General features: G+C 71.4%; 165 protein-coding genes, 1 tRNA gene, 3 pseudogenes and 2 riboswitches. Of the genes and pseudogenes, 53 read left to right on the top strand and 116 right to left on the bottom strand.

Going from position 1 to position 180,934, the window contains the following annotated elements; genetic code table 11:
- Positions 1–154 precede the first annotated feature (154 nt).
- Positions 155–316: a hypothetical protein gene (locus Asi03nite_RS14615; protein WP_203680104.1), complete on the bottom strand. Its 162-nt coding sequence runs from the start codon at positions 314–316 to the stop codon at positions 155–157.
- A 110-nt stretch (positions 317–426) separates the two neighbouring features.
- Between Asi03nite_RS14615 and Asi03nite_RS14610 the strand changes: the two genes are divergently transcribed.
- Positions 427–1,095 (top strand): DedA family protein, encoded by a 669-nt coding sequence (locus Asi03nite_RS14610; protein ID WP_203680102.1) that lies wholly within the window; start codon positions 427–429, stop codon positions 1,093–1,095.
- Here the strand turns inward: Asi03nite_RS14610 and Asi03nite_RS14605 are convergent.
- Positions 1,092–3,227: an alkaline phosphatase family protein gene (locus Asi03nite_RS14605; protein ID WP_239102684.1), complete on the bottom strand. Its 2,136-nt coding sequence runs from the start codon at positions 3,225–3,227 to the stop codon at positions 1,092–1,094. The two genes, Asi03nite_RS14610 and Asi03nite_RS14605, sit on opposite strands and share 4 nt — an antisense overlap.
- A gap of 139 nt (positions 3,228–3,366) precedes the next feature.
- Between Asi03nite_RS14605 and Asi03nite_RS14600 the strand changes: the two genes are divergently transcribed.
- A complete protein-coding gene (locus Asi03nite_RS14600) occupies positions 3,367–4,521 on the top strand; it encodes a glycoside hydrolase family 18 protein (protein ID WP_239102683.1) in 1,155 nt (384 codons plus the stop codon).
- Positions 4,522–4,525: 4 nt separating this feature from the next.
- On the opposite strand, the gene Asi03nite_RS14595 is transcribed toward Asi03nite_RS14600, so the two are convergent.
- The 3 genes from Asi03nite_RS14595 to Asi03nite_RS14585 form a co-directional block, all read right to left on the bottom strand.
- Positions 4,526–5,011, bottom strand: a complete 486-nt coding sequence (locus Asi03nite_RS14595) for a hypothetical protein (protein WP_203680098.1) — start codon at positions 5,009–5,011, stop codon at positions 4,526–4,528.
- 103 nt (positions 5,012–5,114) lie between these two features.
- Positions 5,115–5,783, bottom strand: coding sequence for a LamG-like jellyroll fold domain-containing protein (locus Asi03nite_RS14590; protein WP_203680096.1), 669 nt, complete (start codon positions 5,781–5,783; stop codon positions 5,115–5,117).
- A gap of 2 nt (positions 5,784–5,785) precedes the next feature.
- A complete protein-coding gene (locus tag Asi03nite_RS14585) occupies positions 5,786–6,289 on the bottom strand; it encodes a hypothetical protein (protein WP_239102682.1) in 504 nt (167 codons plus the stop codon).
- 306 nt (positions 6,290–6,595) lie between these two features.
- Here Asi03nite_RS14585 and Asi03nite_RS14580 point away from each other — a divergent pair, with 306 nt between their 5' ends.
- On the top strand, positions 6,596–8,374 hold the full coding sequence (locus tag Asi03nite_RS14580; RefSeq protein WP_203680094.1) for an MFS transporter: 1,779 nt from the start codon (positions 6,596–6,598) through the stop codon (positions 8,372–8,374).
- Positions 8,375–8,392: 18 nt separating this feature from the next.
- On the opposite strand, the gene Asi03nite_RS14575 is transcribed toward Asi03nite_RS14580, so the two are convergent.
- Positions 8,393–9,658 carry an NAD(P)/FAD-dependent oxidoreductase gene (locus Asi03nite_RS14575; protein WP_203680092.1) on the bottom strand — a complete coding sequence of 422 codons (1,266 nt, stop codon included), beginning with the start codon at positions 9,656–9,658 and terminating at the stop codon, positions 8,393–8,395.
- 155 nt (positions 9,659–9,813) lie between these two features.
- Between Asi03nite_RS14575 and Asi03nite_RS14570 the strand changes: the two genes are divergently transcribed.
- Positions 9,814–10,773: a lysylphosphatidylglycerol synthase transmembrane domain-containing protein gene (locus tag Asi03nite_RS14570; RefSeq protein ID WP_239102681.1), complete on the top strand. Its 960-nt coding sequence runs from the start codon at positions 9,814–9,816 to the stop codon at positions 10,771–10,773.
- 82 nt (positions 10,774–10,855) lie between these two features.
- On the opposite strand, the gene Asi03nite_RS14565 is transcribed toward Asi03nite_RS14570, so the two are convergent.
- The 7 genes from Asi03nite_RS14565 to Asi03nite_RS14535 all read right to left on the bottom strand — a co-directional run bounded on the left by Asi03nite_RS14565 (position 10,856) and on the right by Asi03nite_RS14535 (position 18,139).
- Positions 10,856–11,575, bottom strand: coding sequence for a tetratricopeptide repeat protein (locus Asi03nite_RS14565; RefSeq protein WP_203680088.1), 720 nt, complete (start codon positions 11,573–11,575; stop codon positions 10,856–10,858).
- Between the two features lie 162 nt (positions 11,576–11,737).
- The gene (locus Asi03nite_RS14560; RefSeq protein ID WP_203680086.1) at positions 11,738–12,751 is read right to left on the bottom strand and encodes a tetratricopeptide repeat protein; all 1,014 of its coding nucleotides are present in this window, start codon (positions 12,749–12,751) and stop codon (positions 11,738–11,740) included.
- A complete protein-coding gene (locus tag Asi03nite_RS14555; protein WP_203680084.1) occupies positions 12,748–13,434 on the bottom strand; it encodes a cyclase family protein in 687 nt (228 codons plus the stop codon). Before Asi03nite_RS14555 ends, Asi03nite_RS14560 begins: the two co-directional genes overlap by 4 nt.
- Positions 13,435–13,446: 12 nt before the next feature.
- Entirely contained in the window at positions 13,447–14,034 is a 588-nt protein-coding gene (locus Asi03nite_RS14550; protein ID WP_203680081.1) for a TMEM165/GDT1 family protein, read from the bottom strand.
- A gap of 343 nt (positions 14,035–14,377) precedes the next feature.
- On the bottom strand, positions 14,378–15,955 hold the full coding sequence (locus Asi03nite_RS14545) for an alpha/beta hydrolase (RefSeq protein ID WP_203680079.1): 1,578 nt from the start codon (positions 15,953–15,955) through the stop codon (positions 14,378–14,380).
- A 95-nt stretch (positions 15,956–16,050) separates the two neighbouring features.
- Positions 16,051–16,431, bottom strand: coding sequence for a hypothetical protein (locus Asi03nite_RS14540; protein WP_203680078.1), 381 nt, complete (start codon positions 16,429–16,431; stop codon positions 16,051–16,053).
- A gap of 61 nt (positions 16,432–16,492) precedes the next feature.
- Positions 16,493–18,139, bottom strand: coding sequence for an APC family permease (locus Asi03nite_RS14535; protein ID WP_203680077.1), 1,647 nt, complete (start codon positions 18,137–18,139; stop codon positions 16,493–16,495).
- A gap of 109 nt (positions 18,140–18,248) precedes the next feature.
- On the opposite strand from Asi03nite_RS14535, the gene Asi03nite_RS14530 reads away from it, so the two are divergent.
- On the top strand, positions 18,249–20,510 hold the full coding sequence (locus Asi03nite_RS14530; protein WP_239102680.1) for a putative bifunctional diguanylate cyclase/phosphodiesterase: 2,262 nt from the start codon (positions 18,249–18,251) through the stop codon (positions 20,508–20,510).
- On the opposite strand, the gene crcB is transcribed toward Asi03nite_RS14530, so the two are convergent.
- The 7 genes from crcB to Asi03nite_RS14495 form a co-directional block, all read right to left on the bottom strand.
- A complete protein-coding gene (gene crcB, locus Asi03nite_RS14525; protein ID WP_203680076.1) occupies positions 20,507–20,863 on the bottom strand; it encodes a fluoride efflux transporter CrcB in 357 nt (118 codons plus the stop codon). The two genes, Asi03nite_RS14530 and crcB, sit on opposite strands and share 4 nt — an antisense overlap.
- Entirely contained in the window at positions 20,860–21,249 is a 390-nt protein-coding gene (locus Asi03nite_RS14520; RefSeq protein WP_203680075.1) for a fluoride efflux transporter FluC, read from the bottom strand. Before Asi03nite_RS14520 ends, crcB begins: the two co-directional genes overlap by 4 nt.
- 295 nt (positions 21,250–21,544) lie before the next feature.
- Positions 21,545–23,743, bottom strand: coding sequence for an MMPL family transporter (locus Asi03nite_RS38510; RefSeq protein WP_203680074.1), 2,199 nt, complete (start codon positions 23,741–23,743; stop codon positions 21,545–21,547).
- Between the two features lie 73 nt (positions 23,744–23,816).
- Positions 23,817–24,461 carry a response regulator gene (locus tag Asi03nite_RS14510; protein ID WP_203680072.1) on the bottom strand — a complete coding sequence of 215 codons (645 nt, stop codon included), beginning with the start codon at positions 24,459–24,461 and terminating at the stop codon, positions 23,817–23,819.
- Between the two features lie 28 nt (positions 24,462–24,489).
- Positions 24,490–25,761, bottom strand: coding sequence for a sensor histidine kinase (locus tag Asi03nite_RS14505; RefSeq protein ID WP_203680070.1), 1,272 nt, complete (start codon positions 25,759–25,761; stop codon positions 24,490–24,492).
- A gap of 77 nt (positions 25,762–25,838) precedes the next feature.
- The gene (locus Asi03nite_RS14500; RefSeq protein ID WP_203680068.1) at positions 25,839–26,855 is read right to left on the bottom strand and encodes an NADPH:quinone reductase; all 1,017 of its coding nucleotides are present in this window, start codon (positions 26,853–26,855) and stop codon (positions 25,839–25,841) included.
- 19 nt (positions 26,856–26,874) lie between these two features.
- Positions 26,875–27,378: a GNAT family N-acetyltransferase gene (locus Asi03nite_RS14495; RefSeq protein WP_203680066.1), complete on the bottom strand. Its 504-nt coding sequence runs from the start codon at positions 27,376–27,378 to the stop codon at positions 26,875–26,877.
- 103 nt (positions 27,379–27,481) lie between these two features.
- Between Asi03nite_RS14495 and Asi03nite_RS14490 the strand changes: the two genes are divergently transcribed.
- Together Asi03nite_RS14490 and Asi03nite_RS14485 are read left to right on the top strand one after the other, a co-directional pair.
- On the top strand, positions 27,482–27,982 hold the full coding sequence (locus Asi03nite_RS14490; protein ID WP_203680064.1) for a response regulator transcription factor: 501 nt from the start codon (positions 27,482–27,484) through the stop codon (positions 27,980–27,982).
- Between the two features lie 10 nt (positions 27,983–27,992).
- Positions 27,993–29,450 carry a DHA2 family efflux MFS transporter permease subunit gene (locus Asi03nite_RS14485; protein ID WP_203680062.1) on the top strand — a complete coding sequence of 486 codons (1,458 nt, stop codon included), beginning with the start codon at positions 27,993–27,995 and terminating at the stop codon, positions 29,448–29,450.
- A gap of 138 nt (positions 29,451–29,588) precedes the next feature.
- On the opposite strand, the gene Asi03nite_RS14480 is transcribed toward Asi03nite_RS14485, so the two are convergent.
- The 3 genes from Asi03nite_RS14480 to Asi03nite_RS14470 form a co-directional block, all read right to left on the bottom strand.
- A complete protein-coding gene (locus Asi03nite_RS14480; protein WP_203680060.1) occupies positions 29,589–30,311 on the bottom strand; it encodes a zf-HC2 domain-containing protein in 723 nt (240 codons plus the stop codon).
- Positions 30,308–30,844 (bottom strand): sigma-70 family RNA polymerase sigma factor, encoded by a 537-nt coding sequence (locus tag Asi03nite_RS14475; RefSeq protein ID WP_203680058.1) that lies wholly within the window; start codon positions 30,842–30,844, stop codon positions 30,308–30,310. Before Asi03nite_RS14475 ends, Asi03nite_RS14480 begins: the two co-directional genes overlap by 4 nt.
- Before the next feature lie 224 nt (positions 30,845–31,068).
- Entirely contained in the window at positions 31,069–32,169 is a 1,101-nt protein-coding gene (locus Asi03nite_RS14470; protein WP_239102679.1) for a neprosin family prolyl endopeptidase, read from the bottom strand.
- Positions 32,170–32,521: 352 nt separating this feature from the next.
- Here Asi03nite_RS14470 and Asi03nite_RS14465 point away from each other — a divergent pair, with 352 nt between their 5' ends.
- Together Asi03nite_RS14465 and Asi03nite_RS14460 are read left to right on the top strand one after the other, a co-directional pair.
- Positions 32,522–32,992 carry a cysteine dioxygenase gene (locus Asi03nite_RS14465; protein ID WP_203680054.1) on the top strand — a complete coding sequence of 157 codons (471 nt, stop codon included), beginning with the start codon at positions 32,522–32,524 and terminating at the stop codon, positions 32,990–32,992.
- The gene (locus Asi03nite_RS14460) at positions 32,989–33,393 is read left to right on the top strand and encodes a rhodanese-like domain-containing protein (protein ID WP_203680052.1); all 405 of its coding nucleotides are present in this window, start codon (positions 32,989–32,991) and stop codon (positions 33,391–33,393) included. The genes Asi03nite_RS14465 and Asi03nite_RS14460 overlap by 4 nt, the downstream gene beginning before the upstream one ends.
- A gap of 72 nt (positions 33,394–33,465) precedes the next feature.
- On the opposite strand, the gene Asi03nite_RS14455 is transcribed toward Asi03nite_RS14460, so the two are convergent.
- From Asi03nite_RS14455 to Asi03nite_RS14445, 3 genes are all read right to left on the bottom strand, one after another.
- Positions 33,466–33,996, bottom strand: coding sequence for a hypothetical protein (locus tag Asi03nite_RS14455; RefSeq protein WP_203680050.1), 531 nt, complete (start codon positions 33,994–33,996; stop codon positions 33,466–33,468).
- 249 nt (positions 33,997–34,245) lie between these two features.
- Positions 34,246–34,614, bottom strand: a complete 369-nt coding sequence (locus tag Asi03nite_RS14450; RefSeq protein ID WP_203680047.1) for a hypothetical protein — start codon at positions 34,612–34,614, stop codon at positions 34,246–34,248.
- A 54-nt stretch (positions 34,615–34,668) separates the two neighbouring features.
- Positions 34,669–35,274: a TetR/AcrR family transcriptional regulator gene (locus tag Asi03nite_RS14445; protein ID WP_239102678.1), complete on the bottom strand. Its 606-nt coding sequence runs from the start codon at positions 35,272–35,274 to the stop codon at positions 34,669–34,671.
- Between the two features lie 187 nt (positions 35,275–35,461).
- On the opposite strand from Asi03nite_RS14445, the gene Asi03nite_RS14440 reads away from it, so the two are divergent.
- Complete coding sequence (locus Asi03nite_RS14440) at positions 35,462–36,358, top strand: ABC transporter permease (protein WP_203680045.1); 897 nt, start codon at positions 35,462–35,464, stop codon at positions 36,356–36,358.
- On the top strand, positions 36,351–37,124 hold the full coding sequence (locus Asi03nite_RS14435; protein WP_203680043.1) for an ABC transporter ATP-binding protein: 774 nt from the start codon (positions 36,351–36,353) through the stop codon (positions 37,122–37,124). The genes Asi03nite_RS14440 and Asi03nite_RS14435 overlap by 8 nt, the downstream gene beginning before the upstream one ends.
- A gap of 66 nt (positions 37,125–37,190) precedes the next feature.
- On the opposite strand, the gene Asi03nite_RS14430 is transcribed toward Asi03nite_RS14435, so the two are convergent.
- Entirely contained in the window at positions 37,191–38,237 is a 1,047-nt protein-coding gene (locus Asi03nite_RS14430) for a coiled-coil domain-containing protein (RefSeq protein ID WP_203680041.1), read from the bottom strand.
- Between the two features lie 5 nt (positions 38,238–38,242).
- Positions 38,243–38,379, bottom strand: a riboswitch (cyclic di-AMP (ydaO/yuaA leader).
- Between the two features lie 208 nt (positions 38,380–38,587).
- A riboswitch (cyclic di-AMP (ydaO/yuaA leader) is annotated at positions 38,588–38,719 on the top strand.
- Between the two features lie 5 nt (positions 38,720–38,724).
- On the opposite strand from Asi03nite_RS14430, the gene Asi03nite_RS14425 reads away from it, so the two are divergent.
- A complete protein-coding gene (locus Asi03nite_RS14425; protein ID WP_203680040.1) occupies positions 38,725–39,759 on the top strand; it encodes a coiled-coil domain-containing protein in 1,035 nt (344 codons plus the stop codon).
- A 79-nt stretch (positions 39,760–39,838) separates the two neighbouring features.
- Here Asi03nite_RS14425 and Asi03nite_RS14420 read toward each other — a convergent pair whose 3' ends face one another.
- From Asi03nite_RS14420 to Asi03nite_RS14405, 4 genes are all read right to left on the bottom strand, one after another.
- The gene (locus tag Asi03nite_RS14420) at positions 39,839–42,208 is read right to left on the bottom strand and encodes a glycoside hydrolase family 65 protein (RefSeq protein ID WP_203680038.1); all 2,370 of its coding nucleotides are present in this window, start codon (positions 42,206–42,208) and stop codon (positions 39,839–39,841) included.
- A 14-nt stretch (positions 42,209–42,222) separates the two neighbouring features.
- On the bottom strand, positions 42,223–42,963 hold the full coding sequence (locus Asi03nite_RS14415; RefSeq protein WP_203680035.1) for a beta-phosphoglucomutase family hydrolase: 741 nt from the start codon (positions 42,961–42,963) through the stop codon (positions 42,223–42,225).
- A 98-nt stretch (positions 42,964–43,061) separates the two neighbouring features.
- The gene (locus tag Asi03nite_RS14410) at positions 43,062–43,538 is read right to left on the bottom strand and encodes an ATP-binding protein (RefSeq protein ID WP_203680034.1); all 477 of its coding nucleotides are present in this window, start codon (positions 43,536–43,538) and stop codon (positions 43,062–43,064) included.
- A 124-nt stretch (positions 43,539–43,662) separates the two neighbouring features.
- Positions 43,663–44,958, bottom strand: coding sequence for an ABC transporter ATP-binding protein (locus Asi03nite_RS14405; protein WP_203680033.1), 1,296 nt, complete (start codon positions 44,956–44,958; stop codon positions 43,663–43,665).
- A gap of 882 nt (positions 44,959–45,840) precedes the next feature.
- On the opposite strand from Asi03nite_RS14405, the gene Asi03nite_RS14400 reads away from it, so the two are divergent.
- Positions 45,841–46,044: a PspC domain-containing protein gene (locus Asi03nite_RS14400; RefSeq protein WP_203680032.1), complete on the top strand. Its 204-nt coding sequence runs from the start codon at positions 45,841–45,843 to the stop codon at positions 46,042–46,044.
- 806 nt (positions 46,045–46,850) lie between these two features.
- Here the strand turns inward: Asi03nite_RS14400 and Asi03nite_RS14395 are convergent.
- The 7 genes from Asi03nite_RS14395 to pdxH form a co-directional block, all read right to left on the bottom strand.
- A complete protein-coding gene (locus Asi03nite_RS14395; protein ID WP_203680031.1) occupies positions 46,851–47,597 on the bottom strand; it encodes a DUF4230 domain-containing protein in 747 nt (248 codons plus the stop codon).
- Between the two features lie 108 nt (positions 47,598–47,705).
- Complete coding sequence (locus Asi03nite_RS14390; protein ID WP_203680030.1) at positions 47,706–48,881, bottom strand: acyl-CoA dehydrogenase family protein; 1,176 nt, start codon at positions 48,879–48,881, stop codon at positions 47,706–47,708.
- Positions 48,882–48,903: 22 nt separating this feature from the next.
- On the bottom strand, positions 48,904–49,200 hold the full coding sequence (locus Asi03nite_RS14385; RefSeq protein ID WP_014687530.1) for a type II toxin-antitoxin system VapB family antitoxin: 297 nt from the start codon (positions 49,198–49,200) through the stop codon (positions 48,904–48,906).
- 59 nt (positions 49,201–49,259) lie between these two features.
- Positions 49,260–49,877, bottom strand: a complete 618-nt coding sequence (locus tag Asi03nite_RS14380) for a nitroreductase family protein (RefSeq protein WP_203680029.1) — start codon at positions 49,875–49,877, stop codon at positions 49,260–49,262.
- The gene (locus tag Asi03nite_RS14375; RefSeq protein ID WP_203680026.1) at positions 49,877–50,794 is read right to left on the bottom strand and encodes an aldose 1-epimerase family protein; all 918 of its coding nucleotides are present in this window, start codon (positions 50,792–50,794) and stop codon (positions 49,877–49,879) included. Before Asi03nite_RS14375 ends, Asi03nite_RS14380 begins: the two co-directional genes overlap by 1 nt.
- A gap of 10 nt (positions 50,795–50,804) precedes the next feature.
- Complete coding sequence (locus tag Asi03nite_RS14370) at positions 50,805–52,061, bottom strand: MFS transporter (RefSeq protein ID WP_203680132.1); 1,257 nt, start codon at positions 52,059–52,061, stop codon at positions 50,805–50,807.
- A 32-nt stretch (positions 52,062–52,093) separates the two neighbouring features.
- Positions 52,094–52,747 carry a pyridoxamine 5'-phosphate oxidase gene (gene pdxH, locus Asi03nite_RS14365; RefSeq protein ID WP_203680024.1) on the bottom strand — a complete coding sequence of 218 codons (654 nt, stop codon included), beginning with the start codon at positions 52,745–52,747 and terminating at the stop codon, positions 52,094–52,096.
- A gap of 165 nt (positions 52,748–52,912) precedes the next feature.
- Here pdxH and Asi03nite_RS14360 point away from each other — a divergent pair, with 165 nt between their 5' ends.
- The 4 genes from Asi03nite_RS14360 to thpR all read left to right on the top strand — a co-directional run bounded on the left by Asi03nite_RS14360 (position 52,913) and on the right by thpR (position 56,976).
- On the top strand, positions 52,913–54,019 hold the full coding sequence (locus Asi03nite_RS14360) for a citrate synthase 2 (protein WP_203680022.1): 1,107 nt from the start codon (positions 52,913–52,915) through the stop codon (positions 54,017–54,019).
- Positions 54,020–54,061: 42 nt separating this feature from the next.
- Positions 54,062–55,180: a phosphoserine transaminase gene (serC, locus tag Asi03nite_RS14355; RefSeq protein ID WP_203680020.1), complete on the top strand. Its 1,119-nt coding sequence runs from the start codon at positions 54,062–54,064 to the stop codon at positions 55,178–55,180.
- Between the two features lie 225 nt (positions 55,181–55,405).
- On the top strand, positions 55,406–56,461 hold the full coding sequence (gene sepH / locus Asi03nite_RS14350; protein WP_203680018.1) for a septation protein SepH: 1,056 nt from the start codon (positions 55,406–55,408) through the stop codon (positions 56,459–56,461).
- An 11-nt stretch (positions 56,462–56,472) separates the two neighbouring features.
- The gene (thpR, locus tag Asi03nite_RS14345; protein WP_203680016.1) at positions 56,473–56,976 is read left to right on the top strand and encodes an RNA 2',3'-cyclic phosphodiesterase; all 504 of its coding nucleotides are present in this window, start codon (positions 56,473–56,475) and stop codon (positions 56,974–56,976) included.
- Between the two features lie 254 nt (positions 56,977–57,230).
- Here thpR and Asi03nite_RS14340 read toward each other — a convergent pair whose 3' ends face one another.
- The 4 genes from Asi03nite_RS14340 to Asi03nite_RS14325 all read right to left on the bottom strand — a co-directional run bounded on the left by Asi03nite_RS14340 (position 57,231) and on the right by Asi03nite_RS14325 (position 61,426).
- Positions 57,231–57,764, bottom strand: a complete 534-nt coding sequence (locus tag Asi03nite_RS14340; protein WP_239102687.1) for a hypothetical protein — start codon at positions 57,762–57,764, stop codon at positions 57,231–57,233.
- Positions 57,765–57,978: 214 nt separating this feature from the next.
- Complete coding sequence (locus tag Asi03nite_RS14335; protein WP_203680011.1) at positions 57,979–59,367, bottom strand: MFS transporter; 1,389 nt, start codon at positions 59,365–59,367, stop codon at positions 57,979–57,981.
- A gap of 69 nt (positions 59,368–59,436) precedes the next feature.
- On the bottom strand, positions 59,437–59,883 hold the full coding sequence (locus tag Asi03nite_RS14330) for a MarR family winged helix-turn-helix transcriptional regulator (protein WP_203680010.1): 447 nt from the start codon (positions 59,881–59,883) through the stop codon (positions 59,437–59,439).
- 97 nt (positions 59,884–59,980) lie between these two features.
- Entirely contained in the window at positions 59,981–61,426 is a 1,446-nt protein-coding gene (locus Asi03nite_RS14325; RefSeq protein WP_203680009.1) for an NCS2 family permease, read from the bottom strand.
- Positions 61,427–61,658: 232 nt separating this feature from the next.
- On the opposite strand from Asi03nite_RS14325, the gene Asi03nite_RS14320 reads away from it, so the two are divergent.
- On the top strand, positions 61,659–61,862 hold the full coding sequence (locus Asi03nite_RS14320; protein ID WP_203680130.1) for a DUF2530 domain-containing protein: 204 nt from the start codon (positions 61,659–61,661) through the stop codon (positions 61,860–61,862).
- Here Asi03nite_RS14320 and Asi03nite_RS14315 read toward each other — a convergent pair.
- Positions 61,859–62,728 (bottom strand): DUF3027 domain-containing protein, encoded by an 870-nt coding sequence (locus Asi03nite_RS14315; RefSeq protein WP_203680008.1) that lies wholly within the window; start codon positions 62,726–62,728, stop codon positions 61,859–61,861. The genes Asi03nite_RS14320 and Asi03nite_RS14315 overlap by 4 nt on opposite strands.
- Before the next feature lie 69 nt (positions 62,729–62,797).
- On the opposite strand from Asi03nite_RS14315, the pseudogene Asi03nite_RS38900 reads away from it, so the two are divergent.
- The 4 genes and pseudogenes from Asi03nite_RS38900 to Asi03nite_RS14295 form a co-directional block, all read left to right on the top strand.
- A pseudogene (locus Asi03nite_RS38900) lies at positions 62,798–64,246 on the top strand (MFS transporter); the annotation flags it as partial.
- Positions 64,247–64,956: 710 nt separating this feature from the next.
- Positions 64,957–65,589: a futalosine hydrolase gene (locus Asi03nite_RS14305; RefSeq protein ID WP_203680007.1), complete on the top strand. Its 633-nt coding sequence runs from the start codon at positions 64,957–64,959 to the stop codon at positions 65,587–65,589.
- A 253-nt stretch (positions 65,590–65,842) separates the two neighbouring features.
- On the top strand, positions 65,843–67,021 hold the full coding sequence (locus Asi03nite_RS14300) for an MFS transporter (protein WP_203680006.1): 1,179 nt from the start codon (positions 65,843–65,845) through the stop codon (positions 67,019–67,021).
- Positions 67,022–67,237: 216 nt separating this feature from the next.
- Positions 67,238–67,834: a TetR/AcrR family transcriptional regulator gene (locus tag Asi03nite_RS14295; protein WP_203680005.1), complete on the top strand. Its 597-nt coding sequence runs from the start codon at positions 67,238–67,240 to the stop codon at positions 67,832–67,834.
- 84 nt (positions 67,835–67,918) lie between these two features.
- Here the strand turns inward: Asi03nite_RS14295 and Asi03nite_RS14290 are convergent, their stop codons facing one another.
- Genes Asi03nite_RS14290 through Asi03nite_RS14280 form a run of 3 tightly spaced genes read right to left on the bottom strand, consistent with a single transcriptional unit; the run spans position 67,919 to position 72,470 of the window.
- Positions 67,919–69,262, bottom strand: coding sequence for a GH1 family beta-glucosidase (locus Asi03nite_RS14290; protein WP_203680004.1), 1,344 nt, complete (start codon positions 69,260–69,262; stop codon positions 67,919–67,921).
- A gap of 11 nt (positions 69,263–69,273) precedes the next feature.
- On the bottom strand, positions 69,274–70,446 hold the full coding sequence (locus tag Asi03nite_RS14285; protein WP_203680002.1) for an MFS transporter: 1,173 nt from the start codon (positions 70,444–70,446) through the stop codon (positions 69,274–69,276).
- The gene (locus tag Asi03nite_RS14280; protein ID WP_203680000.1) at positions 70,443–72,470 is read right to left on the bottom strand and encodes an amidohydrolase family protein; all 2,028 of its coding nucleotides are present in this window, start codon (positions 72,468–72,470) and stop codon (positions 70,443–70,445) included. Before Asi03nite_RS14280 ends, Asi03nite_RS14285 begins: the two co-directional genes overlap by 4 nt.
- Before the next feature lie 171 nt (positions 72,471–72,641).
- On the opposite strand from Asi03nite_RS14280, the gene Asi03nite_RS14275 reads away from it, so the two are divergent.
- Positions 72,642–73,457 (top strand): 1,4-dihydroxy-6-naphtoate synthase, encoded by an 816-nt coding sequence (locus Asi03nite_RS14275; RefSeq protein ID WP_203679998.1) that lies wholly within the window; start codon positions 72,642–72,644, stop codon positions 73,455–73,457.
- On the opposite strand, the gene Asi03nite_RS14270 is transcribed toward Asi03nite_RS14275, so the two are convergent.
- Genes Asi03nite_RS14270 through Asi03nite_RS14260 form a run of 3 tightly spaced genes read right to left on the bottom strand, consistent with a single transcriptional unit; the run spans position 73,454 to position 74,731 of the window.
- Positions 73,454–73,858 carry a cold-shock protein gene (locus tag Asi03nite_RS14270; RefSeq protein ID WP_203679996.1) on the bottom strand — a complete coding sequence of 135 codons (405 nt, stop codon included), beginning with the start codon at positions 73,856–73,858 and terminating at the stop codon, positions 73,454–73,456. The genes Asi03nite_RS14275 and Asi03nite_RS14270 overlap by 4 nt on opposite strands.
- A 46-nt stretch (positions 73,859–73,904) precedes the next feature.
- Entirely contained in the window at positions 73,905–74,531 is a 627-nt protein-coding gene (locus Asi03nite_RS14265; protein WP_275409391.1) for an HAD family hydrolase, read from the bottom strand.
- Positions 74,531–74,731 carry a hypothetical protein gene (locus Asi03nite_RS14260; RefSeq protein ID WP_203679992.1) on the bottom strand — a complete coding sequence of 67 codons (201 nt, stop codon included), beginning with the start codon at positions 74,729–74,731 and terminating at the stop codon, positions 74,531–74,533. Before Asi03nite_RS14260 ends, Asi03nite_RS14265 begins: the two co-directional genes overlap by 1 nt.
- A gap of 78 nt (positions 74,732–74,809) precedes the next feature.
- Here Asi03nite_RS14260 and Asi03nite_RS14255 point away from each other — a divergent pair, with 78 nt between their 5' ends.
- Positions 74,810–77,197, top strand: a complete 2,388-nt coding sequence (locus tag Asi03nite_RS14255; RefSeq protein ID WP_203679990.1) for a helicase-associated domain-containing protein — start codon at positions 74,810–74,812, stop codon at positions 77,195–77,197.
- A 134-nt stretch (positions 77,198–77,331) separates the two neighbouring features.
- Entirely contained in the window at positions 77,332–78,993 is a 1,662-nt protein-coding gene (locus Asi03nite_RS14250; RefSeq protein ID WP_203679987.1) for a DNA repair helicase XPB, read from the top strand.
- Here the strand turns inward: Asi03nite_RS14250 and Asi03nite_RS14245 are convergent.
- The 3 genes from Asi03nite_RS14245 to Asi03nite_RS14235 form a co-directional block, all read right to left on the bottom strand.
- A complete protein-coding gene (locus Asi03nite_RS14245; RefSeq protein ID WP_203679986.1) occupies positions 78,990–79,478 on the bottom strand; it encodes an HAAS signaling domain-containing protein in 489 nt (162 codons plus the stop codon). The genes Asi03nite_RS14250 and Asi03nite_RS14245 overlap by 4 nt on opposite strands.
- Complete coding sequence (locus Asi03nite_RS14240) at positions 79,475–79,819, bottom strand: PadR family transcriptional regulator (RefSeq protein ID WP_203679984.1); 345 nt, start codon at positions 79,817–79,819, stop codon at positions 79,475–79,477. Before Asi03nite_RS14240 ends, Asi03nite_RS14245 begins: the two co-directional genes overlap by 4 nt.
- A gap of 121 nt (positions 79,820–79,940) precedes the next feature.
- Positions 79,941–81,140 carry an MFS transporter gene (locus tag Asi03nite_RS14235; RefSeq protein WP_239102677.1) on the bottom strand — a complete coding sequence of 400 codons (1,200 nt, stop codon included), beginning with the start codon at positions 81,138–81,140 and terminating at the stop codon, positions 79,941–79,943.
- 39 nt (positions 81,141–81,179) lie between these two features.
- Here Asi03nite_RS14235 and Asi03nite_RS14230 point away from each other — a divergent pair, with 39 nt between their 5' ends.
- Positions 81,180–82,337: a geranylgeranyl reductase family protein gene (locus Asi03nite_RS14230; RefSeq protein WP_239102676.1), complete on the top strand. Its 1,158-nt coding sequence runs from the start codon at positions 81,180–81,182 to the stop codon at positions 82,335–82,337.
- Between the two features lie 309 nt (positions 82,338–82,646).
- On the opposite strand, the gene Asi03nite_RS14225 is transcribed toward Asi03nite_RS14230, so the two are convergent.
- The 4 genes from Asi03nite_RS14225 to Asi03nite_RS14210 form a co-directional block, all read right to left on the bottom strand.
- Positions 82,647–82,847, bottom strand: a complete 201-nt coding sequence (locus tag Asi03nite_RS14225; RefSeq protein ID WP_203679982.1) for a DUF397 domain-containing protein — start codon at positions 82,845–82,847, stop codon at positions 82,647–82,649.
- A gap of 201 nt (positions 82,848–83,048) precedes the next feature.
- On the bottom strand, positions 83,049–83,243 hold the full coding sequence (locus Asi03nite_RS14220; RefSeq protein WP_203679980.1) for a DUF397 domain-containing protein: 195 nt from the start codon (positions 83,241–83,243) through the stop codon (positions 83,049–83,051).
- 57 nt (positions 83,244–83,300) lie between these two features.
- Positions 83,301–84,197, bottom strand: a complete 897-nt coding sequence (locus Asi03nite_RS14215; protein ID WP_203679978.1) for a helix-turn-helix domain-containing protein — start codon at positions 84,195–84,197, stop codon at positions 83,301–83,303.
- A gap of 194 nt (positions 84,198–84,391) precedes the next feature.
- On the bottom strand, positions 84,392–84,838 hold the full coding sequence (locus tag Asi03nite_RS14210) for a DUF6232 family protein (protein WP_203679976.1): 447 nt from the start codon (positions 84,836–84,838) through the stop codon (positions 84,392–84,394).
- Positions 84,839–85,250: 412 nt separating this feature from the next.
- On the opposite strand from Asi03nite_RS14210, the gene Asi03nite_RS14205 reads away from it, so the two are divergent.
- Positions 85,251–85,709: a DUF2231 domain-containing protein gene (locus Asi03nite_RS14205; RefSeq protein ID WP_203679974.1), complete on the top strand. Its 459-nt coding sequence runs from the start codon at positions 85,251–85,253 to the stop codon at positions 85,707–85,709.
- A 3-nt stretch (positions 85,710–85,712) separates the two neighbouring features.
- Here Asi03nite_RS14205 and Asi03nite_RS14200 read toward each other — a convergent pair whose 3' ends face one another.
- The 4 genes from Asi03nite_RS14200 to ku form a co-directional block, all read right to left on the bottom strand.
- Positions 85,713–86,600 carry a helix-turn-helix domain-containing protein gene (locus tag Asi03nite_RS14200; protein ID WP_203679973.1) on the bottom strand — a complete coding sequence of 296 codons (888 nt, stop codon included), beginning with the start codon at positions 86,598–86,600 and terminating at the stop codon, positions 85,713–85,715.
- Positions 86,601–86,983: 383 nt separating this feature from the next.
- On the bottom strand, positions 86,984–88,282 hold the full coding sequence (locus Asi03nite_RS14195) for an MFS transporter (RefSeq protein ID WP_203679972.1): 1,299 nt from the start codon (positions 88,280–88,282) through the stop codon (positions 86,984–86,986).
- A gap of 58 nt (positions 88,283–88,340) precedes the next feature.
- The gene (locus Asi03nite_RS14190; RefSeq protein ID WP_203679971.1) at positions 88,341–88,829 is read right to left on the bottom strand and encodes an NUDIX domain-containing protein; all 489 of its coding nucleotides are present in this window, start codon (positions 88,827–88,829) and stop codon (positions 88,341–88,343) included.
- A gap of 51 nt (positions 88,830–88,880) precedes the next feature.
- Complete coding sequence (gene ku / locus Asi03nite_RS14185; protein WP_203679970.1) at positions 88,881–89,813, bottom strand: non-homologous end joining protein Ku; 933 nt, start codon at positions 89,811–89,813, stop codon at positions 88,881–88,883.
- Positions 89,814–89,905: 92 nt separating this feature from the next.
- Between ku and ligD (Asi03nite_RS14180) the strand changes: the two genes are divergently transcribed.
- The 4 genes from ligD (Asi03nite_RS14180) to Asi03nite_RS14165 all read left to right on the top strand — a co-directional run bounded on the left by ligD (Asi03nite_RS14180) (position 89,906) and on the right by Asi03nite_RS14165 (position 92,433).
- Positions 89,906–90,847, top strand: a complete 942-nt coding sequence (gene ligD / locus Asi03nite_RS14180; protein ID WP_373872112.1) for a non-homologous end-joining DNA ligase — start codon at positions 89,906–89,908, stop codon at positions 90,845–90,847.
- A complete protein-coding gene (gene ligD / locus Asi03nite_RS14175; RefSeq protein ID WP_203679969.1) occupies positions 90,837–91,787 on the top strand; it encodes a non-homologous end-joining DNA ligase in 951 nt (316 codons plus the stop codon). Before ligD (Asi03nite_RS14180) ends, ligD (Asi03nite_RS14175) begins: the two co-directional genes overlap by 11 nt.
- An 83-nt stretch (positions 91,788–91,870) precedes the next feature.
- Entirely contained in the window at positions 91,871–92,065 is a 195-nt protein-coding gene (locus Asi03nite_RS14170) for a hypothetical protein (RefSeq protein WP_203679968.1), read from the top strand.
- A gap of 137 nt (positions 92,066–92,202) precedes the next feature.
- Positions 92,203–92,433 (top strand): hypothetical protein, encoded by a 231-nt coding sequence (locus Asi03nite_RS14165; RefSeq protein ID WP_203680142.1) that lies wholly within the window; start codon positions 92,203–92,205, stop codon positions 92,431–92,433.
- A 221-nt stretch (positions 92,434–92,654) separates the two neighbouring features.
- Here the strand turns inward: Asi03nite_RS14165 and Asi03nite_RS14160 are convergent, their stop codons facing one another.
- From Asi03nite_RS14160 to Asi03nite_RS14150, 3 genes are all read right to left on the bottom strand, one after another.
- Positions 92,655–93,347: a DUF6082 family protein gene (locus Asi03nite_RS14160; RefSeq protein ID WP_203679966.1), complete on the bottom strand. Its 693-nt coding sequence runs from the start codon at positions 93,345–93,347 to the stop codon at positions 92,655–92,657.
- 75 nt (positions 93,348–93,422) lie between these two features.
- Positions 93,423–94,010: a DUF6879 family protein gene (locus Asi03nite_RS14155; RefSeq protein ID WP_203679964.1), complete on the bottom strand. Its 588-nt coding sequence runs from the start codon at positions 94,008–94,010 to the stop codon at positions 93,423–93,425.
- Entirely contained in the window at positions 94,011–94,250 is a 240-nt protein-coding gene (locus tag Asi03nite_RS14150) for a hypothetical protein (RefSeq protein WP_203679962.1), read from the bottom strand. It abuts the gene before it with no gap.
- Between the two features lie 131 nt (positions 94,251–94,381).
- Between Asi03nite_RS14150 and Asi03nite_RS37840 the strand changes: the two are divergent.
- Positions 94,382–94,664, top strand: a pseudogene (locus Asi03nite_RS37840) (tyrosine-type recombinase/integrase); the annotation flags it as partial.
- A gap of 122 nt (positions 94,665–94,786) precedes the next feature.
- Here the strand turns inward: Asi03nite_RS37840 and Asi03nite_RS14145 are convergent.
- Positions 94,787–94,860: transfer RNA gene (locus Asi03nite_RS14145), tRNA-Thr, on the bottom strand.
- Positions 94,861–94,929: 69 nt separating this feature from the next.
- On the opposite strand from Asi03nite_RS14145, the gene Asi03nite_RS14140 reads away from it, so the two are divergent.
- On the top strand, positions 94,930–96,726 hold the full coding sequence (locus tag Asi03nite_RS14140) for a metallophosphoesterase family protein (protein ID WP_373872111.1): 1,797 nt from the start codon (positions 94,930–94,932) through the stop codon (positions 96,724–96,726).
- A 168-nt stretch (positions 96,727–96,894) separates the two neighbouring features.
- Here Asi03nite_RS14140 and Asi03nite_RS14135 read toward each other — a convergent pair whose 3' ends face one another.
- The gene (locus tag Asi03nite_RS14135) at positions 96,895–97,362 is read right to left on the bottom strand and encodes a MarR family winged helix-turn-helix transcriptional regulator (RefSeq protein ID WP_203679960.1); all 468 of its coding nucleotides are present in this window, start codon (positions 97,360–97,362) and stop codon (positions 96,895–96,897) included.
- Positions 97,363–97,667: 305 nt separating this feature from the next.
- The gene (locus Asi03nite_RS14130; protein ID WP_203679958.1) at positions 97,668–98,510 is read right to left on the bottom strand and encodes a PSP1 domain-containing protein; all 843 of its coding nucleotides are present in this window, start codon (positions 98,508–98,510) and stop codon (positions 97,668–97,670) included.
- A gap of 145 nt (positions 98,511–98,655) precedes the next feature.
- Between Asi03nite_RS14130 and Asi03nite_RS14125 the strand changes: the two genes are divergently transcribed.
- A complete protein-coding gene (locus tag Asi03nite_RS14125; protein ID WP_203679956.1) occupies positions 98,656–100,311 on the top strand; it encodes a hypothetical protein in 1,656 nt (551 codons plus the stop codon).
- Between the two features lie 218 nt (positions 100,312–100,529).
- On the opposite strand, the gene Asi03nite_RS14120 is transcribed toward Asi03nite_RS14125, so the two are convergent.
- Genes Asi03nite_RS14120 through Asi03nite_RS14110 form a run of 3 tightly spaced genes read right to left on the bottom strand, consistent with a single transcriptional unit; the run spans position 100,530 to position 101,753 of the window.
- Positions 100,530–101,129, bottom strand: a complete 600-nt coding sequence (locus Asi03nite_RS14120) for a hypothetical protein (protein WP_203679954.1) — start codon at positions 101,127–101,129, stop codon at positions 100,530–100,532.
- Entirely contained in the window at positions 101,129–101,425 is a 297-nt protein-coding gene (locus Asi03nite_RS14115) for a type VII secretion target (RefSeq protein WP_203679952.1), read from the bottom strand. The genes Asi03nite_RS14120 and Asi03nite_RS14115 overlap by 1 nt, the downstream gene beginning before the upstream one ends.
- A 1-nt stretch (position 101,426) precedes the next feature.
- Positions 101,427–101,753, bottom strand: a complete 327-nt coding sequence (locus Asi03nite_RS14110) for a YbaB/EbfC family nucleoid-associated protein (protein ID WP_203679950.1) — start codon at positions 101,751–101,753, stop codon at positions 101,427–101,429.
- A gap of 469 nt (positions 101,754–102,222) precedes the next feature.
- On the opposite strand from Asi03nite_RS14110, the gene Asi03nite_RS14105 reads away from it, so the two are divergent.
- Complete coding sequence (locus Asi03nite_RS14105) at positions 102,223–103,419, top strand: DNA polymerase III subunit delta' (protein WP_239102675.1); 1,197 nt, start codon at positions 102,223–102,225, stop codon at positions 103,417–103,419.
- 129 nt (positions 103,420–103,548) lie between these two features.
- On the opposite strand, the gene Asi03nite_RS14100 is transcribed toward Asi03nite_RS14105, so the two are convergent.
- Positions 103,549–104,646, bottom strand: coding sequence for an endo-1,4-beta-xylanase (locus Asi03nite_RS14100; RefSeq protein WP_203679948.1), 1,098 nt, complete (start codon positions 104,644–104,646; stop codon positions 103,549–103,551).
- Positions 104,647–104,842: 196 nt separating this feature from the next.
- Between Asi03nite_RS14100 and Asi03nite_RS14095 the strand changes: the two genes are divergently transcribed.
- Positions 104,843–106,063 carry an SGNH/GDSL hydrolase family protein gene (locus Asi03nite_RS14095; RefSeq protein ID WP_203679946.1) on the top strand — a complete coding sequence of 407 codons (1,221 nt, stop codon included), beginning with the start codon at positions 104,843–104,845 and terminating at the stop codon, positions 106,061–106,063.
- Here the strand turns inward: Asi03nite_RS14095 and tmk are convergent.
- Complete coding sequence (gene tmk / locus Asi03nite_RS14090; RefSeq protein ID WP_239102674.1) at positions 106,053–108,245, bottom strand: dTMP kinase; 2,193 nt, start codon at positions 108,243–108,245, stop codon at positions 106,053–106,055. The two genes, Asi03nite_RS14095 and tmk, sit on opposite strands and share 11 nt — an antisense overlap.
- A gap of 233 nt (positions 108,246–108,478) precedes the next feature.
- Between tmk and Asi03nite_RS14085 the strand changes: the two genes are divergently transcribed.
- On the top strand, positions 108,479–109,684 hold the full coding sequence (locus Asi03nite_RS14085) for an amino acid deaminase/aldolase (protein ID WP_203679944.1): 1,206 nt from the start codon (positions 108,479–108,481) through the stop codon (positions 109,682–109,684).
- 16 nt (positions 109,685–109,700) lie between these two features.
- On the opposite strand, the gene Asi03nite_RS14080 is transcribed toward Asi03nite_RS14085, so the two are convergent.
- Entirely contained in the window at positions 109,701–110,330 is a 630-nt protein-coding gene (locus tag Asi03nite_RS14080; RefSeq protein WP_203679942.1) for a TetR/AcrR family transcriptional regulator, read from the bottom strand.
- A 115-nt stretch (positions 110,331–110,445) separates the two neighbouring features.
- Here Asi03nite_RS14080 and Asi03nite_RS14075 point away from each other — a divergent pair, with 115 nt between their 5' ends.
- Positions 110,446–111,744, top strand: coding sequence for a D-arabinono-1,4-lactone oxidase (locus Asi03nite_RS14075; RefSeq protein ID WP_203679940.1), 1,299 nt, complete (start codon positions 110,446–110,448; stop codon positions 111,742–111,744).
- A gap of 1 nt (position 111,745) precedes the next feature.
- Here the strand turns inward: Asi03nite_RS14075 and topA are convergent, their stop codons facing one another.
- The 6 genes from topA to Asi03nite_RS14045 all read right to left on the bottom strand — a co-directional run bounded on the left by topA (position 111,746) and on the right by Asi03nite_RS14045 (position 119,879).
- Positions 111,746–114,529: a type I DNA topoisomerase gene (gene topA / locus Asi03nite_RS14070; RefSeq protein ID WP_203679938.1), complete on the bottom strand. Its 2,784-nt coding sequence runs from the start codon at positions 114,527–114,529 to the stop codon at positions 111,746–111,748.
- A 200-nt stretch (positions 114,530–114,729) separates the two neighbouring features.
- Entirely contained in the window at positions 114,730–115,371 is a 642-nt protein-coding gene (locus Asi03nite_RS14065; RefSeq protein ID WP_373872114.1) for a hypothetical protein, read from the bottom strand.
- 113 nt (positions 115,372–115,484) lie between these two features.
- The gene (locus Asi03nite_RS14060) at positions 115,485–116,015 is read right to left on the bottom strand and encodes a hypothetical protein (RefSeq protein ID WP_203679934.1); all 531 of its coding nucleotides are present in this window, start codon (positions 116,013–116,015) and stop codon (positions 115,485–115,487) included.
- Between the two features lie 105 nt (positions 116,016–116,120).
- A complete protein-coding gene (locus tag Asi03nite_RS14055; protein WP_203679932.1) occupies positions 116,121–118,526 on the bottom strand; it encodes a sodium-translocating pyrophosphatase in 2,406 nt (801 codons plus the stop codon).
- 559 nt (positions 118,527–119,085) lie between these two features.
- A complete protein-coding gene (locus Asi03nite_RS14050; RefSeq protein WP_203679930.1) occupies positions 119,086–119,526 on the bottom strand; it encodes an ATP-binding protein in 441 nt (146 codons plus the stop codon).
- Positions 119,523–119,879, bottom strand: a complete 357-nt coding sequence (locus Asi03nite_RS14045) for an STAS domain-containing protein (RefSeq protein ID WP_196417014.1) — start codon at positions 119,877–119,879, stop codon at positions 119,523–119,525. Before Asi03nite_RS14045 ends, Asi03nite_RS14050 begins: the two co-directional genes overlap by 4 nt.
- 311 nt (positions 119,880–120,190) lie before the next feature.
- Between Asi03nite_RS14045 and sftH the strand changes: the two genes are divergently transcribed.
- Positions 120,191–122,689 (top strand): DEAD/DEAH box helicase, encoded by a 2,499-nt coding sequence (sftH, locus tag Asi03nite_RS14040; protein WP_373872110.1) that lies wholly within the window; start codon positions 120,191–120,193, stop codon positions 122,687–122,689.
- Positions 122,690–122,699: 10 nt separating this feature from the next.
- Here the strand turns inward: sftH and Asi03nite_RS14035 are convergent, their stop codons facing one another.
- The 8 genes from Asi03nite_RS14035 to ssd form a co-directional block, all read right to left on the bottom strand.
- The gene (locus Asi03nite_RS14035; protein WP_203679928.1) at positions 122,700–123,068 is read right to left on the bottom strand and encodes an Rv3654c family TadE-like protein; all 369 of its coding nucleotides are present in this window, start codon (positions 123,066–123,068) and stop codon (positions 122,700–122,702) included.
- Between the two features lie 11 nt (positions 123,069–123,079).
- Positions 123,080–123,448 carry a TadE family type IV pilus minor pilin gene (locus tag Asi03nite_RS14030; RefSeq protein WP_203679927.1) on the bottom strand — a complete coding sequence of 123 codons (369 nt, stop codon included), beginning with the start codon at positions 123,446–123,448 and terminating at the stop codon, positions 123,080–123,082.
- Positions 123,449–123,479: 31 nt separating this feature from the next.
- On the bottom strand, positions 123,480–123,665 hold the full coding sequence (locus tag Asi03nite_RS14025) for a DUF4244 domain-containing protein (RefSeq protein ID WP_203679926.1): 186 nt from the start codon (positions 123,663–123,665) through the stop codon (positions 123,480–123,482).
- A gap of 127 nt (positions 123,666–123,792) precedes the next feature.
- Positions 123,793–124,512 carry a type II secretion system F family protein gene (locus tag Asi03nite_RS14020; protein WP_203679925.1) on the bottom strand — a complete coding sequence of 240 codons (720 nt, stop codon included), beginning with the start codon at positions 124,510–124,512 and terminating at the stop codon, positions 123,793–123,795.
- 2 nt (positions 124,513–124,514) lie between these two features.
- On the bottom strand, positions 124,515–124,697 hold the full coding sequence (locus tag Asi03nite_RS14015; RefSeq protein ID WP_203679924.1) for a hypothetical protein: 183 nt from the start codon (positions 124,695–124,697) through the stop codon (positions 124,515–124,517).
- 26 nt (positions 124,698–124,723) lie between these two features.
- Positions 124,724–125,500 carry a type II secretion system F family protein gene (locus tag Asi03nite_RS14010; protein ID WP_203679923.1) on the bottom strand — a complete coding sequence of 259 codons (777 nt, stop codon included), beginning with the start codon at positions 125,498–125,500 and terminating at the stop codon, positions 124,724–124,726.
- The gene (locus Asi03nite_RS14005; RefSeq protein ID WP_203680118.1) at positions 125,497–126,651 is read right to left on the bottom strand and encodes a TadA family conjugal transfer-associated ATPase; all 1,155 of its coding nucleotides are present in this window, start codon (positions 126,649–126,651) and stop codon (positions 125,497–125,499) included. The genes Asi03nite_RS14010 and Asi03nite_RS14005 overlap by 4 nt, the downstream gene beginning before the upstream one ends.
- 2 nt (positions 126,652–126,653) lie before the next feature.
- Positions 126,654–127,724, bottom strand: coding sequence for a septum site-determining protein Ssd (gene ssd, locus Asi03nite_RS14000; protein ID WP_203679921.1), 1,071 nt, complete (start codon positions 127,722–127,724; stop codon positions 126,654–126,656).
- Between the two features lie 204 nt (positions 127,725–127,928).
- On the opposite strand from ssd, the gene Asi03nite_RS13995 reads away from it, so the two are divergent.
- The gene (locus Asi03nite_RS13995; RefSeq protein WP_203679919.1) at positions 127,929–128,300 is read left to right on the top strand and encodes an STAS domain-containing protein; all 372 of its coding nucleotides are present in this window, start codon (positions 127,929–127,931) and stop codon (positions 128,298–128,300) included.
- Between the two features lie 315 nt (positions 128,301–128,615).
- Positions 128,616–129,419, top strand: coding sequence for an HAD family hydrolase (locus Asi03nite_RS13990; protein WP_203679917.1), 804 nt, complete (start codon positions 128,616–128,618; stop codon positions 129,417–129,419).
- 816 nt (positions 129,420–130,235) lie between these two features.
- Here the strand turns inward: Asi03nite_RS13990 and Asi03nite_RS13985 are convergent.
- Together Asi03nite_RS13985 and Asi03nite_RS13980 are read right to left on the bottom strand one after the other, a co-directional pair.
- Positions 130,236–130,715: a PH domain-containing protein gene (locus tag Asi03nite_RS13985; RefSeq protein WP_203679916.1), complete on the bottom strand. Its 480-nt coding sequence runs from the start codon at positions 130,713–130,715 to the stop codon at positions 130,236–130,238.
- Positions 130,716–130,748: 33 nt separating this feature from the next.
- Positions 130,749–131,480, bottom strand: coding sequence for a Fic family protein (locus Asi03nite_RS13980; protein ID WP_239102672.1), 732 nt, complete (start codon positions 131,478–131,480; stop codon positions 130,749–130,751).
- 171 nt (positions 131,481–131,651) lie between these two features.
- Between Asi03nite_RS13980 and acs the strand changes: the two genes are divergently transcribed.
- The 4 genes from acs (at position 131,652) to Asi03nite_RS13960 (ending at position 137,747) form a co-directional block, all read left to right on the top strand.
- Positions 131,652–133,637: an acetate--CoA ligase gene (acs, locus tag Asi03nite_RS13975; protein WP_203679912.1), complete on the top strand. Its 1,986-nt coding sequence runs from the start codon at positions 131,652–131,654 to the stop codon at positions 133,635–133,637.
- Between the two features lie 243 nt (positions 133,638–133,880).
- A complete protein-coding gene (locus Asi03nite_RS13970) occupies positions 133,881–136,274 on the top strand; it encodes an immune inhibitor A domain-containing protein (RefSeq protein WP_203680116.1) in 2,394 nt (797 codons plus the stop codon).
- A 117-nt stretch (positions 136,275–136,391) separates the two neighbouring features.
- A complete protein-coding gene (locus tag Asi03nite_RS13965) occupies positions 136,392–136,772 on the top strand; it encodes a hypothetical protein (protein ID WP_203679910.1) in 381 nt (126 codons plus the stop codon).
- A 60-nt stretch (positions 136,773–136,832) separates the two neighbouring features.
- The gene (locus tag Asi03nite_RS13960; protein ID WP_203679908.1) at positions 136,833–137,747 is read left to right on the top strand and encodes an alpha/beta fold hydrolase; all 915 of its coding nucleotides are present in this window, start codon (positions 136,833–136,835) and stop codon (positions 137,745–137,747) included.
- A gap of 112 nt (positions 137,748–137,859) precedes the next feature.
- On the opposite strand, the gene Asi03nite_RS13955 is transcribed toward Asi03nite_RS13960, so the two are convergent.
- The 4 genes from Asi03nite_RS13955 to Asi03nite_RS13940 all read right to left on the bottom strand — a co-directional run bounded on the left by Asi03nite_RS13955 (position 137,860) and on the right by Asi03nite_RS13940 (position 142,947).
- Positions 137,860–138,225 (bottom strand): UCP033725 family protein, encoded by a 366-nt coding sequence (locus tag Asi03nite_RS13955; protein ID WP_203679906.1) that lies wholly within the window; start codon positions 138,223–138,225, stop codon positions 137,860–137,862.
- Entirely contained in the window at positions 138,225–142,049 is a 3,825-nt protein-coding gene (locus tag Asi03nite_RS37830) for an SseB family protein (RefSeq protein WP_239102671.1), read from the bottom strand. Before Asi03nite_RS37830 ends, Asi03nite_RS13955 begins: the two co-directional genes overlap by 1 nt.
- A 246-nt stretch (positions 142,050–142,295) precedes the next feature.
- A complete protein-coding gene (locus Asi03nite_RS13945; protein WP_203679904.1) occupies positions 142,296–142,589 on the bottom strand; it encodes a WXG100 family type VII secretion target in 294 nt (97 codons plus the stop codon).
- Between the two features lie 28 nt (positions 142,590–142,617).
- Complete coding sequence (locus Asi03nite_RS13940) at positions 142,618–142,947, bottom strand: WXG100 family type VII secretion target (protein WP_373872109.1); 330 nt, start codon at positions 142,945–142,947, stop codon at positions 142,618–142,620.
- A gap of 271 nt (positions 142,948–143,218) precedes the next feature.
- Here Asi03nite_RS13940 and Asi03nite_RS38505 point away from each other — a divergent pair, with 271 nt between their 5' ends.
- The 3 genes from Asi03nite_RS38505 to rarD all read left to right on the top strand — a co-directional run bounded on the left by Asi03nite_RS38505 (position 143,219) and on the right by rarD (position 146,962).
- Entirely contained in the window at positions 143,219–145,222 is a 2,004-nt protein-coding gene (locus Asi03nite_RS38505) for a type VII secretion protein EccE (protein WP_203679902.1), read from the top strand.
- A 92-nt stretch (positions 145,223–145,314) separates the two neighbouring features.
- On the top strand, positions 145,315–145,695 hold the full coding sequence (locus tag Asi03nite_RS13930; RefSeq protein ID WP_203679901.1) for a phage holin family protein: 381 nt from the start codon (positions 145,315–145,317) through the stop codon (positions 145,693–145,695).
- A gap of 340 nt (positions 145,696–146,035) precedes the next feature.
- Positions 146,036–146,962 carry an EamA family transporter RarD gene (rarD, locus tag Asi03nite_RS13925; RefSeq protein ID WP_203679899.1) on the top strand — a complete coding sequence of 309 codons (927 nt, stop codon included), beginning with the start codon at positions 146,036–146,038 and terminating at the stop codon, positions 146,960–146,962.
- Between the two features lie 80 nt (positions 146,963–147,042).
- On the opposite strand, the gene Asi03nite_RS13920 is transcribed toward rarD, so the two are convergent.
- Both Asi03nite_RS13920 and Asi03nite_RS13915 read right to left on the bottom strand, forming a co-directional pair.
- Positions 147,043–147,705, bottom strand: coding sequence for an anti-sigma factor family protein (locus tag Asi03nite_RS13920; RefSeq protein WP_203679897.1), 663 nt, complete (start codon positions 147,703–147,705; stop codon positions 147,043–147,045).
- A gap of 139 nt (positions 147,706–147,844) precedes the next feature.
- Positions 147,845–148,639, bottom strand: coding sequence for an IclR family transcriptional regulator (locus tag Asi03nite_RS13915; protein WP_203679895.1), 795 nt, complete (start codon positions 148,637–148,639; stop codon positions 147,845–147,847).
- Between the two features lie 153 nt (positions 148,640–148,792).
- On the opposite strand from Asi03nite_RS13915, the gene Asi03nite_RS13910 reads away from it, so the two are divergent.
- The gene (locus Asi03nite_RS13910) at positions 148,793–149,974 is read left to right on the top strand and encodes an MFS transporter (RefSeq protein WP_203679893.1); all 1,182 of its coding nucleotides are present in this window, start codon (positions 148,793–148,795) and stop codon (positions 149,972–149,974) included.
- 91 nt (positions 149,975–150,065) lie between these two features.
- Here the strand turns inward: Asi03nite_RS13910 and Asi03nite_RS13905 are convergent, their stop codons facing one another.
- From Asi03nite_RS13905 to Asi03nite_RS13810, 20 genes are all read right to left on the bottom strand, one after another.
- Entirely contained in the window at positions 150,066–151,025 is a 960-nt protein-coding gene (locus tag Asi03nite_RS13905) for a polyprenyl synthetase family protein (protein ID WP_203680108.1), read from the bottom strand.
- A gap of 441 nt (positions 151,026–151,466) precedes the next feature.
- The gene (nuoN, locus tag Asi03nite_RS13900; protein ID WP_203679891.1) at positions 151,467–152,999 is read right to left on the bottom strand and encodes an NADH-quinone oxidoreductase subunit NuoN; all 1,533 of its coding nucleotides are present in this window, start codon (positions 152,997–152,999) and stop codon (positions 151,467–151,469) included.
- Positions 153,000–153,001: 2 nt separating this feature from the next.
- Positions 153,002–154,540: an NADH-quinone oxidoreductase subunit M gene (locus tag Asi03nite_RS13895; RefSeq protein ID WP_203679889.1), complete on the bottom strand. Its 1,539-nt coding sequence runs from the start codon at positions 154,538–154,540 to the stop codon at positions 153,002–153,004.
- Positions 154,537–156,444 carry an NADH-quinone oxidoreductase subunit L gene (gene nuoL / locus Asi03nite_RS13890; protein WP_203679887.1) on the bottom strand — a complete coding sequence of 636 codons (1,908 nt, stop codon included), beginning with the start codon at positions 156,442–156,444 and terminating at the stop codon, positions 154,537–154,539. Before nuoL ends, Asi03nite_RS13895 begins: the two co-directional genes overlap by 4 nt.
- Before the next feature lie 11 nt (positions 156,445–156,455).
- Positions 156,456–156,755 carry an NADH-quinone oxidoreductase subunit NuoK gene (gene nuoK, locus Asi03nite_RS13885; protein WP_203679885.1) on the bottom strand — a complete coding sequence of 100 codons (300 nt, stop codon included), beginning with the start codon at positions 156,753–156,755 and terminating at the stop codon, positions 156,456–156,458.
- 36 nt (positions 156,756–156,791) lie between these two features.
- The gene (locus tag Asi03nite_RS13880) at positions 156,792–157,535 is read right to left on the bottom strand and encodes an NADH-quinone oxidoreductase subunit J (RefSeq protein ID WP_203680107.1); all 744 of its coding nucleotides are present in this window, start codon (positions 157,533–157,535) and stop codon (positions 156,792–156,794) included.
- Complete coding sequence (gene nuoI / locus Asi03nite_RS13875) at positions 157,532–158,164, bottom strand: NADH-quinone oxidoreductase subunit NuoI (RefSeq protein ID WP_239102670.1); 633 nt, start codon at positions 158,162–158,164, stop codon at positions 157,532–157,534. The genes Asi03nite_RS13880 and nuoI overlap by 4 nt, the downstream gene beginning before the upstream one ends.
- 1 nt (position 158,165) lies before the next feature.
- Positions 158,166–159,533 (bottom strand): NADH-quinone oxidoreductase subunit NuoH, encoded by a 1,368-nt coding sequence (nuoH, locus tag Asi03nite_RS13870; RefSeq protein WP_203679884.1) that lies wholly within the window; start codon positions 159,531–159,533, stop codon positions 158,166–158,168.
- Positions 159,530–162,028, bottom strand: a complete 2,499-nt coding sequence (locus tag Asi03nite_RS13865) for an NADH-quinone oxidoreductase subunit G (RefSeq protein ID WP_203679883.1) — start codon at positions 162,026–162,028, stop codon at positions 159,530–159,532. Before Asi03nite_RS13865 ends, nuoH begins: the two co-directional genes overlap by 4 nt.
- Positions 162,028–163,344 carry an NADH-quinone oxidoreductase subunit NuoF gene (gene nuoF / locus Asi03nite_RS13860; RefSeq protein ID WP_203679882.1) on the bottom strand — a complete coding sequence of 439 codons (1,317 nt, stop codon included), beginning with the start codon at positions 163,342–163,344 and terminating at the stop codon, positions 162,028–162,030. The genes Asi03nite_RS13865 and nuoF overlap by 1 nt, the downstream gene beginning before the upstream one ends.
- On the bottom strand, positions 163,341–164,381 hold the full coding sequence (nuoE, locus tag Asi03nite_RS13855) for an NADH-quinone oxidoreductase subunit NuoE (RefSeq protein WP_203679881.1): 1,041 nt from the start codon (positions 164,379–164,381) through the stop codon (positions 163,341–163,343). Before nuoE ends, nuoF begins: the two co-directional genes overlap by 4 nt.
- On the bottom strand, positions 164,381–165,706 hold the full coding sequence (locus Asi03nite_RS13850; RefSeq protein WP_203679880.1) for an NADH-quinone oxidoreductase subunit D: 1,326 nt from the start codon (positions 165,704–165,706) through the stop codon (positions 164,381–164,383). Before Asi03nite_RS13850 ends, nuoE begins: the two co-directional genes overlap by 1 nt.
- Positions 165,703–166,422, bottom strand: a complete 720-nt coding sequence (locus tag Asi03nite_RS13845; protein ID WP_203679879.1) for an NADH-quinone oxidoreductase subunit C — start codon at positions 166,420–166,422, stop codon at positions 165,703–165,705. Before Asi03nite_RS13845 ends, Asi03nite_RS13850 begins: the two co-directional genes overlap by 4 nt.
- Positions 166,419–167,087 (bottom strand): NuoB/complex I 20 kDa subunit family protein, encoded by a 669-nt coding sequence (locus Asi03nite_RS13840; protein WP_203679878.1) that lies wholly within the window; start codon positions 167,085–167,087, stop codon positions 166,419–166,421. The genes Asi03nite_RS13845 and Asi03nite_RS13840 overlap by 4 nt, the downstream gene beginning before the upstream one ends.
- 5 nt (positions 167,088–167,092) lie before the next feature.
- On the bottom strand, positions 167,093–167,458 hold the full coding sequence (locus Asi03nite_RS13835; protein ID WP_203679876.1) for an NADH-quinone oxidoreductase subunit A: 366 nt from the start codon (positions 167,456–167,458) through the stop codon (positions 167,093–167,095).
- A gap of 82 nt (positions 167,459–167,540) precedes the next feature.
- Positions 167,541–168,833, bottom strand: coding sequence for a geranylgeranyl reductase family protein (locus tag Asi03nite_RS13830; RefSeq protein ID WP_203679874.1), 1,293 nt, complete (start codon positions 168,831–168,833; stop codon positions 167,541–167,543).
- Positions 168,834–168,931: 98 nt separating this feature from the next.
- Entirely contained in the window at positions 168,932–169,210 is a 279-nt protein-coding gene (locus Asi03nite_RS13825) for a hypothetical protein (protein WP_203679872.1), read from the bottom strand.
- Between the two features lie 146 nt (positions 169,211–169,356).
- Positions 169,357–170,061 carry a demethylmenaquinone methyltransferase gene (locus Asi03nite_RS13820; protein ID WP_373872108.1) on the bottom strand — a complete coding sequence of 235 codons (705 nt, stop codon included), beginning with the start codon at positions 170,059–170,061 and terminating at the stop codon, positions 169,357–169,359.
- 398 nt (positions 170,062–170,459) lie between these two features.
- A complete protein-coding gene (mqnC, locus tag Asi03nite_RS13815; protein WP_203679870.1) occupies positions 170,460–171,701 on the bottom strand; it encodes a cyclic dehypoxanthinyl futalosine synthase in 1,242 nt (413 codons plus the stop codon).
- A gap of 33 nt (positions 171,702–171,734) precedes the next feature.
- Positions 171,735–171,908, bottom strand: coding sequence for a hypothetical protein (locus Asi03nite_RS13810; RefSeq protein ID WP_203679869.1), 174 nt, complete (start codon positions 171,906–171,908; stop codon positions 171,735–171,737).
- Between the two features lie 227 nt (positions 171,909–172,135).
- Here Asi03nite_RS13810 and Asi03nite_RS13805 point away from each other — a divergent pair, with 227 nt between their 5' ends.
- The 3 genes from Asi03nite_RS13805 (at position 172,136) to Asi03nite_RS13795 (ending at position 177,436) form a co-directional block, all read left to right on the top strand.
- Positions 172,136–175,165, top strand: coding sequence for a DEAD/DEAH box helicase (locus Asi03nite_RS13805; protein ID WP_203679868.1), 3,030 nt, complete (start codon positions 172,136–172,138; stop codon positions 175,163–175,165).
- A gap of 1 nt (position 175,166) precedes the next feature.
- On the top strand, positions 175,167–175,997 hold the full coding sequence (locus tag Asi03nite_RS13800; RefSeq protein ID WP_203679867.1) for an SWIM zinc finger family protein: 831 nt from the start codon (positions 175,167–175,169) through the stop codon (positions 175,995–175,997).
- 482 nt (positions 175,998–176,479) lie between these two features.
- A complete protein-coding gene (locus tag Asi03nite_RS13795) occupies positions 176,480–177,436 on the top strand; it encodes an aldo/keto reductase (protein WP_373872107.1) in 957 nt (318 codons plus the stop codon).
- Between the two features lie 227 nt (positions 177,437–177,663).
- Here Asi03nite_RS13795 and Asi03nite_RS13790 read toward each other — a convergent pair whose 3' ends face one another.
- Positions 177,664–179,145 carry a COG1361 family protein gene (locus Asi03nite_RS13790; protein ID WP_203679866.1) on the bottom strand — a complete coding sequence of 494 codons (1,482 nt, stop codon included), beginning with the start codon at positions 179,143–179,145 and terminating at the stop codon, positions 177,664–177,666.
- A gap of 80 nt (positions 179,146–179,225) precedes the next feature.
- Positions 179,226–180,077, bottom strand: coding sequence for a menaquinone biosynthetic enzyme MqnA/MqnD family protein (locus Asi03nite_RS13785; RefSeq protein WP_203679865.1), 852 nt, complete (start codon positions 180,075–180,077; stop codon positions 179,226–179,228).
- Between the two features lie 545 nt (positions 180,078–180,622).
- On the opposite strand from Asi03nite_RS13785, the pseudogene Asi03nite_RS13780 reads away from it, so the two are divergent.
- A pseudogene (locus Asi03nite_RS13780) lies at positions 180,623–180,934 on the top strand (AAA family ATPase); the annotation flags it as partial.

The raw sequence follows: 180,934 nt of genomic DNA, 5'->3' as shown, positions 1-180,934 counted from the left end.
AACCAGCTGGCCGCCGAGACCATCTGAGCCCGATCACTGCGGAAGGCCCCGGTCCTGGTGGGACCGGGGCCTTTCGGTCGGCAGCAGGACCGCCGCCAGGATCGGGGCGGTCACCAACGGCCCGCCGATCAGCACGCTTGCGGCGTACCGGAAATCAGTGATCCTGCGGTGGGAATGCTGACCGCGAGGTCGGCAGCGACGTCCGGCAGCAGGCCATGATGACTAATTCGGTCATCCCGATGGCGAAGGTGCCGACCGAGAGGGCGGCCAGGGCAGGCCCGGGACGGGCCGTCGCGACCTGACGAACGTCGATCATCCGTTCATCTCAACCGAACGTGTATGGGAGCGCTACCGAAAAAGGTCTGACCGTTGTTGCCGAACAGGTCCATGCGGTCGTCATCAGAAACGGCGGCTACCGTGTAGCCGATGCCTCCTTCAGCCGAGCTTCCCGGGTTCCTGCACAGCGTCGCCCCGATCCTGGACCGTTGGGGTTACCTGGCCCTCGCCGTGGTGATCGGCGTGGAGAGCTTCGGGGTGCCCGCGCCCGGACAGACGATCATGGTGGCCGCGTCGATCTACGCCGGCGCCGGCCGGATGAACATCTACGTGGTCGCGTTGATCAGCTTCTTCGCCGCGGTGATCGGCGACAACATCGGGTACTGGATCGGCCTGCGTGGCGGCCGCAGAGTGGTGCACCGCTGGGGGAAGTACATCCTGGTCACCCCGGAACGCCTGGAGAAGGCCGAGCGGTTCTTCGCCCGGCGCGGCAACCGGATCATCGTGGTGGCCCGGTTCATCGACGGGTTGCGGCAGCTCAACGGCGTGATCGCGGGGATCACGAAGATGCCGTGGAAGACGTTCACGATCTACAACGCGATCGGCGCGGCGCTCTGGGTGGGCTGGTGGACCACGGTGTCGTACCTGCTCGGCGCGAACCTGGTGACGATCATGGAGCACGCCCACCGGTACAAGTGGCTGGCGATCGGTGCAGTGGTGGTGGCCGTCGCGATCTACGTGACGCTGCACGTCCGGCACATCCGCCGGCGCCGGGCCCGCGCGACGGCGGCCGCTCCGATCGAGGAGAACCCGGCCTAGGGGCTCCGGGTGAGCGGTCCGCCGCCGGCCGCGCCCGCTGACGATCCGGTGGTACGGCCGTGGCCCGGTTGCTGTCCGCCGACCACCGGCCGGTCGGCCAGGGGTTCGCCCGCCACCTCGGCCGAGGCGTAGACCGGCTCGCCGGCGGTGACCGGGGGCCGGTCCGGTTCGCGCAGGCCGAGCATGACCAGCCACTCGATCAGCTGGCGGTGCACCGCGTCCGGGCCGTGCAGGTCGCCGGTGACGGTCCACGCCGCGGGATGCACCAGCATCGCGTCGGTCTGCCACCCACCCAGTCCCCCGTGCGAGCCGACCAGCTCCTCGAACGCGGCGACCTCCTGGGTCTCCGGGTCCATCGCGCTGATCACGACCAGGTCGCCGATGTGTGCCGCCTCCTGGTGACGCAGCAGGTCGGCGCGCGCCCGATCCCCGTACGGCAGCAGGGGGTCCTGCCCGGAGACCACGCCCTCCCGCAGCCGATGGCTGCCACCCGGGCCGTAGGCGATCGGCCCGTCCTGGTCCCCGACCACGACCAGACCGATGCCCGGATGGGCGGCCAGCCCGGGGATCAGCCGGGGGTAGGTCTGCTCGATCTCGGCCCGCAGCACCCGGTGCGTGCGGCGGGTGAGGTAGATCAGCGACAGGTTGCCGGACGAGAGCACCAGCAGCGCCGCGGATACCGGTGGTGGCGCCGGGGCACTGCGGCCCTGCTCCTCGGCCGGTTCCCGGGGGCCGGCGGCCGGGTCCGCGGTGAGCCGCTCGACCACCTCCTCCAGGGTCTCGCCGTGCCGCTGCCGGAACGTGGCCCCCTGGCTCTGCCCGTGGTCGGAGAGCACCACCAGGTGATAGCGCCGGGCCGCCTCGGGCGAGAGCCGCTCCAGCACGCCGAGCATCCGGTCCAGGCTCTCCAGCTGGCGCATCGACTCCGGCCGGGCCGGGCCGGCGTGGTGGGCCACCTCGTCGTAGTCGACCAGGTCGCAGTAGATCGCCGGGACGCCGCGGGCCATCTGCTCGGCGATCAGCGAGACGTTCACGTCGCGCAGCAGCATGGCGGCCGGGCGCAGGGCCAGATAGGCGCCGGAGCGGCTGACCCGGGGCTGCAGGTTGCGCCGGCGCTGCAGGCGGGCCTGGTGCAGCTCGGTGAAGACCTCGGCGACGCCGAGGACCAGCGCCCGGGTGAAGCCGTACGGCGAGGCCATGAACGCCGCCCAGCCGCGCGCCGACCGGCCGGGCAGGGCCGCGTGGCTCACCGTCAGCAGGCTGGTCGCGGCGTCCCCGCCGAAAGCGTTGCCGATGCTCACCCCGCCGTCGCGGAGCAGGCCCCGGCCGTCGCTGAGCCGGCGCTCGATCACCGCGGCGTCGCGTGGCCGGTTGGAGACCATCACCTTGCCGGTCTCCTTCTCGAACCAGCGGAACGCCGGGATCTGCCGGGACGCGCCGTGCAGGATGCCGGCCTGGGACGCCGGGGTGGTGGACGGCAGCCCGGTGTGCCAGCGGCGCAGGCTGTGGCTGCCGGAGCGCAGCCACTGCCCGAGGACGGGCAGGTTGCCGGCCCGGATCGCCCAGCGCAGCACCGGCTCGGCGACCCCGTCGAGCTGGACCACGAGCAGGCCCGGCTCGGTGCCCGGACGTGGCCGGCGCAGCGTGAACAACGGCGCCCCGGACCGCCGGGCGGCCCGGCGGCGCACGCCGCGCATCAGCAGGCGCGCCTCCCGGACGAACGTGTCGTCGCTGCCGGCGTCGGCCATCCAGTCCAGCAGGGCGGCGAAGATCACGGCGACGATCGCCGCGACGACGAGGGTCGGCAGCCCGCGGATCCGGTTGGCCGGGTCCAGTCGCAGCGCCACCACCATCACCGCGACCTGCGTGATCACGCCGAACAGCATGGCGCCCCAGCCACCCAGCGCGGTAATCCCGAGCAGCAGCAGCGGCCGCAGCACCGCGCCGACGACCGCGACCAGGACCACCAGGTTCAGCGTGTCCAGGATGTCGGCGCCGGCCACGCCGGGCATCAGCCACAGGGTCAGGGTGACCACCACGAAGGTGGTGATCGCGCTGCGCAGCACAGCACGGGCCCGGCCCAGGACCCGCCGCCAGGCGAAGAGGGCACGCATCTCAGGGCTTAGGGCCACGGCTCGACAATGGCACAGCCGGTCGCGCGGGGTGCAGCCCCACTCGATCGGGTGAGCCGGGGGGCGATCACCGGCTGGGCGCGCTAGGTTCGTGCCGGTGCGTGTCCGGTCAGCGGTCTTAGTCCTGCTTATCCTGATCTTGTCAGCTTGTCAGGCTCCTTCGCGCCCGCCGCATCCCGAGCCGGCCCCGGCCGCCGCCCGGGTGGTGGCCGGATATTTCACCGAGTGGGGTGTCTACCAGCGCGGCTTCCGGGTGAAGAATCTGGCGGTCAGCGGGGCCGCCGGGCGGCTCACCCACCTGCTGTACGCGTTCGGCAAAGTGGACGGGGGCCGCTGCGCGGTAGGTGACGCGTTCGCGGCGTACCAGAAGCCGGTGGCCGCCGCGGACAGCGTCGACGGGGTCGCGGACACCGCGTCCACGCCGCTGCGCGGGAACCTCGGCCAGCTCTGGAAGCTGAAGGGCGCGCACCCGGGGCTGAAGATCCTCTGGTCGTTCGGCGGCTGGACCGGGTCGGCCGGGTTCACCGAGGCGGCCAAGGACCCGGCCGCGTTCGCCCGGTCCTGCCACGCCCTGCTCAACGACCCTCGCTGGGCCGGCCTGTTCGACGGGATCGACGTGGACTGGGAGTACCCGAACAGCTGCGGGCTGCAGTGCGACCGCAGCGGGCGGGAGGCCCTGCCCCGGCTGCTCCGGGCGCTGCGCACGGCGTTCGGCACCGGCCTGCTGGTCACCGCGGCGGTGCCCGGTGACGTGCGCAAGCTCGAGTCCACCGACTACTCCGCGGCGGCGACGCAGGCGGACTGGCTGAGCGCGATGACCTACGACTACTTCGGCGCCGCGGACACCGACAGGCACAGCACCGCGCCGCACTCGCCGCTGACCACGTACCCGGGCATCACGCGCGCCGGGGCGACCACCGAGGCGACCGTGTCCCAGCTGCTCGGACAGGGGGTGCCGGCGGCGAAGCTGCTGTTCGGGATCGGGTTCTACGGGCGCGGGTGGACCGGGGTGCGCGGCGCCGGGCCGGGCGCCACCGCGACCGGACCCGCGCCGGGCACGTACCAGAAGGGGATGGAGGACTACCGGGTCCTGGCCGGGCGGTGCCCGCCGACCGGGACGGTGGGCGGGACGGCGTACGCCCGGTGTGGCGCCCAGTGGTGGTCCTACGACACCCCGGGCACCATCCGCGGGAAGGTGGCCTATGCCAGAAGCCGGTCGCTGGGCGGCGTCTTCGCCTGGGAGCTGTCCGGTGACACTCCCGGTGGCGCGCTGGTCGCCGCCCTGGCCGGCTGACGGGTCAGCCGCAGAAGCCGGTGCTGGGCGGGATGTTCATGGCGTCGCCGGCGCCGCACTCGACGGCGCTGCCCTCGCCCTTCTTCGCCCACTTGCCGGTCTTCCGGTCGTAGGCGAAGAAGATCCGGCCGTCGCCCTGCTGGTCCGGGCTCGGCGCGATCATCGAGGCGACGGCCCAGTCGTCCTTGCACTTCACGCTGGACTCGTCGATCCTCCAGCCGGCCGGGTAGTCGGCCAGCTTCTGCAAGGTGGCGGTGGCGACCGGGCAGCCCCCGGCCGGCTTCGCCCGCTCGGTTGCCGGCTTCGCCCGCTCGGTGGCCGGCTTCGTCGCGGCAGCGGCCACCGTGGTGGTGGTGGCCGTCGCGGTGCGCGCGGCGGTCGCGGTCGTCGCGGCCGGGGCCGGGGCGGCGGCGGTCTCGGCCTTGTCGCAGCCGGTCAGGGCGATCAGGCCGGTGGCGGCGACGGCGAGGACGGCGGTGCGAGTGAACATGACGGAATCCCCCGTGCGGAGTGGTGGTCTCAACGGGGACCATGTTCGCGGTCCCGGAGCGCCCGCGGTCCGTCGAAGGGAACCGTTGGCAGTCTTTGGGGAGTCAGCCGATCCGGACCCAGACGTTGTCCAGCGCGCCGTTGAACTGATCGTTGTCGCGGGCGGCGCCCTTGCCGCCGATGCTCAGCGGCGAGTCGTTGGCGACCGAGAGCCGGGCCGGCACCTCGGTCCGCCCACGCAGCACATTGTCCACATAGATGTCGAACCGGCTGCCGGCCCGCTCGCAGCGCACGGCGTGCCAGCGCCCGTCCGCCACCGTCACCGAGCTGCGCACCAGCCGGATCACCCCGGGCCGACGCTCGTCGACCAGCACGCAGCTGGGCTGCCCGGCGACGCCGTCGACCTGCAGCTTGTACTGGCTGCCGGTCTTGGAGTAGCCCTTCTGCACGACGTTCTGCCCCTTGCTGGTCTGCCCCGGGGCGAGCAGCACGTCCGCCCCGTACGACAGGTCGCGGGTCCCGGGGTTGAGATCGGTGGTCCCGGGGCTCTGCAGCGCCACGTGCGGGCAGACGGTGAGCTCGCAGCGGGCCGGGAAGGCGAGCGCGTTGCCGGTGCCGTGCACCACCGGCCGGATCACGCCGCCGTGCCCCGCGACGACCCGCAGGGTGTGCCCGAAGCCGGAGTCGTCGAGGATCATCGTCTGGCCGTTGAAGTCGTAGCGGGCGACGACGGCCGGCACCGGGGTGTCGGCGATCGGAACGGGAACCATCATGATCAACCGAAGAAGTTCTGCACCTGGGTGAGCGTCAGGTAGCCCTGTCTCTCCAGCTCCCGGGGCACCGAGGTCAGCGGCTTCTCGATCACCGGGACGTCGTCGGCGCGGCTGGGCGGTGGAGCCGGCTCCGGGTCCGGCGGCAGGTCGGGCAGCGCCATCGCCTCGCGGATGACCTCGAACATGGTCCGCACCTCGGCCACCGCCCGCCGCATCAGCTCCTGATCGGTGCAGGCCGGCGGGAGCGCGCAGGTGAAGTTGGCGCGCAGCTGGTCGCCGACGTGCCGGATGTCGGCGCTGGGCCGCAGGTGGTCCACACCCTCGGTGACGATGCCGAGCTGACATCCCCGGAAGCCGGTCCGGTCCCACCACTGCTGCCAGCGCGGGTCCGCGCCGATGGTGTGTACGGCGTGCTGGAGCGCGATCAGGTAGTGCCGCGGCGCCCGGCCGTCCCGAGTTGCCGTCCCCAGCCGCGGGTGGAGCCAGAACTCGTCCATGGTTCGCATGTTTCCAGGATTCGGCCGCGGCTCGTGGGAATTCGGGGGTCGCGCGTCGGGGTGGAAACCGGTCACCTCCCATGACGCAATTGCATAAGTACATGATATAAATTTCGGGTGCGCACCCGGACGGGGACGCGGCCGCCGCGACCGACTTCGGGCGTCTTCCCGCGGGTCCGCGGCGGATCACGCACGCCGCGGGGCGAGCTCGGCCCCGGCCGCCTCCTGGCCCCGTGCAGCGGCCGGGACCGCACCGGCTCTGCGAGCCGCACGTGCGGCGCCGGCTGAACGACCTGCTCACGAAGGACTGATCGCATGCTCGCCGTAGACCATCCGCGCTACAAGTGGGTCGCGCTGTCCAACACCACGCTCGGGAACCTGCTCGCGACGATCAACTCGTCGATCGTGCTGATCTCGCTGCCCGCCATCTTCAAGGGCATCGAAATCGACCCGCTCGCCCCGGGCAACGTCAGCTACCTGCTCTGGATGCTGATGGGCTACATGCTGGTGACCGCGGTGCTGGTGGTGACGCTCGGCCGGCTCGGCGACATGTACGGCCGGGTCAAGATCTACAATGCCGGCTTCGCGATCTTCGCGGTCGTCTCGATCGTCCTCTCGGTGGACCCGTTCACCGGCGGCACCGGCGCCGTCTGGCTGATCGGCTGGCGGGTGGCACAGGCCATCGGCGGCGCCATGCTGATGGCGAACTCGGCCGCGATCATCACCGACGCGTTCCCGCCCCGGCAGCGCGGCATGGCGCTCGGCGTCAACATCGTGTCCGCGCTGGCCGGCTCGTTCATCGGCCTGGTCGCCGGCGGGGTGCTGGCGGAGTGGGACTGGCGCTCGGTGTTCTGGGTCAACATCCCGCTCGGCGTGATCGGCGCGATCTGGGCGTACCGGTCGCTGCACGACACCGGCGTCCGGCGGCAGTCGAGGATCGACTGGTGGGGCAACCTGACGTTCGCGATCGGGCTCACCGCGGCGCTGGTCGGCATCACCTACGGGATCCAGCCGTACGGCGGCCACACCCAGGGCTGGACCAACCCGTGGGTGCTGACCGGCCTGATCGGTGGCGCGGCCGTGCTGGTGCTCTTCGGGATCATCGAGACCCGGGTGGCCGAGCCGATGTTCCCGCTCAGGCTGTTCCGCAACGCCGCCTTCACCGGCGGCAACCTGGCGAACCTGCTGGCCAGCATCGCCCGCGGCGGCCTGCAGTTCATGCTGATCATCTGGCTGCAGGGCATCTGGCTGCCGCTGCACGGGTACGACTACGAGCAGACCCCGCTCTGGGCCGGCATCTACCTGGTCCCGATGACGATCGGCTTCCTGGTGGCCGGTCCGCTCTCCGGGTTCCTCTCCGACCGGTTCGGCGCCCGGCCGTTCGCGGCCGGCGGCCTGCTGGTGATGGCGCTGTCCTTCGCCGGCCTACTGCTCGTGCCCGGCGACTTCAGCTACCCGGTGTTCGCCGTCCTGATCTTCGTCAACGGGCTGGGCGGCGGCCTGTTCTCGGCGCCGAACACGTCGCTGCTGATGTCGACGGTTCCGGCCAACATGCGCGGCGCGGCCTCCGGGATGCGGGCCACCTTCATGAACGCCGGCCAGGTGCTCTCGATCGGCGTGTTCTTCTCGCTGATGGTGGCCGGGCTCGCCGACTCGCTGCCGGCCAGCCTGCACGCCGGGCTGACCGCGCAGGGGGTGCCGGCCGACGTGGCCGCCCGGGCCGCCGAGGTGCCGCCGGTGGGGACGCTGTTCGCGGCGTTCCTCGGCTACAACCCGATCGCCGAGCTGCTCGGGCCGCAGGTGCTCGGCGCGCTGCCGGCCGGCCACGCGGCGCAGCTGACCGGGCTGCAGTTTTTCCCGCGGCTGATCGCCGACCCGTTCCACGACGGGCTGGTGGTGGTCTTCTGGATGGCGATCGGGATGGCAGTGCTCGGCGCCCTCGCCTCGCTGATCAAGCCGAAGCCGGTCGCCGCCGGGAACGACCCGGTCACACACGAGGCCGAGCTGAGCGCCGAGATCAGCGAGGCCCAGCCGCTGCTTCCGGCGGCGCGGATCGCCGAACCGCTGGACGATCCCGCGACCCGGGACCAGTAGGAGAACGAGCGGCGCGGCTCACGAGGCCGCGCCGCTTGCGCACCGCGCGGTCAGCGGGGCGGCGCCGCCCCGGGCCAGCCCGAGCTGCACCGGCCGCCGGGACAGCACCGCGTCGAGCATCCAGTCCGCCCCCACCCGCACCCGGTTCCCCGGCAGCGACATCAGGTGGTGGCCGCGGGTCACCAACTTGGCCGCGGCCCCGCGCAACGGCACCCCGAGCGGGTCGGCCGCCGCCGACCGGCCACCGAGATCGACCACGAAACCGGGATCCCGATGACGGTACGACCGGCGCCGCCCGTGCCCGTAGGAAGCCGCCACGTTCCCGGCCGCCAGCCGCCCCTGCCGTACCGCGTGCCGCGCCGTCATCCCGGTCAGCGCGCCCGGCACCGCCGCGGCGTCCCCGCAGGCGAACACGTCCGGCCGGCCCGGCACGTTGAGGAACTCGTCCACGATCAGCCGCCCGTCCCGGGTGGCCAGCCCCAGACCCGCGACCAGGGGCTCCGGCCGGACCCCGACGCACCAGACCAGCGTCCGGGTCGGCACGCTCTCCCCGTTGGTGAGCCGCACCCCGTCCGGCCCGGCCTCGGCGACCCCGGTCCCGGTCAGCACCTGCACCCCGCGATGCCGCAGCACCTGCGCGGCGGTGCGCGACAGGCGTGGGTCCAGCGTCGGCAGCACCCGGTCGGCGGTGTCCAGGATCAGCCACCGCGGCTGCAGGGAGCGCCCGTCCGCCAGCGCCGCGGTGAACAGGGCGCCCTGGGCGGCGACCTCGGTGCCGCCGTAGCCGGCGCCGGCCACCACGAACGTACACCTGGCCTGCCGCTCCACCGGATCATCGGACTGCGCCGCCAGCTCGACCTGCCGGATCAGGTGGTCGCGCAGGTGAAGCGCCTCGGCGAGTCCCCGGAACCCGTGGGCGTACTCGGTCACGCCGGGCACCGGGAGCAGCTTGTTCCCGCTGCCCGGCGCCAGCACCAGCCGGTGGTACCCGATCACGCCGCGCCGGCCCTCCGGGTCGGCCCACCGCACCGTACGGGCGTCCAGGTCGAACGCCCCGGCGTGCCCGAGCAGCAGCCGGACCCCGGGAAGCGCCAGCGGCACCGAGATCCGCCGGGGTTCCAGCACCCCGGTCGCCACCTCCGGCAGCAGCGGCAGGTACAGGAAGTAGTCGGTGGGATTCAGCAGCACGATCTCGGCCCGGCCGCGGGCGATCCGCAGCAGCCGGCGGGCCGCCGCGTGTCCCGCGAAGCCGGCGCCGACGATGAGAATCCGCGGACATGGCATGCGGATCACACTGCCACCAGCGGGAACAGGCGCGGCGAAGTTGCCGAAAGTGCTCCGGTGAGGTGGCAGCATCGGGTGCGATGACCGCGACCGGCGCTTCGGCGGCGGCCACGACAGCGCCCGGCCCGCCCCGACGGCGGCGCCGGGGACCACTGGTGGCCGCTGTGCTGGTGGTCGTGCTCGGCACCGAGCTGATCCTCGGGTGGCCGGCGCTGACCGAGGCGTACGCGCAGCTGCGCGCCCCGCACTGGGGCTGGGTCGGCGCGGCGCTGGCCGCCGAGATCGTGTCGATGGGGACCTACGCCCGGATGCAGCGGGCGCTGCTGCGCGGCGCGGGCACCAAGGTCAGCGTGCGGCGGCACGTGGCCATGGCGTACGCCGCGCACTCGCTGAGCGTGACCCTGCCGGGTGGCCCGGTCTTCTCCACCAGCTTCAACTTCCGGCAGATGCGCCGGTACGGGGTGTCGCCCGCCGAGGCCTCCTGGTGCATCGCGCTGAGCGGGGTGCTCTCCACCGGCGCGCTCGTCCTGGTCGGCTCGGCCGGCGGGATCCTGGCCCGCAACACCGGCAGCTGGCACACCGTGGCCGGCTACGCGGCCGGCGCGATAGCGGTGACCGCCGCGGTCCGGCTGCTCGCCACCCACCCGCTCTGGCTGGACCGGCCGGTGCGCGTGCTGCTGGGCGGCGTGAACCGGGTGCGCCGCCGGCCGCCCGAGCACGGCGCCGACCGGCTGTTCGGGTTCGTCACCCAGTTGCGGGCGATCCGGGTGCACCCGGCGCACTTCGCCATCGCGGTGCTGCTGGCCTGCGCGAACTGGCTCTTCGACGCGCTCTGCCTGTGGCTGTGCTGCGTCGCGACCGGCGCGGACCGGATCACCGGGGTGCACCTGCTGATCGCGTACTGCGCGGGAATGGCCGCCGCCAGCATCCCTGTCGTCCCGGGCGGCCTCGGGGTGGTCGACGCCGCCCTGGTCCTGGGCCTGGTCGCGGGCGGTCTGACCAGCGCGGCAGCGGTCGCCGCGGTGGTCCTCTACCGGTTGATCAGCTTCGGCTTCATCATCGGCGCCGGCTGGCTCGTCTGGCTCCTGCTCCGGCACCGCGCGAAGCGGGCCTGACCGCGACGCTCGCCGAAGGCGCTCAGGCCCGCGCGGCGCTCGCGCGCAACACCTGGGTGCGGGCGTCGCTCGCCCGGAGCGCTCAGGTGCGCTCCTCCGGGCGGACCGGCGCCTGGTCGCCCTTGCGCCCGAAGAGCTTCCAGCCGCGCTTCTTCTTCTCCACCACCGGGACGGCCACGCCGTTCAGGATGTCCAGGCGCTGCCGGGCCACCGGATTGTTCGGCTCCAGCCGCAGCGACGTGGTCAGCGCCTGCCGCGCCTGGTCCACGTGCCCGAGCGCGGCCAGCGCCACCCCGTGCGTGAAGTAGTAGTGCGCCTCGTTCGGGTCCAGGCCGATCGCCGTGCGCGCGGCCTGCTCGGCGTCCGCGAGCTGGCGGTCGGCGGCGAGCAGCGCCCAGGCCACCCGGTCGTGCCAGAGCGGGTTCTTCGGCTCCACGATGACCGCGCGGTAGGCCATCGACATCGCCTCGTCATGCTTGCCCTGCAGGGTGAGCGCCCGGCTGGCGATGGCCAGCGGCCGGGGGTCCTCGGGCGCCAGCTCGATCGCCCGGTGCGCGGCGGCGAGCGCCGGCTCCACCTGGTCCAGCGTGAGCCGCACGCGGGCCATCAGGATCCAGCCGGCGGCCGTCCGCGGGTTGCCGGCCAGCGCCGGTTCCAGCACCGCGGCGGCCTCGGCTGGCTGCATGTTCTCGAAAAGGGCGGCGGCCCGGGCGACGGCCATGTCGGTCGGGTCGGCGAAGGCGCGTTCCGCCGCCCCGGGGTAGGCCGGGGCGGGATCGGCGGGTGGGGCCAGGTCGGTCATCGGGCCGCTCCGGGTAGCCAGGGGACAGGGCTGACAAGCCTCATGTCGGCAGCCCGGGTCGTTTTCTTAGGACTTGCCCGATTGCCGCGAGCACCAGGGCCGGGTGTCCCCCGGGTCTCCGAAGGCGCCGTCCCGGGACGAGCTCAGGACTCCGGGAGGAATTCAGGACCTCGGGGCGAGCGAGGTGAGCAGCCGAACCGCCAAACCGGCCACACTGGCGACCCCGAGCAGGCTCGGCAGCCAGGCGGCCGGCGCCACCGTCGCGGTCAGGAGCAGTGCGAGGGTGAGGGCCGCCGCGGCGCTCGCGGCCCGCTGCCGGGTCAACACCTCCTTGAGGTACGACCGCAGCACCCGGTCCAGCCGCGCCAGGAAGTACCCCGCGTACCCCGCCGGGGCCAGCGCCGCCGCCGCGGCCAGCGCCCGGGCCCAGGTCGCCGAGTCCTCCGCCACCCGCCAGCCCAGATAGGCCAGCACCACCATGATGATCGCCGCGTAGATCAGGAACTGCCGCAACGCCGCGTCCAGCAGATGCCGGCTGGCCTCCTGCCGCGGATCCGCCCGTAGCGCCGCCACCAGCCCGGTCACGCCCCGGGCCAGCCGGCTCAGCGCGAACGGGTTGCGCTGCACCACGTCGAGGGCGGCCAGTTCGTGCCGGGCGATCGCGTTCTCCGGTTCCAGCCGCAACGCGTCCCGCAGCGCCTCCCGCCCCCGCTCCGGACGGTTCAGCTGCTTCATGACCATCGCGTAGGTGATCCGGAAGTCGGCCTGCTCCGGGTCCAGCCGGATCGCCTCCCGGGCCGCGTGCTCCGCCTCCACCGGCCGGTTGCCGTGCTCCAGCAGCGCCCAGGCGAGCCGGTTGTGCCGGTACGGGTTGTCCGCCTGCCCGGCCACCGCCGCCTGTGCCGTGCCGATCGCCTCGTCGTGGCGTCCGAGCGCGGTCAGCGTCCGGCTCAGCGCGGTGAGCGCCTCGGACGACCCGGGCGCGTGCGCGACCGCCCGGGCCGCCACCTCGTGCGCCAGCTCCGGGCGCTCCAGCGCCAGCTGTGCGTGGGTCATCAGGACCAGCGCGGTCACGTGGTCCGGCTCGGCGGCCAGCACCGGTCCGAGCAGCCCGGCGGCCGCCTCGGGCGCGCCCCGTTGCAGTTGCAGGCGGGCCAGCGCGATCGGCTGGGTCATGGCCGGTCACCCGGCGGGACGCTGGCGTAGGCGCGGACCGGGAACGTGCCGAACTCGGCGACGCGCGGCGGCACCGCGGTGAACCGGGCGCCCCGCTCCGGCACCGCGGCGAGGTTGGTGAGGTGTTCGACGATCGGGATCCCGGCCGCGAGCAGCAGGCTGTGTGCCGGCCGCTCACCTCGCGCGGCCGCGGAGATGTCGTCGATGTTCACCGCGTCGATGCCGACCAGCGCCGCGCCGTGGTCCACCAGGTGGCGCGCGCCCTCCCCGGTGAGGAAGGGCGCGTCCACCCCGTAGTCCTTCGTGGCCCAGTGCTGGTCTCCACCGGTGTGCAGCAGCACCGCCCGTCCCTCGACGTCCACACCGGCCAGTGTGTCAGCGGTGACCCCGCGCGGGCCGCCGATCGCCCGGACCACCACGGCCGGAAGCTCGGCGAGCCGGTGCAGCGGCAGGCCGGCCAGGTCGGCGCCGTCGGCGTAGCGGTGGAACGGACTGTCCAGATACGTCCCGGTGTTGCCGACCATGGTGATCCGGTCGATGGAGAATTCGGTGCCGGGCGCGTACCGGTCCCGGGACTCCGCGCGGTTGAGGTGCCGGCCGATCCGCGGGGCGGGCAGTCCCGGATAGGTCACCAACCCGTCCCGGATCACGTGGCTGAGATCGACGAACCGATGTCCCGGCACAGCGCCTCCCGATCAGGACAGGCCGATGACCCCCTCGGCGATCAGCCAGATGCCGAAGATAGCGAACAATGCCGCGGCGCCCCACTTGATGATGTGCTCGGGCAGGTGCCGGCCCAGATAGCGACCGACCACGATGGCCAACGCGTCGGCGGCCACCATGCCCAGGGTGGAGCCGATCCAGGTGCCGACCGGGCCGTGCTGGGTGGCCAGTGTGATCGTCGCCAGCATGGTCTTGTCACCGAGCTCGGCCAGGAAGAACGCGCCACCGACGGCGAGGATCGCGGAGCCGGTGGACCGCTCCGCCTTGTTCTTCTCGTCGTCCGTCAGCTTGTCGCCGCGCAGCGTCCAGGCGCCGAACGCCAGGAACGCGATGCCGGCGACCAGCGAGATCCAGTCGGTGGGGAGGGCGGCGCCGAGGCCGTAACCGATGCCGACCGAGACCAGATGCACCAGCGCGGTGGCCGCGGTGATGCCGACCAGTACCGGCAGCAGCCGGAACCGGGTGGCGAAGGTCATCGCCATGAGTTGGGACTTGTCACCGAGCTCGGCGACGAAGATGACCGCGAAGCTGATGCCCAGCGCGGCAAGGAAAGCTGACACGAATATCTCCCGGTTGAGCGATGACCGGGTTTCGGACGCGGGCGACCTCGACCCGGCCGTCGCAGTGAACGGCCTGGTCGAAGGTCTCGCTCGCCTCGGCAAGAGGCCGCGCGGCCGGACGATCCGAGGATCGTCAGTATGTCGACCGCGACGTTGGGAGCTACTCCCCTTCGCGTGGTCGAGCATAGCCGAACTCGGGAAAAGCCCGGCTGAGAGCTTCGCCACCGGGCTTTCCGCTAAGGCCGGGCGTCCGGCTCGGCGGTCCGTTCCGCCGAGACCGGGAGTCCGGCGGAACCGTCCGTTCCGCTGAGGACCGGGCGTCCGGCTGAACCGCCCGCGGGGATCAGGGCTGCAGGCGCAGCACGTCGGACGGGGCCGCCGCGCTGCGCATCGCCGGGTGGCCGGCTTCCGGCGGCGGCAGCGGGGCGCACTGCTTGTCGGAGCGGTCACCGGGCACCCGCCGCGGCAGCGCGCCGGTCGCCAAGTAGTCGGCGATCGCGTCGTCGACGCACGAGTTGCCGAAGAGCGATCCGGCGTGCGTGGTGCCGTTCACGCCCTCGATCAGCGCGGCGCGCGGGAAGCGCCGGCGAACCTCCAGGCTGCCCGCGAACGGCGTGGCCGCGTCCAGCGTCTCGCTGAGCAGCAGGATCGGCGGCACCTTGGCGCCGTCCACCCGGACCGGCTCGTCCGCCTTCGCGGCCCAGTGCCGGCACGGCGCGTTGTACCAGGCGTTGCCCCAGGTCTCGAACGGCGCCCGGTGGTAGATCTTCCAGTTCTCCTTGGACCAGGTCGCCCACTTGGCCGGCCAGGGCGCGTCGGTGCACTGCACGGCCAGGTAGACGGCGTAGTTGTTGTCCGCCCCCGGCTCCTGCGGGTTGTCCTCGTCGAAGAGCGCCTTGAGCCCGGCCGGGTCCTTCTTGGTGACCCACTCGGAGAACGCCCGGCCGGTCTTCTCCCAGGCGAAGATGTAGTACCCGGGCTGCAGGAAGACGTCTGTCAGCTCGGCCGGGCCGATCACCCCGCCGGCCGGCTTCGTGGCCAGCTCGGCGAGCTGCCGGTTGTAGAGCTTCTCCACGTCCGGACCGGTCTTGCCGAGGTGGTAGACGTCGTCGTGCTTCGCCAGCCAGCGGAAGTAGATCTTGATGTTGCGGTCGAAGGCGACGTCCTGGTCCAGGTTCGACCGGTACCAGACCCGGCCGGGGTTGACGTTGCCGTCCAGCACCATCCGGCGGACCCGGTCCGGGTGCTTGGTGGCGTAGACCTGGCCGAGGTACGTCCCGTACGAGAAGCCGTAGAAGTTGATCTGATCGACGCCCAGCGCCTTGCGGATGCTCTCCATGTCCCGGACCGAGTCCTCGGTGCGCATGTGGTGCAGCAGCGCGCCGCCGGCCCGGGCGCAGTCCGCGGCGTACTGCCGGGTCTTGGCGTGCCAGGCGTCCTCCAACGCCGCGGTGACCGGCACGTACGCCGGCCGGCGGTACCCCGCGTAGTCGCTGTCGCAGGTCAGTTTGGGCTTGCTGGCGCCGACGCCGCGCGGGTCGTACCCGATCCAGTCGTACGCGTCGCCGGCGCTCTTCGGCACCTTCGCGCCGAGCGAGGCCATGCCTCGCCCGGCGCCGCCCGGTCCGCCCGGGTTGACCAGGACGACGCCCTGGTACTTGTCGGCCGGGACGGTGTGCTTGATCCGCGCCACGGCCAGCTCGATCTTGGTGCCGTCCGGTTTCGCGTAGTCCATCGGCACGGTGACGGTGCCGCACTCCACGCCCTGCGCCTTGAGCGTGATGTCGGTGCAGGGACTCCACGCGATCGGCCGTGTCCGGTGGTTCGATGTGCCGTGCGGCGGAGCGGCCGCCGCGGGTGTGATCGCGATGCTCGCCGCACCGAGCGCGACCACGCTGGCGGCCGCCCAGATCCTCTTCATGCCTCACCCTTCGATGTCCGATTCGCCCCATATGCTGAGCCGTTCTCGGGCACTTTCCACCGCTCCACGCCGTGGCGGCCACCGAAGGTGTGAGATCAGGCGGAATGGCGTGCGCGCTGGGCGATCAGGGCTACCAGGCCCAGCACCGCGACGATTCCGGCGTACCAGAGGGCGGTGGTGTGCAGGCCCAGGCGGTTGGCCATCAGCCCGGCCACCCCGAGCGCGCCGCCGGCGAGCAGCCCGCCCCCGGCGACGGTCAGCACCCGCGCGGTGGCGACCCGGCGCAGCAGGAACGAGGTGACCGCGCCGGTGCCGCAGACCAGCGCCACCACCAGGCCGCCGGCCAGATGGTCGTGGATACCGAACGAGTCGGACGCGACCGACGGGCCGAGCGAGAGGTAGAGCCCGCCGAGCGCCCAACTGGCCACGATGATCGGGACCAGCGCGAACAGGTCGCCGCGGAGCCGGGCGGGCACGCCGAGCCGCGGGATCAGCGAGGCGGCCGCGCGATGGCCGCGACGCTGCTGGACGCCGCCGTCACCCGCTGACCCGCCTGGAGCCGTCGGCCTCCTCGGAACGGACCCGCTCGGGACGGTGAGCGCCCGGCGTCCGTTGCCGCGGGACCCGCGGAGCCGGCCCGCCCTCCGGTGGGGCGCTCTCCCGCCGGGAAGCCACGGGATCGCCGGCCCCCTCCCCGGCGGCGGGCCGGGGCGTGACGACCACCGCCGCGCCGCCGAGCCCGATCCCGGCGTACCGGACCGGCCGCAACCACCGCAGCACCAGGGCATGCCCGAGCCCGGCCACCGGACACGCCGCGAGACCGGCGGCCACCACCCGGACCCACGGCGATCCGGCCGGCACCCCCAGCAGCCCGCGCAGGTTGAGGCACGCCAGCTGGAGCAGCACGCCGAGGGACACGGTGGACAGGACAGGCGCGACGAATCGGGTCCAGAGGTTCTCGCCGCCCGGCACGCGGTTCAGGTGCAGCAGCGCCGCCACCGCGGCGAGCAGCAACAGCACCAGGACGGCGAGGCCACCCCCGATCGCCAGCCACCGCGCGGTCCGGATCGACTCCTCGGCCCCGGCGAGGACCGCCCCGGTCAGCGCGGCGCCCGCGATCAGCGACTGGGCCAGGGAGGCGGCGCGCGGAGCGCGGGTCCGCGGCGAGACATCGGCCAGCACGCCGGGCAGCACCCGCTCCCGGCCGAGGGCGAACAGGTAGCGGGCGATCACGTGGTGCACCGCGAGGATCGCCGCCAGCAGCCCGGTGAGCAGCATCAACCGGCCGATGGTCACCGCCCACGGCGCCAGGCGGTCGCCGGCCAGCGCGAACAGCAGCTCCGGACCGCGGGTGGCGGCCAGGCCGGCCACCCCGCGCGGCCCGGCCCCGACGATCAGGCTCCAGATCGCACCGGCCAGCAGCAACGCGAGCAGCAGGACCGACAGCCGGGCGGCCCGGCCCGGGGCCCGGCGCGGATCACGGGCCTCCTCCGCGTACACCCCGGTGGTCTCGAAGCCGGCGAACCCGAGCACCGCGGCCGCCAGCAGCAGGCCGAGCAGCGGCCGGTCGATCCCGGACACGTCGCCGGGCAGGAACGTGCCGGTCCCGATCCGGCCGCCGGCCGGGCGCACCACGTTTGCCGCGGCCAGGCCGCTGAGCACGGCCACCTCGGCGACGGTGAGCACGGCGACCACCGCGGCGGCGGCCTCGACCCGGAGCGTGCCGCACCCGGCGACCACCACCCAGCATCCGGCGGCCATCGCCCACCACGGCGGAGTGACGCCGAACCAGCTGTGCAGCAGGGGCGCGGCGGCCTGGCCGGTGAGCGCGTAGAGACCGAGCTGCACGGCGTGGTAACCGGCCAGGGCCAGCCACGCGCCGGTGAGCGCGGCGGGGCGGCCGAGACCGCGGGCGATTTGCGGATAGGCCGCGCCGGCGCTGGGTCCGCGTCGGATCATGGCGGCGTACGGCGTACCGAAGAGGAGCAGGACCACCGCGACCGCGCCGACGCAGAGCGCCGCCAGCGGCCCGGCGCCGGCGGCCAGCAGCGGCGGCGCCGCGAGGACCACCGTGACGAACGGCGCGGCCGCGGCGGCGCCGAGGAAGGCGGCGGAGCCGGCGCCGAGACGTCCGTGAGCGAGCCCGGCGGATGCCGTGTCCGGGGGTACGTCGAGGGTGCCCACGGATCTATTCAGGCGTATCGAACCGGACTTTGACAACCATACGTGATCGCACAATGACCGCTCGTGACCAGATTGGCACACCGGTCCGGCAATTCCTCAACTGGGATGGGTGGCGGCCGACTGCATCATTGTGCTCGCCACCCAGCAACTGACGGAGTTCCTCGCCGTCGTCGCCGACCGGCCGGATGAGGCCGCCGCCCAGCATGCCGCCGTGGAGTGCGCCGTGCGCGCGCTCGATGCCGACCTCGCGCTGCTGATGGTCGACGGTGGCGTGGTGGCGGCGGTCGGACTGCCGCTCGAGCGCATTCCGGCGTACGCCCTGGCCGAGATCGCCGCCGGCCGGCGCTCCGCCTTCCGGGCCGACGGCCGCGACTACGCGGTCACCCTGACCCAGCTGGGCGGGGCTGTGCCGGGCATCCTGGTGCTCGGCCGCCACACCCCGTTCTCCATCGAGGAGGTGTGCCTGCTGCGCGGCATGGCCCGCGTCCTCGAGCTGAGCCTGCAGGCGCTGCAGCTGATCGAGGCGGAGCGCCGGCAGTCCGCCGAGAACGACCGCCTGATCACCTCGCTGCAGCGCCGGCAGCGATTGTTCGACGAGCTGAGCTCGGTGCAGCGGGCGATCGCCCGGCGCGAGCCGCTGCGCCGGATCCTCGACCAGATCACCGCGAGCGCGTCCGAGCTGCTCGACGTGGAGATGTCCGGCCTGACCGTGCTGGATCTCGACGACCCGAGCCGGACCAGCCTGATCGCCAGCCACGGCATCTCCGACGAGGGCGTGCAGCGACTGCAGGCCATGCCGGTCGCCACGCTCGGCGTCGCCGGCCTGGCGATGATGGGCGACGAGCTGGTCGCCGTCGACGACTACGCGAACTCGCCGATCGCCGTGCCGGACATCGTCCGGTCCCGGCTCAGGAGCGTGATGGCGGTGCCGGTGCACGAGGACGGCGTCGTGGTCGGCGCCCTCTTCGTCGGCTCCTTCCGGGGCGTGCGCGAGTGGGACCGGAGCGCCCAGGACGTCCTGCGGGCCTTCGCCGAGCACGTCAGCCTGGCCATCACCGACGCGCGCACGCTGCGCGAGATGAGCCACGCCTTCCACGACTCGCTGACCGGCCTGGCGAACCGCTCGCTGTTCACCACCCGGATGGAGAACGCGCTCGCCACCGCCGGGTCCGCCGGGGTCGCCACGCTGCTGGTCGACCTCGACCGGTTCAAGGTGGTGAACGACTCGCTCGGGCACGCCATGGGCGACCGGCTGCTGGCCGCGGTGGCCGACCGGCTGCGCGAGTGCCTGCGCACCGGGGACACCGCGGCGCGGCTGGGCGGCGACGAGTTCGCCGTGCTGCTCCCGGACGTCTCCGGGGTGGAGGCGGCGGTGCCGGTGGCGCGGCGGATCGTGGCCGCGCTGCGCGACCCGTTCGAGCTGGACGGGCGGGAGATCTACGCGAGCTGCAGCGTCGGCGTGGCGTACGCCGAGGCCGGCTCCACCGGCGCGGACGACCTGCAGGTTCGCGCGGACCTGGCCATGTTCGAGGCGAAGAAGCTGGGCAAGGACCAGTTCGCGGTCTTCGAGCCGGCCATGCGCGAGTCCTTCCAGAAGCACCTGCAGATGGAGGCGGACCTGCGCCGGGCGGTGCTGCGGCACGAGTTCGAGCTGCGCTTCCAGCCGATCGTGCGGCTGCGCACCGAGGAGATCTCCGGCCTGGAGGCGCTGGTCCGCTGGCAGCACCCGGAGCGCGGGATGATCCCGCCGATGGAGTTCATCCCGCTCGCCGAGGAGACCGGGATGATCGTGCCGATCGGCGAGTGGGTGCTGCGCGAGGCGTGCCGCCAGGCGGCCCGGTGGAACGCCCAGCGCGCGGACGGGCAGAAGCCGCTGACCGTCAGCGTGAACCTCTCCGCGGTCCAACTGGAGCGCGCCGACCTGCCGCAGCTGGTCTCGTCGGCGCTCGCGGAGAGCGGGCTGCCGGCCCGGTGCCTGGTCATCGAGCTGACCGAGTCGCTGTTGGTGGACCACCGGCCGGAGACGCTGGACCGGCTGCGCGAGATCAAGGCGCTCGGGGTGCGGCTGGCGATCGACGACTTCGGCACCGGGTACTCGTCGCTGGCGTACCTCCGGAACTTCCCGGTCGACATCATCAAGATCGACAAGTCGTTCGTCGACGACATCGGCGACCTGCCGGCCGCGGCGGCGCTGACACTCGGCATCATCCAGCTGGGCCAGGCGCTGCAGCTGTCCACGGTCGCCGAGGGCATCGAGCACATCGGCCAGCTCAGCGAGCTGACCGACGGCAACTGCGAGCTGGGGCAGGGCTACTACTTCGCCGAGCCGCTGACCGCGGAAGCGATGGACGACCTGCTCTTCCCCTCCTAGAAAGCCCCGGCCAGGATCGCGCCCAGGCCCGCGGCGCCCAGCCCGGCCAGCACGCTGACCAGCACGTACGCGAAGGCCTTCGCCGGTTCCCCGCGGCGGGCGAAGGTCAGCGCCTCCCAGGAGAACGTCGAGTACGTGGTGAGCGCCCCGCAGAATCCGGTGCCGACCAGCGCGGTCGGGCCGGGCGGCAGCGACGAGCCGAGCACCAGGCCGAGCACCAGCGAGCCGGCCGCGTTCACGGCCAGCGTGCCCCACGGGAACGCGGGACCGTAGCGGGCCTGGAGGTAACGGTCGGTGAGGTAGCGCAACGGCGCCCCGATCGCCGCGCCGACCGCGACCATCAGCACGGTCATCGGCCCGGCTCCCCGGCGGAGGCCAGCGAACTGCCGGCCCAGACCGCGAGGAGCGCGCCGAGGACTGTGGCGGCCAGGTAGACCACGGCCACGGTGGGCTCGGCGCGCAGCACCTCCACCTCGGCGGTGGAGAACGTGGTGTACCCGCCGAGCACGCCGGTGCCGAGGAACAGCCGGGTCAGCCGGTGACCGGGCCGGAACCGGGCGAGCAGGGTGTGCAACACGCCGATCAGGAAGCATCCGGAGACGTTCGTCGCCCAGGTGGCCCACGGGAAGTCGGCAGGGGCGTGCGGCCAGGTGGCGCCGATGGCGTACCGGGCCAGCGCGCCGAGCACCCCGCCGGCCGCGACGGCGGCCAGGCCCGGGCGGTCCACGTCGAGATCCATCACCGGGGACGGTATCGCGCGGGCGGCCGGGGGGACGTGGCGGCGTCCTCCCCGACCGGTTCCGGGCGCTTCGGGGCAGATCCGTCGATGACGGTGAAACGACGTGAAACAGGCGATGTAAATGCCTGTTGACCTGCGCCTCGGCGATTTCAGCGTCCACTGTAGGCGATGATCTTGCGCGGTGGAAACCGGCCCCCGCGGCCGGCGCCCCGCGCATCACGATCGAGGGCGCTCGGCCGTACGGCCGCATCGGTGCGGCCCGGCCGCGAAGCGCACCCGGACCACACCGCGGACCTCAGCCCACCGGGGTGAGCGGACGCCGTGCCGCCGGCGCCGGCCCGGCCACGGCCGGCACGTCGTGGGCGATCGCCGGGAGCCAGCGCAGCCAGCGCGGGAGCCACCAGTTCGCCCGGCCGAGCAGGGCCATCACGGCCGGCAGCAGCACCGCCCGGACGATCGTCGCGTCCAGCAGCACCGCCGCCGCCAGCCCGACGCCCAGCTCCTTCGTCGAATTCAGCGGCAGCGTCGCGAACAGCGCGAAGACCGCAACCATCACCACCGCCGCGCTGGTGATCACGCCGGCCGTCCGGCCGATGCCCTCGCGGACCGCCTCCCGCGTGCTCAGGCCCTGGTCGTGGCCCTCCCGGATCCGGCTGAGCACGAAGACGTGGTAGTCCATCGACAGGCCGAACAGGATCACGAACAGGAACAGCGGCATCCAGTTGGTGATGCCGCCGGTGGACGCGAAGTCCAGCTGCCTCTCGAAGTGCCCGTACTGGAAGACGTAGACCAGCATGCCGTAGGCCGCGGCCACGGAGAGCAGGTTGAGCACCACGCCGGTGACCGCGATCACCACCGAGCGGAACGACACCAGCAGGAGCAGGAACGCCAGCCCCAGCACGAATCCGAAGACCCAGGGCAGGCTCCCGTCGAGCTGCTCGTTGAAGTCGGCGTTCGCCGCGGTCTCGCCGGAGACCAGGGCGGTCGTGCCGGGCAGCGCGCCGAACGTGTCCGGGACGATCCGGTCACGCAGCGTCCGGAGGGCCGCCGTGGCCGTACTGTCGTCGCCCTTGCCGACCAGGCCCACCGAGACCACCGCGACCGTTCCGGCGGGGTTGACCTCGACGTCGATCGGCTCGACCAGCTGCCCACTCGCCTTCGCCTGCGCACGGAACCCGGCGAGCGCCCGTCCGAACGGCTCGCCGCGCACCGAGTCACGGCGCACCACCACCCGGGCCGGCGTGGTCCGGCTCGGGAACGCCTCGCCGATCGCCTTGTACGCCTGCACGATCGGCGCGTCGGCCGGCAGCCCGTCGATGCCCTCCGACTTGGTCCTCAGGTCCAGGGCCGGCGCCGCCAGCGCGCCCAGCGCCGCCACCGCGACCAGCACCGAGACCAGCGGCTTGGCCAGCACCACCCGGAGCAGACCGGCCCACACCCGGCCGCCGGCACGCCGCCGGTACAGCCCCGGGATCCTGATCGCGTCGACCCGGTCGCCGAGAGCCGAGAGCAGCGCCGGCAGCACGGTCAGCGAGCCCAGCACGGCGGTCGTGACCACCAGGATGGTGCCCAGCCCGAAGCTCACGAACGTGGTGTCGTGAGTGAGGAACATGCCGGCCATCGCCACCACCACGGTGAGACCGGAGACCCAGATCGACCGGCCGGAGGTCTGCGCGGCGATCATCAGGGCCCGGTGCGGATCGGCCCCGGCGCGCCGCTCGTCGCGCTCCCGGCGGATGTAGAACAGGCAGTAGTCGACCCCGACCGCGAGCCCGACCAGCAGCATCACGTGCGAGGTGGCGTCGACCGTCGGCGCCAGCCGGCTGAACCCGGCCATCAGGCCGATCGCCGCGACCACAGCGGTCACCGCCAGGCCCACCGGCAGCAGCGCGGCCACCACCGCGCCGAACGCGACCAGCAGGATGCCGAGCGTGACCGGGATGGAGAGCATCGACAACCGGGCCAGCCCGGCGTCCAGCTCGTCGCCGATCAGCTTGTCCCCGCTGGCGTCACCACCCTCGACGATCAACAGGTCCGGGTGCGCGGCCTGCGCCTTCGCCACCGCGTCCAGCGCCGGGCCGACCCGGTCCGCCGCGGTCTCCGGGTCACCCCGGACGCTGAACGAGACAAGCGTCGACCGGCCGTCCGGCGACTCGATCGGCTGCTGCACCCCTGTCACGTCGCTCAGCGTCGCCAGCGTCCGGGTGACCTCCGCGGTGGCGGCCGCCCGGTCGGCGCCGGCCCGGTCCTGGATCAGCACCATCTCACCGGCCGGCCGCTCCGGGAAGCCCGCCCCCTCGACGATCTTCTCGGCCCGGCCGGACTCGCCGTTCCCCTGGTCCGCGCCGGACGCCGCGAGCGTGCCCAGCATGCCGCTGAGAACGGTGGCGGCGGCCACGAACGCGATCCACCCCAGGATCGCGAGCACCCGGTGGCGGGCGCTCCAGATCGCCACCCGAGGCGCGATCCCCTTGACTTTCCCCCTGTGCTCCATGCCTGAAGACGCTATGGACCACAGCGATCACGATGAAGCCAGCAAGCCCCCCCGGACCGGGGTAGGGCCAGCCCTACGTCTGCAGGTAGGCCAGCACCGCCAGGACCCGCCGGTGCTGTTCCTCGTCCTGGTACAGGTTCAGCTTGGTGAAGATGTTCCGGACGTGCTTCTCCACCGCGCCCTCGGTGACCACCATCTTGCGGGCGATCGCGGTGTTCGACATGCCCTCGGCCATCAGGCCCAGCACCTCGCGCTCGCGCGGGGTCAGGCTGCGCAGCGGATCGTCGCGCCGGCGCCGCACCAGCAGCTGACCGACCACCTCGGGGTCGAGCACGGTGCCGCCCTCGGCGACCCGGCGCAGGCCGTCCAGGAAGTCGGCGACCAGCGACACCCGGTCCTTGAGCAGATAGCCGACCGCCCCCCGGCGATCGGCCAGCAAGTCGTCCGCGTAGGAGACCTCGACGTACTGGGAGAGCACCAGGATCGGCGTCCCCGGCACCGCGGCACGGGCCTCGACGGCGGCCCGCAGGCCCTCGTCGGTGTGCGACGGCGGCATCCGGACATCCACGATCGAGACGTCCGGACGGTGTTGCTTGACGGCCTCCACGAGCGAGGGCCCGTCGCCGACGGCCGCGACCACCGTGTGGCCGTTCTCCTCGACCAGGCGAACCAGGCCCTCCCGCAACAGCACCGCATCGTCGGCGATAACCACCCGCATGCGGCCACTCTGTCAGATTCGTTCTCCCTCAGAGGGGCAGGGCCGCGGTCAGGCACGTCCCCTCGCCCTCGGCGCTGTCCACGGCCAGCACCCCGCCGGCCGCCTTGACCCGGTCCTCCAGGCCGGCCAGCCCATGCCCCTTGGCCAGGCTCGCGCCACCCACCCCGTCGTCGGAGACCGTCACCAGCAGCCCGGTGGCGATCCGCTGCACGCTGACCTGCACCTCGCTGGCGTGACTGTGCTTGGCGACGTTGGTCAGCGCCTCGGCGACCACGAAGTACGCCGTCGACTCGACCGCCGGGTCCAGCCGCTCGTACACCGGCGCGTCCAGATCCACCGGGACGGTGCAGCGGCCGGCCAGCGCGGTCAGCGCGGCCTGCAGGCCCCGGTCCACCAGGATCGGCGGGGCGATCCCGCGGGACAGCGCCCGCAGCTCGTCGAGCGTCTCGCGGGTCTGGGCGAGCGCCTCGGCCACGGTCACCCGGGCCAACTCCGGGTCGGAGGCGAACTGCTGCTCGGCACGGCCCAGATCCATCGCCAGCCGGACCAGCCGCTGCTGCGGGCCGTCGTGGATGTCGCGCTCCAGCTTGCGCAGCGCGGTCGCCTCGGCCGAGACGGCGGCCGCCTTCTGCTCCTGCGCCACGTCCCGGGCCGCGTTCGCCTCGACCACCTGCCGCCGCAACTCGTCGACACCGCTGAGCAGGCCGCGGGCGAACAGTGCCTCGACCAGCGCCGCCCCGCGCACCACCGGGACCAGGGTCACCGCGAAGAACGCGCCGACGATCAGGTAGCACGTGATCCGGGTGGCCGCGTTGTCCGCGAAGCCGAGCAGTTCCGGCAGCTCCATGTTGTCCGGCGTGTGCGGGACAGCCCAGTCGTACAGCGGATAGGTGAGGCCGCTCAGCGCCCCGAACCACCAGGTGAAGACGAAGCAGAACGCGATCGTGCTGGGGATGAACCGGAAGATGCCGTGCACCATGTCCAACCAGGACTGACCGTCGGCGATCGGGCTGAACAACTTGCCGACCCAGCCCTTCGACCTGGCCGAGCGGTAGTGCGGATGCGGGATCTGCCGGCGCAGCACCGGGCCGATCCGCAGCCGCTCCAGGTGGGCGAAGCCGCGGGACATGGCCAGCGCGCCGGCCAGCAGCGGCAGGCCGACCCAGATGATCGCGGTGCCGACGCCCACCGCGAACCCGGTCAGGCAGAGCACGATCGTGATGATCCCGAGAGGGAAGCCGAGCAGCACGTACTGCGTGTCGATGCCCAGCTGGCGCAGGTGACGCGGCGGGTTTGTCATGCCCTCGACGGTAGGCACCGGCGCTCTCCGATCCGATCCCGCGGACCGCCCACCCGGCGGTAGGGTTAACCCGACCGTCAGGGCGCGGTCACGTCGATGACGACCTTGCCAACGGCGTGATTCTCGACCGCCTCGTGCGCGCGCGCCACCCCGTCCAGCGGGAAACGGACGATCGGCAGGCCGTGCTCCTCCCCCACCCGGAAGACGCCCGAGTTCACCGCCTCGGCGACCGCCGCCACCGCGTTCTCCTTCTGCCGCGGCGTGGTGGTGCAGGTGAGCACGAAGTCCAGGCTGACGTTCTTGTACATCGCCGGAAAACTGGGCACGTCCAGCCGGGCGCCCAGGTAGATCGCGATGTGCCCGCCCGGGGCGACCACGTCCAGATCGAGCTCCAGGTTCCCGGTGTCCACCTCGACGATCAGGTGCGGGCCGGCGCCGCTGAGCTCCCGGACCCGGGCCGCCACGTCCTCCTCGCGGTAGTCGATCACCTCGTCGGCGCCCGCCGCGCCGGCCAGCTCGGCCTTGGCCTTGCCGCTCACCGTGGTCAGCACGGTGGCGCCGGCCCACTTGGCGAGCTGGATCGCGGCGTTGCCGACCGCACCGGCCCCGCCGGCCACCAGCACCGTCCGCCCGGCCAGCGCGCCCGGCCCCAGGCGCGCCGGGCCGTCCCCGGCCACGGTGAGGCAGCGGTGCGCGGTCAGCGCCGGGATGCCGAGGGCCGCGCCCACCTCGAACGGGACGTCGTCGTGCATCCGGACCACCTGGCGGCGGGGCAGCACGACGTACTCCTGGGCGGTGCCGTCCGCCCGGCCGAAACCCGCGTCCCAGACCCAGACCCGGTCACCCGGCTCCAGGCCGGTCACCCCCTCGCCCACCGCGTCGACCACACCGGACCCGTCCTGGTTCGGCACCCGCGGCGGCGCCACCCCGTCCGGCACCCCGCGGCCGGAACGGGTGCCGGTGTCGGTCGGGTTCACCGCGGAGAGCACGATGCGCACCCGGACCTCGCCGGCGCCGGTGAGCGGCAGGGCACGGTCGACGATCCGGAGGACCTGGGCGGCGGGACCGGGCCCGTGGAAGACGGCAGCACGCATCAACCCACCCTATGACCCGTCACAAGGCCCGGCTCATCACCAGACGGGGCCACCGGTCCAGCCCGTGCGCGGCCTCCTCGGCCCGGATCGCCCGCAGGCCCGGCGTCACCTCGGCGTCCGGCACCGGGCGGAAGCCGAGACGCCGGTAGTACGGCGCGTTCCAGGGCACCTCGGCGAAAGTGGTCAGGGTCAGCGCCGGCGCGCCCCACTGCCGGCCCCAGGCCGCGACGGTTCCGATCAGATCCGCGCCGAGCCTCTGGCCGGCGTGGGCCGGGTGCACGGAGACCTGTTCGAGATGCGCGAGGCCGTCGACGCGCTTCGCGATGGCGTACGCCACCGGCCCGTCCCCGGCCCCGGCCACCACCCAGGCCCGCCCGTCCCGCTGGTACTCCAGCAGCTCGGCGGTCGGGAGCGGCTCGTCCCGCGCGACCGGTCCCATCTCCACCGCCAGGAACAGCCGCCCGGCATCGACCTCGATCCGCCGCATCGCCGGGATGTCGGATTCCCGGGCCGGTCTGATCATTCGTCCTCCCACCGTGTTCCGCCGATTCAACCCCGCCCGGGCTCAGCGGCTCCACCCGGTTGCCGAACAGGAGTAGGCACACCGCCCCGCTCTGGAGGTCCACGTGTTCACCGTTCTGATCGCCGACGACGAGGCCGACCACCGGGAACTGCTGGCCTTCGCGTTGCGCAGATTCGGCTACCAGGTGGTGACCGCCGGCGACGCCGGCAGCGCGTTCGACGCGCTGGCCGGCGGCGGCATCGACGCCGCCCTGATCGACGTCCGGATGCCCGGCGCCTCGGGCATCGACCTGTGTCGCCGGATCCGCAGCGACCCCACCCTGGAGTCGTTACCGATCATGGTGGTCAGCGCGGACGTGCACCGGGAACGGATCACCGCGGCCCTGCACGCCGGCGCCGACGACTACCTGACCAAGCCGTTCGTCCGGGACGAGCTGGTGGCGCGGCTCGGTGAGCTGCTGCGCCGGCCGGGGACCGGGTCGTGCCGGTCGGCGGCGGCCGCCCGCGTCGCGCTGGCCGCCGCCCGGCAGGCCGTCCCGCCCGCGCCGCCCACCCGGCACTCCGCCGCTCGGCACGGGACCGGGGTGACACCGGGCGCGGCGTAGGGTTCCCCGCATGGAACCGGTCCGGTACGCCACCGCCGCCGGGCGCCGGGTGCTGCTGGCCACCGTGCTCGGCTCCAGCCTCGCGTTCATCGACGCCACAGTCGTCAATCTCGCCCTGCCCGAGCTGGGTCGTGACCTGGGCGCGTCCGCCGCCGCTCTGCAGTGGACGATCAACGGCTACGCGCTGTCGCTCGCCTCGCTGATCCTGGTCGGCGGCTCACTCGGCGACCGGTTCGGCCGCAAGCGCGTCTTCCTGGCCGGCATCACCTGGTTCGCGCTGGCCTCGCTGCTCTGCGGCCTCGCGCCGAACGCCGAGCTGCTGATCGCCGCCCGCGTCCTGCAGGGCATCGGCGGCGCGCTGCTCACCCCGGGCGCCCTGGCCATCCTGGAGGCGTCGTTCGTGCCGGAGGACCGCGCGCGGGCCATCGGCGCGTGGTCCGGGCTGGGCGGCATCGGCGGGGCGCTCGGCCCGTTCCTCGGCGGCTGGCTGCTCGAGATCGGCAGCTGGCGGTACCTCTTCCTGATCAACGTGCCGGTGGCCGCGCTGGTGGTCCGGGTCGCGCTCCGGCACGTGCCGGAGTCCCGCAACCCGTCCGCGGCCCACGGCTTCGACATCGCCGGACTGCTCACCGGCGCCGCCGGTCTGGGCGGCCTGACCTACGGCTTCACCGCCTGGCCGGCCCACGGCGCGGGCTCCCCGCTGGTGCTGTTCCCGCTGGCCGCCGGCGTGCTCGGGATGGCCGCGTTCGTCCTGTCCGAGCGGCGCTCCGCCCATCCGATGATCCCACCGGAGATCTTCCGGCACCGCGCCTTCACCGGCGCCAACCTGGTGACCTTCCTGGTCTACGCGGCGAACGGCGGCGTGTTCTTCCTGGTCGTGGTCAATCTGCAGGTGGTCGCGGGCTATCCGGCGCTGGCCGCCGGCCTGGCCATGCTCCCGGTCACGGTGATCATGCTGCTGCTCTCGGCCCGCGGCGGCGCGCTCGGCCAGCGGATCGGGCCGCGCATCCCGATGACCGCCGGGCCGCTGCTCTGCGCCACGGCGCTGGTGCTGATGTCGGCGATGGGCCCCGGCGCGCCCTACCCGACGCGTGTCCTCCCCGCCGTCGTACTCTTCGGCCTGGGCCTGGCCCTGCTGGTCGCGCCGCTCACCGCGACCGCGCTGGGCGCGCTGGACGACGCGCACGCCGGGATCGCCTCCGGCGTCAACAACGCGGTGGCGCGGGCCGCCGGCCTGCTCGCGGTCGCGGTCCTGCCGCTCGCGGCGGGCCTCGGCTCGGGGTCGCTCACCGAAGCCGCCCAGCTCCACCCGGTCTACCACCACGCCATGCTGATCTGCGCGGCGTTGATGGTCGCCGGCTCGCTCACCGCCTTCCTGACCATCCCCACCCGGCTGGCCAAGCCCACCCCGAACCGCTCCTTCTGCGATCCCGCGGCCCCACCCACCCAGACCACCACGTCCGCCTGAGCCGGACCCGCACAGCCCCTCACGCACGCCGAGACCCCTCTGACCAGCAGCCAGACCCGCCCGGCTGGCCGTGCCTCACGCTCACCGAGACACCCGGGGCGGCCGGACGCCGGGCCTCGTCCGGCGCTCGGGAGTGGGTCAGGTGGGGGTGGCGGTGCCGAGGATCTTGCCGTCGCTGTCGGTGATGACTATGGCCCGGACGTCGGTTGCCGGGAACGAGCTGGAACCCTCGACCTTGGCCGTGTGCTCAGGCGTCTCGCCCCAGACGGCGGCCTGCTGAGTCGTGCCGTCGGCCTTCTTGACCATGCAGAAGAACGGGGCCTTGCCCTGCATCCCGGTCATGTTCAGCGCGACCGCGACACCCCACGTCTTCTTGGTGAGCACCGCCTGCCCGCCCATCCCGCTCCCGGTCGCCGCCTGGAAGTTCGCGGTGATGGTCTGCGCCGCGACGGGCGGCTGCTGCGACGGGCCGCCGTCGCCGCGGTTGAGGATCACGCCGTACCCGATGGCGCCGGCCGCGATCACCGCCACCGACGCGGCGACCAGCCACCGCACCCGGCTGACCCGGGTCTCCCGGGTCTTCTCCGCCCGCATCCGGCTGAGCAGGTTCTCGATGTTCTGCGGACTCGGCCGCGCGGCCGGGGCGACCGTGAGCGGCGGAAGATCACCCCCCAGGTGCCGGGCGTCCGGCAGGTGCTGCAGCATCTCCGGCACCGGCGCGAGCCGGTCCAACTCGGCCCGGCACTCGGCGCAGTCGTGCAGGTGCGCGTCGAGCCGGTCGGTGTCCGCCTCGTCCAGGCCGCCCAGCAGGTATCCGCCCAGCAGGCGGTGCAGGCTGTCGTGCTCGTCGAGATCGCTCATGCCACACCCCCGCTCCGCAGCATGCCCATCTCCTCGAAGACTGCCCGGAGCGCGCGCACCGCGTAGTAGGCGCGCGATTTCACCGTGCCCTCCGGCACCGAGAGCCGTCGTGCCGCGTCGGCCACGCTCTGCCCCTCGTAATACATGGCCTGTATCACCGCCCGGTGTTCCGGGGAGAGCCGTTCCAGCGCTTCCGCGACCAGCCAGCCCTCCACCATCTGATCGACATTGTCCGCCGACGGCACGGAGTTGACCGCGGTCTCGTCGGAAACCAACCTGGGCCGGCGCTGTTCCGCCCGCCACGCGTTGGTCACCACGTTGCGCGCGATGGTGAGCAGGTACGACCTGGTCCGCCCGGGTTCCGGGTCGAGGTGGTCGATGTGCTTCCAGGCGCGCAGCAACGTCTCCTGCACCAGATCCTCGGCCTTGTGCCGATCGGAGACGTATCGCGAGACGAAATTGATCAGTACTGCGTAGTGCTCCGTGTAGAGCGCGGTCATCAGTTGCTCGTCGGGGCTCACCCGTCGCTTCATCGGCGCCAGCTCCCATCGGGTTCCGCCCGGCCACCCGGATGTACATCGTGGCACGCGGATCGGTTCACGGTGGGGGCGGCGAACCGGAAAACATCGATGCCCGGCCTCTTAGGAGGGACCGGGCATCACCGGCCGGGCGGCGCGAGCCGCAAGACAGCGCAACCGGTGGGGCGGCGCGAGCGACGAGCCGGCGCCAGCCACAGAGGCGGCGCGAGCCGTGCGGATCAGCAGGCGCCGCGGCCGCCGTAACGGAACGTCCGGGTGCTCAGCTGCGCCACGGTGTAGTAGTCGCTGGTGGTGCGCACCACGATGTCCGGCGTCGGGCCGTTGAGGTACGCCACGCTGCCGATCCGGGCCGAGGTGGTGTCGTCAGAGTTCCTGCCGTTGCCCATCTCGGTGCACGGCTTCTCGGAGGACGCCGCGACCTCGCCGAAGACCTGGACCAGGCCGGTCTTGGTGAACGACACGTCGCCCCAGAGCTTGGCCGGGAAGTAGCCGACCCACTCGGTGTCGTACGCCACCCACCAGGCGTCGTTGTAGAACTGGATGCCGAACCGCTTCTGCTGGTCGACGGCGAGCGTGTCGCCGGGCTTCACGGTCCTGCTGTACTGCACGAAGCCGCAGCCGTTGTAGCAGGACGTCTGGCGGTTGACCCAGTGGTAGACGAACATGTGCGGGTCGTCGTCGCCGTTGACCACGCGGTCCACGTTCCAGCCGACCTCGACGATCTGGTTGCCGTCCGCGGACTGCACGGCCAGCTCGGCGAGCGTGTGGTAGTCCCGCTTGCCCAGCCTCGGCTTGTTGATGGTCAGGTTGACGTAGGCGCCGTCCGAGACGGCGGCCTGCGAGCCGACGTTGTAGATGAAGTTCACCGTCGGCCCGGAGCTGCCCGGCGAGGCGAAGGCGGAGGCGGACGGCGAAGCCGACGGGGAGTCCGATGCGGATTCGGACGGGTCGGCCGACGGCTCCGGCGGCACCACATTGGTCTTCGCGGTCCGCAGGAACGTCGACTTGTTGCTGCGCCCCTTCGGCGCGTACTCGTCGGCGGGCGCCCCGCTGTCACCCTCGGCCGGCGCGGCGACGCTGAGCCCGGCAACCTTGAGGGCCTTGCTCGTGGCCCCGTCCTTGCCGCGCTTGACCCGCTGCGGCCGGGCGCCCCACGGCAGCTCGGCGGGGGGCCGGAGAGCGGGGGCGGCGGCGGTGGCCGGCGCGGGCTCGTCCGGGATCTGCTCGGCACCCGCGTGGAGCGTGGAGACGACTCCGATCGCACCGATCACCGCGACGGCAAGGCTTGCGGCGAGCAGACCGCGGCGTGACTTCAACACGTGTCCGTCCTCGTTCATCGGGAGGGGAGCTGCGGCGGGGAGAGCACGCCAGGACCCGGCGGCGACCTCACCATATAGCCTTCTCAATTGCCCAGAGACGTCCCGACCAGGAACTCTGCCGTAACGGCTGAGGCCGTCGACCATTCCGGTGACACACTGCCCACTTTGTTCGACACAGCGTGCGCACGCTATTGCGGACGGCAATTGTTCGCACCACGTCACGAAAGAGGCAAAGATCATTATGCCTCTTTCGGGGGACGTGCCGGATCCGGGAAACCGCCCCACGCGATCAACTTCTGTGGTAAAACCTATCTTGCCGATAGGTTATGTATGTCGTCCCGAGGAGAAACGCATGTCCGCCACCGCCCTCCGCCTCGACCACCTCGCCATCGCCCGGCAATTCGCGAACGCGCCCCAGGAGTGGGTGGTGCCGCCGCGGTTCGACCCGGTACAGCGGTGGTATCACCGGCTGGCGGTCGCCGACGACCACGAGGTCTGGCTGCTCACCTGGCTGCCCGGCCAGCAGACCGAGCTGCACGACCACGGCGGCTCGGCCGGCGCGTTCCACGTCTTCAGTGGCACCCTCACCGAGGACACCGTCAATGGCCCGGCCGAGGCCCCCCGGGTGGTGACGCGCGACCTCGGCGAGGGCGCCGGCCGCCGGTTCGGCACACACCACGTCCACCGCATCGTCAACCGCGGCACCGACCCGGCGATCAGCGTGCACGTCTACGGCCCGGCCCTGACCGCGATGACCAAGTACCGCCTCGGCCCGGCCGGTCTGGAGGTCCTCACCGTGGACAAGGCCGGCGCCCAGTGGTGACCGCGGCCCCCGCCGGCTCCCGGAGCATCGCCGAGATTCTGGACGAGGCCCGAGCCCGCCTGAACCGCCTGGGCCCGCTGGAGACCGACACCGCGGTCCGCGACGGCGCCGTCCTGATCGACATCCGCCCGGCGGCCCAGCGCGCCGAGTTCGGCGAGATCCCGGACGCGCTGATCATCGAGCGCAACGTGCTGGAGTGGCGCCTCGACCCGCGCAGCGACGCCCGCCTGCCGTTCGCGGACAACTACGACCTGGCAGTGATCATCACCTGCCAGGAGGGTTACACCAGCAGCCTGGCCGCGGCCGCCCTGCAGAACCTCGGCCTGCACCGCGCGACCGACCTGGCCGGCGGCTTCAAGGCCTGGAAGGACGCCGGCCTGCCCACCACGGCGGCGGCCTGACCGGCAGAGCCTTGGCGGGCCCTGGGTCCCAGTCTCCCGATGCCCCGGCAGGGTCGGCCGGGCGAGCACTGGTCACCCCGGGTAGACGACATCCGAGCGTCCGCTGTAGAGGTGCCGGGCGCCGTCGGTCCGGTGACCGGTGTTCGGCGCGTCCAGCCAGACGACGTAGGGCGCGCCCGGGATCAGCCCGGTGATCGTGGTGCTGATCGTGCAACCGGTGCCGGCCGGGACGTCCTTCCAGGGCGGCTCCGGCTGGGCGCCGGTGACCAGCTCCTGCGGTACGGCGGTGACCCGGTAGTTCGAGTCGTACTGCCGGGGCCACTCCACCTTGAGGCCACGCGGGACCGGCGTCACCTCGATCGGGATCAGCACCTCCTCGGTCCGCGTGAAGGTCTTGGCGCAACCCGGATCCGGCGAGGCGGACAGGGTCGCGGCGCTGGGCCGGGGCCGGGGACCGAACGCGGACGGGGTGGGGCTGGCCGACGGGCTGCCGGTGCTGAGCAGCTGCCAGGTCTGGCCGGGGGTGGGTTCCGCGGCGGTCTCGGCCGTCTCGCCACCGCCGCAGCCGCCGGCGGCCAGCACCAGCGCCACCAGCATCGTCATGGTTCCGACCCGCCGCACTCCGGTCCCTCCCGTCTCCGCTTCCCACCTGAGATTCGGCGGCCTCCGCGGCCGGGCTTAGCGGCTGCGCCGACGACCAGCCCGCGACGGGGCGTCACGAGGTCACCGCGATACGTCAGGATCGCTGCCGCGGCGCGCGGATAGTGACGAACACCACAGACGGACCAGGGGGGCCTTGCCGGCACATAGCGAGATGCGGATCACATCGTCGATGCTTCCCGGTCGCTGTCCTCAGGCGGCCGGGAGCAGGCGATGCCCGGCCATCTCCAGCTCGCCCTCGTGCAGCACGGTCACCGGCGTGCGCAACCCGGACGACTCGTCCTGCAGGACCACCGCGCCTCCGTCGACCCGGTACGTCCCCCGCGGCCGCTTGCGACGGCCGGCGATCTCACCGGCGTACGTCCCGTCGGTGCGCAGTTGCAGCGTGACCGAACCGTCCTGGCTACGCCAGGCGCCCACCACGGCGGCACCGGTCACCACCTCGGGCGGCCGCGGGACCGACCCGAGGCCGGTCTCCGAGGCGCGGCCCATGGCGATCGCGAGCATCGCGGCGGCGTCCAGAACTGTGGTGTCGACGTGTGGAGAGCTGGAGGATTGCATGGCCCTCTCGTTCGGCCCGCGCGTCGGCCGGCGACAGGAAATGTTGAGTTGCTTCTACGTAGCCGAGCCGCCCTTGAGCGATCCGAGCACCGCGGCGGCCAGCTTCTCCAGGTAGTCGTCGTCGATCGGTTGCCGGGAGACGGCCAGCCGCCAGTACAGCGGGCCGAGGATCAGGTCGACAGCGACGTCGGGGTCGGTGCCCTCGGGCAGCTCACCGCGCGCGACGGCCTGGCCGACCAGCTTCTCCCCGACCGACTGCTGGTGGATGCGCAGCACCCGTTGCAGCGTCTCGGCGATCTGCGGGTTGCGGGCCGCCTCGGCCATCAGGTCGGGGATGATCTGCGAGGCGACACGGTGCTGCAACGCCCGGCTGACGATCATCATCAGCAGGTCGAGGTCGCTGGCGAAGCTGCCGGTGTCGGGAACCGGCACCTTGCGCCCGGCGACATCGGTGATGATCTCCAGTACCATCTCGAGTTTGTTGCTCCACCGCCGGTAGATCGCCGTCTTGCCGACCCCGGCACGGCGGGCCACGGCCTCGATGGAGAGCCGGCCGTAACCGACTTCCGCGAGTTCGCTCATGACCGCGTTACGAATCGCCACGGTGATGTCATTTCGGAGCACCGCCGCTCCGGCCGGTGCGCGCTTCACTGTCGCCACCGGGTAACTATAGCGCTACGACGTAACGGTTGCGTTCCGCCGCATCGTCGGCTACCGTTCCTCCCACGTCGATACGAACCCGTTCCATCGGCGTCGGCGGGCGCCTGTCATGCTGCTATCTGTGTCTGAAGGCAATGCAGCGGAGTCCGCCGCCTCGTACCGGCCGACGAGATCGGAGCAAAACTCCATGCCAGAGACAGCGGTTGCCGATACCGCTACCGGCGTACCCCTCAAGGAGCTCGCCGCGCGGCACGGTCTGGCCTCATCCGGGCGGCTGCTCGGACCGGTGGAGTACGCCCGCCAGTTGTGGGGCTACCGGCACTTCATCACCGCGCACGCCAAGGCGAAGACCGTGTCCACCCTGGGCACCACGAACCTGGGCACCCTGTGGCAGGTCCTGACCCCGGCCATCAACGCGTTGGTTTACTACATCATCTTCGGCGTCATCATCGGCACCGGGGCGAACACGACGAACTTCGTTCCGTACCTCTGCATCGGTGTCTTCGTCTTCGGTTTCACCCAGGCGACGGTGTCGCAGGGCGTCAACTCGATCACCGGCAACCTGGGACTGATCCGGGCGCTGCACTTCCCGCGTGCCAGCCTGCCGCTGTCGGCCGCGCTGGTCGAGATCCGCAACTTCATCACCGCGATGGGCGTTCTGCTGATCATCGTGCTGATCACCGGTGAGCCGGTGAACCTCCAGTGGCTGCTGATCCTGCCGGCGATGGTGCTGCAGGCGATGTTCAACATGGGCATGGCCATGGGCGGCGCCCGGCTCGGCTCGAAGATGCGCGACATCAAGCAGCTGATCCCGTTCATCATGCGCTTCTGGATGTACGCGTCGGCCGTGCTCTACCCGGTCACCCGGTTCACCGACCACCTGCACGGCTGGAAGCTCCACCTGGTGGAGGCCAACCCGATGCTGGTCTTCGTGGAGCTGTACCGGCACTCGCTGATGGAGAACGTCACGCTGGCCGGCAGCCCCCGCCTGCTCTGGACCGAGGCGGTCATCTGGGCCGTGGTCGTGTGCGGTGCCGGCTTCCTGTACTTCTGGCGTGGAGAGAAAGGCTACGGCCGTGGCTGACAACGAGCGCGTTCCGACAGTCATCGCCGACGACGCCCACATCATTTACAAGATCGTCGGCGCCATCGGGACCAACCAGGCCAGCCCGCTCTCCGCCTTCAAGCGGCTCCTGACCAAGACCAACTCGGCGAACGTGCGCGAGGTGCACGCGGTCAAGGGCGTCAGCTTCGTGGCCTACAAGGGCGAGGCGATCGGTCTGATCGGCAGCAACGGTTCCGGCAAGTCGACGCTGCTGCGCGCGGTCGCCGGCCTGCTCCCGGTGCAGCGGGGCGCGATCTACGCGGCCGGTCAGCCGTCGCTCCTGGGTGTGAACGCGGCCCTGATGAACGACCTGTCCGGCGAGCGCAACGTCGAGCTGGGCTGCCTGGCCATGGGCATGTCGCCGGGCGAGGTCAAGGAACGGACGAAGGCGATCATCGACTTCTCCGGAATCAACGAGCGCGGCGACTTCGCCTCGCTGCCGATGCGGACGTACTCGTCCGGCATGGCCGCCCGCCTGCGCTTCTCGATCGCCGCGGCGAAGCAGCACGACGTGCTGCTCATCGACGAGGCGCTGGCCACCGGTGACGCGAAGTTCCGCCGCCGCAGCGAGGCCCGGGTGCGCGAGCTGCGCGCCCAGGCCGGCACGGTGTTCCTGGTCAGCCACAGCGAGCAGTCCATCCGGGACACCTGCGAGCGAGCGATCTGGCTGGAGTCCGGGCTGATCCGGGCGGACGGCCCGACCGCCGACGTGCTCAAGGAGTACGAGAGCTACATGAAGAAGTAGGTGGGGACCCACAGGAGAAAGCCCGGGCCGCTTCGGCCCGGGCTTTCCTCTTGCTGGTACGGCCGGTCAGGTCACCGAGAGGTGCACGTGGTTCGTGTGGTCCGTCGAGGGAGTGCCGCCCGCCCCGCTGTAGGACTTCCAGCCGCTGCTCGGCAGCCAGATCCGTTTGAACCAGATGACGTAGAGCACCCCGAGCGTGTCCGAGTTCTTGATGAAGTAGTTCGCCAGGTTGTTGCCGTACGTCCGGCTGCTCCCGGTCGCCACCCCGCCGAAGCCGCTCTTGTCGGCGGCGAAGTCACAGGCCCGGCCCTTCGGATGCTCACCGCTGTTCTGGTGCCGGAAGCAGGCGACGTACCGGGTGAAGCCGTCCTTCTGCGCCTGCTTCAGCGCGAACGACAGGCGCGGGGTGATGCAGCCCGTGGTGGTCGGGTCGTCCACGCTGCAGCCACCGGCCAGGCTGCCGGACGGCTTGTCGGCGGTCGCGCCGCCACCGCCGGAGCTGCCCGAGTCGGCGTCGTCGGCGGCGTCGTCGCCCTGGTCCGCCTCCTTCAGCGCCTGCTCGGCCTGGGCCTTACGGTTGGCCATCACCTTGACCAGCTTCTCCTGGTCGGCGACGGTCTTGTCGATGGCCGTCTTGGCCTTCTGCTGGTTGTCCCGGGTGGTCCTCAGGTCGGCGATGGCCTGGTTCTGCCGCTCGGCCACGGTGCTCAGCAGCTGGGCGCGGTCCAGGAAGCCGGCCGAGGTGTCCGAGGTGAGCAGCGCGCTCAGCGGGCCGAGGCGGCCCATCGTGTAGGCCTGCTCGGCGTACTTGTTCAGCGCCTGCTGCTGCGGGCCGATCGCCGCGTCCAGCTTCTTCAGCTCGGCGCCGAGCTTGACCTGCTGATCCTTGGACGTCGTCAACTTGGCCTTGGCGGAGACGTAACCTTTCGAGGCCTCGTCGAGTTTGTCGAGCAGGGACTTGGAACCGCCCTCACCGTCGTCACCGGACTCCCCCGGGGCGGCGAGGGGCCGGGGAGCCGCGGCGGCCGGCGTGGCGACACCGCCGATCCCGCATGCGGCGACCAGCAGCGCGAGAACGGCCACCCATGGTCGCCGCGCAGTCACATGCTGCACTGGCTGTTTCCTTCCGTCGGCCGCCGGCCGGGTTAGCTGACGGGTTCGGGACGAAGGAAATCCCTACCGCTGGCGCGGATTCACCCCGGAAGAAATGTGGATCCCCGGCTCGCTGTTTGTTGCGATTAGGCGGCGGTCCCCGGGCGGGAACCGTGACCGACCATACCCACTCGATCGACGAATCGACAGTTCTCGCACCCGCTGCGACGACGCCATCACAATTCGTGATGCCATTACGGAAAGTCGTTGAGAGGTGACACTTTTGGCGGTTTCTCGTCAGCTGATGCGGCGTGATATCTCAGGTAAACTGACCGCCGGTCCTGCCAGGACGGCACCGCCCCCGAGTTGCCGGCAGGCCGCCGCCCAATCGCCGAAAGGCGAGCCGGGGAACCAGGTAGTTGGGGTGAATCCGCATTGTGCGGTAGGGATAGCTTCCGTCCCGAACCCGTCAGCTAACCCGGTCGGCGGTGACTAGGAAGGATTGTTGATGACCGCACGTCCCCGCCGGTGGCTGACGCTTGCCCTGGCGCCGCTCGTGGCCACCACGATATTCGTGGCGCCGGTCACGCCGGCTCTCGCCGCACCAGGCGGCAGCTCGTCCACTCCCGCGGAGGGTGACGAGGACGACGACCTCTCCGCCCAACTCGAGGCGACCAACCGGCGGTTCGTCAACGCCAAGGCAGCGGTCGAGACGTCCAAGAAGAACCAGAAGGCCCTGGCCACCAAGATCGCAGACGCCGAGAAGCGCCGGGACGCGCTGATCCCGGAGGTCAACGCGATCGCCCGCCAGCAGTACGAGTTCGGCAACCTGAGCACGCTGAGCTTCCTGCTCCGGGCCGACTCGTCGTCGGACTTCATCGAGAAGGCGGTCTCCCTGGAGGAGATCAACAAGCTGCACGACGCGAAGCTCAACGAGCTGAACAGCACCCTCGCCACCATCACCGACAGCAAGACCAAGCTGGACGCCGAGGTCAAGAACCACGAACAGCAGCTGGCGATCCAGAAGAGGCAGCACGACTCGGCCGAGGACCAGCTCGAGCTGCTCGGCGGCGGCACCGGCATCAACAAGACGATCACCAACGGCTTCGTCGACGCGGTCTCCAAGGTCGCGTCGCCCGCGCCGCGCAACTCCAGCGGCGGATTCTCCGCGGAGCCCTGCAACCAGGTCGACCCGACGACAAACGGCTGCATCACCAAGCGCACCCTGCACCTCTACCAGGAGGTGCGGAAAGCCGGGTTCAAACTTTTCGTCGGCTGCCATCGCGACGGCGGCCCGTTCGAGCACCCCAAGGGCCGGGCCTGCGACTGGTCCCTGCAGAAGAGCGGCTTCTCGGCGGCGCACAACGACGCCATGATGCGGTACGGCAACGACCTCACCGCGTTCCTGGTGCGCAACGCCGACCGGCTCGGCATCTACTACGTGATCTGGTACAAGCAGATCTGGTTCCCGGCCACCAACAACTGGCACGCCTACCACGGGCCGAGCGACCACACCGACCACGTGCACGTGTCCCTGCTGTGAGGCCGTGACGCCCCACGATCCACGGAGAAGGCCCCCGCTCTCGACGAGCGGGGGCCTTCTCCGGTTCGTACCGCGGAAATCAGTGATGCGGCGTCGCACGCCGCACCGGAGCGCGGCCGGCGGGCTGCGTCGGCGCCGGGCCGACCGGACCGGCCGACGGGATCGGCATGGTCACCGGGCGGACCTGGGTGACCTCGACCTCCTTGCCGTGGTGCACCAGGGTGAGCCGGGCCGAGCCGCCGCCGTTGCGCAGCGAGTAGGTCACCTCGTCGGCCGTGACGTTGACCCGCAGCCGCAGGCCGCGCCAGAGCAGCGAGAAGTCCAGGTTGTTGATCCGGCTGGGTAGCCGCGGCGCGAACGAGAGCTGACCGTTGAAGTCACGCATCCCGCCCAGGCCGGCCACCAGCGCGATCCACGAACCGGCCAGCGACGCCACGTGCACGCCGTCCCGCGCGTTCTGGTGCAGGTCGTGCAGGTCCATCAGGGCGGCCTCGCCCAGGTAGTCGTGGGCCAGCTCGAGGTGCCCGGTCTCCGCGGCCAGGACGGCCTGGACACAGGCGGAGAGCGACGAGTCCCGGACGGTCCGCGCGTCGTAGTACGCGAAGTTCCGCGCCTTCTCCTCCGCGGTGAACGCGTCGCCGCGGATGTACATCGCCATCACCAGGTCGGCCTGCTTGACCACCTGCTTGCGGTACAGGTCGAAGTACGGGAAGTTCAGCAGCAGCGGGTACGCCTCCGGCGGGGTGTTCTCGAAGTCCCACTCCTGCAGCCGGGTGAAGCCCTCGCACTGCTGGTGGACACCGAGCTCCTGGTCGTACGGGATGTGCACGGCCGCCGCCGCGTCCCGCCAGGAGGCGGCCTCCTCGTCGTCCACCCCGAAACGCCGCGCCAGGTCCGGGTGGCGCTTGCAGGCATCCACCGCGGTCATCAGGTTCTGCTGCGCCATCAGGTTGGTGTAGATGTTGTCGTTCACCACGGCGGTGTACTCGTCCGGGCCGGTGACGCCGTCGATGTGGAAACGCCCGTGCCGGTCGTGGTGCCCCAGCGAGCGCCACAGCCGCGCGGTCTCCACCAGCAGCTCCAGGCCGACCTCGCGCTCGAAGTCGTAGTCGCCGGTGGCCTGCACGTAACGCCGGACCGCGTCGGCGATGTCCGCGGCGATGTGGAAGCCCGCGGTGCCCGCCGGCCAGTAGCCGGAGCACTCCTGGCCGCGGATGGTGCGCCACGGGAACGCGGCGCCCTGCAGGCCCAGCGTCTGCGCTCGCTCCCGGGCCAGGTCCAGCGTCGAGTGCCGCCAACGCAGCACGTCGGCCGCCGCCGAGGGCTGGGTGTAGGTGAGCGCGGGCAGCACGAACGTCTCGGCGTCCCAGAACGTGTGGCCGTCGTACCCCGGACCGGTCAGACCCTTGGAGCCGATCGGGCGCTTCTCCGCCCGGGCGCCGGCCTGCAGCGTGTGGAACAGCCCGAAGCGGACCGCCTGCTGCACCTCCGGGTCGCCCTCCACCCGCACGTCGGAGTGGTCCCAGAAGGCGTCCAGGTACTCCTGCTGCTGCTGGACCAGACCCTCCCAGCCGTCCAGCCGGGCGCTGGCCAGGGCCGCGCCGACCTGGTCGCGCAGGGCCGGCAGCGATCGGGCGCTGGACCAGCCGTACGCCGCGAGCTTGACCACGCGCAGCTTCTGCCCCGGCTCCAGCCGGCAGGCCACCGTGGTGCGCAGCCAGTCGCCGTGCCCCTCGGTCGTGATCGCGTGCCGGCCCGGCGTCTCCACCAGGTGTTCCATGGCCGCGGCCATCCGCAGGTCACTGACCTTGGTGCGGTGCACGAGCAGGCCGCCGGAGCGCTGCTCCAGCATCTCCTCGGCCTGCAGCGGCTGGGCCAGCACGGCCGCCACCCGGGGGTCCTTGCTGCTGGGCGGCAGCTGCTCGTTGGCCACCAGTTCGGACTGCAGGATCAGCCGGGCCGACTCCTCGAGCGGCTCGACCTCGTAGAGGAAGGCGACCACCGCGCGCTGTGTGAAGGAGACCAGGCGCACGGTGCGCACCCGGATGCCCTTGCCGGACGGGGAGACCCACTCCACGGTCCGCTCGAGCGTGCCGGCCCGCATGTCGAGCACGCGCTCGTGGGAGCGCAGCTCGCCGTACCGCACGTCGAACGGCTCGTCGTCGACCAGCAGCCGCATCAGCTTGGCGTTGGTGACGTTGACCATGGTCTGGCCGGACTCGGGGAACCCGTAACCGCCCTCGGCGTGCGGCAGCGGCCGCAGCTCGTAGAACGAGTTCAGATACGTCCCCGGCAGGCCGTGCGGCTCGCCCTCGTCCAGGTTGCCCCGTATCCCGATGTGGCCGTTCGAGAGCGCGAACACCGACTCGGACTGGGCCAGCAGGTCCAGGTCCAGCCGGGTCTCCCGGATGTGCCAGGGGTCGACGGGGTAGGCCCGTTCACGGATCACGGTCGTGCCTCTTCTTAGTGATTGAGCAGTTCGGAAAGATCGGTGACGACGACGTCGGCCCCGTTCGCGCGCAGCGCGTCGGCCTGGCCGACCCGGTCCACGCCGATCACGACGCCGAAACCGCCGGCGCGGCCGGCCGCCACGCCCGCCTGGGCGTCCTCGAAGACCGCGCAGCTCTCCGGTGGGAGGCCGAGCAGTTTCGCCCCGTGCAGGAAGGTGTCCGGCGCGGGTTTTCCGGGCAGGCCGAGCTCGCGGGCGACGATCCCGTCCACGCGGGCCTCCAGGAGGTCGGCGATGCCGGCCGCCTCCAGCACGTCCTTGCAGTTGGCGCTCGCCGAGACGACCGCGCGGCGCAGCCCGGCGGCCTTGGCGGCCCTCAGGTACTCCACCGAGCCGGGGTAGACCTCGACGGCGCCTTCCTCGATCTTCTGCAGGACGAGGACGTTCTTGCGGTTGCCGACGCCGTTGACGGTGTCCTGGTCAGGATCGTCGTCCGGCGAGCCCTCGGGAAGGGTGATGTTCCGTGAGGCGAGGAACGTCCGGACGCCGTCAGCGCGCTGGCGCCCGTCGACATATCGGTGGTAGTCGGCCCCGGGGTCGAACGGCACAAACGGTTGATCATGCCGTCGAGCCCATGACTCGAGGAACGTGTCGAACGTTTGTTTCCACGCGGCACTGTGCACAAGGGCGGTGTTGGTGAGCACACCGTCAAGATCGAAAAGGCAAGCGGTCACCTGGGAAGGAAGTCCGAGCACGCGCCCAATGTAGTCGCACCCGCCGCGGGACGAGAGGCGAAGGGCGGCTTCACATTTCGCCAGTGTTTCATAAGTCACTCAAGCTGCTGTTTCAGCTCTCAGCTCAACGGCGGCAGGTCCATCCGCAGGCCGATCGACGTGCCGATCGGCCCCGTCGCCGTGGTCACCTCGTCGCACAGCTGGTGCGCCAGCCACAGCCCACGGCCACCGATCTCCTCCGTACCGGGGAGGAGATGGCTGTCCAGACACCCGTCCGGGATGCCCGGGCCGGAGTCGGTGACCACGCACCAGACCGAGCGGCCCTCGACCCGCAGGACGATCCGGCCGTGCCCGCCGGCGTGCAGCACCACATTCGTGATCACCTCGTTGACGGCGAGCACGTAACCGGCGAGCCGCTCACCGGACACCCCGACGGTCGGCAGCAGGCGGGTCACCTCGTGCCGCAGCACGGTGATGTCGGCGTCCCCGAAGGTGCGGTCCAGCAGGACCGGGACGGCCGCCCGCGACGGGACGGCATCGATCCCCGGCTCCCCTCCGGGGGCCGAGCGCACGGTCTGGCCGATCCTGTCCTCCACCGTCGTGCAGCCTACGCGCTGTGGCCGCCCAGTGGCGGGAGGCATCCACGATCCGCACCGGAAGTGGCGTTCCGCCCGGTTCTCGCCGCGCTCGCCACCGCTCCTGCCCCGCTCGGCACGATTGTCACCGCCAGCCGACATCGATCCGGTCCCCTCGTTCGTCGAAGAAGTGCGCCGCGTCCATCCGGACCGCCACGGTGAGCGGATGCCCGGGGTTGACCGCCGGGTACGGCGCCAGCCGCACCGACAGCTCGGCCGGCTTGCGGTGGTGCCGGCCGGGGTCGTTGAGCAGACTGACCGGGCCGTCCTTGGTCTCCGCCGCCGCGGTCGGATTCCCCCTGGTCAGGCGCTGTAACGCCCCGCCCAGCCGCTTGAGTGCGCCACCCGGGGCGGCCGGCTCGGCGACCGCGCCGCCGGTCTCGTCCACCACGATCGCGGTGGCCCCGATGTCCAGGTAGGCCAGCGACTCGTGACCGTGGTGCTCCAGGTAGCGGATCCGGCCGTGCAGCACCGCCCCGGGCGTGTCGGGAGTCACCGGGGTGAGCGCCTCGGCCCGCACGCCCACCACGATCCGCTCGCCGTGGTAGCGCGCCACCGCCCGCGACCGCGGGTCGGACCAGGCCAGGTAGAGCGTCTGCTCGCCGAAGTTGAGCGCCACGTACCGGTCCAGGTGCACGTAGACCGCGGCCTCCAGCAGGTTCATCCGCGGCGAGCCGAGGAAGGCGGCGACGTAGAGCGTGGCCGGGCGCCGGTAGACCTCGGTCGGGGTGCCGAGGTCCTGCAGCACGCCCCGCCGCATGATCGCCACGCGATCCGCCATGGTCAGCGCCTCGGCCTGGTCGTGCGTCACGTACATGGTGGTGACGCCCAGCTCCCGGGTCATGCTGGTGATCTCCGCGCGCAGCTCGGCGCGCAGTCCGCTGTCCAGGTTGGAGAGCGGCTCGTCCATCAGGAAGATGCCGGGGCGGCGGACCATCGCGCGGCCCATCGCGACACGCTGCCGCTGCCCGCCGGAGAGCTGACTCGGCCGCCGGCCGAGCACCTCGCCGATGCCCAGCGCGCCGGCCACCGCGCCGACCCGGTCGGACCGCGGGCCCGGCTCGACGCCGGAGAGCTTGAGCGGGAAGCCGATGTTGTCGGCGACCGTCATGTGCGGATAGAGCGCGAAATCCTGGAAGACCATGGCGATGCTGCGGTCGCGCGGGGGCAGGTCGAGCACCGGTTCGCCGTTGAGCAGGATGTCGCCCTCGGTGGGGTCCTCCAGGCCGGCGATCATCCGGAGCACGGTGGACTTGCCGCAGCCCGACGGGCCGAGCAGGACCATGAACTCGCCGTCCCGCACGTCGAGGGACACCCGATCCACGGCAACCGTGCCATCTGGCCAAACCTTGGTGACGTCTTTCAGCGCGACGGTGGACACCGTCAACCTCCCCGATCGACTGTGATCCCGATCCCACGACGGTCGGCAATCGGTTAATGACTCTGCGAGGGGTTTCGATGCTTTGCCATCGGGTGAACGTGCCATTCGCAGATAGTGATCATTCGATTACGGAGATCCGCGCATTGCGGTTCTTGCTGTGCACTCTTACAGCAAGAACCGACATTTCTCATAGCCGTTGTTGACGGATCGCCAACGAATCGCGTCGATTGATCGATTCCGGCGCGGAAAGATCGTGTCGGCGCCTTTTACACCCGCTCCTCCGATTCGCGCCACGACGCCCCCAGGTAGTGCTCCGCCCCGGCACCGGCGCGGCCGGCAGCACCCGCCCGCGCTCCTCAGGCAGATCGCCCGCCGGGTCGGGCGCCACCAACACCGCGCCGCGGCCCCCGCCCTGGCCGCCCAGACTCCGCAGCAGCCCGTGCCGAACCACCGGATCGTCCGCGCAGAGCAGCAGCGGCGCCCCGGGCCCGGCGGGCCGCTTCGCGCAGGCGCTCCGGCAGATCGGCGGAACGCTCGATCCGGTCGACGCCGGACGCCCCGGCCGCGCGCAAACCGGCGCTGCGATCAAAGGCGAGAAGGCGGCTCCGCCGGCGGTGAGGCCGGTCCCGGAATTCGCGTGAAGGGCTGCCTGCATCACCTCTCGTCTGCCATGACGATGCCGGAGCATGACAATGCCGGATCCGCAGGTCAGGGGCTCGGCGAGGCGGCTGAAGGTTAACCGCGGAGGACATCCGGGTACGGGTCTCCCCTACGGGAGCACGGTCCCCGGTCTCCACCTGCGGGATGAGGGACGGCCGCGCCACCGTACCTACCGTCGAAGTGGTCCAGGGCAGAAAGCCCCGGCCACCACTGAAGGAGTGGATGATCGTGACCCGCCCCCTCAAGTCGTATTCTCTCGCCCGCCCCCGCGACAACCGCATGATCGCCGGCGTCTGCGCGGGTCTGGCCCGCCGTTTCGGCTTCTCCACCGGCGTGGTCCGTCTGGCCTTCGTCCTGTCGTGCCTGCTCCCCGGCCCGCAGTTCATCGCCTACCTGGTCCTCTGGGCCCTGATGCCCAACGAGTGACCCCGCCGGCCCTCCCGGGGCCGGCCCGACCAGAGTGCGGCCACGCTCGGAGCCCAGTGACGCTCGGAGCCCAGCCACACCCGAGGCCGAGCCACCCGCAGAGCCCAGCCACGCGCTCGGAACACGCTCGAAGCCCAGCCAGACCCGAGGCCCAGCCACACCCGAGGCCCAGCCACGCAGCAGCGGACATCGAGATTCCATGAATACTCTGCCGGGCTAGTGGGCACATATCAGACAAGCAGCCGCAGACCGCGATTGGATGCCGCACAACGGACCTATCGCGGGGACCACCCAAGAACTCCCGGCCGGGCGGAAGCCGGGCTGGCAATCCCGGCCGGGACCTCATCGCCGACCGGCGCGGGCGACGCTCGCTCCGGGAAAGAGACGCTTGCCTCGGGAGCAGACGCTTACTCCGGGAAGAGGCCGCTCCAGGAAAGCGCTACGACCGCCGGCCCTGAGGAGGAACCCGCGGCGGACGGCAACACCGCCCACCGCGCCAAGAACGTGAATCGTGCCCCGGCCGCCACCGGGTCGCGGTTCCCGACGCCGCCGCCCTACCCCCCCGGGGGCGGCGGCGTCACTTGTCTCCGGGGCCACGCTCCGCAGGCCGCTGCCACACCGCAGCCATGCACGAAGACCCGCCACACTCCCGCACGCCGCTGCCACACCACGAGCAAGCACGACACCCCGCCACACCCCCGCAGGCCACGAAGTCCCCTACCCGGCACGGGAGCTCTCGCGCTTGGGGGGCGGCCGGCCTCCGCCGCCGGCGACACCTGAGGCGAGCCGGCGGCGGAGGATCTCACTCACGGACTGGTGAAGCTGACCTTGACCGAGGTGTAACCCAGCCGGGCGAACAAACTCTCCAGCATCATCTGGGTGTTCTGCTGGGCCCGCTGGTCCAGGCCGCTGGACTTGGCCGCTTCCGTGATCTTCTGCTGGGCCGTCTCGTACACCCGCTGCTGTTTGTCGGTGTCGCTGCGGAACGCGTCACCGATGCTGGTCAGCAACCCGCGATTCTCCTCGACGACGTAGCTCTTGGACATGTCGAGAGCGGCCTGCGACTGCTGCGGCGGTGGCAGCACGAGCTCGATCGTCTTCTTCTCGTTGTCGACCTTGAGCGCGTCGCCGCTGAGCGCGCCGAAGTCGACGTAGGTCTCCACTGTGCCCGAGCCGACGAACAGGATCCGCCGGTTCACCAGGAAGTCCGGAATGTTCTCCTTGTTCTGCTGCAGGTCGACGATCACCTGGAAGGTGCCGTCGGCGGCGACGTAACGATGCAGATCGCGCATGGACTGCAGGAGCACGGGCTGGCTGCGGTCGACGGTCTGATCGGAGAACGGGTTGTCGAAGGAGGGCAGCACGTTCATCGCGCGCAGCCCGAAACAGGACGCGACGATCAGGGCGAAGACGAAGCCGACGAAGATCAGCAGCCGGGCGAAGAAGCTCGGCCCGCGCTCCGGCGGAGTGGCCGGGGCGACCGGCTCCGCCTCCTGGGGCACAGCCGAATACTCCTTCGTCGTCGGCTCGTCGACTTCCGGTGTGTGGGCCATGCCTCAACGGTACGGAGGGGGTACGACAATTCGCATGCCGAGACCCCGGAGACATGACCTCCGACGCTCACGGCCCGTCCCGCACTCGCGCGATCCGCGAGTCCGGCCCTAGCGCGAAAAAGCGTTCAATCCGGTCAATTTCTGGCCGATCGACAACTGGTGGATCTCCGACGTCCCCTCGTACGTCAGCACGCTCTCCAGATTGCTGGCGTGCCGCATCACCGGAAGCTCACCTCGGATCCCGTTCCCGCCGAGGATCGTCCGGCACTGCCGGGCGATCTTTATGGACTCCCGTACGTTGTTCAGCTTCCCGACACTCACCTGCTCCGGCCGCAGCGGCGCGCCCCCGGCGTCCCGCATCCGGCCGAGGTGCAACGCCAGCAGGAAACCCTTCTGCAGTTCCACCGCCATGTCGGCGAGCTTGGCCTGGGTCAGCTGGAACCCGCTGATCGGCCGGCCGAACTGCTCGCGCCCGGCGGCATAGTCGAGCGTCGCGTCCAGGCAGTCCCGGGCCGCGCCGAGCACCCCGAAGACGATGCTCAGCCGGGCCTCGGTCAGGCAGGAGAGCGGCGCCATCAGGCTGCGCGCGCCGGGCAGCCGGGCGCTCTCCGGCAGCCGCACCCCGTCCAGCACCAGTTCCCCGACGGCCGAGGCGCGCAGTGACATGTTGTGCCGGAATTCGCGGGCGGAGAACCCGGGCGTGTCGGTCGGCACCGCGAAACCGGCCACGCCCTTCTCGGCGCGGGCCCAGATCACCGCGACGTCGGCGATCGGCGCGTTCAGGATCCAGGTCTTGACCCCGTCGAGCACCCAGTCGTCGCCGTCCCGGCGGGCCCGGGTGGACATCCCGGTGGGGTCGGAGCCGTGGTCCGGCTCGGCCAAGCCGAAACATCCGATGGATCGGCCGGCCGCCAGCGCGGGCAGCCAGCGGTCCCTCTGCTCGTCCGAGCCGTACCGCCAGATCGCGTACATCACCAGGGAGCCCTGCACCGAGACCAACGACCGGACGCCGGAGTCGGCCGCCTCCAACTCCATGCAGGCCAGGCCGTAGGCGACGGTGGAGACGCCGGACAGGCCGAATCCGGTCAGATGCATGCCGAACAGGCCGGCCTTGCCCAGTTCGACGGCGAGATCCCGGATCGGCGGATCGCCGTTCTCGTACCAGCCGGCCACGTCCGGGCGAACATGATCGTCCGCCACCCGGCGGGCGAGAGCGCGCGCGGCGCGCTCGTCATCACTCAGTAGGTCGTCAAGATCCAGCAGGTCAAGCGGTCGAACAACCATGCATGTCAAATTAACGGAGTTGTCAGCCCTCTACGACCAATACGCGGGCGTGAATCTGATTGCGCTGCTGGAGGGCGGCGCGCAACGCGCGGTGCAGGCCGTCCTCCAGATAGAGGGCGCCCTGGTACTCCACGACGTGCGGAAAGAGATCACCGTAGAAGGTCGAGTCCTCGGCGAGCAGCTTGTCCAGCGCCAGCTCGCGTTTCGTGGTGATCAGATCGGCGAGCCGGATGGGCCGCGGCGGGATCTCCGCCCACGCTTTCAGCGTGGTGTGATGATCAGGGTACGGGGCTCCGTCCCGGACCGCTTTGAAGATCACGGCGGCTGCCCCTTTCCCTGCACGACGTCCCTCGGTATGCCAGCGTAGCCGCGGGCCGATCAGCCCTGGACGGCCGAAGCCCACCGGCCATGATGCACCACGTCGTCCACCGGACGGTGACCGCGCTTGAGTGACGGTGACCTCTTGTCGGTTCCCCGATAGCCGACGGTGAGAGCACCGACCGGGCTGAACTCCCCGGGTACCCCGAAAGCCGCCTTGACGTCCGGCACCCGGTCGGCGGGCAGCCCGATGAAGCACGACGCGAGCCCCTCGTTGACCGCGGTGAGGTGCATCAGCAGCGCGGCGAAACCGGTATCGACGTCCCAGTACGGCACCGGCCAGCGCGCCTCGTCCCGATCCGTCCAGCCCTTGTCCGGCTGGGCGTACCGGTCCAGGTAGACCGATTTGTTGGAGAACGCGACGACGATCAGCGGGGCGGTGCTCATCCGCCGCAGCCATCCGCCGGCGTCCCCCCGGGCGGAGGCGGTCACCGACCAGAACAGCTCGCGGTCCTCCGGGGCGGTCAGCACCAGGAAGCTCCAGCCCTGCGAAAAACCCGCCGACGGCGCGCGCAGCCCGTGCCGGACGATCTTGTCGACGAGCTCCGGCGGCACCGGGCGTGTGGGGTCGTACCCCCGGACCATCCGGCGCCGGCGGATCACCTCGTCGAACTCCATCAGGCGCGGATCCCCCACGCGGTGGTCCAGGTCTCGCCCGGGGCCAGCACGATCAGGTCACGGCCGGAACGGAACGCGTCCGGCGGGCAGGTCATCGGCTCGACCGCGATCGACCGGCGGTGCCGCTCGCCGTGCAACGTGTCGCCGGAGAAGACCTGCCAGTACTTGAACTTGTCGTCGGCCCAGACGGTGATCCGCGCGTCCGAGTCCGGGTCGGCGAGCACCACCTCGGTCAGCCCGTCCGGGCCGAAGTCGATGTCGCCGAACGTGGTGTCCAGGACCGCGGTGCCGAGCCGGCGGGGCTCGGCGTAGTCGTAGTCGGTGCCGGCCACCTTCTGGGCGCCCAGCGGCAGCAACCGATGGTCGGCCAGCAGTCGGGTCCTCGCCGGCACCTGCAGCACGGTGTCGTCCACCGAGACGCCCGGCAGGCGCAGGTACGGGTGCACGGAGTAGCCCCACGGGGCGTCCGCGTCGCTGGTGTTGACGACCTCCTGCACGCCGCGCAGCCCCTCGGCGGAGACCGACCAGCGGGTGCGCAGGGTGAGCGCCCACGGGTAGCCGACCTGCGGCGGAAGGTCGTACTCCAGGGTCACCGCCGAGGCGGTGTGCTCGGTGGCCCGCCAGCGCGACCAGTTGACCAGCCCGTGGATGGCGTTGTGCCGGGCCGGCTCGGAGAGCGCCAGCTGGTACTCCTGGTCCTGGAACGTGTACTTGCCGTCCCGGATCCGGTTCGGCCACGGGGCGAGGATCTGGCCGGCGGAACCCGGGGAGATCTCGTCCGGCCCGAAGCCGTCGAGCAGCTCGACGCCGCCGGACGAGAAGCTGCGCAGCGTGCCACCGACCTCGGTGAGGACGGCACGGCGGCCGTCCGCCTCGATGGACCACTGAACCCCGGATTTCGCGGCTGTGTCTGTCATACCCGCGACACTATCGTTCGGCCTCCGCCACCGGTTCCGGGACAGGCCGGTACCGGGTCAGGGCGGGGAAGGCGACCGCCAGCACCACGGCCAGCGCCGCGGCCAGGATCCCGCCGCCGACCCAGGACGGGCCGACGCCGGTCCACTCGGCGGTGGCGCCGGCCCGCAGATCACCCAGTCGGGGACCGCCGGCCACCACCACGGTGAACACCCCCTGCAGGCGGCCACGCAGCCGGTCCGGGGCGAACGTCTGCATGATCGTCTGCCGGTACACCGCGCTCACCAGGTCCGCCGCGCCGGCCACCGCGAGCAGCACGATCATCAGCCAGAGCTGGTGGGCCAGACCGGACAGGGCGATCGCCACGCCCCAGCCGACCACCGCCGCGACCAGCGCGATGCCCTGCCGGCGGACCCGGCCGATCCAGCCCGAGGTGAGGCCGCCGAGCACCGAGCCGATCGCGATCGCGCTGAACAGCCAGCCGACCGCTGACCCGCCGCCGAAGCGGTCCTCGGCCACCGCCGGGAACAGCGCCCGCGGCATGGCGAACACCATGGCGATCAGGTCGATGCCGAAGGAGAGCAGCAGCACCGGCTGGGTGACCAGGAACCTGAGCCCGGCCGCGATGCCGCGCAGGCCGGCAGTCGGCTTCTCGCCGGACTCGTCCGGCTCCGTCGGCGGGATGGGCGGCAGCCGCCAGGTGGCCCAGAACGTCACGGTGAACAGCAGCGCGTCCACCGCGTAGGCCACCGAGACGCCGGTGCCGGTGGACCAGACTCCCATGATCAGGCCGGCCGCCAGCGGGCCGAGCACACCGCCGGCCGTGGTGGTCGTGTAGTTCAGCGTGTTCGCCGACGGCACCAGATCGGCCGGCACGATCCGCGGGATGATCGACTGACGCGCCGGGGAGCTGATCGCGAAGCCGATCGACTGGACCGCGGTCAGCACGAGGAGCAGGTGCGGGCTTCGTACCCCCGCAATCGCCTGCGCCAGCAGGCCCAGGGTGACCACCCAGGTGAGTGCCGAGCTGGACAACAGCAACCGGCGGCGGTCCACCACGTCGGCCACCGCGCCGCCCCAGAGCCCGAAGATCAGCAGCGGGACCAGACCGGCCACGCCGAGCAGGCCGACCCAGAACGGCGAGTGCGTCACGGCGAACATCTGCACCGGCACGGCCACCGAGGTGAACTGGAAGCCGAAGAAGGACGCGCCGTTACCGATCCACATCCGGCGGAACGTCACCAGCCGCAACGGGGCGGTGTCGATCATCCAGGACTTCTTCTTGTCGACGCCGGCCACGCTCACGGGGCGAGCCTCTCCACGATCCAGCCGGCGTCGGACCGGCGGTAGCGCAGCCGGTCGTGCAGCCGATTGCTGCGGCCCTGCCAGAACTCCACGGTCTCCGGGACCACCCGCAGCCCGCCCCAGTACGGCGGCGCCGGCACCGGCCCGTCGCCGAACCGCTCCAGCGCGGCGGCCAAGCCGGCGTCGACCGCCTCCCGGCCGGGCAGCACCCGCGACTGCGGGCTGGCCCACGCGCCGAGCTGGGAGCCGCGCGGCCGGGAGGCGAAGTAGGCCTCGGTCTCCGCGCGGGAGACGCGTTCCACCCGCCCGGAGACGATCACCTGCCGCTGGATCGCGAACCAGGGAAAGACCAGACTGGCGTACGGGTTCTCGGCCGCCTCGCTCCCCTTGCGCGACCCGTAGTTGGTGAAGAACACGAAACCGGCCGCGTCGTACCCCTTGAGCAGCACCGTGCGCGCGGAGGGACGCCCTGCCGCGTCCGCCGTCGCCACGATCATCGCGTTCGGCTCGGGCAGCCCGAACGCGGTCGCCTCGGCGAACCAGGCCGCGAACTGGGCGGTCCAGTGCTCCGCCAGCGAGCTCTCCAGCAACGGCCCGTGCTCGGTGTAGTCACGGCGCATCCCCGCGGGGGACGGCGGATCGGATGGCATCGGAGGTACTTCCTTTCGGCTGCAACGACGTTAAGTCCGCGACCGCCCGGTGTCAGTTGAACCAGGATGGGTGTCATCGAGAGCACAATGTCCACGGGTCGACCATGCGGTTACTCGGCGGGCAAGATGAATCACCCACCGCAGCTCACGTCTTCAGGGAGTGCCGTGTCCGACTTCAAGCCGGGGCTCGAGGGCGTCACCGCGTTCGAGACCGAGATCGCCGAGCCCGACCGGGACGGGGGCGCTCTGCGGTACCGCGGCGTCGACATCGAGGACCTGATCGGCCAGGTCTCCTTCGGCAACGTGTGGGGCCTGCTGGTGGACGGGCGATTCGGCCCGGGTCTGCCCCCGGCCGAGCCGTTCCCGGTGCCGGTGCACTCCGGTGACATCCGGGTCGACGTGCAGTCCGCGGTCGCCATGCTGGCGCCGTACTGGGGGCTCTCCCAGCTGCTCGACATCACGGACGAGCAGGCCCGCAAGGACCTCGCCCGGGTCTCCGTGACGGCGCTCTCCTTCGTCGCCCAGGCGGCCCGCGGGCTGGGCCTGCCGGCCGTCCCGCAGAAGGACATCGACAAGGCCGAGACCATCGTGGAGCGGTTCATGCGCCGGTGGCGCGGCGAACCAGACCCGCGGCACGTCAAGGCCGTCGACGCCTATTTCATCTCGGCCGCCGAGCACGGGCTGAACGCCTCCACCTTCGCCGCCCGCATCGTCGCCTCCACCGGCGCCGACGCGGCGGCCTGCATCTCCTCCGGCATCGGCGCGCTCTCCGGCCCGCTGCACGGCGGCGCGCCCACCCGGGTGCTGCACATGCTGGAGGCGGTCGAGCGCAGCGGCGACGCCGAGGGGTACGTGAAGGACGTCCTGGACCGCGGCGAGCGGCTGATGGGTTTCGGTCACCGGGTCTACCGCGCCGAGGACCCGCGGGCCCGGGTGCTGCGCCGGATCGCCAAGGAGCTGGCCGCCCCGCGGTACGAGGTGGCCGCCGCCCTGGAGACCGCCGCGCTGGCCGAGTTGCGCGAGCGCAAACCGGGCCGGGAGCTGTGGACGAACGTGGAGTTCTGGTCAGCTGTGGTGCTCGACTTCGCCGAGGTGCCGGCACACATGTTCACCTCGATGTTCACCTGCGCCCGGGTGGCCGGCTGGAGCGCGCACATCCTGGAGCAGAAACGGCTCGGCCGGATCCTCCGCCCGAGCCTGCGCTACCTGGGGCCGGAGCCGCGCAAGCCCTCGGAGGTCGAGGGCTGGTCCCAACTCACGCATAATGTGTGACCGTGGCCCAGCCAATCCGCGGCGGAAAACCGAGGCAAATTCGTGAATGACATCCGGATCCCTGACGCGATCAAACCTGTGGACGGCCGCTTCGGCTGCGGGCCGAGCAAGGTCCGGCCGGAGGGTGTCGAGGCGCTCTCCGCGGTGTCCCGCACCTTCATGGGCACGTCGCACCGCCAGAAGACGGTGAAGGAGCAGGTTGCCCGGCTCCGGAGGGGTCTCGCCGACTTCTTCTCCCTCCCCGAGGGGTACGAAGTGGTCCTCGCCAACGGCGGCACCAGCGCCTTCTGGGAGGTCGCCACGTTCGGCCTGGTCCGGCAGAAGGCGCAGTTCGCCGAGTTCGGCGAGTTCGGCGCCAAGTTCGCGCAGGCGGTCACCGACGCGCCGTTCCTGGCCGAGCCCACCGTGCACAAGGCTCCGGGCGGCCAGGCGGCGTTCCTGACCGCCGAGGCCGGCGTCGACGTCTACGCGAGCGTGCACAACGAGACCTCGACAGGTGTCGCGGTGCCGGTCCGCCGGGTCGCGGGCGCCGACGAGGGCGCGCTGGTGCTCACCGACGCCACCTCCGGCGGCGGCAGCCTCGACGTCGACCTGCGCGAGACCGACGTCTACTACCTGGCCCCGCAGAAGGCGCTCGGCTCGGACGGCGGGATCTGGCTGGCCCTGATGTCGCCGGCCGCGATCGAGCGGGCCTACGAGATCAAGGCGACGAAGCGGTACATCCCGCAGTTCCTCGACCTCGTGACCGCTGTTGAACAGTCGCGTCTGGAGCAGACGTACAACACGCCGGCGCTGGCCACGGTCTTCCTCGCGGCCGAGCAGCTGGACTGGATGAACGCGCAGGGCGGCCTCCCCTGGGCGGTCAAGCGCAGCGCGGAGAGCGCGGCCGCGGTCTACGGCTGGGCCGACCGGTCGTCGTTCGCCACGCCGTTCGTCACCGATCCGGCGCTGCGCTCGGCGGCGGTGGCCACCATCGATTTCGCCGACGGGGTGGACGCCACGGCGATCGCCAAGGTGCTGCGCGCCAACGACATCGTGGACACCGAGCCTTACCGGAAGCTGGGCCGCAACCAGCTGCGGATCGCGCTGTACCCGACTGTCGACCCGACGGATGTGGTGGCGCTCACCACGTGCATCGACTGGGTCGTCGAGCGGCTGTAGGCAATCCGTCGCCGGACTTGGCGCGAAGCGATCAGGCAGGCATAGTCCCTACGAAGGAGCGGGTACGTACCGACTACACATCGTGAAGATCATCTTGGCTGGTCAGATTGTTTGACGGCGTGGCTTACCCCCATTGAGTGACCAAGGCGCGTACCGTGTTCCAAAACGCGCCCGGGTGGCTGACTCTCGGGAGCACAGGCCAACGCGACGGGACGGAGGCAACGCATGCGGCCGGTACGCTTCGTCGCCCTCTCCGAGGACGGACAGGCCCTCGTGCTCGCCGATGAGGTGGGCCGACTACTCGCGCTGCCGCTGGACGACCGGGTGGCCGGGGTGCTCACCGAGGGCCCCGCGGCGCCGGGCACGGCCGTCGCCGTGATCGCGCCGGATGCCGCGCCCTCCCTGTCCCCCCGGGACATCCAGGCGCGCATCCGCTCCGGCGAGTCCGCCGAGGACGTGGCCCGCATCGCCGGGGTCCCCGTCGACCGGGTGCTGCGCTACGCCGGCCCGGTGCTGCAGGAACGCGCCATGCTGGCCCAGCACGCGCGCCGCACCCGCCTGAAGACGTCCGATTCCGGTCAGCCGCTGGCCGAGGTGGTCGACAGCCGGCTGGCACAGCACGGCATCGACACCGACAAGATCTCCTGGGACGCGTACCGCAAGGACGACGGCACCTGGCGGATCATCGCCACCTGGCCGTCCGGCAAGGCCACCGCGCAGGCCATCTGGGACCTGGACAAGGGCCGCCAGGTGGTCGCCCCGCACGACGACATGGCGCAGTACCTCTGCGCCGAGCGCCCGACCCAGATCCTCGGCCAGGACCCGGTGCCCGAGCGGGGCGGTCACGGGCTGCCCGGCCCGGCCCGCAGCAGCGAGCCCACCCGCGGCGGCCACGGCCTGCCCGCGGCCGACTCGCCGGCCCGCCCCACCCGCGACCCGATCCGGGCCGGCCGGGACGCGCTGCTCGCCTCCCTGGACCGTCCGCTGGAGGGCCAGTCCGGCCGCAGCCTGGAGCCGGTCTCCCCAGCCGCCCGGCGCCCGGTTGCCGGTGGCGCCGCGGCGCTGCTCGGCGGTGGCTCCGGCTCGGCCTTCGACGACGACGCCGACCTGCCCAAGGAAGTCCCGGCGGTGCCGTCGCTGGCGGTCCTGCGCCCGCGGCGTACGGTCGGGCAGAACTCGCCGGCCGGCGGCGAGGGCGAGGAGAGCAAGCCGCGCAAGCGACTCCCGAGCTGGGACGACGTGCTCTTCGGCGGTGGCCCGGCCGCGCGGGAGTCCTCCTGAGCCGACTCTTCGTGGCCGTCTTCCCACCCGCGGCGGCCCGGGAGGATCTGCTCCGCCGGCTGCCGTCCGGGGCCCGGTTCACCCGGCCCGCGAAGTGGCACATCACGCTCGCGTTCCTCGGCGACGTCCCGGATTTCCGCGTGCCCGAGCTCGCCGACGCCCTGACCACTGTCCCGCCGCCGCCCTCGTTCCCGCTGCAGCTCACCGGAGCTGGCCGATTTGGATCAGCGGTATGGGTGGGGTTGGGCGGTGCTCTGCCGGCGTTGGCGGCGCTGCGGGAGTCGGTGCGGGCAGCCCTGGAGGGCGCCGGGTTCGGCATCGACTCGCGGCCCTTCCGGCCGCATCTGACCATCTCGTACCGGAGCGGGCGGGGGCTGTTGCCGGCGATTGGGGGGTACGCGGGTCCAGAGTGGCCGGTGACCGGATTCGCCCTCGTCGAGAGCCTCCTGGGCAACTACCACACCCGGCAAGAATGGTCCCTGCCAGCCACTCCCCCCGCTCCCAGCCCCCACTGAGTCCCCAGCCCTCCAACCCGCGCCGGCTGGCCTTCCGGGTCCTCCGGCGGCCGGGAGACCCCTGAGCGCCAGCCGCACGCCGCCGACTGGCAGCCAGAGGCGCCTCCGGCGGCCCGAGGGACCGCTCAGTGCCGGCCGCGCGGGGGCGGCCGGCAGCCGCGGGTGTCTCCGGCAGCGCGAGAGAGCGCTGAGGGCCGAGTCCCGAGATGGGGCTGGGCGCGTGAGGGGTGTCCGCCGGAAGAGAGGCGTCGGGGTCAGTCGCGGAGCGCCAGTCCGGCGGCTTCGAGACGGGTTTCGACTCGGAGGCGTTCCATCTCGCGGTCGACGCCCTGCAGCGGCTGCAGCTGTTCCGCGACGCCCAGGCAGCGGCAGGCCAGCCGCAGCCGTGCGTCATAGGCCTGCAGCAACGCCGCCATGCAGCTTTCCGACGACCGCAACAGCCCACTGCGCCGCTGCCGATCGAGTCGGCGCAGGTCGTACGCCAACTGCTCGATCGGAACCGCGGGAAGCGCCTCCATCCGCGCCGCCAGGTCGACGCCGGCCAGGTCTCGGTCGAGCCGGCGCAGGTCACGACTCTGCGGCCCGGGGCGGCGAGCCCAATAGGCCTGGGTCGATCCCTTTCGGGGCTGACGGCCCGGAGCCGGTGCCCGGCGGAAGGAGGAACGCCGCTGGGGCAGGTGGCCCGGGGGCGTGGGCCGGCGCGAAGCGGGACGTCGGAACAGGGCCCGGACACAAGGCAGGATCAGCAGCGTCACCCACGCCGCCGAGATCACGACCAGTTGCGCCATCGCCACGATCTGACGTTATGCCGGGATCCGGCCGAGCCGGAACACCCGTTCGGCGGACCTGATCTGCCAACTACCTGAGTGCCAGGTTCCTTACCGACATCGGGCACTTGACCGGTGCGCTTATCGGACATTGTTTCCGGTATGCGAGAGTCCGCGCCAGACCCGACCGGGTGACGCGGACTGGACCTGAACCGGGAACGTCCGCCGGAACGAATCAGGATCGGATGACCGGCGCCGGCTCGCGGCGCGACCGCAGGGCGTCGGACTCCGAACCGGAAGCGGGCCGCCCGGCCGCGAACTCGGCGGGAGCGACCGGCGCCGGCTCCTGGGCAGCCTCGGTGGAGATCAAGCCAACCCTTGGCCGCGGCCGCATCCGGAACACCAGACGATCGCCGCTGGCCCGCAGCTGCCAGGCCAGCGCGGCCACCGCGGCGACGAACGACACCAACCCGCCCATCCAGATGCTCGACGGCACCCCGTAGTGCTCGCCCCACCACCCGGCCAGCGACGCGCCGATCGGTGTCGAACCCAGGAAGACCAGCACGTAGAGCGCCATCACCCGGCCGCGGTACTCCGCGTCCACGCCCATCTGGACGCGGTGGTTGGCGGCCTGCGCCAGGTAGATCGAGAAGAACCCGGTCGGCACCAGCAGCAGCGCCGCGACCAGGAAGGTCGGCGCGAACCCGACCGCGAACTCGATCACCCCGAAGGCGAGCGCGGCCCCGATCACCCGGTACGCCCCGGGGCGGGCCCGCCGCCCGCTGCCGGCCAGCGCGCCGCACAGCGAACCCGCCGCGAGAGCCGTGGTGAGCAGTCCGAACGAGGACGCGCCGGCGTGGAAGTTGATTTTCGCGAGCGCGGCCAGGGTGACCGGGAAATTGAACCCGATCATGCCGATCACCGCCATCAGAGCGATCGGGAGGACCAGGTCGGCGCGCTTGCCGACGTACCTCAGGCCGTCCAGCACCCGGGCCTCACCGCGGGACCGGCGCTCGATGCCGTACAGCTCCGCGGTGGTCATTCGCAGGTAGGTGAGGACCGGGGCGACCGCCAGTACGGTCGCGACCAGGAACACCACCCGGATGGACAGCACCGACAGCAGGACGCCGGCCAGCGCGGGGCCGCCGACGCGGGCGGTGTTGAAGGTGGCCGCGGAGAGCGCCAGCGCGTTCGGCAGCAGCGGCAGCTCGACCAGCTCGGAGACGAACGCCTGCCGGACCGGGGTCTCCACCGAGTTGGCGATGCCGAACAGCAGCGCGAACAGGAAGACGTGCCAGAGCTGGACGATCCCGGAGGCGACGATCACCGCGAAGGCGACAGCGGTGACCGCGAACACGGTGTTGGCGACGACCAGCAGCTTGCGCTTGTCGTAGCGGTCGGCGAGACGCCCGCTGTAGAGGGTCAGCACCATCACCGGCACGAACTGCAGGGCGGTCACCACTCCCAGCGCCCCCGGCGAGTTCCCGGACAGGTCGAGGACCAGCCAGTCCTGGGCGGTGAACATCGTCCAGACGCCGATCAATTTGATCAGCTGGCCGACGGCGAAGAGGCGATAGTTCCGGACTCGCAGGGATCGGAAAGTCGTGTCCAGCACTGCCCGCATGTGGTGGTGCCTCCTCGCTCGGTCGTACGCGTCATCGTCGTGTGACGCAGCGGAACGACCGGAAAGGGGTCAGGCGCGGGCGACGCGTTGCAGAATCTCGGCAGCGCGCGCCAGAGTGTCCCGTTCCTCGGGGCTGAGCTGGTCCAATTGCACGGCCAGCCACTCGTTCCGGGCTCGCTCGTGCGACGCGTACACCGCGCGCCCCTCGTCGGTGGCGGCCAGGATGACCTGGCGCCCGTCGGTGGGGTGTGGCGTGCGTGCCACCAGCCCGCGCTCCTCCAGCTTCCCGACGATCTTGGTCATCGTCGGGGGCTGCACCCGTTCCACATCGGCGAGCTCACGTGGGGTGAGCGCGCCGGCCAGTTGGAGACTGGTCAACGCGGACAGCTGGCTGAACGTCAGATCACCCACCGGGCGCGCCTGCCGGACGCGCCGGCTGAACCGGATGATCGCGCCGCGCAGCGTCTTGGCGAGCGATTCCGCTGTGTGCTCCGTCGTCATCACCCGCTCCGTCACGATACTTAGCCTAGCTAATGAGCATGGCTAACGACATGTGATCAACCGTATGACGGCCGTCACCGGGCACGCGAGGCGCCCGGTGACGGCCGGAGGGTCAGAGAACCCAGGACTCCAGCGGGCCCCGGGCGAAGTAGAGCACGAAGAGCACGGCCACCCCGTACAGGATCGGGTGGATCTCTCGCGCTTTTCCGGTGGCGGCCTTCAGGACGACGTACGAGATGATGCCGGCCCCGATGCCGTTCGAGATCGAGTACGTGAACGGCATCAGCGTGACGGTCAGGAACGCCGGCACCGCGATGGTCCAGTCCGACCAGTCGATCTGCCGCACCGCTGTCATCATCAGGAAACCGACCACCACGAGCGCGGTCGACGCCGCCTCGAACGGCACCACCTGCACCAGCGGCGCGAAGAACACGGCCAGCAGGAACAGCGCGCCGGTGACCAGGTTCGCCACGCCGGTGCGGGCGCCCTCACCGACACCCGAGGCGCTCTCCACGAAGGAGGTGTTGCTGGACACGCTGGCCGCGCCACCGGCGGCCGCGGCGATCGAGTCGACGAGCAGGATCTCCCGCGTACGCGGCGGCATGCCCTCCTCGTCCAGCATCTCGCCCTCCTGGCCGACCGCCACCATCGTGCCCATGGTGTCGAAGAAGTCCGCCACCAGCAGGGTGAAGACGAACATCAGCGCGACCAGCCAGCCGGCGTGCTGCCACGAGCCGAGCACGTTGAAGTGCCCGAGCAGCGACAGGTCGGGGGTGTCGACGATCTTCTCCGGCATCTTCGGCACGTTCAGCGACCAGCCGTGCGGGTTGGTGACGACCGAGCCGACGCCGGTGATCGCCTCCACCACGATGGCCAGCACCGTGGTGCCCAGGATGCCGATCAGGATCGCGCCCTTGATCTTGCGGACGAACAGCACCAGCGTGAACAGCAGGCCGATCGCGAAGACCAGGGTCGGCCAGGTGAGCAGCTTGCCGCCCAGGCCCAGCTCGACCGGGACGGTGGTGTTCGAGGCGTCCGGCACCCGGTGCACGAAGCCCGAGTCGACCAGGCCGATGATCATCAGGAACAGGCCGATGCCCACGCCGATCGCGGTCTTCAGCTGCGTCGGCACCGCCTTGAAGACCGCCGTGCGCAGACCGGTCAGCACCAGCAGGCCGATCAGCAGGCCCTCGATCACCACCAGGCCCATCGCGTCGGCCCAGGTCATCTGGGGCGCGATCTCGTACGCCACGAGCGCGTTCACACCGAGGCCGGCGGCCAGCGCGAGCGGGAACCGGGCCACCACGCCCATCAGGATGGTCATCACGCCGGCGACCAGCGCGGTGCCCGCGGCCAGCGCGGCCAGCGGCAGGTGGGCACCCTTCTGGTCGGCGCCCCCGGCCAGGATCAGCGGGTTCAGGACGACGATGTACGCCATCGTGAAGAACGTGACGAAGCCGCCACGGACCTCCCGGCTCACCGTTGAGCCGCGCTTGGTTATCTCGAAGAAGCGGTCGAAACCGTTACGCGGCGCGGCGGTCTCTGCAGCTGTGGACATGCTGGCCCTTCCGGGTGGCACAGTGAACGACGCGCGCATGCTTTCAGATGGGATGACCTCGGCAAAAGCGCTGTGATGTTACAACTCTCACGTCCTGCGCCGAGACGTTCCGTAATGGCCTTACCCTGTCGGGGTGAGTGACCTGTCTCCCGCCACCCGGGCTGACGATCCACCCGCTGGTCTGACCGTGGTGACCGGGACCAAGCCGCGCCCGGAACCGCTGGACCCGCCGATGGTCCCGTTCGCGCTCGGCGGCCTGGCCGCGTTCGCCGTGGCCGCGCTCGTCTGCCTGCTGGCCGGCGCGCCCGACCAGTGGCTCGAGACCTGTGTGGCCGGCTTCCTGGTGGGCATCCCAGGACTGATCACGATGATCGTGCACGACCGGAACCGGAAGCGGCGCCGGGCGCTCTCGCACCCGGAGTTCCGTGCCTCCTAGCTGTGGCCGTAGTCCTCGGCGGGCTCGCCGGACTCGACCGAGCCGTGACCACGGCTGACCGCGACCGTCTCCACCTCGCTGTCGTCGTAGACCGTGGGCAGCTCCTCGACCGGCTGCTCGGGGGCGGCCAGCAGCGCCTCGGAGTGCGCGCCGCAGCCGTGGTCGGCGCTCACCGCGCGGCCGTCGTCGGGAGCGTAGAGGTTGCCGCAGACGCCGAACATCTGCCGCAGTGAACCGGCCAGCGGCAGGTAGAAACCGCAGGTCCCGCAACGGGCGTTACGCGGCGCGGCGGTGGCGATCGGAGCCTCCGGACCGGCGTCGCCGTCATACCACCGCTGGGCCGTCTCGATCCGGCCCTCCTGCGACATCACCCGGGACCGGCCCAGGCCCAGCTCCCAGGAGACCTCCTCGACCGCCGCGTCGTCGCTGAGCACATAGCCCGGGGTCAGCCGGTCGTCGTCCGGCGCGGTCGGCATGAGATCGCCGACGCCCAGGTCACCGGGCTGGACCCGCTCGTTCCACGGGACCCAGCCGGGGGCGAGCAGCGCGTCCGGACCGGGCAGCAGCACGGTCTCGCAGATCGTCACGTGGCGGCTGCGGGGCACCCGGGTCACCGTGACGGCCCAGCGCCAGCCGCGATAACCGGCCAGGTGCGACTCGAAGAAGTGAGTAACGACACGGTCGCCCTCGGCCACGGCTTCCAGATGCTCGCCGATGTCCGCCGGGTCCACATCGGTGATCGCGCCACGGGCCACCCCGACGGCATCGGCACAGACCTGGTCGAGTCGGGCGGCGCGAGAGGTGGTCCTGGAGGTCACCCGCCCATTGTTGCCTACCGAACCCCACCGCTCGCAACGACTCCCCATTTACCTGTGGACAACGACTCCCATTTACCTGTGGACGCAGACCGACGAAGGTCGCCCGGATCAGTCAGGATGGTTCCCATGCCGCTGCTTCCCACTCTCGGACGCGCCGTCGGCACCGGCGTCAGGGCGGTGCGCGTGCTGGTGCGTGGCTCGATGCGCGGGGGCGCCTGGGCCACCCGGCGGGTCGGCGCCGTCCGCGCCCGCGGCGCCGCCAACGAGATCGGCATGATCCGGCTCTTCGACCTGCACGCGGTCTCCTGCGCCGGCGACGCCCTGATCGCCATCGGGCTGGCCGGCACGATCTTCAGCGTCCCGCTCGGCGAGGCACGCAGCAAGGTCGGGCTCTACCTGCTGATCACCATGGTCCCGTTCGCGTTGCTGGCGCCGGTGGTCGGTCCGTTGCTCGACCACTTCCGGCACGGCCGGCGCTACGCCCTGGCGGTCACCATGCTCGGCCGGGCCTTCCTGGCCTACGTGATGTCCGACAACCTGCTCGGCTGGGGTCTCTATCCGGCGGCCTTCGGCGTGCTCGCGCTCTCCCGGGCCTACGGGGTGGCCCGGTCGGCAGCCGTGCCCCGGCTGCTCCCCGACGGTGTCGGGCTGTCCCAGGTGGGCGCGCGGGCCAGCGTCTACGGCACGTTCGCCGGCGCCGTGGTGGCCCCGATCGGCCTGCTCGCCTTCAAATTCGGCCCACAGTGGCCGCTGCGGGTGGCCACGATCATCTTCATCGTCGGCATGGTGGTGTCGCTGCGCCTGCCCCCGCGCGCCGACTCCGACCCGCCGGAGGCCATGCCGCGCGCCTGGCGCACCGTGCTCGGCCTGGGCCGCGGCTCGGACCGCCCGCTCTCCGGCCGCCTGGTCCTCGCCACCCTGATCGGCAGCGCCGGCCTGCGCCTGCTCTACGGTTTCCTGCTGCTCTTCACAACCTTCGCGATCATGGCCGGTGACGTCGGCACCTCGCTCCTCGGCTGGGAGCTCGGCAAGGGCACCGCTGTCGGCGTGGTCGGCGGTGCGCTCGCGCTCGGCACCTTCCTCTCCACCGCCGCCGGCACCGGCCTGCGCATCCGCCGCCCGCTCGCCCTGCAGTCCGGCGGGCTGGTGGTGACCGCCGGCGTGGCGATCTTCGCCACGGTCTTCTGCAACCTCGCCACGATCGCCTTGCTGGCCCTGGTCACCGCCGTCTTCAGCGGCATCGCCAAGCTCGCGGTCGACGCCAGCATCCAGGAGCGGGTGCCCGAGCGGCTCCGGGCGACCGCTTTCGCCCACTCGGAGACGGTGCTGATGCTGGCCTGGGTGGCCGGCGGCGGCATCGGTCTGATCCCGCTCGCCGGGCGGCTGGGGGTGGCGCTGGCCGCGGTGCTCGCGGTGGTCGCGGCCGGGCGGGCCGGCTGGTCGGCCGCGCGGCTGCGCGACGAGCGCCTCGCGGGCCGCCCGGACAATTCCGCGGGAGACGCCACCGCTTCCGGCCCTGCCGATTCCGGTCCGGGCCGCGACGCCCCTTCCGGTACGACGTCAGCCCGCCCCCACCCGTCATCCCCGGACGGATCGCGCCCGGCCACGTCCGGCTCACCGGATACCTCGCACGCCGGCTCCGCCGGCTCCTCGCGCGCCGACGACTCCGCCCGGTCCGGCGATTCCTCGCGGTACCCGGGCGCCACCGGGGCCGGCGGCTCTTCCGGGCCCGGCGGCTCCTCGCGTCCGGGCGGCTCCTCCCGGACCGGCGGCTCCTCCCGGACCGGCGACGAGGACGTGTTCTACGAGGCGGCCGACCCGTGGCCGGACGCCCCGACGGTCCCCGACCAACCGGGCCACAATCCGCCCGCGCAGCGCCGCCCCGCCGGGTCCACCGGCACCCGCGACTTCGATCCCGAGGCCGGCTGCCGCCCGGAGCGCCCGGCCGGCGACCGGAAGCTGGACACCACCCTGGTCGACGAAGCGCCCGCCCGGGGCTGGTGGAGCCGCCGCAGGAGCAAGGCCACGAAGAAGCCCGCCAGCCCGCCGCCACCCGCGCCCGCGGACGAGCCGACGCGCCGATTCGACCCGCCCACCGCGGAGCCGACACGCCAGTTCGACCCGCCCACCGCGGAGCCGAAGCGCCGATTCGATCCGCCTACCGGGGAGCGTCCGGGCCGGGGCGACACCGAGCGGGGCTCCGCGCCACCGGGGTACCACGTCTACCGGCCGTCCTCCGCCGCGTGGAACGGCGACACCGAGAGCGGTGCGGACGCGTGACCCCGTACCCGCTCCTGGCAGTCACCGCGGTGCCCGCCGAAGCCGGCGCCCTCCGCGCGGTCCTGGACCCGGCGCTGGTCGCCGTCGAGGCGGTGGGCGTCGGCCCGGCCGCGGCAGCCTCCGGAACCGCCCGCCTGCTCGCGCGGGGCGACTACCGCGCGGTGGTCAGCGTCGGCATCGCCGGCGGCTTCGCCGGCCGGGCCGAGATCGGCGCAACGGTCCTGGCGACCCGCACGATCGCCGCCGACCTGGGCGCGGAGTCCCCGGACGGCTTCCTGCCGATCGAGGAACTGGGCTTCGGCAGCAGCCTGCTGGAGACCGACCCGGCGCTGCGCGAGGCCCTGGCCGCCGCCCTCCCCCAGGCGATCACCGGCGACATCCTCACGCTGAGCACGGTGACCGGCACCGCCGGGACGGCCGCTCGCCTCGGGACCCGGTTCCCGCGGGCGGTCGCCGAGGCGATGGAGGGCTACGGCGTGGCGGTCGCCGCCGCGGGCGCCGCTGTGCCCTTCGCCGAACTCCGCACCATCTCCAACGCGATCGGCCCCCGGGACCGCGCCGCCTGGCAGCTGCCCGAGGCGTTCGCCGCTCTCCGGGCGGCCGCCCCCGCCCTGCAGTCCCTGCCCTGACCGTCGAATTCGACGGATCCGCCGGACGCTCCGGCGGTCGACCGACGTGCCGGGAGCGCGGAAGGCGGCCGGGCAGATCGATCGCCCGCCGGCGCGCCGGCGTTCGCTGCCCGGCGCCGGACTCACAAGAAGATGAATTCTTTTACATGAATCTGTTGCTGTTGATGATCGAGCCCGGCATGCTGCGCTGACGAGAGTATGACGTACGTCGCTGAATCGACGTCGAACGTCGCTGACGGCTGAGCGAGGCACGATGAACGAGATCAGCGCCGGGCAACGGGTACGTCTGATCGCTGCCGGCTATGCCGCCCAGGGGCTCGGGTACGCAGCGGTCGTCACCGCGCTACCCGCGTTCAAGGAGCGGCAGGCCCTCAGCGACGCCGTCGTGTCCACGATCCTGCTGCTCGTGTGCGTCGCCGCGGCCGGCGGCTCGATCGTGGCCGACCAGGTCGCCGCGCGCCGGGGCAGCCGGTACGCCCTGGCCGCCGGCCTGTTCCTGGTCGGGGGTGGACTGGCCGCCACCACCTTCGGCACCCCGAACGTCGTCTTCGTCGCGGTCCTGCTGCTCTACGGGATCGGGCTGGGCACTGTGGACGCCTCGCTCAGCATGCAGGGCGTGCTGGTCCAGGCCCGCCTCGGCCGCAGGGTGATGAGCCGGCTGTTCGCCGCGTACACCGCCGCCGCCGTCGGCGCCGCCCTGCTCACCTCGCTGGCGCTGGCGGTCGGCGGCGGCGCGTCGATCGCGGTGGGCGCCGCGGCCGGCTTCGCGGTGCTGATCGGTGTCGCCGGCTGGCGCTTCTTCGAGCCGGCCCGCACCGAACGCTCCAGCGTGGTGCACGAGACGGGCGGGCGGGCGGTCCGCCGCGTCGTCTGGACCTGCGGGATGCTGATCTTCACAGCCTTCCTGGTCGACTCCGCGGTCAGCACGTGGAGCTCGGTCTACCTCAAGGACTCGCTCGCCGCCGCGGCCTCGGTGGCCCCGCTCGGCTACGCCGCCTACCAAGCGACGGTGCTGGTCAGCCGCCTGATCGCGGATCACCTGGCGCAGCGTGCCGGCCGGGTCACGATGGCCCTCGGCGCGCTCGCCGCCTGCGGGACCGGCTGCGTCCTGGTCGTCCTGCTGCCCTCGGCCGGCGCCGCGATCGCCGGCTTCGCGATAGCCGGCATCGGGGTCGGTGTGCTGGTTCCGCTCGCCTTCAGCGCCGCCGGCGAGTCCGCCGGGGGGAGCAGCGACGAGGTCGTCGCCCGGGTCAACCTCTTCAACTACGGCGGCGCCCTGCTCGGCGCGGTCCTCCTGGGCGCCCTCTCCGAACCGGTCGGTCTCCGGGCCGCCTTCCTCGTCCCGGTGCTCGGCGTCCTTCTCACCCTGCCCCTGGCCCGACGCCTGAACCACCTCGCCGCCGGAAGCCGAACCCTCCACCCCACCTCCTGAAACATACTTGTCCACAGGTTGTGCACACCCGACGCGGCCGGCTCGCCGGCGGCCAGCCCAGGGGTCCCTCGACGGGTCCGAGAGACCCCTGGCTGCCAGCCGGCCCGCGGCGGCGCGCTGCGGGCTGGAGTAGGCAGCGCCTCGCGGACCCGGCGCGGGGTGCGGCGGGTGCGCGGCACAGCGGGCCGGCGGGATGGAGGTGGTTAGGCTTGGCGGGTGCCAAGGCTGGTCGATCGTGACGTGCGCCGGGGGGAACTGCTCGCGGCGACCTGGCGGGTGGTCCGGGCCCGTGGGGTCGAGGGGACCACGACCAGGGCCATCGCCGATGAGGCCGGGTGTTCGCTGAGCGTGCTGGCGCACTTCCTCGGCGGCAAGGACGACATCCTGGTGGCCGCGCAGAAGGCGGTCTACGACCGGATCGTGGAACGGGCCTTCCGGATCGGCGGGGAACTGTTCGGGCTGGCCGCTCTCCGCGCCGCGCTCGACGCGGTGCTGCCCCTGGACGACGAGCGGGCCGCGGACGCGCATGTCAATGTGGCCTTCGCCGGGGCGGCGCTGTCGCATCCCCGGCTGGCGGAGTCGCGGCGGGAGTCGCACCGGGCGATCCGGGCGCATCTGCGCACCTGCCTGCGGGAGGCCCGGGAGCTGCGGGAGCTCCGCGACGGTGTGGCGGACGAGGCGGTCATCGACGACTTCATCATCCTGGTGGAGGGCAGCACGCTGCTCGGCCTGGTGGACGGCTGGGCCGAGGAGGGCCGGGCGGAGCGCCTGACCCGCCTCGCCGACAACTTCGTCAACCAGCTCGGGAAGTGACCCCGGGTCACCGGGTCGGCTGGGACGCGATCCGGGTCGCGGTGCCAGTACCAGGAGTCTCTCGGCTCGGGAGGTGACCTCGGGTCACCGGGTGGACTGGGACGCGATCAGGTCTCGGTACCAGTACCAGGAGTCCTTGCGAGTGCGGACGAGCGTCTCCCGGTCCACGTGAACCAGTCCGAAACGCTCGTCGTACCCCGCCGCCCACTCGAAGTTGTCGAAGGCGGACCAGACGTAGAAGCCCTCCACCCGTACCCCCGCATCGATCGCCTCGACCACCGCCCGCAGGTGGGCGTCCAGATAGGCGATGCGGCGGGGATCCTCGACGCGGCCCGCGGGGCCGGGCGGCGTGTCGTGGAACGACGCGCCGTTCTCCGTGACGATCACCGGCGGCAGCGCGGGATAGCGGTCCCGGAGCGCGACCAGGATCTCGGTGAGCGCGGACGGCACGATCGCCCAGCCGAAGTCGGTGCGCTCGTCGCTTTTCACAGGCACCGGGCAAAACGGCATCCCGTCCGGGATGTCCACCTCCAGCACCCCGGAATAGTCCTTGCCGGCCCGGGGCGCCTCGACGGCCGTCGGCTCGTAGAAGTTGACGCCGTAGAAGTCCAGGCGGGCGCCGATCAGCTCCAGGTCGCGGTCCAGCTGCGCGCCGGCGACGCCGACGCCGGCCCGGATCATCTCGTCCGGGTAGTCGCCGAGCAGGATCGGGTCGGAGAACGTCCAGTTCGTCAGGGTGCGGAACATCTCCGCCGCGGACACGTCCGCCGGGTCACCGCCCGCCGGGTACACCGGGAAGTGCTGGTTGGCGATGCCGATCGCGCCGGCGTCGTGGGTCCGCAGCACCTGCACGGCGAGCCCGTGCGCGAGCAGCTGGTGGTGCGCGACCGGCAGCGCCGCCAGGCCCAGGCCGCGGCCCGGGGCGTGGTCGGTGAGCGCGTACCCGTAGAGGGTCTGGACGTTCATCTCGTTCATGGTGATCCAGTCCCGGACCCGGTCCCCGAGACGCAGCACCACGGCGCCGGCGTGGTCGGCGAGCCGGTGCGCGGTGTCCCGGTTCAGCCACCCGCCCCGGTCCTCCAGGTCCTGCGGCAGGTCCCAGTGGTAGAGCGTGGGCACCGGCCGGACCCCGGCGGCGAGCAGCTCGTCGACCAGCCGATCGTAGAAGTCCAGCGAGGCCAGCGCCCGTGGCCAGGAGACGGAGAACCGGTAGTCGCGCGCCCCGGACTCGGCGATGTGCGTGACGTCCTCGGCGTACCGGTGATAGTGGTCGATGGCGACCCGGCCGTGCTCCCCGTGCCGGACCGTCCCGGGCCGCGCCGTGAAGGTGTCCCAGATGCTCGGCCCCTTGCCGCCGGCGTCCCAGGCGCCCTCGATCTGATAGGCCGACGTCGCCATGCCGAACCGGAAGCCGGGCGGGAATCGCATGGATGATCCTTTCAGGACAGCGCCTGGAGTCGCGGCAGACAGGCCAGCGCGAGCAGCGCGATGGCGGCGGTGAGCAGGTAGAGGACCGGATAGCCGCCGAGCCGGGTGACGACCGGCGCGGCGACCACCGGGGCGAGCAGCTGCGGCAGGGTGCCGGCGACGTTGGCGACGCCGAGCATGGTGGCCCGGGTCCCGGCGTCCGGCAGCACCTGCGTGAGCACCGCCAGGTCGACCGCGACGTAGGCTCCCCAGCCCGCCCCGACCAGCACCGACGCCACGATCACCACGGCGGCCACCGGGACCAGCGCCATCAGCACGGTCCCGGCGGCCAGGATCACCGCGGCGGCCGCGACGAAGATCCGGCGGCGTTCCCAGCGGTCCGACAGCACCCCGCCGGCGAACCCGAGGACGCCTGCGAACAGCACGTTCACCACGGTCAGGAGGAGCACCCAGGTGGCCGTGTCGGCGACACCTACCTGATCGGACAGATAGTAGAAGAGGTAGACCAGGACCAGCGCGTTCACCAGGTTGAGCAGGAATCGGATCAGCCACGCCCAGGCGAACTGGGCTCCGGGCCGCACCCACCGGGCGCGCGGCCGCCCGGCCGCGTGGGCCGGCTCGCGGTGGGTCAGCAGCAGGGCGGCGCCCAGAGCCGGCACCGCCACGGCCACCGCGACGTAGCCGGTCGCGCCGGGCCCGACGACTGCCAGCGCGGTGCCGAGGACCACTCCGGCGATCTGCGCGACGCCGAACAGCGCGCCGACCGTCCCGCGCTGCCGCTGCGGAACCCGGTCCCCGATCATCGCCGCCAGCGCGGCGAGCGGCCCGTTCAGTCCGGTCTGGACCAGCGCCCAGCCGGCGATCATGACCGGGCGTGAGCCGGCGGCCGACAGGACCAGCAGGCCGGCGACGCCGATCACGGTGCCGGCCACGAAGATCGGCCGCCGGGAGCCCATCCGGTCCGAGATGGCGCCCCACAGCGGGTTGGCGACCAGCGAGGCCGCCGCCCCGATCGCGGTGACCAGGGCGAGCAGCGACTCCTTACCGTCGGCGCCGGCCAGCCGGGCGGCCTGCTCGGGCAGCAGGATCTGGATCGGCCCGAACCAGCCCGCCGCCACCCCGATCATGGCCAGCGCGTACGCGGCCATCCACCGGGTCCGGACCGGCGCCTCGGTGATCGTCATGAGCGAGCTTTCTCCCACATCGTCACGTAGGCCTCGGCTCCGCTCATGAGTTGCCTGGTCAGTACGGCCTTGTCGGCGCCCGCCTGGTTGGTCAGGTCGGTGATCCAGTCGGCGTACAGGCCGTACTGGGCGACGCCGTCGGTGTTCAGGTCGAACGTGCGCGTGCCCCAGACCTGCCGGGCCACGGTGGCGCCGTTCACCGCGGTGAACGGGTAGGTGAGCGGGCTGGATCCGGCGTTCAGGCGCGGCTCGGCCTGCGTGCCGAGGCCGTTCACGTCGGTGCCGACGCCGTACCCGGTGATCTTCGAACCGTTGCGGAGGGCCTTGTTGGCCCGCCATTCGTCGAGGAACGTCGGGGTTCCGGAGCCGTCGTCGGTGGCGGCGAAGGCGTACGAGGCGACGAACCCGCCGACCCCGAGCACCCGGTCGACCAGGGCCCGGTCGGCCCAGGTGTGCACCGAGGTGACCCCGGCGTAACCGGCCTGCTCGGCCAGGTCCAGCACGGCCGAGGCGGTCTTCACGCCCATGTGGTCGATGTGGATGATCATGCCGCGATCCATCATCTTCCGGATCAGGTACGTCCCCAGCGTGGTGAGCCCGCGGACGTTGCAGATCCGGCCGCTCGGGTACACCGGGAGGATCGTGCCGGCCGGCAGGCCCACGCCCAGCGAGAGCAGCTTCGCCAGGTCGTCGCTGACCAGTGGCTGCTCGTTGTCGGACGGGCCGGTGCAGGTGGTCGCCTGCCACCAGTGTCCGGTGGAGAGCAGGTTGCCGACGTTCACCGCGGCGCCGGTGACGCCCCCGTCGAAGCGGGTGCCGCCGAACGCGTTGTCGAACTTGTGCACCGGGTAGAAGCCGCTGACGCCCATGCTCTGCAGTTCGTCGAGGCCCCGGTCGACGTCCGCGGTGGTGCACTGCGGCACGTCCTGGACCTCCCGGCAGCCGAAGATCTCCGAGTTCTCCACGCCGATGGTGACCGCCAGCTTGCCCTGGGCGGCGATCGACCGTACCTGCGCCGGGGTGGTTGCCAAGCGGAACCACCCACGGCCCGGACCTCCGCTGCGGGCATCGATGTAGTCCTGCATCTTCCCCAGGTAGGTGGACTGCGCGCGGATCTGGTCCATCTCGTCGCAGGAGGTGTGCCGCAGGGTCAGACCGCAGATCACCCGGTTCGCCACCAACAGCACGTTGAGCACCCGCTGGCCGGACTGCCAGGCCCGTTCCAGGCTGCGGAAGTACGACGCCTCGTGCAGCATCGTGTCGCTCTGCGGCCAGTCGGTGAACGACGGCCAGCCCTGCTCGGACGAGTTGATCGGATCGGTGCCCGCGATGATCGCCTCGAGCAGCGCGCCCCAGCCGAGCGTGGCGTGCGAGGGGCAGCCGGCGAGGGCGACCGGGGCGCCGCCGGGCGCGTACGCGTCGCCGCAGTGCAGCGATCCGCCGAACGCCTCGGCCGCGGTGATGTGCGCGTGCGCGTCGATCCAGCCGACCAGCTTGCCGCCGGTGTCGACGGCCGGACCGGGCGTGCCGGTCACCCCGGTGGCGATGTCCGGGACGGCCGCACATCCGGTGGCCGCGGTGAGCTTCATGGTCGCGCTTCCGGCGCCCAGGCCGCCGAGGTACGACCCCATCTGCTGCCCCGTGGCGGTGGAGACGAGCCGGTACTGCCCGGACGAGGAGCTGACCGTCCAGTCGGCGCGGTCCCCGTACGCGTCGCCGGCCCACACCCAGCCGAGCGTGCTCTGGTACGGCGGCGCGCCGGTGTGGTCGCGGAGCAGGTAGCGCCCGAGCTGAGTGGCCTCGAAGCGGAACGGCTCGGCCTTCGACGCGGTGCCGGTGAAGCCGTAGCCGACCGAGTCCTTGAACACGTAGCCGAGCGAGGCGGATTCGTTGAACGCCTGGAGGGTGACGCACGCGCCCTCCAGGTCGTAGGCAGGCGTCCAGGTCGCCGCCGCTTCGGCGGGCGCGGACAGCCCGCCGACGAGGCTCAGCACCAGGAAGCCCGGGAGCAGTTTGCGACCCACGGGGCACCCCCTTGGTAGATCAAATGATCTGACAAGGCGGAGTGTAGAAATTCACACCCGGATTGAGCCAGAGGTGAATGTGAATATTCTTCCTGACCGGCACACATGGTGTGGCGAACTGGACAAGCAGGCCGCCGGGCGTCCTGCCCGGCACGGGGATAGCGTTGTCACGTGACGCTCTCCCTCGCGGTCTCGCCCTGCCCGAACGACACGTTCGTCTTCCACGCCCTGATCCACGGTCTGGTCGGCGGCGCCCCCGCTGTCGATCTGACCTTCGCGGACGTCGACGTGACCAACACCGCCGCCGAGCGCGGCGAGTTCGACCTGGTCAAGGTGAGTTATGCGGCGCTGCCGTGGCTGCTCGACAAGTACGATCTGCTGCCCTGCGGGGGCGCGCTGGGCCGCGGCTGCGGTCCGCTGGTGCTGACCCGGGACGCGCGCGCCGACCTGACCGGCGCGACCGTGGCGGTGCCCGGCGACCGGACCACGGCGTACCTGCTGATGCGCCTGTGGTCGGCCGAGCAGCCGCCGGCGAGGATCGAGGTGGTCCCGTTCCACCAGATCATGCCCGGGGTGGCCGACGGGACGTACGACGCCGGCCTGGTCATCCACGAGGCCCGGTTCACCTACCAGCGGTACGGCCTGACCGCCCTGGCCGACCTCGGCGAGTGGTGGGAGTCGGACACCGGCCTGCCCATCCCGCTCGGCGCGATCCTGGCGAAGAAGGGCACCGTCGACCCGGATCAGGCCGCCGGGTGGATCCGCGAGTCGCTGCGCAAGGGCTGGCTCGACCCGGCCGCCAGTCAGGAGTTCATCCTGGCCAACGCGCAGGAGATGGAGCCCTCCGTGGTGCGGCAGCACATCGAGCTCTACGTCAACGAGTTCACCCTGAACCTGGGCAGGGACGGACTCGCCGCCGCCGACGCCCTGCTCGGGCGCGCGGCGGCGGCGGGCCTGACGCCTGCTGTGCCGTCCCTGGTCTCCTAGGAGGCCCTGTCGAACTCGTCGGCGATCGCGTGCAGCAACTGCGCGATCTTCTGCGCCGCTTTCTTGTCCGGGTAACGCCCGCGCTGGAGCGTGGGCTGCACCGAGGTCTCCAGCACCTTGATCATGTCCTCGATCATGCTGGCCGTCTCCTCCGCCGGCCGGCGGCGCGCCTCGGCGTCCCGGGCCGCCAGGGACGGCGGCGCGTCCAGCAGCTTCACGCCGAGGGCCTGGGCGCCCTTGCGGCTGTCCACCACACCGAACTCGATCCGCTGTCCCGTTTTCAGGTCGGTGACCCCCGCCGGCAGCGCACCCTTGGGCAGGAACACGTCTCCGCCCTCATCACTGGTGACGAATCCGAATCCCTTCGTCGCGTCGTACCACTTCACTCGACCCGTGGGCACCGCTGACCTCAACTTCACTCAATGGACACAACTGCTCACGGGGAGCCTATCCAGCCGAGGGCCCGGACCCAACTGCAATCTCGTTCAGGAGTGCCGGGAAACTGGTCAAGTCGGACAAGACGTACGAGGCTCCGGCATCCCGGAGGTCCTCGGCCGAACACGGTCCGGTGACCACGCCGATGCCCGGCACCCCGGCCGTGCGGGCGGCGACCATGTCCGCCACGTGGTCGCCGACGTACCACCGCACGCCATGCTCCACCAGGGCGGTCGCCTTGCCCTCGGCGAACAGGTCACCGGCCAGCCCGTCGGCCCGCATGCCCAGATGGTCGAGATGCAACCGGGCCAGCCGGCCCAGTTTCGAGGTGACCACCACGACGCGCAGCCCGGCCGAGCGGACCGCGGCGAGCGCCTCGACGGCTCCCGCGGTCGGCAGCGCCGGCCGGATCGCGTGCTCGGGGTAGAGCGCCCGGTAGGTGGTGACCGCGTCCTCGATCTCCTCGGCCGGGAACCAGTGGCGCAATTCGTCCCGCAGCGGCGGGCCGAGCCGGGAGACGGCCAGATCGGCGTCCACGTGGACGCCGGTCCGCGCGGTGAGCGCCCGGTACGCCTCCCGGATCCCCGGCCGGGAGTCGATCAAGGTCATGTCCAGGTCGAAGCCGACCGCCGGAACCACTACTGACCGTGCGACTCGTGGTAGCGCAGGCTCTCGACCGGAAGCGGGAAGATCTGGTCGTCACCGAACGGCGACGGGGCGGCAGCCCGGTCGGAGATCAGCTCGGAGACGTGGATCTGACCCTTCATGTCGACGCCCCGCGCCGAGCCGCCCCTGGTCTTCGACACGTCGGTGCCCGGCAGCTTGCCCTCTGACGCCACGTTCGGTCCTCCTCTGATCGAGGTCCGGCCACGCCCGGACCCGCCACCATCGTCCCATGAACGTTAGCGTTGAAGACGATGGCCACCACATTTGCGGATCAACTCCGGTCGCTGCCCGACGAGGCGCTGGGCGCGCTCCTCCAGCTGCGCCCGGACCTGGTCGTTCCGGTGCCCGCCGACATCTCGGCGCTGGCCGTGCGCGCGCAGTCGCGCGGCTCGGTCGCCCGCTGCCTGGACGGGCTGGACGAGTTCACCCTCACCATCCTCGACGCGGCCCGGGTCACCCGCGCCGCCGACACCGCCCTCACCTCGCTGGACGCCATCCTGGAACTGGCCACCGGGGTGGCCGAGGACGACGTACGGGTGGCGGTCGACCGCCTCCGGGTGCGTTTCCTGCTGCACGGCCCGCCGGAGGCGCTGCACGTGGTCGGCGCGGTCGACGAGGTCACCTCGGCGTACCCGGCCGGTCTCGGCCGCCCCGCCGACTACCTGGACGCGCATGCCGCCGCCCTGGTCGCCGACCGCGCCAAGCTGCGCCGCACGGTGCTGGCCGCCCCGCCGGGCGCCCGAGCCGTGCTGGACCGCCTCGCCGCCGGCCCCCCGGTCGGCGCGCTGAGCCGCAACGAGGTCGCCGAGCCGGTCCGCTGGCTCGTCGACCAGCACATCCTGGTGCCGATCTCGGAGGCCGGCCGCGCGCCCCGCCCGGACGGCGACCTGGTCGAGCTGCCCCGCGAGGTGGGGCTGCTGCTGCGGCGCGACACCGGGCCGCTGGGCCCGCTGCGGCCGTTCCCGCCGATCCCGGACGCGACGACCCGCGACGTCAAGGCGGTCGACTCGGCCGGCGCCGGGCAGACCATGGAGGCGGTACGCGCGGTCGAGTCGCTGCTGGAGGCCCTCGCCGCCGAGCCGGCCCCGGTGCTGAAGACCGGCGGGCTCGGTGTGCGCGACCTGAAACGGCTGGCCCGGGCGGCCGGCGTGGACGAGCCGGGCGCGGCGCTGCTGGTCGAGGTGGCCTACGCGGCCGGGCTGCTCGGCGAGTCGGAGACCTCGGTGCACCGGTCGCCCGGCGCGGTTCAGGAGATCTTCCTGCCCACCGGGGCGTACGACCTGTGGCGCGCGGCCGGCATGGCACAACGCTGGAGCGTGCTGGCCCGGGCCTGGCTGACCATGACCCGCCAGCCGGGACTGGTCGGCAAGCGGGACGACAAGGACCGGCCGATCAACGCGCTGGCCCCGGACGCCGAGCGGGCCGGGGCGCCGCAGGCCCGGCGGGAGGCCCTGGACACGCTCGCCGACCTGGAGCCGGGCGCCGCGCCGGCCGTCGACGACCTGCTCGCGCTGCTGGCCTGGCAGGCGCCGCGGCGGGCGCGCGGGCGGGAGATCGGGCACCGGGACGGGTACACCGGGGCGGCGCTGCTCGGGATCACCGGGTTGGGCGCGCTCACGTCGTACGCCCGCCTGCTGCTCACCGACCCGGAGACCGCCGGGAGCGACCCGCTCGGTCTCCACCCGGAGGAGTCCCCCGCGGACGCCGTCCGCGCGCTCGATCATCTGTTGCCGGCGCCGGTCGACCACATCCTGGTGCAGGCCGACCTGACAGTGGTGGTGCCCGGCCCGCCGGAGCCGGAACTCGCCGGCGAGCTGGACGTGGTCGCCGAGCCGGAGTCGGTCGGCGGCGCCAGCGTCTTCCGGGTCACCCCGGCCAGCGTGCGGCGGGCGCTGGACGTCGGCCACACCGCGGCCGACCTGCACGCGCTGTTCCGCCGCCGGTCGCGCACCCCGGTCCCGCAGACCCTGGAATATCTGATCGACGACGCCGCCCGCAAGCACGGTGGGCTGCGCAGCGGCTCGGCCGGTTCCTACCTGCGCAGCGACGACGAGGCGCTGATCGCCGAGGTGCTCAGCGACAAGCGGGTGACCGGTCTGGACCTGCGCCGGATCGCGCCGACCGTGCTGGTCAGCCCACGCCCGGTGGCCCGGCTGCTGGGCGCGCTGCGCGAGGCCGGCTTCGCGCCGGTGGCCGAGGACGCCGGTGGCGCCGCCGTGCTCACCAGGCCCAAGGCGCGGCGGGCCCCGTCCCGGACGCCGCGGATCGCCGAGCCGTCCGGTCCGCCGACGTTGTTCGGCCCGCGCCTGGCCGGCGTGGTGGAGCAGCTGCGACGCGGCGACATCGCGACCCGCGCGGCACGGCGGGCGCCGGTCACCGTGCGCGCCGCGCACGGCCAGGCCGGACCCGGCCTGACCGCGGTGCAGCAGCACAGCCAGGCGATGGCGGTGCTGCAGCAGGCGGTCCGGGACCGGGCCAAGGTCTGGGTGGGGTACGTCGACTCGCACGGCGCCACGCTGTCCCGCCTGGTCCGCCCGGTCTCGCTGAGCGCCGGCTACCTGCGCGCCGAGGACGAGCGGGGCGAGAGCCTGCACACGTTCGCCCTGCACCGCATCACGGCGGCGGTCACCGAGGAGTGAGACCCACCGCCGGGCCGTGTACGCCCCCCGTCGCGTCACGACCCGGCCGGATGGATACACGCCTGATCGCACAGAAACGTCGCGCCCGATTTCCGTGGCAGACTGGAGGGTCGCCTTTGCAACGGAGGATGTGCGTGAACGGCGGACCGCTGATCGTGCAGTCGGACAAGACCCTGCTCCTGGAAGTCGACCACCCGGACGCCCAGGCCTGCCGGATGGCCATCGCACCGTTCGCCGAGCTGGAGCGCTCGCCGGAGCACGTGCACACGTACCGGTTGACCCCGCTCGGCCTGTGGAACTCGCGCGCCGCCGGCCACGACGCGGAGAGCGTGGTGGACGCGCTGATCAAGTTCTCGCGGTACCCGGTGCCGCACGCGCTGCTGGTCGACGTCGCCGAGACGATGGACCGTTACGGGCGGCTGCAGCTGCTCAACGACCCGGTGCACGGCCTGGTCCTGCGCGGGCTCGACAAGATCGTGCTGCTCGAGGTCGCCAGGTCGAAGAAGCTGGCCGGCATGCTCGGCGCCCGGATCGACGACGAGAACATCGCGGTGCACCCGTCCGAGCGCGGCCGGCTCAAGCAGGCGCTGCTCAAGCTCGGCTGGCCGGCCGAGGACCTGGCCGGTTACGTGGACGGCGAGGCGCACGCCATCGACCTGGCCGAGGACGGCTGGAAACTGCGCTCCTACCAGCAGGAGGCGGTGGACGGCTTCTGGGCCGGCGGCTCCGGCGTGGTGGTGCTGCCCTGCGGCGCGGGCAAGACGCTGGTCGGCGCGGCCGCGATGGCCACGGCGAAGGCCACCACACTGATCCTGGTGACCAACACGGTCGCCGGGCGGCAGTGGAAGCGTGAGCTGATCGCGCGCACCTCGCTCACCGAGCAGGAGATCGGGGAGTACAGCGGCGAGCGCAAGGAGATCCGGCCGGTCACCATCGCGACGTACCAGGTGCTCACCTCGCGCCGCGGCGGCGCCTTCACCCACCTCGACCTGTTCGGCGCCCGGGACTGGGGACTGGTCATCTACGACGAGGTGCACCTGCTGCCGGCGCCGATCTTCCGCTTCACCGCGGACCTGCAGGCCCGCCGCCGGCTCGGCCTGACCGCGACGCTGGTCCGGGAGGACGGCCGCGAGGGCGACGTCTTCTCGCTGATCGGGCCGAAGCGTTACGACGCCCCGTGGAAGGACATCGAGGCACAGGGCTGGATCGCCCCGGCCGAGTGCGTCGAGGTGCGGGTCACGCTGACCGAGGCGGAGCGGATGTCGTACGCGGTGACGGACGCCGAGGAGCGGTACAAGGTGGCCGCCACCGCCCGCACCAAGCTGCCGGTGGTGAAGGCGCTGGTCGACCGGCACCCGACCGAGCAGGTGCTGGTCATCGGCGGTTTCCTGGATCAGTTGCACACCCTCGGCGAGTTCCTGGACGCCCCGATCGTGGAGGGATCGACGACCAACAGGGAACGCGAGCGCCTGTTCGACGCGTTCCGCGCGGGATCGCTGCGCACCCTGGTGATCTCCAAGGTCGGCAACTTCTCGATCGACCTGCCCGAGGCCGCGGTGGCGATCCAGGTGTCCGGCACGTTCGGCTCCCGGCAGGAGGAGGCGCAGCGTCTCGGCCGGGTGCTGCGGCCCAAGGCGGACGGGCGGCAGGCGCACTTCTACACCGTGGTGTCCCGGGACACCATCGACACCGAGTACGCCACGCACCGCCAGCGGTTCCTGGCCGAGCAGGGCTACGCCTACCGGATCGTGGACGCGGACGACGTGCTCGGCCCGCCGCTCCCCCAGGTGGACTAGGAGTGCCGCTCCGGGACCGGCGGCCTGGTCACGCTGGGCGCCGGTTCGGAGCTGTCGCCCCGGGCCAGCGCGAGTCCGAAGCAGAGCAAGAGCAGCACGGCCACGGCCGCGACAGCCGCGATGATCCAGCCGAGCCGCTTCGCGTTCCCGCGGGCCGGCGCGGAGAACGGCGGCGTCGCGGCGTACGGCGGCGGCGCGGCTGCCCCGAACGGCGGCGCGGCCGCCGCGTACGGCTGCTGATTGACCGCGGGCGGCGGGCCGGCCTCTTCGTAGGCCGCCGCCGCGACCACGTCCGGGCTGCCCAGCCGCTCCAGGATCTCCAGCAGCTCCCCCTCCGACCGCACGTTGCGCTCGGTCCGCTCGGTCTCGATGTGCGCGGCCAGGTCGGCCAGCAGCTCCCGGCGCTGCAGCAGCGGCAGGCCGCTCAGGCGCCGGTCCACCTCGTGCAGGTACTCACCGACCACGTCGGTCTGGTTGGGCTTCATGCGATCTCACCGGTTCCCACGAGACGGTCGACGGTCTGACGGAACGACACCCACTCGGTGCGGAAGTGCGCTAGCGCGGACCGCCCGGCCGGGGTGAGGCTGTAGTAGCGCCGGGGCGGGCCGCTCGGCGACTCGGCCCACTTGCTGTCCAGCATGCCGCCGCGGCGCAGCCGGGACAGCAACGGATAGATCGTCCCCTCGGTCGCGGCGAGCGACTGCTCCTCGGCGAGCCGCCGGACGATCTCGGTGCCGTAGCGATCCTCGAGCTCCACCATCGCGAGCACGCAGAACTCCAGCGTCCCGCGCCGCAGACCGGAGGCCAACTGCGCTGCTTCTGCCATGTGCGACAGAGTACCTTGCGGCGCAAGGTACTTCCACAGCCGCGCTGCCCGCGACACCACCGGCCGCGCGATCGGCAACCGCGAGGCGGGCCGGGCCGGAGCCACGCTCCTCGTCCAGTGGTCAGCGGTCCGCGTCCGCAGTCGGCGGAAGCGGCCGCGCGGGCACTGCCGACGGCGCCGGCAACGGCTTGAGCGCGGACGACAGCAGCACCGAGACGACCAGCAGGGCGCCGACCGCGAGCAGCCCGCGCGCCACGCCGATCCGGTCGCCGAGAAACCCGATCAGCGGCGGTCCGCCGAGGAACGCGACATAGCCGATCGACGCGACCACGCTGACCCGGGGCGCCGCCCTGGCCGGATCGTCGGCCGCCGCGCTCATCCCGACCGGGAACCCGAGCGAGGCGCCGACGCCCCAGAGCAGCGCCCCGGCGAACCCCGCCACCGGGTGCGAGCCGAACGCGAAGACCAGCAGGCCACCCAGTCCGATCACGGCGAGCGCGCGGACCACCGGGACCCGGCCGTACCGGTCCAGCAGGACCGGGCCGTACCACCGCCCGATCGTCATCGCGGCCAGGAAGACCGCGAAGGCCAGCGTCCCGAGCGACGCCGAGGCCCCGTAGTCGTCGATCACCGCGACACTGATCCAGTCGATGCCGGCGCCCTCGGTGAACGCGAAGGCCAGCACGAACACCCCGATCAGCAGAGTCCGCGGCTCCGTCCAGAAGGTCAGGAAGCCGGACCCGCCGGTGCCGGGCGAATCCAGATCGGAGGAATCGGGGCCGAATCCCTGTACGGCGAACACCACGCTCGGCGTCGACACCAGCACCATGACCACCAGGTGCGTGGTGACCGACACCCCCAGGGCCACCGCACCGGCCCCGATCAGCGCCCCGGCGACGGTCCCCACGCTGTACCCGGCGTGGAACCGCGGCATGATCGCCCGGCCGATCCGCTGCTCCACCACCGCGCCCTGGACGTTCATGGCCACGTCCCACGCCCCGGTGGCGAACCCGTACAGGTAGAGCCCGGCCACCACCGGCGCCACCCCGACCTGGTATCCGACCGCCACCGCGGTCAGGGCCACGCCGAGCAGCACCGCCATCACGGCGACCGTCCGCCGCGACCCGAACCGCCCCACGAGGTGCCCGGCCAGCGGCAGCGAGGTGATCGACCCCACCGCGGTGGCCAGTAGCACCAGCCCCAGCTCGGACGGGCTGAGCCCGAGCGAGTTGCGGATCTGCGGGATCCGGGCCGCGAAGCTGGACATCGCGACGCCCAGGAAGATGAAGGCGAGGTAGACCGCTCGCCGGGTGGTGATCACCGAGGGGACGGTACCGGGCGCCTGTCTACACTCGTGCCCGTGCTGGTGGAACCGGATTGGGACGTCGCGGTGATCGGGGCGGGCCCCGCCGGGCTGGCCGCGGCGCACGCCGCCGCGTCCGGGGGCGCGCGGGTGGTGGTGCTGGAGCGCGCCGAGCACCCGCGGTACAAGACGTGCGGCGGCGGCCTGCTCGGCAGCTCGCTGCGGCTGAGCGCGGAGACTCTGGCGGCCGTGCCGGTGCGCGACACCATCACCAGCCTGACCTTCACCCTGGCCGGGCGCCGCGAGTTCACCCGGAGCTCCACGGAGCCGCTGCTCTCGCTGGTCCGGCGGGACGACTTCGACCACGCCTGGTGCGAGGCGGCGGAGCGGGCCGGCGCCGTCGTCCGGCAGAACACCCAGGTCCGCGCGCTCGACCAGGACGAGCACGGGGTGCGCGTGACGCTGGCCGGCGGCGGGACGGTGACCGCTCGCGTGGTGATCGGCGCGGACGGATCGGCAGGCGTCACCAGCCGGCACGTCGGCGTCGTCTTCGAGCAGCAGGACCTCGGCCTGGAGGTGGAGCTGGCGGCCACGCCGGAGGACCGGGAGCGCTGGCGCGGCCGGGTGCTGCTGGACTGGGGACCGTTCCCCGGGTCGTACGGCTGGGTCTTCCCGAAGGACGACGAGCTCACGGTCGGCGTGATCATGGAGAAGGGCCGCGGCGCGGACACCAAGCGCTACCTGCGCGACTTCGTGGCGCGGCTGGGTCTCTCCGACCGCACGGTGCTGCGCGACTCCGGCCACCTGACCCGCTGCCGCACCGCGACCTCGCCGTTGCGCGCCGGCCGGGTGCTGGTCGCCGGGGACGCCGCCGGCCTGCTCGAACCGTGGACCAGGGAGGGCATCAGCTATGCGCTCCGGTCCGGCAGGTGGGCGGGCCAGGTGGCCGCGGAGAGTCAGGACCTATCGGCGTACGACCGGCGGGTCGCCGCCGAGCTGCAGCCGGAGATGGCGGCCGGCCACCGCCTGCTCGGTGTCTTCACCCGGCACCCGTCGCTCGTGCACACCGCGATGTCCACCGGTCTCGGGTGGCGCGCGTTCACCGGCTTCTGCCGCGGGGACTTCTCGATGGCCGGCGCGCTGGGCCGCCCCGTGGTGAAAACCGCGCTGCGCCTGCTCGGCAGCCGGCCGGCCCAGGTCCAACCGGCCGGCTGACCGGCCGGCTCCGCGTCCACCACCGGCCGAGGCGCGGGCCGGAGCCGGTGAACTGGATCGCCAGCGGCGCGGGTGCCGGGGTGTGGGGAATGAGCCGGCCGGTCCGCGCGAGCGCCTCGTCGAGCCCGAGCGGCCCCTTGCTCTCCCGGCGCTCCGCCTGGTACCGCTCGGTGAGCTCGTTCAGCAGGGTGTCGGCCGTCCCGTGCGGCGCGGCGACGGGGTCCGGATCGGTGGCGTGCGGATGGCCGTCCACCAGAGCAGTATGCCGCGCTCGGCCCGCGGCTCCCACCGCTCCGCGTGGGAACGGATTCACACGTTGCTGAATTCGTCGGACTTGACGCCGGCGATGAAGGCTTCCCACGCTTCCCGGTCGAACGACAGTGGTAAGCCATCGGGATTCTTGGAGTCCCGCATCAGGAACAGATCGCCGGCTCTGGCGACTTCGACACACGATCCGGTGGCACAACGTTTGCTTCGCCGCCAGCGCGGTTCCCCGGTCGTTTCGATCATTTCCGTGCACCTCCGTGGTGATTCGAATTCCACGGTAAGCGACGAGGACGGCACTGGAGAGTCACCGACATGAGTGAAAACGAAAGGACGCCGCTTATCTCACGAATTGTGAGCTATGCGGCGTGGATTGGAAACAAAATATGTATTTTGCGAGTATTTTTGACCGGCCCGCTCCGGCTGGAGCGGGCCGCCCACGGGCTTTCAGAAACGGAACTCACCCGCGGTTACGCCCTCGACAAACGCATCCCATTCGGCCTTGGTGAAGGTCAGGGCGGCAGCGTCGGGGTTCTTTGAATCGCGGATCATGTAATTGTCGTCGACCTTGGCCACCTCGACGCAGGTCGACGTGCCGCAGCGGCTGCTCTTCCGCCATGCGGGCGCGTTCATGCTGTCCATCTCAGAAATCTCCACATGCTCTAGACCGTGCCCCCGGTGGATACGGCCAGCTTCTTGTTATGTGTTCGCCCGGATCGATCGGTCCAGGGCGTCCAGCTGTTGCCGGATGAAGGTGATCGTGTCCTCTTCGTCAGCGGCTTCCTGCCAAACCTTGTCGAAGCGCGCGCGATGTTTCGCGGTCGCCTCCCGGTCCTCGATCATTTCGTCGCCGAGACCGGTCTCGCGGTAGAGCACCTCCCCCTCGCCGAAGGCGAGCAGGTCGAAACTGGCATTGTTGGTGACCGCCGCGTCCAGCCGGAACGGCACCATCCGCATCCGGATGGTGCCGTTGGTGGCGAGTCCGGCCAGGTCGCCGAGCTGCTCGGCGAAGATCGCCGGGCCGCCGATGGTGCGGCTCAGCACCGACTCGTCCACCATCACCATGATCTCCACCTGCCCGGACGCGGCCCGCGGGAGCAGCGCCTCACGGCGCAGTTGGCGGGCCTCGACCCGTCTGTGGATCTGCGCGGCGCTGAGCTCCTCCTCGAAGCGGCTCATCAGGGCGGTGGCGTAACCGGGCGTCTGCAGATGCCCGGGTACGTAATAGATGGAGTACGAACGGATCGCGGTCGACTCGTTCTCGTACTCCACGAGCTTGCGGGTGGCGTCGGTCAGGCCTTCCCGGAACTCGGGCGTCTGATACCACGCCTGGCGCTGCTTGGTGCGCGCGATCCGGGTGTCCGCGATCATGGACGCGACCCGGGACCGGTCCCGGATGCCGAGCAGGCTCATCAGGGGGCGCAGGTCGTTAGGGGAGATCGACACGTCGCCGTTCTCGATGCGGATGACCTTGCTGAGTGACCACTCCATCTCCTCAGCCACCTGAAGTTGGGTGAGGTCGGCCCGCTCCCGCGCCTCGCGGAGCGCGAGCCGTACGCGCCGGCGCGCGACAGTGGGTGAATCACCCTCAGCCATCAGACCTTCATCGTTGAAGTAGTCGAACCGAGCCTGCGATGGAGCGCTGTCAACTTGCCACCTCGCTGACTGCCAAGTGGCAACCAGCGAGGTCGCGGACATCCTATTACTGTCCTATCAGAACGAGACGTGCCAGGTGCAGTTTTGGTTCATCCCACCGGAGTCACCCGTTAGGAAGCCGCCATCCGCGCTGGTCACGCGGCAGCTAGGCCATAACCCCAGGGCGTGCGCCGGCCGTCTTCCATGGCCCTGCGCAGAGCGCGGCCCACCTGGTTGAAGACCCGCACATCACTGGAGGAGTAGAGCACCACGGCGACCCCGTGATACTGCGCGTGCAGTTCCCAGCGGCGTGGCTCGCGCCAGAAGAAGGCGAGCAGCGGGCCGGCGACGGCGAGCAGGCCGATCACGTAGAGTGCCGGATTCGCCAGCAGGGTCCAGGCCGCGCCGACCGCCAGGAGTGCGCCGGCGGCGAGACGGGGCGCGTGGGGCCGGGTGCGGGCCGGGGTCTGCACCAGTCCGACGTGCCGGAGCCCGGTGATGGCGAAGGCCCGCGATTCCGGCGTGGTGTGCCAGGTGAAGAGGGCCTCGGTGACCTCAGCGTCCGACCCACGGTAGTAGGTGCGTATGCCGCGTGTGCTCATGGCGCACTCCTTCTCGCGTTACCTTGCGAGGAGGAGAGGGCCGGGGCCACCATTGGCGCGAGAGACCAACCCCGCCTCGCTCGTGCAGCACTGGAACGGTCGCGATGGGAACGTCGCAGAAGACGAAGAAAGTGCTGGAGAGAGCGGACAACGGCACCCGTTTGCCGCCGGGTGCCGTTGTTGTGTCTCTCCCTCCGGCTCCGCCCTTGTTGCTCTACGGTCAGTGAAGCACGCCACGTATCGCACCGCCACCGCGCAGACTGCCATGTTGCAGATTACGGAGAACCCGGTGACGGACCGGAGGTGTGGCTCTCGGCACGCACGATGGAGTTTCATCGCTGGAGGTACCGGGCAAGCCAACCGAGCAAGCCACGACGGACCTGCATTTTCGCAGGTAGGAGGGCGAAGGCGGATGGAGAACCGATTGAGTGTCGCGGGGCAGGCGGTCCAGCCTGTTCTGATCATGTTCCCGCTGGGCCTGTTCGCTATGGCCGTTTTGTTCGATGTGGCCGACTTGCTCGGCGGTCCTACCATCCTCGGCGCGCTGGCCTACTGGAACATCCTCGCCGGGCTGGTCGTCGGGGTGTTCGCGATGCTCGCCGGGGCGGCCGAGGTGATGCTCCTGCGCCGTCCGCAGGCCCGCCGGCTGGGCGCGCTCCGCACGCTGATCAACATCGGCGTGCTGGTGGTCTTCGCGGTCATCCTGATGGTCCGGATCCGCGCCCACGACCGGGTGGCCGGCGGTGGGCTGTTCCTGATCGAGGTGCTGGCGCTCGCGCTGGCGGGATTCGGCGCCTGGTTCGCCGGCCAGCTGGCCAACGGCCGGACCCCGGCGTTCGCGCGGGCCGCGACCGGCGCCCGCGAGTACTGAGTCCTACGAGGAGGGATCCTCCAGACTGCGGATCTGACGGTCGATGAAGGCGAGAGTGGTCGCCTCATCGGCCACCTCTTCCCACACCTTGTCGTACCGGGCGCCGTGTTTCGCCGTGGTGTCCCGGTCCTCGATCATCTCGTCACCGAGGCCGGTCTCCCGGTAGAGCACCTCCCCCTCGCCGAGCGAGAGCAGATCGAAGCTGGCGTTGTTGGTCACCGGCGCGTCCAGTGAGAACGGCACCATCCGCATGGTGATGAGGCCGTCGTCGATCATCCGGCGCAGCTCCCGCAACTGCACGGCGAAGACCGCCGCCCCGCCGATGGTGCGCCGCAGCACCGACTCGTCCAGCATCACCAGGATCCGCACCTGTCCGGACCCGGCACGGCTCAGCAGCGACTCGCGGCGCAGCTGGCGTGCGTCGATGCGCCGGCCGATCTGATCGGCGCTGAGCTCGTCCTCGAATCGGGTCATCAGCGCTTTCGCGTAGTCCGGCGTCTGCAGCGGGCCGGGCACGTAGTACACCGAGTAGGACCGGATCCGGGCCGCCTCGTGCTCGTACTCCACCAGCTTGCGGGTGGCCTCGGTGAGGTTCTCCCGGAAATCGGGCGTCTGGAACCAGGCCTGCCGCTGCCGGGTGCGGGCGATCCGGGCGTCGGCGACCATCGCGCCGACAGTCGTCCGGTCCCGGATCCCCAGGTACGCCAGCAGCGGCCTCAGGTCGTTCGGAGAGATCGACACGTCGCCGTTCTCGATCCGGATGACCTTGCTGAGGGACCACTCCATCTCCTCGGCGACCTGGGCCTGGGTCAGGTCGGCCTTCTCCCGCGCCTCGCGGAGCGCGAGCCGGACGCGCCGGCGTGCGACGGTGGGTGAATCGCCCTCGGGCATAGGTCCTTCATCGTGGATTCGTCGGTGTTCTCGGCGAGGGGGCACGCATGCGGGCCCACTCCTATTACTGTCCTATCAGAACAGCCCGTGCAAGCGCACGGTAGTGACAACCGCACGCCTGGTGTGGTTTGCCGCCCGTGTCCGGAAAAGCCCACTCGGGAGCCGGTGGCCGGAAAAGGAACCGGCACCCGGTTGCCGCCGGGTGCCGAACTGCTCCCCCGCTACGCATCCGCCCGCGTAGCTCTGTACATCAGTCAAGCACGCCATCCGGCTGTCCGCCAGCAGACAAAGTGCCATGCTGCAGGTTGCCTGGCGGCCGTTCGCCGTCCGACGGGCGACAGCCACCCGGGAAACCCGAACAAAAGCGATGCGCCGGTACGCGATCAGCCGGCCGCCCTGGCCTCGGCGGCAGCCGCCCACTCCGCGTCCGCCGCCTGCTTCGACGCGAGCCCGTGCTCCCCGTCGTACCGCCGGAACCTGGGCAGCGCCACCGCCAGCGCCAGACTGCCGGCCACGCACAGCGCCCCGCCCACCCAGATCGACCCGCCCACGCCGAGCGACGTGCGCGCCATCAGACCGGAGCGCAACTGCCCGAGCAGCGGCCCGGTGGTGTACGACAGCATCTCGATCCCGGCCAGCCGGCCGCGCAGGTGATCGGGGATCGTCTGGTTCCAAATGATCATGCGGAACAGCCCGGAGACCATGTCCGCGGCGCCCGCGAAGGCCAGGCAGAACAGGGTCAGCCAGAGCATGTGGGACAGGCCCACCCCGACGATGCCGACACCCCAGAACGCGGCCGCGACGATCACCATGAGGCCGTGCCGGTGCACCCGCTCGGTCCACCCGGAGCCGACCGTGGCCAGCATCGACCCGACCGCCGGCGCGGCGTAGAGCAGGCCGAGCACCTCGGGTCCGCCGAGCCGGTCGGCCAGGAACGGGTAGAGCGCGGACGGCATGCCGAAGAACATCGCGTTGATGTCGACCAGGTAGGTGCCGAGCAGTTCCGGCCGGGACGCCGCGTACCTCAGCCCGGTGACCACGCCACCCAGCGACGGCCGGTCCGCTGCCGGAGGCGGCGGCACCGCCCGGACCAGCGTCAGCAGGACCAGCGAGACCGCGAAGGTGAGCAGGTCGAACGTATACACCCAGGCCAGGTCGAGCGTGGCGATCAGGACGCCGGCCAGGGACGGGCCGATCAGCTGGGAGAACTGCATGCTCAGCGACTTGAGCGCCATCGCGGCCGGCACCTGTTCCGGCTCCACCAGCCGGGGCAGCATCGCGCCCATGGCCGGCTGTTGCAGCCCGGCGAACGCCGCGGTGAGGAACGCGCAGACGTAGAGCAACCACAGGTGCGGCTCGTCGGAGAGCGAGTTGATCAACAGCAGCCCGCAGGTCAGCGCGAGCGCGGCCTCGCTGCCCCGGACCAGCAGCCGGCGATCGAGGTAGTCGGCGAGCGCGCCGCCGACGAACGCCATGATCAGGATCGGGGCCAGCTCGCAGACCCCGATCAGGCCGACCATCAGCGGGTCGTCGGTCAGCTTCGCCACCTGGTACGGAATGGTGACGTAGCTGATGAACGACCCGAAACTGGTCACCGCGCCGCTGAAGAAGACCAGCCGGAAGTCCCGGGAGGTCCGTAACGGGGTGAGATCCACGCTCAGTCGGCGTCTACGGTCGGCCATGATCGGCCATCCTGCCCGGGAACGCGCTTGCGCGCACCGCGATCTACCTCATAACCGGCTACTTCATCACCAGGCGGCCGGTGGACTCGAACGTCGCCAGATCGGCCAGCGCCTCGTCGATCACGAAGGACTTCGGGCCGGGCAGCGCGTCCAGCGGGAACCAGCCGGCGTCCACGCTCTCGTCGGTCTGCCGCAGCAGCTCGCCCTCCCAGGTGTGCACCCGGAAGGTCATCAGCACCTGCTGGTACGTGTGACCGTAGTCGTTGGTGTAGGTGTAGGCGGTGTAGAACGCGTACGGCGTCAGGGAGGTCGCCTTCAGCCCGGTCTCCTCCCAGAGCTCCCGGACCGCGCACTCCTCCATGCTCTCGCCGAGCTCCATCGCCCCGGCCGGGATCGCCCAGCGGTGGTTGTCCGAGCGCTGGATCAGCAGCAGCCGGTTCTGCTCGTCGAGCAGTACGGTCCGCGCGCCGACGAAGAAGATCGTGTCGATGTCGCCGACGCTCGCCCGCACCTTGCCCAGATACGACTCAGCCCAGGTCAACGCCACTGAATCACCCCGCCGGGAAAAACCCGAGAAAACCCCATGGACAGAGCCTAACTATGCCGACTTCTTGGCGGTCTTGGCAGCACGCGGACTGGCGGCCTTCTTGGCGGTCGTCGTACTTTTCGCGGCTTTTTTCGCGGGAGTGGCCTTCTTCACGGCCTTCTTGGCCGGTTTTTCAGCGGTTTTCCCGGACGTGGCGGCCGCCTCGCCGCGCGCCTTCTTGGCCCGCTCCACCGACGCCTTCAACGCGGCCATCAAGTCGACCGCGGCCGGCGCCGCCTCCTCCGGCTCCTCCGGCTGGACCACCTCCCGGCCCTCCACCTTGGCGTCGATGACCTCCTGCAACGCCGCCCGGTAGTTGTCGGTGAACTCGTCCGGGTGGAAATCGCCGGCCATCGAGTCGATCAGCGAGCTCGCCATGGCCAGCTCGGCCGGCCGGGTCTCGATGTCGTCGTCGAGGAAGCCGAACTCCGGGGTGCGCACCTCGTCCGGCCACATCATGGTGTTGAGCACCAGCACGTCGTCGCGCACCCGCAGGGTGGCCAGCTGCTCCCGCTGCCGCAGCGCGATCTTCACGATGGCCACCCGGTCGGCGTCCCGCAGAGCGTCCCGCAGCAGGACGTACGGCTTGGCCGCCTGCCCCTCCGGCTCCAGGTAGTAGGCCTTGGCGAAGAGGATCGGGTCGATCTGCTCGGCCGGCACGAACTCCAGCACGTCGATCGCGCGGGACGTGCTCAGCGGCAGGTCGGCGAAGTCCTCGTCGGTCAGGATCACCATCTCCCCGCCGCCGATGTCGTACCCCTTGGCGATGTCGTCGTAGCTGACCACCTCGCCGTCCAGGGAACAGGTGCGCTGGTACTTGATGCGCCCCCCGTCGGTGCGGTGGACCTGGTGGAAGCGGATGTCCTTCTCCTCGGTCGCCGAGAACAGCCGCACGGCGATCGACACCAGACCGAACGAGACCGCACCTTTCCAGATCGCTCGCATGATCAGCTCCCCAACGCGGTGTCCGATACCTGATCAGGATGGCATTACTGAGACACCTGCGTAAGGTGAATGCTTTTGCCTATGGTGATCGGGTGACGGGATCGCCGCTGTCCCCGATGCTCGCGACCGCGGGCGACCTGCCCGTGGGCGTGGACTGGAGCTACGAGTTCAAGTGGGACGGCGTCCGGGTCCTCGCCCTGTTCACCGGCGGCGCGCCGCAGCTGTTCGCACGATCCGGGGCGGTGGTGACCGCGGCGTACCCGGAGATCAGCGATCTTCATCTGCCGGAGGGAACGCTGCTCGACGGCGAGATGGTCTGCTTCGACGGGGCCGGCCGGCCGTCGTTCACCGCCCTCGCCGAGCGGATGCACGTGCGCGACCACCACCGCGCCGCCCGCCTGGCCGTCAGCGTGCCCGCCACGTACCTCATCTTCGATCTTCTTTACCACGACGGCATCGACTACACCGGCCTGCCCTATCTGGCCCGCCGGGAGCGCCTGGAGGAGCTCGACCTGTCCGGCCCGAGCTGGATGGTGCCGCCGTCGTTCGGCGACGGCCCGGCCACCGCGGCGGCCGCCCGGGAGAACCACCTCGAGGGCGTGATGGCCAAACGATCCGACTCGGTCTACCTGCCCGGCCACCGCTCGCCGGACTGGATCAAGGTGAAGTTCGACCGGACCAACGACTACGTGATCGGCGGCTGGCGTCCCGGCGCCCGCAAGCTCGGCGGCCTGCTGATCGGCATGCCCACCCCGGACGGCCTGGCCTTCCGCGGGCGGGTGGGCGGCGGGATCGGCGCGGTGGCCGAGAAGGATCTGCTCTCGCGGCTGTCGCCGCTCGCCACCCGGGATTCGCCGTTCGCCGCCGGCGCGGTGCCCCGCGAGGATGCGAAAGGCGCCCATTGGGTACGACCGGAGCTGGTGGCCGAGATCCGCTACGGCAACCAGACCCCGGACCGCCGGCTGCGCTTCCCGCGTTTCCTGCGGTTACGCGACGACAAGCTGCCGGAAGAGTGCTCCGACGATGCCCCGTGACCGATTCCTGGTGCAGATCGACGGCCGTGACGTCGAGCTCTCCAACCTCGACAAGATGATGTACCCGGCGGCCGGGTTCACCAAGGGCGAGGTGATCGACTACTACACCCGGATCGCCCCGATGATGCTGCCGCATCTGCGCGACCGGGCGGTCACCCGGATCCGTTTCCCGGACGGCGTCGAGGGCGCGCATTTCTTCGAGAAGAACAGGCCGGCCGGCACGCCGGACTGGGTGCGCCTGGAGACCCTGCCCGTCCCCGGCTCCACCAAGAGCCGCGAGACCGTCGAGTTCGTGGTCGTCGACGACCTGCCCACACTGGTCTGGTCGGCCAACCTGGCGGCGCTCGAGCTGCACACCCCGCAGTGGCGGGTCGGAGCACACCCGGACCTGCTCGTCGTCGACCTGGACCCGGGCGCGCCGGCCGGCCTGCGGGAGTGCTGCGCGGTCGCGGTGCTGCTGCGCGACCGGCTCGGCGAGGACGGGATCACGGCGTACCCGAAGACCTCCGGCAAGAAGGGCATGCAGCTGTGCTGCCCGATCTCCGGCACCCAGGACGCCACGATCGTCTCCGGTTACGCCAAGCGGATCGCCGAGGAGCTGGCCAGGCTGGTGCCCGGCTCGATCACCGCGCGGATGGCCAGGCAGCTGCGCCCCGGCAAGATCTTCATCGACTGGAGCCAGAACAACGCGGCGAAGACCACTGTCACCCCGTACTCGCTGCGAGCCGGCGCCGCACCGACCGCCTCGACCCCGCTGACCTGGGCGGAGACCGAGGCCATGGCCACCGGCGAGGCCCCGGCCCGCCAGTTCCACCCGGCGGAGGTCCTGGACCGCGCCGACCAGCACGGCGACCTGCTGGCCGGCCTCCTCGACAGCGGCCCGGCGCTGCCCGTTCAGCCCGCGGGGGCACGCGGGAGCAGGGACCGTCGGGCGCCGTAGGTTTCCCGCGACCACATGGTCCGGCCGTCCGTTCCGCGTGGAAGCTCCTGAACGCGACAGGCCTGAGCCGTACGCTACCCGGTATGGACGCGCAGGCGGCGCGGGTGAATGTCGCACGTTTTCTCGGCAACACCGCTCTGGGAGCCGGGTCGGTGGTCGTCCTGCTGGGCTTCGTCTACGGCGGCACCACCGCGTTCCAGCCCTACGCCGTCGCCGCGCTGCTCGTGATCGTCGGAGTCGGCCTGCGCCTCGAAGCCGCGATCATGGACCGCCGCTGAGCTCACCTCGGCACCGCCCACCGGTTGCGCTGAACGGGCTGCCCGGTGCACCGGCGCGGCGCACGGATCCGGGAAAATGATTTCCGCAAAGCCGGTTATGGAGTCGTAGCAGTCACACCTGCCTGGGAATTCGAGTCGTGGCTTTTCTTGTGGCCGCCAGCCGTCTCCGCGTACCGGTCCAGCGGATGCTCGGCGACGCCTCGGCGGCCATGACCCTGGACGTGTACGCGGATCTCTTCGAGGACGACCTCGACCAGGTCGCGGATCGCCTCGACCAGGCCGCGCGGCACGGTGCGGACCATTTGCGGACCGGGACCGCTCCGGACACCGTCGTGGAGCTCTTCAAAAACCCCAGGTCGTTGACCTAGGGTTTCTCGTGGAGTCGCCTGACGGAATCGAACCGTCGACCTACGCTTCTCGACCACCACGATCCTGGACTTGTCGTCAGCTACCAAAACTTGGCGTTGACCTGCACAGACGTCGTACCCCAGTGATCGTGAATGGTCAGCACCGGTCAACCGTTGGCAAGGGTTTTCGCGGGATAAGCGGGGGAGAATCTGCCGGCGACATTGGCATGACTCGGCGTGGCTCATCTGGTCCCGGACAGCCATGCGGCGACCCGTCTGCCGATTGCTTTCCTGATCTTCCCGGCCGGGTTCGTCATGGTCGGGTCGGCCGCGGCGAAGGCGCGGTCCACCTCGGCGGTGAAGAAGTCTTCTGCTTCGTCGCCATCGGTCACCGCGCCGCGGGCTGCGCGTGCCCGTTGCCAGAAGGCGTACATGTCGGCGCTGCCCATAAGGTAGTTGAGAGCGCCTCGGAGCTCCGCGAGCTCGATGGTGTGGGCCTCGTATGCCACCTTTTGAAGGTTGAGGATGAGGTTGCAGTAATGGTCCTTCTTCGTCTCGGCCACACCGGGCGCCATCGGTGGCCAGACCTCGCGGAGCTCCGGGTCGGTGATCGCCATCTTGACGAGGTCTGTGTGCAACTGCCGCAAGGCGATCTCGCCGCTGCGCTGCTGCTCCTCCCTGGTCATGGCTAACTCTTCCCGCTGGTTCTGAAGATCACGGCTCTGAAGGAAGAGGGTGACCGCGATGCCGATGAAGGCGACGCCGGAGAAGAACACGCCGACCGGTTGAAGCGCCTGTCCGACCTGCGACCACCGGTTCAGCGTTCTGTCGTCGAGGTTCAGCAGCAGAATGATCGGCACTATAACGCTGGCCGAAACGAGTGATAGGCCTACCACGAGGGCCAAACCGATGGCGACGGCCCACCGGCGAGTCATGGCACGACGATAACAGCCGGACAGGCACGGAAGGTGTTGATCCGATCTTCGCTGAGTGACGGGATGCGCTGTGGGCTATGTCCTCGCGAGGTATTCATTGAGCGGCACGGCCTGCTGACGAAGGTCCGCGACCGTCTGTTCCAGGCGGGCGATCACATTGGAATCACGAGTCAGCCAGCCGCCGGTCTGCCGGCCGACTTCAGCGCTGCCGTAGTCGTGTATCAGCGCGGTGGTCCGGTCGAAGAGCAGAAAGTCGAAGTGGCCTTCGCTGGGTAGGCGCGCATCGTCATCGCGGCGTACGACTTCGATGTTCTCGCCCAGGTCGGCGCGGATACGGTAGCTCAGCAGCTCGTACTTCAGGTATGGGGTGAGTGGCTCCTGCACCAGCCGGACCCGGGCGTATTCGATGCCGCGAGTGCGGATGTCCTGGTAGAGCGGCCGGTCCACCTCGGCCTCAGCGCGCAACAACTCTCGGGCCGTATCAATGTCGCCGCGGTCGTAGGCCGTCTGGGATCGGTTGCCCTCCGCCTCCCAGTACCGCTGCCAGCACTCGAGTTTCAGGAAGCGGGACTTCAGCTGCGACCAGGCGCTCGCGAACGCCACGCCGAACTCGTCGAAGTCGAGTCGGGTGCTGTTCGCGAGCGCCCATGCTGGTGGATGCATCTAGTCTTCCGGGATGTCCTGTTTGGCGGCGACGAAGGTGGTACGCGGCACGCGGACCACGCGCTCGTTCGGGGCGCACCGGGCACCGAGCATCGATAGATCACCGACCTGATCGGTGATGTCCACGCCGATCACCGCATACGCGCCATCGTCGAGTTCGAGGATGTCTGGCGACCCGCTGACGCCGGTGGTGGTGCCCAGCTCGGCGGGGGTTTTGCCGAGGCGGCGGACTGCTCTCATTTGCAGCGCTCCTCACCTGGGGTAGTGAGCTGAAGTGCACAAACTGCCATCGTCTCTCCCCTATGCTACGGCCATCGTCGAGGGGGAAAGCGGTCAGACGAGGTTGAAACGGCCTTCTTCACCCCGGCGGTCGGCCCACCTGGTTGTCTCCGCAGAACGTCCGACGGCAGTGGCGGCAAGCCCGTGCCGAGGCCGGCTTGGAGTGGGTCAAGCCGCACACCTTCCGCAAGACCGTCGCCACGCTCATCGGCAACGAGGCCGAGGCCGACCGCGCAGCAGCTCAACTGGGGCATGGTGAGAAAGGCGATCACCAAGAAGCACTACATCAAGGAGCCCGCCATCGCCCCGGACAGATCCGTCATCCTGGAGAGGTTCGGTGGCATTCCCCCGAAACGGCGACCCCGGGCCGCATAGGCGCGGCAGGCCAGACGTGATCGCCGCTGGCGGTTAGTGGGGGTTTTCAGGGGGCGGTTCAAAACCACCCGACAAAAACAACGGCCCTGACCAGCTAAAACCCTGGTCAGGGCCGTTCTCTGAGCCGCCTGACGGAATCGAACCGTCGACCTACGCATTACGAGTGCGTCGCTCTAGCCGACTGAGCTAAGGCGGCAACGGTGTCCAAGTGTAGAACACCCGTGGCCACCTCGACCGCTGGGGTGGCGATCGTGCCGGACTGCCGATGTCACACCCTGGCGCTAATGTGCCTTTCGTGACGGACGATCAGTCGAAGCCTGTCATCCCCAGGCCCCGGAGTGCCGCCGAGGCGGAGCACACCGTGCCCACCCGGCCGGTCAGCCTCGATCCGCAGCAGCTCGGGTTCACGCCGAAGAAGCCGATCGGCTGGCTGGCGCCGTTGCTGCTGCTGAGCACCGGGCTGCGGGCCCTGCTGGCGATCCTCTTCGGGGCGTACCTGGACAAGCGCGAGCTGCAGAACGCGCTGGACGACGACTTCTTCGACCACTCGGCGACCGCGGACGGCGAGATCTGGCTGGACTACGTCGCCGACCTGGGTGACGGCTTCGACGCGACGTATTCGGTCGCTTGGCTGCTGGCTCAGCCGTCGCTGAGCGTGGACGGGGCGGCGCTGCCGCGCGGGCGCCTGCTGCTGATGGGCGGTGATCAGGTCTATCCGCTGGCCAGCGGGGATGGTTACGAGAGCCGGATGAAGGGGCCGTACCGGGCGGCTCTGCCCGAGGCACCGGCCGGCGAGCCGCGGCCGACGCTGTTCGCGCTGCCCGGCAATCACGACTGGTACGACGGTCTCACCGCGTTCCTGCGCCTGTTCGCGCGCCGCAAGGACGGTCACATCGGTGGCTGGCGCACCGAGCAGCGCCGGTCGTACTTCGCTGTGAGACTGCCGGCGAACTGGTGGCTGTTCGCGGTGGACGAGCAGTTCGGGGCGTACATCGACGATCCGCAGCTGCTCTACTTCGAGAAGGCCGCCCGGCAGATCGGGCCGGACGACCGGATCATCCTGATGACGCCCTCGCCGACGTGGGTCAAGGCGAAGGACAAGCCCGAGGTGTACGACGCGGTGGACTATTTCATCCGCACCATCCTGGCCCCGACACGGGCGCAGGTGCGGGTGCTCGTCTCCGGCGACCTGCACCACTACGCGCGCTACACCGGCACGGATCGGGAGCTGATCACCTGCGGCGGCGGCGGGGCGTACCTGCTGGGCACGCACAAGCTGCCGGGCAGGCTGGTGGTGCCGCCACGGGAGACGCTGACCCGCGGCCGCAGCTACAGCCGGGAGTATTCGCTGGCCGCCCGCTTCCCCGACGCGAAGACCTCGCGCAAGCTGGGCCGGGGCGTGTTCCACCGGGTGCCGCGGCGCAACGCCGGGTTCGCCACCATGCTCGGCGTCATCCACACACTGACCATGCTGCCGATGGCCGGCGCGGCCCGGCAGGGCGGCAACATCCAGCGGCTGTTCAGCATCCCGCTGCTGCTCATGCTCACCCTGATCCTGGTGGGCACGGTGTTGTTCGCGAAACCGCCGGGCGCCTCGTCGGCGAAGCACGCCCGGCACTGGATTCTCGGTGTCACGCACGGCTTGGCGCAGATCGCGCTCGCCGGCGGCGGCACCTGGGTCTGGTTGCGGCTGCCCTTCCAGGAGTGGCCGTGGCCGGGACCGTTCGTGGTCGGGGCGGTTCTCTACGGACCGGTGGCAGCCGTCCTGGCGACACAGTTGGTTGCGCTTTATCTGCTGGTGGCGGGCTCGTTCGACGTCAATTTGAATGAGTTGTACGCGGGACAGGGCATCGAGGACGCGAAGAGTTTCCTGCGGCTGCACATCGCGGCGGACGGTACCCTGACGATCCACCCGCTCGGCGTGGACCGGGTGTGCCACAAGTGGTCCGCCGATCCGGACGGCGAGCCGCATGCCCCGTGGCTGCGCCCCGAACAGCCGCTGGCGGTCCACCGCATCGAGCCTCCGATCGTCCTGGCCGGCGTCTCGGTCCCCCGATCCTGACCCGCACCTCGGCTCACCACCCCCGCAAGCCGGCCCCCACACCAGCTGTCCGCGCGCCCACCAGCCCGGCTGGCCCCGGGGTCTCTTCCGGGGCCGGAGAGACCCCTCAACACCGGCCGCGACCAGCGGGCCGGTAATCAGATGTCCTCCGCCGGAGGCGAGCGACCCTCAGGAGCGGGTGGTCTCGGCGTTGCCGTCGCGCAGGGAATGGATCATCCGCCGCAGGATCCGGAACGCTTCCGACTGCTCGGTCCCGGTCATGCCGGCCAGCATTCTGAGCTCGACGGACCGGACCGCCACGGTCGCCTTCTCCAGGCTCCGCCGGCCGCGAGGCGTGAGGCGCGTGGGAAGGACCTTTCCCACCGGCGCCTCCGCCGGCCTGGTCACGTAGCCGTCCCGTTCCAGGGCTTGGAGCAGCACGTTCATCGACTGCCGGGTCACGAACGCGCCCCGCGCGAGCTCGGAGTTCGACAGGCCCGGTCGTTGCGCCAGCAGCTCGAGGCAGGAGTAGTGCGTCACGCTCATGCCGAGTGGCCGCAGCACCTCCTCCATGGCCGAGCGCAGGACGCTGGACGCCTCTTTCAGCAGGTAGCCCAGCGACGTTTCCAGGTTGACACCGACACCCTCTCGACCCATGTCAGCATTCTGACACAGGTTGATCCGTGTCAGGAACCTGACACGGCGCTAAGGGGCATCGCCATGTCCGTCACCGGCCCGGACTTCGTCTCGCTCCAAGCGCGTGACCTGGACGCTTCGCGGGAGTTCTACGAGTGGCACCTCGGCCCCGTCCGCTCGCCGGCCGAACCTTCACCTTCGCCGCTCCGACGGCTACCAGATCACTCTCCACGACCGACCTGAGCGCCGGCCCCGATCCAGCTCTCCGCGCACCTCTCGTCCCGCGGCCCGCACACCGGAGCACGCGAGCAGGAGCAGAGCACCGCTCAGCTCTCCGGGTATCTCTCGTCGTGCGCCTGCCGCGGTCCACAGACCGAAGCCCGCGAGCATGAGCACCTGGAACCGTCGCTGTCCAAGCGCACCGTCACCGAGTCTTTGGGCACGCTGTGTCCCACCACTCGCCCGTCACCTTCGGGCGTACTCACGCGGCTTCCGATCGCAGGGGCGGACGCGGCAAAAGTCGCGTACAACGGATGTTCGTACTTCAGGCAGCACATCAGGCGGCCGCAGGCGCCGGAGATGCGCAGCGGGTTCAGCGGCAGGTCCTGGTCTTTCGCCATGCGAATGGTGACCGGTTCGAAATCGGTCAGGAACGTGGCGCAGCAGAGGTCGCGACCGCATGAGCCGATGCCGCCCTGGACGCGGGCCGAGTCGCGGGCGGAGAGCTGGCGGAGCTCGACGCGGCAGTGCAGGGTGGCGCCCAGGTCACGGACCAGGCTGCGGAAGTCGACGCGGTGCGGCGCGGTGAAGTAGATCGTCGTGCGGTCGCCGTTGCCGCCGGCCGGGTCCAGGACGTGGTCCACGGCGACGACCTTCATGGGCAGCTCGTGCGCCTTGATCAGCTTCTTCGCGGCGACCTTGGCCTCGGCCTTGCGCTTGCGGAGCGTCTCGTCGCGGCGCAGATCCTCGTCGACGGCCATGCCGACGATCTTGGGGAACCCGTCGGTATCCTCGCTGACCCATTGCGGCGCCCAGACGCACTCCGCCACCTCGGCGCCGTCGTCGGTGGGGACCAGCACGCGGTCGCCGACCGACGGGCGGAACTCGCCCGGATCGAGGTAGAAGAGGCGGCCGTACCGGTTGAAGCTGACCGCGCACAGCATGCCCATGCGACAACCCTACGACCTTCGGCGAGGCGTACCAAATGCCGGTTTTGAACTACCCGGGCGGGTTGTCGCATAGATGTGGCGCAACTGCCCCAATCGACCCTCGTTGGCCAGTCCCGTAGGAGCCGCCCCGCCGAAAGGAACTTTTATGGCATCCGCCAGGTCGCTGGCCGCCAGTGTCGCTGCGCTCGGTTTCGCGAGCACGGTTTTCGCTCCGCTGCCGGCCTTCGCCGCGACGCCCGGATCGAGTGCTTCGACGCACACGCGGCAGGTCGCGCCGGCGCCGTGCGGGCGGGCGGAGCGGTACGCGGCTCAGGCGGAGGCGGAGCTGCTCCGGGTCGAGCGGGTGGATCTCCGGGGTGGAGCGGCCCGGGAGGACGAGGCCGGGACAGCGAATCGGAAGGGCGGGGAGCGGCCATCCGCCGGGCCGGAGGGCGGGGAGCGGCCATCCGCCGGGGCCTCGGAGAGTGCGGAGGACGTGCTGGAGCAGCTCGACGATCGTTCGCCGGGCGCCGCGGGCCGGGGAACGCCAGGCAAAGACGTGGACCCCGCTGCAGGTGGCACCGGTGGGGGCACCCAGGTGGGCCGGTCCGGTTCGGGCGACGGCGCCCAGTCGATCGGCGGCGTCGGGATCGGGGCCGCGCGCAGTGTCATGATCGCGGATGCGCCAGTGAGGTCCGCGGCGTCCGGGCAGGTGCTGGACGGCCGGGTCGACGGGGCGCCCGCCGCCGGGCAGGTGCTGCAGCAGGCGCCGCCGACCCACGACAAACCGGTCGAGCAGCACAGCGGGCCGAAGCGGTTCGGGCCGATCCAGGTGGGCGGCGCGACGATGTCGGCGCACGCGCGCTGGGACCCGGCGATCGGCTGCGGGGCGGCTCGCGGGGAGATCTCCCGGTCCAGTACCGACTTGGAGAGCGTCACGCTGACCGGTGACCTGGTCCGCGTACCGGAAAAGGTCTCCAGCTCGACCAGCACGGCGCTGAGCCGTAGCGGCGGCGCGGCGCGGGCGAACGCCTGGGCGACCGTGAGCGCCGGGCGGATCGAGCTGGCCGGCGGCAGGGTGCGGATCCGGATGTTGCGCGCGCCGACCCTGCGGGTCGGCATGTCCGCCGCCGAGGGCGGCGAGGTCCGGTTCCAGCCCGCCGTGGTCGAGGTTTCCGGACCAGGGATTGCTCGTACGAGGCTGGACACGGGCAGTGACCAAGTTGACGTCGCGGTCCGTAATGTCGGGCGGGTGACCGAGTCGGCGACGGCGCCGGTACCGCCGCCCGAGAGGTCACCACTGCCGTCGATCCCCGGGTTGCCGGCCCCGTCGGGTGGCAGCGGTGGCGGGGCGCCGGTCACGGGTACCACGACCGGCGGCAAGGCGCCGACGGCCGGCACCTCGACGGCCGGCACCTCGACGGCCGGCACCTCGGCGGCCGGTGACGAGACGCCGGTGACGGGGACCTCCGCGGCCGGCGAGAAGGCGGTCGTGCGGGTGTCGCTCGGTGATGTGCGGCAGGCGTCGAAGGGGCACGCTCTGGCGGCCCGGGCCACCGCGATCAAGGTGTCGGTGCTGCGGCCGGGCAAGGCGGGGTACAGAGGGTCCACGGTGGTCGCCGAGCTCGGAATCGGGGTGCTGGAGGCGGCCGCGGTGGCTCCGGATCGGGGCCGGCGGACCGTGGCGACCGGGATTCCGGGCGGGACGTTGCCGGTCACCGGCCCGCCGGTCGTGCCGCTGCTGATCACCGCGGCCGGGCTGCTCGTCGGCGGGGTCTGCGCCGTCCTGCTCGGCTCTCGCCGCCGTCGCGGGGCCGCATAGGTGATCCTCGTAACCACATCGGACGGGTCGCTCCGACCACGGGTGGCGGTTCACCAAGGCCGATCATTGTGCGCCGCCCCGGTCGTGAACACCGGCGCGCGGACGCCAGGTCTGCCCCGGGGCGAAGCCGTCGCGACGTCGGTGCTCGGTGTGGACGATCCGGCCCCGACGCCGCCGGCCGGGAGACACAGCCGGCCGGGAGACCGCGGCCGGCCGGATCAGGTGGATCGCAGCGAACGGGCGTCGTCGAGGAGAGTCTCCGCTCGGTCGTAGGCGTCGGCGATCGCTTGCAGGAGATGCGCGGCGATCCCGGCAGCGGCTTCGGTCTCGGACGGCTCGGGGAAACCGCCACCGGTCAGCACGGTCAGCGCCTCGGCCGAGGTGAGAACCTCACCCAGAGCCGCCGCCAGGACATTTCGGGTGTGGGCCATCCAATCGGTGAGGGCGTCGGCCAGGTCGGCGGTGGCGGTCATGCGGCGGGACAGGCTGTCGGGACCCGCGGTGAGCTGCTCGGCGGTGCGGCGTCGGGCGGACTCGTACGCCTCGGCGGCTTCACCCGTCCAGGCACCGGCCGGCGGAAGCGCGTCAGCCGTGTCGACGCAGGCCTGAGCCTGGGCCCGGAGCTGCGGCGCGGCATCCGCCAAGGCGGCCGGGCGCAACGCGGCGACAGCGCGGACGGCGTCGCCCGGGAGCAGCCGCACGCGGCGCAGCTCGGACCAGACACCGTGCGCCTGCGGGGCACCCGCCGCGGAGAACACCTGGTCGACCCGGCTCAACAGCGGCTCGGTGGCGGCCAGCAGATCATCGAGCCGGTCCATCAGAGCCCTCGCAGGAAGCGGTGGCGGACCGCGTCGTCGGTGGCGGCGTAGTCCCGGGCGTTGCTGCGGACGGACTCGGCGAGATCCGACAGCCGGGTGGCCAGCTCGGCGGCCTCGTCGACCCGGGCCTGCAGGACCGCTGCCCAGGTTTCGTGCAGCCGGCGCCCGAGCCGGCCGGGGCGGCCGGTGTCGTCGGCGCCGAACGCCTCCGCGGCCGGCAGCAGCCGTGGCACCCGGTGGTCCACTGTGGCCAGGGCGGCGGCCGCCCGGTCGATCTGATCGGCGAGTCGGTCCATGTCAGAAGCCCTCCAACGAGCGGAACGAGCCGAACACCTCGGCGTGCAGCTTCTCCCGCGCCCAACGGGCCGCCTCGGTGGCGCTGGTGACGACCGCCTTCAGCTCGCGGGAGAACTCGGCGGCTTCGCGCCTGCTCAGGTCGTCGCGAACCCGGACGTCCACGATGTCGCCGGCCGCGGTCACCACCACCTCGATCGACTGGTCCGGCGAGTGCACCGAGACCTGGTGCGCCGCCACGGCCCTGTCGAACTCGGCGCGCAGCGTCTCGACGCGCTTGTAGCGATCGATCGCGTCGTCGATCCACGTCTCGTCGATCTCCCGGGCCATGCACCAGGCTCCTCACCACGAGTCATGCCGCCGTCGCGTTCCGGAACCCGAATCTACCGGGATCGCGGGGCCCGTGGCGTCCTCTGTGGATAACTCCCGGCCATGAACGCAACGCCACCACGATCCCTGTGGATAACCACGCTCGGTCACCTTCGGAAGCGATATAAGAAAGGGCAGGAGGCGGTGGTACGAGGTGGGCCCGGCGAACCGGAGGAAGCGGGAGGTGGGGGGAGCCGCGTAGGCGGACGGGCGACACGGTCCAGAACCTGATCAAGGAAGAAGCCAGGGGAGGAGCCGCGTAGGCGGACGGGCGCACGCCAGTGGCGCGCGGGCGGAGCGTGCGCAGGCGGCGCAGGCCGGAGCGGATTGTCGCGAAAGCCATACGGGCGGGCATGGACGCGGGCGAGCGCGGCGGGGCCGCGGATGACCGGTCCGGGAGTTCGTCGGGGGTGCGCAATACCATCGTCGGGTGAGTCATGGAGTGTTCTCGGACCTGGTCGGGCAGGACGAAGCGGTCGAGACGCTTCGGCGGGCCGCCGGGGCGGCCGCGCGCGTGGTGGCCGGGGAGCAGGTCGGCAGCGGGTCGATGACCCACGCCTGGATCTTCACCGGGCCGCCCGGGGCGGGGCGGTCGCTGGCGGCGCGGGCGTTCGCGGCGGCGCTGGAGTGTGAGCGGGACGGGGCCGGGTGCGGGGAGTGCCACGGCTGCCGCACCGTGCTCGGGAAGACGCATGCGGACGTGCGGTTCGTGGTCCCGGAGGGGCTGTCCATCGGCGTCGGGGAGATGCGGGCGCTGGTGTTGCGGGCGGCCACCGCCCCGTCGGGCGGGCGCTGGCAGGTCGTCGTGATCGAGGATGCCGACCGGCTCACCGAGGCCGCGGGGAACGCGCTGCTCAAGGCGATCGAGGAGCCGCCGCCCCGGACGGTCTTCCTGCTCTGCACGCCGTCCACCCATCCGGACGACATCTCGGTGACCATCCGGTCACGGTGTCGGGTGGTGGCGCTGCGCCAGCCGCCGGCGGACGTGGTGGCCGCCGCTCTGGTGGAGCGGGACGGGATGGCCGCGGACACCGCCTTCTGGGCGGCCGCGGCGGCGCAGGGCGACATCACCCGGGCCCGGCTGCTGGCCGCGGATCCGGAGGCCCGGGCCCGGCGGGAGGCCGTGCTGGCGGTGCCGAAACGGCTGACCGGCGTCGGCGCCTGCTTCGACGTGGCGGCGGCGCTGGTGCAGTCGGCCAAGGCGGAGGCCGCCGCGAGCGTGGTGGACTTCGACGCGGCCGAGCGTTCGGCGCTGGAGCAGGCGCTCGGGGCGGGCGGCACCGGGCGCGGGGCGGCCGGGGCGATGCGCGGGGCCGCCGGGCAGATCAAGGATCTGGAGAAGCGGCAGAAGTCGCGGGCCACCCGGGCGCAGCGGGACGCGCTCGACCGGGCGCTGGTGGACCTGGCCGGGTTCTACCGGGATGTGCTGGTCACCTCGCTGCGGGCGCCGGTGCCCGTGGTGCACGGGGACGTGGCTCCGCAGTCCGAGGCGGCGGCGCGGAAGTGGACGGCGGAGAGCACGCTGCGCCGCCTGGAGGCCGTGCTGGCCTGCCGCGAGTCGATCAACCAGAACGTCAAGCCGGAGATCGCCGTGGAGGCCATGATGCTCGGCCTCTGGAAGGGCTGAGCAGCCGCCCGACGCGGCGAAGAGGCTGCGCCGGCGGACGGTGCCGGCGCAGCCTGGTCTTCGTTGCCGGGGATCAGCGTGCCAGGTCGGCAGTCGGTGGGCCAGATCCCTGACGCGTCCGGCGAGGCGTCAGCGGGCCAGCAGGAACGTCTCGCGGACCGTGTCGTAGGCCGGCTTGGGCTGCAGGTTCTCGTCGTACAGCGTCGCCGAGCCCTCCCCGCTGAAGACGCCCGGCACCCACGAGTACTTGTCCGTGAAACCCCAGACGGTGTACGAGACGCAGCTCCTGGCCAGCAGGCAGGCCCGCAGCAGCAACCCGAAGCCCTCCGCCTGCGCCTGCACCTTCGCCGAGTCCGCCGGCAGCAGCATCCGCACGTCGACCTCGGTGAACGCGGTCTTCACGCCGAGCGCGTCGAAGCGCCGGACGTTCTGCAGGACGTCGCCGGGGAAGCCGTACTGGACGGCGAGGTGGCCCTGCATGCCGTAGCCGTGGACCGGCACGCCTTGGGCGCGCAGCCGCTTGGCCAGGGCATAGTAGGCGTCACTCTTCGCGTTCACGCCTTCGTTGTTGTAGTCGTTCAGGAACAGCAGCGCCTTGGGGTCGGCCTGGTGAGCCCAACGGAACGCGTCGGCGATATAGCCGGGGCCGAGCGCGCGCAGCCAGATGGTGTCACGGAGCGTGCCGTCCTCGTTGAAGACCTCGTTGGCCACGTCCCACGCCCAGACCCGGCCCTTGAAGTGGCCGACCTCGTCGAGGATGTGCTTGCGCAGCAGCGTGCGCAGCTGCGCGGGGCTGTAGGCGTCCTCGGTCAGCCAGGACGGGTTCTGGCTGTGCCAGACGAGGGTGTGCCCGCGGACGAGTTGGCCGTTCTTGCGGGCGAAGTCGACGAGCTGGTCGGCGGCGGACCAGTCGTAGACGCCGGGCTGCGGTTCGACGGCCTCCCACTTCATCACGTTCTCCGGGGTGACCGAGTCGAACTCGCGGGCGACGGCCTGCTGGTACGGCGCGTCGGCGGCGAGCGCGGCCATGTCGACGGCGGTGCCGACCCGTACGCCGGAACCGCGCGCCGCGGCCCGCTGCGGACCGTCGTCCACCGATGGGCGTGCGCCGGCCGGCGCTGAACCAGCCGGGTGGGCGCCGGGGGTGGACGGGTGAGCACTGGCCGGCGCGGAACCGGCCACGGCCAGGCTGACCGCCAGGAACGCGGCTATGCGACCGAATCTCATCTGATGCGCCTCCGAAAGTTACGGGGACTTGCCGAAACGTTATGCACAGTGCATTGATGTCGTCGACGTGTCCATCGGTGAATATCCGAGCATTCGCATGGAGCAGCAGCCGATATTCTGCCCTTGACGCCATAGATCACCGGCTCTAGGTTACGAAGATCTGTCCCGGAGATTTCCGAAACTTTCGGAGCGTGTGATGTCCACCAGACGCCAGGTCCTCGCTCTTTCCGCAGGCGCCGCGGCCGCCGGCGCGCTCTACGAGAGCCCGGCCGTCGCCGAGGGCGTGGGGCGGGAGAAACGCTGGATCGCCACCTGGGCGGCGGTCCCGACGACAATCCCGCCGGCCCCTCCCCTGGTCCTGGAGGATCAGACCGTGCGGCAGACCGTGCACGTCGGCGTCGGAGGCAGCCAACTGCGGATCCGCCTGACCAACGAGTTCGGCGAGACACCGCTGCGGATCGGCGAGGTCCGCGTCGCCCGGCGGCGGGTCACCTTCGGCGGCCGTACGGCGGTGACCGTCCCGGCCGGCGCGCCGATCGTCAGCGACCCCGTCGACCTGCGCGTCCCCGGCGGGACCAACCTGGTGATCAGCATGTACCTGCCGGACCGCACGCCGGTCACCACGCTTGCCGCGTTCGCCTTCCAGGACAACGTGATCGCCGACGGCAACGTGACAGCGGCCCGGGACGTCACGCCCACCGGCACGATCCAGCAGTACCTGTTCCTGTCCGGGGTGAGCGTGCTCGCGTCCGGCGGGGCGATCGTCACGCTCGGCGACTCGATCACCAACGGCGCGAACACCGCGGCGAACGCCAACCACCGCTGGCCCGACCTGCTCTCGGCGCGGCTGGGACACAGCCTGGGCGTGGCCAACGTGGGCGTCTCCGGGAACCGGCTGCTGCACGACCCGAACCCACCGGCCGGCAGCCCGGCGGTGGGGTACGCGGCGTACTTCGGGCAGAGCGCGCTGCGCCGGTTCGACAGGGACGTGCTGGCCCAGCCGGGCGCGAAGTTCCTGATCGTCCTGCTCGGGGTGAACGATCTCGGACATCCGGGCACGTCGGCGCCACTCGACGAGGTGGTCGGCGCGGACGATCTGATCTGGGGGCACCGGCAGTTGATCGCGCGGGCGCATCAGGCGGGGCTGCGGGCGTACGGCGCGACGGTGTTGCCCTTCAAGGACGACACGCTCGGGTTCTACAGCGCGGAGAACGAGCGCAAGCGGTCCACGCTCAACCGGTGGATCCGGACGTCCGGGGAGTACGACGCGGTGATCGACTTCGACGCGGCGGTGCGGGATCCGGGGGATCCGTTGCGCCTGCGTGCCGCCTATGACAGCGGCGACCACCTGCACCCCAACGACGCCGGGATGGCCGCGATGGCCGCCGCCGTACCTCTGCGGCTTTTCAGGATTTAGGGGTCTCGTCCAGATCCAGAACCTCGGCCATCTCCTCCAAGGCCGATGGCGAGGACTTCGATGACGAGCCCGGCGCTGAAGGCGAGCCGGAGGCGGAAGGCGGCGCGACCGGCCCGGAAGTCTCGGGAGACGGCGCGGCAGGCGAGCCCGACGCGGAAGCCTCAGGAGACGGCGAAGCGGAGGAGCCGGACGTAGCAGGCGCGGACGGTGCAGGCGTGGGCGGCTCGCCGACAAGATCGGCGAGGCGGGCCGCCACCGCGGCGGCGATCTCGTCGGTCGGCCGCGCCGCGTCCAGCACCAGGTACCGCTTCGGGTCGGCCGCGGCCAGGTCGAGGAAGGCGTACCGCACCCGCTCGTGGAACGCCTTCGACTCGCTCTCCAGCCGGTCCGCCCCCGCCCCCCGGGCGCCGACCCGCCCCAGGCCCACCCCCGGGTCCACGTCCAGCAGCACCACCAGGTCCGGCTTCAACCCGCCGGTGGCCCAGGACGACAGCCAGGAGATCTCCTGCACCGGCAGGGTCCGCCCGGCCCCCTGGTAGGCCAGCGAGGAGTCCACATACCTGTCGCTGATCACCACCGCGCCCCGGGCCAGCGCCGGCCGGACCAGGGTGGCCACGTGATGGGCGCGGTCGGCCGCGTAGAGCAGCGCCTCGGCCCGGGGCGACGGCCCGTCCTCGGAGTGGTCGAGCACCAGCCCGCGGATCCGGCCACCGAGATCCGTGGCTCCCGGCTCCCGGGTCACCACCACGTCCCGGCCTTCCGCCAGCAGCTTGTCGGCCAGCCGGGTGACCTGCGTCGACTTGCCGGCTCCCTCACCGCCCTCGAAGACCACGAACACCCCGGTGCGGACGAACTCCTCCGGCGGGGCGAGTGGCCGCCCGCGGACCGAGCCGATCAGGTCGGCCAGGATCGGCACGCCCTTCTTGTCGTCCATCTGCCGGAACGAGCCGATTCCCACCCAGATCCCGACCGCGCCGGCCACCAGCAGCAGCACCCGCGTGGACGAGACGTCCACGCTGGCCACGCCCAGGTCGAGCCGGCGGGAGCTGCCCAGGCCGACCAGCAGGCCGGCCAGGGTGATCGCGAGCAGCAACACCATCCGGACGCCGATCTGCACCACGGCGAAGACCCGGCCGCGGACCGCGTCGTCCACCTCGCCGTAGAGCAGGGTGGTGCCGGCCAGGAAGGCCATGCCCGCGCCGGCGCCCACCAGCAGCGCGCCGACCAGGGCCATGGACAGGTGGAAGGCCAGGCCCAGGAACATCACCGAGCCGCTGGCCAGCACGATGTTCATGCCGAACCAGCGGCGCCGGGACAGCTCCTTGACGATCATCGGGCCGAGGCCGATGCCGACCGCCAGGCCCAGGAAGATGGTGCCGAAGAGCAGGTAGAACGCGGCCTCGCCGGCGCCGAGCGAGGTGGCGTAGGTGCGGGCCGCGCCGATCACCACACCCCCGGCCGCGAACGCGCCGAAGATGCCCAGCACCAGGCCGCGGACCAGCGGGGTGCGTCCGATGTACTTCCAGCCGTCCAGGAACTGGTGGAACATGCTCTGCTCGGCGGCCTGCTGGCGTTCCGCGCTCTTACCGCCGATCTCCCGGATGCCGAAGAACACCACGAGCGCGGTGGCCAGGCGGGACAGCGCGTTCAGGTACAGCGCCAGCTGCACCGGCTGCGCCCAGTCGGGCAGCGCGACGCCGGAGTGCTGGACGCCTGCGGTCAGCGCGGACAGGCCGAGGGCGGCCAGGATCGGGGTGATGCCGTACGTCGTGACCAGCGTCAGCTGGTTGGAGACCTCGATCTGGGACTTGTGCTGGAGCAGGTTCGGAACCGCGGCCTCCTTGGCCGGGATCCAGATCAGCGTGATCGTCTCGCCGACGAACGTGGCGATCGTCGCCCACGTCACGACCAGCGCGGGTGACGCGCCGACCAGCGCGACCACCGGGATCGAGCCGTAGAACACGAATCTGATCAGGTCGGTGATCACCATCGTGTACCGCCTGTCGAACCGGTCGGCGAACACGCCGGCGATCGGCCCGAGCAGCAGCGCCGGCAGCAGGCGGACGGCGATCGTGCCGCCGAACGCCGCGCCCTGCGCCGCCGAGTTGCTGAACTGCGCGGACGCGAAGAGACCGGTGGCCAGCAGGCCGATCCAGTCGCCGAACGAGGCGGCGCCGAGCACCAGCCAGAGGCGGCGGAACGGGCGGATCCGGAGGACGGAGCGGAGCGCGGCCGCGCCCGATAGGTCGACCGGCGCGGTCTCCTGGCGGCTTTCCGTGTTGATGGCCCTACCTCCCCGTGGTCACTGCTCGGAGCACTGTATCCGCTCGCCGCAGGTCACCGGCGTTTCGCACCATCGAGTGGAGCAGAGATGAATGTCTTTCGCATTGATTCGCATCGGGATAGCGTGCCGGTGTGCTCACCGACCGCAACACTCTGCGCCAGCGACTGGAGACGGCCACCGACCACCTGGAGACCCCGATCGCGGTGGTCGACCTGGCCGCGTTCGACGACAACGCGGACCGCCTGACGACCCGTGCGGCCGGCAAACCGATCCGGGTGGCCACCAAATCGGTGCGCTGCCGGGCCCTGCTGGAACGGGTGCTGGCCCGGCCCGGGTGGCGCGGTGTGATGGCGTACACACTTCCTGAGGCGATCTGGCTGGTGCGCCACGGGGTGACCGACGACGCGCTGGTGGCGTACCCGACAGCGGACCGGGCCGCGCTGCGCGAACTGGCCGGCGACGAGAAGCTGGCCGCGGCGATCTCGCTGATGGTGGACCACCCGTCCCAGCTGGATCTGGTCGACCGGGTGTCGCGGCCCGCGAACCGCCCGCCGGTACGGCTCTGCCTGGAACTGGACGCCTCCTGGAAGCCGGCCGGTCCGCTGCACGTGGGCGTCCGCCGCTCCCCGGTGCACTCGGCCGCGCAGGCCGGCGCGCTGGCCCGCACGATCTCCGCCCGGCCGGGGTTCCGACTGGTCGGGCTGATGTGCTACGAGGCACACATCGCCGGGGTCGGTGACGACCCGCCGGGCCGCGCGCTGCGCGCCCGCGCCATCCGGCTGATGCAGCGCCAAGCCTTCCCGGAGCTGGTCGCCCGCCGGGCCGCGGCGGTGCGGGCGGTCCGGGCGCACACCGACCTGGAGTACGTCAACGGCGGCGGAACCGGCAGCGTCGCGGCGACCAGCGCCGATCCCGCGGTCACCGAGGTCACCGCGGGTTCCGGCCTCTACGGGCCCACCCTGTTCGACGCGTACCGCAGCTGGCGGCCCACCCCCGCGGCGTTCTTCGCGCTCTCCGTGGTCCGCCGCCCGGCGCCGCGGATCGCGACAGTGCTCGGCGGCGGCTGGATCGCCTCCGGGCCGGCCGAGGCGTCCCGGCTGCCCCAGCCGTACCTGCCCGAGGGCCTGTCGTTCAGGGGTGACGAGGGGCCCGGCGAGGTGCAGACGCCGCTGCTGGGTGCGGCCGCCGAGCGGCTGCGCCCGGGCGACCGGGTGTGGTTCCGTCACGCCAAGGCCGGCGAACTGTGCGAGCACGTCAACGCAGTGCAGCTGATCGACGGCAGGACAGCCACGCCGACCCCGACGTACCGGGGCGAGGGCCATGCCTTCCTGGGCTGAACCCGCGGGGACCGGCTCAGGCCTGGACGTGCCGGTGCAGATACTCCCGGATCAGTGCCTTCGCCTCGCCCAGCACGGCCTCGTCCCCGTTCTGGTCGCGCCGGAACGCCAGCTTGATCAGCGCGTCGGCGGCCTCCACCGAGATCTGCAGCGCGAACCGGACCCGGGCCCGGTCGATCGGCTGGAACTGCTCGACCAGCAGCTCGGCGAGTCGCTCCGCGATCACCGCGTTGTTGTCCCGGTCCGAGTCGAGCAGGTGCAGGTCGACGACGTCGCCGAAGTGCAACGTGCGGAAACCCGGAACGCTGCGGTGCATGTGGATGTAGCCGTCTATGGCCGCGTCCACCGCGTCCCACCAGTGCGTGAACGTCTCCGCCGCGAACCGGTCGGAGAGGCTCTGCAGGTAGGCGTCCATGTTGCGCAGCGCCAGGGCCTGGACGATGGCCCGTTTGTCCGGGAAGAACTGGTAGACCGAGCCGATGGCGACCTCGGCCCGCTCGGCCAGCAGCGTGGTGGTCAGGCCCTCGTAGCCCACCTCGTCCACCAGCTCGGCGCAGGCATCGAGCATGCGCTGTACCCGGGCAACGCTTCTGCCCTGCACCGGAACCCGCCGCAGCGGTCCGGTGCTGACGGTTGGTGTCGACACGCGTCGCCACTCCCTCTCAGCGTTTATAAATCGAACGTTACTCGGATCAACGAGCGAGGCGCATCGACGGGACGCCAGGTGCTGGTGTCCGCTCGGACGGAGGACAAAAGCCGGAATGACTACACCCGTTGACGCCCGCCGGTGGACGAACTGGGGCCGGAACCAGCAGTCCGTCGCGGAGGTGCTCACTCCCGCGAGCATCGACGAGGTGGCCGCCATGGTCAGCGCCGCGGCGCGGGACGGCCGGCGGATCAAGGTGGTGGGGAGCGGGCACTCCTTCACCGCCATCGCGGTCGCCGACGACCGGCGGATGCTGCTGCACCGGCTGAACCAGCTGGTCTCGGTGGACGGGCCGCTGGTCACCGTACAGGCCGGGATGCCGCTGTCCACACTGAACGTGGTGCTCGACCGGCACGGCCTGGCCCTGCCGAACCTGGGCGACATCGACGCGCAGACGGTGGCCGGCGCGATCTCCACGGCCACCCACGGCACCGGCATCGCGCACTCCACGCTGGCCTCCAGCGTGGAGGCGGTGACCATGGTGACCGCGAGCGGCCGGATCGAGGGGTACGACCGGACGTCCCCCGAGTTCCCCGCCGCCGTGGTGGGCCTGGGCGCGCTCGGCGTGCTCGTCGAGGTGACCCTGCGCTGCGTGCCGGCGTTCGTCCTGCTCGCCGACGAGAAGCCGATGCCGCTGCCGGACGTGCTGGCCGGCATCGAGGACTGGGTACCGGCCAACGATCACGTGGAGTTCTTCTGGTACCCGTACACCGCCCGGGCCCAGGTGAAGATCAACAACATCGTTCCCGAGCACGACCGGCCGCTGCCGCGGTTCCGTGGCTGGCTGGACGACGAGTTCCTGTCCAACACGGTTTTTCAAGGTGTCTGCAAAATCGGTCAGAAGATGCCGGGCGTGGTGCCGGCTCTCAACTCGGTCGCCGCCCGGGCACTGAGCCCGCGTAGCTACACCGGCCGGTCCGACCGGGTCTTCTGCAGCTCCCGGCGGGTGCGCTTCACCGAGATGGAGTACGAGATCCCCCGCGCCGCCCTGCCCGAGGTGATCGACGCGCTGCCCCGGCTGATCGAGGCGCTGCCGTTCAAGGTGCTGTTCCCGGTCGAGGTGCGGTTCACCGGGCCGGACGACCTGTGGCTGTCGCACGGCTACGGGCGGGAGTCCGCCTACGTCGCCGTGCACCAGTACCTCGGCTGCCCGTACGAGCCGTACTTCCGGGCCCTGGAGGCGCTCTGCGAGCCGCTGGGCGGGCGGCCGCACTGGGGCAAGCTGCACTACCGGACGGCGGCGGACCTGCGCCCGGCGTACGAACGCTTCGACGACTTCCTCGCCGTGCGGGACCGCCTCGACCCGGCCCGGGTCTTCACCAACGACTACCTGGACCGGGTCCTCGGGAACTAGCTCACTCCTTGGCGGCCGTGGCCTTCTTCGGAGCGGCCGCCTTCTTCGCCGGCGTGGCCGCCTTCTTCGCGGCGGCGGCCGTCTTCTTGGCCGGAGTCGCCTTCTTCGTCGCGGCGGCCTTCTTGGCGGGCGCCTTCTTCGCCGCCTTCTTGACCGGACCCTTCGCCCGCTTCTCGGCGATCATCTCGATCGCCTGCTCCAGGGTCAGTTCCTCGGGCGTCTGCCCGCGCCGCAACGTCACGTTGGTCTCGCCGTCGGTCACGTACGGCCCGAACCGGCCGTCCTTGACCAGCAGCGGCTTCTCCGACACCGGGTCGACCCCGCCCAGGTCGCGCAGCGGCGGCTTGGGCGCGCCGCGCTGGCCCCGCACCTTCGGCGTGGCCAGCAGCGCGAGCGCCTCGTCCAGGCTGATGGTGAAGAGCCGCTCCTCGCTCTCCAGCGAGCGGGAGTCCTTGAGCCGGGAGATGTACGGCCCGTACCGCCCGTTGCGCGCCACGATCTCGTTGCCCTCGGCGTCCTTGCCGACCACCCGGGGCAGCGTCAGCAGCTGCAGCGCCTGCTCCAGCGTCAGGGTCTGCGGCGACTGCGAGGCGAACAGCGACGAACTGCGCTCACCGCTCTGCACGTACGCCCCGAACCGGCCGGACTTGAGCAGCACCGGCTCGCCGGTCACCGGGTCCTCGCCGAGCGTCCGGTCCCCGTTGCCGGCGAGGAAGAGCTCCTCCACCTTCTCCGGGGTCAGCTCGTCGGGGGCCAGCCCCTCCGGGATCGACGCGCGATCCTCGGCCGGCTCCTCGCCCTCGGCTACCTGGGCCGCCCTGCGCTGCAGGTACGGCCCGAACTTGCCGACCCGGACGACGACCTGCCGGTTCTGCTCGTCGGTGAAGAGCGGGATCGAGTTGACCTCGCGCGCGTCGATCGCGCTGAGGTTCTCGGTCACCATCTTCTTCAGGCCGCCGGCCTTGGCGATCTCCTCGTCCGCCCCGCTGGCCTGGCTGCCGAAGTAGAACGAGGTGAGGAAGTCCAGCTGGGTGCCGTCGCCGGCGGCGATGTCGTCGAGCTGCCCCTCCATGGCCGCGGTGAAGTTGTAGTCCACCAGCCGGGGATAGTGCCCCTCCAGCAGGCCGATCACCGCGAACGCCAGGAACGACGGGATCATCGCCTGGCCGCGCTTCTCCACGTAGCCGCGGTCCTGGATGGTCTGCATGATCGACGAGTACGTGGAGGGACGGCCGATGCCCAGCTCCTCCAACGCCTTGACCAGCGAGGCCTCGGTGTACCGCGCCGGGGGCGTGGTGTGGTGGCCGACCGCGTTCAGCTCGTCGGCGGTCAGCGCCTGGTCCTTCACCAGGTTCGGCAGGCGGCGCTCGGCGTCCTCGGCCTCGGCGTTCTCGTCGTCGGAGGACTCCACGTAGGCCCGGAGGAAGCCGGGGTCGGTGATCGTCTTGCCGGACGCGGAGAAGTCGGCCTCCTCGTTCGCCGTGGAGACCGCCCGGATCCGGACGCTCACCGAGTTGCCGACCGCGTCGGTCATCTGCGACGCGATGGTGCGGCGCCAGATCAGCTCGTAGAGCCGGAACTCTTCGCTGCTCAGCTCCTTGGCGACCTCGCCGGGGGTGCGGAAGTTGTCCCCGGCGGGGCGGATCGCCTCGTGCGCCTCCTGCGCGTTCTTCGCCTTGGTGGTGTAGCGGCGCGGCTGCGGCGGAACGTTGTTCGCCCCGTAGAGCTCGGCGATCTGCCGCCGGGCGGCGGCGACGGCGGTCTCGGAGAGGTTCACCGAGTCCGTACGCATGTAGGTGATGTAGCCCTTCTCGTACAGGCTCTGCGCGGTGCGCATCGTCTGTGCCGAGGAGGTACGCAGCTTGCGGGCCGCCTCCTGCTGCAGCGTGGAGGTGATGAACGGCGCGTACGGCCGGCGGCGGTACGGCTTCTCCTCGACGCGGGTGACCCGGAACGGGCTGCCCTGCAGCCGGGCGGCCAGCCCGCGGGCGCCGGCGGCGTCCAGCTGCACCGCGCCGGATCCCGGCCGGAGCTGCCCGGTGGTGGGCTCGAAGTCCTTGCCGGTGGCGATCCGGTCGCCGTCCAGCGCGATCAGCGTGGCCGGGAAGGAGCGGGCGCCCTCGGCCGGGCCCTGGACCGAGAGCTGGGCCAGGATGTCCCAGTACTCCGCGGTGCGGAACGCCATGCGCTGGCGTTCGCGCTCCACCACGATCCGGGTGGCGACCGACTGCACGCGGCCCGCGGACAGGCCGCGCATCACCTTCTTCCACAGGACCGGGCTGACCTCGTAGCCGTAGAGCCGGTCCAGGATGCGGCGGGCCTCCTGCGCGTCGACCAGGGAGCGGTCGATGTCGCGCGGGTTCGCCACGGCCGCCTGGATGGCCGGCTTGGTGATCTCGTGGAAGACCATCCGCTTGACCGGCACCTTGGGCTTGATCGTCTCGACCAGGTGCCAGGCGATCGCCTCGCCCTCGCGGTCCTCATCGGTGGCGAGGAAGATCTCGTCGACCTCCTTGGCCAGCTTCTGCAGCTTGGCCACCTGCTGCTTGCGGCTGTCGGAGACCACGTAGAGGGCGTGGAAGCCGTTGTCGACATCGACGCCCAGGCGTGCCCACGGCTGCCCCTTGTACTTCGCCGGGACCTCGTCGGCGTTGCGCGGCAGATCACGGATATGGCCGACGGAGGCCTCGACCAGATAGTCGGGGCCCAGATAACCGGCGATCGTCTTGGCCTTCGACGGGGACTCGACGATGACCAGACGGGTCGTCCTGGTGTCACTCGGCACGGCACTCCCAGTTGTTTCGATCCTCGGCGCTCCCCGTTGTCGCACCCGGCGAGGCACAGATGTTCAACGTAACGCGCCGGACAAGCACTCATTCCCGGGCAACCCCGCAGTCGGATGGTAACGGTCCGGCCACCGCACGCGTCCGACCGCGACACCGTACACCGGGAGGACACTGTTATGTCGGACACAATCCAGGAAGATCATGCACCCGCGCCGCCCGGCCACGACTCCGGCGGCGCCGCCTCGGGACGGATTCCGACCAGTTCGGCGAGCCGGATCAGCCTTCGACGACCGGTGATGAGATACGACCGTCCGTCTTCCGACACCCGCCCGGCCAAACCGGCCCGGACCAGCGCGGCGTCGATCGCGCGGGCGTCCTTGGCGGGGTCCAGGCCGAGCCGGAAGCCGCCCGGCCGGGGCGATCCGGCGGCGGCCACCCACAGCCGCAGCCGGGGACCGGAGAGGAAGAGCTGGGCGGCGGCGTCCGGCCAGGCGGCCGCCAGGGCGTTCAATCTTCGGGAGTACGCCGTACGCACCTCGAAACGGGGCACCGGAGTGTCGAGAATCTCCTCTTCCCCGGGCGTTTCCCCGGGGCCGGGCGACTCGGCCCGTACCTCGATCGAGTCTTGATCTTGATCTCGCGGTTTCTCCTCCGGCACCGGCGCCCAGGTGGCGGTCAGGTTCCGCGCGACGAACTCGGCGACCAGCACGTGCACCCGCCACGCCTCCTCGACGACCACGGACACCCGGGCCGTCCCGCCGATGCGCCCCAGCCGGCCCGGACCGGCCAGCAGCCCGGCGAGATCGGCCGGCGACGGCTCGATCGTCTCCGCGCCGAACATCGACAGCTGGCGGCCACCCGGGGTCCCGGGCACGCCGCGCTGGTGCGGACGCCGCTCCACAGGTATCGGCGGAGGCAGGGTCTCGCGCGGTATGAGCGGCCACCCGGTCTCGGTCATTGACACTCGGGCAGCGACTCGAAGGCGTCTCTGAGCTCCACCGAGTCCAGCTTCGAGGTGTCCAGGCCGCTCTTGTCGTACTCCGTGTTCAGCCGGTCCACCACCTTGCCGACCTCGGTGTAGAACGTGGCGGCCGGAGTGGTGGTGAGCGCCTCGATGCCGTCGTGGGCGTTCCGGTACGCGTCGCGCATACCGGCCAGCGAGCCGACGAAGGCCGCGGCGATCTCCGGCCCGTCGGTGACGTCCGGCGCCCCGGCCCGCTCCACGCCCGCCCGAGCCGTCTCGCTGGCCGCCCGGGCGCCCTCGAAGAGCCGGGCGAGGTTCTCCTTCGCCTGGCCGGGCGTGGTGCGCGCGGTCATCTGCTGCTGGGTACGGGTGGTCATGGTGCTGATCTCGCTGCGCCACGGAGCCAGCGCGGTGCACACCGAGGCGGCCCAGGCCTCGGCGTTGTGCCCGGAGGAGCAGGCGCCCAGCGGCACGGCGAGCACGAGGACGAGAGCGAGGGAGATCGTTCGGACCACGCGCATGGGAGCAGCGTACGGCCTCCGCGGGGCACTCCACACACCTCGATCGAGTCAATGGGAACGGGCACCCGGCAAGCGCCGGGTGCCCGTCGTGGACACCAGCGGGACTCAGCCCACGTTGTCCTTGATCCGCGCCTGCCGCTCGTCGTGCGCGGCCCGGGCGGTGTCCGCGGCGCCGGCCGCGGCCGCCTGCGCCGAGTCGTCGCCCATCGAGATCGGCTTGCGCTTGCTCCAGACCACCGCGGAGGTCACGATCGCCACCGCCACGATCGCCACGGTCACCCGCAGCGGCGTGTTCGCGTCGTTGCCGACGCTCCAGGTCACCACGGCCGGGGCGATCAGCAGCGAGACCAGGTTCATCACCTTGATCAGCGGGTTGATCGCCGGGCCGGCGGTGTCCTTGAACGGGTCGCCCACGGTGTCGCCGATCACCGTGGCGGCGTGCGCCTCCGAACCCTTGCCGCCGTGCGCGCCGTCCTCGACCAGCTTCTTGGCGTTGTCCCAGGCGCCACCGGAGTTGGCCAGGAAGACCGCCATCAGCGTGCCCGCGCCGATCGCGCCGGCCAGGTACGCCGCCAGCGCGCCGGCGCCCAGCCCGAAGCCCACCGCGATCGGGGCGGTGATCGCCAGCAGACCGGGGGTGAGCAGCTCGCGCTGCGCGTCCCGGGTGCAGATGTCGACCACGCGCCCGTACTCCGGCCGCTGGGTGCCGTCCATGATCCCGGGGAACTCGCGGAACTGCCGCCGGACCTCCATCACCACGGCGCCCGCCGAACGGGACACCGCGTTGATCGCCAGGCCGGAGAAGAGGAACACCACCGCCGCGCCGATCAGCAGGCCGACCAGGCTGCGCGGGTTCGCGATGTTCAGCAGCTGGTAGATCTCACCCTGCACGTCGGTGATCCCGGCGTCGCCGAGCGAGCTGGCCAGGCTGTTGGTGTACGACCCGAACAGCGCCGTCGCGGCGAGCACCGCGGTGGCGATCGCGATGCCCTTGGTGATCGCCTTGGTGGTGTTGCCCACCGCGTCCAGCTCGGTGAGGATCTGCGCGCCCTTCTCGTCGATGTCGCCGGACATCTCCGCGATGCCCTGCGCGTTGTCCGAGATCGGGCCGAACGTGTCCATCGCCACGATGACACCGACAGTGGTGAGCAGACCGGTGCCGGCCAGCGCCACCGCGAACAGCGACAGGGTGAGCGACGTGCCACCGAGCAGGAACGCGCCGTAGACGCCCGCGCCGATCAGCAGCGCCGAGTAGACGGCGGACTCCAGGCCGACGCTGATGCCGGCCAGCACGACGGTGGCCGCGCCGGTCGCCGACGACTTGCCGATGTCCCGCACCGGACGCCTGTTGGTCTCGGTGAAGTAGCCGGTCAGTGCCTGGATGGCGGCGGCCAGCACGATGCCGATCACGACCGCGCCGATCGCCACGAGTTGCGGGTTCCGCCCGCTGTCCACGATGTCCTTCGCGATCCCCGCGTCCTCGAACCCCGCGAAGGTGGCGGGCAGGTACAGGAACGTGACCACGGCCACCGCGACGGCCGAGACCAGCGCGGAGATGTAGAACGCCCGGTTGATCGCGGTCAGGCCGTTGCGGTCGGACGGCCGCAGCCGGGTGATGAACACACCCAGGATCGCGATCACCACGCCGACCGTCGAGACGATGAGCGGGAAGATCAGGCCCTTCTCGCCGAACGCGGCCTGGCCCAGGATCAGCGCGGCGACCAGGGTCACCGCGTACGACTCGAACAGGTCGGCGGCCATGCCGGCGCAGTCGCCGACGTTGTCGCCCACGTTGTCCGCGATCGTCGCGGCGTTGCGCGGGTCGTCCTCGGGGATGTGCTGCTCCACCTTGCCGACCAGGTCGGCGCCGACGTCCGCGGCCTTGGTGAAGATGCCGCCGCCCACCCGCATGAACATCGCGAGCAGCGCGGCGCCGAAGCCGAATCCCTCCAGCACGGTCGGTGCGTCGTTCTTGAAGATGAGCACCACCAGCGCACCGCCGAACAGGCCCAGCCCCACGGTGAGGAAGCCGACCACGCCACCGGTGCGGAACGCGATACCCATCGCGGTCTCCCGGCCGCCGGGCGCACCCGCCGCCGCGGCCACCCGCAGGTTGGCGCGCGTCGCCAGGGCCATCCCGGCGCCGCCGATGAACGAACTGAAGACCGCTCCGACGATGAAGAAGAGCGACCTCCCGATCTTCACCCAGGTCTCGTTGTCGGTGTCGTGCACCGGCAACAGGAACAGCAGCACGACCGCGATCACCACGAACACGGCGAGCGTCTTGAACTGCCGGAAGAGGTACGCCGACGCGCCTTCCTGCACGGCGCCGGCGATCTCCTGCATGTTCTTGGTGCCCCGGCCGGTGCGCAGCACCGACTGGACGAACATCGCGGCGAAGCCCAGCGCGATCAGGGCGAACACCAGCGCGACGATGACGAATACGACGTTGGATCCGCTCAGGGACACTCCGCCACCCTCGGCGGCGAGGTCTATCGAGGTCCCGGACATCAATGTCCTCCTACCTACACACCGACCGCACCCGGACAGCGGACGAGACCACCCGGGCGCGTTCCCCGGGGGAGCCGGGGAACGAACGACCAGACCCGCGGCCGCGGGTCCAGCGAGTAGCTGACAACTCGCGTACTGTATAGGCCCCACGTGGCGGCCGTCACATCGCGCCCCTACCGTGTCGCGGTGATGTTCACCGCTGTGTTAAAGCTGGGAAGGATGGGTATTCACGTCGGTTGATCTTTTTCCTGGCCGGAGCTTTCCCTGAGTCGGCTATCCGGAAAAAACGAAATGTCGTGATTCAGGATAGAGGGCAGGTAAGGATCGCCCGGCGTACACACCGGGCCGGGCCGGCAAGATCAACTCTTTGGAGTCAGAATCTTCAAGGCGTACGCGGCGACGGGTGCGGGTCTTCGCTTCCGCTGAGGTCGCCGGCTGTGCGGAACCTACGCCGCGTTCTTCAGGCTGTGGGTGGCCGCGGCGGGTCGCGCGGGCGCGTTACGGCTCGTCGTGCGTGACTGTTGCGGCCACACCGGGCGTGGGCGCCTGCGGGCCGAGCTCAGCGGCGGGCCACCGGCCAGACCATGCGGACCTCGGTGCCCGGACCGTCCTCGACCGGGCGCACCTGCAGATCGTCCACGAAGCCGGCGAGCAGCGCGAACCCGACGCCGGTGGTGAGATCGTCCTCGGTCAGAGACTCGGCGGCGAGCTCGTCCGGCGGGAGCTTGGTCAGGCCGATGCTCGCCTCGATCGGGGCGTGGTCGATGACCCGGACCGTGTACGACCCGGAGTCCGACATCTCCACGGTGACCAACTCGGTGAGCCCGTACTGCCGATGCAGGGCGACGGCCCGGGTGCAGGCCTCGCCGATGGCCAGACGCACCTCGTCCAGCAGCGCCTCGTCCACCCCGGCCCGCCGGGCGACCGCCACGCCGACCAGCCGGGCGGTGCGCACATGCACCGGCGCCGGCGAGAAGGACAGCCGAACCGTAGCCATCACGAAGCGGGACCGCTGCCGTCGCGTTCGGTGGCGGCCTCGACAGTCGGGAAGATCGGGAAAACCTGGTCCAGCGCGGTGATCCGGAAGATCTTGAGCAGCGGCTCCTTGGCGCAGACCAGTCCGAAGGTGCCCTGCGCGGTCCGCAGTCGTTTCAGAGCGCCGACCAGCACGCCGAGACCGGTGGAGTCGAGGAACTCGACCCGCTCCAGGTCGACCACCACGTCCCGGGCGCCGGCGTCGACCAGCTCGATCAGGCGCTCACGCAGTCGGGGAGCGGTGTAAACGTCGACCTCGCCACCGACTTCGAGCACCGTGTGCTCGGCGACGGTGCGGGTCGCCAGCGACAGCTCCATCGGTCCTCCTCCCTGATCTCCCCCGCGAATCTAACCACCGACCGGTGGTGGGCGACGCGTGGCACCCACCGTCCTACCCGTTTGGGCCCTCCATCATCCCGCCGTCCGGATTTCCGCAACGCATCACCCCGTGGTCGTCCGGGACGCCGTCGCCGGTGGTGTCCCGGCGCCCGCGCGGCCGCGTCCGGAACCGGCGGGCCCGTGGTGTCACCGCCCGGCGTGGCCGCGTCTGGGGGCGGCGGGCCGGTGGTGTCACCGCCCGGCGTGGCCGCGTTTGGGCGCGGCGGGCCGGTGGTGTCACAGTGCTTGGCGTGACTGCCATCGCCCCGGGTCCCGCCGAGCTGCTGCATCGCCTGCGCGCCCGGAGCAGCTCCGCCGAGCAGTCCCCGATCACCCACGTCGAGCGGGTCACCGCCCGGACCGGCCGGGTCGCGGAGTGGCCGGCGTGGACCGGCCCGGACGTCCGGGAGTCCTTCGCCCGGCAGGGGATCGGCGCCCCGTGGGAGCACCAGGCGGCCGCGGCCACCCTGGCCTGGCAGGGTTCGCACGTGGTGCTGGCCACCGGCACCGCCTCCGGCAAGTCCCTGGCCTACCAGTTGCCGGCGCTCACGAAGCTGGCCGCCGACCCGAGGGCCACGGTCCTCTACCTCGCTCCGACCAAGGCCCTCGCCGCCGATCAACTACGCGCGCTGAGCCGGCTGGGCCTGGACGGAGTGCGTCCGGCGACGCTCGACGGCGACACCGCGCGCGAGGAGCGCGAATGGGTCCGCCAGCACGCCCGCTTCGTCCTGACCAATCCGGACATGCTGCACCACGCGCTGTTGCCGGCCCACTCCCGCTGGGCCACGTTCTTCCGGCGCCTGTCGTTCGTCGTGGTCGACGAGTGCCATGCGTACCGCGGGGTCTTCGGCTCCCACGTCGCCCACGTCCTGCGCCGCCTGCGCCGGACCGCTACCCGGTACCGCAGTTCCCCGACGTTCATCCTGGCCTCCGCCACCTCGGGGGACCCGGCCGGCAGCGCGTCCCGGCTGATCGGCGCGCCGGTGACCGCGGTGACCGAGGACGCCTCGCCGCGTGGGGCGGTCACGTTCGCCCTCTGGGAGCCGCCGTTGCTCCCGGCGGAGCCTGTCGAGCCACCCACCTTCATCCCGGCCTCGCGCTCCGCCACTCCGCAGGTCCACTCGTCCGGCCCCGCCCACGACCCCTCCCGCAGCCTCGATCGCCCATCCGGGCGCGACCCCTCCCACGGCCTCGATTCCGACCTGGAGAACTCGCCACCGGTCCGGCGGTCCGCGCTCAGGGAGACCGCGGATCTCCTCACCGACGCGGTGGTCTCCGGCACCCGCACGCTCGCCTTCGTCCGCTCCCGCCGCGGCGCCGAGGTGGTCGCCTCGATCGCCCGGCGCTCCCTCGAGGAGGCGGTCCCCGGCCTCGGCTCCCGCGTCGCCGCGTACCGGGGCGGTTACCTGCGCGAGGACCGCCGCGCCATCGAGCGGGCCCTGATCTCCGGCGAACTGCTGGGACTGGCCTCGACGAACGCCCTGGAGCTGGGCGTCGACCTGGCCGGACTGGACGCGGTGCTGATCTGCGGCTGGCCGGGCACCCGGGCGTCGCTGTGGCAGCAGGCCGGTCGTGCCGGGCGAGCGGGCGGCGAGGCGCTCGCGGTGCTGATCGCCCGGGACGACCCGCTGGACACGTACCTGGTGCACCATCCGGAGGCGCTGTTCGGCCGCCCGGTGGAGGCGACCGTGCTGGACCCCGCCAACCCGTACGTCCTCGGGCCGCAACTGTGCTGTGCCGCCTCGGAGGCCGCGCTGACCGAGGCGGACCTCGAGCTCTTCGGCGGCGAGGCCGCCCGCGCGACGGTCCAGGCGCTGGTGGCCGAGGGGATGCTGCGCGAACGCCCGTCCGGCTGGTACTGGACCGAACGCGGCCGCCCCGACGTCGACCTGCGCGGCACTGGGGGCGCCCCGGTCCAGGTGGTGGAGGCGGCCACCGGCCGGCTGCTGGGCACGGTGGATCAGGGCTCGTCGCACGTCATGCTGCACGCCGGCGCGGTCTACCTGCACCAGGGCGTCACGTACGTGGTCGACGACCTGGATCTGGAGGACGCCATCGCCCTGGTCCACCCGGAGGAGCCGGACTGGACCACGCACGCCCGTGACGTCACCGACGTGGCAGTGGTCGCCGTCCGGTCGTACGTGGACGCCGGCCCGGTCGGCCTGTTTCTCGGCGAGGTGGACGTGACCAGCCAGGTCGTGTCGTATCAGCGGCGCAGGCTGGGCAGCGGCGAGGTGATCGACACCCGCCCGCTGGACCTCCCCGCACGCCAGCTGCGCACGGTCGCCGTCTGGTTCACCGTGTCCCCACGTGCCCTGGCCGCCGCCGGTGTCGAACCGGCCGACTTCCCGGGCGCGCTGCACGCCGCCGAGCACGCCGGGATCGGCCTGCTCCCGCTGATGGCCACGTGTGACCGCTGGGACATCGGCGGCCTCTCCACGGCGAACCACCCGGACACCGAGGCGCCCACGGTCTTCGTCTACGACGGCCATCCGGGCGGCGCCGGCTTCGCCGAGCGTGCCTACGCCACGGCCACCGCCTGGCTGCAGGCCACCCGGGAGGCCATCGCCTCGTGCGCGTGCGAAGCCGGTTGCCCCTCCTGCGTCCAGTCGCCGAAGTGCGGCAACGGCAACCACCCCCTCGACAAACCCGGCGCCGTCAAGGTCCTCGACACCGTCCTGGCCGCTCTCCCTCGGGACCTGCCGGCCGCCCTCCCTCCGGACCTGCCGGCCGCCCTCCCTTCCGAGTAGCCGGTTTCTCCTACCCGGTGCCCGGCGCAACGGGGTAGGTCGCCGGCCCCGCGCGGGCGGCGGCGGTGGTCACCATCGGCACCGAGCGCACCGGCACCTCCGTCCGGACCACCACCTCCAGACCACTGACCTCGCACGACGTCAGCCGCGCCCGATTCGCGGCGGCGTACCGCGCGGCCACCGCACACGCCACGCCGGGACCCTCGACGGCCCGGCCCGCCCCGGCCAGCGCCGCCAGATCGGCGGCGGTGCGCGCGCTGTGCCGAGTCACCCGGGCCGCGACCACCATCGCCCCGGCCATCCCGGCCGCCACCAGGAAGAGCCCGACCGCCAGCACGAAGATCGACGCCGCGCCCCGGTCCCGCTCGTCTCGACGCATCCCCACCTCCGTCAGTCGGTGACCGGCCCCGGCGCGCCCGGTTCACGGGCCGCCACCGCGCTGGCCGTGACGGTGATCCCGGGCAGAGCCGCGCCGAGAACGCTGACCCGCACGGACACCGTCGCGGTCACGCTCTCCCGGTCACCGCCGATGCGGATGTCGGCGCCGTCCGGGGCCATCCGCACGGCCACCGACGATCTCTCGCCGCGGGCCTCGGCCAGCGCCGCCTCCCGGGCCGCGTCCAGGCACTGCGCCTTGGCCAACACCGCCGAGACCGCCGCGATCCCGGCGAAGAGCAGCACCATCAGCGCCGGCAGCCCGGCCGCGAGCTCGGCGGTGAACGCACCCCGGTCGCCACCGGGCCGCCGGCGCCGTCTCACGTCAGCACCGCTGTCACGTCAAGACCCCCGGTCATTTCAGACTCTTGGTGATCAACCCGGACAGTGCGGTCTGGACCGCCGAACTGGTCAGCACCTTGTACAGCAGACCCGCGAAGCCGACCGCGGCGAAGAGCCCCACCGCGTACTCCGCGGTGCTCATCCCGGCGTCCGCCGCCTCGATCCGCAGCCGCCGAAACTCTGCGACGAGTTGATACATGTGCTCCTCCTCGATTCGCTCGGCGCGGCCCGGCGCCGCGCCCTCGCCTTACCCGGGCGCCCACCGATCCGGCGGCACACCCACCCACACCACGACCTGGCCCGTCAGTTCCGCGCCACGTCATGGCTCACAGCACCTCGCCGAGCATGGCGACCAGCACCGGCACCAGGCCGGCCAGCAGAAAGGCCGGCAGGAAACAGAGCCCGAGCGGCAGCACGATCAGCACCCCGGCCCGCTGCGCCGCCGCCTCGACGGCGACCGAACGGTCCGCCCGCAGGTCGCCGGCGAGCCGTTCCAGCGCACCGGCGAGCGCCCCGCCGCTGGCGCTGGACCGCACCGCCGCCGCGGCCAGCCGCTCGGCGCCCGTGACGTCACCGAGGTGCGCCCACGCCTCGGCCGGCCCCGCCCCGAGCCGCAGCGACCGCGCGGTCCGCTGCAGCCGCGCTCCGAGCGGCCCGCCGAGCGCGTCCGCCACCGCGGCCGCCGCGCGGTCCACCGGCGCACCCGCCCGCAACGCCGCGGCCAGCAGATCCGCACCGAGCGGCAGGTCAGCCAGCGCCTCCTGACGCTCCCGCCGGACGTCAGCGGGCTCCCGGCGGCGCAGCAACCGCTCGGCGCCCACGCCGGCCACGAAGCCGACCGGCACGCCCCACCAGCCCCCGATCAACCCGGCCACCCCGACCGCGACCAGCCCCGCGAGCAGAATCCGGTTCCGCAGGTCAGGCCGCACGGCTGGGGCTCCGGCCGGCGCGCCGAGCCGTCCCAGCCGCCGCCCGGCCCGCCGGTGCAGCACCGGCGCCGCGAGCACGAGCCCGGCCGCCACCACGAAAGCGAAGGTCACGGCCATGCCTACGCCGCCTCCGCACGCGGCACGACGACAGCCGGCGGCCCGTCGCACGACCGCGCGGACCGCGCCGGAGCCGCCCGCACCACCGTGGCCCGGCAGGCCGCCGCCGGCGCGGGCGCCCCGATCAGCGCCGCCACACAGCACTCCCGCAGCGGCGCCCGCACCGGCCCGCCCGGTCGCAGCACCGCAGCCGCTCCGCACGACTCCGCCATCAGCCCGGCCCGTCCACGAGACGCCGCGCCCACCGCAGCCCACCGGACTGCAGCAGCAACGCCACGGACGCACAGCCCGCTCCCAGCGGCGTGTGCAGGAGCACCCGCAACGGATCGGCCCCGATCGCGTACCCCAGACCGATCCCGCCCACCGGCAGAGCCGTGAGCAGCAACGCCGTCGCCTGCGCGCCCGCCGCCTGGGCAGCGGCCGAAGCCGCCGCCCGATCCGCGGCCCGGACATCCGACTCGATCCGGTCCAGCAGATCCGCCGCCGGCGCCCCGGTCCGCTCGGCCAACCGCCACACCGCCCCGGTCAGCCGGGCGATCCGCCCGTCCCCGGCCAGCCACCCCGCCACCGGGGCCCCGGCCGGACCGGTTGCGGACAGGCTGAGCAGACCAGCCACGGAAGACGACGCCATGGCCGGCGGCAATCCCGCCCGCAGATCAGCGACCAGGGCGGTCAGGCCGTCGAGCGCCGCCGAGCGTCCGGCGGCCACCCGTTTGCGCCCGGCCCGGCGTACCCACTCCGCCGTGCCCAGCCCGGCATAGACCGCCCCGACCAGCGCCGCCACCGGCCCGCCCAGCAGCAGCCCGGCACAGGTGGCCACCGCGGCGGCCGCGAAGACCGCCCGCCGGTCGAGAGGCACCCGCACCCGCGGCAACCCGCGAAGCCGCACGGCCGGCCCCCGCCCGGACAGCCGAGCCAGCACGCCGGCGCCCGGCCAGGCGAGCGCCACCACGCAGCCGAGCAGGCAGGCCACCAGCACCCCGGTCACGACGCCCCCAGCACCGGCGGCACCCGGACCCCGCGGTCCAGCAGCATCCGCCCGAGCACCCGCGACCCCGCGCCGGCGCCGGACCGCCTCTCCCAGGCCGGCGCCACGGTCGTCAGGCGCGACTCGCCGGACGGCGCCAGCACGCTGATCGACTCCAGCACCCGCCCGCTCGTGGTCCGCCGGACCTGGAGCACCACCTGCAAGGCCGCCAGCACCTGAGCGTGCAGCGCCGCCCGCGGCAGGCCGCCGAGCAGTCCGAGCGCCTCCAGCCGGGCCGGCACGTCCCCGGGCGCGTTGGCGTGCAACGTCCCCGCCCCGCCGTCGTGCCCGGTGTTCAGCGCCCCGAGCAGATCGACGATCTCCGCTCCCCGGCACTCCCCGACCACCAGGCGGTCCGGCCGCATCCGCAGCGCCTGCCGGACCAGGTCGGTCAGCCCCACCGCGCCGGCTCCCTCCACATTGGCCGTTCGTGCCTGCAGGGCGACCACGTGCGGATGCACCGGGCGCAGCTCGGCCGCGTCCTCGACCAGCACGATCCGCTCGGTCGGCGGCACCAGCCCGAGCAGCGTCGCCAGCAGGGTGGTCTTGCCGCTGCCGGTGCCGCCGGTGACCAGGTACGCCAACCGCGCCGCCACCACCGCCTCCAGCAGCGGCGCCACCACGGCCGGCACCGTCCCGTGGGTGACCAGGTCGCCGAGGCTGAACGGCCGCTGCCGGAAGGTCCGCAACGACAGGTACGGCCCCTGGGTCGCCACCGGCGGCAGCACCGCGTGCACCCGGGTCCCGTCGGGCAGGCGCGCGTCCGCATACGGCTGCCCGTCGTCCAGCCGCCGCCCACAGGCCGCGACGAGCCGCTGCGCCAACCGCCGTACGTCCCCGGCCTCTCCCAGCCGGACCGCCGCCCGCTGCAGCCCAGCCCCACGGTCGACCCAGACCTGCGTCCCGTTCACCAGCACGTCGGTGACCTTCTCGTCGGCGAGCAGCGGCGCCAGCGGCCCCGCTCCGATCAACTCGTCGCGCACCTGGTCGGCGAGCCGCAGCACGGCCCGGTCGCCGAGCACCCCGCCCTGCCGGCGGACCACGTTCACCACCGCCGCCGAGGTCGCCTCCACCCCCTCGTACGCGAACTGCCGCCGTACCCGGTCGACCATGCTCACGCCGTCACCACCCGTGTGCTCATCAACTCGTCGATCAGCCGCCGGCAGAGGTCGGCGAGCGGCCCCTTGCCGCCGGCGGTCGGTGCGGTCCCACGCTCGAGCGCCTGGCACATCGCCGGCTCCGGCCGCAGCGATCCGGCCAGCGGCACCCCGAGCGTGTGTGCGATGTCCCGGGGTTTCAGTCCGCCCGGCGCCGGCCCGCGCACCACTGCCGCGACCTGCTCGCAGTGCGGCCGTACCTGGGCGAGAGTGCGCGCCGCCGACGCGGTGGCGCGCAGTTCGGCCGGGACCACCAGCAGCGTCCGGTCGGCGGCCTGCAGGGCCAGCACCGCGGCGTCGTCGAGCTGGCGCGGCAGGTCGGCGACGATCACGTCGCGGCCGCGCCGGGCGGCGTCCAGCGTGGCCGCCATCGCCTCGGCGGGCACCCCGGCCAGTTCGTCCCGGTCGAAGGAGAGCAGCACCAGGTCGCCGCGGTGCGGCAGGGCGCCGAGCAGGGCCGGCGGGTCGACCCGGCCGCCGGCGCCGGCCAGTCCGGGCCAGCGCAGGCCGCTCACCCGTTCCCAGCCGAGGACCAGGTCGAGCCCACCGCCGAGCGGATCGGCGTCGATCAGCAGGGTTCGGTGCCGGGCCTGGACGGCCATCGCGGCAAGGCCGGCGGCGAGGATGCTCGCCCCCGCGCCGCCGCGGCCGCCGATCACCGCGACGGTGCGCGACACCGCTGGCGAGCGTGATTCCCCGGTGAGCTGCTCGATCAGCCAGGGTTCGGCTTCGGGCAGGACCGCGACGTGGTCGGCGCCGAGCGGTTCGGCCACGGACCAGAGCTGGTCGCCCGGCGCGCCGCGGGCCACGACGATCACCCGGGACCGGCGCGGCAGCCGGGCGCGTACGCAGGCGGCGGCCTGGTCGGCGCCGATCAGCGCGAGCGGGGCGGGCAGGAAGCGGGGTCGCGCGGCGGCCGGATCGGGCGCCACGTCGACCTCACGGCCCGCCGCGGCGGCGAGACGCAGCAGGTCGTCCAGCAGTTCGGTGTCGGCGGTGACCAGGAGCGGGCGGGACGGCAGGGACATCGCGGTCTCCGATGGGTGGGCGCGGTTGGGCCCGCCCAACGTCGCGGTCCGCCCACTGTCCCGGCAATCGACGAGCTCGCCACGTGTGGATAAGTTGGGAGGCTGTGGACAGGCCCCGGCGAACGGCTGATTTTGGTACGGCCACTGGCGAATGGACCGGCGCGCGTTGGGTATGTTGTCCCGACACGGACCGACGGAGTTGGCATGGATAACTCGATCCGGACCACGCTGGCGGATGACGGCACGGTCACGGTCACGGTGTTCGGAGAGATCGACTACTCCAACGCCGACGATGTGGCCGACGGCATCCGGGATGCCATCACCGACTGGTCACCGCCGACCGTCCACGTGGATCTGCGAGACGCGTCCTTCATCGACTCGACAGGCCTCGGCGCGCTGATCGAGGGTTACCGGGCAGCCACCGCGAGCAATGCCCGCTTCATGGTGATCAATCCCACCCCGACGTTCCGCCGTGTTCTCACGGTGACCGGTCTGAGCGAGTTCTTCGGCCTCACCGACACCGCCGGCCAGAGCGATCTCCTGGAGCCGACCAACGAGGCGGCGACCGGGGCGTGAAGGGAACGACCCCCGTCGGGGGAGACGGGGGTCGTCCTGAGATTCGGCTCCGGGGGGGTCGAGCCGAATCAACTCGGTGAACCGCGGGGGGCGCAGCCACCGAGGGCTTGTCACTGAGGTCTTGGCACTGGGTTTACGGGACGCGACGGTAACAACACTATTCCCAGACGCAAACACAAGTCTGCCTCAGACTCAGACGGCAGTCGAGTACCGAATGTAACTCAATGCATGGTCCCTGCCCGTCTGACCGTTTCACTGCGAGTCACGGTGATCGGGTATCCGCGCCCGAGCGGCTTGCGGCTACACTTTCGGCCCGTGGGCCCCAGCGCCGCGTTTTTCGACCTAGACAAGACCGTCATCGCCAAGTCCAGCGCCCTGGCCTTCGGACGGCCGTTCTACCGCGACGGCCTGATCAGCCGACGTGACGTGGTGAAGTCCGCCTATGCCCAGCTGATGTTCCGGCTCGGCGGCGGCACCGACGAGCAGGCGATGGCCCGCACCCGGGACTATCTGGCCGCCCTCTGCAAGGGCTGGCGGGTCGAGCAGGTCCAGCAGATCGTCGCGGAGACGCTCAACGAGCTGATCAATCCCTATGTCTACGCCGAGGCCGCCGCGCTGATCGCCGAGCACCAGGCCGCTGGCCGTGACGTCGTGCTGGTCTCGGCCTCCGGTGACGAGATGGTCCGCCCGATCGGCGCGCTCCTCGGCATCCGCGACGTGATCGCCACCCGCATGGCCATCGTCGACGGGCGGTACAGCGGCAAGGTCGAGTTCTACGCGGCCGGCCCGGCCAAGGTGGTCGGCATCCAGGAACTGGCCGACACGCGCGGTTACGACCTGAGCCGCTGCTTCGCCTACTCCGACTCCAGCAGCGATCTCCCGATGCTCGACGCGGTCGGTCACCCCAGCGTCGTCAACCCGGACCGGACGCTGCGCCGGGTGGCCATCGACCGCGGTTGGCCGGTCCTGGAGTTCCGCCACCCGATCGCGCTCGGCAAACGCCTCCGCGACCGCCCGGCCGTCCCGATCACGGCCGCCGCTCTCGGCGTCGGCGTGGGCGTCGCCATCGGCTTCGCTCTCTACGGCCGCCACCGCCGGTCACGCGCCTCTGCCGCCTGAGACCGATTGTCCGGTACGCCCACAGCGACCCCCTCCGCAGCCCGGGTCCCGTGGCGTTCGTTCGCGATCCCCAGCCCGCGCCTTCGCCAGCCACGCCCCGGCTCCCGCCTGGCCGCGCGGGGCGCCTCCGGTACCCGGAGACACCCCAAGCCCCAGCCAACAACACCGAGCCCGCGCGGAGGGTCCCTCCCCCGCACCCCAAGAGACCGCTGGCTGCCGGCTCATCGGAACCAGCTCGGAGCCAGGCGCGCCTCCGGCACGCCGAGCACCCCTGAACCTCAGCCGAGCGGCCGGGGTTGCGGGACCGGACTGGTCCGCAGTGACCTGGGCAGATGGCATTGGTCTGAGTAATGCGGGATCGCCAGATTTGCCGGGCTGAAACCTGGCGATCAAGCCGCGAGCGGCGTAGAAAAGAAGGCACGGAGCCATTGAAAAATCGGCACCGTGCACGGCCACCGGGAACCCACGCGCGATCAGCCACGGCAGGCATGTTGCGACGGGACCTGCGCCGCAGGTGGTCTTCCGCCTGTACGGGGATCGATACCACCAGGCCGCTGGACCGTCGACGACAACTCAAGTGCACGCTTGATAACCCGGTCCGGACGCGCAAAGCCGGCGCCCCTGTGCGGGACGCCGGCTCTCATCTTGGGGCGACGCTTTCGGCGACCGACGGCCGGCCCTGACCAGCGACGGACGTCAGCGGGAGGCTGACACCGACTCTGATCACAACCGGGCGTCACTCACGGGCGGACGCCGGCTCTGATCAAAACCGGGCGTCACTCGCGGGCGGACGCCGGCTCTGATCAGAACCGGACGTCACTCCGGGGCGGACGCGGTCCGGTGGCGGGCGCGGATTTCCTGGTAGACGGCGCGGAACACCTTGGGCCGGGAGTGGAAGTCCACCCCCTGCTCCCACAACTCGGTGTTCACCGTCTGGCCGTTCCGCCGTTCCAGCAGCACCGTCGTCCCGCTCTCGATCCGCCACGGGCCCAGCCGGTGCGTGGCCCGCCGCAGGTGCACCCCGGCGATCTCCGGCCAGGGCATCACCCGCGAGCGCAGCAGACCCCGGATCAGCACACCTTCGGCGCTCACGTACACCCCGAGCTGCAAGATCCGCCACGCGCCGACCACCCAGACCGCGGCGAGCAGGCACGCGACCACCCGGACACCGTGCCCCATCAGGTCGAACTGCCGGATGGTGGCCCAGCTCAGCAGCGCCAGGGCGAACGCCTCCCAGGCGATGACCAGCCAGCGTCCGGAGCCGGGCTCGTACGGGCGCACCCAGTTGTCAGCCACCCGAAAATTATGCGATGTCTACCTGATCACAGGTCAGACAGCCGCCAGGACCGCGTCACCGATCGTGCTGATCTCCCCGGCGCCGGCCGTGACAGCTGCGGCATAGTGGCGGAGCCACGAGCGCACTCCGTCCGGTGTGCCGGTCGCGTAGGCGCCCGCCGAGCCGACGTACTCCGGCTCCCGGGCCAGATGTCCGGCCTCGACGGCCACCAGGCCCCGCGGGTCGAATCCGCGGCCGATCAGGGTGAGCCGGGCGGCGGCCCGGGCCACCACGCCGGCCGGGCCGGCGAACGGGCGCAGGGTGATCAGCTCCGCGTGCACGATCGCGGCCAGCAGCAGCGGCGGCGTCTCCTCGTTGCCGGCGACCAGGGCGGCCAGCGCGTCGATGCGCTCGGCGCCGCCGGTGAGCCGGCCCAGATCGTCGGCCGGGACCACGCCGCGGGCGGCGAGGACGTGCAGCTTGGCCAGTACCTGGCGGGGCGCGCGGGGCCAGAGGTCGACCAGGCCGCCGATGCCCTCGGCGACCCGCAGGGCGCCCTGCACGACCGGGTCGGTGATGGTGCCGGCGCGGACGTCGTCGAGATCGTGCCGGTTGCCCTCCAGGGCGGCGCTGGCGACGGCGGCGCGCAGGCTGGCCTCGGCGGCGACCTGACCTCCGTGCCGGCGCAGGGCGCGGTGCCGCATGGCGGCGTCGACGCTGTCCCGGGCCGCGGCCAGGGCCGGGGCGACGTCAGCGAGGTCGAGCAGGGGAGCTAGTGGATCCACCCGAACAAGGTAACCGGTAAAACGACGGAAACACGGGGTGCACAAAAGCGAGTGTAAATGGCAAGATTCGCGCAGGAACGATCATCCGGATGTGACTTTTCGCCGGACCCGTCCCCCAGAAACTAGTGTGCAACACATAGAGACCCCGGTCACGGCAGAGGAGCCGCCCTCATGAGCGAGACACTGGAGAATCTGTACTCGGAGACGCGGCAGTTCCCGCCGCCCGCCGACCTCGCGGCCGCCGCCAACGTCAAGGCTGAGGCCTACGAGGACGCCGCCTCCGACCGGCTCGCTTACTGGGCGCGCCAGGCCGAGCGGCTGACCTGGGCGAAACCGTGGGACCAGGTGCTGGACTGGTCCAACCCGCCGTTCGCGAAGTGGTTCGTCGGCGGTGAGCTGAACGTGGCGTACAACTGCGTCGACCGGCACGTCGAGGCCGGCAACGGGGACAAGGTCGCCATCCACTGGGAGGGCGAGCCCGGCGACACCCGCACGGTGACCTACGCCGAGCTGTTGAAGCTCGTCTCGCAGGCCGCGAACACGCTGACCGAGCTGGGTGTCACCGCCGGCGACCGGGTCGCGATCTACCTGCCGATGATCCCGGAGGCCGCTGTCGCGATGCTGGCCTGCGCCCGGATCGGCGCCACGCACAGCGTGGTCTTCGGCGGCTTCTCGGTGGACGCGCTCGCCACCCGCATCCAGGACGCCGACGCCAAGGTCGTGATCACCGCCGACGGCGGTTACCGGCGGGGCAAGCCGTCCGCGCTGAAGCCGACGGTGGACGAGGCCGTGGCCCGCTGCGAGAGCATCGAGCACGTGCTGGTGGTCCGCCGCACCGGGCAGGACATCGCCTGGACGGCGAAGGACAAATGGTGGCACGAGACTGTGGAGCAGGCCAGCGGCGAGCACCAGGCGCAGCCGTTCGACGCCGAGCACCCGCTGTTCATCCTCTACACCTCCGGCACCACCGGCAAGCCGAAGGGGATCCTGCACACCACCGGCGGGTACCTGACCCAGACGTCGTACACCCACAATGCGGTTTTCGATCTGAAGCCGGAGACCGACGTCTACTGGTGCACCGCGGACATCGGCTGGGTGACCGGGCACTCCTACATCGTCTACGGCCCGCTCTCCAACGGCGCCACCCAGGTGATGTACGAGGGCACCCCGGACACCCCGGACCGCGGCCGGTTCTGGCAGATCGTCGACAAGTACAAGGTGTCGATCCTCTACACCGCGCCCACGCTGATCCGCACCATGATGAAGTGGGGCGACGACATCCCGGCGAAGTACGACCTGTCGTCGCTGCGGGTGCTCGGCAGCGTCGGCGAGCCGATCAACCCCGAGGCCTGGATGTGGTACCGGCAGCACATCGGCCACGAGCGTACCCCGGTGGTGGACACCTGGTGGCAGACCGAGACCGGCGCCGTGATGATCTCCCCGCTGCCGGGTGTGACAGCGGCGAAGCCGGGCTCGGCGATGACCCCGCTGCCCGGCGTCAGCGCCGACGTGGTGGACGACACCGCCACCCCGGTGCCGAACGGCGGCGGCGGTTTCCTGGTGCTGACCGAGCCGTGGCCGTCGATGTTGCGCACGATCTGGGGTGACGACAAGCGCTTCCTCGACACCTACTGGTCGCGCTTCGGGGCCGGGGCCGGCAACGGCGACCAGTGGATCTACTTCGCCGGCGACGGCGCGAAGAAGGACGAGGACGGCGCGCTCTGGCTGCTCGGCCGGGTCGACGACGTGATGCTGGTGTCCGGTCACAACATCTCCACCACCGAGGTGGAGTCGGCTCTGGTGTCGCACCCGTCGGTGGCCGAGGCCGCGGTGGTCGGCGCGACCGACCCGACGACCGGTCAGGCGATCGTCGCGTTCACCATCCCGCGCGGCAACGTGGCGACCGACGGTGCGGCCGGCGAGGCGCTGATCAGGGAGCTGCGCGACCACGTGGCCAAGACGCTCGGCCCGATCGCCAAGCCTCGGCAGATCATGCTCGTCACCGAGTTGCCGAAGACCCGGTCCGGCAAGATCATGCGGAGGCTGCTGCGCGACGTTGCCGAGAACCGGTCCCTGGGCGACGTCACCACGCTGCAGGACTCGACGGTCATGGATCTGATCAGTTCCGGTATGAGGTCGGCGAAGTCCGAAGACTGACAGTTATCTATAAGGGCTGATGGCGTAACCGCCGCCAGCCCTTTCGTCCATTATGCCTACTATGATGTTATGACCAGGCCATAACACGTAACTGTTGGTCATCAATCTCCTGGACCTTCCCCGAACATCGGGGACTTTGCATACGTTCACCTCTAGTCCCGAACCGCGGGGCCGTTTGACGCTGGGCGCGGCACACCATGCCCAGCCGCAAAAACGGAGGTAAACGTAGTGCGCAAGGTGGTCGTGGGACTGCTCGGCGCCGCCATGGTGACCACCGTGGGAGCAATGGCTCCGACGATGGCGCTCGCGGCGCCCGCGGCGGATCCGGCTCCGGTGGCACAGACCGGAGACAACGCTCCGGTCGATGACCTGCCAAACCCGCTCGAGGAGAAGCGTCGCGCGCTGCGCGAGGAGGCCGTCTCCCAGGTGGTCAGCGGCGAGTCCAAGGTGGAGACCCGGAACGGCAGCAAGGTCGTCAACCTCGGCAAGACGTACGGCAACGGTGGTTTCGGCCACCCCGGCAAGAACCAGTACGTCGAGCTGGCCCGGGAGAAGACCGACAAGATCTTCGTGATCCTCACGGAGTTCGGCAACGAGCGGCACCCGTCCTTCCCGGACAAGGACACGACGACGCAGTACGCCGGCCCGTCGACGTTCGAGGGTCCGCTGCACAACGCGATCCCGGAGCCGGACCGCAAGGTGGACAACTCCACGGTCTGGCAGAAGGACTACTCGCAGGAGTACTACCAGAACCTGTACTTCGGCACCGGCAAGGACACCGAGTCGGTCAAGACCTACTTCGAGACCCAGTCGTCCGGCCGGTACAGCGTCGACGGCGAGGTCACCGACTGGGTCAAGGTCAAGTACAACGAGGCCCGGTACGGCCGGTCCAACGACAACCCGACCGACGCCAACGGTGACGACCCGGCGGTCTGCGCCAGCAGCAACTGCACGAACGTGTGGCAGCTGGTCCGCGACGCCGTCACCCAGTGGTACGCCGACCGGCTCGCGGCCGGCGCCACACCCGCCCAGGTCAAGGCCGAGCTCGCCGAGTTCGACAAGTACGACAGGTACGACTACGACGGCGACGGCAACTTCAACGAGCCGGACGGCTACCTCGACCACTTCCAGATCGTCCACGCCGGCGGCGACCAGGCCGACGGTGACCCGTACCAGGGTGAGGACGCCGTCTGGAGCCACCGGTGGTACGCCTACTCCACCGACGCGGGCAGCAGCGGCCCGGCCGGCAACCTGCTCGGCGGCACCCAGATCGGTGACACCGGCCTGTGGGTCGGCGACTACACCATCCAGCCGGAGAACGGCGGTCTGAGCGTCTTCGTCCACGAGTACACCCACGACCTGGGCCTCCCGGACGACTACGACACCAGCGGGCTGGGCGACAACAACAACGAGTTCTGGACGCTGATGGCGCAGAGCCGCCTCGGCGCCAAGAACGACCAGGCCATCGGCACGCACCCGGGTGACCTGGGCGCGTGGAACAAGTTGCAGCTCGGCTGGCTCAACTACGAGTCGGTCAAGGCCGGCCAGAAGAAGGTCGTGAACCTCGGGCCGCAGGAGTACAACACCAGCAAGAAGCAGGCGCTGGTGGTGAACCTGCCGGACAAGGAGGTCACCACCGACCTGGGCGCTCCGTACGCCGGGACCAAGCAGTACTTCTCCGGCAACGCGGACGACCTGAACGTGTCGCTGTCCAAGACGATCGACCTGACCGGCAAGACCACCGCGAGCGTCTCGCTCCAGGGCCGGTACTCGATCGAGGAGGACTACGACTACCTGTACGCCGAGGCCTCCACCGACAACGGCGCCAACTGGACCAAGCTCGACGGTACGGTCGGCGGCCAGCCGTTCGCCAAGGACGGCAGCGGCGCGCCGGGCATCACCGGCTCGTCGGACAACGCGTGGGTGCCGGTCGAGGTGCCGCTGAACGCGTACGCCGGCAAGAGCATCCAGTTCCGCCTGCACTACGTCACCGACGGCGGTGTCTCCGCGGGCGGCTTCTTCGGCGACGACCTGACCGTCACCGCCGGCGGCGCTGTCGTCTCCACGGACGGTGCCGAGGGCACCCCGGCGTGGACCGCGGACGGCTTCACCGTCGTCGGGTCCAGCGCCACCAGCGACTACCCGAACTACTACATCGCGGGCTACCGGAGCTACACCTCGTACGACAAGTACCTGGAGTACGGCCCGTACAACTTCGGGTGGGCGAACACCAAGCCGGACTGGGTGGAGCACTACAACTACCAGACCGGTCTGCTCATCTCGTACTGGGACACCTCCCAGGTCGACAACAACACCAACGAGCACCCGGGGACGGGGCGCAACCTCTACATCGACGCGCACCCGAAGCCGTTCAACAACCCCACGGGTGTTCCGTGGCGTGCCCGGGTCCAGGTCTACGACGCTCCGTTCAGCCTGTTCCCGACCGACGGCATGACCCTGCACCTGAACGGCGAGAAGTCGGTCGTCAAGCCGCAGCTGGGTGACCCGATCTTCAACGACAAGGACAAGTACTACTACGACGAGCTGCCCAACGCCGGCGTCAAGCTGCCGGCCGTGGGCGTCAAGATCGCGGTGCTCGGCCAGCTCGGCACCTCGATGACGGTTGCCGTCTACTGATCCACCCACCAAGCAGCGCCCGGGGACCCTACTCCCCGGGCGCTGCCCATTTGGGGGAACCGTTTCGTGCTGCGTTTCGTCCCAACGAGGACGGCTCCGCGCAGGAAGGATGTTCTGATGCGCACCCAGCACACGGCCCGCATGGGCCTCCTACTCGCCGCACTGGTCACCGGATGCGGCGCCTCCCCCAGTGCGTCGGCGCCGCCCGGCTCCCCGGAGCCCCTGCCCACCGTCACGCTGACCGACAAGCCGCCCAAGGAGCCGACCGACACCCTCCCGGAGACCGGCTGGGTGGCCGGCATGGTCACCAGCGGTGGCACCGGCCCCTGCTACGGCCTCGTCGCCGACGACGGCAAGCGCTACGCGTTGTACAACACCGACGGCATCTCGCTGGCCCAGGGCGCCCGCGTCCGGGTCAAGCTGGAGACCACGCTGCTGAAGATCTACTGCGGTCCGGGCGAGCTGATGGCGATGACCGCGGCCGAACCGATCGGATGATCCGGCCCGGGTTCACCAGCGCCACGCGCCCGGCGTGACAGCGGAGCATACGCTTTCCACATGGACGACTCGGTGGTACTAGCGGAAGGGCCGTGGACCCACCGCTTCGTCGGCGCCAACGGCAGCCGGTTCCACGTGGTCGAGATGGGCACCGGGCCACTCGTCCTCTTCCTGCACGGCTTCCCCGAGTTCTGGTGGGCCTGGCACGACGTGATGACCCGCGTCGCCGACGCGGGGTTCCGGGCCGCCGCCATCGACCTGCGCGGTTACGGCCTGAGTGACAAACCCCCCCGGGGATACGACGGATACACCATGGCCGCCGACGTGACGGGTCTGATCCGTGCCCTCGGCGAGCGGTCCGCCACCATCGTCGGCGCCGGGGCCGGCGGGATGATCGGGTGGGCCGCCGCAGCGTTCCACCCCAAGTTGGTCAATCGCCTGGTGGTGCTCGGCGCGGCGCATCCGCTGCGCCTGCGGGCCGCGCTGTTCGCCGATCCGCGCGGTCAGTTCGCCGCTTCCGCCACCATTCTCAAATTCCAGATCCCGAGGTACGAGCACGTCCTGACCCGGGACGACGCCGCGCTGATCGGCGAGCTGATGCGGCATTGGAGCAGTCCCGCCTGGGCGGCGTCGGACGGGTTCGCCGACTACTCGTACCGATGCCGTCAGGCGATGCAGATACCGCAGGCCTCGTTCTGTGCGCTGGAGGCCTATCGCTGGGTGGCGCGCAGCGCGCTGCGGCTGCAGGGGTACCGGTTTGTGAAGCTGATGCAGCAGCCGCTCGGGATGCCGACCCTGCAGCTGCACGGTGAGCTGGACACGGCGATCCTCCCGCGGACGGCGCAGGGGTCGGGGCGGTATGTGACCGCGCCCTACGAGTGGCGTCTGCTCCCGGGCGCGGGGCACTTCATCCACCAGGAGCAACCGGATCTGGTCACCGGCGAGATCCTGCGGTGGTTGAAGACCCCGTCCTGAGCCGCCTCACTCCGGGACCGCGTCGACCTGAGCCCTCGCGCCGTCCAGGACGCTGCCCCGTCTCAGCGCCGGCGCTCGCCCCTGTCCTCGTACCCGACGCTGGCCTCGCTTCTCAGACCCGATGCTCGTACAGGTCGCGGATCTCGGTCGCCGGGGCCCAGCCCTGGTAGACGCCGTAGTCGAACTCCTCCAGCCCCAGCTGACGGGCCACCGGCGCGCGGCCGCCGGTGTACTCCAGCCGCAGCCAGGTATCCGCCTCGGCGAGCACGATGAACGGCTCGCCCCGCCAGGTGCACAGGGTCCGGACGTACGCCACCTCGTCGTACTCGTCCGGCTCCAGGACGCGCACGTAGCGCCCGGGCTTGACCTCGGTGAAGCCCTCCGCCTGGCGGGTAGCGTAGATCCGCACCTTGTCGCCGTCCGGCACCGCGTCGTACTCCTGGCCCTGCCAGGTCACCACGTACCCGTCACGCATCATCAGTGCTCACCCACCCGGCGCCAGAGCGGCCCGTCCGCGTCGAAGATCGCCAGCATCCGCTCGTTGCCGTCCGCGTCGATCCGCCACAGCTGCGCACCGTGCGGCAGCCGCACGCTGTCCACCTTGAACTCGGCGATGACGTCGCGTCCCTCGCCCGGCGCGAACCCGTTGCCGCGGAACGGCGGGCGCTCGATGACCCAGCCGTCCATGGCACGCAGCGCCTGCTCGTTCTGCCCGCCGTAGGGAATCCGGTACAGGCTGGGCCGGAACGCCGGCCAGCGCAGCACGAACGCCTCCTCGGCGTCGATCCGGAACGGCGAGTTCTCGTAGTTCAGCCCCAGGGCGCCGAACAGCTCGGCCGGCGTCCGCAGGTGCTCGACCTCGGACGCCCGGTGCACGAAACCGGCCACCCGGTCGTAGCCCCGGTCCAGGTAGTAGTCGACCTGCTCGGCGGCGATCGTCTTCTGCATGACCGTGGCGTGCTGCGCCTCGTCACTCGCCGGCTCCGGAGCAGGCACCACCTCGGCCGCCTCCTCGACGGACGGCCCGTCGACCGGGTCGGCGCCGAGGCCGGCCTCGGCCGCCCAGTTGGCCAGCGCGATGATCTGGGCGCCCGGGTACTTCGCGCCGACCGGGGTACCCGGGTTGACGGCGAACGACCAGTGCGGGTCGGGCCAGTTCCGGATCAGCTCGAAGAACCGGGCGCCGACCGTGCGGGTCGGCTCGCCGTAGTGCTCGGAGAGCCGGTCCTTGCTGGTGAAGACGATCAGGAACTTCTCGCCCCCGACCTCCTCCGGCTGGAAGGCGAAGCCGGACTCCCCGGGCGCGCTGCCCGGACGGGAGTGGTGAGCCACCGGGACCAGCACGTTCGCCAGCAGCAGCGTGGAGAGGAAGACGTCGGTGTTGCCGGCGTCGGCGGCCTCCTGCAACTCCCGCTCGGTGTCGTTGGCCGGGACGAAGTCGTCGTGGTTCCGGCCGCCCCGCCCCGGACCGGACCCGCCGCCGGTCGCCGAGCCGGCGACCCCGAGCCCGGAGGACCCGGAGGCCGGCGCGGCCGAGGCGGCCGGCGTGAGCGAGATGATCTGCGTGGCATGTGCCTGGTTCGCGTACGCCGAGGCGGGGCTGCCCTGCGGCGGCATGCCGAACGCGGGGCCGGGGGCCGGCGGCGCGAAGGCGGAGGCGCCGTACGCCCCGGCCGCGCCGCCGACAGCCGCCGGGCTGCCGGGGGTCGCCGGGCCGCCGGCAGCGCTTCCCAGGCCACCGGCAGCACCCACGCCGCCGGCGGCCGCCGGGCTGCCCGGAACTGTCGCCGGGCTTGCCGGAGCCGCGTAAGCCGAGACCGGGCTGCCCGAAGCCGGGTAAGCCGGCGCGGAACCGCCGGGGAAAGCCGCGCCGGAGACGGGGGCGCCCGGTCCCGAGGCCTGGCTACCCGGCCCGGAGGCCCCGAAGCCGCCCGCGCCGTAACCGGAGTCAGGGCCCCGACCGGCGCCGGAGGCGCCCGGGATCACCGGCGGGACCAGACCCGGACGGCCACCAGTCGCGGGCGGACCCGACCGGTCGCCACCGGCCGAGCCGAAGTCGGAACGCGGCAGCGCCGGAGCCGGGCCGGATGGGCCGAACCGGTCAACCGCGGAGACGTCGCGCTGCGCGAGATGGGGATCCGGAGCCGGGGTACGCCCGCCGGTGAGCGCCTGCGCCGCGGCCGCCATGGAGGACGGCCGCTCGGACGGCGGGGTCACCTGGCGGCGGGGCAGGGCGCCACCCGGACCGTTGGGCGGGATCGGGGCGTTCGAAGCAGGCGCACCCGAGTTCTGTGCGCCGTAGGCGGGAGCACCGGCGCCCGGCGCGCCCAGCCCGGGAGCGCCTGAGCCCGGCGCGCCGTGAGCCGGGGCACCCTGTGCGCCGTAGGCGGGAGCACCGGAACCGGGCGCACCCGGCCCGGCGGCACCCGAACCCGGCGCGCCGTAACCCTGAGCACCCGGCGCGGGAGCATCCGAACCCGGGGCGCCCGGAGCCGGAGCACCCGAGGCCGGGACGGCCGGCGTCACCGCACCTTGCGCCGCCGCGGCCTGCGGCGACGCCGGTCCCTGCGGAAAGCTCGGCGTGGACACGGCCGCGGGCATCGTCCGCGGATTGGTGAACCCGGAGAACGACGTCGTCTGGCCGGGGCCCGCGGTCTGCCCGGGCTGGCGCCGCGGAAGATCGGAACCGCCGCGGGACGGCATCGGCGTGCTCCCGGATCCCGCCGGCACACCCGCCCCGGCTCCGGCCTGGACGGCCGCGCCACGGCCACCGGGAGCACCAGAGGCGAGGTCCGGCCCGCGGCCGCTCCCGATCGCCGCCCAGCCCGGGTCGACCTGCGCCTCAGCCGGGTCGTACGGCTTGACGTGCTCGGGGATCGGCGGCGTGTTGGCCATCGGAGTACGCACCGGAAGCGGCGCGTTCAGGTCCTGCAGGGGCCCACGCGGGTCATTTTCCGGCCCGAAGGGCACCGAGTCCGAATTCCATCCGGGCGTGGCCATGCCACTGCTCGCCGGGGTCCGGGCCGGCAGCCCAGAGGCTCCGGGCGCGGAGGCCGGAGCGCCGGGGAACTCCCGTGGCACGGCCGGCGCCTGGTAAGCCGCCGGCACCCGCTCATCGGGACGACCCGGCTGTCCTCCCGGACGACCTGCTGGCTCCGCGGGACGGCCGTGCTGCTCACCGAGGCGGCCCGGGGCGTCTCCCGGGCGAGCGAGCGGCTCGCCCGGCCGGCTCGACGACACATCTGGGCGGCCCAGCGGCTCGCCCGGACGACCCGGCGCGGAAACCGGCGCGGCCGCGGCCGGCGCCGCGGAAGTGGGGTGAGCGGACGGATCGCCCGAACCGGGCGTACGAAGAGGCAAGCCGGACGGCGTGGTGGGCCGAGTCGGCAGACCCGGCGCTGCCGCCGGAAGACCACTCGGCTGGGCTCCACCCGGCCCGGGCGCGGCGGCGCCAGGACCGAAGCCGGGCGCGCCACCAGGACCGGAAGGCGCACCGCCGGGACCGAGCTGAGAAGCCCCGGCCGGAACCGGCACCCCGCCGGGCTGCGGCAGGCCAGGCTGCGGCAAGCCGGGCTGAGCGCCCGGCTGCGACGCACCACGTTGCGGCAGGCCGGCCGGAGTCAGGCCGGGCTGACCGCCCGGTTGCGGAAGGCCGGGCTGAGGAGCGCGCGGACCGCCCTGGCCGGGCGCCGGCACGCCGTTCGGACCGCCGGAGGCCCCGGCCGCATACGCCGGGTAAGCCGGCGCGGCGCCGTTCGCCCCCGCGGCGTCATAGGTCGGCCCGCCGGGACCCTCACCGGCTCGCTTGGCCGCGAGCGCGGCCGCACCCAGCTCTTGGATCTTGGAAGTGCCGTGCACCTCCCGGCCCGGACCGCGGGTCGGCAGGCGGAGGTCACCGCGCGCTAGCTGGGCGACGAACCAGGCCGGCAGATATCCCTCGATCGGGAGACCGGGGTTGACCGCCAGCCACCACTCCAGATTCGGCCACGTGTTCGCGAGCTCCGCATACGGCACTCGACGGGACGAACCGGTGTAATCGGAGAGACAGGCGCGTAACGCCTCCAGTGAGGTGAACGCCAGAACATGCGTGCGCCCACCGGTGCTCCAGGTGCCCCAGCCGAGCGGCGCCAGACCGGCGAGCGCATCGGCCGAAACCGGCAACAGGAGGTCGACACCGGCGAGGATGCGGAAATAGGACTCCTGGTCGTCGATGCGCAACGCGTCGCGCATCGCGACCTCGGCGTCCGTAACCGGCTCCCACTCGGACACGTCCACCTCTCCCCACGCGTACGGCTGAGCCATCTCAACGCGTATAACCTACAAGGCCAAACCGCAATGACAATGGGCGGCAGTGCGCTGACAGCCGAGTTGTATCCGGGCGCGCCCGGTTCCCGGCCACGCCGAGCCGGTACGCGCGCTCCAATCGCCCGGCGCAATGATCCAACAACCGATGGTAGCCGTGTCAACCGCCCGGACCAGTACGCGAACGGGCGACCTCAACCCACCCGTTCCGGACCATCGGGAGCGCCCGAACGGGTAGAGGAAAAGTCACTGGAACCGTTGTGCCGCCGCGCGCTCGGTCGCCACGTAGTCGGCCGCCGACTCGTCCACCGCCACTTTGATCTGGCGCAGGATGCTCTCCAGATCGGCCGAGGCGGCCCGCCACTTGGCCTGCCGCTGCGCGTACGCCTCGCGCGCCTCGCCGGCCCAGCTCTCCACCAGCGGAGCGGCATCCTGCTCCAACTGGTCGAGCTGGGACCGCAGGGTGCCGAGCGCCTTGTCGATATCGGTGCCGGCCTGCCGCAGGGCACCGAAGTTGACGAGCAGAACACCGTCGTTCACCAGAATCCTCCTGCAGAGAAATAGAAAGTCAGAGCGGCAGCGTGAAGGTGCCACCGGTACGGGCGACGCGGCTCGCGGCCTCGGAGTCGGCGGCCTGATAGCCGGCCCCGGACGCGCGGATCGACTCGGCGGTCTCGGCCAGCGCGCTGTTGAGACTCCGCAGGTCGGCCGCATACTGCGTCCTCACCTGCTCGAAGGCGGACGCCCCCAGCCCCTTCCACGCGCCGTTGAGCATCGACAGCTCGGACATCAGCGTGCTCAGCATCTGTTGCAGCGCACCGTTGACCTGGTCGAACTTCGCCGCGGTGCTCACCATCACCGCGGATTGCGCCTGGGTGTAGGCCATCTCCGAGGTCACCCCCGATCTCCGTTGTGGACAGTTGCCGAGACGGCACACGCATCGACGTGTGTCATCAGAATAACCACCTTGAACAGGCCACTAGTCTCAGCGTGATCACCTGCTCACGGTTCGGCCCCGACGCTAGGCGACCGGCTGCCGGCGACGAAACCCCCGAATCCAGACCTGTGGATAACTGCCGCCTGTGGACAACGGAAACGGCTGATCCGGATTTCGCCATACCATGGGCCGCGCAAGTAGATCGACGCCCATCACGATCAAGGGGGTGCGCATGGCCACCGATCCGGCGACACCACGGCGGTCGGCCGGCTCCCCACACGCCCCCGGCGTACGGATCCATCAGGTCGTCGCCACCCAGGTGGCCGCCGTCCTCGTGCTGATCGGCATGGCCGCCGGCGGCACCGCGCTGATCGCGCCGGCGGCCGGGGCCACGCTCCTGCTCGCCCTGACCTGGCTGCGCCCCCGCGGGCGCTGGGCGTTCGAATGGCTCACCGCCGGCCTGCGGTTCCGCGCCCGCCGCCGGGCGGCCGCCACGGTGCTCGGGCTCGCCGTCCCGGGCATCCGGCTGACCTCGGCAGATCTCCCGGGCGGACCGGCAGCGGTGCTCGCCGACGACTTCGGACTCACCATGCTCCTCGAGGTCGGCGATCCGGCCGGCCTGCTCGCCGAGGCCCGGCACGAGCTGCCCGCCCCGTGGGAGCTGCTGCCCGCTGACGGCCGGGAGCGACCACCCTGCCGGGTCCAGCTGCTGCTGGCCGGCGCACCCGCACCGGCAGCCGTCGCCGCGAGCGGACCGGTCACCGGCTCCTATCAGATGCTCGGGGCGAACCACACGCTCGCGCACGCCAGGGCGCTGCTGACGATCAGCGCCCTGCGCACCGAGGACTGGCCGGACGGCGAGCTGCGCCGGGCGCTCATCGGCCTGGTGCGCAGGGTGGCCAAGCGCCTGGCGGCGCAGCCGTTGGACCGGGCAGCGGCGATCCGTGCCATTGCCGATTCGACGTACGCCGATCCGGCTGCCGGAGTCCGCGAGGAGTGGACGGTGCTGCGGGCCGGCGGGCTCTCCCAGGTGACGTTCCACGGGCGCACAACGAGCGGGGCGGCCCCCACCGGCGAGTTGTTGAGCCGCCTGCTCCAACTGCCGGTCGCGGTGACCACGCTGGCGCTGACCGCCGACCTGCCCGGGCCCGCGTCCACCGATCCACCGCTGATCGGCCTGTCCGTGCGGCTGGCCGCGCCGGAGCCGGCCACACTGGAGGCTGCCACGACCGCCCTGCGCCGGCTGACCGCCGACGCGCACCTGCGCCTGCGCCGAAGAGACGGCGACCACCTGCACGGCCTCACCGCCACGCTGCCCCTCGGCAGGTCAGGCGACCCGCCCCGGGCCGGCCCGGGCTGGGCCGCGAGCGCACACCCCGACGGGAGCACACGGAACGGCGAGGGCACGCCGGCCCGCAGGACCGGACGCAACGACAGTCTGGTGCTGCCGACCACCTGGGCCGGCGTGGCGATAGGCCGCAACCGGCTCGGCCACCCGCTCCCGATCCGGCTGTTCCGCCCGGCGCACACCGAGGTGCTGCTGATCGGCGGTCTCCGCTGTGCCCAGCTGCTGGTCTTCCGGGCGCTGGCAGTCGGCGCCCGGGTGCTGGTGCGCAGCCACCGCCCGCGCGAGTGGCTGCCGTTCGTCCGTGCCGCGTCCGTCCCCGACGGCACCATCGCTCTCATGCCCTCCCCGCACCCGGTCGAGCTGCCGCCCGGCTCCCCGCTGCGCCCGCTGCTCACCATCCTGGATCTCGCAGCGCCGAAAGCCTCCGCATCCGGCCCGGCCGCCGACCGCGACCCTGAACCGCCCGACGCCCCGCCCGACCTCGGCTCCGCCCCGCCCGACGTCCCGCCCGGCCTCGGCTCCGCCCCGCCCGGCTTCCCGCCCGACCGCGGGTCCGCCCCGCCCGGCACCACACTCACCCGGACCGGCCGCACCGGGTATGGCGAACCCTGGGAGACCACAGTCATCGTCCGGAGCGGGCTCGCCGACTCAGACATCCCGGCCGCGATCAGGGCCGACCTGGTGGTGCTCCAGCCGATCCGCACGGACGAGGCCGAGCTGATCGGATCCGCGCTCCACCTCGGCGACGCCGGCGCGCGGCTCGCCCGGATCCGGCCGGGCGCCGTCGGCATCGTCCGTGCGCACGCTGTTCGATGGGCCGAGCTGTCGCCGACTCCGATCGAGAAGATCCTGATCGGCGACCCGAGCCGATCGGCAGGTGAGCGATAGAAGTCAATATGCCGGAATCTCCGGCGACCGGCGGATGAGGATCGCGGAGTGTCGTGCCCGCTACTGGCACGGCCGTGGCACGATCCCGTGCCATGGGCATCATCATCCGGCTCGTGATCACCGCGGTCTCGCTGTGGATCACGACCCTGATCATCGACGGGATCGACCTCACCGCGGAGACCGCGGCCGGCAAGGCCGGCACGCTCCTCGCGGTGGCGGCGATCTTCGGCCTGGTGAACGCGGTCCTGCGGCCGATCATCAAGACGGTCGGCTGCGGGCTCTACGTCTTCACGCTGGGCCTGATCGCGCTGGTCGTGAACGGTCTGCTGTTCATGCTGACCAGCTGGATCGCAGGCCGGCTCGACCTGGGCTTCCACGTCGACGGCTTCTGGCCCTCCGCGCTCCTCGGCGCGCTGCTCGTCGGCATCGTCAGCTGGCTGCTCAACATGCTCGTCCCGGACGGCGACGACTGACGAACCCGGCCACCACGGGGGCGGGCGCCGGTCGGCGCCCCGCCCCCGCGCGCACATCCGGCCGGCAGCGCGGGCGCCCGCGCGGACAAGACAGGCGCGACGACGAAGGCGCGACACGGCGACCGACGATCCGGACGACGCGACGGCGTCACACCGGGCAAGGCAGCGCGCGGGCAGGCCGGCGCGAATGGGGCGAGACGCGACGGCCGGCACACGAACGGACGCCACCGGTCAACACGCGAACACGCAGGGCAAATGCAGGCCAGTGAGCCCCGATTGGCCTCGTGACCTGGAACATACGCAAGGACCGCATCCGCAATCCGCCCTTACCGTGAGGGGCATGAGCGACGAGCGGCGCGGATATCTGTACGGCTTCACGGCGTACGCCCTCTGGGGTTTCTTCCCGATCTATTTCAAGCTGCTCCAGCCCTCCCCGCCGCTGGAGATCCTCGCTCACCGGGTGATCTGGTCTGTCGCGTTCGTGGCCCTGCTGCTCACCGTGATGCGGAACTGGAGCTTCCTCGGCCGCGTCCTGCGCACCCCGCGCCTGCTCGGCGGGATCGCCGCGGCGGCCCTGCTGATCGGCGTCAACTGGGCCACCTACATCTACGGCGTGAACTCGTCCCGCGTCGTCGAGACCGCGCTCGGCTACTTCATCACCCCGCTGGTAGTGGTCCTGCTCGGCGTGACCGTGCAACGCGAGCGTCTGCGCGCCTGGCAGTGGATCGCTGTCGGGATCGGCGGACTGGCGGTCGCGATCCTCACCGTCGATTACGGACATCTGCCGTACATCGCGCTGGTTCTCGCCGCCTCGTTCGGCTCCTACAGCCTGATCAAGAAGCGGATGTCGCTACCGCCGGCCGAGGGGCTGTTCATCGAGTCGGCGGTGCTGGCGCTGCCCGCGCTCGGTTACCTGACCTGGCTCAATGTGGACGGTGGCGCCGAGTTCGGCCACGTCTCCGCCACGCACACGGTGCTCATGCTCTTCTCCGGCGTGGCCACCGCCGTACCGCTGCTGCTCTTCGCCTCCGCGGCGAACCGCGTGCCGCTGGTCGGCCTCGGCATCCTGCAGTACGTCGCGCCGATCCTGCAGCTCGCCTGCGGGGTCCTGATCTACCACGAGCCGATGCCGGCCGCCCGCCTCGCCGGTTTCGGCCTGGTCTGGATCGCGCTGATCATCTTCACCGCGGACGGCATCCGCAGCGCCCGCGCCTCGGCCCGTTCCCGGGCCGCCGCTGCCGCCGAAGCCACCGCAACCCCGGCCTGACCCATCCTAAAAGCCAACAAATCCGATTTTGTACGTCCGCAGCACCGGCCGAAAACGCTGCGGAACCGGCCTGAGCACCGTCACCGGGGACGATAAGTCAACATGACCTTGCCGTCCGAGCGGACCAGTTCCACCCGATCCAGCCCCTCCACCGAGAAATGCGTGCTCCCCTGCATCCGGAACTCCGCCCCGGGACGCGCCATCCACGACCCCAACTGCTCGTTCTGAGCGTCGGGACCATAGGCCACCAGGCGAAACGTGTACGGCTTCTCGGACTCGGCATACCGGCAGACCATTTCCACCCGGGTCCCGCCACCGGTCCCGTTGAGCTTGATGTTCGCCGAGATCGGCGACGCCGGATCGACAGCTGACATCGCCACCGCCGGCCCGGTCGCCGCGCTTCCCGGCTCCGGCCGGTTCATCAGCCACAACGTGACCCCACCGCCGAGCACGACGATGAGCAGCACCGCCGCCAGCGTGCTCACCAGCCGTGCCGGGAAACTCCGGACCGCCGGCCGATGCGCCGGCGCCGCGGGTTTCACCGTCGTCAGCGACGGATCCAGCAGCCGGGCGAACTCGTCGGCGTCGAGCCGGTCGAGCATGTCGGGGACACGGGACAGGTCGGCCACCGCCTCCCGGCAGAACGAGCACGTCGCGAGGTGCTGCTCGTATGCCGCGCGCTCCGCCGGTGACAGCGCACCGAGGACGTACGCGGCGTCGTCGTGCCCGTCCTCGCATCGCATCTGTCGCCTCCAGCCGGCTTCCCCGTCGTCCGTCCTCTGGTACGCGACAACCGGCGTGGAGGTTCAAATATCGCTTAAAGCCGCACCTCAAACTGTAGCGATCCGGTCACGTAACAGTGCCGGGGCTGCGGAAACAGTGTCAGGCCGTAGCGGATTCGCCACCGGAGAGCGCCTCGGCGACATTGCGCGCCGCGGCGGTCAGCTTCGCCCGGACCACCCGCGCCGAGGTCAGCATCTCCGCGGCCGGCATCGAGCACGCGAGCACCAGCCGCCGCTCCATGTCCCGATCGGCCACGACCACGACGGCCGCCGAGGCGAGCCCCTGCCGGAACTGCCCCATCTCGATCTGCATGCCGCGCCGCTCGCCCGCCGCCAGGTCGGCCTCCAGCGCCTCCGCTGTGGTCAGCGTGGTCGGTGTGAACGCCCGCATCCCGTAGTCCCGCAGGTACCGCGACCGCTGGTCGGGCGTGAGTGTGGCGAGCAGCGCCTTGCCCAGCGCGGTGGCGTGCCCGCCCTCGTCGAAGCCGGGCGCCACGTCGTCCAGGAACGGCGACCGGGCGCCCTCGGCCGACGCGGTCACCGCGATCCGCCCGCCGACGAACCGGCCCAGGTAGTGGCTGTACCCGGTGTCCAGCGCGGCACGGCGCAGCGCGTCGCCGACCGCGGGCGGGCCACGGAACGCCGACACCAGCTCGCGATACCGGTCCGCGATCTCCAGGCCGACGATGTAGGTGCCGTCCTCGCGGCGGATCACGTAGCCCTCGTAGGCCAGCGTGCGCACGAGGTGATAGGTCGTCGCGACGGTCAGCTCACAGCGCCGGGCGATCTGTTTCACCGTGAGCCCGCGCGGAGCCCGGCCGACCGACTCCAGGACGCGCAGGGCACGCGACACGCTCCGGATGAGATCTGACGGCTCCGCTAGGGGGTCACGCACAGCTACCTCCGAGGCCAGGGACTTACACCATATGAAGAAACATCCGGCGACGGAATGCCAAAAGCATGTGGATCACGATCGATTTGCACAGCGGGTGTGATCAATAGAACGCGACGTGTCCGAACGTGCCCGAATTGACTTAGTCTGCGTCCGATGCCATCCGCCTCGAATCGCCCGCAAGTCCCCGCACCGACCAGGCAAAACGCCACCCGGGCCACGGTCGGGGCCCTTACCACGACCATTTCTGTTTCGATACCGGTCTTCTTGGTCGGCGGTTTGGCCGTTCAGGTGTGCGAAGAGCTTCATTTCAGCCCGGCCGGTCTCGGTCTCGTGGTCTCCGCCTACTTCGGGGTCAGCGCGCTCGCCTCGGTCCCGGCCGGGGTGCTGGTCGAGCGCCACGGCGCCACCCGGATATCGCGCGCCGGCATCGCGCTCTCCGCCGCCTCGCTGATCGCCGTCGCGGCCGCCGCGCGCTCACTGTGGAGCCTGCTGGTGATCCTCGCGGTCGGCGCGGCCGGCAACGCGATGGGCCAGCTGGCCAGCAACACAAGCCTGTCCCGGCAGGTGCCGGCGCACCGGCAGGGCCTCACGTTCGGCGTGAAGCAGGCCGCCATCCCGGTCAGCACCCTGCTGGCCGGCGCGGCGGTGCCGGCCGTGGCCCTGACCGCCGGCTGGCGCTGGGCGTTCGTCCTGGCCGGTCTGCTGGCGTGCGCGGCGATCCTGCTGGTGCCGGTGGAGCCGTCGTCCCCACGCAGGTCACGGGAGCACGGCCAAGCCACCGGGGCGCTGATCGTGATCGGTCTGGCGGCCATGCTGGCGGCGGGCTCGGCCAACGCGCTCGGCACGTTCCTGGTGTCCTCGGCGGTCTCCCACGGCATCGATCCGGCCTCGGCCGGCCTCGCCCTCACGCTCGGCGGCGCGATCTGCGGCGCGGCCCGGATCGTCGGCGGCGCGCAGGCCGACCGCCGGCCGGACCAGCAGGTGGGGACCATCGCGGCGCTGCTCGCCTGCGGCGCGTTCGGGTTGGCGCTGCTTTCGGTAGCCGGCTCCGGCGCCCTGACCGCCGGAGTCGTCCTGGGCTTCGGCTTCGGCTGGGCCTGGCCGGGCCTGATGACGTTCGCCGTGGTCCGCCTGCATCCACAGGCCCCCGCCGCGGCCACGTCGATCACCCAGACCGGCGTCTACGCGGGTGGCTGCGTCGGCCCGCTCGCCCTGGGCGCGGTGGCGGGCGGAGCGGGCTATCCCACGATGTGGACAGTCGCCTCGAGCGCCATGGTAGTGGCCGCCGCGCTCATGCTCGTGGGCAGCTGCCTGCTCCGCAGGCACGCCGGATGACAATTCCCGGAAGTCCGGTCGCCGGTTCGCACGGCCGGCGACACGAGGGCCGGTCGCCGGTTCGTACCGGTGGGCGGCGCGGGGACGGTCGTCAGTTCGTACGGTCGGCGATGTAGTCGCAGAGAGACTCCATGGCCCGCTTCGCCTCACCGTCCGGCAGCGGCGCGAGGCGGGCCCGGGCCGCCTCGGCATAACCCCGCACGGCCTCCCGGGCCTGCTTCATGGCCGCCGACTCGCGCAGCAGCGCGAGAGCCTCGGCGTGCAGCCCGTCGTCGGTGATCGGCCCGCCGGAGAGCAGCTCCCGCAACCGGACCGCCGCCGGATCCGCGTCGTCCCCGGCCAGCGCGTAGAGCACCGGCAGCGTGGGCACGCCCTCGCGCAGATCGGTCCCCGGCGTCTTGCCCGACTGGATCGACTCGGACGCTATGTCCAGCAGGTCGTCGGAGAGCTGGAAGACCAGCCCGATGAGCTCGCCGTACCCGGCGAGGGCCTCGACGACCTCGGGCCGGGCCCCGGAGAAGAGCCCCCCGAAGCGGGCCGCGGTGGCGATCAGCGACCCGGTCTTGTCCGCGATCACCTGTAGATAGTGCTGGATGGGGTCGGTGCCGCGCGGACCGACGGTTTCCGCGATCTGGCCGTGCACCAGGCGGGAGAACGTCTGCGCCTGCAGGTGCACGGCCTCGGTGCCCAGCTTGGCGGCCAGCTCCGCGGCCTGCGCGAACAGGTAGTCCCCGACCAGGATGGCGACCGAGTTCCCCCAGCGCGCGTTGGCGCTCGGCGTGCCCCGGCGGACCGGCGCCTCGTCCATGACGTCGTCGTGGTAGAGCGTCGCGAGGTGGGTCAGCTCCACCACGTTCGCCGCGTCGACCAGCTCGGGGCGGGACGGGTCGCCGAACTGGGCCGCCAGCGCGACCAGGATCGGCCGCAGGCGCTTGCCGCCGGCGTCGGCGAGATGACGCGCGGCCTCGGTCACCAGCGGATCGGCGCTGGCGACGTGAGCCCGCAACGCCTCTTCCACAGCGGCCAGCGTCGCCGACACCGACGCGTCCATGGCCGGATCGACGTCGAGGCCCAGCGACGACAGCGTCAGCTCACCGGTGCTCACCACGCTCCCACGATGCCATACCGGCCCGCCGGATTCTGTCCCAGGGGTACGACTCACAAGATCAAAACTCACCTTTGGCCCGGCCCGTCCCGGCCCGCGCGGCCGGCGTCCCACGTGATGGACCGGTCGGCCAGATTCTGGTGTTCCAGATGGCAAAACCGGGGCCGCCCCGGCCGCGCGTCGCCGGTCCGGATCGATCGAACACCCTCGGTCCGGCTCGGCCGCTTCGAGAGCCGCGGCAGCCGGATCCCCCGGCCGGCGTCGCGTCGTCCCGGCTCCGCGGTCCGCCAAGCGGGCCGGGCACTCCACGGTGATGATCTGAATTGGACACGATCAACGACAGCGGCCCCGGCTGCATTGAGCCGGGGCCGCCGCTGACCGCGGAGATCACCGCACGAACTGAGAGGCCTCACGCGTCAGGTCGATCAGCGGCGCCGGCACCACACCGAGCGCCACCGTGACGATCACCCCGAGGCCCAGCGCCGCCGAGGTGAGGAAGCCGGGGATGGACACCGCCGGGGTGGTCTCACCGGGCTCGGAGAGCCACATCAGCACCACCACCCGCAGGTACGGGAAGGCGATCAGCATGCTGGTGACGACACCGAAGATGACCAGCCAGGTCTGTCCGCCGGCGACCGCCGCCCCGAAGACCGCGAACTTGGCGGTGAAGCCACTGGTCAGCGGGATGCCGGCGAAGGCCAGCAGGATGAACGTGAAGACGCCGGCGAGCAGCGGGCTCTTCCGCCCGATCCCGGCCCAGCGGGACAGGTGCGTCGCCTCGCCGTCCGAGTCCCGGACCAGGGTGACGATGGCGAACGCGGCGAGCACCGAGAAGCCGTACGCCACCAGATAGAACATGGTGCTGCTCAGGCCGTCCGGGTTGAGCGCCAGGACACCGACCATCAGATAGCCGGCGTTGGCGACCGACGAGTAGGCCAGCAGCCGCTTCATGTCGGTCTGGGTGACCGCCAGGATCGCGCCGACCAACATGGTGAGCGCCGCGACCGTGCCCAGCACCGGCTGGAAGTCCCAGCGCACCCCCTCGAACGCCACGTAGAGCACGCGGAGCAGCGCGCCGAACGCGGCGACCTTGGTGCAGGCCGCCATGAACGCGGTGATCGGGGTCGGCGCGCCCTGGTACACGTCCGGCGTCCAGATGTGGAACGGGGCGAGCGCGCTCTTGAAGAGCAGACCGATCGCGACCAGGCCCAAGCCGCCGTAGAGCAGCAGCTGGCTGCGTTGCGGGTTGGCGGCCGCCTGGTGGATGACGCTGAGCTGGACGCCGCCGGCGTAGCCGTACAGCAACGCGATGCCGAACAGGAAGAACGCCGAGGCGTACGACCCGAGCAGGAAGTACTTGAGGGCGGCCTCCTGGCTGAGCAGGCGCCGGCGGCGGGCCAGCGCGCACAGCAGGTACAGCGGCAGCGAGAAGACCTCCAGCGCCACGAACATGGTGAGCAGGTCGTTCGCCGCGACGAAGAGCAGCATGCCGCCGAGCGCGAACGCGGCCAGCGGGTACACCTCGGTGAGGCCCGGCTGGCCGGCCGACTGCCGGCTGTCCTTGTCCGAGCCGACCAGGACGGCCGCCTGGGCGACGAACGCGCCGCCCGCCTCCACCGAGCGCTCCCCGATCAGGAACAGCGAGACCGCGCCGAGCACCAGGATCGAGCCCTGCAGGAACACGGTCGGGCCGTCGATCGCCACCGCGCCGCCGATGGTGACGATCCGGGTGTTCCGGTTGATCACCAGGACGGTCAGCGCGGCCGCCACGCCCAGCAGCGCGAGCACCAGCTGGACGGCGTTGCGGGACCGGCGCGGGACGAACACCTCGACGAGGACCCCGAGGCACGCCACCCCGAAGAGGATCAACATGGGCGCCAGCGCGCCGTAGTCGATCGGGGGCAGTTTGAGCTCTCCCATGGTTATCGGCCAGCCTTTCCGTCCGCGACCGTCGGGGTCGGGTCCTGCGTGCCGACGTCCTGCAGGGTGGCCTGCACCGCCGGGTTGATCACGTCGGTGACCGGCTTCGGGTAGAAGCCGAGCACCAGCAGGAGCACGATCAGCGGGGCGACCACGACCTTCTCCCGCAGCGTGAGGTCCTTGCGCATCGCCGGCACGGCGTCCAGGGCGGGGTTGAGCGTGCCCTGCGTGGTTCTCTGGATCATCCAGAGGACGTACGCCGCGGCCAGCACGATCCCGGCGGTGGCGATCACCGCGTACGGCTTGTGCGTACTGAACGTGCCGATCAGCACCAGGAACTCACTGACGAACGGGGCGGTGCCGGGCAGCGCCAGCGAGGCCAGACCCGCGAAGAACAGCACCCCGGCCAGCACCGGAACCAGCTTGCCGGCTCCACCGAAGTCGCTGACCAGCGCCGATCCGCGCCGGGCCACGAACATGCCGACCACGATGAACAGCAGGCCGGTGGCCAGGCCGTGGTTGACCATGTAGAGCACCGAGCCGGTGCCGCCCTGCGTGGTGAACGCGAAGATGCCGATCCCGATGAAGCCGAAGTGCGCGATCGACGTGTACGACACCAGGCGCTTCAGGTCGTTCTGGCCGACCGCGAGCAGCGCCGCGTAGATGATCCCGATCACCGCCAGGACCAGGGCGGCCGGGGCGAACCAGCGCGACGCCTCGGGGAACAGCGGGAGGCAGTAGCGCAGGATGCCGAACGTGCCGACCTTGTCCATCACGCCGACGAGCAGCGCGGCCGCACCGGCCGGGGCGGCGCCGCCGGAGTCCGGCAGCCAGGTGTGGAACGGGAAGAACGGCGCTTTGATCGCGAAAGCCACGAAGAAGCCCAGGAACAGCCAGCGGGCGGTGTCCGTGTTGATCGACCCACCGGCCTTGACCAGTGCCTCGAAGTCGAACGTGTGCCCGCCGACGACCCACAGCCCGACCACCGAGGCCAGCATGAACAGGCCGCCGACCAGGCTGTAGAGGAAGAACTTCACAGCGGCGTACTGCTTCTGGCCGGAGCCGAAGGAGCCGATGATGAAGTACATCGGGATCAGCATGATCTCGAAGAACACGTAGAACAGGAAGATGTCCGCCGCGGCGAACACTCCGATCATGGTGAACTCGAACGCCAGCAGCAGGGCGAAGTAGGTGGGCGCGGACCGGCGGCTGGAGTCCACGTCGTGCCAGGACGCCAGGATCACCACCGGGAACAGCACCGCGACCAGCATCAGCATCACCAGCGCGATGCCGTCGGCGGCGAAGGTGAAGTTCGCTCCCCAGGCCGGGATCCAGGAGTACGACTCGTGGAACTGGAATCGGTCCTGGCTGTCGACGGTGAAGGCGACCCACATGACGATGCTGAGCGCCAGCACGACCAGCGACCAGATCAGCGCGACCAGCTTGGCCAATTCGGCCTTGGCCCGCGGGATGCAGGCCACCACGACGGCCCCGACCAGCGGCAGGAGCGTGAGGATAGAGAGGAACGGGAAATCTTTCACGCCAGCCACCCCAACTGGATCGCGAGGAAGGCGCCGACCACGAGCATCGCGCCGGTGAGCATGGAGAGGGCGTACGACCGGACGAACCCGGTCTGCAGCCGCCGCAATCGCCCGGAGCCGCCGCCGACACCCGCCGCCAGCCCGTTGACCAGGCCGTCGATGCCCTTGCCGTCCAGGTAGACCAGGGCCCGGGTGAGGTAGACGCCGGGCCGCTCGAACACCGCCTCGTTGAAGGCGTCGGTATAGAGGTTGCGCCGGGCCGCGGTGACGACGAACCCGGCCGGCTCCGGCGCGAGCGCGGTGCCGTTGCGGAACAGTGCCCAGGCCAGACCGGCCCCGGCCACCGTCACCAGGATGCTGAGCAGCGTGATCCAGAGGCTCTCGTGGTGCTCCGGCGCCTCGCCGAAGACCGGGTTGAGCCAGTCCACCACGGTCGTGGACATCACCCAGCCGGCCACCACCGAGCCGAGCGCCAGCAGGACCAGCGGGATCGTCATGATCGCCGGCGACTCGTGCGGGTGCGTGTTCTCCTCGGTGTACCGCTCGGGTCCGTGGAAGGTGAGCACGAAGAGCCGGGTCATGTAGAAGGCGGTCAGTCCGGCGCCGAGCATGGCCGCCCCGCCGAACAGCCAGCCGGTCCAGCCCTCCCGGTCGAACGCCGCCGCGATGATCGGCTCCTTGGTGAAGAAGCCGGAGAGCGGCGGGATGCCGATGATCGCCAGCCAGCCCGTCATGAAGGTGAGCCAGGTGGTCCGCATGTGCTTGCGCAGGCCGCCGAAGCGCCGGATGTCGACCTGGTCGTGCATGCCGTGCATGACCGAGCCGGCGCCGAGGAACATGTTGGCCTTGAAGAAGCCGTGCGCCAGCAGGTGGATGATCGCCAGGGCGTACGCCGCGCCGCCGAGCCCGACGCCGAGGAACATGTAGCCGATCTGGCTCACCGTCGACCAGGCCAGCACCCGCTTGATGTCGTCCTTCGCGGCCCCGATGACGCAGCCCATCAGCAGCGTCAGCGCACCGACGCCGACCACCACGAGCTGCAGCGTCTCGTTGGCCGAGAAGATCGGGTGGGAGCGGGCGATCAGGTAGACGCCCGCGGTCACCATCGTCGCGGCGTGGATGAGCGCCGACACCGGGGTCGGACCCTCCATCGCGTCGGGCAGCCAGGCCTGCAGCGGGAACTGGCCGGACTTGCCGGCGGCGCCGAGCAGCAGGAGCAGGCCCATGATCAGCACCGTGGTGGCGCTCAGCGAGGCGACCCCGCCGAAGACGTCCGCGTACCGGGTGCTGCCGACCGTGGTGAACATCAGGAAGACGGCGATCGCCAGGCCGGCGTCCCCGACCCGGTTCATCAGGAACGCCTTCTTGCCGGCCGTGGCCGCCGACGGGCGGGTGTACCAGAACGAGATCAGCAGGTAGGACGCCACACCGACGCCCTCCCAGCCGAAGTACAGCATCACGTAGTTGTTGCCGAGGACGAGCAGCAGCATCGCCGCGACGAACAGGTTGAAGTAGCCGAAGAACCGCCGGCGGCCCTCGTCGTGCGCCATGTACCCGACCGCGTACAGGTGGATCAGCGAGCCGACTCCGGTGATCAGCAGGACGAAGACGCCCGACAGCGGATCGAAGAGCAGGCCGAAGTCCACCTTCAGGCGGCCCACGTCGATGAAGTCGAAGAGGCTGAGCTCCGCCGACCGCTTGTCGGCTGGGAGTCCGCCGAGCTTGATGAAGAAGATCAGTCCGAGTACGAACGACGCGGCGACCGCGAGAACGCCGAGCCAGTGACCCCACTTGTCGGCCCGCCTGCCGAGCAGCAGCAGGATCGCCGCGCTGGCCAGCGGGATGGCCACGAGCAGCCAGATGCCGCTCAGCACTCCCGTAGCGGGGGCGTAGGTGTGTTCCACAACAGGCCCCTTCAGTACTTCAGGAGGTTCGCGTCGTCGACGCTCGCCGAGCGCCGCGTACGGAAGATCGACATGATGATGGCGAGGCCGACCACGACCTCGGCCGCCGCGACGACCATCACGAAGAACGAGATGATCTGCCCGTCCAGGCCGCCGTTGATCCGGCTGAAGGTGACCAGCGCCAGGTTCGCCGCGTTCAGCATCAGTTCGATGCACATGAACAGGACGATCGCGTTGCGCCTGATCAGCACGCCGGCCGCGCCGATGGTGAACAACACCGAGGCGAGAATCAAGTAATAATCAGGAGTCACTTCGCCGCACCCGCCTTTGATCGCTCCGCTTCGCGTTCACTTCTCGGTGCCCTTCGGGGCTGCCTCGGAAGCGCTCAGCTCCCGGACCGGCAGGATCGGCGAGATGCTGCGTTCCGCCCCGTTGCCGTCCGGCAGCCGGGCCGGCGCGGCCACCGACATGGTGTTCGCGTAGACGCCGGGGCCGGCTTTGGGCGCCGGGTAGTTGCCCGGGCGGAACCGCTCCTTCATCCGGGTCACCTGGTCGTGCCGGTCGCCCTTGGCCCGCTCGACGTGGGCCAGGATCATCGCGCCGACCGCCGCCGTGATGAGCAGCGCCGACGTGACCTCGAAGGCGAACACGTACTTGGTGAACAGCAGCGAGGCCAGGCCCTGCACGTTCCCGTTCTGGTTGGCCGCGTCGAGGCCGGCCGTCGGGGTGTCCTCCAGGCCACGGGCCAGGACGGCGCCGACCAGGCCGGCGAACCCGGCGCCGAGCAGGATCGCCGCGACCCGCTGCCCGCGCAGCGTCTCGATCAGCGAGTCCGACGTGTCCCGGCCGACCAGCATCAGCACGAACAGGAACAGCATCATGATCGCGCCGGTGTAGACGATGATCTGTACGAAGCCGAGGAACGGCGCCTGATTGATCACGTAGAGGACGCCCAGGTTCAGCATCGTGACGGCCAGGCACAGCGCGGAGTGCACCGCGTTGCGGGCCAGCACCATGCCGAGCGCCCCGAGCACCGCGAGGGAGCCGAGGATCCAGAAGGCGACGGCCTCACCGGTGGACACGTGCGTCATGCCGCGCCCTCCTTGCGTACCGGGCCCGCGGTCTCCGGCCGGCTCGCGTGGTCCGCCGGGTCGGAGGCGTCGTGCGTGCCCTGGTCCGACCACGGCGCCCGCTCCGCGCCGGCCGAGGTGCCGGGGTTGGTCAACGCCCCGATGTAGTAGTCCTTGTCGGTCTCGCCCAGGCGCATCGGGTGCGGCGGCTGCTCCATCCCGGGCAGCAGCGGGGCCAGGAGCTCCTTCTTCGTGAAGATCAGGTCTTGGCGGCTGTCCCGGGCCAGCTCGTACTCGTTGCTCATGGTCAGCGAGCGGGTCGGACAGGCCTCGATGCAGAGCCCGCAGAAGATGCACCGGGTGTAGTTGATCTGGTAGATCTTCGCGTACCGCTCGCCCGGCGAGAACCGCTGCTCGTCGGTGTTGTCGCCGCCCTCGACGTAGATCGCGTCGGCCGGGCAGGCCCACGCGCACAGCTCGCAGCCGATGCACTTCTCCAGACCGTCCGGGTGGCGGTTGAGGATGTGCCGCCCGTGGTAGCGCGGGGCCGGCTTGGGCGGGGAGAACGGGTAGTCGGTGGTGACCACCTTGCGGAACATGTGGGCGAACGTCACGCCGAAGCCCTTGAAGGAACCGGTCAACGTGTTCACGTCACACCTCCTTCGACTCGGAGTCGCCGCCGACGGCGGCCGGGGCACGCTCGGCGACCGCGCGGCGGGCACGCGGGCTCGGGGGGACCTGCAGGTCCATCGGGGGAACCGGGAAGCTGCCCGGTGGGCGACGGGCCAGCTCCTCCTCCAGGGAGAGCTGCTTGGGCTTCTCCTTGGCCGGCCAGGCCCAGGCGACGATCAACACGATCAGCGCGATAGCCGCCGTGGAGATCCACCGGACCTCGTCGGAGAGCGCGCCGCTGCGGGCGATCTTGAAGTACGCCAGGAAGAGGATCCAGACCAGGTTGATCGGGATCAGGACCTTCCAGCCGAACCTCATGAACTGGTCGTAGCGCAGCCGGGGCAGCGTGGCCCGTAGCCAGATGAAGCCGAAGAGCAGCGCGAACACCTTGAGGAAGAACCAGATCAGGGCGAAGTACCCGGAGCTGGCGCCGGCCCAGATCGCGGTGATCGGCCACGGCGCCCGCCAGCCGCCCAGGAAGAGCGTGGTGCAGAACGCCGAGACGGTGATCATGTTGATGTACTCGGCCAGGAAGAAGAGCGCGAACTTGAACGACGAGTACTCCGTGTGGAAGCCGCCGACCAGCTCGGACTCCGCCTCGGGCAGGTCGAACGGGGCCCGGTTGGTCTCACCGACCGCCGAGATCACGTAGATCAGGAAACTCGGCAGCAGCTGGAGGCAGTACCAGCCGGGCATGGTGATCTCGGCGCCGAAGATCTTGGTGGGATCCCCGGAGGACTGCGCGGCGACGATCTGCGACGTGCTCATCGACCCGGCGGTCATGAAGACCGCGACGATCGAGAGACCCATCGCCACCTCGTACGAAATCATCTGCGCACTTGATCGCAGACCACCGAGCAGCGGATACGTCGATCCGGAGGCCCAGCCGGCCAGCACCACGCCGTAGACGCTCATCGAGGAGCAGGCCAGCAGCACCAGCACCGAGACGGGCACGTCGGTGAGCTGGAGAGCGGTCCGATGACCGAACATGGTCACCACGCCGCCGAACGGGATCACCGAGAACGCGGTGAACGCGGTGGTCGCCGAGATCACCGGGGCGATGAAGTAGACCACCTTGTCGGCGGTCCTCGGGATGATCTCCTCCTTGAACGGCAGCTTCAAGCCGTCGCTCAGGGAAGTCAGCCAGCCCTTCGGCCCGACCTGGTTGGGGCCGGGCCGGACCGCCATCCGGGCCACGACCTTGCGCTCGTAGTTGATCGTGAAGAGCGTCAGCAGCAACAGCAGGACGAACACGCCGAGCAGCTTGATCAGCGTGATCCACCAGACGTCCTGCTCGAACGTCTGCAGCGTGGGGTCCTCCGCGTGCGCCGCGAGCAGGAGGTTCATCGGTCAGCTCCCTCGGCGAGGATCGGGCCGGGCAGCCCGGCCGACAACCGGACCACCGCACCGGCGGTGACGCCGAGGTCGCGGCGCACCGCGGAGCCCGGCGAGTTCGTCGGCAGCCACACCACCTGCCGGGGCAGGTCGGTGATGGCGGCGGGCAGGGTGACGGAGCCACGGCCGGTGCGCGCCGTGACCGGGTCTCCGTCCGTGACCCGCAGCTGTCCGGCCAGCTCCTTGCCGATCCGGACGACCGGCGGGCGCGCCGTGCCGGCCAGCACCTCGTCGCCGTCCAGCAGCGTGCCGAGGTCGAGCAGCTGGTGCCAGGTGGCCAGCACCGCGGCGTGCTCGCCGGGCTCGGCGACCGCCCCGGCCGCGACCGCGGGCGGCTCCGGGCGGGCCGAGCTGGCCGGCATCGCGCCCAGCTCCCGGCGGACCGACCGCACGTCGCCGGTGTTCAGGGAGACCTCCAGCAGCGCGGCGATCGCCTCCAGCACCCGGCCGTCGGTCATCGCCGTGCTGTCCCGCAGGACCGTCTCGAAGGACCGCAGCCGGCCCTCCCAGTCCATGTAGGTGCCGGCCTTCTCCACCGCCGGCGCGACCGGCAGCACCACGTCGGCCCGCTCGGTCACCGCGCTCTTCCGCAGCTCCAGGCTGACCAGGAAGGGCACCGCGTCCAGGGCCTGCTCGGCGAGCGCCGGGTCGGCCAGGTCGCCCGGGTCCACCGCGCCGACCAGCAGGCCGCCGAGCGCCCCGCCGGCCGCCGCCGCGATGATCTGGTCGACGTCCCGGCCCGGCTTGCTCGGCAGCGTGCCGGTCTCCACGGCCCAGGCGATGGAGAGCTCGGCGCGGGCCGACGGATCGCTGACCGGGCGGCCGCCGGGCAGCAGGTTCGGCAGGCAGCCGGTGTCCAGCGCGCCCCGGTCACCGGCCCGGCGCGGCACCCAGGCCAGGCGCGCCCCGGTCCGGGCGGCCAGCGCCGCCGCCGCGGAGAGCCCGCCCGGCACGGTGGCCAGGCGCTCGCCGACCAGCAGCACGCTGCCCGGCGCGCTGAGCGCCGCGGCCACCGCCGGATCCGTGCCGAGCAGCCGCGCCTCGTCGCCCGGCACGGCCGGGACCAGCGCGGCGGCGAGCTTCTCGAAACCCCGGGAGAGGTACGGCGCGACAGCCGTGACCGCGAGCGTGCCGCGCCGCGCCGCCTTGCGCAGCCGCAGGAAGAGGATCGGGCACTCCTCCTCCGGCTCCAGCCCGACGATCAGCGCGGACGGCGCGGACTCGACATCCGCGTACGTCAGATCGGAGATCCCGGCCACCGCGGCGGCGAGGAAGTCCGCCTCCTCGGTGATCTCGGCCGGCGAGCCGGAGGCTCGCACCGGCCGGGCCCGGAAGTCGATGTCGTTGGTCCCCAGGACCACCCGGGCGAATTTGGCGTACGCGTACGCGTCCTCCACGGTGAGCCGCCCGCCGGTGAGCACCCCGACGCCGCGCTGGCGTGCCGTGCGGAGCCCCTCGGCCGCGGCGACCAGCGCCTCGCTCCAGGACGCCTCGCGCAGCTGCCCGGTCCGCGGGTCGCGGACCAGCGGCGCGGTGATCCGGTCGGTGGCCGTGGCGTAGCGGAAGCCCCACCGGCCCTTGTCGCAGTTCCACTCCTCGTTGACCGCCGGGTCGTCACCGGCGAGCCGGCGCAGCACCTTCCCGCGCCGGTGGTCGGCCCGCATCGAGCAGCCGGCCGCGCAGTGCTCGCAGGTGGTCGGCGAGGAGACCAGGTCGAACGGGCGGGCGCGGAACCGGTACTGCTCGCCGGTGAGCGCGCCGACCGGGCAGATCTGGACGGTGTTGCCGGAGAAGTACGAGTTGAACGGCACGTCCCCGGCGCCCTCGCCGACCTGCCCGTCGCCGGTGCCCTCGCCGCCGAAGAAGTCGTCCCGGTAGACGTTGATCTGCTCGCCGGAGGAGCGGTCCATCAGGTCGATGAACTTGTCCCCGGCGATCTCCTCGGAGAACCGGGTGCAGCGCTGGCAGAGCACGCAGCGCTCGCGGTCCAGCAGCACCTGGCTGGAGATGTGGATCGGCTTCTCGTACTCCCGCTTTTGCTCGTGGAACCGGGAGTCCGCGCGGCCGGTGCTCATCGCCTGGTTCTGCAGCGGGCACTCGCCGCCCTTGTCGCAGGTCGGGCAGTCCAGCGGGTGGTTGATCAGCAGCAGCTCCATCACGCCGGCCTGGGCCTTGGCCGCCACCGGCGAGCTGAGCTGGGTCTTGACCACCATGCCCTCGGCCACCGTCTGGGTGCACGAGGCGACCGGCTTGCGCTGCCCCTCCACTTCGACCAGACACTGCCGGCAGGCGCCGGCCGGGGCCAGCAGCGGATGGTCGCAGAACCGCGGGATCGCGATCCCCATCCGCTCGGCGACCCGGATCACCAGCTCGCCCTTCTCGGCCTGCACCTCCACCCCGTCGATGGTCAGGGTGACGGTGTCGGCCCTCTTCGCTACGTCGGTCATCAGTGCGCTCCTACGAGGGACTTCTCGGAGAGCCGCGGGGCGGTGCGGCCCTCGATGTAGCCGAGGTAGTCGTCCCGGAACCACTTCAGCGTCGAGACGACAGGCGTCGCGGCGCCGTCGCCGAGGCCGCAGAAGGACCGGCCGAAGATGTTGTCCGCGGTGTCCTGAAGGGTGTCCAGGTCGGCGTAGGTGCCGTGGCCGGCGAGGATCCGCCGGTACGTGCGCACCATCCAGTAGTTGCCCTCCCGGCACGGGGTGCACTTGCCGCACGACTCGTGGTGGTAGAACTCCAGCCACCGCCACGTGTTGTAGACCGGACAGTCCTGGTCCGAGAAGATCTGCATCGCCGTGGTGCCGAGGATCGAGCCGGCCGCCGCGACGCCCTCGAAGTCCATCGGGGTGTCGATGTGCTCGGCGGTCAGGATCGGCGTGGACGAGCCGCCCGGGGTCCAGAACTTGAGGTTGTGTCCGGGCCGCATACCGCCGGCCAGCTCGATCAGCTCGCGCAGGGTGATGCCCAGGCCGCACTCGTACTGGCCGGGGTTGGCGATCCGGCCGGAGAGCGAGTAGATCATCGGGCCGGCCGACTTCTCCGTGCCCATGCTCTTCCACCAGTCGGCGCCACCCAGCACGATGTACGGCACGCTGGCGATGGTCCCGACGTTGTTGACCACTGTCGGGCTGGCGTAGAGGCCGGCGACGGCCGGGAACGGCGGGCGCAGCCGGGGCTGGCCGCGGAAGCCCTCCAGCGAGTCGAGCAGCGCGGTCTCCTCGCCGCAGATGTACGCGCCGGCCCCGCTGTGCACCACCAGCTCCAGGTCGAACCCGGAGCCGAGGATGTTCTCACCGAGGTAACCGGCGGCGTACGCCTCGCGGACCGCGTTGCGCAGTCGCCGCGCGGCGTGCACCGCCTCGCCGCGGATGTAGATGAACGCCCGGTTCGCGCGGATCGCGTACGACGCGATGATCGCGCCCTCCACCAGCGAGTGCGGGTCGTACGTCATCAGCGGCAGGTCCTTGCAGGTGCCCGGCTCGCCCTCGTCCGCGTTGATCACCAGGTAGTGCGGCTTGCCGTCCCCCTGCGGGATGAAGCCCCACTTCAGCCCGGTGGGGAAGCCGGCGCCGCCACGCCCGCGCAGCCCGGAGTCCTTGATCAGCTGGATCAGGTCGTCCGGGTGCACGTCGAGCGCCTTGCGCACCGCCTGGTAGCCGTCCAGCCGCTGGTAGACGCCGATCTGCCAGGCGTCCGGCGAGAGCCAGCGCTTGGTGAGCACCGGGGTGAGCTTCTGGAGCACCTCCGGCCGGGGTTGCGTCATTTCTCCTCCTCGGTGCCCTGGCTGACGATGCGCTCGCCACGGGTGCTGTCGCCGGCCGGCTTGCCGTCCCCGGCGGGCACGTTGGTGGCCGTCCCGGCCTGCTCGGCGGGCGTCTCGACGACCGGCGCGGCCGCCTTCGTGGCGGAGTCGCGCTGTTCGGCGGTGCGCACCTCGGGGTCCTTGACGTCGCCTGTGGTCCGGGCGGGCGGCCGCTGCTCGGTGACCTTCCCGGCGACGGCCTTGACGGCGCTCGTCGCGGCCTGCACCGCCGTCGCGACCTTGCCCGGCTTCTGCGCGGCCTCCTCGCGCGGCGAGGGCTTGGTCTTGGTGATCGGCGTGTCCAGGTGGAAGCCGGACACCGCGATCCCGTGCTCCTGCGCCAGGCTGACGCCGCGCAGGGTCGGCGCGCCGGCCACCCCGTCGCCGACCGCGCCGTCCCGGGGATCGGCGAAACCGGCGAGCTGGTAGGACATCTCCCGCAGCGAGCAGATCCGGGCGCCCCGGGCCGGCGTGGGACGTTCCCCGGTGGCCAGCTTGTCGACCAGTTCCACCGCGGACTCCGGGGTGGCCTGGTCGACGGTGAAGTCGTAGTTGACCGTCACCACCGGCGCGTAGTCGCAGGCGGCCAGGCACTCGGCGTGCTCCAGCGTGATCCGGCCGTCGGCGGTGGTCTCGTCGTGGCCGACCCCCAGGTGCTCGGACAGCCGGTCGTAGACCTCCTGCCCGCCGAGCACGTTGCACAGGGTGTTGGTGCAGACGCTGACCAGGTACTCGCCGGTCGGGCGCCGCTTGTACATGGTGTAGAAGGTGGCGACCGCGCCGACCTGGGCCTTGTTGATGCCCAGCACCTCGGCACAGAACGCCACCCCGGCCGGGCTGACGTAGCCCTCCTCGGTCTGCACCAGGTGCAGCAGCGGCAGCAGCGCGGAGCGTTCCCGGCCGGCCGGGTAGCGCGCGAGGATCTCCCGCGCGGACCCGAGCAGCTTCTCCGCCAGCGGAGCGGCTGCCGAGGAGAACTCCAGAGCGGTTTCGGACATCAACGATCACACCCACCCATCACGGGATCCAGCGAGGCGCCGCCGGCGATCACGTCGGCGAGCAGTGCGCCCTCGGCCATCGCCGGGATGGCCTGGAGGTTGACGAAGCTCGGCTCGCGGTAGTGCACCCGGTACGGGTGGGTGCCGCCGTCGGAGACCGCGTGGACGCCGAGTTCGCCACGCGGATGTTCGACCGCGACGTAGACCTGGCCGGGTGGAACCCGGAAGCCCTCGGTCACCAGCTTGAAGTGGTGGATCAGCGACTCCATCGACTGCCCCATGATCTTGGCGACGTGTTCCAGGGAGTTGCCGAGACCGTCGACGCCCAGCGCGAGCTGCGCGGGCCAGGCGATCTTCTTGTCCTCGATCCAGATCGGGCCGGGCCGGAGCCGGTCGAGCGCCTGCTCAACGATCTTGAGCGACTCCTTGATCTCCGCCAGCCGCACCAGGTAACGGCCCCAGACGTCAGCGGTGGTCGCGGTCGGGACGTCGAACTCGTAGTTCTCGTAACCGGCGTACGGCATGGTCTTGCGCAGGTCCCAGGGCAGGCCGGCGGCGCGCAGCACCGGGCCGGTGATGCCCAGCGACAGGCAGCCGGTGACGTCCAGGACGGCGACGCCCTGGGTGCGCTTCTGCCAGATCACCTGGCCGGAGAGCATGGCCTCGTATTCCTTGAGCTTCTTCGGCAGGTACGCGAGGAAGTCCCGGATCTTCTTGACCGCGCTGTCCGGCAGGTCCTGGGCCAGTCCGCCGGGCCGGATGTAGCCGTTGTTCATCCGCAGGCCGGAGGTCTCCTCGAAGATGTCGAGGATGTACTCCCGCTCGCGGAAGCCGTACAGCATCATCGAGATCGCGCCCAGCTCCATGCCGGTGGTGGCCAGCCAGACCAGGTGCGAGGCGATCCGCTGCAGCTCCATGAACATGACCCGGATGGTGCTGGCCCGCTCGGTGATCTGATCGGTGATGCCGAGCAGTTTCTCCACCGCGAGGCAGTACGCCGCCTCGTTCGACATGTTGGACAGGTAGTCCATCCGGGTGACGAACGTGACGCCCTGGGTCCAGGTCCGGTACTCCAGGTTCTTCTCGATGCCGGTGTGCAGGTAGCCGATCACCGGGCGAACCTCGGTCACCGTCTCGCCCTCGAGCTCCAGCACCAGCCGGAGCACGCCGTGCGTGGACGGGTGCTGGGGACCCATGTTGACGACGATCTTCTCGTTGCTGAGCGGGTCGATGCTGGACGTGACGCTGTCCCAGTCGCCGCCGGTGACCGTGAAGACCCGGCCCTCGGTGGTCTCGCGCGCGCTCGCGTATTCCGACGTTGTCACTGGTAGACCCTCCGCTGGTCGGGCGGCGGGATCTCGGCGCCCTTGTACTCCACGGGCACCCCGCCGAGCGGGTAGTCCTTGCGCTGGGGATGGCCCTCCCAGTCGTCCGGCATCAGGATCCGGGTGAGGTTGGGGTGGCCGGCGAAGACGACGCCGAACATGTCGTAGACCTCCCGCTCCTGCCAGTCGGCGGTCGGGTAGACGCCGGTGACGCTCGGAACCGCCACGCCGTCCGGAACAGCCACCTCGAGACGGACCCTCCGGCGGTACGTCATCGAGGTCAATTGATAGGCGATGTGGAAGCGCCGCTCGTCGCTGCCCAGGTAGTCGACCGCGTCGACGGAGGAGCACAGCTCGAATCGAAGGGACTCGTCGTCCCGCATTACCTGACAGATATCCGTGATTCTCTCGGGCCTGATGTGAAGTGTGAGCTCCGCCCTATCCACCACCACTCTCTCGATGGCTTCCGAGAGGGCCGGATATGCTTCCTCCAACGCGTCATAGACGTCGTCGAAATACCCGCCGTAAGGCCGTGGACTGTCAAAAACAGCAGGTCGGGGGCGGACCAGGCGACCGAAGCCGGAGACGTCTCCGGTGCCTGTGACGCCGAACATGCCCTTATCCGGGCTGGGCGGCGTCTGTGCGGGTGCATCAATATTTGCGCCCGTCGTTGTAGTAACGGGAACGCCACCCTCAGTTCCGGGTCGAATGCTCATTTGCCCTCCCGCAAATGCGGCTGGAGTTTCATCCAGTTCTCGATCCGCAATTGCTCCTCGCGACCTTCCTTGACGGCCTGCGTCCATTCGGCGCGGCGTGCCTTGTCCACGCGGTACGACGACGGCATGGCGCCCGGCGCGACGATCGGCAGCTTGCCCTCGGCGCGGCGCTGCTCCAGCATCTTGCGCCCGTTCGGGCCGAGCGGCTGGGCCATCACCTTCTCGCGCATCTTCAGGATCGCGTCGATCAGCATCTCCGGTCTGGGCGGGCACCCGGGCAGATAGATGTCGACCGGGACGATGTGGTCCACGCCCTGCACGATCGCGTAGTTGTTGAACATGCCGCCGGACGAGGCACAGACGCCCATCGAGATCACCGAGCGGGGTTCCGGCATCTGGTCGTAGATCTGCCGGACCACCGGGGCCATCTTCTGGCTGACCCGGCCCGCGACGATCATCAGGTCCGCCTGGCGGGGCGAGGCACGGAACACCTCCATGCCCCAGCGGCCCAGGTCGTAGTGCGGGCCGCCGGCCGCCATCATCTCGATGGCACAGCAGGCCAGGCCGAAGGTGGCGCCCCAGAACGACGACTTGCGCGCCCAGTTCGACAGCTTCTCCACCGAGGTGAGCAGGATGCCGCTGGGCAGCTTCTCTTCGATTCCCATGGTTATCAGTCCCAGTTGAGGCCGCCGCGTCGCCACACGTACGTGTAGGCGATGAAGACGGTGACGATGAACAGGACCATTTCCACGAAACCGAACAGGCCGAGCGCCTGGAAGTTCACGGCCCACGGGTAGAGGAAGATGGTCTCGATGTCGAAGACGATGAAGAGCATCGCGGTCAGATAGAACTTCACCGGGAATCGGCCGCCGCCGACCGGTTGGGGGGCGGGCTCGATGCCGCATTCGTAGGCGTCCATCTTCGCCCGGTTGTAACGCTTCGGCCCGACGATCGGTGCCACCGACACCGAGAACAACGCGAAGAGCGCGCCGAGGATCAGCAACCCGACGATCGGGACGTATGGGTTGATCGTCATCTTCACTCCCGTACGACTGTTAGCCGCTTCACACTAGTTTTTCGCTTTTGTATCCCTTTGGTCGGGGTGCCCGATTCCGTCGTCAGACGGCGGGCGCCACCTTCGTCAAGCCGTTGATGATGCGGTCCATGGCGTCCCCACCGCGCGGGTCGGTGAGGTTGGCCAGGAGCTTGAGGACGAACTTCATCAACGTCGGGTGCGGCATGCCGTGCTTGGTGGCCAGCCGCATGATCTGCGGGTTCCCGATCAGCTTCACGAACACGCCGCCCAGGCGGTAATAACCGCCGAACCGCAGGCTCAACTCGGCGGGGTACGCCCGCAGAGCACGCTCGCGCTCCGGCCCGGCCGGCCGGGCCAGCGCCTGCACCGCCACCTCGGCGGCCAGTTCGCCGGACTCCATCGCGTACGCGATGCCCTCGCCGTTCATCGGGTTGACCATCCCGCCGGAGTCGCCGACCAGCATCACCCCGCGGGTGTAATGCGGCACCCGGTTGAAGCCCATCGGGAGCGCGGCGCCCAGGGTCGGGCCCTCCCCGTTCGCCTCGTCACGCAGCCCCCAGTCCTCGGGGGTCGAGCCGAGCCAGTCGGTGAGCATGTTCCGGTAGTTGGTCTTCCCGAAGGCGCTGGACGAGTTCAGGATGCCGAGGCCGACGTTGACCCGGCCGTCGCCGAGACCGAAGATCCAGCCGTAGCCGGGGAGCAGCCGGCCCGGATCCTGCGCGCTGCGCAGCTCGAGCCAGGACTCCAGGTAGTTGTCGTCCGCCTTGACCGCGGACCGGTAGTAGCGCCGGACCGCCACGCCGAGCGGGCGGTCGTCGCGCTTCGCCAGGCCCAGGGCCAGCGGGAACTTGCCGGAGACGCCGTCCGCGGCGATCACCAGGGGGGCGCGGTAGGACACCGGGTCCTTGCCCGGACCGGCCTTGGCCTCGACGCCGACGACCTGCCCGTCCGCGTCCAGGACCGGGCCGGTGACTGTCACGTTCGTCCGCAGCAGGGCGCCGGCCTCGACCGCGCGCCGGGCCAGCATGTCGTCGAAGTCGAGGCGGGTGCGGACCAGGCCGTAGTTGGGGAAGCTGGCCAGCTCCGGCCAGTCCAGCTCCAGGCGGACCCCACCGCCGATCACGCGCAGACCCTTGTTCTGCAGCCAGCCGGCCTTCTCGGAGGTGTCGACGCCCATCCGGACCAGTTGGCGGACCGCGCGCGGGGTCAGCCCGTCGCCGCACACCTTCTCGCGCGGGAACTCGGTTTTCTCCAGCAACAGCACGCGCAGGCCGTGCCGGGCGAGGTGATAGGCGGCGGCGCTGCCACCGGGGCCCGCTCCGACCACGATCACGTCCGCTTCGTCAGCGACGATGGATGACGAGTGGTCGTTCACGGTGCAGCCTCCGATCCGCAGTGCTCGTGAATTAGTTCACAAGCATGCCTCGATCGGAGTCTAGGCCGACTATCGACGATCTTTGCGCTCAGGTCGGCCTAATTGTTTCGGCGTGGCTCGCAAATCGGGTCAGAGTCCCCCAGAACGCGCTCGGCCATCCCGCGGGCCGGACCGTCGAGATGATCTCGGATGGTGCCGTCCATGGCCCGGTCCAGCGCGACGATCAATTCCTCTACCAGGTCCTGCGCCAGCAGGGGGTCCTGTGCGGCGACCATCCGCAGGCGCGTGGCGAGCTCGGTGGCGCGGCGCTCACCGGCCTCGCCGTCGTCGATCGAGACGTCGATGTCGGCGTCGTCGAGGTGCCCGATTTTTGTCATGCCTTCGAGCTAAACAGGCGATTCGCACGCCGTACGCGAAACGCCCGGTTTGTCACCGACCCGCGCGAGATGATCACGGCCCGCTTCACCCACCCGCGGTTCGCTGCCCGCCGCCTGCGGTCCGCCACCGCCGCCCGGGTACGGCCTCAGCGGCGCGTCGCGCGGTGCAGCGCCACCACCCCGCCGGTCAGGTTCCGCCAGCCCACCCGGTCCCACGGCCCCGACCCGGCGATCCGGGCCGCCAGCCCCGCCTGGTCCGGCCACGCCCGGATCGACTCGGCCAGATACACGTACGCGTCGGGGTTGCTCGCCACGCCACGCGCCACGGTCGGCAGCGACCGCATCAGATACTGCATGTAGACCGTCCGGAAAGCCGGATTCGTCGGAGTGCTGAACTCGCACACCACCAGCCGCCCGCCCGGCCGGGTGATCCGGCCGAACTCACGCAGCGCAGCCTCGGTGTCCACGACATTACGCAGAGCGAAGGAGATCGTCACCGCGTCGAAGGTGGCGTCCGGGAACGGCAGCCGGAGCGCGTCCCCGGCCAGCAGCGGCACCCGGGGCCGGACCCGCCGGCCGGCCTGCAGCATCCCTACCGAGAGGTCGGCGCCGACCGCGAACGCGCCGGACCGGCCCAGCTCGTCGGTGGAGACCCCGGTGCCCGCGCCGACGTCCAGCACCCGCTCGCCGGGCCGCGGGCCGAGCGCGGCCCGGGTGGCCCGGCGCCAGCCGCGGTCCCGGCCGAAGGAAAGCACGGTATTGGTCAGGTCGTACCTCTGGGCCACGCCGTCGAACATCTCGGCGACCTCGTGCGGCTGCTTGTCCAGGTCTGCGCGCGTCACCCGGTCCACTCTGCCACCCCGGCCGGACGGCCTCTCCCGGGGAGGCCCGGAAACAGAACGGGCGGGATGGTCGCCCATCCCGCCCGCATCCTTGTGCGTTATATATACGACCGCCATCGGTCGGGTCCGACTGCTCGTCACCGACACTGACCGCCCGGCGACGCATGAGGTTTGCCCAATGCCTTACGCAGGCAACGTAACGAGCGGCAACCAGCCGGTACAGCCAACCGGCGGGCTCGTTACGAAGGAGCAATCCAGCCCTCACCGGTCCGACGACCCCCACCCTGGCCGAACGGCCAGGCGCGGCTCACCGAAGGGCTCGGTGACGGCTTCCCGGTCGCGGCCTCCGCGCGGAATCTCCGGCCTGCCGGGCGGTGAGGACGAGCGTGCCGACGGCGGCCAGGCCCCTAGTTCGCCTCCACCAGAGGGAGCCGAGTCCGGCCCACACCGCCGCCGGGCAGCGCGATCGAGGAGAAGTGCGACACCACGCGGTCGTCGGTCGGGTCGTCGGCCGCCGTGCGGTGCACCGCCAGATGCCTGTACCAGGTGTCGCGCCACGCCGGGATGCGATCCGCGGTGCGGATCATCGAGATGAGCTCCTGCAGGTTGGAGCGGTGCCGGGCGCCGGCCGAGGAGATCACGTTCTCCTCCAGCATGATCGATCCCAGGTCGTCGACGCCCATGTGCAGCGAGAGCTGGCCGATGTCCTTGCCGGTGGTCAGCCAGGACGCCTGCAGGTGGGCGACGTTGTCGAAGAACAGCCGGGACACCGCGATGAGCCGGAGGTACTCCAGCGTGGTGGCCTGGGTGCGGCCCTTCAGATGGTTGTTCTCCGGCTGGTAGGTCCACGGGATGAAGGCGCGGAAGCCGCCCACCTCGTGCGACTGCTCGACCGCGACGTCGCGGTAACCGTTCGCCACCGCCAGGTCCTGCACGTCGCGGATCATCCGGATGTGCTCGATGCGCTCGGCCGCGGTCTCGCCGGTGCCCATCATCATGGTCGCGGTCGAGGACAGGCCGTTGCGGTGCGCCACCGCCATCACCTCGAGCCAGCGCGCGCCGCTCTCCTTGAGCGGGGCGATCGCCGTGCGCGGCCGGTCCGGCAGCATCTCCGCGCCGGCGCCGGCGATCGAGTCCAGCCCGGCCGCCTTGATCCGGATGATCGCCTCCTCGATGGAGACACCGGACACCTTGGCCATGTGCAGGATCTCGCTGGGCCCGATCGAGTGGATCGCGATCTGCGGGTAGGCCCGCTTGACCGAGGAGAAGAGGTCCTCGTAGTACTCCACGCCGAACTCCGGGTGATGCCCGCCCTGCAGCATCACCTGGGTGGCGCCGAGCTCCACCGCCTCGCCGCAGCGGCGCAGGATCTCCTCGGTCGGGTGGACCCAGCCCTCCTTGTGCTTGGGCGCCCGGAAGAACGCGCAGAACTTGCACGCCGTGACACACACGTTCGTGTAGTTGATGTTGCGGTCGATCAGGTACGTGACGATGCCGTCCGGGTAGCGCCGGCGGCGGACCGCGTCGGCCGCCTCGCCCAACGCGTGGAACGGGGCCTCCGTGTAGAGCAGCAGCGCCTCGTCGGGGGTGATCCGCCCGCCGTCGGCGCCGCGCTGCAGGATGCTGTCGATCTCCGGGTTCGCCGTCACGTCTGGAAGCGTACGTCCCCTCTCCGGGGATCGTCAGCGGCCCGGATCACGGCCACTCCCGCCGTCGTTCAGCACGCCCGGGCCCTCGAGGACGCGGCGCGGGCCGAACTCGTACGCCGCGTCGGGGTCGTAGGCGGCGCCCAGCGCGGCCCCGGCCGTCGCGCCGACCCGCGCCGCCGTCGGGTGGGCATGCTGGTCGAAGACCACTTCGAAGACCGGGCCGCGCTCCTGCCACCACGCCCGGTCGGTCTCGTGGCCGCACCGCGCGGCCGCGCTCCGAGGGCGTCGAGCCGTCCCTGCCGATCCGTGCGGAGCCGTGCGGCGGGCGGCTGCTCCTGGTCACCGACCCCAATGGGATCGTTTTCGAGTTGGCGGAGTGGGCTGACCCGCCGCTCGGCCGATAATCTCGACGGACTGTTCAGGGGGTAGAAGAAGTGCTCGTCGTTCACGGCGGCTGGGTGCCCGGGTCCGGGCGGCCCGGCCGGTTGCTGCTCTGGGCGGAGGAGCCGGGAGCCGGGCCGGCTCCGGCGTCCCGCGCCAAGGTGCGGCCCCATCCGTTCGCCGTCGGCGCCGAGGCGCTGATCAGCGCGCTCGGCCTCCCCGCAGACGCGTCCTGCGGTCCTGCCACGGTGCGGCTGCCCGGGACGTCGCGGGGGCCGGCGCCCTCGCCCGAGACCGGCGTGGAGACGGGCGCGCCGCGCGGGGTGCGGCTCGGGTCCTGGATCGTGCCGGCGGTCACGGTTGCCGGCGAGTCGGCGCTGGCGCTGCTGGGCGCGCTCGCCGAGCCCGACCCGGCCGCGCCGTGGGTGCCCGGCGCGTCGCTGCGATATCTCTGCCTGGTCGCCGGCTGGGCCTGCGACCTGGCCCGGCGTGGCCGGATGCTGCCACAGCTGGTGATCGAGGAGCGGATGCCTGCGGCGCGCTGGCGTTCCGTGCTCACCGGTCCCGACCTCGCCGGCTACCGCGACTTCGCCGCCGGGATGCCGCCGGTGGTCCGGGCGTTCGGTGCGCCGGCGGGGCAGGACACCGGGCACACGCTGCGGGACGCCCTGGAGACCATGCTCGACTCCGCGGCCCGGTCGGTCCTGCCCGAGAAGATCCTGGGCGGGCACCGGGCCGGACCGAAGGCGCCACTGCCGGATCGCTGGGTCAACGCGCTGACCGCGGCCGATCCCACGCTGCCCGACGCGCCCGCCGGCGAGCTGCGTGACCTGCGCAAGGCGCTCGACGACTGGATGCGCGCGGCGCAGGCGGCGAACGGGCCGATCCGGGTCAGCTTCCGGCTGATCGAGCCGGAGCCCGGTGAGGACGCGTGGGACCTGGAGTTCGCCCTGCAGTCCGCCGAGGACTCCGGCCTCTACCTGCCGGCCGAGGCGGTCTGGGCCGGTGAGCGGTTCCCCGGCCTGCCACGCCGGCCGGACGAGGCGCTGCTCGCCGGGCTGGGCCGGGCGGTCCGGCTGTTCCCGGCGCTGCACGGGGCGCTCCGCGAGCCGCAGCCGGCCGGGACGGTCCTGACCACCGCCGAGGCGTACGACTTCCTGCGCCAGGCCGCGCCGCTGCTGCAGGCCGCCGGGTTCGGGGTGCAGCTGCCGTCCTGGGCCGGTCGCAAGGGCGCCGGCCTCAAGCTGACCACCCGGTCCCGGTCCAAGGCGGGCTCCTCGCGGGCCGCCGCGGCGTCCGGGTTCGGGCTGGCCGAGATCGTCGAGTTCCGGCTCGACCTGGTGATCGGCGACAGCGTGGTCAGCCCCGAGGAGCTGGCCGAGCTGGCACGGCTGAAGGTGCCGCTGGTCCGGGTCCGCGGGCAGTGGGTGGAACTGGACGATCGCCAGCTCAAGGCGGCGCTCAAGGCGGTCGGCCGGCGGCGGGCGGGCGAGCTGACCGCCGCCGAGGTGCTGCAGCAGGTGGTCGACGGCGGCGAGGAGGACCTGCCGCTGGTCGAGGTGGACGCCGACGGGACGCTCGGTGACCTGCTCTCCGGGCAGGCCTCGGAGCGGCTCGACCCGATGCCCACCCCGGAGGGCTTCCAGGGCACGCTCCGGCCGTACCAGGAACGTGGTCTTTCCTGGTTGCACTTCCTCAGCCGGCTCGGGCTGGGCGGCATCCTCGCCGACGACATGGGCCTGGGCAAGACCGCGCAGACCCTCTCGCTGCTGCTCACCGAGCGGGCCGGGACCGGGCCCGGCGAGATCCCGCCGACCCTGCTGGTCTGCCCCATGTCGCTGATCACCAACTGGCGGAAGGAGGCCGCCCGGTTCGCTCCGGCGTTGCGCGTCTACGTGCACCACGGCGCCACCCGGCAGCGTGGTGACGAGTTCCTCGCCGCGGTGGGCGCCGCCGACCTGGTCCTGACCACCTACGGGACCGCGTTACGCGACCTGGAGGCGCTGCGGGAGATCGGGTGGAGCCGGGTGGCCTGCGACGAGGCGCAGGCGATCAAGAACAGCGGGACGCGCCAGTCCCAGGCGGTCCGGGCCATTCCGGCACGCACCCGGCTGGCGCTGACCGGCACCCCCGTGGAGAACCACCTGGCCGAGCTCTGGTCCATCATGGACTTCTGCAACCCGGGGCTGCTCGGTCCGGCGAAACGGTTCCGCCGCCGGTTCCAGGAGCCGATCGAGGCCCGCCAGGACGAGGACGCGACCGCGGCGCTGAAACGGGCGACCGGGCCGTTCGTGCTGCGCCGCCTCAAGACGGACAAGACCATCATCTCGGACCTCCCGGAGAAGGACGAGATGAAGGTGTGGTGCACGCTCACCCCGGAGCAGGCCACCCTCTACCAGGCCGTGGTCGAGGACATGATGGCCGAGATCGAGAGCTCCGAGGGCATCCAGCGGCGGGGCAACGTGCTGGCCGCGATGATGAAGCTCAAGCAGGTCTGCAACCATCCGGCGCACCTGCTCAAGGACGGTTCCCGGCTGCCCGACCGGTCCGGCAAGCTGGCCCGCCTGGAGGAGCTGGCCGAGGAGATCGTCGAGGACGGCGACAAGGCCCTGGTCTTCACGCAGTACGCGGAGTGGGGCTCGCTGCTGCAGCCCTATCTCGCGGCCCACCTGGACCGCCCGGTGCTCTGGCTGCACGGCGGGCTGAGCAAGTCCCGCCGCGACGAGTTGGTCGACCGGTTCCAGACCGCCGACGAGCCGATGCTCTTCCTGCTCTCGCTGAAAGCGGCCGGCACCGGCCTCAACCTGACCGCCGCCAACCACGTCGTCCACTTCGACAGGTGGTGGAACCCGGCGGTCGAGGACCAGGCCACCGACCGGGCGTTCCGCATCGGGCAGTCCCGCAACGTGCAGGTACGCAAGTTCATCTGCACCGGCACGCTGGAGGAGAAGATCGACGCGATGATCGAGCGGAAGAAGGCGCTCGCCTCGGCGGTCGTCGGCACCGGCGAGGAGTGGATCACCGACCTCAGCACCGACCAGCTGCGCGAGCTGTTCGCGCTGGACCCGGCGGCGGTGGGCTGAGATGCCGTTCGACAAGTCCGGGAGGTTCTACGAGGCCGGGCGCCCGATCGAGGTCGAGGGCGGCCTGGCCGTCCGGTCGAAACGGGGCAAGATCGGCGAGCAGTGGTGGTCCCGGCGCTTCGTCGACGTGCTGGAGGAGGTCTGCGACCCGGGCCGGCTCGCGCGGGGGCGGGCCTACGCGCGCAAGGGGCAGGTGATCGGCTTCGCGCTCAGCCCGGGGCAGATGGTGGCGCGGGTGCAGGGTTCCCGGCCCACGCCGTACCAGGTGACTATCCGTATAACCGCATTCGATGACGCAGAGTGGGCGGAGATCACCGAGGCGCTCGGCGCCCAGGCGCTGTACCGGGCCGCGCTGCTGGCCGGCGAGATGCCGCGCGAGATCGTCGACCTGTTCACCGATCTCGGGCTGCCGCTCTTCCCGTCGGAGCTGCAGATCGACTGCTCCTGCCCCGACTGGGGCGTTCCGTGCAAGCACGGTTCCGCGGCGCTGTACGTGCTGGCCGAAGCCTTCGACGACGACCCGTTCCTGGTCCTGGCCTGGCGTGGCCGCGCCCGCGAGCCGCTGCTCGACGCCCTGCGCGGGACGGCCGACCCGGGCGAGGCGCCGGACCCGCTCACCGTCCCGTCCGAGCCGCTGACCGACCGCCTGGCCGACTACTACTCCCCCGCCGTCAGCCTGGGCCGTCTCCGCGAGCGGCCCACCCGCGGGGGCAGCCCTCCGGAGCTGCTGCTCCGCGCCCTCGACCCGCCGCCGGTCAAGGTCCGCCACATTCCTTTGATCGACCTGCTCCGCCCGGTCTACCGCGATCTGGCCGACCCGCCGGAGGAGTGACCCGGGCCGTCCTCGCTCCGGACCGGGACCCGTTTCGGGGCCGTCCTCGCTCCGGACCGGCACCCGCGCCGGGCCGCTCCAGCTGAGGGCCGGCACCCGCTTCGCGGGGTCATCGGGCCGCGGTCCGGCTGCCGGGCACAAGCTGGAGGCGGGGCGGCGCGAGGCGCGATGCCGGATCAGCGCGAAGGGACGCGAGCGGGGCACGAGGGAACGCGAACCCGGGCGCGGCGGAAGCGGCGCGCAGACGCAGGTGACGCGCGGGTTGGGCGCGCGCCCGGCCGGAGGCGGGCCGCGCCCATCGTGGACCGATCGTGGGCGAGTCCACGATGGACGCGGCGGCTTGCAGACTACCCGACTTGAGGGGATTTCGCCTCTCGGAGAGTGCCCACAAGCATGCGAGGCGTAACAACACGTGTCAATAGAGGATGAACGATATGTGGCCTTCCGGAGATGCCGATCTTCTTCGGGGCTAGGTTTGAGCCATGACTGAGATGAGCTACCGGCGCCTCGGCGAGTCGGGTCTTGTGGTGTCCGTGGTGGGCATCGGCTGCAACAACTTCGGCCGCAAGCTCGACGCGGACGGCACCCGTGAGGTGGTCGACGCGGCGTTGGACGCCGGGATCACGCTGTTCGACACCGCGGACATCTACGGCACCCCGCACGGTAGCTCGGAGCAACTGCTCGGCGCGGCGCTCAAGGGCCGGCGGGACGAGGTCGTGCTCGCCACCAAGTTCGGCATGGACATGGAGGGGATGAACGGGCGGGACTTCGGCGCCCGTGGCTCCCGGCGCTACATCGTGCGGGCGGTCGAGGCGTCCCTGCGGCGGCTGGAGACCGACTACATCGACCTCTACCAGTTGCACGAGCCCGACCCGGCCACGCCGATCGAGGAAACGCTCGCCGCGCTGGACGATCTGGTCCGCTCCGGGAAGGTGCGCTACCTGGGCAACTCGAACTTCTCCGGCTGGCAGATCGCGGACGCCGACTGGACTGCCCGGGCCGCGAACCTGACCCCGTTCGTCAGCGCGCAGAACCGGTACAGCCTGCTGCACCGGGACGTCGAGATCGAGGTGGTCCCGGCCTGCGAGCACTTCGGTCTCGGCCTGCTGCCGTTCTTCCCGCTCGACTCCGGGCTGCTCTCCGGCAAGTATCGCCGCGACGAGAAGCCGGCCGCCGGCACCCGGCTGGCCCAGGAGCGGTACGCGCCGTGGCTGCAGCACGCCGACTGGGACACCATCGAGGCGCTGACCGCGTTCGGCGCCGAGCGGGGACACAGCCTGCTCGAGGTGGCGATCGCCGGCCTGGCCGCCCGGCCCGCGGTGACCAGCGTGATCGCCGGTGCCACCACGCCCGACCAGGTGCACGCGAACGCCGCCGCCGGCTCGTGGGAGCTGAGCGCCGCCGACCTGGCCGCCCTCGACGCCATCCTCACGGCCTGACCGCGCAGATACAGCGCAAGAGGAAAGACGACGCACTCACGGGGCAGCACACCGGGCCATCGAAGAACCGGGCACGGCACAGCCGGGGCTGCGGGAGAACGGGGCGCCGCGGAGCGGGGCCGCTGAAGAACCGGGCGATATGTGGCCGGGTGCTCAGGGTCGTACAGCCGAGATAATTGCGGGCCGGATGCGTCGCATCCGGCCCGCGTCGGCGGTCTTGATCCTGATCAGCCGGCGACCGTGACGATCGGGCGACGGCGGGCCATCCGGAGGGCGAGCGCGCCCGCCACCAGCAGCGCAGCTCCGCCGCCGGCGATCAGGCCGGCCGACGGGCCGGTGATCGGCAGGCTTTCGCCCGCGTCCGCCACGACGTCGAGCGTGGCCTTGTCGTTGCCGTGTACGGTGTCCTGCGCGCCGCCGTCCACCCGCACGAAACCGGCCTGGTGCGCGCCGTCCCGGACCATCCCCGAGAAGCTGAACAGCCGCTTCTCACCGTTGGGCAGCTGGTCGAGCAGCGGGCAGACCCAGTCCGCGCTGTCCAGGCCGGCGTCCAGGTCGAGGCGGGACGGCGAGGTGCCCGGCAGGCACCACTCGTCGACCTCGGTCAGCTCGACCCCGGCCGGCACGTTGACGTGCACATACCCCATCCACTTGAGGCCCGCGCGAACCGTGGCGGTCGGACCCAGGTTCTGCGTGCCGACCCGGACCGTGACCGACTCGCCGGGCGCGCCACGGAACGTAGCGCCGATGGCTTTGCTGTCCGCGTCCGACCTGCCCACCGCGACCATGAACTCGGACACGTTGTCGTCCGGGTTGAGGTCGTCGTCGGCGAACTCGTCGTCGCCGGCCCCGGCGGCCGGGGTCAGCTCGAGCTCGGCGCCGCGCGCGGAGGCGGCGCGTTTGCTGAAGGCCTTCAGGTAGTCGTCGGTCAGGCCGACCGCCACGACGCTGGCGTAATAGTCGGCCGGTCCCGGCGTGTCCGCCCCAACCTCGATCTTCGCGGGGGTGGCGGCCGGCAGGGTGTACGACGCCCCGGGCGCCAGCGTCTGGTCGAAGACACAGATCACGGCGCTGAGCTCGGGGGCATCGTCCCGCTCGCAGTTGCGGTAGGCCAGCAGCGGCTCGAGCCCGCCCTCGGCGATCACCGCCATCGCCAGCCGGCCCGACGTGGCGTTCCCGGTGTTCACCACCCGGACCGGCAGGTCGGCGGACTGACCCCGATCGAGCTTCAGGTCCGGCAGGTCGCCGGTCTCCAGGTCGACGCCGGCCCGGGTGGTCCGGACCACCGTCACCCGCATGTCGTCGCTCTCCTCGCCGGCCACCGAGGCGGTCACGTCGAGGTACGAGGTGAGGCTCGCCCCGGCGGACGGCCGCACGGTGAAGCTGAGGTGCCGCCGCTCCCCCGCCGACAACTTCTCGATCTCGCAGGCGGTCGCCGAGCAGCCGGCCGGCGGGACGAACCCGAGCCCGGCGCGGCTCGCGAAGCCGATCACCACGTCGCCGGCGTCGGCGCTGCCGAGGTTCAGCACGTCGAACTTGACGGTCTTCGACTGCCCGTCGATCACGGTCACCGTGTCCGTGATGTTGAGCAGCACCATCGGGAAGTCGGCGATGGAGTCGGCATGTGCCGGCAGGGCCAGCCCGGCCGTCGCGATCGCCGCGGCGGCCGGGGGCAGGACGAGCCGGCTGAGGAGAGCGCGCAGGCGCATGGTCACCGTTTTCGGACTTCGAGCCACCGGCGGCGGCGGGAGGAGGAGTCCGCGGATCCTACGGCCCCGACCAGCGGAGATCAAACATCGGCGAAGAGCGGGCCTTCCGGGGGCAACGGCGGCACCTCGCCGCGATTCGCCGCACGCCGGGCGAACTCCCGGACGCCCTTGATCTGGCGCTCGCCGAGCGAGAAGTCGAGCGCCCGGAAGTAGTTGGCCAGGGTCGCCGCGTCGAACGGCTCCCAGCGCGCCGCGGCCTCGGCGACCTCGTCCAGCTCGCCCAGGCACAGCTCCTTGGAGCGCTGGAACGCCTCATGCACGTCCTTGACCTGGCCGGGGTAGGCGGCCGCGAAGTCCTTCCGCACCGCCCAGACGGCGAAAACCATCGGCAGGCCGGTCCAGTCCCGCCAGGCGTCGGCCAGGTCGATCACCTGCAGGCCGAGGGCGGGCGCCTCGTACAGCGCGCGCAGCGCCGGGTCGCCGATCAGCGCTGCCGCCTCGGCCTCGCGCAGCATCAACGACAGGTCGGGTGGGCAGCGGAAATAGGTGGGCTCGACACCGTACCGCTCGGAAAGAAGCATCTGCGCCAGGAGCACGCCGGTCCGTGAGGTGGAGCCCAGAGCGACAGGCCGCTTGTCGAGCTCCGCCGGAGGCCGGGTGGAGACGAGGTTCACCGACAGCACCGGGCCGTCGCTGCCGACCGCCAGGTCGGGCAGCAGCACCAGCTGGTCGGCGTGCTTCAGGTACTCCACCAGGGTGATCGGGCCGATGTCCAGGTCACCGGCGACGAGCGCGGCGCTGAGCCGGTCGGGCGTGTCCTTGTGCAGGTCGACGTCGAGCAGCGCGCCGGAGCGCATCAGCCCCCAGTAGATCGGAAGGCAGTTGAGGAACTGGATGTGCCCGACCCGGGGCCGACTGACGCTGTCGCTCATGCAGCGACGGTATCCCCGATCCCGGTGGATCCACCCGGTGCCGGAGCCCCGGGTGTCCCAGGTCGCACCCGCGCGCGGCTGACCAGCGGCCAGCAGGCGAGCGCGGCCAGCAGGCCGGCGCCCCGGACGACAGCGGTGACCGCGGCGAAGGCGCGGCCGTGCTCGTCCCCGGAGTCGACGGTCAGCTTCAGCGTCCCCGCACGGCGCGGCGATGTACCGGCTCAGCACTCCTGGGTGGAGACGGTGCCGGACTCGATCTGCGAGCCGCGCGCCACCGGGACGCCCATCCGCGAAACCACCCGCTCGTGCGTGAGGCCGCGCCCCCGCGCGGTCCGGCGAGACGCAGATTCGCCTGGTCGACCAGTTGGTGGGCGCTCTCGGTTCGAAGCGCTTAAATCGGTGGACAACCGTGCTCGACGGCGTAGCCTGGAGGGCCGCTTGACGGCCGTGGTGAGCATGCACCGCAGCGGACGTCCCCCGCGCCGGCCGGCGGCCGACCCGCCGCCCGGAAACGCGAGCGCAGCCGAAGAAACTGCCTGCCGAGGATGCCCGTGCCCGCTCAGGACCTGGACACCGAACTCTCCACCGAACGACACCACCTCGCCGAGTCCCGGGCCGCTCTGCGGCGGATGCGCGGACGCGCCGAAGCGCTCTTCTCCACCGGCGACAAGGTGGCCGGCGACGCCTACACCGCCGAGCAGCTGGGCCGGCACATGGCCCGCCGGGTCAAGGAGCTCGCCGACGACCCGGACACCCCGCTCTTCTTCGGCCGCCTCGACATCGAGGAGAACGCGTACCACGTGGGTCGCCGGCACGTCACCGACGACGCCGGCGAGCCGATGGTGCTGGACTGGCGG

Source organism: Actinoplanes siamensis, from assembly GCF_016862395.1.
GTDB classification, from domain to species: Bacteria; Actinomycetota; Actinomycetes; order Mycobacteriales; family Micromonosporaceae; genus Actinoplanes; species Actinoplanes siamensis.
This window is presented reverse-complemented; position numbering and strand designations above follow the sequence as displayed.

Bases quoted from the DNA above. Each gene is read 5' to 3' on its own strand.
- Asi03nite_RS14615 (WP_203680104.1), bottom strand. From the start codon at position 316: ATGATCGACGTTCGTCAGGTCGCGACGGCCCGTCCCGGGCCTGCCCTG.
- Asi03nite_RS14610 (WP_203680102.1), top strand. From the start codon at position 427: ATGCCTCCTTCAGCCGAGCTTCCCGGGTTCCTGCACAGCGTCGCCCCG.
- Asi03nite_RS14595 (WP_203680098.1), bottom strand. From the start codon at position 5,011: ATGTTCACTCGCACCGCCGTCCTCGCCGTCGCCGCCACCGGCCTGATC.
- Asi03nite_RS14590 (WP_203680096.1), bottom strand. From the start codon at position 5,783: ATGATGGTTCCCGTTCCGATCGCCGACACCCCGGTGCCGGCCGTCGTC.
- Asi03nite_RS14585 (WP_239102682.1), bottom strand. From the start codon at position 6,289: ATGCGAACCATGGACGAGTTCTGGCTCCACCCGCGGCTGGGGACGGCA.
- Asi03nite_RS14580 (WP_203680094.1), top strand. From the start codon at position 6,596: ATGCTCGCCGTAGACCATCCGCGCTACAAGTGGGTCGCGCTGTCCAAC.
- Asi03nite_RS14575 (WP_203680092.1), bottom strand. From the start codon at position 9,658: ATGCCATGTCCGCGGATTCTCATCGTCGGCGCCGGCTTCGCGGGACAC.
- Asi03nite_RS14565 (WP_203680088.1), bottom strand. From the start codon at position 11,575: ATGACCGACCTGGCCCCACCCGCCGATCCCGCCCCGGCCTACCCCGGG.
- Asi03nite_RS14560 (WP_203680086.1), bottom strand. From the start codon at position 12,751: ATGACCCAGCCGATCGCGCTGGCCCGCCTGCAACTGCAACGGGGCGCG.
- Asi03nite_RS14545 (WP_203680079.1), bottom strand. From the start codon at position 15,955: ATGAAGAGGATCTGGGCGGCCGCCAGCGTGGTCGCGCTCGGTGCGGCG.
- crcB (WP_203680076.1), bottom strand. From the start codon at position 20,863: ATGACCGTGCTGATGGTCGCGGTCGGCGCGGCGATCGGGGCGCCGTTG.
- Asi03nite_RS14520 (WP_203680075.1), bottom strand. From the start codon at position 21,249: ATGGATCTCGACGTGGACCGCCCGGGCCTGGCCGCCGTCGCGGCCGGC.
- Asi03nite_RS38510 (WP_203680074.1), bottom strand. From the start codon at position 23,743: ATGGAGCACAGGGGGAAAGTCAAGGGGATCGCGCCTCGGGTGGCGATC.
- Asi03nite_RS14510 (WP_203680072.1), bottom strand. From the start codon at position 24,461: ATGCGGGTGGTTATCGCCGACGATGCGGTGCTGTTGCGGGAGGGCCTG.
- Asi03nite_RS14505 (WP_203680070.1), bottom strand. From the start codon at position 25,761: ATGACAAACCCGCCGCGTCACCTGCGCCAGCTGGGCATCGACACGCAG.
- Asi03nite_RS14500 (WP_203680068.1), bottom strand. From the start codon at position 26,855: ATGCGTGCTGCCGTCTTCCACGGGCCCGGTCCCGCCGCCCAGGTCCTC.
- Asi03nite_RS14495 (WP_203680066.1), bottom strand. From the start codon at position 27,378: ATGATCAGACCGGCCCGGGAATCCGACATCCCGGCGATGCGGCGGATC.
- Asi03nite_RS14485 (WP_203680062.1), top strand. From the start codon at position 27,993: ATGGAACCGGTCCGGTACGCCACCGCCGCCGGGCGCCGGGTGCTGCTG.
- Asi03nite_RS14480 (WP_203680060.1), bottom strand. From the start codon at position 30,311: ATGAGCGATCTCGACGAGCACGACAGCCTGCACCGCCTGCTGGGCGGA.
- Asi03nite_RS14475 (WP_203680058.1), bottom strand. From the start codon at position 30,844: ATGAAGCGACGGGTGAGCCCCGACGAGCAACTGATGACCGCGCTCTAC.
- Asi03nite_RS14465 (WP_203680054.1), top strand. From the start codon at position 32,522: ATGTCCGCCACCGCCCTCCGCCTCGACCACCTCGCCATCGCCCGGCAA.
- Asi03nite_RS14455 (WP_203680050.1), bottom strand. From the start codon at position 33,996: ATGACGATGCTGGTGGCGCTGGTGCTGGCCGCCGGCGGCTGCGGCGGT.
- Asi03nite_RS14450 (WP_203680047.1), bottom strand. From the start codon at position 34,614: ATGCAATCCTCCAGCTCTCCACACGTCGACACCACAGTTCTGGACGCC.
- Asi03nite_RS14440 (WP_203680045.1), top strand. From the start codon at position 35,462: ATGCCAGAGACAGCGGTTGCCGATACCGCTACCGGCGTACCCCTCAAG.
- Asi03nite_RS14425 (WP_203680040.1), top strand. From the start codon at position 38,725: ATGACCGCACGTCCCCGCCGGTGGCTGACGCTTGCCCTGGCGCCGCTC.
- Asi03nite_RS14400 (WP_203680032.1), top strand. From the start codon at position 45,841: ATGATCGTGACCCGCCCCCTCAAGTCGTATTCTCTCGCCCGCCCCCGC.
- Asi03nite_RS14395 (WP_203680031.1), bottom strand. From the start codon at position 47,597: ATGGCCCACACACCGGAAGTCGACGAGCCGACGACGAAGGAGTATTCG.
- Asi03nite_RS14390 (WP_203680030.1), bottom strand. From the start codon at position 48,881: ATGGTTGTTCGACCGCTTGACCTGCTGGATCTTGACGACCTACTGAGT.
- Asi03nite_RS14380 (WP_203680029.1), bottom strand. From the start codon at position 49,877: ATGGAGTTCGACGAGGTGATCCGCCGGCGCCGGATGGTCCGGGGGTAC.
- Asi03nite_RS14375 (WP_203680026.1), bottom strand. From the start codon at position 50,794: ATGACAGACACAGCCGCGAAATCCGGGGTTCAGTGGTCCATCGAGGCG.
- Asi03nite_RS14370 (WP_203680132.1), bottom strand. From the start codon at position 52,061: ATGATCGACACCGCCCCGTTGCGGCTGGTGACGTTCCGCCGGATGTGG.
- pdxH (WP_203680024.1), bottom strand. From the start codon at position 52,747: ATGCCATCCGATCCGCCGTCCCCCGCGGGGATGCGCCGTGACTACACC.
- sepH (WP_203680018.1), top strand. From the start codon at position 55,406: ATGCGGCCGGTACGCTTCGTCGCCCTCTCCGAGGACGGACAGGCCCTC.
- Asi03nite_RS14340 (WP_239102687.1), bottom strand. From the start codon at position 57,764: ATGGCGCAACTGGTCGTGATCTCGGCGGCGTGGGTGACGCTGCTGATC.
- Asi03nite_RS14335 (WP_203680011.1), bottom strand. From the start codon at position 59,367: ATGCGGGCAGTGCTGGACACGACTTTCCGATCCCTGCGAGTCCGGAAC.
- Asi03nite_RS14325 (WP_203680009.1), bottom strand. From the start codon at position 61,426: ATGTCCACAGCTGCAGAGACCGCCGCGCCGCGTAACGGTTTCGACCGC.
- Asi03nite_RS14320 (WP_203680130.1), top strand. From the start codon at position 61,659: ATGGTCCCGTTCGCGCTCGGCGGCCTGGCCGCGTTCGCCGTGGCCGCG.
- Asi03nite_RS14315 (WP_203680008.1), bottom strand. From the start codon at position 62,728: ATGGGGAGTCGTTGCGAGCGGTGGGGTTCGGTAGGCAACAATGGGCGG.
- Asi03nite_RS14300 (WP_203680006.1), top strand. From the start codon at position 65,843: ATGAACGAGATCAGCGCCGGGCAACGGGTACGTCTGATCGCTGCCGGC.
- Asi03nite_RS14290 (WP_203680004.1), bottom strand. From the start codon at position 69,262: ATGCGATTCCCGCCCGGCTTCCGGTTCGGCATGGCGACGTCGGCCTAT.
- Asi03nite_RS14285 (WP_203680002.1), bottom strand. From the start codon at position 70,446: ATGACGATCACCGAGGCGCCGGTCCGGACCCGGTGGATGGCCGCGTAC.
- Asi03nite_RS14255 (WP_203679990.1), top strand. From the start codon at position 74,810: ATGGCCACCACATTTGCGGATCAACTCCGGTCGCTGCCCGACGAGGCG.
- Asi03nite_RS14245 (WP_203679986.1), bottom strand. From the start codon at position 79,478: ATGAAGCCCAACCAGACCGACGTGGTCGGTGAGTACCTGCACGAGGTG.
- Asi03nite_RS14240 (WP_203679984.1), bottom strand. From the start codon at position 79,819: ATGGCAGAAGCAGCGCAGTTGGCCTCCGGTCTGCGGCGCGGGACGCTG.
- Asi03nite_RS14225 (WP_203679982.1), bottom strand. From the start codon at position 82,847: ATGATCGAAACGACCGGGGAACCGCGCTGGCGGCGAAGCAAACGTTGT.
- Asi03nite_RS14220 (WP_203679980.1), bottom strand. From the start codon at position 83,243: ATGGACAGCATGAACGCGCCCGCATGGCGGAAGAGCAGCCGCTGCGGC.
- Asi03nite_RS14215 (WP_203679978.1), bottom strand. From the start codon at position 84,197: ATGGCTGAGGGTGATTCACCCACTGTCGCGCGCCGGCGCGTACGGCTC.
- Asi03nite_RS14210 (WP_203679976.1), bottom strand. From the start codon at position 84,838: ATGAGCACACGCGGCATACGCACCTACTACCGTGGGTCGGACGCTGAG.
- Asi03nite_RS14205 (WP_203679974.1), top strand. From the start codon at position 85,251: ATGGAGAACCGATTGAGTGTCGCGGGGCAGGCGGTCCAGCCTGTTCTG.
- Asi03nite_RS14200 (WP_203679973.1), bottom strand. From the start codon at position 86,600: ATGCCCGAGGGCGATTCACCCACCGTCGCACGCCGGCGCGTCCGGCTC.
- Asi03nite_RS14195 (WP_203679972.1), bottom strand. From the start codon at position 88,282: ATGGCCGACCGTAGACGCCGACTGAGCGTGGATCTCACCCCGTTACGG.
- ku (WP_203679970.1), bottom strand. From the start codon at position 89,813: ATGCGAGCGATCTGGAAAGGTGCGGTCTCGTTCGGTCTGGTGTCGATC.
- ligD (WP_203679969.1), top strand. From the start codon at position 90,837: ATGCCCCGTGACCGATTCCTGGTGCAGATCGACGGCCGTGACGTCGAG.
- Asi03nite_RS14170 (WP_203679968.1), top strand. From the start codon at position 91,871: ATGGACGCGCAGGCGGCGCGGGTGAATGTCGCACGTTTTCTCGGCAAC.
- Asi03nite_RS14160 (WP_203679966.1), bottom strand. From the start codon at position 93,347: ATGACTCGCCGGTGGGCCGTCGCCATCGGTTTGGCCCTCGTGGTAGGC.
- Asi03nite_RS14155 (WP_203679964.1), bottom strand. From the start codon at position 94,010: ATGCATCCACCAGCATGGGCGCTCGCGAACAGCACCCGACTCGACTTC.
- Asi03nite_RS14150 (WP_203679962.1), bottom strand. From the start codon at position 94,250: ATGAGAGCAGTCCGCCGCCTCGGCAAAACCCCCGCCGAGCTGGGCACC.
- Asi03nite_RS14140 (WP_373872111.1), top strand. From the start codon at position 94,930: ATGTCACACCCTGGCGCTAATGTGCCTTTCGTGACGGACGATCAGTCG.
- Asi03nite_RS14135 (WP_203679960.1), bottom strand. From the start codon at position 97,362: ATGGGTCGAGAGGGTGTCGGTGTCAACCTGGAAACGTCGCTGGGCTAC.
- Asi03nite_RS14130 (WP_203679958.1), bottom strand. From the start codon at position 98,510: ATGGGCATGCTGTGCGCGGTCAGCTTCAACCGGTACGGCCGCCTCTTC.
- Asi03nite_RS14125 (WP_203679956.1), top strand. From the start codon at position 98,656: ATGGCATCCGCCAGGTCGCTGGCCGCCAGTGTCGCTGCGCTCGGTTTC.
- Asi03nite_RS14120 (WP_203679954.1), bottom strand. From the start codon at position 101,129: ATGGACCGGCTCGATGATCTGCTGGCCGCCACCGAGCCGCTGTTGAGC.
- Asi03nite_RS14115 (WP_203679952.1), bottom strand. From the start codon at position 101,425: ATGGACCGACTCGCCGATCAGATCGACCGGGCGGCCGCCGCCCTGGCC.
- Asi03nite_RS14110 (WP_203679950.1), bottom strand. From the start codon at position 101,753: ATGGCCCGGGAGATCGACGAGACGTGGATCGACGACGCGATCGATCGC.
- Asi03nite_RS14100 (WP_203679948.1), bottom strand. From the start codon at position 104,646: ATGAGATTCGGTCGCATAGCCGCGTTCCTGGCGGTCAGCCTGGCCGTG.
- Asi03nite_RS14095 (WP_203679946.1), top strand. From the start codon at position 104,843: ATGTCCACCAGACGCCAGGTCCTCGCTCTTTCCGCAGGCGCCGCGGCC.
- Asi03nite_RS14075 (WP_203679940.1), top strand. From the start codon at position 110,446: ATGACTACACCCGTTGACGCCCGCCGGTGGACGAACTGGGGCCGGAAC.
- Asi03nite_RS14065 (WP_373872114.1), bottom strand. From the start codon at position 115,371: ATGTTCGGCGCGGAGACGATCGAGCCGTCGCCGGCCGATCTCGCCGGG.
- Asi03nite_RS14060 (WP_203679934.1), bottom strand. From the start codon at position 116,015: ATGCGCGTGGTCCGAACGATCTCCCTCGCTCTCGTCCTCGTGCTCGCC.
- Asi03nite_RS14055 (WP_203679932.1), bottom strand. From the start codon at position 118,526: ATGTCCGGGACCTCGATAGACCTCGCCGCCGAGGGTGGCGGAGTGTCC.
- Asi03nite_RS14045 (WP_196417014.1), bottom strand. From the start codon at position 119,879: ATGGAGCTGTCGCTGGCGACCCGCACCGTCGCCGAGCACACGGTGCTC.
- Asi03nite_RS14035 (WP_203679928.1), bottom strand. From the start codon at position 123,068: ATGCGTCGAGACGAGCGGGACCGGGGCGCGGCGTCGATCTTCGTGCTG.
- Asi03nite_RS14025 (WP_203679926.1), bottom strand. From the start codon at position 123,665: ATGTATCAACTCGTCGCAGAGTTTCGGCGGCTGCGGATCGAGGCGGCG.
- Asi03nite_RS14020 (WP_203679925.1), bottom strand. From the start codon at position 124,512: ATGGCCGTGACCTTCGCTTTCGTGGTGGCGGCCGGGCTCGTGCTCGCG.
- Asi03nite_RS14005 (WP_203680118.1), bottom strand. From the start codon at position 126,651: ATGGTCGACCGGGTACGGCGGCAGTTCGCGTACGAGGGGGTGGAGGCG.
- ssd (WP_203679921.1), bottom strand. From the start codon at position 127,724: ATGTCCCTGCCGTCCCGCCCGCTCCTGGTCACCGCCGACACCGAACTG.
- Asi03nite_RS13995 (WP_203679919.1), top strand. From the start codon at position 127,929: ATGGATAACTCGATCCGGACCACGCTGGCGGATGACGGCACGGTCACG.
- acs (WP_203679912.1), top strand. From the start codon at position 131,652: ATGAGCGAGACACTGGAGAATCTGTACTCGGAGACGCGGCAGTTCCCG.
- Asi03nite_RS13965 (WP_203679910.1), top strand. From the start codon at position 136,392: ATGCGCACCCAGCACACGGCCCGCATGGGCCTCCTACTCGCCGCACTG.
- Asi03nite_RS13960 (WP_203679908.1), top strand. From the start codon at position 136,833: ATGGACGACTCGGTGGTACTAGCGGAAGGGCCGTGGACCCACCGCTTC.
- Asi03nite_RS13955 (WP_203679906.1), bottom strand. From the start codon at position 138,225: ATGATGCGTGACGGGTACGTGGTGACCTGGCAGGGCCAGGAGTACGAC.
- Asi03nite_RS37830 (WP_239102671.1), bottom strand. From the start codon at position 142,049: ATGGCTCAGCCGTACGCGTGGGGAGAGGTGGACGTGTCCGAGTGGGAG.
- Asi03nite_RS38505 (WP_203679902.1), top strand. From the start codon at position 143,219: ATGGCCACCGATCCGGCGACACCACGGCGGTCGGCCGGCTCCCCACAC.
- Asi03nite_RS13930 (WP_203679901.1), top strand. From the start codon at position 145,315: ATGGGCATCATCATCCGGCTCGTGATCACCGCGGTCTCGCTGTGGATC.
- rarD (WP_203679899.1), top strand. From the start codon at position 146,036: ATGAGCGACGAGCGGCGCGGATATCTGTACGGCTTCACGGCGTACGCC.
- Asi03nite_RS13920 (WP_203679897.1), bottom strand. From the start codon at position 147,705: ATGCGATGCGAGGACGGGCACGACGACGCCGCGTACGTCCTCGGTGCG.
- Asi03nite_RS13910 (WP_203679893.1), top strand. From the start codon at position 148,793: ATGCCATCCGCCTCGAATCGCCCGCAAGTCCCCGCACCGACCAGGCAA.
- Asi03nite_RS13905 (WP_203680108.1), bottom strand. From the start codon at position 151,025: ATGGACGCGTCGGTGTCGGCGACGCTGGCCGCTGTGGAAGAGGCGTTG.
- nuoN (WP_203679891.1), bottom strand. From the start codon at position 152,999: ATGGGAGAGCTCAAACTGCCCCCGATCGACTACGGCGCGCTGGCGCCC.
- Asi03nite_RS13880 (WP_203680107.1), bottom strand. From the start codon at position 157,535: ATGACGCACGTGTCCACCGGTGAGGCCGTCGCCTTCTGGATCCTCGGC.
- nuoH (WP_203679884.1), bottom strand. From the start codon at position 159,533: ATGAACCTCCTGCTCGCGGCGCACGCGGAGGACCCCACGCTGCAGACG.
- Asi03nite_RS13865 (WP_203679883.1), bottom strand. From the start codon at position 162,028: ATGACCGACGTAGCGAAGAGGGCCGACACCGTCACCCTGACCATCGAC.
- nuoF (WP_203679882.1), bottom strand. From the start codon at position 163,344: ATGACGCAACCCCGGCCGGAGGTGCTCCAGAAGCTCACCCCGGTGCTC.
- nuoE (WP_203679881.1), bottom strand. From the start codon at position 164,381: ATGTCCGAAACCGCTCTGGAGTTCTCCTCGGCAGCCGCTCCGCTGGCG.
- Asi03nite_RS13845 (WP_203679879.1), bottom strand. From the start codon at position 166,422: ATGAGCATTCGACCCGGAACTGAGGGTGGCGTTCCCGTTACTACAACG.
- Asi03nite_RS13840 (WP_203679878.1), bottom strand. From the start codon at position 167,087: ATGGGAATCGAAGAGAAGCTGCCCAGCGGCATCCTGCTCACCTCGGTG.
- Asi03nite_RS13835 (WP_203679876.1), bottom strand. From the start codon at position 167,458: ATGACGATCAACCCATACGTCCCGATCGTCGGGTTGCTGATCCTCGGC.
- Asi03nite_RS13825 (WP_203679872.1), bottom strand. From the start codon at position 169,210: ATGACAAAAATCGGGCACCTCGACGACGCCGACATCGACGTCTCGATC.
- Asi03nite_RS13800 (WP_203679867.1), top strand. From the start codon at position 175,167: ATGCCGTTCGACAAGTCCGGGAGGTTCTACGAGGCCGGGCGCCCGATC.
- Asi03nite_RS13795 (WP_373872107.1), top strand. From the start codon at position 176,480: ATGACTGAGATGAGCTACCGGCGCCTCGGCGAGTCGGGTCTTGTGGTG.
- Asi03nite_RS13790 (WP_203679866.1), bottom strand. From the start codon at position 179,145: ATGCGCCTGCGCGCTCTCCTCAGCCGGCTCGTCCTGCCCCCGGCCGCC.
- Asi03nite_RS13785 (WP_203679865.1), bottom strand. From the start codon at position 180,077: ATGAGCGACAGCGTCAGTCGGCCCCGGGTCGGGCACATCCAGTTCCTC.